Source organism: Pseudomonas arsenicoxydans (assembly GCF_006438915.1).
GTDB classification, from domain to species: domain Bacteria; phylum Pseudomonadota; class Gammaproteobacteria; order Pseudomonadales; family Pseudomonadaceae; genus Aquipseudomonas; species Aquipseudomonas arsenicoxydans_A.
In genome coordinates this window covers 1-190,470 of sequence record NZ_RCZE01000014.1, presented here as the reverse complement: position 1 = coordinate 190,470, position 190,470 = coordinate 1, and the positions used below count along the sequence as shown (strand labels likewise).

The 190,470-nt window shown below is 58.5% G+C and carries 194 protein-coding genes, 1 tRNA gene and 4 pseudogenes; 101 read left to right on the top strand and 98 right to left on the bottom strand.

Annotated elements, in window-relative coordinates:
• The 3 genes from EAH78_RS26520 to EAH78_RS26510 form a co-directional block, all read right to left on the bottom strand.
• A partial coding sequence (locus tag EAH78_RS26520) for a transporter (RefSeq protein WP_140670531.1) occupies positions 1 to 667 on the bottom strand: 667 nt, incomplete at its 3' end.
• Between the two features lie 124 nt (positions 668 to 791).
• Positions 792 to 2,414, bottom strand: coding sequence for a DUF1254 domain-containing protein (locus EAH78_RS26515; protein WP_140670529.1), 1,623 nt, complete (start codon positions 2,412 to 2,414; stop codon positions 792 to 794).
• A 959-nt stretch (positions 2,415 to 3,373) separates the two neighbouring features.
• On the bottom strand, positions 3,374 to 3,628 hold the full coding sequence (locus tag EAH78_RS26510; RefSeq protein WP_140670527.1) for a helix-turn-helix domain-containing protein: 255 nt from the start codon (positions 3,626 to 3,628) through the stop codon (positions 3,374 to 3,376).
• Between the two features lie 111 nt (positions 3,629 to 3,739).
• Between EAH78_RS26510 and EAH78_RS26505 the strand changes: the two genes are divergently transcribed.
• Complete coding sequence (locus tag EAH78_RS26505; protein WP_140670525.1) at positions 3,740 to 4,321, top strand: hypothetical protein; 582 nt, start codon at positions 3,740 to 3,742, stop codon at positions 4,319 to 4,321.
• On the top strand, positions 4,318 to 5,703 hold the full coding sequence (locus EAH78_RS26500; RefSeq protein ID WP_140670523.1) for a DEAD/DEAH box helicase: 1,386 nt from the start codon (positions 4,318 to 4,320) through the stop codon (positions 5,701 to 5,703). The genes EAH78_RS26505 and EAH78_RS26500 overlap by 4 nt, the downstream gene beginning before the upstream one ends.
• Positions 5,704 to 6,196: 493 nt before the next feature.
• On the opposite strand, the gene EAH78_RS26495 is transcribed toward EAH78_RS26500, so the two are convergent.
• The 4 genes from EAH78_RS26495 to EAH78_RS26480 are packed head-to-tail and all read right to left on the bottom strand — an operon-like array spanning position 6,197 to position 12,677.
• Positions 6,197 to 7,504 carry a phage integrase family protein gene (locus tag EAH78_RS26495; RefSeq protein WP_140670521.1) on the bottom strand — a complete coding sequence of 436 codons (1,308 nt, stop codon included), beginning with the start codon at positions 7,502 to 7,504 and terminating at the stop codon, positions 6,197 to 6,199.
• Positions 7,501 to 8,469 (bottom strand): hypothetical protein, encoded by a 969-nt coding sequence (locus EAH78_RS26490; protein WP_140670520.1) that lies wholly within the window; start codon positions 8,467 to 8,469, stop codon positions 7,501 to 7,503. The genes EAH78_RS26495 and EAH78_RS26490 overlap by 4 nt, the downstream gene beginning before the upstream one ends.
• Positions 8,459 to 10,477 (bottom strand): tyrosine-type recombinase/integrase, encoded by a 2,019-nt coding sequence (locus EAH78_RS26485; RefSeq protein ID WP_140670519.1) that lies wholly within the window; start codon positions 10,475 to 10,477, stop codon positions 8,459 to 8,461. Before EAH78_RS26485 ends, EAH78_RS26490 begins: the two co-directional genes overlap by 11 nt.
• Positions 10,470 to 12,677, bottom strand: coding sequence for a hypothetical protein (locus EAH78_RS26480; protein WP_140670517.1), 2,208 nt, complete (start codon positions 12,675 to 12,677; stop codon positions 10,470 to 10,472). Before EAH78_RS26480 ends, EAH78_RS26485 begins: the two co-directional genes overlap by 8 nt.
• Positions 12,678 to 13,190: 513 nt before the next feature.
• Here EAH78_RS26480 and relB point away from each other — a divergent pair.
• The gene (gene relB / locus EAH78_RS26475) at positions 13,191 to 13,379 is read left to right on the top strand and encodes a type II toxin-antitoxin system RelB family antitoxin (protein ID WP_140670515.1); all 189 of its coding nucleotides are present in this window, start codon (positions 13,191 to 13,193) and stop codon (positions 13,377 to 13,379) included.
• A 22-nt stretch (positions 13,380 to 13,401) separates the two neighbouring features.
• Here the strand turns inward: relB and EAH78_RS26470 are convergent, their stop codons facing one another.
• The gene (locus EAH78_RS26470; RefSeq protein ID WP_430539954.1) at positions 13,402 to 14,760 is read right to left on the bottom strand and encodes a M15 family metallopeptidase; all 1,359 of its coding nucleotides are present in this window, start codon (positions 14,758 to 14,760) and stop codon (positions 13,402 to 13,404) included.
• Positions 14,761 to 14,968: 208 nt separating this feature from the next.
• Between EAH78_RS26470 and EAH78_RS26465 the strand changes: the two genes are divergently transcribed.
• The 4 genes from EAH78_RS26465 to EAH78_RS26450 are packed head-to-tail and all read left to right on the top strand — an operon-like array spanning position 14,969 to position 18,550.
• Positions 14,969 to 15,946, top strand: coding sequence for an NAD-dependent epimerase (locus EAH78_RS26465; RefSeq protein ID WP_140670511.1), 978 nt, complete (start codon positions 14,969 to 14,971; stop codon positions 15,944 to 15,946).
• A gap of 43 nt (positions 15,947 to 15,989) precedes the next feature.
• Positions 15,990 to 16,730, top strand: a complete 741-nt coding sequence (locus EAH78_RS26460) for a glycosyltransferase family 2 protein (protein WP_140670509.1) — start codon at positions 15,990 to 15,992, stop codon at positions 16,728 to 16,730.
• A complete protein-coding gene (locus tag EAH78_RS26455) occupies positions 16,727 to 17,005 on the top strand; it encodes a lipid-A-disaccharide synthase N-terminal domain-containing protein (protein WP_140670507.1) in 279 nt (92 codons plus the stop codon). Before EAH78_RS26460 ends, EAH78_RS26455 begins: the two co-directional genes overlap by 4 nt.
• 3 nt (positions 17,006 to 17,008) lie before the next feature.
• A complete protein-coding gene (locus tag EAH78_RS26450) occupies positions 17,009 to 18,550 on the top strand; it encodes an ArnT family glycosyltransferase (protein WP_140670505.1) in 1,542 nt (513 codons plus the stop codon).
• Here EAH78_RS26450 and EAH78_RS26445 read toward each other — a convergent pair.
• The 3 genes from EAH78_RS26445 to EAH78_RS26435 all read right to left on the bottom strand — a co-directional run bounded on the left by EAH78_RS26445 (position 18,522) and on the right by EAH78_RS26435 (position 21,346).
• Positions 18,522 to 19,139, bottom strand: a complete 618-nt coding sequence (locus EAH78_RS26445) for a TIGR00730 family Rossman fold protein (protein WP_140670503.1) — start codon at positions 19,137 to 19,139, stop codon at positions 18,522 to 18,524. The two genes, EAH78_RS26450 and EAH78_RS26445, sit on opposite strands and share 29 nt — an antisense overlap.
• A gap of 98 nt (positions 19,140 to 19,237) precedes the next feature.
• Positions 19,238 to 20,662: a PLP-dependent aminotransferase family protein gene (locus EAH78_RS26440; protein WP_140670500.1), complete on the bottom strand. Its 1,425-nt coding sequence runs from the start codon at positions 20,660 to 20,662 to the stop codon at positions 19,238 to 19,240.
• Positions 20,663 to 20,737: 75 nt separating this feature from the next.
• Entirely contained in the window at positions 20,738 to 21,346 is a 609-nt protein-coding gene (locus EAH78_RS26435) for an FMN-dependent NADH-azoreductase (RefSeq protein ID WP_140670498.1), read from the bottom strand.
• 202 nt (positions 21,347 to 21,548) lie between these two features.
• On the opposite strand from EAH78_RS26435, the gene EAH78_RS26430 reads away from it, so the two are divergent.
• From EAH78_RS26430 to EAH78_RS26420, 3 genes are all read left to right on the top strand, one after another.
• Positions 21,549 to 22,001, top strand: a complete 453-nt coding sequence (locus EAH78_RS26430) for a carboxymuconolactone decarboxylase family protein (RefSeq protein WP_140670496.1) — start codon at positions 21,549 to 21,551, stop codon at positions 21,999 to 22,001.
• A 66-nt stretch (positions 22,002 to 22,067) separates the two neighbouring features.
• Positions 22,068 to 22,388 carry a DMT family transporter gene (locus tag EAH78_RS26425; RefSeq protein ID WP_140670494.1) on the top strand — a complete coding sequence of 107 codons (321 nt, stop codon included), beginning with the start codon at positions 22,068 to 22,070 and terminating at the stop codon, positions 22,386 to 22,388.
• Positions 22,389 to 22,492: 104 nt separating this feature from the next.
• On the top strand, positions 22,493 to 22,822 hold the full coding sequence (locus EAH78_RS26420; protein WP_140670557.1) for a hypothetical protein: 330 nt from the start codon (positions 22,493 to 22,495) through the stop codon (positions 22,820 to 22,822).
• A 146-nt stretch (positions 22,823 to 22,968) separates the two neighbouring features.
• Here EAH78_RS26420 and EAH78_RS26415 read toward each other — a convergent pair whose 3' ends face one another.
• The 5 genes from EAH78_RS26415 to EAH78_RS26395 form a co-directional block, all read right to left on the bottom strand.
• Positions 22,969 to 23,370 carry a heme-binding protein gene (locus EAH78_RS26415; RefSeq protein WP_140670492.1) on the bottom strand — a complete coding sequence of 134 codons (402 nt, stop codon included), beginning with the start codon at positions 23,368 to 23,370 and terminating at the stop codon, positions 22,969 to 22,971.
• Between the two features lie 21 nt (positions 23,371 to 23,391).
• Positions 23,392 to 24,609, bottom strand: a complete 1,218-nt coding sequence (gene glcF / locus EAH78_RS26410) for a glycolate oxidase subunit GlcF (RefSeq protein WP_140670490.1) — start codon at positions 24,607 to 24,609, stop codon at positions 23,392 to 23,394.
• 3 nt (positions 24,610 to 24,612) lie between these two features.
• On the bottom strand, positions 24,613 to 25,677 hold the full coding sequence (gene glcE / locus EAH78_RS26405) for a glycolate oxidase subunit GlcE (protein WP_140670488.1): 1,065 nt from the start codon (positions 25,675 to 25,677) through the stop codon (positions 24,613 to 24,615).
• Positions 25,677 to 27,176: a glycolate oxidase subunit GlcD gene (glcD, locus tag EAH78_RS26400; protein WP_140670486.1), complete on the bottom strand. Its 1,500-nt coding sequence runs from the start codon at positions 27,174 to 27,176 to the stop codon at positions 25,677 to 25,679. The genes glcE and glcD overlap by 1 nt, the downstream gene beginning before the upstream one ends.
• 171 nt (positions 27,177 to 27,347) lie before the next feature.
• A complete protein-coding gene (locus EAH78_RS26395) occupies positions 27,348 to 29,108 on the bottom strand; it encodes a caspase family protein (protein WP_161599708.1) in 1,761 nt (586 codons plus the stop codon).
• 571 nt (positions 29,109 to 29,679) lie between these two features.
• Between EAH78_RS26395 and EAH78_RS33075 the strand changes: the two genes are divergently transcribed.
• The 5 genes from EAH78_RS33075 to EAH78_RS32885 all read left to right on the top strand — a co-directional run bounded on the left by EAH78_RS33075 (position 29,680) and on the right by EAH78_RS32885 (position 35,097).
• Positions 29,680 to 31,695: an aminotransferase class I/II-fold pyridoxal phosphate-dependent enzyme gene (locus tag EAH78_RS33075; RefSeq protein ID WP_140670482.1), complete on the top strand. Its 2,016-nt coding sequence runs from the start codon at positions 29,680 to 29,682 to the stop codon at positions 31,693 to 31,695.
• 27 nt (positions 31,696 to 31,722) lie between these two features.
• A complete protein-coding gene (locus tag EAH78_RS26385; protein WP_140670480.1) occupies positions 31,723 to 32,505 on the top strand; it encodes a transporter substrate-binding domain-containing protein in 783 nt (260 codons plus the stop codon).
• Positions 32,506 to 32,672: 167 nt separating this feature from the next.
• Positions 32,673 to 33,386: an ABC transporter permease gene (locus EAH78_RS26375; RefSeq protein ID WP_140670478.1), complete on the top strand. Its 714-nt coding sequence runs from the start codon at positions 32,673 to 32,675 to the stop codon at positions 33,384 to 33,386.
• A 5-nt stretch (positions 33,387 to 33,391) separates the two neighbouring features.
• Entirely contained in the window at positions 33,392 to 34,090 is a 699-nt protein-coding gene (locus tag EAH78_RS26370) for an ABC transporter permease subunit (RefSeq protein ID WP_140670555.1), read from the top strand.
• A complete protein-coding gene (locus tag EAH78_RS32885) occupies positions 34,090 to 35,097 on the top strand; it encodes a DMT family transporter (RefSeq protein ID WP_140670476.1) in 1,008 nt (335 codons plus the stop codon). The genes EAH78_RS26370 and EAH78_RS32885 overlap by 1 nt, the downstream gene beginning before the upstream one ends.
• On the opposite strand, the pseudogene EAH78_RS26360 reads toward EAH78_RS32885, so the two are convergent.
• A pseudogene (locus EAH78_RS26360) lies at positions 35,053 to 35,538 on the bottom strand (TetR family transcriptional regulator C-terminal domain-containing protein); the annotation flags it as partial. The gene EAH78_RS32885 and the pseudogene EAH78_RS26360 overlap by 45 nt on opposite strands.
• 171 nt (positions 35,539 to 35,709) lie before the next feature.
• Here EAH78_RS26360 and EAH78_RS26355 point away from each other — a divergent pair.
• Entirely contained in the window at positions 35,710 to 36,726 is a 1,017-nt protein-coding gene (locus EAH78_RS26355; RefSeq protein WP_140670471.1) for a succinylglutamate desuccinylase/aspartoacylase domain-containing protein, read from the top strand.
• Here EAH78_RS26355 and EAH78_RS26350 read toward each other — a convergent pair.
• Positions 36,723 to 37,616, bottom strand: a complete 894-nt coding sequence (locus tag EAH78_RS26350; protein WP_205017977.1) for a LysR family transcriptional regulator — start codon at positions 37,614 to 37,616, stop codon at positions 36,723 to 36,725. The genes EAH78_RS26355 and EAH78_RS26350 overlap by 4 nt on opposite strands.
• Before the next feature lie 193 nt (positions 37,617 to 37,809).
• Here EAH78_RS26350 and EAH78_RS26345 point away from each other — a divergent pair, with 193 nt between their 5' ends.
• The 5 genes from EAH78_RS26345 to EAH78_RS26325 all read left to right on the top strand — a co-directional run bounded on the left by EAH78_RS26345 (position 37,810) and on the right by EAH78_RS26325 (position 41,496).
• Entirely contained in the window at positions 37,810 to 38,688 is an 879-nt protein-coding gene (locus EAH78_RS26345) for an NmrA family NAD(P)-binding protein (protein ID WP_140670468.1), read from the top strand.
• A gap of 79 nt (positions 38,689 to 38,767) precedes the next feature.
• Positions 38,768 to 39,511 carry an SDR family NAD(P)-dependent oxidoreductase gene (locus EAH78_RS26340; RefSeq protein ID WP_140670465.1) on the top strand — a complete coding sequence of 248 codons (744 nt, stop codon included), beginning with the start codon at positions 38,768 to 38,770 and terminating at the stop codon, positions 39,509 to 39,511.
• A gap of 28 nt (positions 39,512 to 39,539) precedes the next feature.
• Positions 39,540 to 40,079, top strand: a complete 540-nt coding sequence (locus EAH78_RS26335) for a carbonic anhydrase (protein ID WP_140670462.1) — start codon at positions 39,540 to 39,542, stop codon at positions 40,077 to 40,079.
• Between the two features lie 42 nt (positions 40,080 to 40,121).
• Entirely contained in the window at positions 40,122 to 40,985 is an 864-nt protein-coding gene (locus EAH78_RS26330; RefSeq protein ID WP_140670459.1) for an NmrA family NAD(P)-binding protein, read from the top strand.
• Between the two features lie 130 nt (positions 40,986 to 41,115).
• A complete protein-coding gene (locus EAH78_RS26325; protein WP_140670456.1) occupies positions 41,116 to 41,496 on the top strand; it encodes a RidA family protein in 381 nt (126 codons plus the stop codon).
• A gap of 48 nt (positions 41,497 to 41,544) precedes the next feature.
• Here the strand turns inward: EAH78_RS26325 and EAH78_RS26320 are convergent, their stop codons facing one another.
• A complete protein-coding gene (locus EAH78_RS26320; RefSeq protein ID WP_140670454.1) occupies positions 41,545 to 43,257 on the bottom strand; it encodes an amidase in 1,713 nt (570 codons plus the stop codon).
• 277 nt (positions 43,258 to 43,534) lie between these two features.
• On the opposite strand from EAH78_RS26320, the gene EAH78_RS26315 reads away from it, so the two are divergent.
• Both EAH78_RS26315 and EAH78_RS26310 read left to right on the top strand, forming a co-directional pair.
• The gene (locus EAH78_RS26315; RefSeq protein WP_140670551.1) at positions 43,535 to 43,963 is read left to right on the top strand and encodes a DUF1801 domain-containing protein; all 429 of its coding nucleotides are present in this window, start codon (positions 43,535 to 43,537) and stop codon (positions 43,961 to 43,963) included.
• Between the two features lie 121 nt (positions 43,964 to 44,084).
• Complete coding sequence (locus tag EAH78_RS26310) at positions 44,085 to 44,420, top strand: hypothetical protein (protein ID WP_140670451.1); 336 nt, start codon at positions 44,085 to 44,087, stop codon at positions 44,418 to 44,420.
• Between the two features lie 316 nt (positions 44,421 to 44,736).
• On the opposite strand, the gene EAH78_RS26300 is transcribed toward EAH78_RS26310, so the two are convergent.
• Complete coding sequence (locus EAH78_RS26300; RefSeq protein WP_140670446.1) at positions 44,737 to 45,033, bottom strand: DUF7693 family protein; 297 nt, start codon at positions 45,031 to 45,033, stop codon at positions 44,737 to 44,739.
• Between the two features lie 192 nt (positions 45,034 to 45,225).
• On the opposite strand from EAH78_RS26300, the gene EAH78_RS26295 reads away from it, so the two are divergent.
• Positions 45,226 to 45,615, top strand: a complete 390-nt coding sequence (locus EAH78_RS26295) for a c-type cytochrome (RefSeq protein ID WP_140670444.1) — start codon at positions 45,226 to 45,228, stop codon at positions 45,613 to 45,615.
• A 3-nt stretch (positions 45,616 to 45,618) separates the two neighbouring features.
• On the opposite strand, the gene EAH78_RS26290 is transcribed toward EAH78_RS26295, so the two are convergent.
• A complete protein-coding gene (locus tag EAH78_RS26290; RefSeq protein WP_140670442.1) occupies positions 45,619 to 46,302 on the bottom strand; it encodes a class I SAM-dependent methyltransferase in 684 nt (227 codons plus the stop codon).
• 112 nt (positions 46,303 to 46,414) lie between these two features.
• On the opposite strand from EAH78_RS26290, the gene EAH78_RS26285 reads away from it, so the two are divergent.
• On the top strand, positions 46,415 to 47,230 hold the full coding sequence (locus EAH78_RS26285) for a glucose 1-dehydrogenase (protein WP_140670440.1): 816 nt from the start codon (positions 46,415 to 46,417) through the stop codon (positions 47,228 to 47,230).
• A 194-nt stretch (positions 47,231 to 47,424) separates the two neighbouring features.
• Here EAH78_RS26285 and EAH78_RS26280 read toward each other — a convergent pair whose 3' ends face one another.
• On the bottom strand, positions 47,425 to 48,864 hold the full coding sequence (locus EAH78_RS26280) for a DUF1254 domain-containing protein (RefSeq protein WP_140670438.1): 1,440 nt from the start codon (positions 48,862 to 48,864) through the stop codon (positions 47,425 to 47,427).
• 539 nt (positions 48,865 to 49,403) lie between these two features.
• On the opposite strand from EAH78_RS26280, the gene EAH78_RS26270 reads away from it, so the two are divergent.
• Positions 49,404 to 49,748 carry a cupin domain-containing protein gene (locus EAH78_RS26270; RefSeq protein WP_140670433.1) on the top strand — a complete coding sequence of 115 codons (345 nt, stop codon included), beginning with the start codon at positions 49,404 to 49,406 and terminating at the stop codon, positions 49,746 to 49,748.
• Positions 49,749 to 49,804: 56 nt separating this feature from the next.
• On the opposite strand, the gene EAH78_RS26265 is transcribed toward EAH78_RS26270, so the two are convergent.
• The gene (locus EAH78_RS26265; RefSeq protein WP_140670431.1) at positions 49,805 to 50,107 is read right to left on the bottom strand and encodes a DUF4189 domain-containing protein; all 303 of its coding nucleotides are present in this window, start codon (positions 50,105 to 50,107) and stop codon (positions 49,805 to 49,807) included.
• Between the two features lie 351 nt (positions 50,108 to 50,458).
• Here EAH78_RS26265 and EAH78_RS26260 point away from each other — a divergent pair, with 351 nt between their 5' ends.
• The gene (locus EAH78_RS26260; RefSeq protein ID WP_140670429.1) at positions 50,459 to 51,331 is read left to right on the top strand and encodes a DNA/RNA non-specific endonuclease; all 873 of its coding nucleotides are present in this window, start codon (positions 50,459 to 50,461) and stop codon (positions 51,329 to 51,331) included.
• Positions 51,332 to 51,501: 170 nt separating this feature from the next.
• On the opposite strand, the gene EAH78_RS26255 is transcribed toward EAH78_RS26260, so the two are convergent.
• A complete protein-coding gene (locus EAH78_RS26255) occupies positions 51,502 to 51,738 on the bottom strand; it encodes a hypothetical protein (RefSeq protein WP_140670427.1) in 237 nt (78 codons plus the stop codon).
• A 203-nt stretch (positions 51,739 to 51,941) separates the two neighbouring features.
• Between EAH78_RS26255 and EAH78_RS26250 the strand changes: the two genes are divergently transcribed.
• On the top strand, positions 51,942 to 52,283 hold the full coding sequence (locus tag EAH78_RS26250) for a hypothetical protein (RefSeq protein ID WP_140670425.1): 342 nt from the start codon (positions 51,942 to 51,944) through the stop codon (positions 52,281 to 52,283).
• Positions 52,284 to 52,528: 245 nt separating this feature from the next.
• Positions 52,529 to 52,921: a GFA family protein gene (locus EAH78_RS26245; protein WP_140670423.1), complete on the top strand. Its 393-nt coding sequence runs from the start codon at positions 52,529 to 52,531 to the stop codon at positions 52,919 to 52,921.
• A 165-nt stretch (positions 52,922 to 53,086) separates the two neighbouring features.
• Here the strand turns inward: EAH78_RS26245 and EAH78_RS26240 are convergent.
• Positions 53,087 to 53,263, bottom strand: a pseudogene (locus tag EAH78_RS26240) (GyrI-like domain-containing protein); the annotation flags it as partial.
• A gap of 33 nt (positions 53,264 to 53,296) precedes the next feature.
• Positions 53,297 to 53,749: a hypothetical protein gene (locus EAH78_RS26235; protein ID WP_140670419.1), complete on the bottom strand. Its 453-nt coding sequence runs from the start codon at positions 53,747 to 53,749 to the stop codon at positions 53,297 to 53,299.
• Positions 53,750 to 53,903: 154 nt separating this feature from the next.
• Here EAH78_RS26235 and EAH78_RS26230 point away from each other — a divergent pair, with 154 nt between their 5' ends.
• From EAH78_RS26230 to EAH78_RS26215, 4 genes are all read left to right on the top strand, one after another.
• The gene (locus EAH78_RS26230) at positions 53,904 to 54,347 is read left to right on the top strand and encodes an anti-virulence regulator CigR family protein (protein ID WP_140670417.1); all 444 of its coding nucleotides are present in this window, start codon (positions 53,904 to 53,906) and stop codon (positions 54,345 to 54,347) included.
• Positions 54,348 to 54,462: 115 nt separating this feature from the next.
• A complete protein-coding gene (locus EAH78_RS33070) occupies positions 54,463 to 54,996 on the top strand; it encodes a hypothetical protein (RefSeq protein ID WP_275671747.1) in 534 nt (177 codons plus the stop codon).
• Between the two features lie 263 nt (positions 54,997 to 55,259).
• Complete coding sequence (locus tag EAH78_RS26220; RefSeq protein WP_140670415.1) at positions 55,260 to 57,845, top strand: bifunctional diguanylate cyclase/phosphodiesterase; 2,586 nt, start codon at positions 55,260 to 55,262, stop codon at positions 57,843 to 57,845.
• Positions 57,846 to 57,982: 137 nt separating this feature from the next.
• Positions 57,983 to 59,902 carry a tyrosine-protein phosphatase gene (locus EAH78_RS26215; RefSeq protein WP_140670413.1) on the top strand — a complete coding sequence of 640 codons (1,920 nt, stop codon included), beginning with the start codon at positions 57,983 to 57,985 and terminating at the stop codon, positions 59,900 to 59,902.
• Between the two features lie 48 nt (positions 59,903 to 59,950).
• Here the strand turns inward: EAH78_RS26215 and EAH78_RS26210 are convergent, their stop codons facing one another.
• Positions 59,951 to 60,889: a helix-turn-helix transcriptional regulator gene (locus EAH78_RS26210; RefSeq protein WP_430539953.1), complete on the bottom strand. Its 939-nt coding sequence runs from the start codon at positions 60,887 to 60,889 to the stop codon at positions 59,951 to 59,953.
• A 255-nt stretch (positions 60,890 to 61,144) separates the two neighbouring features.
• Here EAH78_RS26210 and EAH78_RS26205 point away from each other — a divergent pair, with 255 nt between their 5' ends.
• The 3 genes from EAH78_RS26205 to EAH78_RS26195 all read left to right on the top strand — a co-directional run bounded on the left by EAH78_RS26205 (position 61,145) and on the right by EAH78_RS26195 (position 63,603).
• Entirely contained in the window at positions 61,145 to 62,071 is a 927-nt protein-coding gene (locus EAH78_RS26205) for a Gfo/Idh/MocA family protein (RefSeq protein WP_140670409.1), read from the top strand.
• A gap of 111 nt (positions 62,072 to 62,182) precedes the next feature.
• On the top strand, positions 62,183 to 62,458 hold the full coding sequence (locus tag EAH78_RS26200) for a metal/formaldehyde-sensitive transcriptional repressor (protein WP_140670407.1): 276 nt from the start codon (positions 62,183 to 62,185) through the stop codon (positions 62,456 to 62,458).
• An 8-nt stretch (positions 62,459 to 62,466) separates the two neighbouring features.
• Complete coding sequence (locus EAH78_RS26195; protein WP_140670405.1) at positions 62,467 to 63,603, top strand: nickel/cobalt efflux transporter; 1,137 nt, start codon at positions 62,467 to 62,469, stop codon at positions 63,601 to 63,603.
• A gap of 80 nt (positions 63,604 to 63,683) precedes the next feature.
• Here EAH78_RS26195 and EAH78_RS26190 read toward each other — a convergent pair whose 3' ends face one another.
• From EAH78_RS26190 to EAH78_RS26135, 11 genes are all read right to left on the bottom strand, one after another.
• Positions 63,684 to 64,085, bottom strand: a complete 402-nt coding sequence (locus EAH78_RS26190; protein WP_140670403.1) for a hypothetical protein — start codon at positions 64,083 to 64,085, stop codon at positions 63,684 to 63,686.
• Positions 64,086 to 64,218: 133 nt separating this feature from the next.
• Positions 64,219 to 64,791 (bottom strand): chorismate mutase, encoded by a 573-nt coding sequence (locus tag EAH78_RS26185; RefSeq protein ID WP_140670401.1) that lies wholly within the window; start codon positions 64,789 to 64,791, stop codon positions 64,219 to 64,221.
• Between the two features lie 153 nt (positions 64,792 to 64,944).
• A complete protein-coding gene (locus EAH78_RS26180; RefSeq protein ID WP_140670399.1) occupies positions 64,945 to 65,307 on the bottom strand; it encodes a hypothetical protein in 363 nt (120 codons plus the stop codon).
• Positions 65,308 to 65,469: 162 nt separating this feature from the next.
• Positions 65,470 to 65,898, bottom strand: coding sequence for a nuclear transport factor 2 family protein (locus EAH78_RS26175; protein ID WP_140670397.1), 429 nt, complete (start codon positions 65,896 to 65,898; stop codon positions 65,470 to 65,472).
• A gap of 3 nt (positions 65,899 to 65,901) precedes the next feature.
• Entirely contained in the window at positions 65,902 to 66,660 is a 759-nt protein-coding gene (locus EAH78_RS26170; protein ID WP_140670395.1) for an SGNH/GDSL hydrolase family protein, read from the bottom strand.
• A gap of 140 nt (positions 66,661 to 66,800) precedes the next feature.
• Positions 66,801 to 67,124: a hypothetical protein gene (locus tag EAH78_RS26165; protein WP_140670393.1), complete on the bottom strand. Its 324-nt coding sequence runs from the start codon at positions 67,122 to 67,124 to the stop codon at positions 66,801 to 66,803.
• 135 nt (positions 67,125 to 67,259) lie between these two features.
• Positions 67,260 to 67,952: an RES family NAD+ phosphorylase gene (locus EAH78_RS26155; protein WP_140670391.1), complete on the bottom strand. Its 693-nt coding sequence runs from the start codon at positions 67,950 to 67,952 to the stop codon at positions 67,260 to 67,262.
• Positions 67,946 to 68,350 carry an antitoxin Xre-like helix-turn-helix domain-containing protein gene (locus tag EAH78_RS26150; RefSeq protein WP_140670389.1) on the bottom strand — a complete coding sequence of 135 codons (405 nt, stop codon included), beginning with the start codon at positions 68,348 to 68,350 and terminating at the stop codon, positions 67,946 to 67,948. The genes EAH78_RS26155 and EAH78_RS26150 overlap by 7 nt, the downstream gene beginning before the upstream one ends.
• Before the next feature lie 87 nt (positions 68,351 to 68,437).
• Positions 68,438 to 69,133: an arsenical resistance protein ArsH gene (gene arsH, locus EAH78_RS26145; protein ID WP_140670387.1), complete on the bottom strand. Its 696-nt coding sequence runs from the start codon at positions 69,131 to 69,133 to the stop codon at positions 68,438 to 68,440.
• An 11-nt stretch (positions 69,134 to 69,144) separates the two neighbouring features.
• Complete coding sequence (locus tag EAH78_RS26140; RefSeq protein ID WP_140670385.1) at positions 69,145 to 69,615, bottom strand: arsenate reductase ArsC; 471 nt, start codon at positions 69,613 to 69,615, stop codon at positions 69,145 to 69,147.
• Positions 69,616 to 69,640: 25 nt separating this feature from the next.
• The gene (locus EAH78_RS26135; protein WP_140670383.1) at positions 69,641 to 69,988 is read right to left on the bottom strand and encodes a metalloregulator ArsR/SmtB family transcription factor; all 348 of its coding nucleotides are present in this window, start codon (positions 69,986 to 69,988) and stop codon (positions 69,641 to 69,643) included.
• A gap of 285 nt (positions 69,989 to 70,273) precedes the next feature.
• Here EAH78_RS26135 and EAH78_RS26125 point away from each other — a divergent pair, with 285 nt between their 5' ends.
• Positions 70,274 to 70,933 (top strand): MarC family protein, encoded by a 660-nt coding sequence (locus EAH78_RS26125; RefSeq protein ID WP_140670379.1) that lies wholly within the window; start codon positions 70,274 to 70,276, stop codon positions 70,931 to 70,933.
• Between the two features lie 79 nt (positions 70,934 to 71,012).
• Here EAH78_RS26125 and EAH78_RS26120 read toward each other — a convergent pair whose 3' ends face one another.
• The gene (locus EAH78_RS26120; protein WP_140670377.1) at positions 71,013 to 71,426 is read right to left on the bottom strand and encodes a nuclear transport factor 2 family protein; all 414 of its coding nucleotides are present in this window, start codon (positions 71,424 to 71,426) and stop codon (positions 71,013 to 71,015) included.
• A gap of 144 nt (positions 71,427 to 71,570) precedes the next feature.
• Positions 71,571 to 72,485, bottom strand: a complete 915-nt coding sequence (locus EAH78_RS26115; protein WP_140670375.1) for a LysR family transcriptional regulator — start codon at positions 72,483 to 72,485, stop codon at positions 71,571 to 71,573.
• Positions 72,486 to 72,594: 109 nt separating this feature from the next.
• On the opposite strand from EAH78_RS26115, the gene EAH78_RS26110 reads away from it, so the two are divergent.
• Positions 72,595 to 73,347 carry an SDR family NAD(P)-dependent oxidoreductase gene (locus EAH78_RS26110; RefSeq protein ID WP_140670373.1) on the top strand — a complete coding sequence of 251 codons (753 nt, stop codon included), beginning with the start codon at positions 72,595 to 72,597 and terminating at the stop codon, positions 73,345 to 73,347.
• Between the two features lie 56 nt (positions 73,348 to 73,403).
• A complete protein-coding gene (locus tag EAH78_RS26105; protein WP_140670371.1) occupies positions 73,404 to 73,970 on the top strand; it encodes a VOC family protein in 567 nt (188 codons plus the stop codon).
• Positions 73,971 to 74,197: 227 nt separating this feature from the next.
• On the opposite strand, the pseudogene EAH78_RS26100 reads toward EAH78_RS26105, so the two are convergent.
• From EAH78_RS26100 to EAH78_RS26090, 3 genes and pseudogenes are all read right to left on the bottom strand, one after another.
• Positions 74,198 to 74,818 (bottom strand): annotated as a pseudogene (locus EAH78_RS26100) (tyrosine-type recombinase/integrase).
• Positions 74,819 to 74,972: 154 nt separating this feature from the next.
• Entirely contained in the window at positions 74,973 to 75,266 is a 294-nt protein-coding gene (locus EAH78_RS26095; protein WP_140670369.1) for a hypothetical protein, read from the bottom strand.
• A 704-nt stretch (positions 75,267 to 75,970) separates the two neighbouring features.
• Positions 75,971 to 76,408, bottom strand: coding sequence for a GNAT family N-acetyltransferase (locus EAH78_RS26090; protein ID WP_205017976.1), 438 nt, complete (start codon positions 76,406 to 76,408; stop codon positions 75,971 to 75,973).
• A 380-nt stretch (positions 76,409 to 76,788) separates the two neighbouring features.
• On the opposite strand from EAH78_RS26090, the gene EAH78_RS26085 reads away from it, so the two are divergent.
• From EAH78_RS26085 to EAH78_RS26060, 6 genes are all read left to right on the top strand, one after another.
• Positions 76,789 to 77,337 (top strand): PAAR domain-containing protein, encoded by a 549-nt coding sequence (locus EAH78_RS26085; RefSeq protein WP_240051945.1) that lies wholly within the window; start codon positions 76,789 to 76,791, stop codon positions 77,335 to 77,337.
• 10 nt (positions 77,338 to 77,347) lie between these two features.
• On the top strand, positions 77,348 to 78,130 hold the full coding sequence (locus tag EAH78_RS26080; RefSeq protein WP_140670365.1) for a hypothetical protein: 783 nt from the start codon (positions 77,348 to 77,350) through the stop codon (positions 78,128 to 78,130).
• Positions 78,115 to 78,471 (top strand): DUF7079 family protein, encoded by a 357-nt coding sequence (locus tag EAH78_RS26075; protein WP_140670363.1) that lies wholly within the window; start codon positions 78,115 to 78,117, stop codon positions 78,469 to 78,471. Before EAH78_RS26080 ends, EAH78_RS26075 begins: the two co-directional genes overlap by 16 nt.
• 199 nt (positions 78,472 to 78,670) lie before the next feature.
• Positions 78,671 to 79,015 carry a hypothetical protein gene (locus EAH78_RS26070; protein ID WP_240051943.1) on the top strand — a complete coding sequence of 115 codons (345 nt, stop codon included), beginning with the start codon at positions 78,671 to 78,673 and terminating at the stop codon, positions 79,013 to 79,015.
• A 183-nt stretch (positions 79,016 to 79,198) separates the two neighbouring features.
• Positions 79,199 to 80,557, top strand: coding sequence for an MATE family efflux transporter (locus EAH78_RS26065; RefSeq protein WP_140670361.1), 1,359 nt, complete (start codon positions 79,199 to 79,201; stop codon positions 80,555 to 80,557).
• A gap of 94 nt (positions 80,558 to 80,651) precedes the next feature.
• Positions 80,652 to 81,347, top strand: coding sequence for a phosphoribosyltransferase (locus tag EAH78_RS26060; RefSeq protein WP_140670359.1), 696 nt, complete (start codon positions 80,652 to 80,654; stop codon positions 81,345 to 81,347).
• Here the strand turns inward: EAH78_RS26060 and EAH78_RS26055 are convergent.
• The 3 genes from EAH78_RS26055 to EAH78_RS26045 are packed head-to-tail and all read right to left on the bottom strand — an operon-like array spanning position 81,320 to position 85,748.
• Positions 81,320 to 82,663 (bottom strand): TolC family outer membrane protein, encoded by a 1,344-nt coding sequence (locus EAH78_RS26055; protein WP_240051942.1) that lies wholly within the window; start codon positions 82,661 to 82,663, stop codon positions 81,320 to 81,322. The genes EAH78_RS26060 and EAH78_RS26055 overlap by 28 nt on opposite strands.
• 1 nt (position 82,664) lies before the next feature.
• A complete protein-coding gene (locus tag EAH78_RS26050) occupies positions 82,665 to 84,011 on the bottom strand; it encodes an HlyD family type I secretion periplasmic adaptor subunit (RefSeq protein WP_140670357.1) in 1,347 nt (448 codons plus the stop codon).
• Positions 84,012 to 85,748, bottom strand: coding sequence for a type I secretion system permease/ATPase (locus tag EAH78_RS26045; RefSeq protein WP_140670355.1), 1,737 nt, complete (start codon positions 85,746 to 85,748; stop codon positions 84,012 to 84,014).
• Positions 85,749 to 86,063: 315 nt separating this feature from the next.
• On the opposite strand from EAH78_RS26045, the gene EAH78_RS26040 reads away from it, so the two are divergent.
• Positions 86,064 to 86,753: a response regulator gene (locus EAH78_RS26040; protein ID WP_140670353.1), complete on the top strand. Its 690-nt coding sequence runs from the start codon at positions 86,064 to 86,066 to the stop codon at positions 86,751 to 86,753.
• On the opposite strand, the gene EAH78_RS26035 is transcribed toward EAH78_RS26040, so the two are convergent.
• Positions 86,754 to 88,244 (bottom strand): sensor histidine kinase, encoded by a 1,491-nt coding sequence (locus EAH78_RS26035; protein ID WP_140670351.1) that lies wholly within the window; start codon positions 88,242 to 88,244, stop codon positions 86,754 to 86,756.
• Between the two features lie 73 nt (positions 88,245 to 88,317).
• Between EAH78_RS26035 and EAH78_RS26030 the strand changes: the two genes are divergently transcribed.
• The gene (locus tag EAH78_RS26030) at positions 88,318 to 94,269 is read left to right on the top strand and encodes a peroxidase family protein (protein ID WP_140670349.1); all 5,952 of its coding nucleotides are present in this window, start codon (positions 88,318 to 88,320) and stop codon (positions 94,267 to 94,269) included.
• Positions 94,270 to 94,340: 71 nt separating this feature from the next.
• On the opposite strand, the gene EAH78_RS26025 is transcribed toward EAH78_RS26030, so the two are convergent.
• The 5 genes from EAH78_RS26025 to EAH78_RS26005 all read right to left on the bottom strand — a co-directional run bounded on the left by EAH78_RS26025 (position 94,341) and on the right by EAH78_RS26005 (position 99,126).
• Entirely contained in the window at positions 94,341 to 95,042 is a 702-nt protein-coding gene (locus EAH78_RS26025; protein ID WP_140670347.1) for a VIT1/CCC1 transporter family protein, read from the bottom strand.
• A gap of 31 nt (positions 95,043 to 95,073) precedes the next feature.
• Complete coding sequence (locus EAH78_RS26020) at positions 95,074 to 96,051, bottom strand: FAD:protein FMN transferase (RefSeq protein ID WP_240051941.1); 978 nt, start codon at positions 96,049 to 96,051, stop codon at positions 95,074 to 95,076.
• Complete coding sequence (locus EAH78_RS26015) at positions 96,035 to 98,215, bottom strand: PepSY domain-containing protein (RefSeq protein ID WP_140670345.1); 2,181 nt, start codon at positions 98,213 to 98,215, stop codon at positions 96,035 to 96,037. The genes EAH78_RS26020 and EAH78_RS26015 overlap by 17 nt, the downstream gene beginning before the upstream one ends.
• 25 nt (positions 98,216 to 98,240) lie before the next feature.
• Entirely contained in the window at positions 98,241 to 98,711 is a 471-nt protein-coding gene (locus EAH78_RS26010) for a DUF2271 domain-containing protein (protein WP_140670343.1), read from the bottom strand.
• A 91-nt stretch (positions 98,712 to 98,802) separates the two neighbouring features.
• Positions 98,803 to 99,126: a PepSY domain-containing protein gene (locus EAH78_RS26005; protein ID WP_140670341.1), complete on the bottom strand. Its 324-nt coding sequence runs from the start codon at positions 99,124 to 99,126 to the stop codon at positions 98,803 to 98,805.
• Positions 99,127 to 99,259: 133 nt separating this feature from the next.
• Here EAH78_RS26005 and EAH78_RS26000 point away from each other — a divergent pair, with 133 nt between their 5' ends.
• From EAH78_RS26000 to EAH78_RS25990, 3 genes are all read left to right on the top strand, one after another.
• Entirely contained in the window at positions 99,260 to 99,919 is a 660-nt protein-coding gene (locus EAH78_RS26000; protein ID WP_123431968.1) for a response regulator transcription factor, read from the top strand.
• On the top strand, positions 99,916 to 101,259 hold the full coding sequence (locus EAH78_RS25995; RefSeq protein WP_140670339.1) for a sensor histidine kinase: 1,344 nt from the start codon (positions 99,916 to 99,918) through the stop codon (positions 101,257 to 101,259). The genes EAH78_RS26000 and EAH78_RS25995 overlap by 4 nt, the downstream gene beginning before the upstream one ends.
• 559 nt (positions 101,260 to 101,818) lie before the next feature.
• Positions 101,819 to 102,466 carry a hypothetical protein gene (locus tag EAH78_RS25990; RefSeq protein WP_140670337.1) on the top strand — a complete coding sequence of 216 codons (648 nt, stop codon included), beginning with the start codon at positions 101,819 to 101,821 and terminating at the stop codon, positions 102,464 to 102,466.
• Positions 102,467 to 102,505: 39 nt separating this feature from the next.
• Here the strand turns inward: EAH78_RS25990 and EAH78_RS25985 are convergent, their stop codons facing one another.
• Complete coding sequence (locus tag EAH78_RS25985; RefSeq protein WP_140670335.1) at positions 102,506 to 103,252, bottom strand: SDR family oxidoreductase; 747 nt, start codon at positions 103,250 to 103,252, stop codon at positions 102,506 to 102,508.
• 206 nt (positions 103,253 to 103,458) lie between these two features.
• Between EAH78_RS25985 and EAH78_RS25980 the strand changes: the two genes are divergently transcribed.
• Complete coding sequence (locus EAH78_RS25980; protein ID WP_140670333.1) at positions 103,459 to 104,028, top strand: YceI family protein; 570 nt, start codon at positions 103,459 to 103,461, stop codon at positions 104,026 to 104,028.
• Positions 104,029 to 104,140: 112 nt separating this feature from the next.
• Here the strand turns inward: EAH78_RS25980 and EAH78_RS25975 are convergent, their stop codons facing one another.
• Positions 104,141 to 104,917: an alpha/beta fold hydrolase gene (locus EAH78_RS25975; protein ID WP_140670540.1), complete on the bottom strand. Its 777-nt coding sequence runs from the start codon at positions 104,915 to 104,917 to the stop codon at positions 104,141 to 104,143.
• Between the two features lie 274 nt (positions 104,918 to 105,191).
• Between EAH78_RS25975 and EAH78_RS25970 the strand changes: the two genes are divergently transcribed.
• Positions 105,192 to 106,319 (top strand): GGDEF domain-containing protein, encoded by a 1,128-nt coding sequence (locus tag EAH78_RS25970; protein WP_140670331.1) that lies wholly within the window; start codon positions 105,192 to 105,194, stop codon positions 106,317 to 106,319.
• A gap of 14 nt (positions 106,320 to 106,333) precedes the next feature.
• Here the strand turns inward: EAH78_RS25970 and EAH78_RS25965 are convergent, their stop codons facing one another.
• The gene (locus tag EAH78_RS25965; protein ID WP_140670329.1) at positions 106,334 to 106,819 is read right to left on the bottom strand and encodes a DUF3592 domain-containing protein; all 486 of its coding nucleotides are present in this window, start codon (positions 106,817 to 106,819) and stop codon (positions 106,334 to 106,336) included.
• Between the two features lie 67 nt (positions 106,820 to 106,886).
• Complete coding sequence (locus EAH78_RS25960; protein ID WP_140670327.1) at positions 106,887 to 107,981, bottom strand: Gfo/Idh/MocA family protein; 1,095 nt, start codon at positions 107,979 to 107,981, stop codon at positions 106,887 to 106,889.
• A 224-nt stretch (positions 107,982 to 108,205) separates the two neighbouring features.
• Here EAH78_RS25960 and EAH78_RS25955 point away from each other — a divergent pair, with 224 nt between their 5' ends.
• Positions 108,206 to 109,426 (top strand): MFS transporter, encoded by a 1,221-nt coding sequence (locus EAH78_RS25955; protein ID WP_140670325.1) that lies wholly within the window; start codon positions 108,206 to 108,208, stop codon positions 109,424 to 109,426.
• 2 nt (positions 109,427 to 109,428) lie between these two features.
• On the opposite strand, the gene EAH78_RS25950 is transcribed toward EAH78_RS25955, so the two are convergent.
• From EAH78_RS25950 to EAH78_RS25940, 3 genes are all read right to left on the bottom strand, one after another.
• Positions 109,429 to 110,316 (bottom strand): LysR family transcriptional regulator, encoded by an 888-nt coding sequence (locus EAH78_RS25950; RefSeq protein ID WP_140670537.1) that lies wholly within the window; start codon positions 110,314 to 110,316, stop codon positions 109,429 to 109,431.
• A 597-nt stretch (positions 110,317 to 110,913) separates the two neighbouring features.
• The gene (locus EAH78_RS25945; RefSeq protein ID WP_140670323.1) at positions 110,914 to 112,020 is read right to left on the bottom strand and encodes an alkene reductase; all 1,107 of its coding nucleotides are present in this window, start codon (positions 112,018 to 112,020) and stop codon (positions 110,914 to 110,916) included.
• A gap of 215 nt (positions 112,021 to 112,235) precedes the next feature.
• Entirely contained in the window at positions 112,236 to 112,676 is a 441-nt protein-coding gene (locus tag EAH78_RS25940) for a hotdog fold domain-containing protein (RefSeq protein WP_059182756.1), read from the bottom strand.
• Positions 112,677 to 112,839: 163 nt separating this feature from the next.
• Here EAH78_RS25940 and EAH78_RS25935 point away from each other — a divergent pair, with 163 nt between their 5' ends.
• From EAH78_RS25935 to EAH78_RS25920, 4 genes are all read left to right on the top strand, one after another.
• The gene (locus EAH78_RS25935; RefSeq protein WP_140670321.1) at positions 112,840 to 113,475 is read left to right on the top strand and encodes a TetR/AcrR family transcriptional regulator; all 636 of its coding nucleotides are present in this window, start codon (positions 112,840 to 112,842) and stop codon (positions 113,473 to 113,475) included.
• A gap of 25 nt (positions 113,476 to 113,500) precedes the next feature.
• Complete coding sequence (locus EAH78_RS25930; protein WP_140670319.1) at positions 113,501 to 114,211, top strand: GNAT family N-acetyltransferase; 711 nt, start codon at positions 113,501 to 113,503, stop codon at positions 114,209 to 114,211.
• A 317-nt stretch (positions 114,212 to 114,528) separates the two neighbouring features.
• Entirely contained in the window at positions 114,529 to 116,175 is a 1,647-nt protein-coding gene (mqo, locus tag EAH78_RS25925) for a malate dehydrogenase (quinone) (protein WP_140670317.1), read from the top strand.
• 315 nt (positions 116,176 to 116,490) lie between these two features.
• The gene (locus EAH78_RS25920) at positions 116,491 to 117,741 is read left to right on the top strand and encodes a hypothetical protein (protein WP_140670315.1); all 1,251 of its coding nucleotides are present in this window, start codon (positions 116,491 to 116,493) and stop codon (positions 117,739 to 117,741) included.
• Between the two features lie 337 nt (positions 117,742 to 118,078).
• Here EAH78_RS25920 and EAH78_RS25915 read toward each other — a convergent pair whose 3' ends face one another.
• The 3 genes from EAH78_RS25915 to EAH78_RS25905 all read right to left on the bottom strand — a co-directional run bounded on the left by EAH78_RS25915 (position 118,079) and on the right by EAH78_RS25905 (position 122,095).
• On the bottom strand, positions 118,079 to 118,816 hold the full coding sequence (locus tag EAH78_RS25915) for a hypothetical protein (RefSeq protein ID WP_140670313.1): 738 nt from the start codon (positions 118,814 to 118,816) through the stop codon (positions 118,079 to 118,081).
• A gap of 81 nt (positions 118,817 to 118,897) precedes the next feature.
• Positions 118,898 to 119,422, bottom strand: coding sequence for a gamma-glutamylcyclotransferase (locus EAH78_RS25910; RefSeq protein ID WP_140670311.1), 525 nt, complete (start codon positions 119,420 to 119,422; stop codon positions 118,898 to 118,900).
• A 27-nt stretch (positions 119,423 to 119,449) separates the two neighbouring features.
• A complete protein-coding gene (locus EAH78_RS25905; protein ID WP_140670309.1) occupies positions 119,450 to 122,095 on the bottom strand; it encodes an AAA family ATPase in 2,646 nt (881 codons plus the stop codon).
• 646 nt (positions 122,096 to 122,741) lie between these two features.
• Here EAH78_RS25905 and EAH78_RS25900 point away from each other — a divergent pair.
• On the top strand, positions 122,742 to 123,101 hold the full coding sequence (locus EAH78_RS25900; protein ID WP_140670307.1) for a DUF6124 family protein: 360 nt from the start codon (positions 122,742 to 122,744) through the stop codon (positions 123,099 to 123,101).
• A gap of 480 nt (positions 123,102 to 123,581) precedes the next feature.
• Here EAH78_RS25900 and EAH78_RS25895 read toward each other — a convergent pair whose 3' ends face one another.
• Positions 123,582 to 125,099 carry a DUF2235 domain-containing protein gene (locus tag EAH78_RS25895; RefSeq protein ID WP_140670305.1) on the bottom strand — a complete coding sequence of 506 codons (1,518 nt, stop codon included), beginning with the start codon at positions 125,097 to 125,099 and terminating at the stop codon, positions 123,582 to 123,584.
• A gap of 177 nt (positions 125,100 to 125,276) precedes the next feature.
• Positions 125,277 to 126,203 carry a universal stress protein gene (locus EAH78_RS25890; protein WP_140670303.1) on the bottom strand — a complete coding sequence of 309 codons (927 nt, stop codon included), beginning with the start codon at positions 126,201 to 126,203 and terminating at the stop codon, positions 125,277 to 125,279.
• Between the two features lie 251 nt (positions 126,204 to 126,454).
• Here EAH78_RS25890 and EAH78_RS25885 point away from each other — a divergent pair, with 251 nt between their 5' ends.
• Complete coding sequence (locus EAH78_RS25885; protein ID WP_140670301.1) at positions 126,455 to 126,670, top strand: hypothetical protein; 216 nt, start codon at positions 126,455 to 126,457, stop codon at positions 126,668 to 126,670.
• A gap of 57 nt (positions 126,671 to 126,727) precedes the next feature.
• Complete coding sequence (locus EAH78_RS25880) at positions 126,728 to 127,966, top strand: MgtC/SapB family protein (RefSeq protein WP_140670299.1); 1,239 nt, start codon at positions 126,728 to 126,730, stop codon at positions 127,964 to 127,966.
• Between the two features lie 4 nt (positions 127,967 to 127,970).
• Here the strand turns inward: EAH78_RS25880 and EAH78_RS32375 are convergent, their stop codons facing one another.
• The gene (locus EAH78_RS32375) at positions 127,971 to 128,120 is read right to left on the bottom strand and encodes a hypothetical protein (protein WP_170219169.1); all 150 of its coding nucleotides are present in this window, start codon (positions 128,118 to 128,120) and stop codon (positions 127,971 to 127,973) included.
• Positions 128,121 to 128,146: 26 nt separating this feature from the next.
• Positions 128,147 to 128,323 (bottom strand): annotated as a pseudogene (locus tag EAH78_RS25875) (PAS domain-containing protein); the annotation flags it as partial.
• Between the two features lie 157 nt (positions 128,324 to 128,480).
• Between EAH78_RS25875 and EAH78_RS25870 the strand changes: the two are divergent.
• Positions 128,481 to 129,404, top strand: a complete 924-nt coding sequence (locus tag EAH78_RS25870; protein ID WP_140670296.1) for a universal stress protein — start codon at positions 128,481 to 128,483, stop codon at positions 129,402 to 129,404.
• Positions 129,405 to 129,457: 53 nt separating this feature from the next.
• Here the strand turns inward: EAH78_RS25870 and EAH78_RS25865 are convergent, their stop codons facing one another.
• From EAH78_RS25865 to EAH78_RS25855, 3 genes are all read right to left on the bottom strand, one after another.
• Positions 129,458 to 130,021, bottom strand: coding sequence for a GNAT family N-acetyltransferase (locus EAH78_RS25865; protein WP_140670294.1), 564 nt, complete (start codon positions 130,019 to 130,021; stop codon positions 129,458 to 129,460).
• 253 nt (positions 130,022 to 130,274) lie between these two features.
• A complete protein-coding gene (fnr, locus tag EAH78_RS25860; RefSeq protein ID WP_430539952.1) occupies positions 130,275 to 131,018 on the bottom strand; it encodes a fumarate/nitrate reduction transcriptional regulator Fnr in 744 nt (247 codons plus the stop codon).
• Between the two features lie 148 nt (positions 131,019 to 131,166).
• Positions 131,167 to 131,592 carry a potassium channel family protein gene (locus EAH78_RS25855; protein WP_140670290.1) on the bottom strand — a complete coding sequence of 142 codons (426 nt, stop codon included), beginning with the start codon at positions 131,590 to 131,592 and terminating at the stop codon, positions 131,167 to 131,169.
• A 258-nt stretch (positions 131,593 to 131,850) separates the two neighbouring features.
• Here EAH78_RS25855 and EAH78_RS25850 point away from each other — a divergent pair, with 258 nt between their 5' ends.
• Both EAH78_RS25850 and EAH78_RS25845 read left to right on the top strand, forming a co-directional pair.
• Positions 131,851 to 132,756, top strand: coding sequence for a universal stress protein (locus EAH78_RS25850; RefSeq protein ID WP_140670288.1), 906 nt, complete (start codon positions 131,851 to 131,853; stop codon positions 132,754 to 132,756).
• Between the two features lie 625 nt (positions 132,757 to 133,381).
• Positions 133,382 to 134,785: an MFS transporter gene (locus EAH78_RS25845; RefSeq protein ID WP_140670286.1), complete on the top strand. Its 1,404-nt coding sequence runs from the start codon at positions 133,382 to 133,384 to the stop codon at positions 134,783 to 134,785.
• Between the two features lie 257 nt (positions 134,786 to 135,042).
• Here EAH78_RS25845 and EAH78_RS25840 read toward each other — a convergent pair whose 3' ends face one another.
• Positions 135,043 to 136,062, bottom strand: coding sequence for an AbrB family transcriptional regulator (locus tag EAH78_RS25840; protein ID WP_140670284.1), 1,020 nt, complete (start codon positions 136,060 to 136,062; stop codon positions 135,043 to 135,045).
• Positions 136,063 to 136,265: 203 nt separating this feature from the next.
• Between EAH78_RS25840 and EAH78_RS25835 the strand changes: the two genes are divergently transcribed.
• Positions 136,266 to 137,264, top strand: coding sequence for a bile acid:sodium symporter family protein (locus EAH78_RS25835; RefSeq protein ID WP_140670282.1), 999 nt, complete (start codon positions 136,266 to 136,268; stop codon positions 137,262 to 137,264).
• A 33-nt stretch (positions 137,265 to 137,297) separates the two neighbouring features.
• Positions 137,298 to 137,756 (top strand): metallophosphoesterase family protein, encoded by a 459-nt coding sequence (locus tag EAH78_RS25830; protein WP_140670280.1) that lies wholly within the window; start codon positions 137,298 to 137,300, stop codon positions 137,754 to 137,756.
• Between the two features lie 183 nt (positions 137,757 to 137,939).
• Here the strand turns inward: EAH78_RS25830 and EAH78_RS25825 are convergent, their stop codons facing one another.
• Together EAH78_RS25825 and EAH78_RS25820 are read right to left on the bottom strand one after the other, a co-directional pair.
• On the bottom strand, positions 137,940 to 138,242 hold the full coding sequence (locus EAH78_RS25825) for a phage infection protein (RefSeq protein WP_140670278.1): 303 nt from the start codon (positions 138,240 to 138,242) through the stop codon (positions 137,940 to 137,942).
• A gap of 158 nt (positions 138,243 to 138,400) precedes the next feature.
• Positions 138,401 to 139,144: a response regulator gene (locus EAH78_RS25820; RefSeq protein ID WP_140670276.1), complete on the bottom strand. Its 744-nt coding sequence runs from the start codon at positions 139,142 to 139,144 to the stop codon at positions 138,401 to 138,403.
• Positions 139,145 to 139,337: 193 nt separating this feature from the next.
• Between EAH78_RS25820 and EAH78_RS25815 the strand changes: the two genes are divergently transcribed.
• On the top strand, positions 139,338 to 139,598 hold the full coding sequence (locus tag EAH78_RS25815) for a DUF2790 domain-containing protein (RefSeq protein WP_140670274.1): 261 nt from the start codon (positions 139,338 to 139,340) through the stop codon (positions 139,596 to 139,598).
• A 54-nt stretch (positions 139,599 to 139,652) separates the two neighbouring features.
• Positions 139,653 to 140,714, top strand: a complete 1,062-nt coding sequence (locus EAH78_RS25810) for an alpha/beta fold hydrolase (RefSeq protein WP_140670272.1) — start codon at positions 139,653 to 139,655, stop codon at positions 140,712 to 140,714.
• 194 nt (positions 140,715 to 140,908) lie between these two features.
• Here the strand turns inward: EAH78_RS25810 and ppnN are convergent, their stop codons facing one another.
• Positions 140,909 to 142,282, bottom strand: a complete 1,374-nt coding sequence (gene ppnN, locus EAH78_RS25805; protein ID WP_140670270.1) for a nucleotide 5'-monophosphate nucleosidase PpnN — start codon at positions 142,280 to 142,282, stop codon at positions 140,909 to 140,911.
• Positions 142,283 to 142,498: 216 nt separating this feature from the next.
• On the opposite strand from ppnN, the gene EAH78_RS25800 reads away from it, so the two are divergent.
• Together EAH78_RS25800 and EAH78_RS25795 are read left to right on the top strand one after the other, a co-directional pair.
• A complete protein-coding gene (locus EAH78_RS25800) occupies positions 142,499 to 143,026 on the top strand; it encodes a DUF3087 domain-containing protein (protein ID WP_140670268.1) in 528 nt (175 codons plus the stop codon).
• A 114-nt stretch (positions 143,027 to 143,140) separates the two neighbouring features.
• Entirely contained in the window at positions 143,141 to 144,718 is a 1,578-nt protein-coding gene (locus EAH78_RS25795; RefSeq protein ID WP_140670266.1) for a sensor domain-containing diguanylate cyclase, read from the top strand.
• Positions 144,719 to 144,720: 2 nt separating this feature from the next.
• Here the strand turns inward: EAH78_RS25795 and EAH78_RS25790 are convergent, their stop codons facing one another.
• The 3 genes from EAH78_RS25790 to EAH78_RS25780 are packed head-to-tail and all read right to left on the bottom strand — an operon-like array spanning position 144,721 to position 147,027.
• A complete protein-coding gene (locus tag EAH78_RS25790; protein ID WP_140670264.1) occupies positions 144,721 to 145,638 on the bottom strand; it encodes a LysR family transcriptional regulator in 918 nt (305 codons plus the stop codon).
• Positions 145,639 to 145,661: 23 nt separating this feature from the next.
• Positions 145,662 to 146,036 (bottom strand): DUF2784 domain-containing protein, encoded by a 375-nt coding sequence (locus EAH78_RS25785; protein WP_140670262.1) that lies wholly within the window; start codon positions 146,034 to 146,036, stop codon positions 145,662 to 145,664.
• A gap of 58 nt (positions 146,037 to 146,094) precedes the next feature.
• Entirely contained in the window at positions 146,095 to 147,027 is a 933-nt protein-coding gene (locus tag EAH78_RS25780; RefSeq protein WP_140670259.1) for a sensor domain-containing diguanylate cyclase, read from the bottom strand.
• 186 nt (positions 147,028 to 147,213) lie between these two features.
• Between EAH78_RS25780 and EAH78_RS25775 the strand changes: the two genes are divergently transcribed.
• The 3 genes from EAH78_RS25775 to EAH78_RS32370 are packed head-to-tail and all read left to right on the top strand — an operon-like array spanning position 147,214 to position 148,438.
• Complete coding sequence (locus EAH78_RS25775; RefSeq protein ID WP_140670257.1) at positions 147,214 to 147,915, top strand: AzlC family ABC transporter permease; 702 nt, start codon at positions 147,214 to 147,216, stop codon at positions 147,913 to 147,915.
• On the top strand, positions 147,915 to 148,226 hold the full coding sequence (locus EAH78_RS25770; protein WP_170219175.1) for an AzlD domain-containing protein: 312 nt from the start codon (positions 147,915 to 147,917) through the stop codon (positions 148,224 to 148,226). Before EAH78_RS25775 ends, EAH78_RS25770 begins: the two co-directional genes overlap by 1 nt.
• Positions 148,227 to 148,285: 59 nt before the next feature.
• Positions 148,286 to 148,438 carry a hypothetical protein gene (locus tag EAH78_RS32370; RefSeq protein ID WP_170219172.1) on the top strand — a complete coding sequence of 51 codons (153 nt, stop codon included), beginning with the start codon at positions 148,286 to 148,288 and terminating at the stop codon, positions 148,436 to 148,438.
• Positions 148,439 to 148,632: 194 nt separating this feature from the next.
• Here the strand turns inward: EAH78_RS32370 and EAH78_RS25765 are convergent, their stop codons facing one another.
• From EAH78_RS25765 to EAH78_RS25755, 3 genes are all read right to left on the bottom strand, one after another.
• Positions 148,633 to 148,860 (bottom strand): DUF6555 family protein, encoded by a 228-nt coding sequence (locus tag EAH78_RS25765; protein WP_140670251.1) that lies wholly within the window; start codon positions 148,858 to 148,860, stop codon positions 148,633 to 148,635.
• 202 nt (positions 148,861 to 149,062) lie between these two features.
• Positions 149,063 to 149,335: a hypothetical protein gene (locus EAH78_RS25760; RefSeq protein ID WP_140670249.1), complete on the bottom strand. Its 273-nt coding sequence runs from the start codon at positions 149,333 to 149,335 to the stop codon at positions 149,063 to 149,065.
• A gap of 267 nt (positions 149,336 to 149,602) precedes the next feature.
• Complete coding sequence (locus EAH78_RS25755) at positions 149,603 to 150,289, bottom strand: SOS response-associated peptidase (protein WP_140670246.1); 687 nt, start codon at positions 150,287 to 150,289, stop codon at positions 149,603 to 149,605.
• A 231-nt stretch (positions 150,290 to 150,520) separates the two neighbouring features.
• On the opposite strand from EAH78_RS25755, the gene EAH78_RS25750 reads away from it, so the two are divergent.
• Both EAH78_RS25750 and EAH78_RS25745 read left to right on the top strand, forming a co-directional pair.
• On the top strand, positions 150,521 to 151,420 hold the full coding sequence (locus EAH78_RS25750; protein WP_140670244.1) for a polysaccharide deacetylase family protein: 900 nt from the start codon (positions 150,521 to 150,523) through the stop codon (positions 151,418 to 151,420).
• A gap of 119 nt (positions 151,421 to 151,539) precedes the next feature.
• Positions 151,540 to 151,782, top strand: coding sequence for a DUF1652 domain-containing protein (locus EAH78_RS25745; protein WP_140670241.1), 243 nt, complete (start codon positions 151,540 to 151,542; stop codon positions 151,780 to 151,782).
• Positions 151,783 to 151,956: 174 nt separating this feature from the next.
• Here EAH78_RS25745 and EAH78_RS25740 read toward each other — a convergent pair whose 3' ends face one another.
• Entirely contained in the window at positions 151,957 to 152,844 is an 888-nt protein-coding gene (locus EAH78_RS25740) for a LysR family transcriptional regulator (protein ID WP_140670238.1), read from the bottom strand.
• Positions 152,845 to 152,971: 127 nt separating this feature from the next.
• On the opposite strand from EAH78_RS25740, the gene EAH78_RS25735 reads away from it, so the two are divergent.
• The 8 genes from EAH78_RS25735 (at position 152,972) to EAH78_RS25690 (ending at position 160,676) form a co-directional block, all read left to right on the top strand.
• The gene (locus EAH78_RS25735; protein WP_170219171.1) at positions 152,972 to 154,120 is read left to right on the top strand and encodes a muconate cycloisomerase family protein; all 1,149 of its coding nucleotides are present in this window, start codon (positions 152,972 to 152,974) and stop codon (positions 154,118 to 154,120) included.
• Between the two features lie 9 nt (positions 154,121 to 154,129).
• Positions 154,130 to 154,420, top strand: coding sequence for a muconolactone Delta-isomerase (gene catC, locus EAH78_RS25730; RefSeq protein ID WP_140670235.1), 291 nt, complete (start codon positions 154,130 to 154,132; stop codon positions 154,418 to 154,420).
• A gap of 51 nt (positions 154,421 to 154,471) precedes the next feature.
• Positions 154,472 to 155,401 (top strand): catechol 1,2-dioxygenase, encoded by a 930-nt coding sequence (gene catA, locus EAH78_RS25725; protein WP_140670232.1) that lies wholly within the window; start codon positions 154,472 to 154,474, stop codon positions 155,399 to 155,401.
• A gap of 121 nt (positions 155,402 to 155,522) precedes the next feature.
• Positions 155,523 to 156,476 (top strand): AraC family transcriptional regulator, encoded by a 954-nt coding sequence (locus EAH78_RS25720; protein ID WP_140670230.1) that lies wholly within the window; start codon positions 155,523 to 155,525, stop codon positions 156,474 to 156,476.
• Positions 156,477 to 156,759: 283 nt separating this feature from the next.
• Positions 156,760 to 158,124, top strand: a complete 1,365-nt coding sequence (benA, locus tag EAH78_RS25710; RefSeq protein ID WP_140670224.1) for a benzoate 1,2-dioxygenase large subunit — start codon at positions 156,760 to 156,762, stop codon at positions 158,122 to 158,124.
• A complete protein-coding gene (gene benB / locus EAH78_RS25705; protein ID WP_027923626.1) occupies positions 158,121 to 158,609 on the top strand; it encodes a benzoate 1,2-dioxygenase small subunit in 489 nt (162 codons plus the stop codon). Before benA ends, benB begins: the two co-directional genes overlap by 4 nt.
• A gap of 10 nt (positions 158,610 to 158,619) precedes the next feature.
• Positions 158,620 to 159,633 (top strand): benzoate 1,2-dioxygenase electron transfer component BenC, encoded by a 1,014-nt coding sequence (gene benC / locus EAH78_RS25700; RefSeq protein WP_140670222.1) that lies wholly within the window; start codon positions 158,620 to 158,622, stop codon positions 159,631 to 159,633.
• 269 nt (positions 159,634 to 159,902) lie between these two features.
• Positions 159,903 to 160,676 (top strand): 1,6-dihydroxycyclohexa-2,4-diene-1-carboxylate dehydrogenase, encoded by a 774-nt coding sequence (locus EAH78_RS25690; protein WP_140670216.1) that lies wholly within the window; start codon positions 159,903 to 159,905, stop codon positions 160,674 to 160,676.
• 47 nt (positions 160,677 to 160,723) lie between these two features.
• Here EAH78_RS25690 and EAH78_RS25685 read toward each other — a convergent pair whose 3' ends face one another.
• Positions 160,724 to 161,086, bottom strand: coding sequence for an NUDIX hydrolase (locus tag EAH78_RS25685; protein WP_140670214.1), 363 nt, complete (start codon positions 161,084 to 161,086; stop codon positions 160,724 to 160,726).
• 210 nt (positions 161,087 to 161,296) lie between these two features.
• Here EAH78_RS25685 and EAH78_RS25680 point away from each other — a divergent pair, with 210 nt between their 5' ends.
• The gene (locus EAH78_RS25680) at positions 161,297 to 161,494 is read left to right on the top strand and encodes an SPOR domain-containing protein (RefSeq protein ID WP_140670212.1); all 198 of its coding nucleotides are present in this window, start codon (positions 161,297 to 161,299) and stop codon (positions 161,492 to 161,494) included.
• Between the two features lie 82 nt (positions 161,495 to 161,576).
• Here the strand turns inward: EAH78_RS25680 and osmE are convergent, their stop codons facing one another.
• Both osmE and EAH78_RS25670 read right to left on the bottom strand, forming a co-directional pair.
• Complete coding sequence (gene osmE / locus EAH78_RS25675) at positions 161,577 to 161,927, bottom strand: osmotically-inducible lipoprotein OsmE (RefSeq protein ID WP_140670210.1); 351 nt, start codon at positions 161,925 to 161,927, stop codon at positions 161,577 to 161,579.
• Positions 161,928 to 161,940: 13 nt separating this feature from the next.
• Positions 161,941 to 162,180: a hypothetical protein gene (locus EAH78_RS25670; RefSeq protein WP_140670208.1), complete on the bottom strand. Its 240-nt coding sequence runs from the start codon at positions 162,178 to 162,180 to the stop codon at positions 161,941 to 161,943.
• Between the two features lie 179 nt (positions 162,181 to 162,359).
• Here EAH78_RS25670 and EAH78_RS25665 point away from each other — a divergent pair, with 179 nt between their 5' ends.
• Positions 162,360 to 162,578, top strand: coding sequence for a hypothetical protein (locus EAH78_RS25665; RefSeq protein WP_140670206.1), 219 nt, complete (start codon positions 162,360 to 162,362; stop codon positions 162,576 to 162,578).
• A 72-nt stretch (positions 162,579 to 162,650) separates the two neighbouring features.
• On the top strand, positions 162,651 to 162,986 hold the full coding sequence (locus EAH78_RS25660; protein WP_123431916.1) for a hypothetical protein: 336 nt from the start codon (positions 162,651 to 162,653) through the stop codon (positions 162,984 to 162,986).
• Between the two features lie 18 nt (positions 162,987 to 163,004).
• Here the strand turns inward: EAH78_RS25660 and EAH78_RS33170 are convergent, their stop codons facing one another.
• The 10 genes from EAH78_RS33170 to EAH78_RS25610 all read right to left on the bottom strand — a co-directional run bounded on the left by EAH78_RS33170 (position 163,005) and on the right by EAH78_RS25610 (position 169,213).
• Positions 163,005 to 163,232 (bottom strand): DUF6555 family protein, encoded by a 228-nt coding sequence (locus tag EAH78_RS33170; protein WP_140670204.1) that lies wholly within the window; start codon positions 163,230 to 163,232, stop codon positions 163,005 to 163,007.
• A 118-nt stretch (positions 163,233 to 163,350) separates the two neighbouring features.
• The gene (locus tag EAH78_RS25650) at positions 163,351 to 163,551 is read right to left on the bottom strand and encodes a hypothetical protein (RefSeq protein WP_140670202.1); all 201 of its coding nucleotides are present in this window, start codon (positions 163,549 to 163,551) and stop codon (positions 163,351 to 163,353) included.
• A 241-nt stretch (positions 163,552 to 163,792) separates the two neighbouring features.
• Positions 163,793 to 165,148, bottom strand: coding sequence for an ATP-binding protein (locus EAH78_RS25645; protein WP_140670200.1), 1,356 nt, complete (start codon positions 165,146 to 165,148; stop codon positions 163,793 to 163,795).
• Positions 165,124 to 165,789: a response regulator gene (locus EAH78_RS25640; RefSeq protein WP_140670535.1), complete on the bottom strand. Its 666-nt coding sequence runs from the start codon at positions 165,787 to 165,789 to the stop codon at positions 165,124 to 165,126. The genes EAH78_RS25645 and EAH78_RS25640 overlap by 25 nt, the downstream gene beginning before the upstream one ends.
• An 85-nt stretch (positions 165,790 to 165,874) precedes the next feature.
• Positions 165,875 to 166,312: a hypothetical protein gene (locus tag EAH78_RS25635; protein ID WP_140670198.1), complete on the bottom strand. Its 438-nt coding sequence runs from the start codon at positions 166,310 to 166,312 to the stop codon at positions 165,875 to 165,877.
• A gap of 28 nt (positions 166,313 to 166,340) precedes the next feature.
• Complete coding sequence (locus EAH78_RS25630; RefSeq protein ID WP_140670196.1) at positions 166,341 to 167,105, bottom strand: COG4705 family protein; 765 nt, start codon at positions 167,103 to 167,105, stop codon at positions 166,341 to 166,343.
• A gap of 183 nt (positions 167,106 to 167,288) precedes the next feature.
• The gene (locus EAH78_RS25625) at positions 167,289 to 167,744 is read right to left on the bottom strand and encodes a YeeE/YedE family protein (RefSeq protein ID WP_140670194.1); all 456 of its coding nucleotides are present in this window, start codon (positions 167,742 to 167,744) and stop codon (positions 167,289 to 167,291) included.
• A gap of 2 nt (positions 167,745 to 167,746) precedes the next feature.
• On the bottom strand, positions 167,747 to 168,181 hold the full coding sequence (locus EAH78_RS25620; RefSeq protein ID WP_140670192.1) for a YeeE/YedE family protein: 435 nt from the start codon (positions 168,179 to 168,181) through the stop codon (positions 167,747 to 167,749).
• A 41-nt stretch (positions 168,182 to 168,222) separates the two neighbouring features.
• Positions 168,223 to 168,648 carry a hypothetical protein gene (locus tag EAH78_RS25615; RefSeq protein WP_140670190.1) on the bottom strand — a complete coding sequence of 142 codons (426 nt, stop codon included), beginning with the start codon at positions 168,646 to 168,648 and terminating at the stop codon, positions 168,223 to 168,225.
• 477 nt (positions 168,649 to 169,125) lie between these two features.
• Positions 169,126 to 169,213 (bottom strand) — tRNA-Ser (locus tag EAH78_RS25610).
• A gap of 123 nt (positions 169,214 to 169,336) precedes the next feature.
• Here EAH78_RS25610 and EAH78_RS25605 point away from each other — a divergent pair.
• Complete coding sequence (locus tag EAH78_RS25605; protein ID WP_140670188.1) at positions 169,337 to 170,008, top strand: Bax inhibitor-1/YccA family protein; 672 nt, start codon at positions 169,337 to 169,339, stop codon at positions 170,006 to 170,008.
• Positions 170,009 to 170,070: 62 nt separating this feature from the next.
• Here EAH78_RS25605 and EAH78_RS25600 read toward each other — a convergent pair whose 3' ends face one another.
• Positions 170,071 to 170,397, bottom strand: a complete 327-nt coding sequence (locus EAH78_RS25600) for a YceK/YidQ family lipoprotein (RefSeq protein WP_140670186.1) — start codon at positions 170,395 to 170,397, stop codon at positions 170,071 to 170,073.
• A gap of 59 nt (positions 170,398 to 170,456) precedes the next feature.
• Positions 170,457 to 170,894, bottom strand: coding sequence for an Lrp/AsnC family transcriptional regulator (locus EAH78_RS25595; protein WP_059182827.1), 438 nt, complete (start codon positions 170,892 to 170,894; stop codon positions 170,457 to 170,459).
• 135 nt (positions 170,895 to 171,029) lie between these two features.
• Between EAH78_RS25595 and EAH78_RS25590 the strand changes: the two genes are divergently transcribed.
• On the top strand, positions 171,030 to 171,923 hold the full coding sequence (locus EAH78_RS25590; RefSeq protein WP_140670184.1) for a DMT family transporter: 894 nt from the start codon (positions 171,030 to 171,032) through the stop codon (positions 171,921 to 171,923).
• Between the two features lie 3 nt (positions 171,924 to 171,926).
• On the opposite strand, the gene EAH78_RS25585 is transcribed toward EAH78_RS25590, so the two are convergent.
• Positions 171,927 to 172,970, bottom strand: coding sequence for an FUSC family protein (locus EAH78_RS25585; RefSeq protein WP_140670182.1), 1,044 nt, complete (start codon positions 172,968 to 172,970; stop codon positions 171,927 to 171,929).
• A gap of 38 nt (positions 172,971 to 173,008) precedes the next feature.
• Complete coding sequence (locus tag EAH78_RS25580; protein ID WP_140670180.1) at positions 173,009 to 174,634, bottom strand: NADP-dependent glyceraldehyde-3-phosphate dehydrogenase; 1,626 nt, start codon at positions 174,632 to 174,634, stop codon at positions 173,009 to 173,011.
• A gap of 267 nt (positions 174,635 to 174,901) precedes the next feature.
• On the opposite strand from EAH78_RS25580, the gene EAH78_RS25575 reads away from it, so the two are divergent.
• From EAH78_RS25575 to EAH78_RS25565, 3 genes are all read left to right on the top strand, one after another.
• Positions 174,902 to 175,285 carry a c-type cytochrome gene (locus tag EAH78_RS25575; RefSeq protein WP_140670178.1) on the top strand — a complete coding sequence of 128 codons (384 nt, stop codon included), beginning with the start codon at positions 174,902 to 174,904 and terminating at the stop codon, positions 175,283 to 175,285.
• Between the two features lie 19 nt (positions 175,286 to 175,304).
• A complete protein-coding gene (locus EAH78_RS25570; RefSeq protein ID WP_140670176.1) occupies positions 175,305 to 176,699 on the top strand; it encodes a D-arabinono-1,4-lactone oxidase in 1,395 nt (464 codons plus the stop codon).
• A gap of 74 nt (positions 176,700 to 176,773) precedes the next feature.
• On the top strand, positions 176,774 to 177,982 hold the full coding sequence (locus EAH78_RS25565; RefSeq protein WP_170219173.1) for a DSD1 family PLP-dependent enzyme: 1,209 nt from the start codon (positions 176,774 to 176,776) through the stop codon (positions 177,980 to 177,982).
• Between the two features lie 122 nt (positions 177,983 to 178,104).
• On the opposite strand, the gene EAH78_RS25560 is transcribed toward EAH78_RS25565, so the two are convergent.
• Complete coding sequence (locus EAH78_RS25560) at positions 178,105 to 179,049, bottom strand: SphA family protein (protein ID WP_140670171.1); 945 nt, start codon at positions 179,047 to 179,049, stop codon at positions 178,105 to 178,107.
• 208 nt (positions 179,050 to 179,257) lie between these two features.
• Between EAH78_RS25560 and EAH78_RS25555 the strand changes: the two genes are divergently transcribed.
• The 11 genes from EAH78_RS25555 (at position 179,258) to EAH78_RS25500 (ending at position 190,106) form a co-directional block, all read left to right on the top strand.
• On the top strand, positions 179,258 to 180,298 hold the full coding sequence (locus EAH78_RS25555) for an AraC family transcriptional regulator (RefSeq protein WP_140670169.1): 1,041 nt from the start codon (positions 179,258 to 179,260) through the stop codon (positions 180,296 to 180,298).
• A gap of 158 nt (positions 180,299 to 180,456) precedes the next feature.
• Entirely contained in the window at positions 180,457 to 181,344 is an 888-nt protein-coding gene (locus EAH78_RS25550) for a Dyp-type peroxidase (RefSeq protein WP_140670168.1), read from the top strand.
• Positions 181,345 to 181,360: 16 nt separating this feature from the next.
• Positions 181,361 to 182,329, top strand: coding sequence for a Gfo/Idh/MocA family protein (locus EAH78_RS25545; protein ID WP_140670167.1), 969 nt, complete (start codon positions 181,361 to 181,363; stop codon positions 182,327 to 182,329).
• A 289-nt stretch (positions 182,330 to 182,618) separates the two neighbouring features.
• On the top strand, positions 182,619 to 183,371 hold the full coding sequence (locus EAH78_RS25540) for a GntR family transcriptional regulator (protein WP_140670165.1): 753 nt from the start codon (positions 182,619 to 182,621) through the stop codon (positions 183,369 to 183,371).
• A complete protein-coding gene (locus EAH78_RS25535) occupies positions 183,368 to 185,098 on the top strand; it encodes a fumarate reductase/succinate dehydrogenase flavoprotein subunit (RefSeq protein WP_140670163.1) in 1,731 nt (576 codons plus the stop codon). Before EAH78_RS25540 ends, EAH78_RS25535 begins: the two co-directional genes overlap by 4 nt.
• A 25-nt stretch (positions 185,099 to 185,123) precedes the next feature.
• The gene (locus tag EAH78_RS25530) at positions 185,124 to 185,369 is read left to right on the top strand and encodes a 4Fe-4S dicluster domain-containing protein (RefSeq protein WP_007946457.1); all 246 of its coding nucleotides are present in this window, start codon (positions 185,124 to 185,126) and stop codon (positions 185,367 to 185,369) included.
• 300 nt (positions 185,370 to 185,669) lie between these two features.
• A complete protein-coding gene (locus EAH78_RS25525; RefSeq protein WP_170219170.1) occupies positions 185,670 to 187,088 on the top strand; it encodes an ABC transporter substrate-binding protein in 1,419 nt (472 codons plus the stop codon).
• Positions 187,089 to 187,226: 138 nt separating this feature from the next.
• Positions 187,227 to 188,009, top strand: coding sequence for an ABC transporter permease (locus EAH78_RS25515; RefSeq protein WP_140670161.1), 783 nt, complete (start codon positions 187,227 to 187,229; stop codon positions 188,007 to 188,009).
• Positions 188,009 to 188,857: an ABC transporter ATP-binding protein gene (locus EAH78_RS25510; RefSeq protein ID WP_140670159.1), complete on the top strand. Its 849-nt coding sequence runs from the start codon at positions 188,009 to 188,011 to the stop codon at positions 188,855 to 188,857. Before EAH78_RS25515 ends, EAH78_RS25510 begins: the two co-directional genes overlap by 1 nt.
• Positions 188,854 to 189,816, top strand: coding sequence for a HEAT repeat domain-containing protein (locus EAH78_RS25505; protein WP_140670157.1), 963 nt, complete (start codon positions 188,854 to 188,856; stop codon positions 189,814 to 189,816). Before EAH78_RS25510 ends, EAH78_RS25505 begins: the two co-directional genes overlap by 4 nt.
• Positions 189,813 to 190,106 (top strand): DUF971 domain-containing protein, encoded by a 294-nt coding sequence (locus EAH78_RS25500; protein ID WP_140670155.1) that lies wholly within the window; start codon positions 189,813 to 189,815, stop codon positions 190,104 to 190,106. The genes EAH78_RS25505 and EAH78_RS25500 overlap by 4 nt, the downstream gene beginning before the upstream one ends.
• The last annotated feature ends 364 nt before the right edge of the window (positions 190,107 to 190,470 follow it).

Sequence of the window (190,470 nt, the reverse complement as noted above, 5' to 3'; positions counted from 1 at the left end):
GAGGTTGACCGCCGATTTTCAACAGCTGGGTGACCGTCAGGTTGACCGGTACCGACCACTCCCGGGATTGCCAGTTATAGGTCGACTCGGTGTTCACCCCGTAAGTGGTGTAGGTCGCGGTGGTGTACGAGAGAAACGGTTGCAGGAAGGTCTGGTTGACCTTTTCTTTGTCATCCGGTGGGCTGTCCTCCAACCCCCAGATATGGTTAGCGAGAATGCCCCGAGTCCAGCCGTTTGACTGTTTGAGCGCGACGGCCGTGGGGCCCAGCCCCCATTGTTTGCTGCTCAGTAACTTATCGCTGCCGGTAGGTATCAGCAGGGCCGGGCCGACACCAAGGATCCAGCCGCTGTCGGTGGGTTTTACCGGAGAGAAGAAAAAGCTCTGGGTCACATCGCCGATGCCGGATGCATCCGCCGCGCCATCCGGTGCCAGGCCGTGTTGGTCGATAACGGGGAGTATGGTGCGTGAGATCAGGTTCCAGTCGTCGGACAAATGAAAGGGCAATACAGGCTGGATATTCGTGACGCTGTGCATGCCCTCACCCGTTGGCCCCATCTTCTGATCCCAGTTGTACTGCACCGGAAGGCTGTACATCGCGGCCACCGGGTTGAGTGCCTTTTTGGCCAGTTCCGCAGAATCCTCGGCCCATGCCAAGCCATTTTGCATAGCGATAACCGTGGTCGAAAGCAGCGTTAGCAGTCGTTGTACTCGCACAGGGTTCTCTCCTTTTTGGCGGAAGGCATCACACGGTCAGCACCACCCAAAGTGTTGTGCTGACCGTGACGTTGTCTCACCGAACCAGCTCAAGCTCGCTCGGCCGCCACGCTTTGGTGAAGAACGACTCCAGTGGACTGTAGAGGCGCAGGATCGTGAACCAGCCCTTGTCCGGCGTGGTCTGGATCCAGTTGCCTGCCTTAGCGTCGGCTGGCTTGGTCGGACCGAAGTAGATGGTCGTGGAGCCGTCCGCGTTCTCGACGGCTGCCGGCGAAGGGTAGGTCTGGCTGCCGGCGCGCGGGTAGCGCTGCGGCGTCTGGAGCATGGACCGCGTCTGGTTGTCGTAGACGGTGAACGACCAGAATTTGGCCGCTGGAATGTTCGGCGGCAGGGTTACCTTGTAGGTCTTGCCGCCATCAAAGGGATTCTTTTGCGCATCTGTGAAACCCATGAGGTACTGCGAGCCTACATTGGGCAGGCGCATGATCATGCCCGGTGAATCCATGGTGTAACCGTAATAGAAGGCCGTGCGCGAATCGAGTGTCCGCGCACCGGTAGGGGGGAATGGCTTGAACAAGCCTTCCTTGGTGATCATGGGCGGTGGTGTCTCAAAGTCGAAACCACCTTGCCATAGCATGCTGGCCCACATCGAGTTCGGGTAGTAGGCCCAGCCTGGATATTCAGCACCCCGAAAGTTCAGTGAGCGTCCCGCCGCATTGCCCACGGCCGCCGCTTCGGTGAGGATCTTCTTCATCCGCTCGTCCGGCGCAAAGGGCTTGCCCTTGACGATGCCAATGGCCGCCAGTTGGCCCAGCAGTTCCGGGTCGAACGAGGTGGCAGGTTCCAGCTGCACAAGCTTGTCGAGCATCTCGTAATAGGCAAAGTCATTAGGGGGAATGGTGTTGAAAGACTTGCCGCTGCCCTCCACGAATTTTGTCGGTGGTGTCGGCGGATTGGGCTCCAGCCTGACCTGGCCGGCGAGCGCCGTGGCAATGCTGGTACCGTAGCCGCCGGGCGTGTAGGGATAAATCTTCAGTGTGTCCTTGATCAGGTCGACAGCGGGTTTCGGATCATTGTTTTCCATGAACGCGCGGACGGCATACAGAACATGATTGGTTTTTGCTCGGCCTACGAAGAAGCCACTGTCTGGAAGCGGACCGTTGTAGTCCGGCGGAACGATCAGGTATTTGCCGCCTTCACCCCTATCAGGGCCAGGGGCGCCAAGATCGATAATCCAGCCGAACCACATGTCATTGAGCGTGCCGAGCGATTTGGGTGGCACCTCAACCACCAAGGGGCCTTTAGTCAGATCGAGGATCGAGAGCGTATAGATGGTGTCGGCGTTGGCGGTGAGAAACAGCGATTGGGCGTCCATCAACTCAGAGAAGATGATCACCGAATTATCTTCAGCCCCAATGCTGTGGAAACCCTCGCGAATCGCATAAGCCGATGCGCCCGAAAAACTGTTCATGAACGCGTCGATGCCGCGAGTGAACGCCAGGGTGTCGTAGACGTCCTGTGTGGTTTTTACGCTTGGCGCGCCGTCCTTGAACTCCAGTGTGCCGATACGGGTTTCGAGGCGATCGGGGGTAATGAGTCCCGGGGGGATTTCGGTGGCTGTCTGCGTCGCCGCCATTGCAGGCAAGGTCAGCGCGATAGAGGCCGCCAAAACGGCTATGGATTTGAGCGTTTGCGTCATAGAGTTCTCCTTGAAGGATGCCAAATGCATGGACTATCCAAACTGGGGAACTAAGGCGCAGGGACATTTCTCTGGGCGCTGTCACTCACTTAGCGCTCTGGTCATCCATGAGGGGTACTGGCATTGAATCGCTCGGATGACCTGTTACGAATGTTGCGCACCCTTGTTTGAGCAGTACAGTCACCTTGATCAGTTTTCCGGCAATCCAAGCATAGGTGCACATTTGCCATTGCTCCAGCCACCGGCTGCTTCTGGCCGTTTTCCGCCTCTCGCGATCTGCCGCTTCGGCCGAAAAAGTCCTGTGAGTTTGGGGGAAGTGCGGTCCAGTTTTTTGACCCGTCCCCCAAACGTTAACACACCGAAAAGCATGGCTAGGTGCGCCTCGAAGGACAATGGTTATGCAGGTGTCGCTATGTGCCAAGTCCTTGGGGTGGTGTGCATATTTTAAGTTCTAATGATTCCGTTTTAATTTCTAATGACCAACGAAGGTTAGGTAGGCGGTAATTGCAATAAGCTGTGTAAACCCAAAGTTTATAGTGACATCTATGGAAACATTCAGGTGTATCGAATGCTTTTTGCGCAGTGCCGGGGTCGGTAGCTTCGCCAAGACCGCTTGATGCTTGAGCCATACCAACAGCGAGGCCAAGAGTGTCGCCAAGCTGGAGGTGTGCTTCGGAGTGTGGCTGTTCAGTGCCGCACCGCAGAAATTCTTTTAGCAATGGCCCGACATCACATAAAACCTTTCGCAAACGGCGCCCATGCTGGCGTTTAAGGTTTTCGCGACATGGCTGGCTATGGTTGGCTGATTCCATTCGTAATGAAAAGAATTCTAATCGTAGTGAAAACTCATGCCGGTTTCGCGTGCCGGATAGGTATCATGCCGGCCCTTGCAAAGTGACGCTGCGCGTTTGAGTCAGTAATTTGTGAGCTCTGGTCAATTAGTGCCAGCTAATTTGGGTTCAGTCGCTTGCCGTCAGATCAGAAGCCAACTCGTGGAGAGAAAGAGTTTCAGGCAAGAGGTACTGAGGCTTGCATTCCAGAACGTTGGCTATGCGATAGAGCTTTTCTACGGTGATATTCACTTCGCCGCGCTCAATACGCCCCATATAGCTACGATCGACAGCGCAGGAGTGCGCCAAGGCATCTTGGGAAAACCCTTTGGCTTTCCGTTGTGTCCGTATTCTTTCGCCCAATGCCTTTGCAAGATTATGCATATCCGCCTCGGTCTACACTGAGGCGGCACTATCTTGCGTTTGCGGATGAATCGGCCACGGACTATAATCCGCAATTTGGCCGTTCCGCGAATTTCCCTTCCAGGTGCCTGCATGAAACCCGATTCATTCATCTTCGACAGGCGGCTCTACGACCTGTTTCAGCAGGGGCACCTACGCCAATTTACGACCAGCGACTTACGCAACGCTTACGCCACTCACTTGGCGGGGATTACGTTCAACAGCAGCGATCTGCGCAGATATGTCTATGAGCAGATAAGACGGATGCTGCGTACCGGATGGGTTGTTCAGGATGAAAAACGGCAAAAGCGGGGGCAGATCTATCACTGGCAGAGTATTCCAGCGAATCTACAGGTGGAGCTCATCGATAATGGGTACGAAAACAGTGTCAAGTCTGTAAATAAACCGCTGCAACAGCCCGCACAAAGCACCGACTCAGAGCAGCCTGGGCCTGATGTGGTCGAACACCTGGAATCCATACTCAAAGAGATTCGGCTCGACTTCCTTTCCTCCATGGGGGAGACGGAGCGCTATAAGCAACTGCTCGACGAAATGCCGCATCTGAAAGACCAAGTCGAAGGTGATTATCTCGAAGCTCGGGACCGAAGCTCTCGACTTCTAGGGCATCTCCGAGCGGTCGAAAAGACGCTCAAGACAGTCATGTCCGCACGATGAAAGCATCGCCGAGAAAATGGCAGAGCCAATGCATTGAAATAGCGCTGGAGCACTACACCACAACGCCGCACTTCTTCTGTCAAGCCACTCCAGGGGCCGGGAAGACACGAATGGCCGCAGAGTTGGCTCGACAACTGTTGGAGCAAGGCAAGATTGATCTCGTTCTGTGTTTCGCTCCGTCTTGCCAAGTCGTCGACGGCTTTCGCTCGACATTCTCCGCTGTGCTTGGGAAGCGTCTGGATGGGCTTATCGGTGCCGTAGGAACTGCGAGTACCTATCAAGCGATGGAGTACCAGGATGAAGCCTTCTGGAGACTTTTCGAGGACTACCGTGTGTTTGCAGTATTCGACGAGATCCATCACTGCTCAGGATACGATCCGCTGTTGAGCAATGCTTGGGGGCAGCAAATTCTTTTGAAAATGCAAGCCCGCGCTGCTTTTACCTTGGCTCTATCGGGTACGCCATGGCGCTCGGATGACAGAGGCATTGCTTTGGCTCGTTACTCCAACCCGGAGGGTCGATTGATTTGCGACTATCGCTATGGCCTCAAAGAAGCCATTTCCGACGGGGTTTGCCGGACGCCTCGCATCGTTCTCTTAGATAACCAGATGCTGAGACTCAAAGAAAATTTTCTAAACGACACTACTGTTAAACTATTTCCCAGCATCGCTAAGCTTTTGCGCGAATCTCCGGTTTCATATGAGGACCTAATTAGGCATGAGGACGCGCTCAACCAGTTGCTTGATCTGGGAAGCAAGAAGCTCGATGAAATGCGAAAACTCAAGCCAGACGCCGCCGGGCTAGTCGTTGCCACGAATATCGAGCATGCTCAGCAAGTCGCTTTGGCGCTCAAGAGTAGGGGAGAAAGTTTCCAAGTCGTCACCACCAGAATCCCAGACGCACAGCAGGTCATCAACGGGTTTAAAAATAGCGACTGCCGATGGATTGTTGCGGTGGGAATGATAAGTGAGGGAACTGATATTCCTCGGTTGCAAGTATGTTGCTACCTCAGTCGGATTCGTACAGAACTTCATTACCGCCAAGTCTTGGGAAGAGTTCTGCGACGTATGGGGGTGATTGATGATCAAGCTTGGTTGTTCGTACTGGCGGAGCCGACGCTGAAGCGGTTTTCCCAGCGTATTGCTGATGATTTACCAGATGATTTGGCTGTCGTGTGTGCTGTACATGCATCTTGGGGAGAGGTTTTCTCCACAGAAGGCGAGCTGGGTATTTCCATGCAAGATAGCGCGGAAGAAGCATGCGGATCAGTAGGCAACACCATCGCGCAGAAATTTTTATCGGCCGGTGAATCGGCCACTTTATCGTCTTATCAGTTAAGCTTTTCGAAAAACTATCGTCAGCAGTTGCTGGCAGTATTCTGACGTGTTTGTATTATCCCTCACTAGGCGTAGCAGTCTGGCTAAAATGACAGGATCCCTGTGTGTCGAAATCCTGAACCGCCGACGTCTAAGTGGAGTCGACTATCCGACACGCCCGATTTTCTTTTAGCATTTTTTTGAGGGATACATGAGAACTCAGCACACTCGGGTGGGGACATTTGCAGGACGGGGCCAATTAATGCGAAAAGTTTTGGGAGATAGGCTTTATCAACGCCCCAAATTAACTCCAAAGACAAAATCAATAAATTCATTCGATATATATTTTATAGTATTTCATAGGACTTCTTGGGGGGCACTACTGCTGACATCCCATCCACTTGGCCGATAATGTCGTCGATATTCTTCCTGGCGGGTTTGGCTTCCATTTCTCTCGCCGATTCTGCGCTGAAGCGGAGGCAGTAAGCGTACTGGTCAAATCGAATGCAATTGACTGGTCAAGTTGATGCAATTTCCTGGGTGCACGACGGTGGGCGGATCATGGTGTTTTCAGTCGCTGTTCGCGCAGATAATCGAGTAAGCGCAAGGTGCTTTGGCTGGAACACGCCAGCACCTCCTCGACGTTGTTGAGATTCAAATACAAAATCAGCCGTGCTAGGTCGACGTAATGCTTGAAGGTCGTGGAAAGTTGGCTGTGCCCCATCTGATTTTGCAGTATTTGGGCGGCGGCCAAGTTGAAGAGCCTTGAATCGCTGTTGATCAGCTTGTCTCCAAAAAAACGGATTAGAAATTGGGTCGGCCACCAATGCCTCGCAGCATAAAAGTTGAGCTGAGGTCGAAATTCAGGATCCGTCACCATGGCGCGTCGTTTCGCGCTGTAACTGCGCGCGGCAATCATTTTCGGCGTAATGGGGTGCCCGTTCTCGGTTAAAAACAATATGTCTGGGGGGCAGGCCACGCCGTGTCGAGCGCGATATTTGGCTGCCCGCTGAACGTAGTATTGATCAGTGTACTCGGTTTGCAGGCGTTTCAAGTCATCGATATGAATCACTATTTGTCGTGTCTTCCGTCCTTTACTGTGGCGGACCACATAGTCAACGGTCGTGCTCAGGTGGCGCTGATCCATCTCGGTGTACGGGACAATATGGCTATTGACGCCATTACCCACATAGGGGAAGCGACAGACGTCCATGGGGCGCATTGCGGTGCCTAGGGACAGCATGAACATGCAGGCATAGACGGGATCAGCAAAGCTGTGCATGAACACCGCGATTTCCTGATGGGTGATTAGCCCGTCCATTCGGCGTTGCCGGTTTTCCTGGTCCAAGACTCGAATGCTGTCCGTATTCACCCGCTCCTGGGCTTTCGCCGCAATGTAGTTGAGCATCCGTTCGCTTTTGTAATTGGGCAGCCATGTCGTGGAGGTGAGGTTGACCAAGTGCGGGATGGCTTTGCGGTCCAGCCACAGAAAAAAATTCAGCACGATTTTAGCATCTTCAAAAATCGTTGCCGACGACGGCCGGCAGGTGCCTTGGGCTTGTCGCCTGATCAGGCGCGTGACTTGCCAGCGGCGAATGTCCTGGTTGGTACAGATCACATGATAGTGGGACGCCGAAAGCGGTTTGAATCGAGATAGCTCACTGAGGTAGGCATAGAACATCACGATCGTGGCCGCATAGCGCTCGGACGTTTTGATTGACGAGCGCGACTTGTCGTACAGATATAGGTTTGGGTAACTCAGCAGGACGGTCTTGCCCTGCTCTTCGGCGGTCACGATGTAATGTCGAACCTTGAGGCCAATGTCGACGCTCTCATAGTCAATGAGACGCTTGCGAAAGATCGTCACTCGCCACTCCTGACTAAAAAGTAGGTGACCTGTTCGATGCCTTTTCTCAGATAAAAATGATCCGCGTGATCGGCTGCGTTCAACACTTCAGCGGGCACGTTACGCACAAAAAAGGCGCGTTGCGCCGCCGCTGCGGCGCTGGACTCGCATTGCGGGACATGGAGGGCAATGCGGCACGGTGAGGTGATGTAATCGAGAAACGTGGCCTGCAGTTCAGTCAGGTCGTAAACGGGCGCACGCACCACACAGAGCGGTGTACCGTGGTGTTCACGGAACTTATGCTTGAAGTTTGAAAACTGACTGATGTATTTGTCGATGTAGATAACCAGTTCAACATCTGACGGGTGAAGCGCGTTGATTTTATGCGCGATCTTGAGCATTTCACGATCTTTGTGCGCTTCGTACGCTTTGATGTCGTGGGAAGTTTGAAACTGCTGATAGGCCGTGTTGAGCTTGGGCTCGAAATACAGTACCTGCGCCAGGCTGTCCTCGACCGGAGTCTGCTTGCGCAGCTCGGTCTGCGCGAGTTGGGTTTTGAGAGCCTGGATCTGCGCGACATAGTCGGCGATGACCAATGATTGTTTTTCCGAGGCCGAACGAATGCTGTCGGCTTCGAAGATCGCCAGGTCATTGTTCATCAAGCTGGTAATGTGCTGATCCACTGTACGTCGTAATTGAATGGCGTGGAGGTGCTCTACGTTATTGAGTTGGTTCGTCAGCTCCGTAATGCGTAGCTGGGCTTTGCTCAAGAGATCTTTGCTGGTTAAGAAGTCCTGATCCAATAGTTCGGTCGCGGGCCGAGTGCCATTGGCATAGGGCTTGAGGTCGCTGTAATAGCGATGAAAGGCTTGTCGGGATATTCCGGCCGCCGTGGCCAGGTCGCTAATATTAATGGTGCGCGCCGCGCCGCTCAGCACTCTGTCGGTGATGATCGTCACTAACCGTTGCCGCGTTTCACTGCTCATGGTTCAACTCCACCACGGCGATCTTGTGGGGGGCACTCAGGTTGGACAGGTGCGCGCGATAGGCGCTGATCTTATCCAGGATATGGCGCTTGGCCGATGCCGGAAACGCGCAATTCTGATCGGCGAGGATCTTTTCATAAAAGTGAATGTTGTCTTCCAGGGCTTGCTTGGCTTTCAGGAACACGACGATCTTGCGGCACGAATAATCGCAGTTAGACGGGTTGGGGCGATGCTCGTGATGGCGCCCCGCGTTCCCGGCAATACAGGGGGGGGCATTGTCGTCAGAGAATTTTTCGGCTGTCACACAATAGGTGCCGAGGGCGGTGCGTTTAATGAGCAGCGGGCTGCCGGATCTCAAAATGTGAATGATGTAATTGTGTAGCGTGAGTTTGAGTTGAGAACCGGTGAATTCGTGAGGCCGTGCTTGTATGTGTTGCGCAATCCGATCCGCAACTTCGCCCGAGTAGGCGCCGTAACGAATTTGCGAAACGATTTCTTGAAAGTCAGCGGTAAAATTTTGCTCCAGCACTGCTGCGATACAGCGCACCATCGCCGGATTTCTAGCGATGTACTTGAGGGTCATGTCATAGCTTTTGTGGCCGAAAAGGGCGCGGATAATGTCGATGTTGCGTTCGTCGCGATTGATAAGGATTTCGGCAATGCTTTTTCTGAACCGGTGGGGATGGATGTGTTGGACGCCGGTATTCTCCGCAATTTGATTGACCACGAATCTCAGCAGTTGTGGGTCGCCTTTAATATTGGCTCTGCGTCCGGCGTTGGATTGAAAAAGAAAACGCGCCTGTTCAAAACCGGCGAGTTCTTTGAGTTTATACAGGCTGAGTATCGCTTCGGCAGCAAAGCGCGGAAGGGGTAATTCTTCGGTTTGTCCGTAGTAATTAGGGTCGCTGGAGGTCTTCCAGCGCGTGATTTGAAGCCAAAAATCGCCTGATTGGTCGGGACGTTCATTGCGCAGGTGCTGTCGTTGCAGGGGGGCTAGCTCCGAAGACCGCGCCCCTGTTAATAGCGCGACTAGGATGAAAATGGCATTGCGAACGTGGTCAAGCATCTCGGCGTAGCGCGTCTTCCATGTATACAAGTATGCGGGACTACCTTGGCGAGAGCTGTCTGTTCTGGCGATCTCCATGAGTACCTCGCCTTCCACTTCAATGTGGAATAACCGTTCCAGGGCTGCATCTCTTGAATATCGGTCAATCTTACCTTTTGGGTAGCGCCCGAGCAGATCACTGTCTAACAGTCGTTGTTTGAAGTCGAGCAGGGCAGGCAGGGCTTTTTCCAGCCAGAATAGCGCGTACTCGATAAGGCGCTGCAATTCCTGTTCAGAAAAGGGTACCCAAGACTGTATGGAGCCTTCATGAACGGCAATGACGTCCTGGCGGCGCTCCTCATAGTTGAAATGACTGAGGGGGACGTCGAGTCTCAACGGCTCGGGAATCAGTTTTTGAACGGAAAGCGCTGACCAAAAACGAAGGATGGTGAACAGCGTGAAATAGTTGGATTTCGCCTCGCTGTCGCGGGCCATATCCAAGGCTTGGTTAATCATCTTAGGGGTGATCAGCCGGATGTGCTCAGGCAAGCAGGTCAGGTGGTTCGCTATAAACAGGTATTTTTCCAGGGCGATAAAATCCCGCGAACGTGTCGCCGTGGTGCGGTAGCTCTTGATGTTGTAGTAAGAGAATTCCGGAATGCGATAGAAACTTAGCGCGCGCTTCAACGTATTGGCACCTGGTGTCAGGTGATTAAAGGGCACTTGGGGGGCTGTACCGATGGGCTTCGAGTCAAAGACCCATTGTTGACTTTGATAGCGGCACCGTTCATTGATAGGGAAATCACCGCCGCCGGCGCTGAGCATCGCCACCAAAACGCTCTCTTTGTTCGGCGACAAGTCGGCGCTTCGCAGGACATAATTTTCCAGCTCGGTCAAAGAGCCGTCGATGAGTTGACGTTCGAAGTCATCAATCAATTCGTCGTAGAACTGAGTGTCACTCATTCATCTCTCCAGTTTTGAAGATCACATTCAGGTCGGATAAATTTCTGGGGAGCAACGGCTTGTGCCGGTTTCGATAACGCACGGCATGTTTGATTGCGTCGTTGTCTTGCCAGTTGTCCAGGATGAAATGGAGGGTCGTGAGCTCATCCTCCAATCGACCCACCAGCGGCAGATCTTGGGCGTCACTGAGCTGCTCTTCGATGTGAGCGCGGCGCTCGATTAGATAGGGCAAGGAGTCTTGAAGAATGCGCACACGGCTGCAGAAACAGCATTGCTCCAGGTGGGCGCACAGCTCTCCGTCCCTGACCTGCGATCGATGGCCGTACCAGTCGGGTGTATAACGGTCCGTACACCCCCATAAGGCCAACTCATGCCCAGGAATGTGAAAGATGTGAAGATCCGCATTTGCATGGCTTTCTGCGTGAGCGCTGAGCAGGCCCTTGAATTTTCGAATGCGCAGCAGATGCAACACCTCCTCTAACTCTCCTCTAAGTCGCGTGAGCCGATCACGGTGAGCTTGGGGCGATGAGTCGTAATAGATATCGGTGGTCGCCTCGAATTCGTGGCCCAGCATTTGGGACACCAGCTCCAGGGAGAATTGCTGTTTGCGGTGGGCAGTCCAGGTGGGGCGAAGGCGACGGGTAACGTCTGCGGTGCGCACGAGGCGTTCGCCGTTATCCACCACGGGGTAGAGCTGGAGAAATTCGCCAACCGCTTGAGGTAATCGATCGCCCCGTCCATCAAGGGTGGATACCAGCTGATTTTTCCAGGTGTGGTACTTGTTCATATAGCTAAATAATGGGTTCCCATTATCAACTTGAGCATTAATGTCGGGCGGCTGTTGAATGTCATAAAGCGGCTTGATCAGGTCTTTCGCGAGCAGTATCAGGTTGTAGAGTGAATAGGGATCCTCGGCATTGCTCGGCGAATACATTCGCTTGGGTGTTTGTGGGGCCTTGTTTGGTGAATAGGGACCGGTGCGGGTGCTGCCGCGGACCTTCTCGGAGAAGATGATTTTAATGTTGGATTCAATCACGCCGGTCAAGGCGTGCTCAAAATCGTCGGGATTGATGGCCATTACCGTTTCTTTGTTCCAGCCTGATTGCAACATCATCATCAAAACAATGGCGCCGACGTCCACTTGGCTTGGGTAATACTGGTACAGCACTTGCGAGAGGCTCGGGCTGTCCCCATATTTTCTTTCGAAGTATTCGCAAGATTTGGTCAAGCGAAAAATGATGAGTTGTATCGCATTAGTACATTTACTCGTGCTGCGCAATGATTGATGAGAGTAGTAGGTTTGCCGTTGCGTGCGGGTCAAGTTAAACGGGAAATCGTGAACCATAAAGGTTTTCAGAAATCGACACCAATCAGGCTTCCAGTTGTAAATATTATCTTTGAGCCCCATCTCAGGATCAAAATCAGGTGGGATCAGTACCTCGCCCTGTTTAAGTTCATAATCCTTTAAGAGTTTCATCGCTACGGCCGGAGACGTCATCACGCCATGAAGCGCCACGCAGCGTTTGGTTCGAGTCGCTAGCCTGTACCGGCTCATTTTGTTGTCGCGGGCGGTGTGATATTTCACCCAGACCATGACCTGATGTTCGGTGAACGACTTCTCTATTAAGAGCGATAGTTCGTCGAAGGTGTACGGTGTCGAGCAATGAACTTCGTCGCGAAAGTGCAGTTTTTCGTAAATCAGGTCGATTTGACGGTTCAAGCTTTCCTGGATGGAGGCAGCCCCATCGGCGGCTAATGGATGGGTGGGGTTTGCTTGGGTGGGCGAAATCGGTGGTAGATCCAGTAAGGGGATTACCTCCGTTTCACGCGCCACGATGGAGAGGGCAGAGCGCAAGACAATCGCCGACTCGGATTTTTCACCCCGTCTTAATACGTAATTGGCAAAGCTTTTGAATACGGGGGCGGTAATGTCCGTCAGTGCTTTCAGGTGAAGGGGCTTAGGATTCAGAGCTGTATGCACCGCAAAAAATTCAAAAAAAAGATTGATACTTTTTCGCAGCAAATATGCCGCCGAATTGAGTCTCTGCGGGACGTAATGGATGAACGTCAAGTGCAGTGACTGGCACAGGTTGGAGTGTTCATCAAAAGCCGGGTGTTCAAGGTAGGTGCAGTCGATTGGGAGACCGCTAGAACTCCGTACCTGCCGGATTTTGATGGTAGACGTTTCGACTCGAGTCACCGGCGCCACCTCCGTCTAGATAACGCTGCGGGCAATCCCGCAACGTCTATCTTAAGGATTCGGCCAAACAACGCGTTATATGCGTGGCCAGCAAATCAAAGGGCTGACGCAGGTTTACATGTTGGCCTAGGAAACGCTAAGGCTAGTCGGTTTACTCGGCTGCGCAAGGGGAACTAAGGGGTATTACACGTATTGCCTGGATTTGAAGGGCAGGTCATAGAGGCATAAGGCGGTGGATTCAGGCGATGCCGCAGGGAAAGGCCTAAGTCCTTGTAGCTGACGGTAAGAGTGTTATTAAACAAGCGCCGTAAGACATGTGACGGTTTTCAGAAAATCGAAGAACCATCCCACAGGGTTTTAGGGTTGGCACTCGGAAGCGAGGGGGGTAGGGTGATGGCTGCAACCCTATAAAAGAGAGTCAACTGTCTGGTGACAGAGGTGCCCTTCATCTAGCCAGCGACGACAGTGAGCCACTTACCGATTAGACTGCTAAACATCGGACCGGAGGTCACAATGAGTGCCGAACTTTCCCCCATCGTTTCAGAGTTTGAAACTGAAGAAAAAGCTGTCAGTTATGACCGTTGGTTTCGTGCCAAAGTGCAAGCTTCGCTCGATGATCCTCGCCCGAATGTCCCACACGATCAGGTGATGGCTGATATGCGCGTTGATTTGGCTGCCCGCAAAAAGTGCTTCTCCAGTTGACCCCATCCAACTCGCACCCACATCACGGCAACGCCCACTCCTCACGAAACTGCTCGTACTGCGCCTCCGGCATCTGCACCAGCAACGGCGATTCGCGAGGGTCGAGCCACTTGAGCAACGCAGCAATATCCCCCTGATCCATGGCCGTACAGCCCGCTGTCGGTGAAGCGGGGCCGCGCCAGATGTGGAAGAAAATGCACGAGCCCGAACCCGCCGTCGCCGGGGTATTGTGCTCGATGAAAATGCCTTGGCGATAACCCTCTTCGTTGCGCATGTGTTCCGAGCTGCTCCAGTCTGTAGCCGTCGCTGCGCCGTCGACCAGTTTGTTGTAGTGACTGGATTGGCTGTCATCCACGCATTCGGTGGTCGGTGTCAGCGCGAGGTAAGGCAGGTGGGTGTCTACAGATGCGTCGAAACCAAACGCCGTGCCCAGTTTGAAGACTCCCGCGGGTGCTTTTCCATCGCCTTCGCGTTTGATCGGGCCTTCAACATCACCCAGGCTGCTCACGCCTTTGCCCCAGCCCATGCCGTTTTTTCCGACCACGACGGGAAAGGCATCGCCGTACTTTCGAAAGATTTTTCCGTCGCGTTCATAGCGCTGAGCGGTGCCCTGAAGGTCATCCCAGTTTTTGCTGGTCACCACAATCAACTGACCACTGCTGCCGATCGTGTCGCTGGCGCTCATCGGTGTGATCGGGAAGTCCATCACGTCCTTCGGCGCACCCTCGCCACTGAATGTGAAATGCCACCATTCCTTCGAATACCCGGCAAACCCTTCTTTCTCCATGGCGCTGCTCAGGCGTTGACGGTTGTCCTTGGCGGTGGCGTTGATCGTCGGGTTGACGGTGTGTGCGCGCTCGTCGAAGCAATCGAAACCGGTGCCCATGTCCAGGGCGCCGTCGTGCCAGCGCTGGTCGTAAGGCGCGGTGCAATCGATTTGCGTCGCCGTCGGTGTCCAGGTGTCGGCGGGCAGCGCATCGGGGCCGATCAGCGTCAGGTCCACGGTTGATCCCTTGGAGTGTCCCGACACCCGCGCCACATAGCCCAGGCGCCAGAAGTCCTGTTTGTCCACGCGCGGATAGAACTCGGCCTTGCGCGGGTCACCCGGTTCTGTGGCGAAGCGACCCATGTCGGCGACGGCGCGGCTGGGTCGATAGCAGTCGAACACCTTCAAACCGTAGCCTTGCGTGCGCAGGGCTGCTTGTACCCGGGCGAGGGCCTTGGCGGTGTCCACGGACAACAGGCATTCGGCAGCGTCGTAACCGTCTAGTCGGTGCCCGGTGAAATTGTGGGCACTGGCGTAGCGCATGTCCTGTTCGATGCTCGGGTCGATGGTGCGCAGATACACCATGTTGGCAGGCCTTGGTTCGGCATTGGCCATGGCGCAAATGACAAGGCTTATCAGTAGCGTCAAAACGCGACTCTGCACTCTTGTCGCCTTCATACAATTTAAATAAATATGTAACAAGATTTCACCATTGCACAGGCAGGGTAACGGGGCGGCGTGTCAACGATGTCACGGGCCTCAAGGACTTATCAATGATGCCGGGTATGAAGTTGAAGCGGGCTTCGAATAATAATGAGGTGCTATGACTGTTCTGGTTACCGGCGCTGCCGGTTTTATTGGTTATCACACGGTTAAACGGCTGTGCCAGCAAGGTCTTGAAGTCGTCGGTATTGATAACCTCAACGACTACTACAGCGTAGAACTCAAACAGGCACGGCTCAACGAATTGAAGTCGTTGCCGGGTTTTCGTTTTCAGCGACTGGATATTGTCGATAAAGCGGCCCTGATGGGGCTGTTCAAGGAACATCGATTCACTGAGGTCGTGCATCTGGCCGCTCAGGCCGGCGTTCGCTACTCGCTGGACAATCCCGATGTCTACGCGCAATCGAACCTGGTGGGGTTTGTGAATGTGCTTGAAGCCTGCCGGCACCATCGCCCCGAGCACTTGATCTACGCGTCGAGCAGCTCGGTGTATGGCACCAACAGCAAGATGCCGTTCAGTGTTGAAGACGCCGTCGAGCACCCGGTTTCGCTGTATGCCGCCAGCAAGCGCGCCAATGAACTGCTCGCGCACAGCTATTGCCATCTCTACGGAATTCGCGCCAGTGGCCTGCGGTTTTTCACGGTTTACGGACCCTGGGGCCGGCCGGACATGGCGCTGTTCAAGTTCACCCGGGCGATGCTCGACGACGAACCGATCGACATCTATAACCACGGCGAGATGGCGCGGGATTTCACCTACATCGATGACATCGTCGAAAGCATCGTGCGCCTGCGGCCCAAACCGCCGTTAGCGGACAGTGCCGGCGAAGGCGCCAACCGAATCTTCAACATCGGACGGGGCGAACCGATGCCGCTGCTGGCGTTCGTCGAGTGCCTGGAAAATGTGCTGGGCATCAAGGCGCGGCGCAACTATTTGCCGCTGCAAGCAGGCGATGTGATCAAGACCTGGGCCGAGGTGTCGGCGTTGGCGGATTGGGTCGACTTTCGCCCGCGTGTGGCGGTCGAGACCGGTGTGGCGGAGTTTGTGCAGTGGTATCGGCACTTTTATCAGCGATGAAGCGTTCACCCTTGAGACCAACCATTAGCGGGGGGAGAACCCTATGAGCCAAGACATCTTCGTATCGGTACTGATTCCGGCGAAAAACGAAACCAACAACCTCAAGCCCTTGATTGAGGAAATCCGTGCGGCGTTGGCGGATGAAGCGTACGAAATCATCGTCGTCGACGATGGCAGCACCGATGCCACCCTGCACGAACTGCAGCAGATCAAAAACAGCGGTTTGAGCGCGCTGCGCATTCTGTGCCATGAGCGTTCGCTGGGCCAGAGCACCTCGCTTTACCATGCCGCGCTCGCCGCACGCGGGCAGTGGCTGGCGACGCTCGATGGTGATGGCCAGAACGACCCGGCGGACATCCCTGGCATGTTGCAACTGGTGCGCGGTGGCCACGGTCCCGTCGACGTTCAACTGGTGGCCGGTCACCGCGTCAACCGCCGTGACACCGCCAGCAAACGCTGGGCCTCGCGCTTCGCCAACGGACTGCGCCGGCGCATGCTCAACGACGCCACGCCGGACACCGGTTGCGGGCTGAAGCTGATCGAGCGGGCGGCATTTCTGCGCTTGCCGTACTTCGACCACATGCACCGGTTTCTGCCAGCGCTGATCCAGCGTCACAACGGCCGAATGATCGTCCACCCGGTCAACCATCGTCCGCGTACCGCCGGGGTGTCCAAGTACGGCAACCTCGACCGGGCGCTGGTGGGCATTCTTGATCTGGTCGGGGTCTGGTGGCTGATCAAACGCACGCGCCTGAACACCAAGGCGCAGGAGATCGAAGGATGAACCTCTCCCGCGAAACCCTGTGGCTGGCGGTCGGCTTCATAGGCCAGATCGCCTTCACCGGTCGCTTTGTCCTGCAATGGTTGTACAGCGAATACCAGAAGCGCAGCGTGATCCCGACGAGTTTCTGGTACTTGAGCATCGTCGGCAGCACGCTGCTGCTCGCGTACGCCATTTACCGACAGGACCCGGTGTTCATCGCCGGTCAGGCATTTGGCTCGATTGTTTATCTGCGCAATTTGCAACTGATTGCCAAAAGCACCCCCGCTAAGGAATGAGTCATGCGTAGAACGCTATCGCCCGGTGTCGAGTGCCTGGGCCTGATGTTGCTGGCCCTGCTGCTGATCGGTGCAGGGTTGGGCCTGCGTCAGCCGCAGAACGTCGACGAGGAACGATTCCTCGGCGTGGCACTGGAAATGTTGCACAACAGCGCGTGGCTGATTCCGCACCGGGCGGCAGAGATCTACGGCGACAAGCCGCCGATTTTCATGTGGACCGTGGCGTTTTTCACTTGGCTGACCGGCAAGCCTGCGATTGCCCTTTATATTCCGGGCCTGTTGTCCGGCGTGACGGTCACCGCAGTGGTCTACGATTTGGGCCGACGTCTGTGGAACCAGCGCATTGGCCGGATCGCGGCCCTGTTGTACCTGGCCACCTATCAGACCTACAGCATTTTGCAGACCGGTCAGATCGACAGCTTTTTGGTGCTGTTCACCTCGGTCGGCCTCTATGGCCTCGCGCGTCATTTGCTGCTTGGCCCGGCCTGGCGCTGGTTTTATATCGGCTGCGCGGCCATGGGCGTGGGCGTCATCACCAAGGGGGTCGGGTTCGTTCCGGCGCTGATGTTGATTCCGTATGCCTATGCGGTGCGCAAAGACTGGCCCGGCGTGGTGGCGATGCCGGGCGAGGCGCGCAAGTGGTGGCTGGGACTGGCGGTGATGTTGGGTGCCACGGCGATCTGGTTGCTGCCCCTGGCGTTGTCCATCGTGCTCAATGGCGGCGCCGATGAAATCGCCTATGCCAAGGAAATATTGCTGCGTCAGACCGCAGGGCGGTATGCCTCGGCCTGGGACCATCGGGAACCGTTCTGGTATTTCTTCGTTTACGTGATCCCGCAATACTGGCTGCCGCTGGTGTTGGCGCTGCCGTGGCTGGTGCCCGCGTGGCGTCGGCAGTTGCAAAAGCACGACGGCCGGGTGTTGGTGCTGCTGGGGTGGGTCCTGCTGGTGGTGCTGTTTTTCTGCATCAGCAGCGGCAAGCGCAAGTTGTACATCTACCCCGCGCTGCCCGGGTTGGTGTTGGTGGCGGCACCGTTGATTCCCTGGTTGCTCAAACGCTGGTTCAGCCAGCGCCCGCGCGGTCGACAAGTGTTCCAGGCGGTGGCGGTGATCTGGTTTGCGCTGTGGTTTGCCCGTGGCTTCATCGAACCGATCAGGGACGGCGCCAACCCGCATAACGCGATCATGGCGCAGGCCGCGACCATGACCGGTGGCGCAGAACTGGTGCTGGTCGACTGGCGTGAGGGGCACTGGTTGTACGCCCGGCAGCCACTTGTGCATTTCGGCATGGCCGGCTCTTCGGTCGAGCAAGCGGCACAATGGCTGCGCGACCATCCCAAGGCTTACGCGCTGGTTCCCGATGAGGAACTGGGCAAGTGTTTCAATGCCCAGACCGCCCGTGAGTTGGGCGAAACCTCGCGTGCCCAGTGGTCGATTGTGGGGGCCGACGCGGATAACGGTCAGTGTCATCCCTTACCGCCCGCCAACGTCTATCACTTCACCTGGAACGAGCGGGTCATCGAGTTGAAAGCGGCGCTGCGCTAACGGCGCCGATCCATTTGGTCACCGTCGGCGCCTGCCACAGCTCAAGCGCATCGATCAACGCCGCCGGATCGGGGTTGAAGATCAGCATGTCGCGGTGTTCGGTTTTCATGAAACCTTCGTTCACCGCATGCTCGAGCAGGCTGCGCACCGGGTTGAAAAAGTCTCCAATATTCAGGCAGGCGACACCTTTGTGGTGTTCGCCCAACTGAGTCAGCGTCGCGACTTCAAACAATTCCTCAAACGTCCCCAAACCACCCGGCAAAGCGATAAATGCATCGGCGCATTCGCTCATACGCGCTTTTCGGCTGCGCATGTTTTCGGTGATTTCATGCCGGGTCAGGCCGGGATGAAGGTGCCCGAGGTCGGACAGCAGACGCGTGATGAAGCCAACCACTTCACCGCCCTCGGCGAGCACCGTGTCGGCCATCACGCCCATCAAGCCTTTGTCGGTGCCGCCGTACACCAGGCGAAGGCCGCGTCTGGCGATTTCCCGGCCCAATGCTTGGGCGCCTTCCACGTAGGCGGGATTGACGCCGGTGTTGGAACCGGAGAACACGGCAATGCTGCGAAGGGGAGGAGGTGTCGACATCGGATTTTCCTGGGGCCTGGGTCAGCGCACAGGGTGTCGCCCTAACGGCCGGGGTAAAAGAGCCAAGAATGACCTGTTGAACCGGGCCATGTTCGTCGTTACGCCTCCATCAATTCCAAAATACGTTCGCCCAGTTGTTCGGCTATGTCTTGCGAATCGATGTTGGCGAACCCGAGCAGCAGCGCTGATTCGGTCGGCTCGTGGAGACGAAAGTCGGACAAGGCTTCGGCGTAGATCCCCACCTGTTGCAGACGCTCGACCAGTGCGCGGTCGGACGTTGGCGCAGTCAGACGCAGAATCAGGTGCATGCCGCCTGGCAGCGCATCGATGCGAATGTGCTCGCCGAGGACTTTCTTCAGTCCGCGCGCCGTGGCTTCGCGGCGTTCACCGTAGAGTTTGCGCATACGCTGGATATGGCGAGCGAAATGGCCCTCAGTGACAAACGTGGCGACAATGGCCTGGGTCAGTTCCGGGCAACCACCGAGAAAGACCTGGCCAACCTGTTCGAAGCGTTCGACCTGCGCCTCCGGCACCACCAGATACGCAAGGCGGATGCCGGGAAACAACACTTTGCTGAAAGTGCCGCAATAGAGCACCCGACCGTCGCGATCCAGGCTCTTGAGCGCGGGCAGCGGACGGCTGATGTAGCGGTACTCACCGTCGTAGTCGTCCTCGACAATCCACGCTTGCTGGCGGGAGGCCCACTCCAGTAATTCGAGGCGACGTGGCAACGACAGCGAGACGCACAGCGGGCTTTGATGGGCCGGCGTGACGATAGCTGCGCGGGCGCCGGGCGTGCGCTGAATCCCCTGTGCGACCTGCATGCCGTCCGCATCCACTGGAACCGGGGCAACCTTGATTTGCAGGTATTCCAGCAATTGCCGGGTGGGCAGGTAGCCGGGGTCTTCGACGAGTACGCGGTCACCCGGTTTGAGCAGTGCATGAGTGATCAGCGACAGCGAGTTTCGGTAGCCAGAAGTGACAAACACCTGCGCGGGCGAGCAGGTGATGCCGCGCGCCACTTGCAGGTAAGTGGCAATTGCCGCGCGCAGCGAGTCCAGCCCATACACCGACGGATTGGCCATGTCCACCATCTGCGTGGCGCGAACGCAACGAGCGCCGATTTGCGCCCAGACTTTCCTCGGGAAGGCGTCCAGAGCGGGCAGGGCCATCTGGAACGGCAGGATGGGTGCCTTGTGCCGGATGGATTGGGAACTTGCCGGGCTGGCGGTGTGCGCCGTACGCGCAGACAGCGCCTCGACGTTGATGCCCGCCGCCACAACCGTGCCTGCCTGACCGCGAGACTGCAGGAACCCTTCGGCGGTAAGGAGTGAATACGCGGTATCGATGGTGCCGCGCGCCAGTCCCAGTTCCTTGGCCAATGCCCGTGCGGCGGGAATGCGTTCGCCCGGTAGGAGCAAACCGTTCGTTATGGCGCTGCGGAACCGCCAGTAAAGCTGGCGGTAGATCGGTTCGCTGGAGGTCGGGTCGAGAGGGGAGAAGCGCTTGATCTGCTGGTTCATGGCTTCATCCACCGCTCACGATCAATGTGCTGCCTGTCACAGTGCGCCCTTATTTTTGCCCGAGGAAGTTCAGGGTCATCGAAGCGCGGAAAAATGCGCTTCCACAGCTTCGTCTGTCTTGCTCCTGGCCTGCGCGACAGCCTGCGGACCCAAAGCGGTGCCTTCAACAGAGAAGAACGTTAGTGCATGCAGTCCGATCATGCCCAGAACCGCTTTCAGATACGTCGTCAAAAAGTCTGGCTGACGCGGGTTTTCCCCAGAGAATCGTCCGCCTGATGACACGCCGATATAGACGGGACGGTCGCGCAGCACACTGGTTTTGCCTTGGGCGCCGACATTGAACGTGCGGCGAACGCGTGCGATATGGTCGATCCAGACTTTCAGTGCAGCGGGGACGGTGAAGTTATGCATCGGGGTGCCAATGACCACGATGTCGGCGCTGTCCAGTTCATTGATCAGCACTTCCGATTGGGCCATGGAGCCTTCCTGGGACACATCGACGGACGATTGTTGGGACAGTGCGTAATGCTCGTCAACCTGCGGTATGGCGTCGCCGCTTACCACCCGGTTGATCACGGTTGCGGTGGGGTCGTTCTTCAGCAATTGGCCAATGATGTGGCTGGACAGGCGATAGCTCTCGGAAACCGCCCCGCGAGGGCTGCACGTTACGTGGAGGATGTTCATGGTGGGCCCCTTGATGAATGTACGTAGTCGAGGGGCCATTCTAGGAAGTGGATGACCCAGGCCAAAGGTCCAAGAAGTGAGTAATGGACCAGGCCATGAACGCGCCGTCATGGCCCATGACGCAAGGCCGATCATGGACCTTATCAATTAGACCAAGCCGCCGCACGATGGAGTCCCTTACAGCACACACGAAGGATTCACCATGAGCAATCGTCTCGACTACGCCAAGGCTGCACCCGAGGGCTACAAGGCTTTTGGCGGGGTGTACGTCTACCTGCAAAACAGCGGTCTTTCCCACGAACTGATCGATCTGGTCTATCTGCGGGTATCGCAAATCAATGGCTGCGCCTACTGCATCGACATGCATTCACGCGATTTGCTGAAGCTCGGCGTCGCGGTGGAAAAACTGATGCTGGTGCCGGTTTGGCGCGATGCCGGTGTCGTGTTCAGTACCCGTGAACGGATTGCGCTGAGTTGGGCGGAAACGGTCACTCGCGTCGCTGAAACGGGCGTTCCCGATACGGATTACAAAGCGGCAGCGGCCGAGTTTAGTGATAAGGAATTGGCGGATCTGACTTACGCGATCGGGTTGATGAACGCCTTTAACCGATTCGGCGTGACATTCCGTTCCACCCCCGCAGCGGCTCAGCAGTAGAGCGCTTCCGATGCTTCGCCAGGCGAGTACGCCTGGCGATTCAACTTCTCCCACAGGACATTCAACATGGCATGGGCACTGCTTGGCATCGCTGGCATTCTCGAAATTGCGTTCGCGTTCTACATGAAGGGCTCGGAAGGGTTCACCCGGTTGGTCCCTGGACTATTGGCGGCCGCCACGGGCCTGTCGAGTGTCTATCTGCTTTCACTCTCTTTAAAGACATTGCCGGTGGGGACGGCTTACGCGGTCTGGACCGGCATAGGCGCGGCGGGCACCGCGATTCTGGGCATGGCGCTGCTGGGGGATGCCACCACAGCGCTGCGGATCGCGTGCATTGTGCTGATTTTGGCCGGTGTTATCGGACTCAGGCTGGTTTCGGGAAGCTGAACCTGACGCGGATTCTTTTTCCCGAATAAGGCAATTTGCTGGCCCCGCTGACGCAAAACAGTCGCCAAAATCACTTTATTTTCAGGTGGTTAGGCGGAATGCAATTGCGCAATGTAGCGATCACGATGATCTTGTTTGCCCTGGCGAGCATGGCCGGCGCGGCCCAGGCCAGGGAGTTGGTGGCCAATGACCGATACATGTGCGACTGGGGTGCCGGGACGGCGGGCAGGGCCCAGGAGCTCAAGTTGTCCGGGGTGTCGCTGTATGCCGCTCGCAAGAAGATACAGACCTACAAATTCAACAAACCGTGGATGCACATGATGGCCATGGGCATTACCGAGCAGACGTACGACAGCCCGTCGAGGTTCAAACCGGCTGCGGTGCGGCAGAGTTTTTATGAAGAGTGCATTCGGTACAAGTTGGCGCGCAAGTAAGCATCTCCGATGAGACGACGATCGTGTGGCGAGGGAGCTTGCTCCCGCTGGACAGCGCAGCTGTCCCATCTTTTGGGGCCGCTTCGCAGCCCAGCGGGAGCAAGCTCCCTCGCCACAGGTTCGATAGGTGCCGAATTTTTATGGCATCACTTCAAACACTGCGCCCCGGCCTTGGCCACTTGTGCGTCCTGTTCGGCCTTGACCCCGGACACGCCGACCGCACCGATCACCTGGCCGTCGTAAACAATCGGCACGCCACCCTCAAGGGACGTCAGCAACGGCGCCGATAAAAAGGCGAAGCGTCCTCCGTTGACCATGTCTTCATACCCCTTCGACTCACGCCGACCCAAGGCCGAGGTGCGGGCTTTTTCAGTGGCGATGTAAGCGCTGCTGGCCGCGCACCCGTCGAGGCGTTCGAGCGCCAGCGGATGGCCACCGTCATCGACAATCACAATGGTTACCGCCCATTGATTGTTCTGAGCTTCGGTGCGGGCGGCGGCGAGGATCTGGCTGACCTCAGCCTGACTCAGTACGGCTTTACTCTTCATGGCAATGGCTCCTAAGGGTGATCAGGGCAGGGCGGCTTCCACCAGTTCAATCCAGTGCCGGACCGGGGTTCGACCCGCGCCGTCGAGGTGGGACTGACAGCCAATATTGGCGGTGACAATGACTTCGGGATGGCCGCTCTCCAGCGCATTGAGCTTGTTGTCGCGAAGTTGCCGGGACAGTTCCGGTTGAGTCAGCGAATAGGTGCCCGCCGAGCCGCAACACAAGTGGCCGTCGGGCACGGACGTGAGGTTGAAACCCAGACGTGTCAGCAGCGCCTCAACCGCGCCACCGAGTTTTTGCGCGTGCTGCAAGGTGCAGGGGCAATGGAACGCCAGGCGCTGGTCGCCGTGGATGCCGAGTGTTTCCAGCGGCTCATCGCGCAACACTTCGACCAGGTCCCTGGCCAGTGCACTGACCTTTCGCGCCTTGTCGGCATAGGCCGGATCGCTGCGGAGCAAGTGACCATAGTCCTTGATGAATGCACCGCAACCGCTGGCCGTTTGCACGATGGCTTCAGCGCCGTTTTCAATGGCCGGCCACCACGCATCGATGTTGTGCCGTGCACGATCAAGGCCGGCCGCCTGGGCGTCGAGGTGATAATCGACGGCGCCGCAGCACCCGGCCTCGCGGGACGGTAGGACGCTGATACCGAGTCGATCCAGTACGCGCGCAGTGGCGGCATTGGTGTTGGGCGACAACCCCGGTTGCACGCAACCTTCGAGTATCAGCACCTGCCTGGCGTGGCGCACCGTCGGACGTGGTTTGGCCGGGTACACACGGCGAGGCAACTTGGCCTGCAAGGTGTTCGGCAACAAGGCACGGAACACCTGACCACTGCTCACCAGCACTTTGAACAATCCCGGATTGGGCACGACGCGGCGCAACCCTTCGCGCAACAAACGCTGTTCGAGCGGGCGCGGCACGGCGGCGTCCACCACTGCACGACCGATGTCGAGCAAGTTGTGGTAATCGACGCCCGAGGGGCAGGTGGTTTCGCAGTTGCGGCACGACAGGCAACGGTCCAGATGCTGCTGGGTTTTTTGCGTGACTTCGTTGCCTTCCAGCACCTGCTTGATCAGGTAGATGCGACCTCTCGGGCCATCCAGTTCATCGCCCAGCAACTGATAGGTCGGACAGGTGGCATTGCAAAAACCGCAGTGCACACAGGTGCGTAGAATGCTTTCGGCTTCTTCGGCGCGGGGCAGTTGGCGGGCCTGTTCGCTGAGCGTGGTTTGCATGGTTCAACACTCCGCGTACAGGCGACCGGGGTTGAAGATGTCCCGTGGGTCAAGTTGCTGCTTCAGGTTCTGGTGGTAGCGCATCAGTGCCGCAGGCAGCGGTTGGAACGGGCTGTCGATCAAGCCATGGCTGTAACAGGTCACATGCCCACCAACCTCACCGACGATCTTGCGAATGAACGACGCCTGCGCCTCGGATTTGAGCCAGCGCTGTGCACCGCCCCAATCGATCAGTTGAACGCCGGGCAGGGCAAGCCGGGGTGTGTTGTGGGGCAGGGACAACCGCCAAAGGGGTTGGTCCTCATCAAAGAAACTCAGTCGATGTTCGTTGAGGTCCGCCCAATAGCTCGCGTCCAGCAACTCGCCGCCCAATCGATCATGGGCCGCCGCCACAGAACCTTCGCCACCCTCAAGCCGCAGGTGCAGGCGTTGCCCGTCGTGGCACGCCGCACTGATCGGCAGGGGCTGCTGACCCCATTCCGCGAGGCGCAGCAAGGCGCGGTCGCTGTCCATGTCCAGGCTGATGCTCAGGCACTGACGCGGTTTGGGCAGAACCTTGAGCGACACTTCAGTTACCACCCCCAGCGCCCCATAACTGCCGACCATCAAGCGCGACAGGTCGTAACCGGCGACGTTCTTCATGACTTCGCCTCCGAAGCGCAGATGCTTGCCATGCCCGGTGATCACCCGCGTACCGAGGACAAAGTCCCTGACCGAGCCCGACCACGGGCGCCGAGGGCCGGACAAGCCGCAGGCAATCATGCCGCCGACGGTGGCGCCTTCGCCGAAGGAGGGCGGTTCGCACGGCAGCATCTGCTGTGCGTCGTCCAATGCCTCGGCCAGTTCTGACAACGGTGTGCCGCAGCGGGCGGTGATCACCAGTTCGGTCGGGTCGTAGCTGACGATGCCGCGGTGGGTGCGCGTGTCGAGCACTTCCCCGGCGACGATGCGTCCAAGGAACGCCTTGCTGTTGGAGCCCTGGATGCGTAAAGGCGTGGCGTTTTGCAGCGCTTGGTTGACCTGCGCCAACAGCGCGACGCTGTCATCCATGTCGGATTCGCTACGCATCAGAAACGCTCCAGATCAGGGAAGGGCAGTTGACCCAAATGCACGTGCATCGCGCCAAATTCGGCGCAGCGGTGCAAGGTCGGAATATTCTTGCCGGGATTGAGCAGGCCGCCCGGATCGAAGGCGGCTTTGACCGCATGGAACACCGTCAGCTCATCGCTGTTGAACTGCGCGCACATCTGATTGATCTTCTCGCGACCCACGCCGTGTTCACCGGTAATGCTGCCGCCAACCTTCACGCACAACTCGAGGATCTTGCCGCCCAGGGTTTCGGCGCGGTCAAGTTCACCGGGCTGGTTGGCGTCGAACAAAATAAGCGGGTGCATGTTGCCGTCGCCGGCGTGGAACACGTTGGCCACCCGTAGGCCGTATTCATCCGAGAGTGCTGCGATAGCCCGCAACACACCGGGCAGTTCGCGGCGCGGGATCGTGCCGTCCATGCAGTAGTAATCCGGCGACAGGCGTCCCACGGCCGGGAAAGCATTCTTGCGCCCGGCCCAGAACCGCACGCGCTCGGCTTCATCGCGAGCCTGGCGGACTTCGGTGGCGCCGGCCTGTTCCAGCACCTGGCGCACGCGGTCGCAATCATCATGGACATCGGCTTCAACGCCATCGAGTTCACAGAGCAAAATGGCTTCGGCGTCGACTGGGTAACCGGCGTGGATAAAATCTTCGGCGGCGCGAAGCGCTAGGTTGTCCATCATCTCCAGGCCGCCGGGGATAATGCCGGCGGCAATGATGTCACCCACCGCGCGGCCGGCCTTTTCCACGGAGTCAAAGGCGGCCAGCAGCACTTTGGCGGTTTGCGGTTTGGGCAGCAGTTTGACCGTCACCTCGGTGATCACCCCCAGCATGCCTTCGGACCCGGTGAACAAGGCCAGCAAGTCGAAGCCGGGTGAGTCGAGGGCTTCGGAGCCCAACGTCAGGTATTCGCCCTCGACGGTCAGGATGTCGATCTTGAGCAGGTTGTGCACGGTCAGGCCGTACTTGAGGCAATGCACGCCACCGGCGTTTTCGGCGACGTTACCGCCAATGGAACAGGCAATCTGTGAGGACGGATCCGGCGCGTAATACAAGCCAAACGGCGCAACGGTCTGGGAAATCGCCAGGTTGCGCACCCCCGGCTGAACTCGCGCGGTGCGGGCGGCGGGGTCGATGTGCAGGATGTTGTTGAAGCGCGCCATCACCAGCAGCACGCCTTTCTCCAGCGGTAATGCACCGCCGGATAACCCGGTGCCGGCGCCACGGGCAACCACCGGGACGTGCCGCTCGTGGCAGACTCGAAGGATGCCCTGAACTTCGTCGAGGTGGCGGGGCAACACCACCAGCAGCGCAGTGGTGCGATACGCGGAGAGCCCGTCGCATTCATACGGTCTGAGCTCTTCTTGTTGATGCAGGATTTCCAGATCCGGCAAACGCGCGCGTAGCGCCTGGAGCAAGGCGGCCTTGTCGACGTCGGGCAAAACGCCGTCGACGCGTTCATCGTAAAGAATGTTCATAGCCTGATCGTGACCCTCGGTTGTTCTTATTAGAGGTCAGGTGTGGATGATAGGTCCCTCGCCAACGTTAGCTCAGATGCGCGGTTGAGCCGATTTGATTTTGAGCCACTGAATAAAAAAACGGGCGTCTTCAAGACGCCCGGTTTGATTTTCAGCGCAGTGGATGAAGGTTTATGGAACGATTTTGCCGAGTAAAACCTTGGGCCCGACAAGGGCCGGCTTCTGGTCATAACCCAGCTCCGCCAGGAGCTTGCCCGTGGCACGGACCAGGGCATTGAATGTCGGACGTTTTTTGGATGAGCGCAGCGTCTGGGCGAGCGCGTAGGTGAATGCGCCGTACGAAATCACGCCGTGACGGTACTCATACGACAGTTGGGATTCGCCGCAGGCGTACATGAGGATCGGTAGAAAAGGGCCATCGTGTTTGTAAGCGATGCGACGTCTGTTGTAGAGCTTGTCGTCGTTCCCGCGCACCGCGATGGCCTGGCCGACCCTGCGAATACCGTCGCGATTGCTCACGGTGTTGGCGGCTTCGGCCTTCTGCGCATTCTTGCGCGCCTGTTTCACCCAGTCGCGCTCGACCCACATCTGCAAACTGGCCTCCCAGCGCAGTGCGCGATGGCGAATGTCGTCTGGCGGCGTCAGCCCTCGTGCGCGTCGTGCGCCTTCACGTGTCATGCCGCCCGAATGGCAGCAATCGAAGATGGTAATGAACTGCGTGTTGTACGGCAGCTGGATGTACAGGTCGCGAAAGTCGTTGTCGACGATGGCGTGTTCCGGCGTCCAGTCGAAATCCCACGGGCACAGACATTCATCGATGCGATCGGCTTCGCCGGCGGCGTTGGTATTGGGGATCTGCGCACCGTGCCCCGAATAGAAGAGCACCCGGCGATCACCCGCCTGGGCGTCGTCGAGCAACCAACGCAGGCGATCGCGAATGCCAGCGGTGGTAGCGCGGTCATCGAGCACGACGCGGATGTCATCCGGCGAGAAGTTCGACTCTTGCAGCAATGAGCTCATCAGGAACACGTCATTGACGCAGCCTTCGAGCCGGTCTGAAGGATTGGGATAGTTGTTGATCCCGATCAGCAATGCCTTGTCCCGCGAGCGACGTGCGGTTTGTGCCTTTGGCACGGCCAGACCGAGTGATTTGTCGACGGCGAGCAACCGTTTGTCGAAACCCCTGGCGAGGCCTGCCTGGAACAAGGGTCCCCAGACATTGGAGCGGGTTTCGGGGTGACCGAGGTAGTACGTTGCATCGTGATTGAGCGCATCGCCCGGTTTGTCGAACGGCGTCATGACTTGGGTGAAGTTGGCATCGCGCAGGTACAGCGGTGCGGTAAACACGTGATCATGTTCGTTGTAGAGGTGGTACCACTTGTACGCCGTCTCGATGCCTTCTATGCGCCCGCCGAACGTCTCGCGGACTGCGGGATTGGCAATCTGCGAACCGAACGTGATCAGCACGCGCTTTTTCATCAGCGATGGATCTCGACGGAACGTGTCATAGGCGACCAGTGTTCCGAGACTGTGCGCACAGACGATATCCGGTTGTGAGTCGTTGATTTTGCTGGAGAGGTCGTTACGCAACGTGGTTCGCAGCGCCTCGTCTGCGGTCCACTGGGCCACCATGCCGGCCGTCCAGCGCAGGCGGTCGGGAAATTGCCCGATGCCGCGATCACGCCGGAACAGATCACCGACTGAATGGATGACGGCGCTGGTCAGAAGTCGCAGGGTCGCTTCGGCAATTTCCGGCGCACCCAGACCGCTGGACGCAAAGCGCGCGTCATACTCGAAATAGTCCAATTCGATCACGGCGTTCGGCGCCACGCTTAGCACCGCCGTGGTAATCGCCCGCTTCCACGATTGCTCGAAACTCTCATCCGCTTCTTCATGGCCAATGCCATGCACGCACAGAATCTTGATCTTCATGTCCATTTCCTTGAAGTGATGTCTGTCGGATTAATAGAGAACTAACGCCTGTTGGTACGTTGAATTAAGCCTATTCGATAAACAAAATCCGACCGGGCTTTTTTATGATTAATCGAAATGAGGAAGTTGTTTTTAATTTAGCGCTGAGTTTCGCCGGTGCGGGCGAAGGCCAAGGAGTTTTGGGCGGTCAGGCAGATGCGTAGCTGCAGAGTGCTGTTGTTTTCTGAGGCCATGCCGATGTTTAAGTATTAAGTTTTATAAGTGTCTTATTGATGTTACAGGTGCAGAGTGATTTATCTATTGTGCGGGGTTAAGCAAAATAAGACTGAACCGGAAGTTGCCCCGATTTATAAAACTTCCATGGCTGGAATCCATATCGGGTTTTCCCTTCCGCCCCATCGTGCCCCCCTGCTGAAAACGCCTCGACTGTCGTGAAAACGACCTGTTTACGCTGAACGCGAAGCATCGTTACTTTTCTGTTGAACGACTGTTCAGCTTCGACTATGTTGGTGACCACCTCCCCGGCGGGTAGCGCGGGCTTGCGTTTCTTCAATTCGAACGAGGCACTGGCATGCGGTTTTCACCTTTTGTTGAGCGGATTTCAGGCGACGGTGTGGCTGCCTGGGATATTCACAATGCAGCCTTTGAAGCCCAGCGCCGTGGCGAGGATGTGATCATTCTCAGCGTCGGTGATCCGGATTTCCCCACGCCCGATTTCATCACCGATGCCGCCATCGAAGCGCTGCGCGAGGGTGACACTCACTACACCGAAATCGCCGGGCGCCAGGCCTTGCGCGAAGCCATCGCCAACCGCTACAGCCCATTGTTCGGCCGTGAGGTGCAAGCGCCGAACGTGATCGTCGCGGCCGGGGCGCAGAACGCGCTGTTCATCACTTCAATGTGCCTGCTCAACACGGGCGATGAAGTGATTGCTCTGGACCCGATGTACGTGACGTACGAGGCGACACTCAAGGCCTCCGGCGCCACGCTGGTGCGGGTGCCGTGCTCGGCGGACTCCGGTTTCAGGCTCGACGCCGCCGTGTTGGCCAAGGCCATCACCCCGCGCACCCGGGCGATTTTCTTCTCCAACCCGAACAACCCCACCGGCGTGGTGCTCAACCGTGAGGAGCTGCAAGCCATCGCGGACCTCGCCATCGAACATGACCTGTGGGTGGTGGTCGACGAAGTCTACGAAAGCCTTGCCTTCGAACGCGAACACCTCAGCCTCGCAGCGTTGCCGGGTATGGCCGAGCGCTGTGTGGTGGTCGGCAGCCTGTCGAAGTCCCATGCCATGACCGGCTGGCGGATCGGCTGGATCGTCGCCAACGAGGCCTTGATTGCTCACGCGGAAACCTTGGTGCTGAGCATGCTCTATGGCTTGCCGGGGTTTGTCATGGAAGCCGCACTTAAAGCGGTGCAGGCCCACGAAGACGTGACCCACGGCATGCGCGACATCTATCGCCGTCGGCGGGATCTGGTGGTCACGAGTCTGTCGGGTTGCCCGGGCATTTCAGTGCTCAACCCTGATGCCGGCATGTTCGTGTTGATGGACGTGCGTGAAACCGGGCTGACTTCGCTGGAGTTCGCCTGGCGGCTGTTGCGCGAGGCGCGTGTGTCGGTCCTCGATGCGGCCGCGTTTGGCGAGCCGGCGCAAGGTTTTGTGCGGCTCTCGTTCACCCTCGGTGAAGAGCGTCTGGCCCAGGCCTGTCAGCGTATTCGCGATTTTGTCCTGGTGCTGAAAGGTGAAGCGCCTCGCCCCGTAATCAGCCCCGTGACCAGTCGCGTCACCTGCCAGGCCACCGTTGCTCCGGTTATGACCAAGACCATGATCGAAGTCGATGGCCTGCACAAACGCTTCGGCAATATCGAAGTGCTCAAGGGCGTCTCGCTGACGGCCCGCGAAGGCGATGTGATCTCCCTGATCGGTGCCAGTGGCTCAGGCAAAAGTACCTTGCTGCGCTGCATCAACATGCTCGAAGTACCGGACCAGGGACGCATTCTGGTGGACGGCGAAAGCATCAAGCTCAACCACGACCGTCCCGGCGCGCCGCTGGTGTCCGACGCCAAACAGCTGGTGCGGATCCGTTCGAGCCTGGGCATGGTGTTTCAGAACTTCAACCTCTGGCCCCATCGCACGGTGCTGGAAAACCTCATCGAAGCGCCGACCCAGGTCCTGCGTGAAAGCCGTGCCGAAGCCACTGAACGGGCTGAAGCCTTGCTGGAACGCGTGGGGCTGGCGGCCAAGCGCAACGAGTACCCGGCGTTTCTCTCCGGGGGACAGCAACAACGGGTGGCCATCGCCCGGGCATTGGCCATGCGGCCCAAGGTCATGCTGTTCGATGAACCCACCTCGGCACTCGACCCGGAACTGGTCGGCGAAGTGCTGCGGGTGATCCGCTCCCTCGCGGAAGAAGGCCGGACCATGATCCTGGTGACCCATGAGATGGCCTTTGCCCGCGATGTCTCGTCCAAAGTCGCCTACTTGCACCAAGGGCTGATCGAGGAAACCGGTTCGCCGGATGAAGTGTTCGTACACCCACGCAGTGAACGTTGCCGACAGTTCGTCAACGCACATCAGACTCGCTAAAACAACATAAAAAGACGGGGAAAAATCATGGGAAATCGACGTTTGGCAAACTGGTTTACCGGCGCGGCCTGCTTGTTGCTGGCCGGAATGAGCGCGGCGCAAGCCCAGCCGATCAGGTTCGCAGTCGCAGCCGAACCCTATCCGCCGTACACCGAGAAACAGGCCAACGGTGAGTGGAAAGGTTTTGAAGTCGACCTGATCCACAAGCTGTGCAGCGAAATGAAAGCCGAGTGCGAGATCAAGGAAGTGGCGTGGGACGGCATCATCCCCTCGTTGCTGGCGAAGAAGATCGACGTGATTTTTTCTTCGATGTCGGTCACCGAAGAGCGCGAAAAACAGATCGCCTTCAGCAAGGCCTACTACGACTCGGTGATCGCGATTGTCGGGCCGAAAGAGGCGTCTGTTAAGAAGTACCCGGACGACCTCAAGGGCAAAACCATCGGCGTGCAGAACTCCACGGTGAGCGCCAGCTACCTGAAGACCTACTACGAAAAAATTGCCGACGTGAAGTATTACGACACCCAGGACTCGGCCAACGCCGACCTGATTGCCGGTCGTATCGACTTGATGATGGCGGACGGCACGGCCATGGCGGCCTTCGTCCAGACCCCGGATGCCAAGGACCTGGCCTACCTCGGCGCAGTGCCTTACGACCCAATCTTCGGCAAAGGCGTGGGCGCCGGTCTGCGCAAGGATGACACCGAACTCAAAGCCAAACTCGACACGGCGATCAAGACCCTGCTGGCGAGCAAGGACTATGACGACCTGTCCCAACACTACTTCGGCACTAGCGTGAAACCGGCGTTCTGACCTCACCAAAAATCCTGTGGCATATACAAAACCTGTGGGAGCGGGCTTGCTCGCGAATGCGGTCCGACATTCAGCAATGATGTTGACTGATACACCGCCTTCGCGAGCAAGCCCGCCTCCCACAGGGGATTTGCGTCAGGCAGTGATTGCGCTAACTGGAGAGTGAAATGCCGGCAATGTTCGAGTTGATCAATTTCAGCGAACAGGGATGGGGCAGTGCGCTGTTGAAAGGGCTCTGGATGACCCTGCAGATTTCCGCCGGGGCGTTTGTGCTCGGGCTCCTGATCGGTCTGGTGGTGGCCTGCCTCAAGCTGAGCGCGCCAAAACCGATCGCAGCACTGATGCGTACCTACACCACATTATTCCGGGCAGTGCCGGAGTTGTTGCTGATCCTGCTGCTGTACTACGTCGGTTCGATGCTGCTCAATTCGCTGATGGCGCAAATGGGTTACGACAGCGTGAATGTCAGCGGTCCGCTGGCGGCGATTGTGGTGCTGGGGCTGGTGCAGGGCGCGTACGCCTCGGAGATTTTTCGGGCGGCGATTCAGGCCATTCCGTTCGGTCAGATCGAGGCGGGCAAGGCGTTTGGCTTGAGCGGCTTCGGCCTGTTCCGGCGGGTCACGCTGCCGATCATGGCGCCTTACGCCATGGCCGGGATGGCCAACCTGTGGATCAACCTGATCAAGGACAGCGCATTGATCAGCGTGGTCGGCACCAACGAGCTGCTGTACACCGCCAAGCAAGGCGCGGGCTCGACGCGTCACTACCTGTTGTTCTACCTCACCGCCGCGGCGATGTATTACGCGGTGACGTTGGTGTCCAACTACCTGTCGGGACGGCTTGAGCGACGCATTCGTCGCTGGATGCCTTTGGCTGAGTGAATGAAATGATTCCAGCGTGGATAGTTGAATACGCGGCGCTGTTGGGCCGGGGCCTGCAAACGACCATCACCATCCTGTTGATCTCCAGCGTGTTCGGTTATGCGCTCGCGGTGCTGGTGGCGCTGGCACGGATCTCGAAGAACCGGGTGATCGCCAAGGTCAGTCTGTTTTACACCAGCGTGACGCGCGGTACGCCGTTGCTGATCCAGATCTACATCTTCTACTACGGCCTGGGCAGCCTGTTTGCGCAGTTCCCGTTGATTCGCGGCAGCTTCCTCTGGCCGTACCTGCGCGACGGTTACTGGTACATCGTGTTTGCCTTGGTGGTGTCGGTGGGCGCCTATGTCGGCGAAGTGATTCGCGGAGGGCTGCTGGCGGTGCCCAAAGGTGAGATGGAAGCCGCGTCGGCGTTTGGCATGACCCCGCGTCAGTCGTTGCTGCGGGTGCGTTTGCCCAGGGCGTTGCGTCTACTGTTGCCGACGTTGGCCGGGGAGACCGTGATGCTGCTGAAGTCCACTGCGCTGGCCTCAACGATTGCGATTATCGACCTGCTGGGCGCCGCCAACGTGGTGCGGGCGCAGACGCTGCAAGTGTATGAGCCGTTGCTGTTGGTGGCCGGCGTGTATGTCTGCCTGACGTTCATGATCGAGGCGCTGTTTGCCCTTGCCGAACGGCGTGGCACGCCCGTGCGCAGGTCGGTGTAATGAATACGCCACGGATTGTCGACCGGTCGTTGCAAGGCATTGGCCTGTGCACCTTGGGTTATACGTTCCTGGCGATGCAAGACGCTGCCATCAAGTGGCTGGTGGCGGACTATTCGGTGGTCAGCATTCTGTTCTGGCGCGCCCTTGTGGTGGTGCTCGCCTGCCTGTTGGCAGGGCGCTCGCGGTTGATCCAGCGCGCGTGGCGCTCGCCAAGCCGACGCTTGCTGGTGGTCCGTGGACTGCTGTCGATTGTGGCCTGGGTACTGTATTACACGGCGGCCCGGGACCTGACGCTGGCGGAGATGACAACGCTGTATTTCTCCGCACCGATCATGGTCACGGTGCTCGCGGCGGTGATTCTCAAGGAGCGCGCAAGTGGCTGGCAGTGGTTCAGCCTGATCATCGGTTTTGTCGGCGTGATCATTGCCTGTCGCCCCAGTAACCTGGTGGATCCGTTGCCGGTGGTGCTGACGTTGTTGGCGGCAATGTGCTGGGCGTTCACTTACATCCAGCTGCGCCAGGTGGATGAGCAGACGTCAGTGCTGGAACAGATGCTGATCACCAACGTGGTGTTTGTGATTTGCATGGCGGTGGCGTTGCCTTGGACCTACACACCGGCGCCGACCCCGGCCTGGCTGGGGATGCTCGGCGCCGGGCTGGTCGGCGGTATCGGTCAGTTTCTGCTGTTCGCCAGTTTTCAGCGGGCCACCGCTACCTTGCTCGCGCCCTTTGAATACACCGGGCTGATTTGGGCGTTCCTGCTGTCGAGCCTGATCTGGGGCACGCTGATGGACGTGTCGCTGATGGTCGGTGCCGGGTTGATCGCGGTCAGTGGCACCCTGGCGATGATCTTCGGCCGTCATCCCTCACAAGACGTCGTCGGTGCTGAATGCTCCGTGTCGCAGCCCCTTTATCCAGCAGCGACAGATGTGGAGGCCGTCGGCGGGGCTGAAGGTTTCGGGGTTCAGGCACCACTCGATCCAGAGTCCGTCGAGCATCGCCGATAAGCCGATCGCGGCCAGTCGCGTGTCATGGATCACGAAGCCTTCGCTGGCCGCCATGTCATCCAGCAGTTGGCGAAGCAGGTCGAGGTAGGCGCGATAGCTTTTTTCGTGGGATTGGCTGACGTGTTCGGAGTGCCGGATCAGGCTCCAGAACACCACCCAGGCGCCGAGCAGTTGTGGGTCCATGACCCGGGGAGAAAAGGAGCCGGTGAGCAGCGCATCCATCTTTTCGGCAGGGGTGCCGGCCTGCTCGACTTCCTGGAGCAGGGCGGTAGTCAGCTCACTGGCGATCTTTTGGTAGGTGTCGGCAATCAACGCATCGATGCTGCCGAAATGGTGATTGAGCAACCCCACGGACACCCCGGCCTCGGTGGCAATCCGGCGAACGGAAATGCCGGCGTGACCATCGCGAACCAGGCAGCGCAGGGTGGCGGCCACCAGCATTTCGCGACGTTCGTCAGGCTCAACGCGGCGATTTTTTGCGGAGGGGATTGTCACAAGGAATCCTTGGGTGTGTTGCCTGGTTGGCGAGCTTAGTTGAACGTGCGTTCAATCTCCAGTTAGGTCTGGGCAATGTGTCGGTTTTTAACGTTCGTGACGCGGGAGGACAAGCAGATGGCGCAGGATGTTTCGTTCAGTGTTCGCAACAACAACGGCGACCCGGTGCAGGTCAGCGCATGGCGCTTCGAGGGCAATGGCTGCGGGCCGACTGTGCACCTGCAAGCCGGGGTACATGCCGATGAAATCGCCGGGATGCTGGTGCTGCATCTGTTGATGCACAAGCTTGAGGTCGCCCAGGCTCAGGGTCGGCTCAACGGCAGCGTGACGGTGGTGCCGCAAGCCAATCCGCTGGGCATCGGGCAGTTTCGCCAGGGGCGCATTCTTGGCCGCTTTCATGACGCCACCGGGCATAATTTCAATCGCGGGTTCGACCAATCGGCCGCCATGGCCCAACCGTCGACCAACGTCCAGGAATGGCAAAAAAAACTGGTGCAACTGGCGGCCCCGGCAGACGTGATGCTCGACCTGCACACCGATGACGAAGCATTACCCTATCTCTACGTTCACCGCCGTTTCTGGCCCCGTGGCCGCGAACTGGCAGCCGCGATGAAGATGGACGTGGCGATCATCTGGGATGACGGCGGCGATGGCTCTTTCGAAGAGACCATCATTGCGCCGTGGCTGCGCGACGGCGTCACCGACCAGCGCATGGCGGCCACACTGGAGTTGCGCGGGCAGGGTGATGTCAGCGACCGGTTTGCCGAGCAGGACGCTGAAGGACTGCATGCGTGGCTATGCGGCTGCGGGGTGATCGATGAGGCGCACACGCCCGCCGACTGGCCCGTCGAGGCCATGGAAATGGGTCACATGGAAACCATTCTCGCGCCGCAGCCCGGCGTGTTGATCTTTGAAAAACAGCTGGGGGATTTCGTCGAAGAAGGGCAGCGCTTTGCGCGGATTCTGCGGCGACCGGGTGATCCATCGTCCGAGGTGATTTTGGTGGCCGAGCAAGCGGGGCGCATGGTCACCCGCTATCGCGATCGGCTGGTGTCGCAGGGCATGGTGGTGGCGAAATTCACCGGCAGCCGGGTTTCGCGCAACTGGAGCGGCGGGTTGCTGGACCCGAACTAGGCATCGCTGCCGAGCGTGGTGGCGAGGAAGTCGGCGAACGCACGCGCCGCCATGCGCGTCGTGCGTCCCAGTGGAAAGTAGGCGTGTACGGGCAGGTCTGCCATTTTCCACTCCGGCAGCAATTGCACCAGATCACCGCTGGCCAGTTCCAGGGCGCAGGCCCAGGACGTTGTTGACACAATGCCGAGGCTGCCAGCGGCCGCTGCCAAGGCGCCTGCGGTGTCATTGGTTGAGAACTGTGGCGTGAGATCGACGGAAGAAACGTTACCGTCGCGGTCAAACTGCCAGGACGAGACCTGCGCGCCGGCCGGACCACCGACGATCCGGTGATGGGCAAGGTCGCTCGGCAGGGTGGGCGTACCGTGGCGCGCGAGGTAGGCCGGGGACGCGACAATCACCCGATGCATGGTGCCAATCTGCCGCGCCGTGCCGGCCAGGTCCGGCAAGTGACCCACACGAATGCCGATGTCGACGGCTTCCTTGACCATGTCCTGCCATTGGTCTTCGAGCATCAACTCCAGGTGCAACTGGGGATGACGCTCGGTAAAGGCCGCCAGCCTGGGAATGACCACGCGAATGCCCATCGTCGACGGCATCCCGATACGCAGCAACCCGCGTAACTCGCCGGTCTCGCGCACGCTGTTCTCGGCATCGTCGACGGCGGCGAGGATCGGCTCCATGCGAGCCAGAAACTCCAGTCCAGCTTCAGTCGGCACCACTGCCCGGGTGGTGCGCGACAGCAGCCGTGCCCCCAGGTTGGCCTCCAGTTCGGCAATCATCCGCGACACCTGCGACTGCGCCAGCCCGCTTTCACGCGCGGCCGCCGAAAAGCTTCCGAGCCGTGCGACGCGGGTGTACAGCCTCAGGGTGAGGATGTCTTTCAAGGGCATGGCAGCGTTCCTGTTGTGGGCGAGCAAAGGCATTAATGCTGATCCGGGATAAATCTTAGCCTGATTCGACGGCTACCGGAGGATCTGGCCGGGCGCGATAGTTGACCCATCGGAGCCGAGGCACTCAGCGCTTCCCCGAACTGACCGGTGGCGCGATGGCCTCCGGAAATTTCACTCTCAAAGGTCTTAACCCATGTCCAGGAAAGTATTAATCACCGGAGCCACTGGCGACACAGGTCGCGCCGCTGTTCGTGAATCCATTGCACTGGGCCTCGATGTCCGCGCCATGGTCCATTCGCTCGATGCCCGCTCCGATGCCTTGAAGGCGTTGGGTGCTGAAGTGGTGGTGGGTGACCTGCTGCACATCAACACCGTTCGCGATGCCATGCAGGGTGTGGACGCCGCTTACCTGGTGTGGCCGGTGCAACCGGGCCTGATTAACGCCACCGTAAACTTTGCCCAGGCGGCCAGGGAAACCGGGGTCAAGACGGTCATCAACCTGTCGCAGCGTTCGGCCAACCGTGAGTCCAGCAGCGATTCTTGCCGCGACACTTACCTCGCCGAAGAGATTCTCAACTGGTCCGGCTTGCCAGTGATTCATCTGCGTCCGACCTACTTCCTGGAATGGTTGCTGTACCCATGGCAACTGCCGTTCCTGCAACAGGGTGTCCTGCGTATGCCCGTCGGCAAGGGGCGTCACTCGCCGATTGCGGCCGCTGACCAGGGACGTGCCATTGCGGCGCTGCTGAACAACCCGCAAGGGCATATCGGGACCACTATCAACCTGTCGGGTCCGGTGGAAATGGACCATGAACAAATGGCCGCCGAACTCTCCGAAGCGCTGGGCCGCACCATCGTTTTCCAGGACTTGCCGATCGAGGAATACACCCGGTCGATCAGCGAAATGGGCGTGCCGCACTACGTTGTTCAGCACTTGGGCGGTGCCATGCAGGACTACCACAACGGCCGCATGGCCGGGGCCGACAACAACGTGGAGCAGCTCACGGGTCGTCGATCGATGACCGTCGGCGAATTCGCCCGCCTTCACGCCGACACGCTCAACGCTCAATGACATCGACTGACCGGCTCGCCCTTCGCGAGCCGGCATCCGGGGCGCCTTCGTCCCCAGAATGAATACCGAGGAACACCTGATGAACATTGCAAACTCCGTCGCCCTCGTCACTGGCGCCAATCGTGGTATCGGCCGCACCTTTGTTGAAGAACTGCTCAAGCGTGGCGTGGCAAAAATCTACGTGGCGGCCCGTGACACCGCGTCATTGGCCGAGTTGCTCAAGGACGGTGATCGCCGGCTGGTGCCGCTGCCACTGGACGTGACCGACCCCGACCAGGTGGCCGCAGCCGCCAGTGTCGCCGACGACGTCACGCTGCTGATCAACAACGCCGGGTATGCCGCCTTCGACGGCGCGATTTCAGCGCCTGACATGGTAGATGCCCGACTGGAAATGGAAGTGAACTACTTCGGTCCCCTGGCGCTGACCCGCGCATTCGCACCGGTACTGGCGAAGTCCGGCGGTGCGGTGCTGAACATGTTGTCCATGTTGTCGTTGATCAGTTTGCCGATGGCTGCCACTTACTCGGCTTCCAAGGCGGCCGGCTTGTCGCTGACACGCAGCCTGCGCGCCGAATTGGCCGGGCAGGGCACGCAAGTGATCGGTGTGCTGGCGGTGCAAACCGAAACGGCGATGGGCGCCAGGTTACCGGAACCGCGCCTCAGCCCGCTGGAAGTGGTGACTGACGCCCTGGATGCCCTCGAAGCCGGCGCCAACGAGGAAGTGATCGCCGGCGCGCAAACCCGTGGCATCCACCAGGCCTTCATCGCCGACCCGCAGAAAGTGCAGGCAATAATGTCCACCCGTTTGCCGCAGCGCGGCTGATTCCCACCCTTGATTGATGGAGATGACCATGGACTTTTTACAGACCCTGATCGAACGCAATGCGGCGTTTGCCCAGAACGATTTTGCTGCCGATCTGAAGATTATTCCGTCGCAGAAAACCTTGATCCTCGGCTGCGTCGACCCCCGTGTCGACCCGGTGGATGTGCTCAAGCTCGGGCCTGGTGAAGCGGCGGTGATCCGCAATGTCGGTGGCCGCGTGAACCCGGCGCTGTTCGAGACGATGGCCATTCTGGGCACCGTTTCAAAGCTTGGCGGCGCGGCGGTCGGCCAGGGCTGGAACCTGATCGTGCTGCATCACACCGATTGCGGCATTAGCGGGTGCTACCACCACGCCCCTGAATTGCTGGCCAAACACATGGGTGTTGCAACCGACGAACTGGCGGCGCTGGAAATCGACGACCCCTACAAAGCGGTGGCCATTGATGTCGCCGCACTGAAGGCCAATCCGAACTTGCCGGGTGCCTTCACAGTGACCGGCCTGGTGTATGACGTGACCACTGGGCTCATCGAGACCGTGGTGCCCGCCGGGCTGCTGCGCGCTGAGTAATTTGATCGATCTCATGCAACTTTTTGAATGTGGAGTTTGGTAATGAAAACGTTCTTGGTGACAGGCTCAACCGGCGCCACCGGTGCGCCGACCGTGAAATACCTGTTGGAACAGGGCCATCAAGTGAAGGCGCTTGTCCGTCGTGAAGACGAACGTTCGCAGCAGCTCAAGGACCTCGGTGCTCAGGTGTATGTGGGCAATATGCTTGACTTGAAGTCGCTACGCCTGGCCATGGAGGGAGTCGAAGGCGCCTACTTCTGCTATCCGCTGAGTGATGGCCTGGTGGAAGCGGCGGCGCTGTTTGCCCAGGCGGCCAAAGAGCACGGGGTCAAGCACATCGTCAACATGTCGCACAAACAGTCGCGACCTGATGCACGTAGCCAGGCGACCCTCAATCACTGGATGTCAGAGCAGGTATTCACCTGGGCGGGCATTCCGACCACGCACCTGCGCGTGACATTCTTTGCCCAATGGATGCTCTACATCGCACCGTTGATTCGTGAAGGTCGATACCTCACGCCGTTTGATGCCGATAGCCGGTTTGCGCCGATTGCGGCCAGCGATATTGCACTGATTGTTGCCAACATCCTGCTCAAGCCGCAAGGTCATGGTGACAAGGCGTACCCTTTGCACGGCCCGATCGAGTACAGCCACGAAGAACTGGCGGGTGTCTTGAGCAGCACCCTGGGCAAAGAGGTGCGTTATGAGCAAGTGTCGGTCGAGGCGTTTGTGAAATTACTCGGTCTGGACCATGACCCTGCGTTTGCCGTGCATTTCAACGCGGTAAAAATCGATCAGCGCGAGAAGCGTCTGGAAGGTCTGGACAGCACAGGCACCACGATCATCGGCCAGGCATTGCTGACCCCCGCACAGTTCATCGAACAGCATCGGGAGCAGTTGATGTAAGTAAGGAAAGGGGGCGCCAGACGCAGGCGCTCCATTTCTCTGGTCGTTCTTGAACAGCATTTCGCCGTTGGGCTGTAAACTGGCCGCCTGATCGCGACAGCCCTTTTACTTCCTCAAGCACGAGATCCCCATGGCTAACCAAGACATCACGTTCATCCCTGATTCAGACCTGGATTCCATCTCCTCCGACGTTGCCGGTTTTGGTGGGCTGCTGGTCTCCACTCAGATCCCTACCCGCGCCGACGGCAGTCTGGAACTGGGCGGCATCGTCGAGCAGAGCGAATGCACGCTGCAAGCGCTCAAGTCAGCACTGGAAGGTGCCGGCAGTTCGATGGATCGGGTGTTGCACCTGACCATCTACCTCACCGACATGGCCGACCGCGCCGCGTTCAACGAGGTCTACAAGCGTTTCTTCGCCAAACCATGGCCGGTTCGCGCCGCTGTGGGCGTGGCCGCCCTGGCGGTTGAAGGCATGCGTGTGGAAGTGACCGCGATGGCGGCCAAGGCCTGAATCGTTGAACGGGATTGGGGACTGCACAGCCCCAATCCCGTTCACTGTTTACGGCCGGGTTGGCAGTGGCGGGGTACGCGGCGGGATCAAGCGTTTTGACCCGGTGGCTTCGAACGCCGACGCCAGACGCAGCAGCGACGAATCGTCATAGGCGCGACCGGCGAAGGTCAGCCCGACCGGCATGCCAATGTCCGGCATTACGCCCATCGGCACGGTGACGGTGGGCACCCCGAGGTGGCGGATGGCGAGGTTGCCATTGGCGACCCAAATGCCATTGCTCCACGCAATGTCCGCGGACGCAGGATCGACATCAGCGTTCGCCGGGCCAACGTCAGCCACCGTCGGGAACAGCACAGCGTCCAGCCCCAAGCGATCCATCCATTCCTCAAGATCGATACGCCGCGTGTGTTCAAGCCCGCGCAAGCCATCAGGCACGGTGGTGATTTTGTTCCACGGCGTGATGCCGCGTTCGGCCATCCGCACGTACTCGTCCATGCCGGCCGCCAGATCGCCTTCGCGGTTGGGCAGTGTGCCGGGGTCGTGAGGGAAAATCAGCGGTCCGTCGACGTCGACCAGGCGGTTCAATGCCGGGTCGCCATTGGCCTGAAGGAAATCATCGAAAGCCCAGGCTGTCAGGTCCCACAACTCATGGTGCAGGAACTCCTTGGAGACGATGCCGCGATTGAACACGGTCGGCGCACCCGGACGGTCGCCTTCGCAGTTGGAGACCAGCGGGAAATCGACTTCGACCACATCGGCGCCAGCGGCTTCGAGGGCCTGGCGAGCGGATTCCCACAGGCCGATCACCGAGGCGCGGGTGTTAATTCGTTGCCCGGTCGGTCCGCCGATACCCGGTGATTCGCTGGTGCCCGCTTCGAGATCTTTGTTGATGTACATGCGCGGCACGCCGAGCCGTTTGCCGGTCAGTGCCTCGGGTTGTGCGGCCAGGTCATGATAGGAAGCCGGGCGCACGGAGGTGACACTCGGAATCGGCACCCAGGGTTGCATCCGCCACAAATCACCACGTGTGTCCGGGTCCTCGGCCACCACCACGTCCAGCACTTCAAGCAGGTCCGCCATGGTCCGGGCAAACGGCACGACCACGTCCATGGTCGGCGTCAGCGGCCAGTTGCCGCGCACCGAAATCACCCCGCGCGAAGGCGTATAGGCGCACAACCCATTGTTCGAGGCCGGACCGCGTCCACTCGACCAGGTTTCTTCCGCAAGGCCGAACGCCGCAAAACTGGCGGCAGTTGCCGTACCGGCACCGTTCGACGAACCCGAGGCGAACGGCGCGGTGAGGAAGTCCGCGTTGTACGGACTTTCAGCGCGACCATAGACCCCGCGCTGCATGCCGCCGTTGGCCATGGGCGGCATGTTGGTCTTGCCCAGGCAGATGGCGCCGGCGCCGCGCAGGCGTTCGATGGTGAACGCATCGCGATAGGCAATCAGATTGGCGAAGGCCGGACTTCCGGACGCGGCGGTCAACCCCTTCACCAAATAACTGTCCTTCGCTGTGTAGGGAATGCCATCGAGTGGGCCCAGCGTCTCGCCTTTGGCCCGACGGGCATCGGAGGCTTGCGCTTCGTTGATTGCGTCGGGGTTGCGCACCACGACCGCGTTGAGGGCAGTAGCGGTGTCGGCGCCGTCGTAGGCATCGATCCGGGCGAGATAAGCCTGCACCAACTCGACCGCCGTGGTCTGGCCGGATTCAAGCGCAGCACGCAGTTGCGCAATGGAAACCTCAGTGACTTCAATCATGCTGTGACCGCCGACTGCTGATGGGAAACGTGGAATTCAGGGGCATCACTTTTCTGAAAATGGCTGTTCATATCAATTCTCGTTGCACTGCATGACACGGCAGGGGCTGGACGGGTGACCTGAGCGTTGCATTTTGGCATTAAGCCGGGAGCAGAGGAAACGCTGTCCGCCGTTCGTGCCGGACGGGGGTGCCGTCAGTCAGGGACATTCGAGCGGTGGGCGAGCGGCAACTATCATGAGGCGGGTCAAAACCATCATGAAGAAGGTCATCACCATCATGAAGAGGGACGAGACCGTTGCAAAAACCGCAGAGACGCAAGACGCCTCGGCGCTGATAGACGAAAGAATCAAGGAACTGAGCGATTGGCGGGGCGAGATGCTCAGCCATCTCCGAATGCTTATCCGTCAGGCCGATCCCGATGTGGTGGAGGAATGGAAGTGGCGGGGCGTTCCGGTCTGGTCTCACGCCGGGATCCTCTGCACCGGGGAGACCTACAAAAGCGTCGTCAAAATGACCTTCGCACTGGGCGCCTCGCTGGAAGACCCTTCAGGACTTTTCAATGCCAGTCTCGAAGGGAATACCCGCCGTGCGATTGATGTGCATGAGGGCGAAAAGGTCGATGAAAAAGCGTTGAAGGTGCTAATCCTCGCCGCCGTGGAACTCAACCTGTCGCGGGCGGCGGCTCGGCGAAAACCGGCCAAGTGAACGGAAATCGGGCTAACCCCAGCTCAAGATTTCTGTAGGTGCTACCAATTGGCCATCACCTCCATTAGAGTGTGCGCCGCCCGAGAGACGGATCCCGGGCACAATCTCATGGAGTTTTTCAGTGAAGTACCTCAGTAAAGTTGTCGCGGTTGCTCTGTTCGGTCTGGTTTTGGCGGGTTGCACCGGTGCCCCGATGAACACCCAGCACTATGACGCCAGCCAATACACCGTCCTCGGCCACAGCGAAGCGACCGCCACCGGCCTGTTGCTGTTCGGTGTGATCCCGATCCGGCAGAACAGCCGTTTTGTTCGCGCGCAAGACGCGGCGATCAAAGCCAAGGGCGGCGACGCGATGATCAACACCCAAGTGCAGGAAAACTGGTTCTGGGCCTGGGTCCTGACCGGCTACACCACCAAGATCTCCGGTGATGTGGTCAAGCTGAAAAACGTTCAGTAAGCGTAGATTCCTGTCGGTTGGCGGGAATGCGTTGACGTGAAAAGCCCGGTTTATCCGTAATGCTGTTCACTTAAGACAATCTTCAGTCGAGTAAGAACCCTGTGGCGAGGGGGCTTGCCCCCGTTCGGCTGCGAAGCAGTCGCAAAACCGGACAACTCGGTTTGTCTGAACGGACGCTGAGGGCCGCTTCGCAGCCCAACGGGGCGATGCGGCGTTCCGACAAGCCCCCTCGCCACAAATGTGGGGTTCGCGCTTAAGTGAACAGCATTACGGTTTATCCGGGCTTTTTCGTGGATGGCGTTTGACAGGGGACGCCTCAGCCCTCGGTCAGTAGCCGCTCGATTTGCGCCAGTTCCCAAGCGCTGAGGAAGCTGACCGGGTCGGTGCCGAAACGCTGCCAGCCTTCGAGTTCGCCCTCGCGGCCGTCGGGGCTGAGGCAGCGTTGACAGTGGCGCACGTGGACGCCGTCGACGTCGAGGGTCAGGCGCCAGCCTTCGATGTCGACCTGAACCTGGCCAGGTCCGGAAGACTGATCGAGGCGCCGAAAAGAGCGGATGCCCAGGGCGGCATCGCGCAATGTCTGATAAACCTCGCGGGCGGTCAGGGGGGGCACAGGTGTCTCCAGTCAATGTTCGTCAAGCGTCTATGCGCCCGGCACAGGATAGAGACTGCGCTTGAAGCTGTCAGCGAGTAACCGTAAATGACGCCGTGGGTTACGAAGTCAGCCACTCTTTGCGTAGACTTTCGCACCTGCAAGCAGGCGCCCATCCTTTCGCGCCTGACGAAACACGATTGGGAAATGGACATGAAGAAAGCCGCTGCACTCACTTTTACCGTGCTGCTCACCGCTGGAGTGTTCAATTTCCAGGCGCACGCGGCCGGCGATGTTGAAGCGGGTGCCACTTTGTTCAAGCGGATCTGCGGGGGCTGCCATCAGATTGGGGAGTCGGCGCGAGGTTCATTTGGTCCGCAGCTCAACGGCATCTTTGGCCGCCAATCCGGTGGCACCACGGATTACCAGTATTCCGACGCGATGAAATCCGCCGGTATCGTCTGGACTCGCGAAACACTGACCGCCTACCTTGAAGCGCCGAAACAGGTGGTCCCCGGCACTCGCATGATTTTCTGGGGGCTCAGCGATCCGGAAAAGATCGAAAACCTGCTGGCTTACCTGCAAACCTTTCAGCCGCAGTAACATTCACAATTGCGATGACTCCCTCCGCTCGGCCACCAACACCAACGACTGCGGTACAGGACTTTGCGGGTGCTGCGGTTCCTGCAAGGTGACCAGCCGAAAACCGGCCATGTCCAGCGCATTGAGCCAACTGGACAAGGTGCGGAAATACCAGGGCATGGGTTGCCACTGGCCCTCGAACCCGGCGAAAGTCTCTTCCCGCCAACCATCCTGATAGTCACCAGCCGCTGCGGTCCACGGATGCAGTGTCTGAATCACCAGCGTGCCGCCAGGAACGAGCAGGGCGTTCATGGCCGCAAGCAGAGGGATGATGTCCTGGTGCAACAGTGCGAAGTTGGCGCAGATCAGGTCGTAGTCGTTGCCGACGTTGACCTTTGCTTCCACCAATTCCTCATAACTCGCCACATGTACCGTCGAAGAACCCGCACCCCGCGCCGCCTCGACCAGTGTCGGATCACCGTCCACCCCGACCGCCTCGATGGCCCGGTCAGCCAACGCGCGCATCAACCAGCCCTCGCCACAGCCCAGGTCGAGCACGCGCTCGGGCTGCCGACCCATCACCGCCAACAGAATGGCTTGGTCGGTGACCTGTTGGCGGCTTTCAATGGCGCCGGTGCGGATGGCTTCGATCCAGGATCGAGCGTTGTGGTGCCAGCTTTGGAGCAAGGTGGATTCGCGGGCGGGCATGTTGATGTCCGGTGTTGAGGGTTTGGATGAGAGGATAGAACATGTGCTTTACGTTAGGGGTGCTAGTGTCTGGACTTAGCATTCATCAAGCCAGGGAGTCTCAGGATCATTTATGGACAAAAAGCTCACCTCCAAGACTGCGATCGTTACAGGGGCAGCCCAAGGAATCGGCGCCGCGATTGCCCGACTCTTCGTGCAGGAGGGCTGCTTTGTTTACGTCACAGATATAAATGACGAACTCGGCAGAACGTTTGCAAACTCACTCGGTGACCGCGCCCGTTATCTGCGCCTTGATGTGCGGCGGGAAGACGATTGGCAACGAGTGACGGCGCACATTTTGAAGGAGCGCGGCAGGCTGGACGTCCTGGTGAACAACGCAGGGATTACCGGGTTTGAACAAGGCGCCGTGCGGCATGACCCGGAACATGCGCGTCTGGAAGACTGGCACGCTGTGCATCACACCAATCTCGACGGTGTCTTCCTCGGTTGCAAGTACGCCATACGCGCCATGCGGAATCCAGGATCGGGCTCGATTATCAACATCTCCTCCCGCTCAGGCCTGGTCGGCATTCCAGGAGCCGCGGCGTACGCATCGTCCAAGGGCGCGGTTCGCAATCATACAAAAACGGTGGCGCTCTACTGCGCCGAGCAAGGCCTCACAGTTCGGTGCAACTCCATTCATCCGGCAGCCATCCTCACGCCGATGTGGGAGCCCATGTTAGGCACCGACGCAGGTCGTGAAGAACGAATGGCCGCACTGGTCCGGGATACTCCGCTTAGACGGTTCGGCATGCCGGAAGAGGTGGCGGCCGTGGCGCTGTTACTTGCTTCGGATGAAGCGACGTACATCACCGGCAGTGAGTTCAACATTGACGGCGGCCTGTTGGCTGGCACGGCTGTGACGCCAACTAAAGTGGATGACAGCTGAGCCTGGCTCAGCGCATGGGTGTTTGTGTGAAGGGCAGCAAACGGCCAAAAGCTGCCTGTCGTGACATGTAGTATTTCGCCCAAAGCGCCCCGATTTAATCCGCTTGGTGTAGTTTCGTTATTCAGACTGGACACCTATCGAAACTGCAAAAAAAACCTCCAATGCAAAGCATTGGAGGTTGCGCTCCTGCTTGCTTACTCAACTTTGACGATCTTCGGCGGTATCCAAGTGTCGTTCAACACCGAAGGTGTCGCTGGGTCCGGCCAATACATGCGCAACATGGGCACGAAGTCTCCCTTGGGCGCCGGCAACCAATTAGCTTGCTTGGACTTACCTGGTGAATCGTGCTGGAAGTACAAGGTCAGTGAGCCGTCAGCGTTGTATTTGAGGTTGTCACGCGGGCTTACGGTGAACTTGTTCAGGGCATTCGGAGTAAACCACCAGCCCTTATCGACTTCGTACATGGTGATCGACCAGAAGCCTATCACCGGCGGGGTCTGACCTTTGGCAAAGGTCAAGGTGTACTTGTGTGCGCCGTTCAGCTTCTGCCCGTCGCTGTCGACCTCCGTGTTCGGATACACCGCGTCCTCTTGCAGGTTGGCGGGCCAGCCGAAAGCCGCTACTACCGCGCGTTTCATGTAGTCGGTACCGTAGACGCCAAGGCCTTTGGTGACGATCCAACCGTTAGCCATCCGACCCATTGTCTGTTTATTGTTGCCGATCAGGGTCAGTGCGTCTTGCGGTAGGTTTTTGATCGCGCTTTGTACGGCCGGGTCTAGCTTACTCAGTTCGAAGGGCTTGCACGGCTCCAGACCGATGGTCGCCATGCGCGCCAGGAGCGGCGCATCTATCGCGGCTGGTGGTGCATCCTTGCACATCAACGCGGCCAGCTTGTTGAAATAGCCCTCGGTGCCCATATCAAGAATGACCTTTTGTGGCGCGTCGGTCATGCTGAAACCCGGGTTGGGATTCACTGGCGGTGCCTGGTAAGTGTAGGGCTTACCCCATGCTGAGAGCGGAGTGACTTTGTATTGGTCTTGCAAGGCGTTGACCGCCTTGTAGTCCTTCTCGCTACCGTTTGCATAGGTCCGCCCCAAAATGACTACATAACGGGTATCGGCCTTTATTTGGCTCATGCCTGGGGGCACTGTTCCCCGCCACCCGGGTCCGGTGACCAGGTAGTTGGCGGCCTTTCCACCGGTAGTCCGGGCGCCCGGGGTATGGAAGTCGGTCATCCACAAGTCGGTGAAGGGGAACAGGTAGAGGCGTTTCCCCATGTCGGGGTGACTGAACACCTGTGGCTCGCTGAGATCGAGCCAGTTGATGGAGTACAGGGTGTCCGCGTTGGGCGCAGACACGGCCCGTTGCTCCGCTGGTGGATAGCGCTTGATATTGAGAAATTGCCCCATTGGCGCGTGCAAGCCTTCAGTCTTGGCGACATTGCTCATCTGCACCCGGGTGATTTCCGTGGTAAGCAGCGAATAGCCATAGACATAGGCGTCTTCAGCAATCTGTCGGGCTTCCTCGGTCTTTATTTGAGTACTTGCGGCTTGGTTGTGTTCGGGTGAATGACTGCCACAAGCAGCCAGACTCAAAGTTATGGCAGAAAGTAAAAATGAGTGTTTACCAGTCATAGTTCCGTTTCCTTTTGAAATCGTCGTAGTCACAAACAGCCGCAAGTAATCCTGAGTGCATACCGAACTTTAGACCGCCTCAGCTATCACGATACTTTTTTTTCGCGCACCCTATATGTCGCTATCCACGTTGCGTGTGGGTATGCAAACGTCAACCTCGGGTCGACCACTACCTATCCGGACAGACCGCTTCGGGTCGTTTTCAGCCGGTCGCAACAGGCAACTATTAGCTAAAGCAGCCAGTACAGATCTTGTTGTTCCCGAAAGCTGCAAAGTCACGTACGCATATGCGAACTCACTACAACTCCCTCTGTGACGAGAACTCAGTTTCCCGCCACAGAGGCTCGTATGTACTCCTTCAACTCAACCTTGCTCTGCCAAACCGTGCAGGTTCTCGGACATTTCCTCCAGATCCTGGCTGATCGCGGCGCCTTGCCTGGCCTGTCCGGCGCTGGTCGACCCTTCATCGACTCTCGACCGCTGACCTTTTTTTGGGTGTCTACTGCTAGTCAGATCCGATGTACTGAGAGGAGCATGTGATGAGCAACGAGCCGGCAGTACCCGAGACAAAAGGCGTTTCGGTGCAGTTACTGGCAACGATTGACCTCGGTCCTGAAATCGAGGGGATGGCGGGGCGCCAACTCAGAATGCGCAAGGTGACCATCGAGCCGGGAGGCGTTTTCGGGCCGATTCACAACCATATAGATCGACCAGGCACCGTCTACATCCTGCAAGGAACCATCACGGATCACCGCAACGGAGTCGCCACGGACTATGGGCCAGGAGTGGGCTGGCCCGAAGACAGGAACACCACGCACTGGCTTGAGAACAAGGGGGCGATAACGGCGGTAGAGATCTCGGTCGACATTGTCAGGCAGGGATAAGCTCAGGTCCGCCGCCAGCAATATAAGCTGACGTTGCAGATAGCGGGACTTGGTCGTTATTGATTTTTGCACTCCGCCAACACCACTTGGCAGGTCTTCGGCGTGCCACCTGAGCGGCCGGCATAGCGTATGCAATTATCCAGGGATTTCTTGCGCGCGATGTTCAAGGTATCGCCCCAGGCCAAGCCACCCTCGCCGGCAGTGGGTAGCGCTTTTGCATAGCAATTTGAGCCAAAGCTTGAGAGCGCATAGGGATCCCGGTGCGCTTTGCTTGAACATCCGGCGGTCAGCGCCAAGCTGAGGGCGAGCAGGGAGGGCAGGAACCATGACCGGCATTGGCGCGCTGTTTTTTCGGTCATCCTGTTTCCCCTGATCAAGAGGCTGGAGATGTGTTTAGGATTGTCCTCTACTCAGATTAGACGGTGCAGCACCAATGGAGAGATCGCTGTCAGTCAGCATCTGTTTTCTCGACCGTCGTCATGAAACTCGTCACTCAGGACCGGCCGCTTACGTTGTGATGAATGTAAACGCCGCTCAGCACTAACTGGATAAGTGGTGGTCAATAAACCCCGCACGACCACCAACGGTATTTTGATCAAGGACTGTGAACGCATGATCACCGCAACATAATCCGCCATCGCCTCCACCTGGTTCCGTGAAACGGGACTCGCCATCCGTTTATCCCTTAATCCAAATCGAAGATCTAAAGCATGTACCTACGCAAAATTGCAGTTGGGCTGTCGGCCCTTGTTTTGCTCTCGACCGGCGCGCAAGCCCGCAGCCTGCTGGATCTCCTAAAGCCGCCCGCGCAGCATCAGGAGTCAGCGTCCCACTCGGGCTCGATCAGCCAGAGCGCGGCGCTGGACCTCTATTCAAGCAAACAGAAACTGGCCTCGTTCGACGGCTGTGCGGATCTGTTCCCGGCAGCCAGGCCGATCAACATCGCCACTGTGCCGGCCACCATGAACCCTTTGGCGTTGTGTTCCGACAACTTTGCGGTGCTGTACTCGCAAACCAGCAGGACGCCGCTGGTGGTGGTAGAGCGATTGAATGCCGCCCAGCTGCAGGACGCCAAAGGGGAGGAGCGCACCAATCAGTTCTACCCGGACCCACGCATTCCCAAAAGTGGGCGGGCAGAGTTGAGCGACTACCGTAGCCAACACCCGGCCGTGGACCGCGGTCATCAATCCCCTGCCGCCGATGCACCGAACCCCAATGCCATGGCCCAATCCTTTGCGCTGTCGAACATGGTGCCGCAAGACCCGACCAACAACCGCAAGATCTGGAGCAAGGTCGAGTCGGATGTCAGGAAGTTTGCCAAGCGAGCTGATGGCAATGTGTTTGTGTTTACCGGCCCGATCTTTGACCCGGGCCACAGCACCATTGGCGACAACAAGGTCTGGGTGCCGACGCGCCTGTTCAAGCTGGTTTACGACGCCTCGTCGAAGCGGGCCTGGGCTTATGTTTTGCCAAACGCAGAAACCCGCATCGAAAGACCGATGGACTATGACGCTTTCGTGAAAACCACGGGGCTCAAGTTGCTGGGTAATTTACCGGTCACGGGTTCAGTGGGGCGCACCTGACCCCTAAGCAAATGCGCTTTGAATGACCAGGTGTTGTTGTTCAAGGTGCACCGTCAGATTGCCCGGCGCGTGCAAACACGGTCCTTTTAAAGGAAGTAGCGCGTCATGTTCACCGGCTCCCCGAATGCCCTGGCGCAGTTAGGGAGGTCGAGCCTGTCATTGGCCCGACGCTAAAGCCACGTATTCACCACCCGCCGATCCAGCTCCTCCCAATCCGCCATGCCCAGCACCCGCGTGGTGTTCAACCCGCGCAAATAACCGCGCAACTGATGGGCGGTGGCCCGCGTGAGTTCGGGGTCACTCGTAGTTTCGCTCATCAGCACGGTTTCGTACTGGACCAGGTACTCGGCCACCCGGTCACGGAAATCCGGCAAAACCGCGTCGCGGATCAGGTCAAAAGTTCTCAAGGCGTGATCCTCATCAATCTTTTCTGGTGGTGATTGAGTGTGCATCCATCTGCGTGGCGCGCAACTATTGCTAGACGTAATAGTGACCATTACCAAACGCAAGTTCTTCTTTGTCGACAATAGTCGGAAAATCGCCTCCATCGAACACGCGGCTAAAAAAATGTGCGTGATGAACCGAACCTTTTATTTTCAGGAAGAGACCGATGCGCCCTTTATTCGTATCAGCCACGGCAATTGCCTCGGTGTTGCTCGCCGGTTGTGCCTCCGCGCCGAATAACCCAACCCTGACCTTGCAGACACGCAAGACCCCGGCCCAATACGCCGACTGTGTCGTACCGAAATTGCAGGGCAGTGCGTTGAACCCGACCGTCTCGCAGACGTCGCGCAGCTACAGGATCGTGGTGCCGAGCAAAGTCTCGACGGACAATGTGCTGGAAGCCTACAAGGCCGGGAGCGGCGGCAAGGTGTTCATTTATGAGCGGCATTTGCTGGCTTCCAGCCTGTTGCCTTCGAATTTTCAACGTGCCGCACAGGATTGCATCTGACTCCGGATCAAAAGCGTTTTTTACAGAGCTCCTTTGGTTGGCCGCAACCAACCAATTTTTTACCCCGCACTGCATTCGGTGGCGGGGTTTTTTTTTGCTGCCAATAAACAAGGCCTGCTACACGGGCTGATTGTTCTCGTTTGTGGGGCCGTCTTTTGTGCCACCTGAGTGAAAGAGGGAGGGTCGCTCCGTGCTGCTATCTTCATAGCACGCTTGCAGCGGTGTGATTTCAGAGGAGGTGCAGCATGGATCGATTCACCGGCGGTTGCTTATGCGGCAACGTCAGGATTGTGGCCTCGGGCCGCCCCTACCGGGTCGGCCTTTGTCACTGTCTCGATTGCCGCAAGCACCATGGGGCGCTTTTCAACGCCTGCGCGATATTCCCTCAGGAGGCCGTGACGATCGAAGGCGAGACAGGCGATTACGCCGGGCGGTTTTTCTGTCCGCGCTGCGGCTCGTCGGTATTCGCCCGCTCGGGCGACGAAGTCGAAGTGAACCTGGGGTCGCTGGACGTCCCTGACCAACTGATGCCCACCTACGAAATCTGGACCGTGCGTCGCGAGTCCTGGTTGCCGGCGTTCCCGCTTACGAGACGCCATGAGCACAATCGGGAGGAAACGGGGCGCTTGGAGGAGTAGGCACTGGCAGGTTTACTGTCAGGCGTAAGGTTGAGGCGATAAACAACAAAAAGCCCGCTTCGGCGGGCTCTCTGTTTGGGGTCAAATCCATTTGTCAGTTCAATCTGCGCTCCGTTCTGTAAGCGTTTCGTGAAAAACATGTGGTCGAAATGAAAAAGCCTTGCGTCAGGCCTGAATAACGGCAGACGGCATGGGGCCGCGGGCCTCGAAAACCAGGTATTTGCCTGCCTGAATCTCGACGTTTTCGAATTCCGGGTTCGGCGTACTGACGGACACGCCCGCCGTCACCTCGTAAGCGCCGCTGGCGTCAGACTCGTAAGCCGAATACACGCCGACAATCGGCGCGTCAGGTGCCTGACGCTGGTCACGCCGCCGCTACTTCGCCTTGGCACCTTGCTTGATATCCCCACAGAAAATATCAACGTTGCCATCAGTCGATGCCGTTCGCACGACAATGGAATACCCACCCGCCAGCAACACCGACATGGCAACAGGCGCGGTCCTTGATAACGTCCAGCCGCGTATTGGCTGGCGTTCGGTGTTGACCTGATCATTCATGGCGTAGGCCACTGCTCCAGGTTTTTCGCAGCTGCCTTTATAAATGAACGTATAGAGGCGCAAGGGCAGGGTGACGCCGCCTGGCGCGCCGCTGATGAAGAAACTGAGTCCGGTTTTATTGTCATAGCTGGACAGCGTTACATCGCCGATCTGACCGGCGTTTTGCCGTGTGGCAATCAACGGTACAGTTACGCTTTTGTCTGATGATGTGGCGCAGCCGAAAAGCGTTGCGCTGACCAGTAGCGCTGCCAGTGACGGTCTGAACTTCATGGCCAAACTCCTGTGTCGAAGAACTGCGGGAGTGATTAGCCGGTATAGCTCATTAATGGTATTTCTGATGTTTTCCACACGAAAATGTGCACACTTGTTGGATTGGACAACTAAATTTCAGTACAGCGTCCTGCCATGAAGAAGGAACGACACAATGATCAGATCTCGCTTATTTATTTCAGCCATTACGTGCCTTGCGTTGATCGTAGGCTCAACAACGGCATTAGCCGACCCTGGTAATGGAAAAGGCCAGGGGAACGGCAAGGGAAATTCGCACAACAACCAGGCCCATGGAAACCAAGGCAAGGGCAGCGATTGGGACAACGGCCCAAGTATTGACCGCGGCAATGTCCTGGGAATTATTGGCGGGTATCCGGGCTACTGGAACGCTGGGCCTGCATTGCCACCGGGCATTCAAAAGAACCTTGCGCGAGGCAAACCGTTACCACCTGGTATTGCCAAAAAACTGGACGGTCGGTTAGTCGGCAGGCTGCCTCATTACGATGGATATGAATGGCAACAAGCTGGCACGGACTTGATATTGGTCGCACTCGCAACCGGGCTAATTTACGAAGTGCTCAACGGTGCTTTTGATTAGTGATTGAGTCTTGTTTTCAATAGCGCGGGAAATGCATTGCGTCTATCGCGGGACTTGAACCGACTGGGGTCTGACGCGTCTTAAAACACGTGATATCAACCCTATGGAAGCAATCATGCTTTTAAAAAACAAGAGTCTCGTTGCTGTAATGTCATGCGCCTTGATGCTTGCAGCCGCCCCTTTACTTCCTGCTGATCTGTCCATCATGAACTCCGCTTATGCGAAGGACGGTGGTGGTGGTGGTGGTGGTGGTGGTGGTGGTGGTGGTGGTGGTGGTGGTGGTGGTGGTGGTGGTAATGGAGGCGGTCACGGAGGTGGCGGTGGTGTTGGCGGTGGCCATGGCGGCGGCACAGCCGGCGGCCACAGCGGATCAGATCACGCCGGCGGCATTAGCAGTAACGGGCGCGGCGAAGGGCTTAGCAGTGACCATGCCGGCAAAGCTGTTCGCGATCATGGTGAGAGCGGAAACCACTTCGGCAGTGATCGCAATGGTGATCGCGGTCATGGCCCGGCGACTTCCGGCATTGCTCACTCCAAAGACACTCACGGCGTCGCCAAAGCCAGGGCTGTTGCGACTTCGACTCCTGGAGATCACAACACGAAAGGGTTGAGCAAAGTCGGGACGTCGGTATCGCCGAAGATGCATTGATCATTTGAACCTCGGACTGGGCGCCCGTTGAATCCGATCTTCAGGCGCCGCACTCGGCAACCGTTAAGACCCCGCAGCTTTATCGCATCCCCCCATATCCGGCATAAATTTCTGTCTTGTGCCGAGTAGTGGGCAGATTCCTCGTCTACCCTCTGCGAGAGCACTGTGAGCGGCTATGCGCAAAATCAGGTAATTCATTAGTTCGCCAATACAGCCGATAACGTGGTGTACAACCCTCTTGCATCAACGACCAGCGGGAAATTATGCCCAATAGCCTCGCCTCTATCGTCCACTCCCTCTCTCATCGTTCAAGCGTGTCGCTGGCACGGACATCACTGATCAAGTTTGTCGGTCTATTAGCCGGTGTGTTTTTACTGGCCAGCTATTCACTGGTTTATCTTGCAAACGATTTAGACCGGACAGAGGAAGTCGAAAGTGCGTTTTACACCAAGAAGGCTGTGCAATCGCTGGAAAAGTCGCAGCGCTCAGTCGTCAAGGACTACGCATTTTGGGGTGATGCCTACAAGCATCTGCATGCTCAAGTAGACCCGGATTGGGCCTATGTACGGCAAAACGCCGGGCCAACGCTTTACACCGATTTTGGATTTCAGGGACTGTTTGTCGTCAACGACGTCAATCGCACGGTTTACTCGGTGATCAAGGGTGAACTGAAATCCGTTGAAGCTTCAGAGTGGCTGGGGAACGCCATCGCGCCGATGCTCGAAAAGGCACGTGCCGGCGCGGAAGCAGAAAAACCGACAACCGCGTTTATCAATATTGGTGGCGAACCCGCTCTGGTCGCGGCCGCCGCCATCACGCCGGGCACCGATCCGACCGTGGTGTCTGATGACCGGCAGCCGTCGGTGTTGATTTTCGTCGACATTCTCGACAGCGCCAAGCTTCAGCTATTAGGTAATGATTTTGGGGTCGAGGCCCTGCATGTCGCCACGGCTGATGATCTTGACGCAACGTCGTTCTTGCCGTTGGGGGACAACGGTGCTGCCGGCAATCTGTATTGGACTCCGTCCCGCCCAGGTCTGAGGTTATTAGGCGTCGGATTGCCATTGATCGGCATTGCCGCGTTATTGGTATGCCTGATGACCTGGGCCATTTTGCGTCGCACCACCGCCAATGCGCTTGCGCTGGACGCCAGCTACACCTCGCTTCAGGACAGTCAGGATGCCCTCGGCATCAGCGAGGCGCGCTTTCGCGACGTCGTTGAAGCCATCTCGGACTGGGTATGGGAAATAGGGGATAGCGGGCGTTTCACTTATTTGTCCGATCGATTTGAAAATGTCACCGGACTCTCCCGGGACGCCTGGATCGGTGCGCCGATCAATGATCTGCTGGCCACCGAATTAGGTTTGCTGACCCAGTGGTTGAGCATTCCGAACCGTCGTCCGGACATCAGCATCCAGTGTCGCTATGTCGATGCCAAGGGGCGGGAACGCATCACGCGTATTTCGGCCCGGGATATGACGGGAGGAGGTTTCCGTGGCACCGCAACGGATGTGACGGACGAAGTCGAGGCCCGTCGGCGCATCGAGTTCCTTTCCCAGCATGATGCCCTCACCGGGTTACCCAACAGGACCCGTCTTCAAGAGTTTCTTGACGGTAAACTCAAGGCATTACCGACGGTGGAACAGCCTCTGGTCATGCTTTGCCTGGACCTTGATCGCTTTAAACCGGTCAATGACTTGCTCGGGCATGCCGCCGGTGACCGGGTGCTCAATGAAGTGTCGAGCCGCCTGGCTGACTGCGTGCGCCACGGCGACCTTGTCGCCCGGGTTGGGGGAGACGAGTTCGTACTGATCCTCAGTGACGTGAGTTCCCAGGAAGAAGTCGAAACCCTGTGTCATCGCCTGATCGAGTCCGTTGAGCGGCCCATAGAGATTGATCAGCAGGAAGTGTTTGTCAGCGCCAGCATTGGCATCGCGATGGCGCCTAATGACGCGTGCGAAGCGACCGAGTTGCTGCGCTATGCGGACATTGCGTTGTACGAGGCGAAGACGGGCGGGCGTAACACCTGGCGTTTTTACGCAGGCGATATGAACGCCAGAATCATTGAACGCCGGCGTCTGGAAAACGACCTGCGTTTCGCCATCAAACACGGCGAGTTGCGCCTGCATTTCCAGCCGCGCTATCGAATTTCTGACGGTCAGATGGTCGGTGCCGAAGCACTGGTCCGGTGGCAGCATCCCGAGCGCGGTTTAATCCCTCCCGATACGTTTATCCCCATCGCGGAGGAATCCGGGCTGATCCTTTTCCTGAGCAACTGGGTGATCCAGACCGCATGCCGATGTGCCGCAAAGTGGCCGGAGAATTTGTTCGTCTCCGTCAACCTGTCATCTACTGAATTCAAACGAGGCAATCTGGTCGAGCGCATTCAGAAAACACTGCACGACACCGGAATCGACCCTGCCCGGGTCGAGTTGGAAATTACCGAAAGCGTGATGCTCGAAGATGCCACGGGTGCACTTGAGATAATGCGTACGCTGAAACGCCTCGGCGTGCGGATCTCCATGGACGACTTTGGAACGGGCTATTCATCGTTGAGTTACCTGCGCGCGTTTCCTTTCGATGGCCTGAAAATAGACCGCAGCTTCTTGAACAGGCTGGATGAAAGCGAAGATGACCGGGCCATTATTCAGGCGATCGTGGGGCTGGGACGTGCGTTGGCGCTCACGGTGACGGCAGAGGGCATTGAAAGTGCCGAACAGCTGAGCTTGTTGAAAGCGGTGGCGTGCGATGAAGGCCAAGGCTATTTCCTGAGCCGGCCGCTTGATGTGAATGCGTTTAACGCGTTGGTAGGTGTCAGAGGCAGCGCAGTCAGCGCCAGCAACGTTTAAAGGTCGGGGAATACAGACCAAAAACGCACCTTCCGGACCCATCGCGCACCGATTTTCATCCGTGGCCAAACTGTCATATTCGGTATTCCTTCAATGCAGATAGTGGTCAGCCCAATGCGCATGAATGAGGCTGTACCGTGTTTCCACGTCTTCTGTGTTCACTGTCCGTTTTGAGCCTGTCTATCGCCCCTGTCCAGGCGGCCGAGACGAACCTCCTCGACCTTCTCAACACCCCGCATTTGCGCAGCATCGATAACTTGCGCGATGTCGCCGGCACCACCACCGCGTATTCCACCGCCAATGACGGCACGATGCGGGGTGGCGTTTTCTATCGCTCCAACGCGCTGACCCCGTCGGCGGCGGATCTGGCCACCTTGAACGGCCTCGGCATCAAGTCCGTGTACGACTTGCGCAACCCGAGTGAAATCGCCGGTACGCCCGACACCTTGCCCAACGGTGCGCGCTATTCCAACATCGACATTCTTGGCCCATCCGGTTCACTCCCCACGGGGTCGCTAAACAGTGCCGCCGATGCCATCGCTATGATGAAGGGCATCAATCGGTCATTCGTCAGTGATTCGGGTGTGCGCGGTCAATTCACTACGCTGTTTAATGAATTGGCCGGCGTTGACGGTGCCGCGTTGTTCCATTGCACGGCCGGCAAGGACCGGACGGGTTGGACCGCCGCCGTGTTGCTGAGCATTGCCGGGGTCGACAGCGCCACGATCATGAGCGACTACTTGGCCACCAACCAATACACCGCGGCGCGCGTGGCGGCGACGCTGGCGCACATGCCGCCGGAAATGGCAGCGATCTATGCGCCACTCCTTGGCGTGGAAGCCAGTTACCTGCAGGCCAGTCTGGATCAGGTCACTGCGCAATTCGGCAGCATGGACAACTACCTCAAGCAAGGCCTTGGCCTGTCCCAGGAAACCATTTACGTGCTGCGCGGCAAGATGGTTTTCTATAACAGCCTGCCGGGCCAGGCCGGTCTCGTCGGCAACGCCGCCGCGGGTGCCGGGTTGCTGCAACAGCTGCAGAACAGCAAGTTGTCGGGCACTTACAGCGCATACAACTATTACCTGCAATCGGCGATCGATGGCGGCAGCCTTGGCGGTGTCGAGTCCACCGTCGGTGGTCAGGTGCACGCCGATGCGGCCAGCTATTTGCTGCGCCAAGGGGCGATGGTCGAGCAGGCCGCCGCGCCCTTCGCCAGCGGCACGGACCTGAAGATCGGCCAATATCGCTTGTGGAGCACGGCGCTGGCGGGCTATCTGGGCACCGATGGTTCGTCCCAGGCCGCCAGCAGCAACGAACACAGCCAAGGCTTGATGATCGGCCTGACCCAGCGCTTCTCCGAACAACTCAGCGGCCACGCGGGTTTTGGGTACAGCCGAGGCAATGTTGGCGGGGCGGGCGGTGAGGTGGATACCGATTGGACCTTTTTCACCGGTGGCGCCCGCTATGCATTCGACGGTCTGGAACGCGGTCTGTTTGTCGAAGGCAAGGCCAATGCCGGCTGGCTCGATTACGACAGCAAACGCGACCTCGGTGGCGGACTGGGCACGGCCAAGGGCGATAGCCACGGCACGCTCTCCGGTGCAACGGTCGCGGTGGGCTATCGTGTGCCAGTGAGCAACATGATCCTCGAACCGAGCCTCGGCGTACGCGTCAGTCACTTGGACGTGTCCGGCTTCCAGGAGAAAGGCAGCGAGCTGGCCCTCGACGTCGACAGTACCCAGGAAACCCGCCGCAGCGCGGTGGCCAATCTCAATGTGGCATTTGCCCCGGTCGGCATGGGGGCTTGGCAACTGGTGCCGGGTGTCCAGGTGGGTTATGAGCATGTGCTGGGCGATAATGACATCTATAGCGAAGGACAGCTCCTGGGGCTGGACGTCGAGCAGCGCGCGGCCTTCGACAACCGGGATCAGTTCACCGGCGGGGTGAACGTCATGGCCAATCTTGGCCCGCTGAGCCTGGGTGCCGAAGTCGGTGCCAGTGGTGGTGGGGACAGCCACGGTTTCAGCGGCGGACTCAAGGCCAGTTATCTGTTCTGATTCAGAGGCACATGGAAACTTGTGGCGAGGGAGGTTGCTCCCTCGCCATTAACGCCGGGTTCGCGTGCGTCCCGATTTCACGTCGGCGGGACTGACGCCATAGGCATTCTGGAAATACTGGCAAAACCTGCCGACATTGCTGAAGCCGAAACGCAAGGCCACCTCGGTCACGGTTGTCGGGACATCTTGCGTGAGCACATCGTAGGCGCGTTCCAGACGCACTTGCCGTTGATAGTCAACGATAGAAATGCCCACGAATCGTCGAAAACCTTCCTGCAATGCGCGCTGGCTGACGTTGCTCAGCCGTGCCAGATCCGTGCCGCTGACCATGTGCTCGGGATGCTCCTGAATGTAGTCGACGGCCAGCTTCACATGCCTTGGTGCGATCAGCGGAGCAGGGCGTCGCAGGGCTTGGGTGAAGTTGTGCGGCCAGGCCTCCAGCACCGTGTCGATCAGCATTTCCCGAAGACGCGAAGGCATCAGTGTACCGGCGTTGATCAGTTGATCGAACTCAGTGCCGGTCGCCAGATCGATCAAAGCCTTGATGCCCTGAAACGCGGGAAGATTCAGATCGACCCTCGGCTCGAAGTGCAGTTTTTCCAGGATTGGCTTGTCCAGCAGTGTCGACAGTCGCTCGGTGAGGTGGGCGCGCCTGATCGACATCCCGTGCTGGGCATGGTTATCGAGAAAACGCATCGAGCGAATGTCGGCTTTATCGATTGCCAGACCCACGTGGGTAACGCCAACCGACTCGGTCGCGTGATTGAAGACGATCTTGCCGGCGGTGGGAATGACGAAGGTGATTTCGTCATAGGGGTCGGGAAACACGACCGTGAAGTCTCCGCGGTAGTGCATCCTGCGAAAACTCACGCCTTCATGCCTGCCGTAGACACCGCCAATGATGATGTCGGCCGGCGGGGGCGGCGTGTCGGAATAGCGATTGCCGAACATCGTCGAGAACAACACGCCAAAGTCATCGCAACGCATGCCATCGGACCTGAGGATGATTTGCTGGCGTGTCGGGGGTGAGTACACCTTGAGTGGCACCTTGGGTCGGGGGATCTTTGGTACAGGGACGATTGGGGGAGCGGGCAGCGCGAAGACGCTAGCAGGCGGGGGTGACAGGATTGTGACGGCGCGGGCGGACGGGGCATCAGCATGTCAGCGATGACTTCCACGCTATACAAACGTAATCTTGCCGGTTCGCGTTCCATGACAAGACAAAAAAAACAGGAGTCATTGATGCAACCGATTCGTCTCGGCCTGGTGGGCTACGGCAAGATTGCCCAGGATCAACACGTTCCCGCTATCAACGCCAACCCCGCGTTCCAGTTGGTGTCTGTCGCAACACAAGGGCAGCCTTGCGCCGGGGTAGAGAATTTTCAGTCCCTGAGCGAGCTGCTCGCCAAGGGCACGCACGTCGATGCGATTGCGTTTTGCACACCGCCGCAAGGTCGATTCGCACTGGTGCAACAAGCGCTCGCCGCTGGCAAACATGTGCTGGTAGAAAAACCGCCGTGCGCCACGTTGGGTGAAGCGATGACGTTGGTGAATCAGGTCGCAGCGCAAGGCGTCAGCGGCCTGTTCGCCTGGCATTCACGCTACGCGCCCGGCATCGAAGCCGCCCGCGACTGGCTGGCCACTCGCACCCTGCAGAGCGTTCAGATCGACTGGAAGGAAGATGTGCGCAAGTGGCACCCCGGCCAGGCCTGGATCTGGCAGCCCGGTGGCCTGGGCGTGTTCGATCCCGGCATCAATGCCTTGTCGATTGTCACCCACCTGCTGGCGCTGCCGCTGTTTGTCGAGTCTGCCGAACTGCGCGTCCCCGGCAACTGCCAATCGCCGATTGCCGCGTCGATCAAAATGTCTGATGCACGCCACCTTCATGTCCGCGCGGAATTCGATTTCGATCACGGTCACGACGAACTCTGGAGCATCGAGATTCGCTGCACCGAAGGCGTCCTGCGACTGGACAACGGCGGTGCCCTGTTGAGCATTGACGGCGTGCGCCAGGCCGTATCGGAGGAGGGCGAATACGCGGCGGTGTATCGACATTTCCAACAACTGATTGGCGACAACGCCAGCGACCTGGACCTTCAGCCGCTGCGATTGGTGGCCGATAGTTTCTTTGTCGGCAGTCGGGTGTCGGTTGAGCCGTTCTACGACTAGCGACCGCTGATCCCATTTCTTTCCACCTGACATGAATGCCTGCACTTGGGGATTGCATCTCTCCCAGTGGCAGGTGATCATGCTCGCCTGCATAGGTAGGGGGGGTATGGTATGTCGCACACTCATGAGCAAAAAGACGATTTATTAAAACGGGTAAGACGCATCGCCGGGCAGGTTCAGGCGATAGAACGCGCGCTGGAATCAGAGGCCGATTGCGCCAAGACCCTGCATCTCGCCGCGGCCACTCGCGGCGCAATGAACGGTTTGATGGATGAAATCATCGAGGCTCACGCCCACGCCCACGTTGCCAACCCGGAGCTCAGCGATGAGGAACGGGCCAAGGGTGTCGAAGAGCTGCTCGAAGCCATCCGCCGCTACTCCAAATAGGCCCTGTCATGCCAAATTTCGCAGAACTGCTGCAACAGGGCGGCGCTCACGCATGGCTCTATTTCCCTAGCGCGATACTGCTGGGGGCCTTGCACGGGCTTGAGCCCGGGCATTCGAAAACCATGATGGCGGCGTTCATCGTGGCCGTTCGTGGTTCGGTCAAACAGGCGGTGCTATTGGGCCTGGCTGCAACACTGTCGCATACGGCGGTGGTGTGGCTGGTCGCGATCGGTGGCATGTACCTGGGCAAGGGAATGGATGCGCAAACTACAGAGCCGTATTTTCAGCTCGCGTCCGCGGCGCTGATTATTTTGATCGCGCTCTGGATGCTGTGGCGCACCTGGCGTGGCGAACAGATGTTCAAGTTCGAGCAAGGTGAAGACCACCACCACAGCGAACATGACCACGCTCACCACGACGAAACCCATCGAATCGATACCGGCCATGGCCGCGTCGAACTGTCGATTTTCGAAACCGGCATGCCACCGCACTGGCGCCTGAAAGCGTTGAGCGGGCATGCGTGGGGCGCTGCGGATGTCCGCGTGTTGACCACGCGTGCGGACGGCAGCACCCAGGCGTTCTCGTTTATCGAGCAGGAAGGCTTTCTGCAATCGACGGCCGACATTCCCGAACCCCATGAATTCAGCGTTCGCTTGAGTCTTGGGCATGCCGGGCACTCGCATGACTATGACCTGGAATACTCGGAGCATGACCACGCGCATTCGCATGCGGAACTGCAAGGCCTGGAGTTGTCGATTGACGGTTATCAGGATGCGCATGAACGTGCCCATGCCAATGACATCCGCCAGCGTTTCACCAACCGTGAAGTGACGACCGGCCAGATCATTGTGTTCGGTTTGACGGGAGGGTTGATTCCTTGTCCGGCGGCGATCACCGTTTTGCTGCTCTGCCTTCAGGTCAAGGAAATCGCCTTGGGTGGCATGCTCGTCCTGTGTTTCAGTATTGGTTTGGCGATCACGCTGGTATCGGTCGGCGCGGCGGCAGCCATTGGCGCGCGGCAAGCCAGCAACCGCTGGCCGTGGTTGGGTACGGTGGCGCGTCGGGCACCTTATCTGTCGGGGGTGTTGATTATCGCTGTGGGCCTGTACGTCGCCATTCATGCCTGGATCGGGCTGAATGCTTAAGACGCTTTGAATGTCGTGCACAAAAAAGCCCGGCTGATAAGGCCGGGCTTTTCATTGAGTACCGCGGTAAAACCCCGCATTTATGCAGCGCGGCTTTCGATCAGACGGTCGGAACCACCTTCGGCTACGCGGTTCTGCATCAGACGGTCGGAGCCATCAGCGGCTACACGGTTTTCGATCAGATGGTCTGAACCATCAGCGGCCACGCGGTTTTCGATCAGATGGTCTGAACCATCAGCGGCCACGCGGTTTTCCATCAGATGGTCAGAACCATCGGCGGCAACGCGGTTTTCGATCAGATGGTCAGAACCATCAGCGGCTACACGATTCTCGATCAAACGATCCGAACCCCCTTCAGCCACACGGCTTTCAATCAGACGATCCGAGCCGCCTTCAGCGACCACAGGTTGAACAGAAGTAGCGGCAAAAGCGTTCACTGCAAAGACCGAGAAAGCGACAGCGAGGAGGGTTTGGCGTTTCATGATGGTGTGCTCCGGGGTGTTTATTGGTTGGTATGGAGCGGATGTTACGCCGTGGATTTTTTAAGAGAACTTCATTGGGTCAATGGTGACTATCGATGCCGGCAATGGTTGCATCAACTCGGACAATTCCGGGTCATTGCGCTGCGACACACAGCTCCCCAGTGGCGCGGATCAGGGCCTGACCGTGCAGTTGATCTTTGATCAGGCTGGCTCGCTCGGTCCCCAGCCAGTCCGGGCAATTGGGATCATTGCGATAGGGCGCGAAGTCGGCGTATTGCTGCAGTAGGCGGCTTTGCAGCTCATCCAGCCGTGGCCTGATTTGATTGACGAGGTCTGGCCGTGGCGTGTCCGGCGCTTTGTACGCTGCGCGCCATTGAGCGAGCAGACCGTATTGCACCAGCTTGTTGGCTTCGATTTGCGCGGCCGTCAAATCGGCAACCTCTTCCGGATCCAGTTTGCGGCTCGCGGCGATCTTCCTGGCGTTGTCGATGACCTGGGTTTCCCGGGCCGTATCCTGAATTGGTTTGCCACTGTCCCATTTGGTCAACGCCACCAGGTCAGCAATGTTCAAGCGCTCGTTGATCGTCACCAGCAACGGCAACAAGCTGGCGGGTGCCGGGGAAGGCGTACCGGCCTGGGCGCCGCACGCGAATAAACCGAACAGGGCGCAGGTCAGCAGTTGGGGCAGGCGTGGCGAATGGAGCATGGGCAAACCTCATTGAGCGCAGAATTCACAATCAGGTCTTATGTACCACAGGTGCGGTAGAGGCTTTAAGTGGGGGCTGATTTATTTTGTGCATGAAAAAGCCCGGCGGGTCAGGCCGGGCTTTTCATTGAGTACCGCGGTAAAACCCCGCATTTATGCAGCGCGGCTTTCGATCAGACGATCCGAACCACCTTCGGCAACGCGGTTCTGCATCAGACGGTCGGAGCCATCGGCGGCAACGCGGTTTTCAATCAAACGATCCGAGCCACCTTCAGCGACGCGTTTTTCGATCAGACGGTCAGAGCCACCTTCGGCAACGCGGTTCTCGATCAGACGGTCAGAACCATCAGCAGCCACACGATTCTCGATCAAACGATCCGAACCCCCTTCAGCCACACGGCTTTCGATCAGGCGATCCGAGCCGCCTTCAGCGACTACAGGTTGAGCAGAGGTTGCGGCAAAAGCGTTAACTGCAAAGACCGAGAAAGCGATAGCGAGGAGGGTTTGGCGTTTCATGATGGTGTGCTCCGGGGTGCTTATGGGTTGGTATGGAGCTGATGTTACGCCGGGGATTTTTTATGAGAACTTCATTGAGTTGATGGTGACTATCGATGTCGGCAATGGATCATTACGCGCGGTGATATCACCGCGCGCAACGTGAGTTTCAGGCGTTTAGAATCAGGCTTTACTGGCCGTCAGATATGCCCCAAGGCGCTGCCCCATTTGCTCGCCCAAGGCTTGCAAACCGCTCAACGGACGGACCATTACTTCAAACTCGACGATTTTCCCGGCTTCGTTGAAGCGGATCATGTCGATGCCCTTCAACTGTTTTCCGCCGACATTGGCGCTGAATTCCAGGACCACGTTCAAGCCGTCTGCGGTCGCCAGTTCGCGGTGGTAGGCGAAGTCCTCGAACACGTTGACCACGGTGTTGAGAATCATCGAAACCACGGCTGCGCCCGGATAAGGCGTGTGAGCCATCGGCGAGCGGAACACGGCTTGCGGGTCCAGCAAACCGGGCAGGGCGCTCAAGTTCGCCGTGCGGATCATCTCGTGCCATTGCTTCAAGGAGGCCGCGGCGTTGGGATGCAGGTTCAGTTCAGACATTTTCTACTCCTGTATTTTTATTGTGGGTTGTGCAATGTCGAGGGGCGTGTGTTTACGAAAGCGTTGGCCGATGACCGACGCCGCATCGTCCGCCCACTGACTGTATATCGCAGGACCCGGATGGAAGCCATCCCGCGCCATCGAGCCATTCACGGGGGCCAACCGGGTCGTCAGCAACGTGCAGTGATCGATACGTTCATCCAACTCGGCAAGGCGCGTGTTGAACGCGCTGGCCCTGAGCCCCAGGTACCAACGTAGCGGTTGCGGCAGCGCGGGAAACAGGTGCATGGGTGGAAGCGGGGAAAGCACGACCTGCTTTACAGCGTACTTCTCGCGCAGCAGGCCAATCAATCGATGGTGTCGAGCGACCCACTCGTCAGCCGCCAATGTGCTGGTGACATCGTTGACGCCGATAGATACCAGCGCCACATCGAAAGGTTGTGGCGCTTTGTCGTCGAGCAATGCCAGCAGCGCTTGCGAATCAAGCCCGGACCTGGCCCAGAGTGTCCAGGACACGCGGTAATCATTGGCCAACTGGCTGACCAGTTGGCCGCTGAGCGCTTCATCCTGAGTCGATGCCCCAACGCCAGCGGCGGCGCTGTCGCCCACAATCAACAACCGCAGGGCCACGCCGCTGCCGGCCATGCCCTGGCGTTCGCCCTCGGCTTCCGGCAGCCTGGGCGTTACCTTCCGGGTGTAAATGCCCTGCATGAGCAGCAAGGGGCCAAGCAGGATTTTGGCGAGCGTTTCAGTGTGGTTCATGCGGGCGTGCCGTATTGACCTAATGGTTATCAGCGATACATGTACAACGCCCGCGTGACGAGTGCACTAAAAACAGCTCACAAAAAAGCCCGGCTGATAAGGCCGGGCTTTTCATTGAGTACCGCGGTAAAACCCCGCATTTATGCAGCGCGGCTTTCGATCAGACGGTCGGAACCACCTTCGGCTACGCGGTTCTGCATCAGACGGTCGGAGCCATCAGCGGCTACACGGTTTTCGATCAGATGGTCTGAACCATCAGCGGCTACGCGGTTTTCCATCAGATGATCCGAGCCATCAGCAGCTACGCGATTCTCGATCAAACGGTCCGAACCACCTTCAGCCACACGGCTTTCAATCAGACGATCCGAGCCGCCTTCAGCGACCACAGGTTGAGCCGAGGTAGCGGCAAAAGCATTAACTGCGAAAACCGAGAAAGCGATAGCGAGGAGGGTTTGGCGTTTCATGATGGTGTGCTCCGGGGTGTTTATTGGTTGGTATGGAGCGGATGTTACGCCGAGGATTTTTTATGAGAACTTCATTGGGTCAATGGTGACTATCGATGCCAGCAATGATGCACCTGGCCCCCGTTTTAGACGCATTCACGCTTCACTGATCTTGCTGACACTGGTGATCTGCCCATTCCAGACCATCTCGTAATGAGCCGTTTGAACAATCGATGCGACCGGTCTCGGCGTCATCAGTGCCCAGCAGTCACTGCCTGGCTGACGCACCGAGTGGTAACGAATACCGGGGCATCGCGCTTTTTTGATCAAGCGGCCCAGTTGACGGGAATGCGTGTAGTCGTCGGGCGCGTAGATTGGGTCAGGCAGCGCAATGGACGTCGCATCTTTCATCGCCACGTCGACAAAAGCACAGGACAGCCCGCGAAAAACAAAGCGCTCATAGTTCAGGTTACGGACATTCGACCAATACAGACTCTGGTGATGCCGCACCTCGGCCAGCGCCGTTTCCATGGTGTCCGCCAGGTACAACACCCCAAAACTGCCATCGCTGAACCGCGAACCGGCCGGGTTAACATGGGTAAAAGGCGCGATCGCATAAGAGCAGCCAGGAATGCCGAACGGAATCTGATCCCGCGCAATCAACTCAAGACGACCGACTTCATTGTGCAGCCGGGGATTGGTCAGTGCCTGAATCTGATACAGCACTTCAAATTCGTCCGCGTCCGCCACGTCATCAAACAGCGCGATGGGCGGGTACTTCGAATTGACCAGTCGGTAGGCTTTCAACCGCTCACCGGCACACTCCCCCAATTCGCTCACCCTCACCATTGCGCGCCCCGCAGCACATCGATGCGCCGAAAGGTTTCATACAGCGAAATCATATCGCCTTGGGCCATGATTTCGAGCGGGGTACGCCCGTTGAAAAATTCGTTGTCGTTGGCCATCGACACAAAGCCGTAGACGTTTTCCGGGTTATCGAAGATCAGGCGCAACGTCGCGTGGATGTTGAGGACAAAACTGATGCGCTGCATCTGGTCAGCGTCCAGCGCCACCGCCCATTCGGGGTCTTGCTGCCGGGCGCGGGTGTAGGTGCTGCGAGAAATGCGCAGGATGCGACAGGCCTGCTCGCTGGATGCAGACCATTTTTCGAGTATGCCGACCGCTGCACGCAAGCCAGTGACGCATTGGCTCTTGGAGAATGCCTGTTCCTGAAGGGGGACTGCCATGTGCCAAACCTCAATTGATCCGGAGACTCAAACCTATATAAATTGAGTCTGTGGATCAATAGCGCGTCGACCAGTGGCACCCAGCGATCAAATCGACCGTTGATTCACCCGCTGACTCAACTCTTGCGCCGACTCCTTACGTTCCGAATAACGGTCAACCAGATCCGGGCGATCCCGTAGCAGCAACGTGAATTTCACCAGCTCTTCCATGACGTCGACGACCCGGTCGTACAGCGCGGAGGGTTTCATGCGGTTGCCTTCGTCAAATTCCAGAAAGGCTTTCGGCACGGAAGACTGGTTGGGAATCGTGAACATGCGCATCCAGCGTCCCAATACGCGCAGCTGATTGACCACGTTAAACGATTGGGAGCCACCGCAGACCTGCATCACCGCGAGCGTTTTGCCCTGGGTCGGGCGAACGGCGCCCAATGCCAGCGGCACCCAGTCGATCTGCGCCTTGAACACCGCCGACATGGAACCGTGGCGCTCGGGGGAACACCAGACCTGTCCTTCAGACCACTGCATCAGCTCAAGCAGCTCCTGGACTTTCGGGTGATCGTTCGGCGCATCGTCCGGCAGCGGCAGTCCCGAGGGATTGAAGATCCGCGTTTCTGCACCAAAGTGTTCGAGCAGGCGGGCGGCTTCTTCGACCAACAACCGACTGAACGACCGTGCGCGGGTCGACCCGTACAGCAACAAGATTCGTGGCTTGTGCTGGCCGTCGTGATCTTTGGCGATGGGTTCAATCAACGACGCATCGAGATTAGGCAGAGGGTGGCTCATGGGGGCTCCGGTTACAGGGTGCTGATGCGGTCGAGTTCGCGCTTCAATGCATCGCGATCAAGTTCGGCGAAGGGCAGGGCGAGGAAGGCCCGGCAGCGCGTTTCGATGCGCGCCAGGGTCGAGTGAAAGGCTGCGGAGACGGCTGCCTCATCGCCCTTCACCTCGGAGGGATCCTCCAGCCCCCAATGGGCTTTCAACGCCGGCCCGAAGTACACCGGGCACGCCTCTCCGGCAGCCTTGTCGCAGACAGTGATGACAATGTCCGGTGGGTTGGCCTCGAAGGCATCGTTGCCTTTGCTGCTTAACCCGTAGATCGCAATTCCGGCTTCTTGCAACGTGGTCAGGCTGCGCGGCAGCACTTGTCCTTTGGGGAAGCTGCCGGCGCTGACAGCCCCAAAACCTTGTGGCGCAAGATGATTGAACACCGCTTCGGACAGGATGCTGCGGCAACTATTGGCGGTACACATAAACAGGACGCGCATGGTGGCTCCAGGGTGATGAATAGAATCAGCAGCAGGCAGTGGTGTTGAGAGGGCGGTCGCCCATCGCGTCGAGTCGAACGCTGTTTTCCTCAAGCCAGGCAGTGTTGGCCGCCAGCGTGGTCTCAAGAATGGCGCGCACCCAACCCGGCAAATCAGGATTGAGCCGGTAGTAGACCCACTGACCCTGACGCCGATCGAGCAGCAGCCCACACGCACGGAGCTGCGCCAGATGGCGGGAGATTTTCGGTTGACTGTCGTCCAGGGCGCAGACCAGTTCGCACACGCACAACTCACCCTCACGGGTGATGAGCAACGTGGCCCGCACACGGGTTTCGTCGGAGAGGCATTTGAATACGGCGGCGGGGGTCAGCATGGACACGGCTCGATACATATGGTTTTTCGAATATACGGCTATCCATATGTTTTAAGCAAGCCGTTAGCACCACCGTGTCGCAGCCGAGCTCGGCGCTAAAGGCGCTGTTTTCCAGCACTTGGGTGACGGTGCGGATGCGGTAGTCGGCCATGGCTTGCAGGATCATCGACTGATCTTTCCTGGGCTAGCATCACCTGTGCCGCAGCACCAGTTTTAGCTCTAAACGAGCTCATCGCTCATCATCCGCTATGGTGATGTAACGCGGTCTCTTCTCGAAGGTGCGCCATGAATACCTATGTCACGCTGTTTGTCGGCATGTTTACCACGTTACTGGCCATCATCAATCCACTGGAGGCGATTCCGGTGTTCCTTGGGATGTTGCAAGGCAAGGACGTTGCCGAGCTGCGCCGGGTAGCCCGCAAAGCTTGCTTCTATGCGTTACTGCTGATGTTCTTTTTCCTGATTTTCGGCAACCTGCTGCTGCGTCTGTTCGACGTCCCCCTGAGCATGATCCGGGTGGTCGGTGGGGTGATTCTCATGCGGATCGGTTTTGAGCTGTTCGCCCCCACGCCCAACAGCAGCCTGATTCCCACTGGTCACGACGCCGATCAGGATGTGTCTTTCATTCCCCTGGCCATGCCCATCATGTTTGGCCCCGGTGCGATTGCCACCGTGATCGGATTGACCAGCACCATAAAGGACGCCAGTCATGCGGTGCTGTCTTTCGCCGTCGTGGCGCTGGCCATCTGCGCCACGATGTTCACCACCTATCTGTCACTGGCTTACGCCCAAGTCATCCTCAAGACGATTGGCCCGCAAGGCATCGATGCTGCTACGCGCATTGTCGGGTTCTTTGTTTCTGCCATGGGGGTCGGGTTGATCTTTCATGGCACGGTGGAGTTTCTGCAATCGTATGGAGTGTTGCTGCATGGCGGAGTGGGGTAGGGCTGGATCGTTGTCTTCGCATTGAACGTGTGCTTTCGGCCAGAAGCAGACGTTGTCCGCAATCGAAAAAGCTAGCTGTTTACTGGCCTTGCTCCGGCTCAACCGGCGCGAACGCTTTAGCAGCGGCTACCGTGTCCATGGACTCGCGCAGCAGATGAATTTTGCCGTCCTTGGCCACCAGGCGGCCGGCGTACATCTGTCGGTAGATACGGCCAGTGGCAGGCACCAGGGCTTCTACGCTGTATTCGGCAAACGCCTGGTCGGGGGTGTCGATTAGAAAGCGCACGTTGCGGAATTTGAAGTCCGGCACTTTGCTGAGCAATGAGCCAATAAACCCCTCGATAGCGACAGGGCCCTGCACGCTGTGGGGGATGCCCAGCGACTCTAGGTAGGGCAATTCCAGCACGCCATCCTCGGCGAACAGCGCCGCTGCCAAGGACGGCGTCTGAATGGCATCCAGGTACTGCTGAAGCAATTCCACGGCATTTTTCATGACGACTTTCTCCCGAAACGAATGATTAGATGGGCACTTTGTGCAGTGCCGACCAAACCACGGTAAGGGAAAGACGTTTTTTCAAAAATAGACGTTAAAGAAAGTCATCGTTTCACAAATGAAAGGCTACGCTGCGTCAAGCGCTTATGGCCACCGCCACACCGGCTCGCTTAAATGCTCGGCAAAGAAGTCAGACAGCGCTTTAATTTTTACCGGGCGCGTGCGAGCCGAGGGTGTGACGAAATACAGACCACCGCGGGTCATGCTCCAGTCCGGCAACACCACCACCAAGCGCCCATCGGCCAGGTATTCGCTGGCCATGAATTCCGGCAGTTCGGCAATGGCCAAGCCTTCCAGCAGCACCGGCAATAATGCATCCGAGTTGGTCACTCTTAATGGGCCGCTGGGCACCACGTCTTCCTCGGTGCCGTCTTTATGGATGAATCGCCACACTTGGCTGCGGGCCCGGTAGGCATAACTCAGGCACGTGCGGGCCGCTAGTTCGCGGGGATGGCCAGGGTGGCCATGGGTTGCTAGGTAGACAGGCGAAGCGACCAGGTATTGGGTGACGGCGCAAATATGCCGTGCGACCAGGGAAGAGTCCGGCAACACGGCAATCCGTAGCGCTGCATCAAAGCCTTCGGCGATGAGGTCTACCGACGCGTCCGAAAGGTGCAGGTCAATCGACAGCTCGGGATATTGGCGGATCAGTTGCGGCATCAGCGGTGCGACCCAGCGCAGGCCGAAGGACATGGGAATCGCCAGGCGTACTTGACCGCGAGGCTGTACCGATAATTCCTGAGCCTCGCTTTCCACCTCTTCAGCCTGCCGATAAATCTCCCCAGCCTTGGCCGCCATGCTCGCGCCAAATTCGGTGAGAGCCAGTTGCCGCGAGGTGCGGTTGAACAGGCGCCCGCCGAGGCGCTCCTCAAGCCGCGCCACAGCACGCGATACCGTGGGCACCGACACACTCATCACGCGCGCCGCGCCGGCGAACGAGCCTTCCTCGGCCACCTTGGCGAACATCGCCAATCCTTCGAAATCGGGGAGTCTGCTCATTTCATTTCTGCAACGATGGGTTTCAGACAATTCTATTTTGAAACTACGCCCTCGTCGATAAGCTTCTCCCACACCGCAACTCACTCAAACGAAATACGGGAGAAACACCATGACTAACAAACTCGAAGGCAAAATTGCACTGGTTACCGGCGGCACCACTGGCATCGGCCTGGCCACTGCCAAACGCTTTGCCCAGGAAGGTGCTCACGTTTACATAACTGGCCGCCGCCAAGCCGAACTGGACGCTGCCGTCGCCGTTGTCGGCAACGCCACTGGCGTGCAAGTGGACTCAACGAACCTCGACCAACTGGATGCGCTGTACCGCCAGATTGGCGCAGCCCACGGCCGAATCGATGTGCTGTTTGCCAATGCCGGTGGCGGCTCCATGCTGCCCCTGGGCGACATCACCGAACAGCAATACGACGACACCTTCAATCGCAACGTAAAAGGCGTGCTGTTTACCGTGCAAAAGGCGCTACCGCTGCTGGCCAAAAAAGCTTCGGTGATTCTCACCGGTTCCACGGCGGGCAGCTCGGGCACCGCCGCATTTAGCGTGTACGCCGCGTCCAAAGCCGCTGTGCGCTCATTTGCCCGCAACTGGATTCTGGATTTGAAAGACCGCCAGGTGCGCATCAACACCCTCAGCCCCGGCGCCACCCGCACCCCTGGTCTGGTCGAATTGGCCGGCCCCGATGCCGCTCAGCAGCAGGGTTTGCTCGACTACATGGCCTCGTTGATCCCGATGGGCCGCGTCGGTGAAGCCGATGAAATCGCAGCTGCCGCGTTGTTCCTGGCTTCCGATGACGCCAGCTTCGTCAACGGTATCGAGCTGTTTGTTGACGGCGGCCAGGCACAAATCTGAACACCCAGCGGGCGACTGCCACGGTCGCCCGCCAACCATCTCAAGAGGAACAGGTTATGAACCGATTGCACTGGGCACTGCTGGCCGCCAGCGTCACCCTCACTGCCGCCACGCAGGCTGCGACCACCACCCCGCAGAGCCAACCCGCTATGAACTCAGCTGCACCGCTGCAGGTTTCAGTCATCGATCACGTCGGCATCAATGTGCCGGATATCGACGCCGCCACACGCTTTTTCGCCGAGCTGATGGGCGCCCGGGTGATCTCGGATATCAGTCCCGGCAAGATCCCGGATCAGTGGAAAAGCCAATTCCGCTGGCATGGCTCCAGCGAGCTGCAACGCTTTGTGATGCTGCAAATGGACGGCGGCGCGAAGCTGGAGTTGTTTCAATACCGGGGTGCCGGGATCAATCAGGCCCAACCCCATGGCGACGACGCCGGCGCCAGCCATGTGGCCCTGCGTACCGCCGATATCAACGGCAGCCTGGCTACCCTCAAACGCCTGAATGTGACCATTCTCAACGAGCCCATCACCAACCCGGACGGCGTGCGCTGGTTCTATTTTCAGGCACCGTGGGGTACGCAGATTGAGTTGGTGTCGCTGCCAGAGAGCGTTGGCGGCTAACCCCCGCCGGGTAGCCGTTTCCGATTAACAGCCCGACTAGCACGATAAATGCCGGCCCCCGGCAATAGCCCTCGAGCCGAGGTCATATGCGCTGATGGCGAAGGACCGTTAATGCCAGAGGCTACAACCAGAAAGGCCACCTAAGCCGTAGACGTCTTTCGGGCGTTACGGAGTGACCGTTTCTGGCCGGTTAGCGACGGTCTGACTTCGACCGTTGCTATGCATGGTCAGACCTCAGTCTGTTCCGCCATCTCCAGGGCGTCATCGACCTCAATCCCCAGGTATCGAACAGTGCTCTCCAGCTTCGTATGGCCGAGCAGCAACTGAACCGCCCGCAGGTTCTTCGTCCTGCGATAGATCAGTGATGCCTTCGTACGTCTCATTGTGTGTGTGCCATACATGGCTGGATCAAGGCTCACGGCTTTCACCCAGCCTTTGACGATACGAGCGTATTGACGAGTAGATAGATGGTCTGAAGTATGCAGCCGGCTAGGAAAAAGGTAGTCCTCGCTGCGTAGCTGGGCCCGATGTATCCAGGCCCCGAGAGCAGATCGTGTTTGCTCAGTGATCTCAAACTGCACAGGCCGCTGCGTTTTCTGCTGCATCACCATGGCTCGTGATGATAAGTGCTCGCCATGAGCAACATCGCGCACGCGGAGCTTGGTTAAGTCGCAGGCTCAAAGCTTGCTGTCGATGGCCAGATCGAAGAGAGCCAGATCTCGGGTTCTTTCCGCAATTTGAAGCCTTACTCGGATGGCCCAAATATCTCTCAGTCGGAGTGGGGTTTTCTGCCCGACCAGTTTTCCTTTGTTCCAGGGCTGACGTCTGCAGGTAGCGATGATGTTCATGACAAGTCCTCCACGTGTGGAAGGACAAGGATGGCTAATCGGAGCGACGGTCGCTAACCGACCCAAAGCTGCCGATCAGCACAGGCAGTAAATAGCCACAATCAGACATCCGTGACGGGTAGCATTCAGCTCGAAGTAGCCTCCCGCACGGTAGTTACGTCAGCTTTTCAATCAAAATCGAGGTGGCTGTGATCGTTATATCTCCAAAATCACCTTCAAGGGATAGAACATTATCAACGATGTTTATCCCTTCAAGCTCTCCGAGTTCACTGGTGTTTTGAACGTTAAGAGCGCCAAGCCTGATAGTTAGCTCAGTGCCATCCGCGTTCCATGCCATCAGCTTATTTCTGGACCCGTCATCCAGTCTGACAACCATCTCGAAATAGCGATGGGCTTGGTCCACTGTGATCGATAAGACACTGCTTTCTTCAAGTGCGTGTACATCCATGATGAAGCTTCTTTTGTTCAAATCCGCATCCTACTACAGGCCGCTATAGGCGAATGCATGCGTCTGAAATGGAGGTCCGCTTTTGGCCGTTAGCTGTGCTCGACCTATAGCCTTTACAGACGTTTAGTCACCTGTCTTGCCTGAGCAAGCCACGGAACCTCTTGGAACACTCCGCTAGCGGTCAGCATTGCGCCGAGCTCATAAATTAGTTGCCTATTGCGAGTGGGATTATCGGAAAAATGGTCGGCTTCTCCGAAAGCGCTCCAAGAGTCGCTGTCAATTCGGACAGTACCAAACTTACTTTCTAGATGGGAGTGGGATGCCCATATGCCATGCTCAGTGGTGTTTACTGAGAATCCAAATGGTGTCAATACCAGGCGGAGCGCCTCCTGAAACCCAATGTCCGATGGCTGTGGATAGAACTCAATTAGCAGTTTGTTGCTGCCTAGCCTTCTCTAATCGCGAAAGGGTACATGACCGTCCTCTTCAAGTATTTCGAGCTCTTTGCATCGTCCGTGAAAATTTAACGAGGTACAAGACATCGCTGAGGTTACGAAGCCATCGACAACATGTCTAGAAACAGGAGTCGGCAGCGCCTCTGCCAATACACGTCCGCTACGACCCATAGCGGACTCTGACCAGCATTTGGTTAAGGGGGGCTTTAGCCCGTCCCATTGAGCGAAGTGAACGATTTGAACCAGTTGTTATGCATGTTTTACTAGCCGTTTCTTTAAATGATACAGGTTAGTCCCGATTGGGCGATCCTCAAGAACACCATAAATCTCATATCCATGCCGTTCATAGAACTTTTTAGCATCAACGGTTTTTAAGAATGCAACTACTGCCCCATTGTTGGCACCAATCGCTTCTGCTTTTTCCAAAAGCATAGATCCTACTTTTTTACCGCGATGAGATTCCTTAACCCAAAAGGTGTCAATTTCTAAGCCATCCCAGTAACAATTACAGCTTATTGCACCGATGTAGTCGCCTACTTCATCGTGTGCAACCACCATAAATATTTTATCTTCCGATTCTGGTGGTAGATTTGGATATTGAATTCGAAGATATTCTGAAAACCTATTATCCAGAACTCCTTTATCCTTTTCTGTCGGAGAACCCAATACATCAATCTTGATTTCCACTTTATTGCTCCTTACATTCAACTTTTAGATGCCGAACGGCTTTTGGCATAACATCCCATGTTCATGCGTAATCCCTTGAGCAATCAAAAAATCGACGTTGTAAACGCGACATCAAGAAGGGGGAAAGCGACATATTCCTTTGCACATTACTGACGTATTAGCTGCGTGTCCATGGTCTGCTTTTGGCCGATTGCTGCCCTTGACCTTTGCAATCAAATGAAGCTTTTTCTTCACGCCATAGTGAATTCTTGGTTCAAGCACTGATCAATTCATGCAGGCGCTGAGCGCTGATCATTACAGGCGCCCATCTCCACGAGATTTCTAATGGGCGATCTGTTCTGGTAGGTTACGACGCTCACAAGGATTTTTGACAGGAGGTCATAGTGGCTAAGCCAGCAGCGCGGAAAAGTGATCCATACAGCTGCCCTCTGCCGGGGCACGGTACCAACCCTATAGCATCAGGATCTCCTGACGTATTCTTCGACGGCCTTCCCGCAGCGCGTCAGGGCGACACCTGCACTTGCGGTAGTGCGCTCTCTTCAGGGCTGTCTGCGACCGTGTTCATTAACGGCAAGAATGCAGCGACCATCGATACCGGAGGCACCCACGGCGGTATCGTGATTGGTGGTTCGGGTACGGTAATAATTGGCGATACCCATACACCCTGCGAGTTTGTTCCTCCCACTCCGTTAACGGGTTTCGCGAGCTGGATCGGCTTCAGAATTCCTGCTGACGAAAGCTATGAGGGCTTATCGTGCACCGCGCATTTTGAGGATGGGTCATCACTGCCAAGTGTATTCAATAGAGACAACGCCGTTAAGTTTTCGAATCCGTCCGGTAAGACCTGCGTGATGCTCAAGTTTGAAGAGGAAGCATCCGCAGGGGCCTCCTCTCTCACTGAGAGCCTATTGAACACAATTTTAGGATAAGGACCATCCTATGACAGAGCCGTACATTGTCACCGGCAGCTATGTCGTTCAGCGTGAGCACGCCTTGCAAGACTCTCCCCTCGACAGGGCGTTAGAGCTGATGGAGGGTTCTGCGCTGAGATTTTCACTGGATGCGATCTCTGATGAAAAAATCAGATCGAGCTATACCAAGAATATCAAACGCATGTCTCAGCAAGTCCGAGATGACGTGAAAGCGGGAAAGATTACGGCACAAGAAGGGGTGACGTTCAGTCATGAGATGCGAAACAAAATCATGATGGAGCATCGCAAATTCACTTCAGCACAGGGGTTGGCGATCGTTCAGAGGAAGAAAAAAGAGGGAAAGGGACTCAAAACACTTTTGGATATTTATTCTGAAAACCTGTTTCAGAAGGGTTACGACAGCCTTTCAGAAGTAGAAAAGAACAAGGTTCACTACGCCATCCTGGAATCTTCGGGCCGTGATAATGCGAAATTCACGACCGGCACCAAAAAAATGCTGATCATGGGCAAGCTTGGTGTTCTCGTGACGGCGGCTCTAGCAACCTATCAAATATTGAATGCTGACAACAAACCCAAAGAAGCAGCTCGCCAAGGCATCATCGTCGGTGCTGGTGCGGTCGGCGGTATTCTTGCGGGGATGGGCGTTAGCGCATTGTGCGGCCCAGGCGCCCCCATTTGTGCATTAGCAGTTGTCTTGGCAGGGACAATCGCCGGTGGTGTCGCAGGCGAAGCGGTGGCGAGCTCACTGGACGAAGAGTTAGAGGAGCTCACACATTGGGACATCTTCTGACTGAACCACAACTGACAAAAGTCAGAGCCGCTCTTTCCGAGCCATTCAATGATTTCCCCGTCGATTTTGACTATGTGGCGAATAAGGTGAGAGGCGTCGACCCTGAAATACTTTACGCAATCCTCTATTCAGAGGTCGCGCCGGTGTGCTTCACCAATCTCGTGGCAGTTGTGCCTCCGGTATGGACGGGGTTCGACCCCGACATACTCAGAGAGTCGATAGAAGAAAGGCTGGCAGCTAGAGAGCGCAACTGGTTTCGTCGGCAGTTCGATAAAGTTCTGGTTCGCTGGCTGCAATACAACTACGCCTACATCTGGAAGGAAATCGCCAGTAGGCTTTGAACCGGAACGAAAAATGGACTAGGGATTCGATGAACATTAGGAAAAACCTCTGACCATTTCTGGCTGTTTTCTGCTCATATTGATTGGCAGTTTTTGGTTGTGGATCAACCGGTCGCTCAACTGCTTCATCTTCGCTTAAGGACTAGCCGAGTGATATACCGCGGTTAGGTCCAATGCATGATAAAAAACAGGCAGTCTCATGATGCGATTCTCAATTTATAGCGGATTGGTTTTGGTGGGCTACTCGGCGCTCGATTACGGAGATCCCCCGATGGGCGTTGCTTTCGGCCAATTCGAACCTGCCGCTGGGTACGCAGCTATCCAGAACCAGTGTTCCACGAACCATCAACACCAGACCGTTCTGGATCTTTCTGTTCGGACCGAAGCGGGTCTGGTCATTCCATGTGCAGGATTAGCCATCCTGGATTACTCCGAAGAGCTCCCGCCGCCGTGCATCGAAGTGAATGTTTTCGGCATTCCACATCCTCTCTATGGCGGGCTGTTTCCTCAGCAGGTCACCCTGTATGAGCGTCAATTCAGCTAATCGGAGTGTCTTGCCGATGTCCGCTCTGGGTTGTGGATTCCTAACCTTCGCAACGGGCAGCAATCGGCTGGATTGCCGCCAGTTATTACTCGAGTGCTCCATATTTTCCAAATAGAAGCGGTCTCCGAACAATGCCCAGGCGTAGAATCCTCAAACCGCGCCCACACCCGAGACGGACCCTCAATGCAAACCCCCACCCACCCCATACCCCTCTGGAAAACCTACCTGCTTTTCCTCGCCCCGATGGTCCTGTCGAACTTCCTCCAGTCCATGTCCGGCACGGTCAACAGCATCTACATCGGCCAAATGCTCGGCACCCAAGCCCTGGCCGCCGTGTCCGGCATGTTCCCCATCGTCTTTTTCTTCATCGCCCTGGTCATCGGCCTCGGCGCGGGGGCGGGTGTTCTCATCGGCCAGGCGTGGGGCGCGCGTGAGCCGCATCTGGTGAAAACCATCGCCGGCACCACCTTGCTGCTAGGCGCCATGATCGGCCTGACCGCCGCCGTCCTTGGCAGTGTGTTCGCACGGCCGGCCTTGCAGGGTTTGGGCACGCCGGCTGATGTACTGGACGACGCCGTGGCCTACGCCCACGTGATGATGTGGATCATGCCGTCGCTGCTGGTCTACGTGCTCTTCACCCAGCTCCTGCGCGGGGTCAGCGATACGGTGTCGCCGCTGATTGCGTTGGTGGTGTCGACGTGTATCGGGTTGGCGCTGACGCCGGCGTTGATCCGTGGCTGGTTTGGGTTGCCGATGATGGGGATTCAGAGCGCGGCGTATGCCGGGTTGGCGGGTAATTTGTCGGCGATGGGGTGGCTGGCGTGGCGGTTGATTCGCAAGGGCCATCCGCTGGCGCCGGATCGGGAGATGTTTGCGGCGATGAAGCTGGACCGGGAGATTCTCGGCAAGGTGTTGCGCATCGGCCTGCCGACCGGGTTGCAGATGGTGGTGTTGTCGGTGTCGGAACTGGTGATTCTGGCGCTGGTGAACCAGCACGGTTCGCAGGCGACGGCGGCGTATGGGGCGGTGACGCAGATCGTCAATTACGTGCAGTTTCCGGCGCTGTCGATTGCGATCACCGCGTCGATCCTCGGGGCTCAGGCGATTGGCGCCGGGCGCCTTGAGCGCATGGGGCCGATTTTGCGCACGGGGTTGCTGATCAACGTGTGCCTGACCGGTGGGTTGGTGGTGTTGGGTTACCTGTTGTCGCACTGGTTGTTGGGGCTGTTCCTCACCGATGACTCGACGCGCGCAATGGCCGAGCACTTGTTGCACATCATGCTCTGGAGTCTGTTGGTGTTTGGCTTCCAGGCGATCGTCGGCGGCATCATGCGTGCCAGCGGCACGGTGTTGGTGCCGATGGCGGTGTCGATTTTCTGCGTGGTGCTGGTGCAATTGCCGGTGGCGTATGTGCTGGACGGGCACTTTGGTTTGCAAGGCGTGTGGATGGCGTTTCCGGTGGCGTATCTGGGGATGCTGGCGTTGCAGACGGCGTATTACCGGTTTGTCTGGCGGCATCAGCGGATCGAGCGATTGGTGTAAGCCAAGAGGCTTGCTGTCGGCCACGCTCAGGCCGACAATTCCTCGGGACTGCGTGATGAAACCGGCAGGCGTGATCGCCTGAGGAGGTTTTCTAATGAGTCCCTCATCGCACATGATTTTGCAGGACCGACCGGCGGCGGGGCGGCGTCTGGTGGCGCCGTTGCAAGCGTACGCTCAACGCCCGGACGTGATCGTTCTCGCCTTGCCCCGAGGCGGCGTGCCGGTGGCGTATGAAGTGGCCACGGCGCTGGATGTTCGCCTCGACCTGATGCTGGTGCGCAAGCTCGGCGTGCCGTCGCACGAAGAGTTCGCCATGGGCGCGATTGCCAGCGGCGGTATCCAGATTCTCAATCAACAGGCGTTGCGGGCGCACCCGATTGATAAGGCGGCGTTCGACGCGGTGGTGGTGCGGGAGACGCGGGAGTTGCTGCGGCGCGAGCAGGTTTACCGGGGAACGCGTGCGCCGGTGCAGCTCAAGGATCAGGTGGTGATTCTGATCGACGATGGTCTGGCGACGGGCGCTTCAATGATGGCGGCCATTCACGCAGTGCGGGTGCACGGGCCGTCCAGGATCGTGGTCGCGGTGCCGGTGGGGCCACCCGAAACGGTCGAGGCGTTGCGCGGTGAAGTCGATGAACTGGTGTGCCCGATCATGCCTGAGTGGCTGATGTCGATCGGGCATTGGTACATGGATTTTTCCCAGACGTCGGATGCCGAGGTCATGCAGTTGTTGCAGCGGGCCTGGGCAAAAAAAACTTCCTCTCAAAACGACAACTTCGGCCCCAGGTAAGCATTGGCACTGGCGATGTCGTCATCCCCTAACGCACCCACATTTGCCGCCAATCGCAGCTTGGCCAACAGGTAACGCAGTTTGGCTTCGAACAGGTCGCGGCGGGCGGTGTAAACCTGTTCCTGGGCGTTGAGAATGTCGACGTTGGTGCTGCTGCCAGCGAGGAAGCCTTTTTTCGATGAGTCCACTGAGCGCTCGCTGGACTTCACCGCTTTTTCCAGTGCGTGGATACGCGCTTCGCCGCTTTGAACGCCCCGAAACTCGCGGGTGGTCCCCGAGATGATTTCTTCCCGGGTGGCATTGAGGTCATCTTCGGCCTGATCCCGGGTGGCAACGCTCTGCCGCGCCCGGGCGCTGACATAGCCGCCGCTGTACAACGGAATGTTCAACTCCAGGCCGGCAGAAGAGTAGCGGTTGCGCTGGTTCTGGGTGGACAGGGTTTCGCTGTCGGCAGCGGTATACCCCAGCACCAGATCAAGGGTCGGCCAGTGACCGGCCTTGGCCTTGGCGACTTCCTCGTCGGCGGTGTTGACGTTCAAGCGTCGTGCACGGATCGAAGGGCTGTCGGTACCCGCACGGATGATCCATTCCTGCAGGTTGTCCGGTTGCAGCGGCGGCGTCGGGAAGGTGTCTTGCAGCGTGGCGATTTCATCGGGTGTCTGGCCCAGGTATTCCTGCAACAGACGACGGGCCACGGTCACGCTGTCCTCGGCCTCGATCAACTCGGCCTGGGCCAGGTCGCGGCGGGACACTGCTTCGTCGACGTCAGTGATGGTGCCGTCGCCCAGCTCCCTGCGTCGCTGAGTCGAGGCCACTTGTTCATTGAAAGAATTGAGCTTGGCCGTCGCCAGCGCCACGGTTTCGTGGGCCAGCAACACATCAAAATAGCGCCCGGCCAGCTTCACGGCCGCATCCTGCGCCTTGCCGTCGAACACGGCCACACCGTAGTCGGCCTGATATTCGCCTTGGCGATATTCGGCCATTTTCTGTTTATTGAAGAGTGGTTGGCGCAGCTGCAGGGTCGCGCCCCGCGAGTTGTAGTTCAGGTCATTGGTTTGGCTGTTGCCGAAAAAATTCGGTTGCTTTTGCGTGCCGTTGATGTGGTTGTCGAAGCCAGTGATGCCGATTTTCGGCAGCACTCCGGATTGACCGATGGCGCGGTTCTCCAGCGCAGCATCGCGTTCGTGACCGGCGGAAAGGTAGGTCGGGCCCTGAAACTGCATCAAGTTCCAGGACTCGCGCAGGTCCAGCGCCGCCACCGACTGTGCCACGCACAGCGACGCGGCAAAACTCAGAAAACGTCGTCCGCGGTTCACGTCACTGCTCCTTGAACGCGCTGTTGACACGGTCCAGCAGTGGTTTCAACAGGTAACTCATCATGTTGCGTTCCCCCGTCTTGATGGTGACGGAGGCGGGCATGCCCGCGCGTATATGGTTGCTGCCCAGCATGGCCATGCCGGCGGGTGTCACTTCGATCTGCGCCAGGTAATAGGGCTGTTTGTTGTCGTCGCTGACCAGGCGGTCGGCGGAAATGGTCAACACCTGGCCCGGAATGTTCGGGGTCTGAACGTGATTGAACGCAGGGAACGAAATGGTCACCGGCAGACCCGGCGTCATCCGGTCGATGGCTTGCACCGGTACCATCGCGTCGATCTGCAACGGTTCGTGGGCCGGCACGATTTCCATGATCTTGAATCCGGGTGCAATCACGCCGCCGATGGTCGACACGTTCAGGCCCTGGACCACGCCGTCGATGGGCGAGCGGATCACCGTGTGCCGGACTTGATAATCCAGCGCCTGCAAACGATCGGTGAGGGCACTGTTTTCTTTCTGCACGTCGGCCAGCAGCGACTGCACTTCCTTGCGGTAGTCGTACTCGCGCTGAAGGATGCGCAGCTTGATGTCGGCGACCTGGCCCCGCGCCTTGGCAATGTTGTTCAGGTTGTCGGCCTGGGAGGCAATGAGATCAGAACCGCTGCGTTCCAGTTCGAGCATCCGGTTGCGGGGCACATAGCCTTCGGCAGCGAGTTGGCGGACCCCGACCAGCTCCTGATTGAGAAACCCTAGCTGCGCCGAACGGGCACCGTAGATGTGCTGCAAACCCTTGATCTGCGCTTCGGCGGAGTTGAGTGACTCGCGCAGGATGCCAATTTCGCCCTCAAGGCTGGTGCGACGCGTGGCGAACAGATGACGTTGCAGGTTGATGGCGTCGTTCAGATGATCGTTGCCGGCGTAACGCTGCAACATGGCGGGGTCGAACACCACGTCGGCTGCGCCATCGCGCTCGGCCTCAAGGCGGTTTTCCATGGTTTTGGTGGCGATGTACTGCGCGTTCACCACCCCTTGTTCCGAGAGTGCCTGGGTGGCGTCGAGCCGAACCAGTTCCTGGTCCTTGCTGACGCTGTCACCTTCGCGCACCAGAATCGCTTCGACACTGCCGCCCGTGATGTGCTGGATGGTTTTGCGGTTGTTGGTGACCTTGACCGTGGCGGTGGCGACGATGCCGGCGTCCAGCGGTGCCAGCCAGGACCAGAGCAGAAATCCACCAAAGCCGAGGATCACCAGCAAAACGCCCCAACGTGCCGGACGGTGGTCGTCGACATCGATACTGGCCGCCGCGCGCACCAAATCCTGGCCACGCGGATCGAGACTCAAGGCGCCCATTTATTCTCTCCCGCGAACGGCTGACAGGGTCGGAGCGCCCACCGTCGGCAGCACGCTGGTTTGACGCAATGCCGCAAACACTTCGTCCCGTGGACCGAACAATTGCGTGCTGCCTTCGCGCAGCATCAGGACTTTGTCGACGGTGCCGAGGATGCTCGGGCGGTGGCTGATCAGCACCGTGGTGCAGCCTCGGGATTTGAGGTCTTCCAGCACTTCGATCAGGGCTTTTTCCCCGGCGTCGTCAAGGTTGGCGTTCGGTTCATCGAGCACGATGATCGACGGCTCGCCGTACAGCGCGCGGGCCAGGCCGATGCGCTGGCGTTGCCCTCCCGACAGCGGGTTGCCGTCTACATCCAGGGTCGTGTCATAACCGTGGGTAAACCGCAGGATCATGTCGTGTACACCGGCCCGTTTGGCCGCGACGATCACCGCGTCACTGTCCACCTCACCGAAACGGGCGATGTTGTCGGCGATGCTGCCTTCGAACAATTCCACGTCCTGGGGCAGGTAGCCGACCCAGGGGCCGAGCTCTTCCTTGTTCCACAGGTAGACGTCCACGCCGTCGAGCCGTACTTTGCCGCTTTGCGCCGGCCAGATGCCCACCAGCAGCCGGGCCAACGTGGATTTGCCCGACGCGGACGGGCCGATGATGCCCAGCGATTCCCCCGGCGACAGGTTGAAGTGCGGCCCGCGAATGATCGATTGGCTCATGCCCGGCGCCCCGGCGTGCAAGTGCTCCACCGAGAGCATGCCCAGTGGCCGTTGCAGTTTCATCGCATCGGCCCGGGGCGGAAACTCTTGCAGCAGTTGCTTGAGCCGCGACCAGGCGCGACGGCTGGTGAGCAATTGCTTCCAGGCGCCGATCAGTTGTTCTACGGGCGCCAGCGCGCGCCCGCTGAGGATCGAGCAAGCGATCATCATGCCGGGGGTGATCGAGCCTTCGATGGCCAGCAGGGCGCCGGTACCGAGGATCAACGATTGCAGGGTGATACGCACGAACCGCCCCAACCCACTGATGTAAGCCGCACGGTCGGAGGCCAGGGTCTGCATTTCGAGAATCCGCAGGTGGCTGCCGAACCAGCGCTGGGTGATGGCCGGTAACATGCCCATGGCTTCGATGACTTCGGCGTTGCGTAGATTGTTGTTGGCGAAAGTGCCCGAGATTTGTGACGCCTGGTTCGCCTCGCCCAACGGCTTTTTGGTGGCGATCTCGGTGAGCCAGGTCAGGGACACCAGGATCAGCGATCCGCACAGGGTGACGATTCCGAGCAAGGGGTGGATCAGGTAGGCGACGAACAGATAAATAGGCGTCCATGGCGCATCGAAGAACGCGAACAATCCATTGCCGGTCAGAAACTGCCGGACCTGCGCCAGGTCTTGCAGAGCCTGGGCCGGGTTGCCGCCAGCCCGCTGCAAGTTGCGCTCGAACGCGGCGGTAAAGACACGACGGTTCAGGGCCATGTCCAGGCGGTTGCCGACCCGGATCAGCACGCGGGTACGCACCACTTCCAGCATGGCCAGCAAGGTGTATAAACCGATCATCAGCAGGGTCAGCATCAGCAGCGTGGTGAGGTTGCTGCTGACCAGCGCCCGGTCATACACCTGCAGCATATAGATGGCCGGCGCCAGCATTAGCACGTTGATGACGCCACTGAACCCGGCCAGCGAATAAAACGTATGGCGCAACTGAAAAAACACCTCGGCAAACTCGGATCGCTGCTGGCTTTTCTTGTCCATCGGAGGGTCCCCGTGCCGTGGATTTATGTACCTCAGCGTAGGGGAACGACTGTTGGTCGGATGGAGGGCTGATCCGGGTTTTCGGCCTAAAAGTTTTTTTGACGTTTTTGACAGCGTTCAAAAACAATGGGTTGGGAGCTGATTTTTCAGAGGCTTATGACGAAGATTGCTTATTGACGGTCAAATTTCGTGCGACCTAAGTCTAATTTTCGGCCTCAAAGTGCCCGGCACTTCCGACCGGTGCCCAGCGCCCGTTCGGGTTACCTGCTATTAATCAATGGGTATTCGAATACTTGGCCCTTTCAGGAGTTTTTCATGAACCCGTTCATCCGGATTGGCATCGTCGACGATCATCCGTTGTTGCGTGAAGGTGTTGCCAATACGTTGAGGAAGAGGGCGGATTTGCAAGTCGTGGAGCAGGGTGGCAGCGCGGATGAAGCCCGGGGCATCGCGATACGAATGAGGCCGGACGTGATGCTGATGGACGTCAATATGCCGGGCGACGTGTTCGGCTCGGTGCGGTTCATTTCCACGCAGTTGCCGGATGTGAAGGTGTTGATGCTGACAGTGTCCGAGTCAGAGGATGATGCTTATTCGGCGCTCGAGGCGGGAGCACGCGGTTATGTATTGAAAGGGATTAGCGGGCCTGACCTGGTGCTGGCGATCCGGTCCATCGCCCGGGGCGAAACGTACATCACCCCCGAATTTGCCAACAAGCTGCTGAGCAATTTCAAAAAACATGAGGCGGAAGTTCGCAAGATCGACCTCACCCATCGGGAGGAGCAGATTATTCGCGAAGTCTCAAAGGGCCTGACGAATAAGGAAGTGGCCTCCAAACTGTTGATCAGCGAAAAAACCGTCAAGTACTACATGACCTGCGTGATGCAAAAACTGCATGCCCGCAATCGTGTGGAAGCGGTCACCGCCTTGAGGCGCTATTGGGAACGCGAAAGCATTGGCCGACTTCATGTGACGTCGCCGCTGGACGCCCGAGGTGGCTCCTGACTACAACTTGAATTGTGCGGTGACTGACGTGCCATTGCCGGTTGTTGAATCAATGTGGAACACACCGCCCAGCGACTCCACCCGATAACGCAACCCCGCCAGCCCCAATCGCGTCCTGCCGTGAATGTCGGCCACCAGGGCATCGGCGCTCATGCCCGGGCCATTATCGTTGACCGTGATGAGCAACGTCCCGTTAACAAGGTTACCGCTCAGAACCTGACCTTTGCCTGCGGCATGGCGGTACGCGTTGTTCAGGGTTTCCTGCACAAAGCGATAGATGCACAGCTTGAGCGGCAACGACACCTCATCGGGCAATTGCCCCAGTTTCAATTTGACCTTGGTGCCGGTGCGCTGCTCATGTCGTTGCGCCACGAGCTGCAACTCCTCCAGCAGGGTCAGATCGTTGATTTCCGGAAGGGCCAGCCCCCGGGAAAGATCCCGTACCTCCCTCAATGCATCGGTCGCCGCCCCCCGGATGGTTTCCATCGACTCCTGATCGACCTCCGTGCAGTGTTCGGCAAGGTCGTCGAGGCGGATGAGAATCAGGGTCAACAGCTGCGCAGGGCCGTCGTGCAGGTCGGCCCCGATGCGCCGCAGGGTCAGTTCGTTTATTCGTGAAAACTCCTGAGTCGCGTTGGTCATCTTGCGTTGCAACGCGGCATTGCTGATGTGCAACCGGGTTTGCTCCAGCAGTCGCAAGCGCAACGCCACTTGTTGACGCTGGATGATCTTGTCACCGCGCCGGACAATAAAGAACAGCAGCGTCAGCATCGCCAGGGTCGCGGCACCGACCACCATCCATACTTGCTGGCGGACGCGATTGATTTCCTCCTCCAGACTGGCCGCCATTTCATAGAACTCGCCCACCGCGATGATTTTCCCGGTATTGAACTCCCGCAGCGGTGCATAAATTTCATAGAGCGGTACGTTCAGCTTTCGCTCGAACTCATTCTCTTCCTGGTCCAGGTCCTCAAGGTCGGTGACCACGTTGCCCTTGATTGCACCGGCGATTTCATCCATCGGGAATTTGCGATTGGTGATGGATTTGTCGGTGCTGTAAACCACCGTGCCGTCTGCTCGCCAGATCTTGATCGAGACAATGTGCCGTTTCAGCGAACGGCTCTCCATGAGGCGGTCGAGGGATTCAATGCTCAACGCCGACAGTCCGTTATCGCGGCTCATCTCCTGAACGTAGGGTTCCAGGAACGCTTCCATATAGTGAGCGCCGGCCTCCGCTGCGCTTTGCACGGCGGCGCGTTCTATGCGCGCACTGACCAGTTTGCCGACGAAAAACATTGTCAGTCCCAGGATCAGCGCAGCGGCGATCACAAATTGTGTAGAGCGACTCAGGTTGCGTGCGCGGGTCTTGAACCTGACGCGCCAGTTTGCCTTGTGGCCACGCTCGCTGGCCGAGAGAGGCTCGACCAAAGTCTCAGTCTGGTCACTGACAAAAGTCTCGTTTTTTGATTCGACTTTTGCATCTTTTGCCATCGGTCCGGTTCCCTGATCATCGTGATAAGTCGGTTGGAAAACCCTGCAACTCAACGGATATCTGGAGATTGCCATGTATGAGCTAAAGCGCTTCACCCTCAATCAAAACGATATTTCGTTTCTTGAGCAGCAGGTTTCGTTTCCAACCATCCATGTCGTGGGTTATAACGCCGCCGGTGAACCGCTTTACGGTTACAGCGGCTCTGACGGCAATGTCCATGTGCTCGGGATTCTCGGCAGTTTCAACCCGCTGGATGTTCCGGTCGGTGAAACCAGCTGGTACAACGGCGCACGGGACCCTATCGGTTTACGCGACGTCTCTGGCCACTTCAATAACCTGACCCAGGACGGACAGAGTTGGGGCAGTTTCGGGCAGAACTTCATCCGCCTGACCCACTCGGACTACACGCACTACGTTCACCAGAACATGAGCAACGCCGCGTTGACGGGCGCCGGTGTTCCCGTCGGTGCCACGCCCATGACTGACAGTAGTTCACTGTATAGCGATCCGACAGCCTCGCTGGTGGACTACACACCACGGATGATCAGCCAGACCATCGTCAGTGGCGGGGTGACCTTTGCCACCGATGCCAATGGGCATATTCAGCACACCGCCACGGGCGTGGCGATCGTCACGAATCCGGGCATTCTCGGCACCATCGGCGAAGTCGACACCACTTCGCCTGACTCCGGCCAGTACTACATTCGCAACCAGAACACCGTCAGCGGAGACCCGTCGACCACCGGCTGGTTCACCTTGTTCGGGCAGTTCTTCGACCACGGCCTGGACTTCATCAACAAGCCCAATCAAAACGCGACGATCACCATTCCTTTAGCCCCGGATGATCCGCTGTATGGCTCGATTGGCCCGGACGGACAACCGGTTTACTCGATCAAGGTGCACCGCGCCTCGGTCAGCGAAGTGGATGGTCAAGGTCAGGCGCAATACGTCAACCTCGACTCGCCGTACATCGATCAGAACCAGACTTATGGCTCCAACGATGCCGTGACTCAATTGCTGCGTGAGTGGGTGGCGGACCCTAATCACCCTGGCCAATTCATTGCCGGGGCGGCGTTGTTTGACGGCACGACCCTGAGTGACGAAGCCGCCTGGACCCTCAACGGTGTGCTGACTCACCAGACCCTGCCGACCTTGAGTGAGCTGCGTGCCCACGTGCTGGCCACCGGTCGTGACGACCTGACGTGGGACGACGTCGCCAACTTCCGCGTCCGCGATGCCCATGGTCATGTGCTGGACGCCGACCCGACCACGGCGGGCGTGCAAGCGGTGTACACCCGCGAAGCGATCCTGCTGGACATGAACCCGCACTTCGACGATGTGCATATCGATCAAGCGAAACTGATGTCGCTGGATGCGCACATCACCAGCATTACTTTCGACGCGAACAACCCGTTCGGGATGGTCATCAACTATGACAACTCGGGGCCGAAGAACCTGTTCAGCTTCGTCAACTTTTCCGACTTCTCCATCAGCGCGGCGCCCGGCAGTGCCGACTTTGCGGTGGCCAACGAATTGCTCCTGCAATCGGTGGGCGACCACTACATTGCCGGTGATGGTCGGGTGAACGAAAACTTCGGCCTGACCGCCATTCACCACGTCTTCCACGAAGACCACAACGTGCAGCTGATCAACCTGCAGAACGAGGTGCTGGCGCAGACCGACGCCACTGTGCGCCACAACTGGCAGGTACAGATCAGCAACGGCAGCGGCGGTTTTTACAGCGATGCCAATGGCAACTTCACCTTGGCTGATGGCGTCACCGTGTCCTGGGATCAGGACAAGCTGTTCTACGCCGCGAAGCTGACCGTGGAAATGGAATATCAGCACGTCGCGATCGACCAATACGCGCGGCTGATTACCCCGGACTTGCCAGAGTTCGTGACTTACGACTCGGGCATCAATACCAACATCTCGCTGGAATATGGCCAGGCGGCGTTCCGTTTCGGTCACTCGCAATTGCGTGAAACCATCGATGCTCTGGAAAAAAATGCCAGTGGCGGCTACGACCTGACCGGCGCGATCACCCACTATGCGCTTGAGCAGGCTTTCCTCAACCCTGGCGGTTTCGCCGAAGTGGGACCGACCGCCATCGCGTTGGGCATGACCCGGCAGATCAGCAACGAAATCGACGAATTTGTCACCCCGGCGTTGCAACAAGGCTTGCTCGGACAGCCACTGGACCTAGCGACCATCAACCTGGCCCGTGGTCGCGACCTCGGTCTGCCCACCTTGAACCAGGCGCGTCAGCAGATCCATGATGCGCTGATTGCCGAGCGTGCCTCGCCGGCTGGCGCGCAGCACCACACCAACCTGATCGTCGATGGCCTGACGCCTTATACGAGCTGGAGTGACTTCGCCAACAACATGATTCACCCCGAATCCCTGGTGAACTTCATCGCCGCGTATTCCTTCGACGGTGATAAAGCCCATGCTCAGGCGATCATCGATGCCGATGTCTCGGGCCTCACCGTCAACTATGCCGGCGGCAGTGTCACGGCCGAACAGGCGGCGTTGTTCCTCTCAGGTGCAGCCGACGCCAACGGCAATCACGTGGCAGGTTATGACGGCTACAACGCGATTGACCTGTGGATCGGTGGCCTGGCGGAAAAACACGTCTACACCGGGCAACTGGGTACCACGTTCAACGCCATCTTCGAGGACCAGATGGAACGGTTGATGGACGGTGACCGTTTCTATTACCTGTTCCGCCTCGACCTCGGCTTGCCGGCGATGACCAACCTCAATGAGCAGGTGGTCACCGAACAGTTCAAGGACATCATTGAACGCACCACCGACGCCCGGCACCTGGCCGGTGATGTCTTTGGCTATGCCGACAGCTACGTCGAATTGAGCTACACCGATTCCGGCGCCAGTGCCACGGCGTACAAGAGCGAGCACAAGTACGGCACGCTGATCGCGGCCAACCATGTCGGTGTCTACTCAACCGGTGGTGCGGGCGGGATTGGCGGCAATGGCTTGCTGGTCAGCCTGACCAATCCGGAAACGCATACCGCGCAAACCTATATCCGGGACTACCGTCCGGACCAGGGCGAGAACCCCGATGGCACCGCGGCCGTGGGTTACAACTCCCACGAAGTGTTGGTCGGCACCGACTACAACGACTGGCTCGATGCCGGGGATGGTGACGATACGATCTACGGTGAAGGCGGCGACGACATCCTGGATGGCAAGGCCGGTGCCGACCACATCTACGGTGGCGACGGCAACGACGTGATCTATGGCGGTGATATCGAAGACTTCCTCGATGGTGGGGAAGGGGATGACACCATCTATGCCGGGACCAGCGCCGGTGCCCTCGATGTGGTGATTGGCGGTAACGGCAATGACCATCTCTATGGCGAAGCCGGGATCGACGAGCTGTACGGTGGTGCCGGCAATGACTACATCGATGCCGGTGGCGACACCGACCTGGTGCATGGCGGTGACGGTAATGATGAGATCTACGGCGGCGACGGCCCGGACATCCTGTTCGGTGAGGACGGCGACGACATCATTTCCGGCGGCTCCACCGGCGACCAGGAGTTTGGCGGTGCCGGCGACGACATTCTGTTGCCGGGCCTGGGTGGCGCGCCGGGTCAGGGTGACGGTGACGAAGCCATTGGCGATGTGGGCTTCGACATCGCGGCCTTCAGCGATGTGAACATTGCGCTGGACGCGGCAGCAGACCTCAACAATCAGAACATCGTGGCGGCACCGGGCACTTCAGTGTTGTTTCAGCCGTTCAACGCCTTGCTGACGGACATCGAAGGGTTGATCGGTTCACGCTTCAGCGACGCCCGTGCCAACACCGTCACACCGGCCAATCCGCTGGCGGGCCTGATCGGGAATGCCACGGAGAACTGGCTGATTGGCGGCAGTGGTGACGATGTCTCCCAAGGCAATGGCGGCAATGACGTGATCGTTGGTGATTCGATCAAACTCGCTGATCTGAATCACCTGCTGGCCAGTCAAGGGTTTGCCGAGCACTTCACCGGCTTGCAATCGACCCGACCCGACTTCGTCCTGGGCGATAACCACCAGGCCGCCGGCACCGCCGACGGCGCGGCGGACACGGCCATCTACTCGGGCAACTATGCCAATTACAGCATCACCAAGTTCACCGATACCCGGCCGGGCGGCGAGCTGATCACGGCGTTCAAAGTGGTGGACCTGCGGGTGGGCGCGGCTAACGTCGATGGCACCGATATTGTCATCGGCGTTGAAAAACTGCGCTTCGCCGACCGCACGATCAACCTGAGCATCACCAATCACCTGCCGACTGGCAATGTGGTGCTGTCGGGTTATGCCACCGCACCGACCACGCCAAGTCGTCCGGTGCCGGCCCAATACCGGCTGACTGCCAACACCTCGGCCATCCAGGATGCGGACGGCTTGCCTGGGCCAAGCGGGTTCTCCTATCAGTGGCAGGCACTAGTGGGGGCGACCTGGTTGAGTATCGCCGGGGCGAATGCGTCGACCTTTGCGCCCACTAATGCGCAGTACGGCCAGCAGCTGCGGGTCATCACCACGTACACCGACAACAACGGCACGGTGGAACAACTGACGTCCGACCCTTCGGAAGCGGTAGGGCGCTTCATCGAAGGCACTAACTCATTCTTCTTTGGTGATACGCTCAATGGCACCAACTATCAGGACATCCTGTTGGGCTACTCGGGCAATGATGTCCTCAACGGCGGGCTGGGTTCCGACTTGCTGGACGGCGGCGCCGGCAACGACACGATGCGCGGCAATGCCGGCAACGACATCTACATGGTCGATGCCAATGGCGATGTGGTTCAGGAGAATCTGAACGAAGGCACCGACACCGTCATGTCCTCGGTCAACTACACCCTGGGTGCCAACGTCGAGAACCTGACCCTGCTGGGCTCGAACAACATCAACGGCACCGGTAACGCGCTGGACAACGTGATCCATGGCAACAGCGGTAACAACCAACTCAGCGGGCTGGCCGGCAACGACACGGTCTTTGGTGAGGCCGGCAACGACACGATGTTGGCTTCGCTGAACGACGGCAACGACCACTATGACGGTGGCACGGGCACCGACACCTACGATTTGTCGGCCACCTCGGCGCCCGCCACGGTCGATTTGATCGCCGGCACGTCAACCAGCACCCAGACCGGCAACGACTCCCTGACCGGCATCGAGAACGTCACCGGCAGTTCTGGCGACGATCACATTCAGGGCGACGGCGTCAGCAACCTGTTGCAAGGCCAAGGCGGCAATGACTGGATGGACGGCGGCAGCGGTGACGATACGCTGGTCGGCGGGCAAGGCCTGGACAGCTTGTTCGGTGGGCTCGGCAATGACACCTTCCGGGCGTCGGTCAACGATGGCAATGACAGCTACGACGGCGGTGGCGACACCGATACCTATGACTTGTCAGGGACCTCGGCCAACGCCACGGTCAACCTCTCCACCGGCCTGGCCAGCAGTTCACAAACCGGTAGCGACACCTTGACCGGTGTCGAGAATGTCATCGGCAGCACGGGTGCCAACACCCTGACCGGCGACAACGCCAATAACGCCCTGACCGGGCAGGGCGGTATCGACACCTTGAGTGGTGGCGGTGGCGCCGACACGCTGACCGGTTATGGCAACCGCGATACGTTGACCGGCGGTGCGGGGGCGGACATGTTTGTGTTCTCCTCGACCAACGACTCGGGTACCTCGACCGCAAGCCGAGACGTGATTACCGACTTTACCCAAGGCAGTGACCATATCGACTTGTCGCTGATCGATGCCCGGACCTCTGGCGCAGGTTCTGCGGGGAATCAGGACTTCACCTTCCTCGGCGAGTGGAACGGCGCCGGCACCGAGTTCAACAACCAGGCGCAATTGAAGTACCACTTCGTCAATGTCGGCGGGGTCGATCACACCTATGTGGAGGGCAATGTGAACAGCGGCAGTGGCGCCGATTTCCAAATTGATCTGGTCGGGCATGTGGCCCTGACTGCGAGTGATTTTGTCGGCGTGGTATAGGTAGGCAGCGTGCAAAGGGCGCCCGTTTTCATTAACGGGCGCCCTTTGTTTTTTGCAGGAAGGAACGTGAACTAGACCACGGCGCCAAACAAGTGCCCCACCAGTGCCGTAATGCCCATGGCCAGCGCCCCCCAGAATGTCACCCGCCAGGCTCCGGTCATGACATTGGCCCCGCCGGCCCGGGCGGCAATGGCGCCCAGCGTTCCGAGAAACACCAATGACATGCCCGATATCCAGGGCACCACGCTGTGCTCCGATGCGACAAACGTCACCGCCAGGGGCAGCGCGGCACCCACCACAAAGCTGGCAGCGGAGGCCAGGGCGGCTTGCAAGGGTTTGGCGGTCAGGGTGGCACTGATGCCCAATTCGTCCCGGGCGTGGGAGCCCAGTGCGTCATGGGCCATCAATTGATCGGCGACCTGATGCGCCAACTCGGGGGAGACGCCACGATGCATGTAAATGTTGGCGAGTTCGATGTGTTCGGCTTTCGGATCACTGGCTAACTCGGCCTGTTCGCGGGACAAGTCTGCTCGCTCGGTATCGGCCTGGGAGTGGACGGAGATGTATTCGCCTGCGGCCATGGACATGGCACCGGCCATCAGGCCTGCCATGCCAGTGACCAGCAACGTGGCGTGGCTGGCGTTGGCGGCCGCAACGCCGATCAGCAGGCTGGCGGTCGAGACAATCCCGTCGTTGGCCCCAAGGACGGCGGCGCGCAGCCAGCCGATACGATCACTGCGGTGGGACTCGGTGTGCCTGTGCATGAACTTCATGGTTGAGAGCGACTCACTGTCATTAAACGGTTCACATCGGACGGGTTTCAATCTGCGCCTGCAATTGACCGCCGACAATGGATATTTCCTTGAACTGTTGGCCGTCGCGCAGCACGAACAATGCGTCCATCCCGCGTTCCTGTGCCAGACGTGGCCCTTCGGTTTCGCCCAGCACCATCAGCGCCGTGGCCCAGGCATCGGCGAGCATGCACGAAGCCGCCACCACGGTGACGGCGGCGAGCGTGTTGCACAACGGCGCGCCGGTGGCCGGGTTCATGGTATGGGCATAGGACTGACCGGCGACGTCGACCCAGTGTCGATAGTCCCCGGAGGTCGCGATAGCGGCATCACCCAGTTCCATCACGCCCATGACTTCACGCACGCCCCGGTTGGGCTTTTCCAGGGCCACGGCCCAGCACTGGCCATCCGGCTTGACACCGCGGGCGCGCATCTCGCCATCGATGCCGACCAGGTAGCGGGTGATGCCCAATCCGTCCAGGCAACGGGCCAGTTCATCAACGCCAAACCCTTTGGCGATCCCATTCAAATCAAGCTGCAGTGGTGCGCGTTTGCGCACCTGATTGCGTTGCCCATCAACCACCAGCGCGGCGCTGGCTGACAATCGCGCGTGGGACGACGTCGTGGCGAGCGCCTGCTCTGTCACCGTCTGTTCTGCGGGGCCGAACCCCCAGGCGTCAACCAGATCACCGACCGCGATGTCGAAGGCACCGCCCGATTGCTGACTGACGCGCAGTGCTGCAGACAGCACCGTCGCCAGTTCCTCAGGCACCGAGACCCATTGTTGTTCCGGGGCGGCGTTGAGGCGATTGAGGTCCGAGTCGGGCTTCCAGGTGGACATTTGCTGATCCACCCGGGCCACGGCGCTGGCCAGGCTGTGGCTCACTGCGACGGTATCAATCCCGGCATCGGCATAGAACAGGGCGGTGTAGCGAGTGCCCATGGTCTCGCCGTTCAGGCTGTAGCGTTGCAACTCAGTAGACGTCTTCACGGTAGCGTCCTTGTGCCTTGAGGGTCAGCACGCTCAGGTTGAGCGGCGCCAACACTTCATCGAGGGCTTGCATCACGCCTTTGGCCATTTCGCGGCTGCCACACACCAGCACCTGGGCGCCTTTTTCAATCAGCCGGCGCAAGGCCAGGGCATCGCTGACCAGCCGGTCTTGCACGTAGCTGCGGTCCTGCACCTGAGAGAAGGCGGCACGCAATGCCGTGAGGCGGCGGTCCGACAAGTATTGATTGAGCTGCGGTTCATAAAGGAAATCCGAGGCCGGGTTGCGCCCGCCCCAATACAAGTGCATCGGGTGTCGGGCCGTGTTGTTGCGGATAAAACCGGCCAGGGGACCGATGCCGGTACCGGCACCGATCAGGATCACCGGGTGCGTGCCCGACGCCGGGCGAAATTGCGGGTTGGGCTGGATAAACGCTTCAATTGGCCCGCCGATGTCCAGGTCATGGAGAAATTCCGAGCACACGCCACCGTCGTGTTTGCGTACACAGATTTCCAACACACCGTCCTGCGAGCCGCTGGCCAGCGAGTAGAAACGCGGGATCGGACTGCCCGGGGGCAAAATCCCGACCAGGTCGCCGGCCAGAAAGTCCGGCAGCTTGCCAGGTGCATTGAAGCGCAAGACGTGGGTCGGCGCGTTCACCTGTTCGCCGTAGACAATTCGCTCTGTCAGCTCCAATGGATGGGTCTGTGGTCGCTGCGGGGTATGGACCAGTGTCAGGTCATGCTGGAGCACTTCACCCAACGCGTGGCCCCAGCGCGCAAACGCCTGAGAGGACTGACGGTTGACGGTTTCCAGCCCCAGCAGCGGCGAGCCACCGGCCTGCAACATCGCGTCCTGCACCTGATGGGCGTACTGACAGAACTGCGCAAACTGCCGATCTCCAAAGCCCAGCACGGCAAAGGGCAGGCCGGGCTTGAGGCCGGTTTTCGCCAGCTGCGCCAGGAACTGCGAAGCCGAGGCCGGCGCATCGCCGTCACCGTGGGTCGCGGTGAGGATAAACACCCGTTGGGCGTTGCTGTAGTGGTTGGCGTATTGATTCAGTGTCGCGCTATGCACCCGGTGTCCAGCCAGGTGCAAAGCGTCATGCAAGGTTTTTGCAAAGCCCCAGGTGCTGTTGTTTTCACTGCCCACCAGAATCACGCTGTCGGCAGAGTGGGCGGGGCTGTTGTGGCGCAGGGTCGGGCTCGCCTTGCGGCGGCGCCACCACAATACAATACCGGTCACGCTCATCAACGGTACGCAGAGGGCGCAGAGCCCTAGCGGCAAGCCCAGCCACCAGAGGCCTTCGCCGGTGTGCAGTTGATAGATCAATTCGTAGAGGGTGTGCATTGAGTCGTGGGCCTGATAGGACAGCAAAGCGCCGCTGGCCTGGTCCACGTAGCCGTCGCCCTGGGCCGTGCGCAGAGAAAATACATCCTGCGCATTATCGGGGCTGGGGTAGACCAGTTCGCGCAGGTCATTGAGGTCGGTGGCCTGCAAGGCTTGCAGATTCGTCACGGGCAACGCCGGACCGGTACTGACGTGGGCGGGGAAGGCGGGTTCACTCTGACTGCCGTCGGCGACAAAACCCAAGGTGGTGGCGGACATGTAGAGCCCGCTCAATGCCGACAGCAGCAGCCCCAGCAACGCCAGTCGCCCGACTTCAGCATGCCAGCGCTGGCTGAAGGTGCCCCGCAGTGGCCGCAGCAGGTTGCGCCAGCCACCCAGGCGCCGGGCCAGCAATAGCGCGCCGGACACCGACAGCATCAGCATGAACAGCGCGCCGACTCCCGACACGCCGTGGCCCGGCGTGCCAAGAAACATCGAGCGATGCAGCTCTTTCACCCAGCGTGAGAAGGCGGATGGCTCGTAGGGCGCAAGGCCTTGGCCGGTCAACGGGTCGACCTTTTCTGCGCCAGCCTGACCGTTATGGTTGTAGTAGACGATGACCGTGCCGGAGGCTGTGCGCTGGATCTGCTCCACGCCCGGAAAGTGGTTGGCAACGCGCCCGGCCAGCTGGCCGACGTTGAGTTGTCCGGCATGAGTGGACGTGCTGTGCAGGCGTTCCAACGCCGGGTCGACCGACAGGATCGCGCCGCTGATGGCCAACAACATGACCAACAGGGCAGCGATCAGGCCGGGCAGGGAATGGAACTGACGAAGCATGTTCAGCCTCCAGAAATGGTGGGTGCTACAGATCGTAAGTAAAGGCGTCGACGTAGGCACTGCCGGTCGCCGGCTTGCCTGAGCCTTTGGACGTCAGGGGCACGCTGACATCGGCGCGGGCGTCACGTTTGTCCTCGACGGCGCTGTCGATGCGAATCTGGTACCCGGCATCAATCAGGGTGTCTGCCAGTTCGACGCTGACTTTGAGCGTGCGCCCACTGCCGACACTGGCGCCGCTGACCCCGTCAAACTCGCTGGGGTTCATCCCGCTGCCACGGGCCCAGTCGCCCAGATGCTTGTAGTACTTGGCCTTCTTGCCGGCCACCCAGAGGGTTTTCTGATATTGGCCATTAGCGTCTGTCACGTAGATCGCCAGGTACGCATCATTGCCGCTGTAGTCCTTGAGCTGCGTGGTCAAGGTCACTTCACGGGCCTGGGCCAGACCCGGCAAGGCAATGGCGCTGGCGAGGCAAGTAGCTGCGATGATCTTTTTCATGAGGGTGTCCTTTTGATCGTTAGGTCGAGAGACTGGACCTGCTGGCTGACAGCAACCTGAAACGCAGGAAAACTAATCGACAGATAGGGCGTCATTCGGCAAGCGGGCTGCCGAGGTAATCCCTGGCATCGCCGTCGTCGCGGAAATGAATCTCAAGTGTGTGCAGGCGCAGCGAGGCGGGTGAGTAACTGGCTTCGATGGCATTGCCTTTGCGGTCCAAGCCCTTGAGCTTGTAACAACCGTCGTCGACCTTGATGCGCTGCACGCTCCAGCCGTATTGCCGCTCGACCTGCTGACGCAAAGTCTCGCGCGGTTGCCAGTCGCTCACCGGGTCGCTGCAATCGTCATCGGCCAGGGCGTAACCGCTGAGCAGCAGGCTCAACAGCGCGGCATTGGCAATAAAACCTGTTTTCATGATCTGTCTCCTGCCGAGGTCGGCGTCTGTGGCATACCCTAAGGTGCATTCCTGACAACTAGCTGAATCTTCAGATTGACGTCAGGTAAGGCGATTAAGGTGCTGCACGACAACCATCACGGGGGGGTACCAGATGCGGGTTTTATTGGTCGAGGACGCACCAGGGCTGGGGGAGGCGGTGCGCGAGCAGATCGCCGATGACGGCCACGCCGTCGATTGGGTGCAGCGCCTGGACCATGCGCGCAACAGTGTGCGCACCACGCCTTACGACTTGATCCTGCTTGACCTGATGCTGCCGGACGGGCGCGGGCTGGATTTTTTGCGTCAGCAGCGCTCGGCAGGGGACGTGACCCCGGTGATCATTCTGACCGCCCAGGATCAGATCTCCGACCGTATCGCCGGCCTCAATGCCGGGGCTGATGATTACCTGGTCAAACCGTTCGACCTGTTTGAACTCTCGGCCCGTGTGGCCGCGGTGGCCCGACGCTATAGCGGCAACCCCAACCCGCAGATCAGACTCGGTGATTTGCAGGTCGACATGAGCGCACGCACCGTGCAGCGTGCCGGCACCACCGTGGACCTGACGGCTCGTGAGTGGGCGCTGTTCGAAGCGTTTGTGCAGCGCCCCAGCGCGCTGTTGTCCAAGTCGCAGCTGGAAGAACGGCTGTATGCCTTCGGTGCCGAAATCGAGAGCAATACCATCGAGGTTTATATCAGTCGGCTGCGTAAAAAACTGGGGCGCGATCTGATCGAAACCGTGCGCGGCATGGGCTACCGGTTGATGGCCGTATGAAGCCTTCTGTGAGCCTGCAAAAACGTCTCGGCCTGGGTTTGACCTTGGGCATGACCTTGCTCTGGCTGGGCGCAACCGTCGGTGCCTGGCTGGTGGTGCAACATGAATTGGACGAGGCATTCGACAGCGCGCTGGAAGAGACCGCGCAACGCATCTTGCCGTTGGCCGTGCTGGAAATCAGTAACCGGGAAGAACCCCGTGAAGCTCAGCACGTTGCGACGTTGAAAATGCACAAGGAATACCTGACGTACCTGGTGCGCGATGCCAGCGGCAAGATCCTGATGCAGTCCCACGACGCCAACCCGAAGATCTTCAACCAACAACCGACCGAGGGTTTTTCAACCACTGAAAAGTACCGCTTGTATGGCGCCAGTGCATTGCGTGAAACGCTGTTCATTGAGATCGCCGAGCCGCTGGATCATCGCCGTGAAGCCGCGCGGGAAGCCTTGTTTGCCTTGTTGTTGCCGCTGTTTGCGCTGATTCCCGTCAGCCTGTTGGGCACCTGGCTGTTCGTGCGGATCAGCCTGCGCAGTGTGTTGGCGTATCGTCGTGCGGTTGAGGCGCGTGGTGTCGGTGATCTGTCACCGATCAAGGTGGCCCGCCTGCCGGCAGAGATCGATCCGTTGGCCGAGGCGGTCAACCACTTGCTGGAACGCTTGCGCAAAGCCCTCGAAGCCGAGCGCAGCTTTACCGCCAACAGCGCCCATGAACTGCGTACGCCACTGGCCGCGACCCTGGCGCAGATCCAGCGGTTGCACCACGAGGCGCCTGAAGGCCCGTTGCGGGTGCGGGCGGCGAAGATTGAAAACGCCTTGCGTGAGCTGGCGCGGCTGTCGGAAAAGCTCATGCAGCTGGCCAAGGCCGAGGGCGGTGGGTTGTTGTCCGAAACGCCTCAGGACCTGATTCCGTTGTTGGCCCATGGCGTCGATGAATGGAACCAGCGCAGCGGCCAGCGCATTGAGCTGCAACTGCCACACCAGGCCAGCGTGTACTCGAACATTGACCCGGACGCCTTTGGCATCTTGTTGCGCAACCTGATTGAGAACGCTCTGAAATACGGCGCAACGGATGAACCGATCGAAGTCAACCTCACGGAACAGGCGCAATTGCGGATAGTCAATGGCGGCCCGGTGGTACCGGAATCGGTGTTGCGACATCTGACCGAGCGCTTTGTACGAGGTCACAGTGAGATCAGCGGTTCAGGATTGGGCCTGGCGATTGCCAAAACGATTGTTCAGGGGGTTAACGCGAGAATGGAATTGAGCTCCCCTGCAACAGGTCGGCAAGAGGGTTTCGAAGTGTGTGTCTGGCTCCCGTTCGCGTCGGCTATCGACGGTTGAGGGGGGCTGGAGGGAGCCTGAGTTCTAGAGGTGAAAAAGTATGACTGTTTAGTCGTACATAGGGGTAATTGCGAGCAGGTCTCTATTACATTTTTCGTAAGTAACGCAACGACTAATGGATCCAATGAAAGAGGCTGGGACTTATATAATTTAAAGCGCGCCAGTTAGCGCGCGGCTTACGGAGAAGTTATCGATTCGTTGTCAGTTTCAATTGTTTCCGCTGAAGTAACCGTTTGTCGGTAGTCTGCTTAAAAAATGAACATTCGAGGCGTAACACCCTCTGATACTTCAGCACGTCACCATGACCTGCTTAGCAGTCGTAGAAAAGAAGTGGAAAACGAACCTCATATGCAGTGACTGCAAATGGGGATTTTTTTATCTGAAATTCAGGAGGCGGTAAACAAGTCGATCATTGGTTTGCCAAGTGAATCAATGGGCTGCGCAGTGTCAGGTCTGCGATTTGGCATCTCTTATAAAAGTAAGATCGCACAAGGGTTTAAAGAGTTAAATGCCCTGTTAGTTGTCGGTCTGTACTATCGAACAAGGTGGAGAAAGTACCGTGGCGATAAATACAATTATGAGCCTGCTCGAAAATAAAGAGTGTATGGAATTTTTGCGGTTGGGCGTTATTTACGTTCATTTAGTGTCTTGTTGTGTGGCCATTGGTTTGGTGTTGACCAGTGATATTGCAATGGTTAAAGATTTGTTAAAACGAAAAACATTCACTGAGCACGACCATGCTCATATGGAAAGTCTGCAGAAGTCTGTGATCGTTGCATTGATAGCCTTGTGGGTGACGGGCGCCGCGGTGATCGGTATTGATTACCTGGACAAAGGTATGAACTACTTCATGAACCCAAAACTTCAAGCCAAAGTGATCATTGTCATGCTGCTGACCTACAACGGCATCTTGCTACATCGCTTGGTATTGCCTGCGTTGCAGAAGGCAGGCTCCTTGCTCGATCTCGGGTTCAGCGCACGGATGCTCGCGCTGTTCTGCGGCTCGCTGTCGGCCGTGTCCTGGATGTATGCAGCCATGCTGGGCGTCGGTCGGCCGTTGGCCTGGAAATACTCCCTGTCCGAACTGTTGATGGCGTATCCGCTGCTGATCGCACTGGGTTTCCTGAGCATGCTGGTGTTGACTCAGCGAGTGAAACAACAGGACGACGCCGCTATTTCTTCACGGGCGGTGGCGAGCCAATGTTAGGTCCGTTCAGCGTTTAAGTTTTCCTGCTCAAACAGTGGCCTAGTGGGTCTTGAGCCAGTCCTGGAACCGCGTCGCGCCAATGATGGGATTGGCGCCTGGTGTCAGTGACTGGTCATTGATCGGCGCACCAAAGTAAGGAACCGTGTCGTCCGCGACGGTTTGGCGCGGGTCCTGGGTGTGCTTCAGGTAATCGCTGGCGAACTCGACGAGCGGGCGGTTATCAGGCCCGGCCACTTCGACGGTCTGATTGACCGGCGCTTTGAGCGCGATATCGGTCAGCGCCACCGCGACGTCGTCCGAAGCCACCGGTTGCAGCGCAGCGGACGTCAGGTGAATGGTGTCGCCTTCCTCACGCCCGGAGTGAGCGATGGCGTGGATAAACTCGAAGAACTGCGTGGCCCGCAGGATGGTGTAGGGAATGCCCGATTTTTTGATCAGTGTTTCCTGGGCCATTTTTGCCCGGAAGTAACCGCTGTCGAGCATCCGCTCGGTGCCAACGACGGACAGGGCCACGTGGTGTTTGACCCCGTCGAACTTCTCCGCCGCGAACAGGTTGTGCCCGGCGGTTTCAAAGAAATGCAACGCCGCGTGGTCTTCGAAAGAGGGTGAGTTCGCCACGTCGACCACCACGTCGGCGCCTTTGAGTGCCTCTTTGAGGCCTTCGCCGCTGATGACATTGACCCCGGTGCTCGGTGACGCCGCAAAGGCTTCATGGCCCAGTTCCTGCAAGTTTTTGCAGACCTTGCTGCCGATCAGGCCGGTACCTCCGATGACGACGATTTTCATGACCAGTCTCCCGAAGCGGTGAGTGCAGCAGGTATTAAACACCCGTCAAGGTGGCCATACAGGGCGCTGTCTCGGGAAGGCCGACAGGTGGTCGGAAGTACGTGTTGCAAGTGGAAGAAACGCGAGTTGTTTGCTTTAGTCCTCCTATCGCTGGCCCACGTGTGCGGGCAGTTCGCTTCATAACGGGAGCCCTCACGGAGAATCCCATGAATGTTCGATTCCCGCGGCTCGTTGTTCTGGCCGTCGTGCTCACTGTTGGCTACTTGCCCTGCGTGCACGCGGTCCAGTACACGCACGTCAATCAAGCCGCGAGCAAGATCTCCTTCACGTATAACCAGTTCAGCTCGCGGGTGTACGGCACCTTTGGCGAGTTCGAAGCCAAGCTGGATTTCGACACGACCAAGCCTGCAGCGGCCCATGCATCGCTGACCATCCAGCTCGACAGCATCGATGCCGGCAGCAGTGACGCCAACACGGAACTGCAAAAAACCGCCTGGTTCGATACGGCGGTTTATCCCGTGGCGACCTTTGAATCGACCCATGTGAAGGCACTGGGTGACAACAAGTACTCAATCATCGGCAAACTGACGCTCAGGGGCGTTACCCGCGAGGTGGCCGTCCCGGTCCTCCTGAAGGCGGAGAACACCATCGGCATCTTTGATGGCGAGTTAACCCTCAAGCGAAGTGATTTCAAGATCGGTGAAGGGGAGTTTGCCGATACCGTGGTCTCTGACGACATCAATATCCGGTTCAAGATGGTTGCGCCGCAGCAGTAATCCCGGAGATTGCCTATCGGGTGTCCAATTCGGATGGGTACCAGGCAAGTGCTGAACTCGAGCGATGAGGCTGAGCGTCAGCCTCATGCCGAGTATTGCGTTCACGCGTAGGTCAGAGAGCCTTTGCCGCCGTTTCGATCAAGTCGGCAACGGCTTTCGGGTGAGAGACCATCACCACGTGAGAGGCGCCTTTGACCACCACCGTCTGTTTGGCGTTAGCCCGCTCAGCCATGAATTTCATCGCTTGTGGAGGGATATTTTTGTCTTTGTCGCCATACACCCACCACGATGGGATCGTCTTCCAGGCCGGTTCAGAGGCTTCTTCCTTGAGCGCTGCTTCAGTCACCGGTCGTTGTGTCGCGGCCATCAGGCGCGCGTCTGCATTGGGCACGTCAGCAGCGAATTGGTCGTGGAATTTGTCTTGCTGGATGTAAAAGTCCTTCCCTCCGTCTGCCAAATCCACTGGTTTTGCCAGGGTAGGGCCTAGCGAACTGCCCGGGAATTTGCCAGTCAGCGCAAAGGCGCTTTCTCCCTTTTCCGGGGCGAAGGCCGCTACGTACACCAAGGCTTTGACGTTGGTTTGACCATAAGCGGCTTCACTGATGACCGGGCCACCATAGGAGTGCCCAACCAGTACAACCGGGCTACCGACACCTTTGAGCACGTCGGTCACTGATTGCGCATCGCCTTTAAGGCTGCGCAGCGGGTTCGCCGCCGCTATCACGGTATAACCATCCTTTTCGAGAATCTTGATCACACCGTTCCAACTGGTTGAATCGGCAAAAGCGCCGTGAACCAGCACGATGGTGGGTTTGACGGTTTCAGCCATAGCGGAAATCGAGGAGGTCAGTGCTGCGGCGAGGGCCAGCCCGGCGACCAGAGTATTCATTTTCATACAGGGTTCCTTCCAACTGAGTGCACAGAAGATGTTTACGGAAAACACCGAGCATGAAGGTGAAGATCGGACAGTGATGGACCCGTAAAGCTCTTCGACACGCCAAGCGCCAGTCAGATTGGGCACGCCACCCGCAAAACGATTGTATTCATGTGCTATTACTTCGATATGGATTATTGCGAACGCCCATCAGTGATTCGTTTGTTCGCCTGGGTAGCCGGGTGGCACAATCGCTTTTTTGTCGCAGCATCATGATCAGGCGGATCACATGGATGGCCCAGGATTTCGGTACGACGAGGAGACTTTCATCGCGGCGCAAGTGCGCGGTGACCGATTGCGACAGCTGTTCAACCAATCCGTGTCCGCGGTGTTCGGCAGTTACCTGGCCGCGCTTATGCTGTGCGGGCTGTGCTGGGAGCGCATGGATCACCGCGTGATGATCGGCTGGATCAGCCTGCTGAGCGCCTCGTCGTTACTGCGCATTCTGATGTTTGTGGTCTATTTTCGCAGCCCGGACAGTGAGCGCACGCCGCAACGCTGGGAGCGGATTTATTGGGTGACGCTGGTGTTGTCTGCCGGTATCTGGGGCGCTGGTGCGTTGGCCGTCATGCCGGCAGATGACCCGCTGGCCCAGGCGCTGGTCATGCTGTTTGCCGTTGGCATGTCGGTCAGCGCGGTGTCGTGTTACTCGTCCTATCGGTCCATGACGCTGGTCTCGATTGGCCTGGTGTTGTTGCCGTGTACCACGTGGCTGCTGTTTCAGCACTCGACCTTGCAAGTCGGTATGGCCCTGGCCGTCGTGGTGTTCGCTTCATTTGTGGCCAGAGCCACCCGCAAACTGTCCGAAGCCTTGGAAACTGCATTTCGCCTGACCCGTGAAATGGAACTGGCACACCGCATCGCCACACATGCTGCGCAAACCGACGAACTCACTGGGCTGAAAAACCGCCGGGCTTTTTTTGAACACGCGCAGCAGTTGTTCAACAACTGCCAACATCATCGGTTGCCGCTGTGCGCGGTGATGCTGGATATGGATCACTTCAAGCACATCAATGACACCTACGGCCATCAGGTCGGTGATCAAGTGCTGCGTCAGATGGGAGTGGTCATCAGTACAAGTTTTCGTGAAACGGACGTCTATGGCCGGCTGGGCGGCGAGGAATTCGCCATCCTGCTGCCGGACACGTCCATTGAGGTCGCCCTGGAAATTGCCGAGCACCTGATCCAGTCCATCGGTGGGTTGATGACCGGCCCGGTTTATCGCATTTCGGCCAGCCTTGGCGTCGCCGCCATGGAGATGCACGACCATGATCTGCAAAGTTTGATGAACAATGCGGACAAAGCGCTTTACCGGGCCAAGGCGCGTGGGCGCAACCAGGTGGCGGTTTCGGAGTAAAGGCGGGGGAAGAGCTAGTAGAACCGGTCTTCCTCTTTCATCGCATAAATCCGGCCCAGTGTCCTGGCCGATATCCCCAGGAACAACAACGTCAGCAATACCCCACCCATCATGATGAAAAACCCCGGGCGATTACCGTTCAGCTCGCGGGCGATGCTGCTTTGCGCCGGTAGCCAGCGGGAATAGATCAGGGGAATGCTGCCGCCGGTTTCATAGGCGGTTTTTGTGGCATAACGTTCGTCGACGTATTGGCTATAGTGCACCTGGCCGTCGAGATCGGTATAGCGGTAATGGATCACTTTGCCATCGCGGTTCATCAGGATGTCGTCGAGTTGCGTCACGGTGCCCGTCGTTTCGACAGGGCCCAGCTGAATGGCGGCATAGCGAATGCCCTCGTGCCGGGCCATGCCGGCCAGGATCAGCACCACACAGCAAGCCACGGTGAGCAGGATCACCCGGTTGAACAGGTGATCTTTTTCAGCTTCGCGGGGGTAAAACATCTCACGGTCCTTCGTTGGTAAGTTCACAGAAGGAGTCGGCGGTCAGCGACACAACTTTAGGCGCGGATTATTTCAGGGGTGTCCGATGCCCGTCCCGGGCCGCGTCCAGCAACCGATGCAAGCGCACCGCATCTTCAAACGTCGCCGCGCCATGGCTGCCATCGACCACGTCCTGCGCATACACGTAATACAGCTCTGCCAGTTCCAGCACTGCGGAGGGCAATGTCGATTCGGGCAGACGCTCATAACTGGCAGGCAGCGGCAGTGCTTGGAGTGGCAGATTGTCGCCGTGGGCACCCTCGATCACGTAGTCATCGCCCACGTCGCCGAAAGCCGAGCGGTTGCTGATTTTCAGGTCGCCCTGATCGCCGGTGATGTCGATCTGAACCCCTGAGCCGTTGCGTTTGCCGCCTTCGATGTGGATCGAAATGACCCCGCCGTCTTCGAGCATGCCGCTGAGTACGAGCTGGTCGGGGGCGGTGCTGTCGAGTACTTCGCCGGTTTCCTTAATGGTCACTTTCGGGAACTGGTTGACCATCAGCCCTGAGACTTTCACTGGCCAGCCGGTGGCGGTGAAGAGCATGTCGAGGAAGTGTCCGGCGTAGATGGCGATGACGCTGGAAAAGTTTTCCTCGGGAGCGGTCCAGCGCAGGGCGTTGGGACGCAGGGCCTGGAAGTAATTCATGCTGACGTGCATCCGCACTGAGCGCACCTTGCCGACGTAGCCTTGTTGCAGCAGGTCCTGCAGGTAGCGGTTGTGCGGTGCGTGACGGCGTTGCAGGCCGACGATGTGGCGCACGCCGGCGTCCTTGGCCAGGTGCAGCAAGTGTTCGGAGTCTGCGGTGGTGGTGGTCAGAGGCCATTCGCAGTAGACGTCTTTGCCGGCGGCGATGGCGGCGCGCACGGTTTTTTCGTGTTGCGGCGCGGTGTTGAGCACCACGACCAAGTCGACTTCAGGGTTGTTGACCAACGCGTCGACCGAGTCGGCGACCTGGCTGATGGCGTATTCGCTGGCCGCGGCTTCGGCGCGTTCGCGGCGTTCGCTGTACACCGCTTGCAGGTGATATTGCGGCAGCAGAGTGAGCACGCGCAGATGGCCGTGGCGCGCCCAGTTGCCAACGCCGATGATGCCGACGCGAATAGGGGAGTGTGCAGTTGTCATGGGAATGTCCTCGTAGGGTTTGGCTGACGAGGTGAAGTCTAGGGAGCGCAGCCCTGCGGAAAAACCGGCCAAAGGGCGGAACACTGCGGACAGGAAAGGCGCTAATGGCCTGCACGCCTGTTCGATTGCGGAATGATTGATCCGCAGTGATCGGAGCCGCGCACTGTTTTTCCGCAGGGCTCGGATACCTAGCATGGCTCCACTCATTCTTGTGGAGCTTTGCCATGAACGATTTATCTGCATCTCCGGCCACTGCTGCGCTCGCGCCAGCGGAGCCTTCTTCCTGGCGCGACTGGCTGTCGGTGTACTCGGTGGCCCTGGGTGCTTTTGCCTTTGTCACCACCGAGTACCTGCCCGTCGGCGTCCTGCCGCAAATTGCCAATAGCCTGAGCATCACCGATGGCGTGGCGGGGTTGATGGTCACCGTGCCGGGCATGGTGGCGGCGGTGTCTGCGCCGGCGATCATGCTCGGTGCCGGGCGTATGGATCGGCGACATCTGTTGCTGCTGTTGACCCTGTTGCTGGTGGCGTCCAACGTCGTCTCGGCGTTGGCGCCGTCGTTGCCGGTCATGTTGTTGGGGCGCGGTCTGTTGGGTGTGGCGCTGGGTGGTTTCTGGGCGGTGGCGATTGCTGCTGCCGGGCGGTTGGTCAGCGAGTCAAAAGCAGCGAAAGCGACGGCGCTGATTTTTGCCGGGATTACCTTGGCAACGGTGTTCGGCGTGCCGTTTGGAACGTTTGTCAGCACGCTGTTTTCGTGGCGAATATCGTTTGCCGTGACCGCGGGCTTGGCGTTGCTGGCGCTGACCGCGCAATGGCTGACGCTGCCCTCGTTGCCGTCCCGCGGGGGCTTGCAGGTGCGCGCGCTGTTGGCGTTTTTGTCACGCAGCAACGCCCGCCGCAGCATGCTGTTGCTCGGTACGGTGGTGGCGGCGCATTTCACGGCATACACCTACATTGCGCCGTTCCTTGGGCATGACGCTGGTTTCTCGCCGGGTGCGATCACCGCGATTCTGTTGGGCTTTGGTCTGGTCGGCATGCTGGCGAACTTCGCCATGGCCGGGAGCATCACCACGCACCTGCGTGCATCGCTGGGCGCCGTGGTGTTGCTGATGGTGATCGCGCAACTGGTTTTGCCCGGGTTGCAGGGGTGGGGCGTGACGTTGGCGGTGCTGGTGTGGGGCGTTGCGTACGGCGCGATTCCGCTGGGCGTGAGCAGCTGGATGCAACTGACATCGCCGCACTTGCCGGAAGCCAGTTCCGCCATGTTGGTGACCACGTTTCAGGTGGCGATCGCTTCAGGTTCGCTGTTCGGCGGCTTGATGGTTGATCATGCCGGCGTGTCTTCAGCGTTGTGGCTGGGTGCTGGCATCGGTGTGCTCGGGTTGGCGGTGATGCTCAGTTTCGGTCTCGGCAAAGCGCCGATTGCCGAGGCCCTGCAACGCTGAGTTCAGGCTTTGAGAATGTTGTCCTTGAAGTAGTCGATCAACACTCGCAACCTCGGTGCCGTCTGCTTCGATGCAGGCCAGAGCATCCACAGGTTGCCGGTGTGGTCGGTGTAGTCCTCCAGCACCACCTTGAGCCTGCCATCGGCCAATGGCTGACGGATTGAAAAGTCCGGCAGGCAGGCAATCCCCACCCCATCGATCGCCAGGTACGTCAGCGGATCCATCGTGGTGCAGGTCAGCGCTCGCGTCAGGTTCGGCTCGATGTGTGTGTCGTCGACGCGCAACGGCCAGCGCTCGATCATCCCGGTGGCCGGAAACTTGTGCAGCAGGCACACGTGGCGGATTAAATCGTCCGGGTGCGCCGGGTCGCCATGACGCTCCAGATACCCTGGCGACGCCACCAATTGCAACTGATAACCCCCCAACTTGCGCGCCATCAGCCGCGAATCCTGCGGCGCACCCGTGCGAATCACCGCGTCGAAACCTTCCTCGATCACGTCGACCATGCGGTCGGATATGTCCACGTCCAGCTCGATATCCGGGTAGGCGCGCATGAACCCGGCCAGTACCGGCATGATCAACACGTTCTGGATCGGCACGCTGATGCGCACCTTGCCGCGCGGGGTGGCGGACAACTCCAGCAGTTCCATCTCCGCAGCTTCCACTTCACTGAGGATGCGTTTGCAGCGTTCCAGGAACAGTTCGCCTTCGGTGGTCAGGGTGACGCTGCGGGTGCTGCGGTGGAACAGTCGCACACCCAGGCGTTCCTCCATGCGCGCCACGCTCTTGCCGACGGCGGAGGAGGAGATCTCCAACAGGCGACCGGCTTCGGTAAAGCTGCGGGTTTCGGCCACATGAATGAAGGCCGTGATGCCGCTGAGGCTGTCCATCATTTGAGGTGTGCTCGGTACTGGGAGAGGGTCAAGGCAGAGTAGAGGCGGGCGGGGGAATTGGGAAGGGAAGTATCCGGAACCGAGGTGCCGCCATTCGCGAGCAAGCCCGCTCCCACATTTGACTCCGGTCGGACACAAAACTCGTGTTCGCTGAAGATCAAATGTGGGAGCGGGCTTGCTCGCGAAGGCTGCTTAACATTCACCGCAAATGTCAGGCGCTTTGCTGGTGAACGGAGAAGTCAGAAAACCTGCTTCAGTACAGCCATAAAAAAGTGTYACGGCCATTCGCGAGCAAGCCCGCTCCCACATTTAACTGTCGGCGTACACAAAACTCGTGTTCGCTGAAGATCAAATGTGGGAGCGGGCTTGCTCGCGAAGGCTGCTTAACATTCACCGCAAATGTCAGGCGCTTTGCTGGTGAACGGAGAAGTCAGTTAAACCTGCTTCAGTACAGCCATAAAAAAGTGTYACGGCCATTCGCGAGCAAGCCCGCTCCCACATTTAACTGTCGGCGTACACAAAACTCGTGTTCACTGAATATCAAATGTGGGAGCGGGCTTGCTCGCGAAGGCGGTCTTACATTCAGCGCAGATGTCAGGCGCTTTGCTGGTAGAACGGATAGTCAGTAAACCCAACTTCAGTACCACCGTAGAACGTGTCGCGGTCATAGGCGTTCAACGGACGACCATGGCGAATACGCTCCGGCAAGTCCGGGTTGGCGATGAAGTCGCGACCGAATGCCACCAGGTCGGCATCGCCCGCTTGCAGAATCTGCTCGGCCGATGCGGCGGTAAAGCCACCGGCGGCGATGATCAGGCCGTCGTAGTGCTTGCGAATCAACTGCGCCGCCACCGGGTTCTGGTCCTTGCTCTCATCGATCGAGTTACCCAACACCCGGGGTTCGATCAGGTGCAGGTAAGCCAGTTTCAGCGCGGCCAATTGCTCGGCGACGTAGGTGAACAGGGCTTCTGGATCGCTGTCTTTCATGTCGCCGAAATTGCCGCTTGGCCCCAGGCGGACCGCAACGCGCTCGCTGCCCCACACCGAAATCACGGCGCGGGTGATGTCCATCAGAAAACGCGACCGCTTGGCGATGGTGCCGCCGTAGGCGTCGGTGCGACGGTTGCTACCGTCCTGCAAGAACTGGTCAATCAGGTAACCGTTGGCGCCATGGATTTCCACGCCATCAAAACCGGCTTCCAGCCCGCGTTGTGCAGCGCTGCGAAAATCTTCGACCAGCGCCACAACCTCCGCTTCACTCAGTGCGCGGTGCGGTGTGCTGGCGACCCAGCCGCTGGCGGTGTAGGCGACGCCATCGTATTTGACGGCCGACGGGGCGACCGGTTGCGCGCCGTCAGGCTGCATGTCGCTGTGGGACTGGCGACCGGCATGGAACAGTTGCAGGAAGATCTTGCCACCCTTGGCGTGGACCGCTTCGGTGATGGCTTTCCAGCCAGGGATCTGTGCGTCGTTATACAGGCCGGGCGAGCCGAGGTAGCCGTTGCCGGTGGTCGAGACCACGGTGGCTTCGGAGATGATCAAACCACCGTCGGTAGCCCGTTGCGAGTAGTACTCGGCCATCAACGCGCCGGGCTGGTCGCCGGGTTCGGAACGCATGCGGGTCAATGGCGCCATGACGACGCGGTGGGTGAGGGTGTGTGGACCGATTTTGATCGGGGAAAGCAGGGTTGGGTGATTCATGGTGACCTCCAGTAGTTGTCTGGAGGCCACCTTAGGGCAGTGGTGAAAGTAGAAAAACAGGCCAACGATCCGCACTCTCTGGACGCCTGGGTCCGCAATCGACAAGCGCCCGGTCTGTCATGAACAGACCGGGCGCTTGTCGATTGCGCTTTAGTGCGCGGCTATCGGCGCCGTGACCGACTTGCCGAACGCTGAGGTGACCGTGATGGTCGGGTTCAGGCCAGTTTCACATTCATAGTGATCCGCGCCGTAAACACCTTCTTGCCTTCGGCGTCATGAATATCAACCGGGACAATCTTGTCGCCTTCGGTCTGCCAGTCCACCGCTTCACCGTCGGCTACGGCCGTGACATCGCTCTTGGCCTTGGCCAGATACTCCACAGTCATGCCTTTTGGAATCCAGCGCGCACCCGCCGGGATGGACACGTCAGTCATCGTCCCGGCCGCCAGTTCGGCAGCGTTGCACATCGCAATCGCATGCACGCTGCCCAGGTGGTTGGTGATCTCCCGCTTGAACGGCACCTGGACCGCGGCATACCCCGGACGCAACTCCGAGATCAGCGGGTTGATGGTGCTGAAGTAGGGCGCCACCTGGCAGGCCATTTTGCTGAAGGCTTCCGGGCCTGCGCTGTTAAACATGCTGAGAAACTGACTCATGTTGAAGCCTCACTGACGGTTGATTTTGCAGAACGATGTTCCGTAACAGAGTAATGTTCTGTGACGGAACAGTATTCTGTCGCAGTGAAATCTGTCAACCTAGCGCGGCTTACTCATCGGCAGTTCTCTGCCTTGTCATGGATTTACTTGGCCAGTGTCCCGTATGGAAACCTCAGATTTACTCGAACGCTGCTACCCCGGCCGAAGAGCCGAACTCAAGCGCGATATCTTCAGAAAGGCCCTGGCCTTGTTCAACGAGCTGGGGGTCGAAGCCACGACCATAGAAATGATCCGCGCCGAGTGCGACACCAGCGTCGGCGCGATCTACCACCACTTCGGCAACAAGGAAGGCTTGGTGGCGGCGCTGTTTTTCACCGCGCTGGACGATCAGGCCCAGCTTCGCGACCGCTATCTGGGCGAAGCGCAGACGACCGAGGAAGGCGTGCACGCGCTGGTGCACAGCTATGTCGACTGGGTCGACAGCCAACCCGAATGGGCGCGGTTCCAGTACCACGCACGGTTCGCCATCACCAAAGGCCCGTTCAAGGACGAGCTCGCGACCCGCAACAAAACCCGTAACCACACACTCGGAGCATGGCTGGCAGAGCCCGGCCGGCGCGATGAGTTGCGCGCGGTGCCTGGCGAACTGTTGCTGTCACTGATCATCGGCCAGGCCGACAGTTACTGCCGCGCCTGGTTGTCGGGGAGGGTGAAGGGCAGCCCCAAGGCCTACCGCGAACTGTTGGCCCAAGCCGCGTGGCGCTCAATCTGTGACAATAGCCTGGCCGATGCCCAGTAAGTCTTTTCCCGGAGTCAGAATTTCAATGCCCCAACTCACCCACTTCGCAGCCCCGTGCCCGGAGCACATCAACAGCCAGATCCTGCAACTGGTCGTCGATAACCTGACCGACATCAGCATGGTCGGCATCGGCCCGAGCAACCCGCTGTACAACGTCTACCAATACACGGTCGGCTTCGAAGTGCACCTCTACCTGGAAGCGCTCGACGGGTCCAAGGGGATTGCGGTCGAATTGATCGTCGCCACCGACGACGAAGACCCGACGAAGGTCATCGGTTTCCTCCTGTACCTGCCAATCAAGGACGATCCGCAAGCCTGCGGCGTCGCCTACATGGCGGTCGACGCCGGCCATCGTCGCCAAGGTGTCGCCCGCGCCATGTTGCAAGACATGATCAACCGTTACCCGCACGCCGAATTGACCTGCGCCGTGGCCAAGGTGCCTTGGTTCGAATCGATGGGCTTTCAGGTGCTGGGCGTGCGCGCTACGCAAGTGCTGATGAACACCCGCGACCACAGCAGCGAAGGCTTGATGGGGCTGCTGGATGTGGCGTCGATCTACAGTTCTTTGGAGGTTCGGCAGATCCATCACTACTTGCTGCAGAAGCACGGTAAGCGCGCAATGATCAATGCCGAGAAGCAGCGCGACCGGCATCTGGACCAGATGACCCGCAACGCCAAGGTGTTTGTGCTGAATCGTTTGGGCCAGAACGCGGCGAACGAGCCGCGTCTGGACTAGACTCACAAGTCCTTTCGGGAGCGCACGGTCGCCCGACCGTGATATTCTGCGCGCCAACTTGGTTTGACCTAATCAGTTTGCCCGTCCCAGAGACGCGCAAACAGGATCAATGTCGCTCAAGTAGCTGAAGCCAATAATGATAAAAAGTCAGTTCAGTAGGGACATATAACTGAGGTCGATGCAGACAATCGGCCTTGTGTGCCCACCCTCCAATCCTCATGCATGAACACCCACGACATCCTGCCTGAATGCCGTGAACCAGGGGTTTTTGACATGAAGATGGAAGGGCGGATGGCGTTTTATCATAGGTGCTACAGATGTTTAAAAAAATGAACACGGCCCTGCTGGGGCTGGCTTTGTCGATGGGGATCACCTCCGTTCAAGCGGAAGAGGCAAAGAAAGTCGATGTGCTGCTGATTGGCGGCGGCATCATGAGCGCAACCCTGGGTGTGTGGCTCAATGAGCTGGAACCCGGCACCTCGATGGAAATGATCGAGCGTCTCGACGGCGTCGCCCTGGAAAGCTCCAACGGCTGGAACAACGCCGGTACCGGTCACTCCGCCCTGGCCGAGTTGAACTACACCCCGGAAGACGACAAAGGCAACGTACAGATCCCGAAAGCCGTTGAAATCAACGAAGCCTTTCAGATCTCCCGTCAGTTCTGGTCCTGGCAAGTTCAGCAAGGCGTGTTGAAAAACCCGCGTTCGTTCATCAACTCCACACCGCACATGAGCTTTGTGTGGGGCGATGACAACATCAAGTTCCTGAAGAAGCGCTACGAAGCCTTGCAAGCGAGCCCGCTGTTCGCCGGCATGCAGTACTCCGAAGACCCGGCTGTGATCAAGAAGTGGGTTCCGCTGATGATGGAAGGGCGCGACCCGAACCAGAAAGTCGCGGCCACCTGGACCCCGATCGGCACCGACGTGAACTTCGGCGAGATCACCCGCCAGTTCGTCGCGCACCTGCAAACCACGCCAAAATTCGACTTGAAGTTGTCTAGCGAAGTGCAAGACATCACCAAGAACGCAGACGGCACCTGGCGCGTCAGCTACAAAAACCTGAAAGACGGCACTAAGTCCGAAACCAACGCCAAGTTCGTGTTCATCGGCGCCGGCGGCGGTGCACTGCACCTGCTGCAGAAGTCCGGCATTCCTGAAGCCCAGGAATACGCAGGCTTCCCGGTCGGCGGCTCGTTCCTTGTGACCGAAAACGCGACTATCGCCGAACAACACCTGGCCAAGGCCTACGGCAAAGCCTCCGTCGGCGCACCGCCGATGTCGGTTCCGCACCTGGACACCCGCGTCCTGGACGGCAAGCGCGTCATCCTGTTTGGCCCATTCGCGACCTTCAGCACCAAGTTCCTCAAAGAAGGCTCCTACCTGGACCTGCTGACCACCACGACCACGCACAACGTGTGGCCAATGACCAAGGTCGGTATCAAGGAATACCCACTGGTTGAGTACCTCGCAGGCCAACTGATGCTGTCTGACGAAGACCGCATGAACGCCCTGAAAGAATACTTCCCGAACGCCAAAGCCGAAGACTGGCGCCTGTGGCAAGCCGGCCAACGCGTGCAGATCATCAAGCGTGATGAAGCGGCGGGTGGCGTGCTGAAGTTGGGTACCGAGATTGTCTCCTCGGCTGATGGCTCGATTGCTGGTCTGCTGGGCGCATCGCCGGGTGCCTCGACGGCTGCGCCGATCATGCTGACCGTGCTGCAGAAAGTGTTCAAAGATAAGGTGGCTTCGCCGGCGTGGCAGGAGAAGCTGCACCAGATCGTGCCGAGCTACGGCACTCAGTTGAACGGCAGCCCTGAGAAGGTTGCGCAGGAGTGGGCTTATACCGCGAAGGTGTTGGAGTTGACTCCGCCGCCGGCGATTCCGCAGTTGGCGGCTCCGGTTGTTGCTCCGGCTGATGCTGGGAAGGCGCCGAAGGCTAATGCTGCTAGTGATATGGCTTTGTAAGTAGAAGGCTTTGTTAAAAGCCCACTGAACCGGTTACGGTCAGTGGGCTTTTTTGTGGGGGGTGAAAGAGATAGATTGAGATTGTTTGACGGACCTGCTTTCGACCGGTTGAATCCATAGGGGTGGCTTCCATGATCTATCGTCATTTGTTTGCTGACCCCAATAAACAGGGATGTGGAGAGAACGCGACCTCCAAGGCCGATTTGAGCCTCTAGGCTGCCGTGATTCAAGCTAGTCTTCAACTATATCGCTTTAGTAAACGGCCACTCATAGGTGGCTACGAGACCAAGGACAAACCAATAAAGGGAGACAATCTTGGGGCCAATCACTTTGTTCGATAAGTCTTTTCTGCAGGCGTTGAGTACCGACGAGGCGGTCTGGTTCGACAATTTTTTTTATCCCGTTATTGCGCCCCTGTTTTTTATCGAAACCTTGGCGGATCTGTGGAAAACGCCAAGAGTTGGAAAGTCTGCTGAGGATGAAGTAGGGATCATTGCCGCTAAAACGCCTGAAATGAGCGGCGGCCCCTGCTACTTCCATCACGACCTCTGCATTCAGGACTTACTTGGCAATCATGTCCCAATGAACGGACAAATCCCTATGGCGAATATGCGTCGAGTTGTTCGCGATAACAAGGAGGGAGCCATTGCAGAGGTCACGTCTGAAGCTAAGGCATTTCAAAGATGGCAGGCTGGAAAGTTCTACGACGTTGAACGCCTTTATGCCCGAGAGTGGCGTCGACAGGTTGAAAATATAGACCTAACGGGTATAGAACGCGCCATGAAGCAGCTTGGTATCAGCTCAAAAACTTGCAAGACACTGGACTCGGCATTCAACCTTGCTGAACAATTCCTCGGTGAGGTAACGAAAACCCCCTCCCGCTTCGACGCGGTACTAGAAGTTTTCGATGTCCCTTCTGGCATGCGACGTCATATCAAAGAGCGTTGGAAGCGCAAACGTAAACCATCGTTACGATCATTCGCGCCATATGCAGCTCATGTGCTGAGGGTTGAGTTGTTTTTCAGTATTGCTGTGGGCGCCAACTTGGTAGCAAGCACTCGGGCAAGTCACAAGGTAGATATTGCCTATCTCTACTACCTTCCGTTCTGCACTCTTTTTGTTTCTAGTGACAAGCTGCATAGGCAGTGCGCCCCGTTGTTTATGCGCGCAAACCAAGAGTTCGTTTGGGGAGGCGATTTGAAAGAAGATCTCAGAAACCTCAACGTTTATTTCAGCGGCTTACCGGAAGAAGTTAAACAGCGCGGAATTTACAAATTTGCAAATCGCCTGCCAGCAGAATCACAAGGGCTCATCCGTAAACTATTCGAAAAGCACACGCCGAACTTGCTAAAAACTCCAGAAACTGTAGACCCGAAAAAGATCGACAAGGATGCCCACAAAAGGCTACTTGACGACATGAAACTCTGGGAGTCTGCACCAGCGATGGCTACAGGTGACCAAGCATCCGCCGGTGAGCTAGAAACCATGATAATTAAAAGAGCGATCAGCCGGAATCGAGGTTCATGGGTTCAAATAGGACCCGAAGTTGTGGGTGACGACATATAGCACTCGTGTCATGTGAACCAGCGAGCCTAGCTAATGAATTAGCCCTTTAGCCATTGACCGCCAATAACCATAACGCGGCGCTCGCAATACCCACTTTACCTTCACAGATGCATAATTTGTTGCACCTACTGCTTGAATCCACAGTCGAAATCGCCCACTCAGGTCTACGCGAAATCAAATGATCCAGGAAGCCCAACGATTCGATAGGTCGCCTTTGGCCATGAGCGGTCAAAGAATGTCATCAGGTATATGGTTATATGAAGATATTTAATTGGATTTCGGTCTCTAGGCAGTCGGGTCAACCTGAAATTTAGAATTTTTGCCGAGACCGCTCACCCTAACCAGTCTCCGTCAGCCGGTTCCGTAGCCGCTTGATGTGATCGCCAACTTTTTGGATTGTGACATTCCGCACGAGCCCGTTCCTGTTGACCATGAACGGCAGCACAACAACCAGAGTTCCATCTGCGTTTACAGCCCAGCTAATCTCACGGCCATCAAACGTTTCGGTAATAAACTCGTCGTCAGGACACGCAAATGCTGCTGTGAAGTCGTCTATGTACGTCTTCCCTAGGCAAATGATGATTTCGGGTTTGTTTTTCTGTGCCCACTGCCTAATCTGTGGCAGCCGAAACTCTTTGCACCACGTCAAGTACTCGCTCTTGGATGTAAATCCGGTGATCTGTGAGAACTCATTTTTCCAATTCGAAGAGTCTGTGTTCCTAAATGCAATTGGATAGAGATTCATCTTGAAGTAACCAAAATTACCCTCGATGAATGGTTTTGCGGTTTCGGCGAATTTTTTGTAGTTCGATACATTTTCACCAGCCAGCGCTGTAAGCAGCTTCATGACCTGCCAGTTGAAAATGTAGCTAATATTTTCTTTCCAGCACGAGTAGCCAGCAGGGACGGCTGCCATATCCTCATGCATATGCCTCAGTAGCCCCTCTAGATCGTGACCCCCACCCCACTCGATGCCACACACCCAAACCGATCGGCTCGTGGGGGTACCCAAGTCACCACCATCGCATCCGGAAAAGCCTAATCCCCATTGCTCAAATATTTTCGTTGCATTCAACCGCATTCTCCCGATGACTCACATTTGCGATCAGAAAAGGGGACCCTTGTTTCAGTTACGTCTGTTCCATTCACTTCGTCCTTAATCCGGACGGGGCTCAAATAACAGGTCCCGCATCTCAGTCACCGCAGGATCGTTGATGCCGAGTCTCTTCAGTTGCTCATAAACATCAAGTACGTAGTCGGTGCACTTACCGCTTGAGCCCTTAGCACGGCTGGCCAACTCGATAGCTGCTTGCATATCGAGGGTTCGGATTATGTTTTTACCCGCGTACAACGGGACCAATGCCTGGACCGCTCCTGCACCTTCGGCAATAACCTCCAGATAGGAAAGCTCGAAACTCCTACCTTCACGTCGGGCGAGGTAAGTCTCTACATCACCTCTCCGTGCTTCGGAAAATTCGAATGCAATCCCCAGACAGTGTGTATTTGCTTCAGACACTAGGTTGAGGGTGGTACAAGGACAATCGCGTGTACCCCAATTGGTGACAGATGCTTTGTTGAATGCGCGCCGATATCCCTTTAGCTCTGCTGTAACTCGCTGAGTGCAGTCAAGGTTTTTATCCCAACCGTCGGTCATCAGCGATCCGTACCCGAATACCCACATAACCGTTACCTTTTTGGTTTTTGTCGTTTAACAGAACACAGCCTTAGGCTTGGCCTTTTCCCAGTCTTTGCGAGCCTTGTTGTAGTCCGACTTAATGCCGTCAAACAGAGTAAATTCACTGGCCAAAATTTCAACCGTGAGCGGCACCTCATGGAAATCTTCAGAATGTGAATGCGCGTCAATGTAACGGGACAATACGACCATCCGCTCGTGCACCCGGAGTGCGATTGCCTCATCAAAGAAAACTTGGTTCAACGTGAACGTAATATTCTCTCGCCACCGACGTACGACGTTGTTAAACAGTTTTTTCTGGATGAAATCCTCGTAGCCGGTTCTCAGGCTTCCACAGGCTTTTTCCAAAGCATCGCGCTGCGTGTTGCCATTCAACGTGCGCGCGGCATCGTAGTGTTTTTTCGCCCGGTCATACGCGGCGCCTTCGTAATGTTCATGTGGGAAAGCTAATCGATCTATAGCACCAGGGGCATCGTTGTCATCACGCCACACTGTGCGCCCAGAAAATGACACGCCTTTATCCTCCGAAGCAGTTGCGAGATAGTTCGTAAACAGAATGTCATGAGTAAACACAATGACCTGACGGCGTGTGGCCTCATCCACTAGGCGCTGGGCGATGAGTTCCTTACGTATATGGTCCATGGACGTAACCGGGTCATCAAAGATGACGCCAGCACACGTACCATTGAGTTCGATTTCCGTCAGAAAATCTGCTAATGCGGCGGCTGTCTGCTCCCCTTCACTCAGCACGCGGGAGGGGTCAACCCCCGCCGTACCTGCATTGCTGATCTCGATTTTTCGATCTGTTGTGCCTGCATCCCCAGCGAAGCGAAACTGTACTGGCAACTTCAGATTTAACGCATCGCAGTTCTCCGCAAATCGAGCAATAAAACCTTGCGCAACCAACGTCGTAGCAAGCGCTTTTTGCTTACTTGTCACATCTCGCTGAATGTTTGAGAAGCCCCGAATGCATGGGGTTGCTTTACTCACCCATTGGAGACTCTCAACCGCTATAACAATCTCATCATATAGGCCAGTAAGGCTATGGCGGTCATTCAGAAGTTGTTGTTCTAACAGAAGAGCATCTATCAAAGCCTTAGGATCACTTTCGCGCAGTTGTTCGTTGTCCCGCTTCAAGCGTTGTACTAAAGCGCTAATGCGCTCTGAAACAGCGTCATACTCCAGCAGCGAACACATCGGGTCGCAGGCGTTTGTCACAGCAAGGTCCAAAGACTCAATGAGCTGACGGTAGCCTTGCACATGAGCTGCGATATCGGTTTCCAGCACCGTGTCGAGCTCAAGCAGGGCTCGTCGCGCAGCATTGTCCGGGGCGAAGAACGTAGTACTAATCGCGCTTAACTCCAAGCTATGAGCTTTCATTTCTTCTCGGGCGGTGGTCAGCTGCAATTCTACGTCGCTTGTTACCATCTTATAGAATCGCTCCATACGATCTACGCTCTCCGCATCGAGTACCTGCTGACACAGCACGCAGCGCAACTCCTCAGCTTGGGAAGGGAACGCATCGAACGCATGGCTTGAATAGGCTTCGGCGCTGAATGCGATCGCAGCGGATAAAAGATCTCGCCACGCCATAGTCCCTATGGGCTGAACAGGCTCTTCACCGAACTGAGCTGCGGACAATGCAGCGCCTTTTTCGATGAGCCCATCAATCTGCTTAGCAATTTCGCCGATTTTGGTCACAGTGGTCGGTTTTACACCTACAGCCAACGCAGCAATACTCGCTTCGATAGCGTCTAGGTCAACAATTCGTTGCTCGTTTTTTTTGACTATTTCCTTCGGATCCGTTGTCCTAAGTTCAGTCAATTGCGACTCGATGGCCAGCAGTCTAGCGGTTTCAACATCGCCGAACACCGCAAACGTTCTCAGCTCGATCAAGTCCGTGTGCGCAGTAAGCGTTGCCAAGACATTAGCTATATCAGACGTGCTTCCCTGAATCGCGAATTTATCCAACACCGGCGTCCGATTGGTGATTTCGTCACGAAGCTTTGTTTGTAACTTGCCAAACGCTGACACCATTCGAGGAAAAACGTCGAACAGGTACGGCATTACTTGAAAGACATTGCGGTCATCAAGGTGTACGCGAACGCAAGTCGAATCGAAGACGGAAAAACCATCACGCAATCGCGGGCATGCGTCTTGATGCACGAAGGTGACATTTGAACCGTCGTCAAAATGGAGTGTTGCCGTAGGCTTCGGATGTGTGCCCTTCGCAAGCCTGACGTCACCTAAGATGCCAGTGTCTTTTGATCGAGTGAAACATGCAGACTTCAGGACACGTGCATATCCAGACTTACCGGCGCCATTTGGGCCATAGATCACCGTAAGCTTTGGACCAAACCTCAGTGTTTCGCCAGCAGCTAGCGCGTTGACACCTTCAACCGACTCCATAGAGGTTAGGGTGCTGACTGCTCCCGACGAGTCGATCTCGAACTGCGGCAGAGTCATGTCCCAAGTGGCACGAACTGCCGCTGGCACACTAAGCCCTTGGTCGATCAGGTATTCGGTAAAGACCTCATCCAGGGATTCATCGCTGAGCTCCGCCGATGCCACCAACTGGCTTAACAAAAAGCCCTGCCAAGGAGAAAGTGTTTTCCCCCAATCAGACAGCGCGTCGAAGATATTGAATGCGGGCTGCGTCATAGGGCGTCTCTCGATGGCGAAACTAGAGGAAAAATGCAGTGAGGACCCAGTCTCATGGATACTCACGCGCGGCTACCTAACGCTCACAGCATAGTTGAGCGAAATGTTGCGAGGTCCCAGAAATTGCGTAATTGATACGCCCTAGCTCGACTCTCAGCCAGTAAAGCGGGAGCTTAGTGAATCCCCCTAGCTATAGACGCTGAATGGCTGCTTCTGGCCGATTGCCGACCTATTCAATAGACTTCATTGCCACCGCCTTCACCCTCCGTAGGACGTCCGTGTCAGCCTATTCAACAACCCCTGAGGGCGCGTGTTTAATCACCCTCAAGGTTACGTCCTGAAAGCTACAAAACCTTGTGCCTTTGCCTACGGGTACGCCAGAATCCGCCGGCTTGTGCGCTTTTGGGTCGCTCGGTAACTTGGTTCGTGTCACTGGCCCTTCAGTGATCGGGTTTAGCAGCCCGTGGTTTACGAAGCGCATCAGCATCCAGATAGTCAGGTCATTTCATGCCTGCACTTCTTGGTAGCTGTGCGCAGGGCGCCCTTGGGCGCGCCGGATTCGTACTCCCCGGTCTGCTAACCTGCGTACAGCTGCCACCCATCGTTTAGCAGCGACACGGTGATGGCTCCAATTGGAGTACTGAACATGTTCAAGGTAACCCCCAATCCACCAGACACCGATCCAGTGTCCCCGTACGAACCCGAGTCAAAAAAGCTCAACGAGGCCGCCGAGCGCGCCCTCGACTTCCACTTCCCGTCGAATGCCGACATCAAAGCCACCCCGCGAACACGCAGCACCCTGTTTTCCGTAGACCCGAAAGCCACAGCCGAAACCCTGGCGGTTTTTTTGGTCGAGACACTGGCCTCGCTTGACGTGATGGTTCATCACTTGGTGGATCATCTGGAGGGGGAGGCGCGCTACGCGCTGCTGGGTATTTCAAACAGCATCATGGTGGCGGAGATCACGGCGAACGGGGTGTTGGATAAAATAGAACCACCTAGGTAACCGCAGTCTGTGGCGAGGGGGCTTGTCGGAACGCCTCATCGCCCCGTTGGGCTGCGCAGCGGCCCCAAAAAAACGACGGCTGCTGCGCAACCGAACGGGGGCAAGCCCCCTCGCCACAGGTTATTTGTTGTTTCTACAGGGTGTGAAGTAAAAAGCCCCGTCCCCTTTGAGGGTGCGGGGCTTTATGCATTTCGGTGGTTCACTCGCCAATTCCAATCTCATTGCCGCTGAAAAGTAACCTTCACCCCGAGCGCAACAAACAACGTTCTGATTATTTTCCCTTCCCGCCGACGTAGGTCACGATAGAGGCCAGATCAAACATCGTGATTCATCTCAAGGCAGGACAGGGCTCCCAGTTATCCTTGATTGAAATGCGATAGCAATATGGGTGAACGGGAGCTCTTCGTGGAGACGCGTGCTGGCACTGAAACTGCTTGGGCCAAAGCACTTCCTCGCCATTAGCCGGCGACCAGCAATGAATTACTTAATCGTCAGCGCCACATGCCCCTTGTTATTCCCATAGCAATTCCACGCGTCGTTGGCATAGGCATAGAAATACCCCGAGCGCTTCGGCGTGTACGTGCGGCTGCGGCCGATGAGGAAGGTTTCCGGTTTCAGCAGGACGCCTTTGGCGTCGACGCCATCGCTGTTGGCGATTGCACCGACGAGGCTGAACCAGGGGTAATTCTCGTGGCGGCGGGTGAAGTAAAAATTTGCGTCGCTGTTGTTGAACAGCTTGCCGTACCAGGTTTCCAGTTTGCCCAGCGCAGCGCCGGCCACGTAGGCCAGTTCGCTGGGTTGAAAATGGTTGCTCACTGGCCCAGCTGGGTCGCAAACGATCGAGGCGTCCAGCCACTCACCGCTGGCGCTGAAGGTGTATGGGGTGCCAGCGTTGAGCCACAGGCCGGTTTCGTTCCACGGCTGGCGCGCGGAGATGTCCAGTACCAGCGGGGTAGGCGGTGCCAGCAAACGCTCTTTGCGGTAGGGCGATTGTGTGATGGGGGGGATTTTCTGCCGGTCCAGTGCTGATGGGTGGAACAGCGCAGGTTGTGTGGTCATGTCGGCCACACTGCGTGGCTGAGTCGGTAGCGCGGAGAACACGCCATCACAGGAGTCGTGCAGGGTGTCGTAGAGGTCTGGCTTGATCTGCCTGACAATGTTCGGGTCAACACTCAGACCGGCCGCGCTCGCCTCATCAATCATCCACTTCAGCGCGCCATTGGCCAGGCCGCAGTTCTGGTAGCCACCGCCGACGTCTGAATGCACGCCGGGGAACCAGATTTGCTTGAGGTCGGTGCCCGCCGGCGGCTGGCTCCACAGCGTCGGCTGGAACGAGGCACGGCGTTCGTCCATCGCCAATGCGTGGCGGGCGTACTTGACCGAGGGGTGCAGCGTGGTGTCGTGGAAGGTGTAGCGGTCGCGATTATCGAGCAGATTGAGCAGTGCCATGTCATCGGGAATGCCCAGCGCTCCGACGGTGTCCCATACCCCAATGAAATGAATCGGGATCGATGCGTTCGGCGTGTTGTGGAAATGCCAGCCTTGAGCGTCCCAGTCTTGGCGCTCCTCGGTTTTACGCCGGTAGCCGTAGGTGAGCAGGGTCTGGATGCGTTTCCAGACCTCGGCGGGTGGTAACCCGACGATCTGCAACAGCCCGCAGCGGCCGATGAAACCGGCAAGGCTACGCACCGTGTAGGCGCCACGGCTGAAGCCGAACAGAAAGATGTCATCGCCAGGCTGGTAGCAATAACAGAGCTTCTGGTAGGCGCTCATGATGTTTTCATCAAGGCCGGCACCGGTGCCGCCGCCGACGGCTTTATCCCACCAACTGCCATTGGTGCCGACACCGGGGTGGTAGTAGGTGGTTTGCGCTACGCCCTTGGCGTTGTCAGCGACGGCGTTGTACAGCCGCACCACGTTGGTGGGGGCGGGGACGCCCTGATCGAGTTGGTCGGGGGTGTTCCAGGTGCCGTCGCAGCAAATCACCAGATTAGTCATGGCAAATCCTTTTTCCCGGCACGCAGGTGTCGGTTGATGAGGCCCGACGGCGGGGTTGGCTGCGGACTGCAAGCAGTATCATGCGTGTCGGGAGGAAAGGGCAGCCAACAAGATTCAAGATCAGCACCGCTTGGGCGTCAAGCGGTGCCAGCCTAAAACGCCGCAACAACGCCTGCCTCAGTCCTCCAGCGCCTCTGGCGAAACCACCCATACGCTACACGGCATTTTGTACAGCAGGTGTTCCACCGTACTGCCGACCAATCGCTCAATGCCACGATGACCGACCCGGCCCATCACGATGACGTCGACGCTATAAGCATCGGCATAACTGGAGAGGACTTTGGCCGGGTTGCCCATGATCATGTGCTGGCGTTCTGGCGGGATGCCATTGCGCTCGGCCAGATCGCGGAAGGTCTCGCCCTGTGCATCGAACAGCGATTTGGCATGGCCGGAAGAGAAAAACGCCGACGCATTATCAAAGCCGAATTCGTCGGCGCTGATCGAGGAAAGGTCATGGGCGTAGATCACGTCGAGTTCCGCATTACAGATACTCGCCAGTTTCGAGGCTTCGCGCAGGATCCTGTCGTTGAAACCTGTGTATTGACCGTCACGGTGGAACGGGTCGACCGCGACGAGGATTCTTCGCGGCAGCGCGTGCTGCACATTGCTGACAAAGTGCAGCGGCACCGGGCATTCGCGTAGCAGATGGATATCCAGTGGCGTGAACATCAGGCGTGACAGCAGCGATTCATGCTCCAGTGCCTTGATCAGTGCTGCCATCGGTTGTTCTTTAAGGTGAATGAGGATTTCCTTCAGGGGGTTGTCTACCCAGACCACCTCAGTGGTGACGTGCACGCCGATGTTGCGCAAGGGCCGGGCCTGGTCTTCGAGCCATTGGCGATGACGCTCGACATAACCCAGGCGCATCTGCTCCAACGCTTGTTCGTTGACCAGGCCGGCGGTCGCCAGTCCCTCCAGGTAGTCGAACGCCACGATATGCAGGGCGGCCCCCGCTGCCTTGGCCAACGCTGCGGCCCGGTCGAAAGCGGGGCTGTTTTCCATCAGCGGCGAGACGACCAGCATGAAACGTGATTGCTCAGACATGACAACTCTCCCGTAGGTCATCGCAGAAACCCTTGCGCTCAATGTCGACCGTGCGTTTGGGCCATGAGGCTTGGTTCTTATCCTGCCGCTGGCGATGGGGGTTGGGCTTGATCTTTGTCAAGGAGACGGTTGACCGGCACCAACGCCGGACGGGCGGTTAATCGCAGGCGACCATTCACAAAATATTGACCCTTATCAATCTCTGTCCGGCCACCTCGGCGCAGTCTTGGGTCAGTCGACGGGAGGTGTTTATGATCATTGCGATTACAGAAAAACGGACGTCCCATCGTTGGGTCGTGCAGTTGGATAACCTGGAAGTGAACTTCAACGGCCAGGAGGAGGCGAAGGCATTCGTCGGTCAACTCAACGCACGGATCAACGCGCCGCATCCCTGGCCCATTACCGCTGGCCGACCGGTATTTGAACGACAGGCACGGGGTCGCTATTTGGCTGCGACCATTGAGTAACCCTTGTGCTGCAGTCTACGGGGCAGAGCTGAACCGCTCACCCGGTCGGGGTAAACCATGAATGAAACCCTTGGCATGGCGGGTGCCGCAGCTGCGCTGGGGATTGGCATGCTGATCGGCCTTGAGCGCGAGCGGCACAAAGGGCAAGGGGACAGCCGTGCCTGTGCCGGGTTGCGCACCTTCGCGGTGACCGCGCTGTTGGGCTATGTGGCGATGCAGGTCGGGGGCGGTCTGCTGGTGGGGATCGTGGCGCTCGGTCTGGCGTTGCTGGTCACCGTGGCCTATTGGCGAAGTCTGAGTGACGACCCCGGCGTGACCAGCGAAGTGGCGTTATTCGCGGTGTTGGTGCTGGGGGCGTTGTGCAACACCGCTCCCCAGTTGGCCATTGCCATTGGCGTTGTGATCGCAGGGCTGCTGACGTACCGTCAGAAACTCCATCACTTCGCCAACTCCCAGTTGACCGAAGCCGAAATGAGCGATGGGCTGGTATTGCTGGTGACAGCACTGGTGGTGTTGCCCCTGACACCTGATCGCTTTATCGGCCCCTATGCCGCGATCAATTTACGCACCATTTGCACCTTGACGGTGTTGTTGATGGCGGTGGGTGCAGTGGGGCATATCGCGGTGCGAGCCTTGGGCACCCGTTATGGCTATGCGATCAGCGCCATCGCCTCCGGGTTTGCGTCCAGCACGGTGACCATTGCAGCCATGGGGCATATCGCCGTCAAGGAGCCGGCGAACATCAAAGTCCTCAGCGCCGCTGCGGTTTTGTCCAATCTGGCGACGATCATTCAGGTGGGTTTGATCCTGGGGACGGTTGATCCCGGTTTGTTGCGAAACATGTGGCTGCCCTTGTTACTCGGCCTGGGCGTCACGGCGTTGTATGGCGTTTGCCTGATGTTTCCGGCCTCCGCAGCAGGCGCCAACGAACCGATCAAGGTCGGCGGTGCTTTCAATCTCAAGCTCGCCTTGGTGGTGACGTTGACCATGACCGGGATAACGCTGGTGTCATCGGCAATGCTCAGCCACTTTGGTCAGGTCGGGGTGATGCTGACCGCGACCTTGACCGGTTTTGCCGATGCTCATTCCTCGACCGCGTCCATTGCCTCCCTGGCCAAGGCCGGACTGTTGCCTTTTGATGCCATTGCCGGCCCCGCGTTGATCGCCGTCAGCAGTAATTCGCTGAGCAAATGCCTCGTGGCCTGGGTCAGCGGCGGCAGACGGTTCGCCGCGTATGTCATACCGGGGCAGGTCGCGCTGACGCTGGCGATGTGGGCAGGCACCTTGGTGTCTTGAACCCTCAATCAGAGGACGGGTCCAGGCCACTGAAGCGGCAGGCATTGCCGCCGGTTTTTTTGGCTTGGTACATCGCGTTGTCGGCTCGCTCGAGCAAGGCTTCGGCGCTGACATCTCTCCCTGCCAGGTCAGCCCCGCCAGGATCGTCAGCCACAGGTCCCGGTAAAAGGTTGTACTTTGCCGCCCCGAAGAAAGCAGGTGCGGGGTTTGCCCGACCAGTTCGGGCTTTGAATAGCCACTCAAGAGGCAGAACGCCTTATTGATCCAAACGATGCAGCCCGTGCGCTCGGTGATCAATACCGGATTTGTCGCAGCGTCCAATGCTCTTACCAACAACTGTTGGTCATATTCGATCATTGTCCCCTCCGATACCGCCATTGATGCTTTATGCCTCAATTCAGGTTAGGCCGAAGGGAGAGGGGTGCGGTTGATCAAGATCAAGTCGCCTGCGGCTGGAACGCTCAATCTGGAGGCCTGTTATCTCTATCCTGATCGCCGTGTGCCGAGGTGCCTCATGTCGCAGACTCAGCGTTTAATGTTAATTGCCCCCCCAGCCATGACTCGCACGCCGGCTTTTGACCGCGCCGCCGCGCTGGCACTGGCGATGCAGTTGCCATTGCACATCGTGGCATTCGATTATTTGCAAGCTTTGGCGGTGGCCGGGCTGTTCGCCCCCGAGCAAATCAGCCTCGCCAGGGATGGTTATCTGCACACTCATCGGCAATGGCTAGTGGAACAAGCCGAGTTGATGAGCAAGCAGGGTGTGGAAGTCAGCAGTGAGGTGGTGTGGGTGCAGCACCCTTATGAAGAGGTTTTGCACTACGTCAACGAGATGCCACTGGCGCTGATTATCAAGGATGCCCAGGAAGAGTCGGCGTTGAAGCGCGTGTTTTTCACGCCGCTGGATTGGCAGCTTCTGCGCGATTGTCCGGTGCCGGTGCACCTGGTGACCAATGCCCTCCATCCACGCCCCCGCAACGTGCTGGCCATCGTCGATGTCTTGCGCAGTGAAGAACAGGATCATGTGTTCAACGACCAGATCATTGACGCCGCTGCTAAGCTTGCGGCCCTGTGTGATGCCCGGCTTAAACTGGTGCATGTGTTTGACTGGACGGCGATTTATGCCCAGGACATTGGCTTTGGCGCGTTACCGATGGCCACGGGGATCTATGAAGCCTTGGGGGCGGCGCAGCACGAAACGTTTGCGGCCATCGCCGAGCGACATGGCGTGCCACCGCAGGATCGGCATTTCATCGAGGGGGCACCGCTGACGAGTATTTGTGATTTTGCCGCCGAGCATCACACGGACATCATTGTCATGGGCACGGTGCAGCATTATGGGTTGAACAAATTGTTGGGGACCACCGCCGAACAACTCTTGCACCGGGCACCTTGCAGTGTGCTGGCGATAAAACCGGGCCGGGCGTTGCAATCCTGAATGCCAAAGTGCCCCGCGATGTGCCGTTGGCCTGCACATCGAGGGGTGCTTGTTTACAAGTAGAGGCGGTGAATGACCTGGCGGGTGTCATCGGGGTCATTGTGTGTATCGAAGCCCAGGGCCTTGGCCAGGTCTCGCATCGGTGCATTGCTGGCGGCGTCCACCGAATACATCTGGCGAAAGTCGTTTTTGCGAGCAGTCTTGATCAGATGCTCCATCAGTAACGCCCCCAGCCCCAGGTGCTTCCAGTCATCGGCGACCGTCACGGCGCATTCACATTCATGCTCACCGGTGGCCGAGTAACGGCTGATGCCGATCTCGATCAATTGGCCGTTTTCGTGAACCAGTGCGATGTAGGCCACGCGGTTTTTGTTATCGGTGTCCATCAACTGATTGAGCATCGCAGTGCCGGGCTCGCTGATCTGCGCGAGAAAGCGCATGTGCCGGGATTCGGGCGACAGTCGCTTGATAAACGCGTATTCACGCTCGCGGTCTTTTTCCTCCAGCGGCCGGATCAATACATGCCGGCCGTCCTTGAGCGCTTCGATCCAGCATTGCCCGAGGACCGCGGCATAAGCCGCTGCAGCCCGTTCGTTGTGGTCTTTGACGGTAAGCATGGGGAGATCCTCCATCCGGTTTGTACAGTGGGCGCACGGTGACGAACCGCACGGCTCATTCCTTTCTACGCCGTTGGCAGCGGTCAAACCTGATCTGGATCAGATGCCCGTAAAGTGGGGCACTGATTGACGTGTGGTTGATGTAAATCAACAGGGGGGGAGGTGGCGCCGAGCGCAGTCTTGGAGCTTGCGGCGCTTAACGGCCGGAGTCGAGCGCAGGTGTGTGATGGGGCAATCTCATCGTTTGCTGCTGTCAGTGCTGGGGACGCTGACAACCGGCGACTAATTGCTTGAGCCCTTCCATGTCCAGGATCTTTACCTCTCGGCCCGCGATTTCTACCAGGCCCTGATCCCGCAGGTGAGCAATGCCCCGGCAGATGGTTTCCAGCCGCAACCCCAGGTAGGAGCCGATTTCTTCGCGACGCATTTTCAGAACGAAGTCCCTGGGTGAATAGCCACGGATACTGAGGCGCTGCGACAGGTTCAGCAAAAAGGCCGCCAGCCGCTCATCCGAGTTCATGTTGCCCATCAGCATCAGCATGCTGTGATCACGCACGATTTCACGGCTCAGCAGCCTGTTGAGGTTGTGCTGCAGCGACGGCAGGCTTTGGGCGAGTTTCTCTAGCTGCGCGAAGTGGATGGGGCACACTTCGCTGTCCTCGAGGGCAAACGCATTGCAGGCGTGTTCGTCGCCACTGATGGCATCCAGCCCGAGCATCTCGCCGGGAATGTGAAAGCCAGTGACCTGTTCACGCCCATCGACTGACAGCATGCTGGTCTTGAATGAGCCGATACGGACCGCGTAAAGCGAGAGCAGGGGATCTCCCGTGCGGTACAAGGCTGTACCCTTTTTTACCTTAAAACGCTGCACGATCAGCGTATCCAGGCGCTCGACCTCCGGGCCGCTCAAGCCGATTGGCAGGCACAGCTCCAGCACGCTGCAGTTGGAGCACGCAGCCTTGAGGTGATGAATGTGAAGGGGACGTGTTTCAGGCACGAGAGATGACGCCATAGGAGAATGCGTTAAGCATAGGTGGTGGTGCCCCGCACGCGTAGTTCATTGCACCGTTTGGCCCGGTAATCGATGAACGGGGAAAGCCCTTGGCATTGAGCTCGGGAGTGACGGTCAATCGATACAAGGCGTGCTATTTGTTCTTCCAGTATTTCTGCATTTCGAGAAACAGAAATGAGGCCGTCCAGGTGATGAGTACCAGGCCAGTCAACGCCTGCAAGCCGGTCAGATACTTGAGGTTGCCCACAGGTGAAATATCTCCGAAACCGATCGTCGTGTAGGTCGTGAAGGAAAAATAGACGCAGTCGAGCAGCGAACCATCGAAATTGCCAATCAGGCCGCCCCATTCCCCGGAGCGCACCATCAGGTAGTAGACCAGCGCGAAGCACCAGACTTCCAGCGCGTGGGCGAGCAGGGCGCCGAACACGCCAATGACAATCCTGAAACGACTCCAGAGCTTGAGCCGCGGTAGCCAGTCGTTCAGGCGTAACAGGCATTCGTAGTGGATCACCACGACGACGATGACCACCAGCGTATTGATCAGCGTAATGGCCAGCATGGCGAACCTCCGACAGTAGCGGATGCGTGGCGGTCCGCACAAAGGTGTCCGCTCAATGATTTTCTACACCCAGGTAAGGGAAGCGCATTGAGCTATATCAACAAGACTTGCGTCTACCCGACGCGCTGACGCAAAGCCGTGATTGCTTGACAAAAATCAGAGCCCTTAGCGGATATCGCCAGATACTCGAACGACCGATGAGGCAAACCGGCGGGCTGGCCGTCAGTCGGGTAAAGCGTTCGCGGGACGAGGTCTCTGATGCTCAAACTTAAACGTATCCTGTTGATTGCCCCTTGCGAAATGATCCGCACCCCGGCGTTTGATCGCGCGCAGGCGCTGGCCTGTGCCACGAGTGCCTTATTGCACATCGTCGCATTTGATTATGTGCAGGTGCTGGCAGTGGCTGGGTTGTTTGATCACGATGCCATGGCTCAGGCGCGGGAGGGCTACCTGCAGGTGCACCGACACTGGCTGGAGCAGCAAGCGCGGTTTCATCAATGCATCGGTATGCAGGTCACCACCGAAGTCGTCTGGTCCAGGTCCACCCCCGCGCACATACTGGATTACGTCAATGACTTCCATGCGGACCTGGTCATCAAGGACACCACGCATGTGCCGATGCTCGACCGCGCGTTCCACCGGCCCCTTGACTGGCTGTTGCTACGCGACTGTCCGGCGCCCTTGCATCTGGTCAGCGATGCAAAAAATCCCAGGCCGATGAGCATTCTCGCGGCCGTCGATTTGTCCCATCTCGAAGAGCTGAGCCACGGGCTTAATGACCGGATTCTCGACCTGGCCTCGACGGTGGCTGCCGCCTGTGGCGCTGACTTGCACGTGCTCAACGTCAGCAACTGGTCGGTGGTGGGGAATACTGAGAGGAGTGTGCCGACACTGAGCCTGGCTAACAGTTTTAGCGATGCGGTCAATGATGCTCAGCAAGAGGCCTTTGATGCGCTTGCCGAACGCTATTGCATCGACAAAAAACGCCGACATCTGCTGACAGGCATCCCTCACAAGGTGATCGTAAAGTTTGCTCGACAACAGGCTTTTGACCTGGTGGTGCTGGGTACGGCCTATCACCATGGGATCGACCGGTTCATTGGCGGTACGGCCGAGAGTGTGCTGAACAAGGCGCCGTGCAGCTTGATGATCGTCAAACCATAGCCTTCATAGCCATAACGATCAGCCATCAGGCCTGTCCCTCTGACATAAAGCGCCTTGCCGATGTCTTGGCAAGGCGCTTTTCCCGCATACGTGTGTCGTCGTACAACATCAGGAGTCTGTCCAAGTATCCGCGCGTAACAGACACCGCCCGTCAATCCGAAAAGCCATAGAGCCTATAACTAGAGCGTTTAGCGATGATGTTGCATTTAAACGGAGGGGGTTCTCTAGACCAACGGTGATTTTTTCAGATTGACAGGGTTGTACCGATCTCGCTATAAAAGACACGGTTGTACGACGACAGACGAGACATCCTCTGTTGAAGCCTAAAAATAAAAAGAGTGTCGGCCCCATCATGAACCCATCTTGCGTACTCATTCCCCCCAGCGTCGCTCCCTCTGGGCCGATGTTGTCTGCTCGCGTGCCCGCGCAGTCAGCCGCGTCGCAGTCCTTTGTCCCGTCAAAGCGCTACTAGCTCTCGTCCAACAGCATTTTGTTGTACGCAAGACACGGCTGAACCCGACCAGCCTTGGCGCGGATTCCTCGCGTTTTGGCGATGCTCTACGACACAATTGATCTCGCTTGAAACCGAGAGATCATCACCATAATCCAATAATAAAGTGATGCCATGAATCTGAACGAGCCCATCAATGCGCAACGCGTCGGCCAGTCGGTCGGCAAATACCGCTGGACGATCTGTGCACTGTTGTTTTTTGCCACCACCGTCAATTACCTAGACCGTCAGGTACTGAGTCTATTGGCGCCGCAGCTGTCGACGCAGTTTGGCTGGAGTAACACCGACTACGCCAACATCGCCTCGGTTTTCCAGTTTGTGTATGCGATTTCCATGTTGTTCGCCGGCCGCTTCGTCGACAAGATCGGCACCAAGAAAGCGTACATGTTTGCGATTGGCATCTGGTCCACCGGTGCGGTGATGCACGCCTTTGCAGTGCCGATGGGTGAAGGCATCGGCGCGCTGAGCAGTGCGCTCGGCCTTGCCGTGATCCCGGTCTCGATTGCCGGTTTCATGTTGTCGCGTGCCGTTCTGGCAATTGGTGAAGCGGGTAACTTCCCGATCGCGATCAAGGCCACTGCGGAATACTTCCCGAAGAAGGAACGCTCGTTCGCCACGGGCATCTTCAACTCCGGCGCCAACGTCGGTGCGATCCTGGCGCCGATCTGCGTGCCGCTGATTGCCGGCATTTGGGGCTGGGAAGCAGCGTTCATCGTGATCGGTCTGTTGGGCTTCGTCTGGGTCGCCGTCTGGATTGCACTCTACGAGAAGCCAGACCAGCAAAAACGTCTGTCGGCTGAGGAACTGGCCTACATCCGTGCCGATGAACCGGTGCAAGTGGCCACCCCGCAAGTGTCGGGCGTCGCTGCGAAAAAAGTATCGTGGTTCAAACTACTGACCTACCGCCAGACCTGGGCGTTTGCCTTCGGCAAGTTCATGACGGACGGCGTGTGGTGGTTCTTCCTGTTCTGGCTGCCAACCTATCTGTCGGCGCAATACGAGATGAAGGGCGCGGCCATCGTTGCACCGCTGGCCGTGTTGTACAGCATGACCATGATCGGCAGCATCGGCGGCGGCTGGTTCCCGAGCTACTTCATGGCGCGCGGCGACAAGCCGTATGACGGTCGCATGAAAGCCATGCTGGTGATCGCGCTGTTCCCGTTGGTGGTGCTGCTGGCGCAGCCATTGGGTTACATCAGTTTCTGGGTGCCGGTGTTGCTGATTGGGGTGGGCGCGTCGGCGCACCAGGCGTGGTCGTGCAACATCTTCACGACCGTGTCTGACATGTTCCCGCAAAAAACCATTGCTTCGGTGGTCGGTATTGGCGGCATGGCGGGTGGTTTGGGCGGTGTGGTGATGACCAAGATCGGTGGTTACGTGTTCGACTACTACAAATCGATCAACGATATTCACACCGGTTACATGATCATGTTCGCCATCTGTTCGCTGGCCTATCTGGTGGCGTGGAGCGTGATGAAAATGCTGGTGCCACGTCACAAGGAAATCACTGACCTGTAACACAGCGGTCCGTGCAGCAGAAAGCCCCGTCCCATTTAAATGGAGCGGGGCTTTTTCGTTTCAGGCATCTGATCCGTATTTTTCTGGGTTATCTGACTCTGTAATGCACTCAGTTGCAGGCTCACACTGACGGCCTACCGCAAACTTAAAATGTAGGAGGCTCCAATGGGCAAGATGGCGATTTTCCTCGGTGGATTTCTGGTGCTGACCATTTTGATTGGCGCACTGGCCACCATCTCTCCGACTTAATCCTTTCCTCAAACATCCTCCCGCCAACGCCGCGCCTGCACGACCAGTGCCGGCGCAAAGTGCAGCACCACCATGCGCACCAGGTGATGGGTCAGAATGAACACCACGTTCAGCCCGCCGCTGAAGGCGACGAGGGCAATGGTCTCGATGGCGCCCGGCATGTAGGCCAGCCATAGCGACAAGGGATTGCTGGGCAAAAACTGCCCGGCGATACCGGCGAATGCGGCGGCGATCAGTAGCATCAGGCCGACCGACATGACGGCGGTACGACCGTGAAGCATGAGTTCGCCGAAAGAGATGTCCTTGAATTTGGAGCCAATCAGCGCGCCGAGCAGAACGGTCGCGAAGTCGACACTCCATGACGGCATGTGGAAGCCCTGCAAGTTGCCGGACTTAAGGTAAACGCCAGTGAGCACGATGGCCGTGAGCATGAACGGCGCCGGCACGCCGACGTTCAGCAGCAAGCGACCGAGCAACAGGCACAAGGCGATCAACGACAGCAGGGGCAGCGCCATGCTCATGTCCAACGGGTTGCTGTCGGCCATCGCCACGCCGGTCTGTCCGGGAATGCAGAAGCTGACGAGGAGGGTGATGGCGAGCAGTCGTACCAGATGCACGACGATCACTTTGCTGGAAGCGCGTTCGGATTCAAGCAAATCGAAAATCGCCGCGAGTGCGCCGGGGTAGACCGCCAGCAGCGAATCCTTGCGGTTCCATCCGGCGATTTTCAGCAGCGCCAGGCCGGCCACCGAGCTTTGCAGCATCAGGCAAAACAGCATCAAACCGAGGCTGGGGAGCATGGCCGCGACGGTGTGGCTGTCCCACGCAGTAAACATCAGGCCGGTGGCGATCCCCAACACGATTTGCACGTAGCCGAGGCCGAAACGCAGGGTAGGGGAGAAGTGCAGATTGCTGGCGATCAATGCCGTCGCGAGGATCGACCCCAGCAACAGGCCATGGGGGATGCCGGCGTATTGCAATGCAGCGCCGACGCCGGTGGCGATCAGTAAACACAACAGGGTTTTCATGAGTCTTCCTTGATTCGTGAATGGCCGATGCTTCCATCCGGGCCGCGCTGTTTTGCCACTGAATGGCATCAAGCGTCAAGAACGCCGGTTGACTCGTCGATCATGTCCGTTAGGCGACATCTACTGGCTTACTAGCGTTAGTCGGTAACCCGCAGAAGCGTTAGAGTCGACTTCACGTTCCTGGCAAACCCGGATGACTCCTGATGACTCGCCCCCGTTTCTTACCCGACAACTTCACCCTGACCCTGCTCGGCGTCGTGCTGCTCGCCAGCTTTTTGCCCGCCAGCGGTCAGGTCGCGGTGGGCTTTGGCTGGCTGACCAACATCGCCATCGCGCTGCTGTTTTTCCTGCACGGCGCCAAACTGTCACGCGAGTCGATCATCGCCGGCGCCGGGCATTGGCGCCTGCATTTGCTGGTGTTCAGCCTGACCTTTGTGTTGTTCCCACTGCTCGGTCTGGCGCTCAAACCGGTGCTGTCGCCGCTGATCGGTGACGATCTGTACATGGGCATGCTTTACCTCTGCGCGCTGCCCGCCACGGTGCAGTCGGCCATTGCGTTTACTTCCCTGGCGCGCGGGAACATTCCAGCGGCGATTTGCAGTGCGGCGGCGTCCAGCCTGTTCGGGATCTTCATTACCCCATTGCTGGTGACGCTGCTGCTCAATGTGCATGGCGACGGTGGTTCGACGCTCGATGCGATTGTGAAGATCAGCGTGCAATTGCTGCTGCCGTTCATTGCCGGGCAGATCGCGCGGCGCTGGATCGGTGCCTGGGTCGGGCGCAACAAGAGTTGGCTGAAGTTCGTCGATCAGGGCTCGATTCTATTGGTGGTGTTCGGCGCGTTCAGCGAAGCGGTGAACGAGGGCATCTGGCAGCAGATCCCGCTGTGGGAACTGGCCGGGCTGGTGGTGGCGTGCTGCGTGTTGCTGGGGCTGGTGTTGGTGGCCTCGACGGTGCTGGGCAAAGCCTTTGGTTTCAATGTCGAAGACCGCATCACCATCCTCTTCTGCGGTTCGAAGAAAAGCCTCGCCACCGGTGTGCCGATGGCCCAGGTGCTGTTCGCCGGCAGCACCATCGGCGTGTTGATCCTGCCGTTGATGCTGTTCCATCAGATTCAGTTGATGGTCTGTGCGGTACTGGCCCAGCGCTACGCCAAACGCCAGGAATCGGTAGCCGAACTGATGGCGCAAGTAGATCCTTGATCGCCTGAGTCCCAAGTCTGTCTGGAGTACTGCATGAAGGTTGGTGTGATTTCCGACACCCATGGCTTGCTCCGCCCCGAAGCGGTTGCAGCGCTGCAGGGCTGTGAGTGGATCATTCACGCGGGTGACATCGGCAGCCGCGACATTCTCGATCAACTGGCGTCCATTGCGCCGCTGCAGGTGGTGCGCGGGAACAATGACCTGGCCGAGCCGTGGGCGGAAGATCTCGAGGATCTGCTGCGTTTCGAACTGAACGGATGGGGCACGTTGCTGGTGCATGACATCGCCGATGTTCCGGCGTTGCTCGATGCTGACACCAAACTGGTGATCACCGGCCATTCACACAAGCCGTGCATCGAATGGCGCGGCGATAAGCTATTCCTCAACCCCGGCAGCGCGGGGCGGCGGCGCTTCAAGCTGCCGGTGACGCTGGCGTTGATTGAGGTGCTGGAGACCTCGATGGAGCCGCACCTGATCTCGTTACTGGAATGATCTTTTCTTCATTGCGTACGGCTGATGAGCGTGTGGGTTAGTGACTGACACCACCCGATCAAAATGTGGGAGCGGGCTTGCTCGCGAAGGCTGCTTAACATTCAAAAGAAATGTTGAATGTAACGCCGCCTTCGCGAGCAAGCCCGCTCCCACATTTGATCTGTGTTGTGGTATCGATCGCGATCAATACCGCTGATATTTCGAACCGAACTCAGCACGGTTTTCCGCCACCACCACACCACCGCGCACGGCGTTGCTCGGGCTGATCAGCGCCACACGTTCACGCAGTTCCTGCAGACGATCGGCACCACCTTCAGCGACACGATTTTCGATCAATCGATCCGAACCGCCTTCCGCCAGCAGCTGCTGATGCTGGCTGTGGGACACGGCGTTGGCGGTGTTCGCCGATGCGAGGTTAGACAGACCAAGACCACCGACCAGTGCCAGACCGAGTGCCAGGGACGAGACTTTCGAGAAGTTGAACATGGTTGATTCTCCGTGCGTTTAGTTTGAGTGGGTCGGTAGCGGCTGCTATCCGGTGATCACAGTTAAACGCTCGGGTGTATCGGTGATGTGTGCGCCAACCCATCGAAATCGCGGTTTGCGTATCTGTCGTGGGTTCTTATACAGAGGGATACAAAACCCTATGAAGATTCGGCGCCGAGCAACTCCACCGGGTAGGAGAACACGTAGCCTTCGCTGCGCACGGTCTTTATATAGGTCGGCTCGCGTGAGTCATCCAGCAAGCGTTGGCGCAAGCGGCTCACCAGCAAATCGATGGAGCGGTCGAACAGGTCGGCATCGCGGCCCTGGGTCAGGTTGAGCAACTGGTCGCGGCTGAGCACCCGTTGCGGGTGATCGAGGAACACGCGCAGCAAACGGTACTCCGCGCCACTGAGGGCGACCATGGTGCCTTCGTCATCCAATAGGTGGCGAGCGGTGGTGTCGAGGCGCCAGCGGCCGAAACCGATCAGGCGCCCCGATTCGGTGATCAACAGGTTCGGCGGCAGCATTCGCGTGCGGCGCAACACCGCATTGATTCGCGCGAGCAACTCACGGGCGGCGAATGGTTTGGTCAGGTAATCGTCGGCGCCCATTTCCAGGCCGAGGATGCGATCGGTTTCGTCGTTGCGCGCGGTGAGCATCAGGATCGGCGTGGCTTTGTGTTTACCGGCGCGTAATTCCCGGCACAACACCAGGCCGTCATCGCCGGGCATCATCAGGTCCAGCACGATCAGGTCGACTTGGTTGGTTTCCAGAAAATGGCGCATCTGCCGGCCATCCGCGACCACCGTGGTACGCAGGCCATTCTTCGTCAGGTAATTGCCCACCAGCTCACGGATCTCGCGATCGTCATCGACGATCAGGATGTGGTTCACATGCTCCATTGTTCAACCCTCTTGTTATTCGTTTGCGGGGAATTGTATCGCACTGTATCGCAGGCCCTGTTTGACACCTTACGCCTTAATAACGCGGTTTTGACGACACATGGCAGATACCTCCGGGCGATTAAATGGCTTCCATCGAGACAAGACAACTTGCCTCACCATCACCGCCCATCGCCACCCTGAGGAACTGATCATGAACTGGAACACACTCATTGCCGCCAGCTTCTTCGCCGTCCTGAACGTTGCCGCGTTCTCGGCCCATGCCGCTGATCAAACCACGCAGCAGACCCCTGCTCACGGCACTCATCTGGATATCAAGAAAGTGATTTCCATCGAAGACACCAGCGGCGGTTGCGGTCTCGTCAATGCCCGCCTGAGCTACCTTGATTCCAGCGGTTCGCACAAAGCGCTCGATTACAGCAAGTTGGCGGAATGCGGCAATCAGGGCGGTTGATCCATCCACTATGTCGTTCAAAACAACAGACAAATGACTGGTAGGGAAATCACTATGAAGATGAAAGTGTTGAGCCGTAAAACCGAATCACGCCGCCGTTTCATGGCGCCAACGATGCTCGCTGTTGCGCTGATGCAGTTCGGTGCCCTCGGCGCTGCCAATGCGCAGGCCGCAACCCCGACCGCGGAGCCGGCGGTGGCGAAAGTGGAGTCGCACGACTCGTTCGGTCCGCTGAAGCACGTCAAGGCTGGCTTGCTGAATGTGGCTTACGCCGAGGTCGGGCCTGCCGACGGTCCGGTGGTGATTTTGCTGCACGGTTGGCCCTACGACATTCACAGCTACAGCGAAGTGGCGCCATTGCTGGCGGCCAAGGGTTACCGGGTGCTGATTCCTTACGCTCGGGGTTATGGCGACACGCAGTTCCTGTCTGAGAAGACCCTGCGCAATGGCCAACCTGCAGCGCTGGCCAGTGACGTGATCGACTTCATGGATGCATTGAAGATCAAACAGGCGGTGCTCGGTGGCTATGACTGGGGCGCGCGTTCGGCGGACATCGTCTCGGCGCTGTGGCCGGAGCGGGTTAAGGCGCTGGTGTCGGTGAGCGGTTACCTGATCGGCAACCAGGCTGCGGGCAAGAATCCGTTGCCGCCCAAGGCTGAACTGCAGTGGTGGTATCAGTTCTATTTCGCGACCGATCGCGGCCAGGCCGGCTACGAAAAAAATCGCCACGACTTCGCCAAGTTGATCTGGCAGACGGCGTCGCCGAAATGGTCTTTTGACGATGCGACCTATGATCGCAGCGCTGCCGCATTGAACAACCCGGACCATGTCGCTATCACCGTTTTCAACTACCGCTGGCGGTTGGGCATGGTGCAGGGCGAACCGCAATACGAAGCGCTGGAACAGAAACTGGCCACGGCGCCTTCGATTAAGGTACCGACCATTACGATGGAAGGTGACGCCAACGGTGCACCGCATCCGGCGGCCGAGGATTACGCCAAGCGTTTTACCGGCAAGTATGAGTACCGGTTGATCAATGGCGGCATCGGCCACAACCTGCCGCAGGAAGATCCGCAGGCGTTTGCCAAAGCCGTGATCGACGCTGATCACCTGTAGAAGTTAGCACTTTTTGGTGAGTGGGCTTATGTGGCTAGGGGGCTTATGTGGCGAGGGGGCTTGCCCCCGTTGGGCTGCGAAGCGGCCCCAAAGATTTCGGCAACATCGCAGATTTTACGACTGCTACGCAGCCGAACGGGGGCAAGCCCCTCACCACAGGGAGCCCGCCCACCACGGTGTTGCGGTGTGGTTTGTTACGCCACGACCTGATAACACGGCACATACGCCGCGCCACCCGGCAGTTTCATCCGGTGCTGGGCGACGAACGCTTTGAGCAGTTGATCCAGCGGACGCATGATCTCGGCATCGCCACGGATCTGGTACGGCCCGTGCTGTTCGATCAAGCGGATGCCCTTGTCCTTGACGTTGCCGGCGACAATGCCGGAGAACGCACGGCGCAGGTTGGCCGCCAGTTCGTGGGCCGGCAGTGTCCGGCTCAGCTTCAGGTTGGCCATGTTTTCGTGGGTCGGGTCGAACGGACGCTGGAAGCCTTCGTCGATCTTCAGCAGCCAGTTGAAGTGGAACGCGTCATTGCGCTCGCGACGGAACTGTTTGACCGCTTTGAGCCCCTGCGTCATCTGCCGTGCGACTTCAGCCGGATCGTCGATGATGATCTCGTAATGTTTCTTCGCCGCGTCGCCCAGCGTGGCGCCGACGAATGCGTCCAGTTGCTCCAGATACGGTGCGGCATGCTTGGGCCCGGTGAGGACGACCGGGAAGGGTAGGCCTTCGTTGTCCGGGTGCATCAGGATGCCGAGCAGGTACAGGAACTCTTCGGCCGTGCCCGCGCCACCCGGGAAAATGATGATGCCGTGGCCGACGCGCACGAACGCTTCCAGACGTTTTTCGATGTCCGGCAGGATCACCAGCTCGTTGACGATCGGGTTCGGTGCTTCGGCGGCGATGATCCCCGGCTCGGTCAAGCCGAGGTAGCGACCGCCGTGGATACGCTGCTTGGCGTGTGCAATGGTCGCGCCTTTCATCGGGCCTTTCATCACGCCGGGGCCGCAACCGGTGCAGATGTCGAGGCTGCGCAGGCCCAGTTCGTGGCCGACTTTCTTGGTGTATTTGTATTCTTCGGTGTTGATCGAGTGACCGCCCCAGCAGACCACAATCTTCGGCTCGACGCCGGGGCGCAGGGTGCGGGCGTTGCGCAGCAGGTGGAACACGTAGTCGCTGATGCCCTGGGAGGTGCTCAGGTCGATGCGCTGGCTGTCGAGTTCGTTTTCGGTGTAGACGATGTCACGCAGGGCGCTGAACAGCATTTCACGGGTGCTGGCGATCATTTCGCCGTCGACGAAGGCGTCGGCCGGGGCGTTCAGCAGTTCCAGGCGTACGCCGCGATCTTGCTGGTGGATGCGGATTTCAAAATCTTTATAGGCTTCAAGGATGGTTTTGGCGTTATCAACATGGGCGCCGGTGTTCAGGATGGCCAGGGCGCACTGGCGGAAGATGTTGTAGGTGCTGCCGGAACCGGCTTCGCTCAGTTGTTGGACTTCGCGTTGAGAAAGGGTTTCCAGGCTGCCTTTAGGGCTGACCGAGGCGTTGATTACTTGTCGTTGGGTCATTCAGTGATCCTTAAAACGATGTCCCTCGCTAAACCGCGCGAAGGGCATCCGAATAGTGTGTATCCATGGATGAAGATGGCACGAACTGCGCTATACCGCCATGTCCCCCGTTTAACGATGAAAAGATGAAAAGGAGCCCCAGCATAGCTAAATCCCGCGCAGAGGCGATAATGCCGGGCTTTCTTTTTGTCTCTGCTCCCAAGGAAACCTGTCGCGATGTTCGAAATCCAGCCGCAGAACGCTCAAACCTATCGACAACAGACGCGCCGCAGTACGGTGATTATTGCCCTGATGTTCCTGGCGCTGGCGATGGTGCTGTCCACGGCGGCGGTGGCGTTGTTCGGTGAGCCCGGCGGCGATAACCTGCGGTATAACGTCGGCGGCGTGTTTATAGCGGTTTTGCTAATGGTGGCGCTGATGCGCGGCAAGTTCTGGAGCCAGCCCTGGATGGCCGCGGCGGTCTATGGCTGGCAGCTCAAACGCAGTCTGATGAGCGTCACCAACATCATGCATCAGGTCACCGCAGCGGTGGCGACCGGTGATCCAGTGGCCATGAAACTGCTGCGGTTCTACCATTTGGGCCTGCACCAGATGCACGAACTGGACGGCAATTCCAGCGACCACAGTCAGCTGGTTCGCGAGATGGATCAGCACAAGGCGCGGATGGACGAACTGGGCATCGACACCGACCAGACCCGTCTGGATCCAGCCTGGCTTGAGGCGGTGAAACAAACCTCTAAGTAAGGTTTCCCGACACAAACCCGTCACGGGACCGGCAAATCACCTATTGTGTTTCTGATGCGACATCTAAAGGGCGAACAGGAAAAGTCGCCCTGTCATAACGAATCAGGGACTGTCATGGGGAATCCGTCCATCAAAGATCCGATTGCAAACCCGCGTCCCGCCACGCCTTGGGTGCCCGGCCAGATCGAGTCAAGGCTCAAGGTTCGCTACGCTGTGGTGCTGCTTGTGGCGGTGTGCCTGTCGATGATCGCTATCGTGTTCTGGGAAGCCTGGAATTCGCGCCAGTATCATCTGCAGGATAAAGAAGTGGCGATGTCCAACCTGGCGCAAACCCTGGCCTCGCAGGCGCAGGCGTCGATCAAACAGGCCGATACGCTGCTGTTTGCCCTGGTGGACCGCCTCGAAAACGAGGGCGTCGGCCCACAGCAACTGCCCCGGTTGCAGCGATTGCTCCGTGCTGAACGTGATGAGCTCAAGCAACTGCATGGCTTGTTTGTCTACGACGAACAAGGGCGCTGGATCGCCAATTCCAATGGCGCAGAGGTGCCCAACGCCAACAATTCCGACCGTGAATATTTCATCTACCATCGTGACCATACCGACCGTGGCCCGCATATCGGTCGGTCGATAAAAAGCCGCTCGAGTGGTGAATGGGTCATGACCGTGTCACGCCGGATCAATTATCCAGATGGCCGATTTGCCGGGGTGGCGCTGGCCACGATCTATCTCAGTCATTTTCTTGAACTGTACGACAGCATCGACATGGGCCAAAACGGCGTCATCAACCTGATTGCCGATGACGCCAGCATTGTTGTGCGTCGGCCGTTCAAAGAGGCTGAGCTTGGCAGCAGCGTGGCCAAAGGGCCGCTGTTTACCCAACTGTTGCCCAAAGGCGATTCCGGAACGGCCACCGTCAGGTCATTTGTGGACGGTGTGGAGCGGGTCGTCGGGTTTCGGCGGGTCAGCGGTTATCCGCTGATCATCTTTGCCGCGCTGGACAAGGAGGAGGTCCTGGCCAGTTGGCGTAAGGAGACGGCGCTGAGCGCGGGGATCGTGTTGTCGCTGCTGCTGTTTCTCGGCGCGCTCGGTTACCGCCTCATTTACTTCATGAAGCAGCAACATCACTTCCAGCGCGTGTTGCTCGATGGACAGGAAAAGCTGATCGAGGTCAATCGCAGCCTGGAATTGCTGGCCCTGGAGGACGCGTTGACCGGGCTGTCCAACCGGCGTCAGTTCGACCTGTTTATCCTCGCGGAAATGGGCCGCGCCCGGCGCACTCAGACCCACCTCGCGATGCTGATGATCGATGTCGATCACTTCAAGAGCTTCAATGACCGTTACGGTCATGTCGCCGGCGATGAGTGTTTGCGCCGGATCAGCGCAATCATCAAGGACAATATCAAGCGCCCCGGTGATCTCGCCGCCCGTTATGGCGGCGAAGAGTTCACGGTTGTGTTGCCCGGCACGGACTATGTAGGCGCCTTTCTGGTGGCCGAAAAAATCCGTCACGCCGTCCTGCTGGAGGACATCGAGCACCTCGACAGCCCAGAGGGAAGGGTGACCGTCAGTATCGGCGTTTGCGCTTACAACACCGCCTCGCAGGACCAGCCCGACGATGTGGTCACCGCCGCTGACAAGGCCTTGTATGTGGCCAAGTCCAGCGGGCGCAACATGAGTGTGATTGCCAACTGAGTTCAGACAAACCGGTCGCTGCCCTGAACCAGTTTGGTGGACAGGTACGACTGCTTGAGTTTTTCCAGCCACCAGCCCAATGCGCGGCCGTCATGATCGCCGCGCCAGCCGGCGTACAGAATGTTCGGTTCCCGTGGGTCGGCCATTTGTTTTTCGACCAGCGTGCCGTTTTTCAGTAGCGAGCCCACGCGGTGCCGGGGCAGCCAGCCGACGCCCAGCCCATCGCATTGCGCGAGGACTTTGGCACGCATGGTCGGCACCGCAAGCACCGGTTGGCCACCCGAAACACCGTAGGTGCTGCCTTCGGTGGCCCGCGAAGAGTCGGCCACCACGATCGCCCGGTGTTGCGCGACCATGGCCCGGGAAATCGGTTCTTTGGCCTTGGCCAGCGGGTGTTTCGGCGACACCGCGAACACCCACTCCATTTCCCCCAACTGCATCCAGCGCAGGGTCGGGATGGCTGGCGGCTCATTGGTGGCGCCGATGATCAAATCTGCACGACCTTCACGCAAGGCTTCCCAAACGCCTTTGAGCACTTCTTGGGTGATACGCAGCGGCACGCCGGATTCCAGCGCGTCGAACTCGTGGATCACCGGAATCAAGGCTTCGAATTCGAGCAGCTCGTCAGTGACAATCCATAACCGGCTTTCCCAGCCGTTGGCCACTTGCTGCACTCGCTGGGTCAGGCGGGACACGTCCTGCATTAGCCGCGCCGCCTCGTTCACCAGCAACTCGCCGGCCGGGGTGAGCTGCAAGCGGTAGCGACGGCGGTCGAAGAGCAGGGCGTCGAAGCGCTCTTCCAGTTGCCGCGCGGCATAGGACACGGTCGACGGCGCTTTGCCCAGGTGCGCTGCGGCCCGAGACAGACTGCCGGTCTCGCGGATGGCCTGGAGCAATGACAGGTCTTCAATCGTCAGCATGGATTCAATCCTCGGCGTTTGTTTCAGGCGGCCCGGCGTAATTTCCACAGCCTGAACAGCCGAAGATAGACCAGCACGTTAATCGCCAGCACCACGCTGCCCAGCGCCCATTGAATCGTGGGCGTCAGGCCGGCCGGATAAATCACCGGCCAGACGTAGTGTTCGATAAAACCGCCGCCGTAGCCGGTTTGCCCGGCGGCCTGGCGCATGAGGTTTTCCCACTGAGTCAGCGGGCAGGTCAGGTGCAGGACCTCGACCGTCACGCCCCACGCAACAGCAGGCAGGTGCGCCCAGATCAGCGGCCGCCATTTGAGCACCAGCAGCCCGCCGAACAGCACGAACAGAATGAACAGCAGATGAAACAGCACCAGCCCGTCGGCGGCGATCCGGTAAAGCATGTCGACTCCATGACCTGTCAGGCGAATCGCTTCATGGTACTCGGGCGTCTCCAGGTGTTCAGCGCAAATCTGCGAACTCGGCGCGCATCCGCCCGTTGTGTTTGGCGCGATAGAGCAACTTGTCGACCTGCTCGATGAAGTCGACTGCCGTCGCTTGCAGCGGCGCGACGGTGGTGCCGACGCCCAGGCTCAGGCTCAACAGCGGCGATACCGGGGAAAACTCATGGGCAATCTGCTGCTGGCGGATCAGGTGCAGGCATTTGCGCGCCACCAGCCGGGCGGACTCTGTATCGGTTTCCGGGAGCAGCCAGACGAACTCTTCGCCACCGATCCGGGCGATGAAATCACGCGGTCGATTGGCCGCCAGCGACAACGTCTGGGCCACTTGGCGCAGGCATTCGTCACCTTTGATGTGGCCGTAGTGGTCGTTGAATTGCTTGAAGTAATCGATGTCGAGGATCAGCAACGACAACGGCAAACCGGTGCGCTGGGCGTGGGCCCATTCGCGTTCCATGACGGTGTCGAACATACGCCGGTTGGCGATACCGGTGAGGCCGTCCTGGAACGAATATTCTTCGAGTTGCTTCTGCAGCCGGCTCAGGTGTTCTTCGGTCTTCTTGCGTTCGCTGATGTCGAACATGAAACCCACCAGCGCTTCCACTTCACCGTCCTTGCGCACTACGTGCACCACGTCGCGAATCCACACGTAGTCGCCCTGTTGGGTCAGTGCCCGATAATCCGCCTCATGATCGACCCCGGCGCGCGATTGCGAGACGCAGAATTCCACCACGTAATCCCGATCGTCCGGGTGCATGCGCTCGACCCAGTCATTGACCGTCGCCCAACTGTCCTGCCTCCAGCCCAGCAACGCCTCGATCTGTGGGCCGATGTAGCTGAATGTCATGGTTTTCCAGTCGATCCGCCAGGGGATCGCGTTGGTCGACTCCAGCAGGGTTTTATAGACATCGCTATCGGGTTCGATTGAGCTCATGCAGGGCCTGGCCTCAGGAAAATATGCAGCGCCATCATGTTGCTACTATCGAGGCGAATCAAGCGCCCGGCCGATGAACGGAGCCCCTTCACTGCACACACTCACGGCGCAAGTGCGCAAAATTGTTCAAGCTATCCGCCGCGACGACTGGCACAGTCTCGGGTCTTTCACGGGTTGTAGGGCGTTATGACGAATTCAATCATGCCGCGCAGTGCCTTTCTGCGCGGCGCCGCGGCGATCATGCCGCTGTCCCTGGCCACCGCGCCTTGGGGCTTGCTGGCTGGGTCCATGGCCATCGAGGCCAACCTCACGCCGCTGCAAGGGCAGGGCTTGTCGAGCATTGTGTTTGCCGGGGCTGCACAGTTGGTCGCCATCGGCATGCTCAAGGGCGGTGCCGGGGTCTTTTCGATTCTGCTGACCACTTTGCTGCTGACCTCGCAGCATCTGTTGTATGGCATGAGCATGCGTTCGGTGATTTCGCCATTGCCGGGTCGCTGGCGCGTGGGGCTGGGTTTTTTGCTCACCGACGAGTTGTTTGCCTTGACCAGTCAGCACGACAAACAGCAATTCAATCGCTGGTACGCGCTGGGCGTCGGGCTGACGTTTTATGTCGCCTGGAACCTGTTCACGCTGGCGGGCATTGTGCTGGGCAGCAGTATTCCGGGGCTCGAGCATTTGGGCCTGGACTTCTCCATCGCCGCCACCTTCATCGCCTTGATTACGCCGGTGGTGCGTAACGTGCCCACGGTGGTGTGCGTCGCGGTCTCGCTGTTCTGTTCGGTGTTGTTCAGTTACTGGCAATGGGGCTCGGCGCTGGTGCTGTCCGGGTTGGCGGGCATGACCGCCGGTTTTATCTGCAACAAACTCTACCTGGGGCGACCAGCATGATGGTGTGGGCGGTGATTATCGGCATGGGCCTGTTGGTGTTTCTCAACCGCTACGTGTTTCTCGAACCCCGATTGCCAGTGCGCTTGAGCAGCAACGCCCGGCAGTTCCTCGGTTTTGCCGTGCCGGGCATGTTGACCGCGATCTGCGGGCCGATCGTGTTCATGCCCGACAAGCAGTTGAACCTGCACTGGGACAACCCGTACCTGATCAGTTCGCTGGTCGCGGTGGGGCTGGTGCTCTACACCCGCAACACCTTGCTCAGCATGCTCCTGAGCATGGGGTTTTTCTTTTTGCTGCGTTGGTGGCTCTGAGTCGAACGCTCGAATGTGTTCTACGCTTAATGGGTCCCTTCACTGGAAGAGAGGTGCGCATGGCCAACGATCAAAAACATCCGGATTTTGACGATGAGGATGAACCCACGGAGGAAGAGATCAAGCGGCAGGAACGTTCGCGGCAGGACTGGAAACATGACGACAGTCGGGAACTGTCAGACCGCGACGTAGAGCGTCCGCTGAAGCCCTGACCGAACACTGCTCACTTAAGCGCAACGCTGTATCTGTGGCGAGGGAGCTTGCTCCCGCTGGGTCGCGAAGCGGCCATTCTCTACCCAAAAAAACAAGAGGACTGCTGCGCAGTCCAGCGGGAGCAAGCTCCCTCGCCACAAGTTTTCGTTTGTCTCGAGATTTTCTTACGTGAATCTTTGGGCGCTTGAGTGACTCAGATCGCCTCGTTCCAGCGAATCTGGGTGATGCCCAGTTGCGTGGCGGTCAACCGCGCGGCGTCGAGGGTGGCGTGTGCGGCGATCTTTCGTCCCGATTTTGGATAAGCATGGGCCGACGCCGAATGAATCGCGTCGACATCCGAAAACTGTTCGGCCAGTTTGAAAAAGTGCTGGCGGACGCCTTCGAACAAATAGTGCACGGCGTAGGGGACGAGTTCGCTCATGTCTTGCTCCTGAGGTCAGCCTTGGGCTTGGGCTCAGCAGTTGAATGGGAGTTCAGAGAGATCTGCGGAACAGGCGGTTTGCAGAAATAAGTGTGCAGAAATGAGAAGGCTGACAAGAACGAGGCCCGCAGGCCTCTGCTATTGAGAGTGCAACGAGGTCCGGTTCGTTCAGTTCTTGTGCTGAACGGTACCAGGCATCATTTCAAAGGTCTTCCAACGACGGAAAATCCGGGTGGGAAGCCCGATAGCCCAATTTCCCGTCGATCCATGCATTCAGCTCGTTGACCATGACCGGCGGGGTGCCGGCGTAGATGGAGAGGGTCGAACGCAGGATGTCGTGGATATTGGGGATAGAGCGCAGGTTTCGGGTCTTTATGTATTGCCCGATAAAGCAGTCAAGTTGATAGCGTTCTGTCATGGACAGGTACACACACTCCAGGCTGCTGACTTGATTAATTACAAGATCGTCGCGCAACTTAGTTCTCTGCAAGGCTTGTTGATTTATAAGGATTTCCTTCTTTGTTGACTCTTTGGTCAACTGGGCGATGCCACGGGAAATGCGGCGCGCATCCTAACTTTAGTGTTTCTAAATGTATGTACGACGAAGGCATTGTCGGACAAGCGGTTGAGGAGGGGTCTCAAATACAAACAACGAGTGTTACCAGGATGAAACAGTCTGTGTAACGTTTATGTATTGAAGTAATGACGATAACTTCCTGTATATACAGGACTGTTCAACTGGTCAGTCCTGAATAAGCCTATCAATCAACATGCAAAACTGGTTTCTGACATTGCCAACCGCTTTGTCGACCCTGTACCACTCGAAATTTTCACTGGTTTCCCCTTGCAGCAGCACCATCTGTTCGGCGCGTTCTTTAGGCGTGGCCGGATCGAGCCATTCACGCGCCAGTTCCGGCGACAACACCACCGGCCGCCGGTCATGAATGTCGAGCATTCCACCGGCGCTGTCCGCTGTGATGATGACAAAACCGTCGTCGCTGCGCGGTTCATTGCCAGCGCTCGGGAACTGGCCAATGGCGGCGCAGTAACTGGGTGCGCCGTCCTGTCGGCGAATCAGCCATGGCACTCGCGTCGAATCACCTGCATCGACCCATTCGAACCAGTTGTCGATCGGTACAATCGCCCGGTGCGGCCAGATCGCCCGGAAGAACGGGCCGTGCGCGACTTTTTCAACCCTCGCGTTGATCGGCGCCGCGCGATCCTTCGCCCAGTGCGGGCGCCAACCCCAGCGCACCGAATCGGCGTGCAGCCCGTCAGGCTCAAGATGCAACAGCGCGAGTTGGGTGGTGGGCGCCGCGTTATAGCGGGCCAAGGGCTCATCCCCGACGTGATTGATCATCGCATCAGGGATGCTCAGTACGGCGACGAAATCGTGAATGCCACGGTATTGCGACAGTCGTCCACACATCGGCTGACCCTGCGGTTGAAAAGCGCTGACGGGAATGTTCAGCTTAGCTTTCGGATCACCAGTGCGTGTCTTGGCGCAGTCAGCGAGGAGGGTGGGCGAGTCGCGGAACCAAACGTTGTGTACCCTGATCCAAGCTCGGCCTGCGTGACTGGCGGGTCGGCTAAGGAAGTGCTGGCGAAGGATTTTTGCCATTCATAGTGTTGACCGTCATGGTCTGGCCCAAGGCAAAACATGAAACAGTTGTTCCAAAGGATCTGCGTACTCGCTATTGCCATCGGGCTGGCAGGCTGCATTTCGGCCCCCATCGAACTGACCGCGCAGACGGAACAACGTCTACAGGCCCAAGCACCGATTCGTTTTCTGCTGACCTTCGACGATGGCCCCAGCGCGTCGAGTTTCTGGAATCCCACCGCGACGGTGCTCGACAGCCTGAAAGACAACCCTCTGCAGCCCAACATCAAAGCGGTGTTTTTCGTGCAAACCGGCGCGCCACGGGCCGGCGACAGTGACATCGGGCGCGAGCTCATGCGCCGCGAACATGCAGAAGGGCAGGTGTTGGGATTTCACACCGCCACCCACTGGCACACCAATCACCGCTCGCTGAGCCCGGAAGAACTGGAGCAATCGCTGAGTAAAGGCAGTGCTGACATCGCGGCCATCACCGGTGCGCCACCGACCCTGGTGCGTCCGCCATTCTGGAATTACGACAAACGCGTTTTCGCCGCCTATCAGCAACATGGCATGCATGTGCTGCTGACCGATTTGAGCGCCAACGACGGCAAAATCTGGGGTTTCAACGCCAGCCCCCGGCGCCGCTCTCACATGCTGCGTTCAATGTCTGAAGTGCGTGAACGTATCGCGCAGGGGGAGTTTCAGACCGTGGACGGGGTGATTCCGGTGGTGGTGACCTTCCACGACCTCAACCGCTACACCGCCCGGCACGCCCGGGAATACCTGCAAATCCTGATCGACAGCGCCAAGGCTACCGGCGTGCCATTGGCGCAAAAACCGTTTTACGACGATCACGACGCCGTGCTGCGCGCCGCCATGGCGCGCACCGTCAAGGACGGTTCCCAGCCCGTGGAACTGCCGGGGTTCTGGAACTGGTACTGGGACCGTAATTCCCACTAAAACCTCGTTAATCTGAGAGCCAGGTATCACTTTTAATGAGCATTGGCGGGCGCAGAATGCAAAAAGGCCATCTATCCTGAACAGGATGAATTCGACCAACCGCCACGGAGGCGCCAGCGATGGTTCCCATTTCAGTCCTTTGCAACATTGTGGAGTCTGGCTTCGAGCCACTTTCTTGCGATTGCACGGTGAGTGCTGACGGGTTACTGCGGATCAAAGTATTCGACCGCGCCACTGGGCGCATTGATTTGTTGCTCAACGGCGTATCGCCCGCCGAGTTGACCACGATCCGCGCGATTTCCGATCTGGTGGGCGAATTGCGCGTCGAGCTGAGCGCCGGCCGCCGGGCCTTTGCCGGCTGATTCACCCAATTATCAGCGACGCACACTAACCTGTGGCGAGGGAGCTTGCTCCCGTTGGGCTGCGCAGCGGCCCTGAAAGTCAGACCGGTTTTATCTGAACGAGCGCAGTGCCTGTTTGGGGCTGCTGCGCAACCCTGCGGGAGCAAGCTCCCTCGCCACAGGGGTGTGCGCTCTTCAAGTATTCTGCGGTTGCAGTTCTTCGATCATCTTCAAACAATGATTCAACCCCGGTGAAACATCACCCACCCGCCGACTGAGAATGATCGGCGAGGTGGCGTTGTCTTCCAGCAACGGGGTAAAGCCGATGTCGTCGCGGTGCAGCAATTGCACCGAGGCCGGGACCAGCGTGACGCCGATCCCGGCCCCCACCAGACCGATGGCCGTTTGCAATTCGTTGGTCCATTGCGCCACGTGAATGCTCACGCCATAGGACTCGAACAGTGCAATCACATGGTCGGCATAGCTCGGGCGCGGATTGCCGGGGTACAGAACAAACGGTTCCTTCGCCAATTCGCGCAGGCTGATCGGCCCGGCCAGCAAGGGATGGCCGGCGGGCAGGGCGGCGACCAGCCGGTCTTCGGTGAGCACCGTTTGGATGATCGCGGGATCGTCAATGCGAATACGCCCGAAGCCAATATCGATCCGCCCGGCCTTGAGCGCCTGCACTTGTTGCAGCGTGGTCATTTCCGACAGCCCCAATTCAAGCTCCAGGGGCTCGCCGCTGCGCAGACGGCGGATCAGTTCCGGCAGCACGCCGTACAGGGTCGAAGGCGCGAAGCCGATGCCCAGCCAGGTCTTTTCCCCGAGGCCGATCCGTCGGGTGTTGTCGCAGATCTTGTTCAGTTGTTCGAGCAGGGCGGTGGAGTGTTCATGGAAAAACCGCCCGGCCTCCGTCAGCTTCAGCGGCCGGCCACGCTCCAGCAGCAATACGCCCAGTTCGTTTTCCAGTTGCTGGATCTGCCGGCTCAGGGGCGGCTGGGCGATGTGCAGCAGCTCGGCGGCGCGGGTGAAATTGAGGGTTTGAGCCAACACCTGAAAATACCGCAGGTGACGCAGTTCCATGAGGCCTCCGAATGTCAGTCGTTTGCATACCTTAAAGGTATCAAGTCAGACCAATTCTATATTGGCATCGTGAAAAAAGCCGTACGAGAATCGGTTCAAGAACTTTAAGAACCTGACGGGTATCGACATGCGTGCTACAGCCATTGAATCGATCGAGACGATCATCGTCGATCTGCCGACCATCCGCCCGCACAAGCTGGCGATGCACACCATGCAGAATCAGACCCTGGTGATCATCCGTGTGCGCTGCGCCGATGGCATCGAAGGGATCGGTGAATCCACCACCATCGGTGGCCTGGCCTATGGCAACGAAAGCCCGGACAGCATCAAGACCAACATCGACACCCACTTCGCGCCGCTGCTGATTGGCCAGGACAGCGGCAATGTGAATGCCGCGATGTTGCGTCTGGAGCGCAGCATTCGCGGCAACACCTTTGCCAAATCCGGGATCGAAACCGCGTTGCTCGACGCCCAAGGCAAGCGCCTCGGCCTGCCGGTCAGCGAGTTGCTCGGCGGGCGTGTGCGTGATGCCTTGCCAGTGGCCTGGACCCTGGCCAGCGGCGACACCGACAAAGACATCGCCGAAGCAGAAAAAATGCTCGACCTGCGCCGTCATCGCATCTTCAAGCTGAAAATCGGTGCCGGTGAGGTCAACCGCGACCTGGCCCACGTCATCGCGATCAAAAAAGCCCTGGGTGACCGCGCCAGCGTGCGGGTCGACGTCAATCAGGCCTGGGACGAAGCCGTCGCTTTACGCGCTTGCCGGATCCTCGGCACCAACGGCATCGACCTGATCGAACAGCCGATCTCGCGCAACAACCGCGCTGGCATGGCGCGCCTGAATGCGATGAGCCCGGCGCCGATCATGGCCGACGAATCCATCGAATGCGTGGAAGACGCTTTCAATCTGGCGCGCGAAGGCGCTGCGTCGGTGTTTGCCTTGAAGATCGCCAAGAACGGCGGCCCACGCGCCGTGCTGCGTACTGCCGCGATTGCCGAAGCAGCCGGCATCGCCTTGTACGGCGGCACCATGCTCGAAGGTGGGCTCGGCACGATGGCCTCGGCCCATGCCTTTATCACCTTGAACAAACTGGCCTGGGACACTGAACTGTTTGGCCCGTTGCTGCTGACCGAAGACATTCTCAGCGAGCCGCTGGTGTATCGCGATTTCGAACTGCATGTCCCGCAAACACCGGGCCTGGGCCTGAACCTCGATGAAGAACGCCTGGCGTTTTTCCGTCGCGACAAAACATCCACTTCTGTTCATCAAGCCTGAGGAGAGAGCATGCTATTCCACGTAAAAATGACCGTGAATCTACCGGTCGACATGAACCCCGAAGCCGCCGCCAAGCTGAAGGCTGACGAGAAATCCCTGGCCCAGCGCCTGCAAGAGCAGGGCAAGTGGCGCCACCTGTGGCGCATCGCCGGGCACTATGCCAACTACAGCGTTTTCGATGTCGACAGCGTCCAGGAATTGCACGACCTGCTGATGCAACTGCCGCTGTTTCCCTACATGGCGATCGAGATCGACGCGATGTGCCGGCATCCGTCTTCCATCCGCGAGGATGACCGCTGAACCCAGCCTGTTCAGTTCGCTACGCTAATAATTACAAGATGAGGATCCACCATGAACGTCAAGATTTCCCACACTGCCAGCGCACAGAAGTTTCTCGAAGACGCCAGCGGTCTGCTCAATGATGCGGGCAACCCGCGCGTCAAAACCCTGATCTACCGCATTCTGCGTGATTCGGTGAACATCATTGAAGACCTGGCCGTGACCCCGGAAGAATTCTGGAAAGCCGTCAACTACCTCAACGTGCTGGGCGCGCGTCAGGAAGCCGGATTGCTGGTGGCCGGATTGGGTCTGGAGCATTACCTCGACCTGCTGATGGACGCTGAAGACGAGCAGGCCGGCAAGGCCGGCGGCACGCCACGGACCATCGAAGGCCCGCTGTACGTAGCCGGCGCGCCGCTGTCCGAAGGCGAAGCGCGACTCGATGATGGCCTCGATCCGGGTGTGACGCTGTTCATGCAAGGGCGCGTGTTCAACACCGCCGGCGAACCGCTGGCCGGTGCCGTGGTCGACGTCTGGCACGCCAACACCGGCGGCACTTACTCGTACTTCGATACCACGCAATCGGAGTTCAATCTGCGCCGTCGGATCGTCACCGATGCCGAAGGTCGCTACCGTTTCCGCAGCATCGTGCCGTCGGGTTACGGTTGCCCGCCGGACGGTCCGACCCAGCAACTGCTCGATCAACTGGGCCGTCACGGCCAGCGTCCGGCGCACGTGCATTTCTTCATCTCGGCACCGGATCATCGTCACCTGACCACCCAGATCAACCTCGATGGCGATCAGTACCTGCACGACGATTTCGCCTACGCCACCCGCGACGAGTTGATCGCCCACATCAGCTTCAGCGACGATCAACAACGCGCAGCGGCGCACGGTGTGAGCGGGCGGTTTGCTGAAATCGAGTTCGATTTCACCTTGCAGTCGACCGCCCAGCCGGAAGAGCAACAACGCCATGAGCGGGTTCGCGCACTCGAGGATTGATGCCGCGCCGCGCAGGACCGGGCCACGAGATAACTGACCGTTTATCTCGTGGCTTTCTGCGTTTGGGCCATGGCGGTTCTAGAATGGCCCGACTGCCAATAACAACAACGAGAGTAACCCGATGATGCACGCGCAACTGTTGAGTCAGCGCAGCAGAGTATTCGACCATGCCGACCCTTATGCGGTATCGGGTTACGTCAATCAGCATGTCGGCAACCATTGCATCCTGATGCCCAATGTCGGCCGGCCGCTGGCCAGTCTTGATCACCGCAAATTCGCCAGCCTGGACTTGTGCCGCATCAGCTACGGCGCCCCTGTGCGGGTGACCTCCGGCGCGCTCGACAGCATCTATCACCTGCAAGTGCTGCTGCGAGGCAACTGTCTGTCACGCGGACGGGGCCAGGAACATTACTTCGCGCCCGGTGAGTTGCTGCTGATCAACCCTGATGAACCGGTCGACCTGACCTATTCCGACGATTGCGAAAAATTCATTCTCAAGATTCCCACCCGGTTGTTTGAGTCGGTGTGCGATGAACAGCGCTGGCGGTATCCGGGGCAGGGCGTGCGGTTTCTGGATAACCGTTATCAGCTCGATGAACTGGAGGGTTTTGTCGGCCTGCTGGCGATGATTTGCCAGGAAGCCGAGGCCACCGAGCAGATCCCGCGTGTGCAGGAACACTACGCGCAGATCATCGTCAGCAAAATGCTCAGCCTGATGAAAACCAACGTGATCCGCGGCAGCCTGGGGTCACCCGCTTTCGAGGTGATTGCCGATTACATCGCACGCAATCTCAAGCACGACATCGACAGTGAAGAACTGGCACGCCAGGCGCGGATGAGCCTGCGTTCGCTGTACGGGTTGTTCGAGCGCCACGCGGGAACGTCGCCACAAAACTACATCCGGCAGAAGAAACTCGAGCGCATCAACCAGTGCCTGAGAGACCCGACGTGCAACGTGCGCAACGTCACGGAAGTGGCCATGGATTACGGCTTCCTGCACCTGGGACGGTTCTCCGACAACTACCGCAAACAGTTCGGCGAACTGCCCTCCGACACCCTCAAACGCCGGTACTGACTGCATACAGGCGCGTTGCCGACGCCTACCTGTGGCGAGGGAGCTTGCTCCCGCTCGGCTGCGCAGCAGTCGCAAACCTGTGCCCACGGTTTCGCAGAATGATCGAAATCGCATGTTTTGGGGCCGCTTCGCAGCCCAGCGGGAGCAAGCTCCCTCGCCACAAGGTCTGCGTTGCATTACCTGTTGCAGTAAACGGATACACCTCTGCACCCAGCGGATAGTCCGCCTCATCCCTCCGTCCTAGCATGGCCCTGCCTGAACAAAAACAATGGAGGCGGCGGCCATGTCCCTGCGACCCGAATACCTTCACTCCCTGCTTGAAGATGACAAAGAAACCGGCATCTACCGCTGCAAGCGCGAGATGTTCACCGACCCGCGGCTGTTCGATCTGGAGATGCAACACATCTTCGAAGGCAACTGGCTGTACCTGGCCCACGAAAGCCAGATCCCAAACGTCAACGATTTCTACACCACCACCATGGGGCGCCAGTCGATCTTCATCGCGCGCAACAAGGAGGGTGTGCTCAACGCCTTCATCAACGCCTGCAGCCATCGCGGCGCGACGCTTTGCCGGCACAAGACCGGCAACAAAAGCTCCTACACGTGCCCCTTCCACGGCTGGACCTTCAACAACTCCGGCAAGCTGCTCAAGGTCAAGGATCCCGCAGCGGCCGGTTACCCGGCGAGCTTCAACTGCGAAGGTTCCCATGACCTGACCAAAGTCGCACGGTTCGAGTCCTATCGCGGCTTCCTGTTCGGCAGCCTCAAAGCCGATGTGGTGCCTTTGGTTGAACACCTCGGCGAGTCGGCAAAGATCATCGACATGATCGTCGACCAATCCGCTGATGGCCTGGAAGTGCTGCGCGGGTCTTCGAGCTACATCTACGAAGGCAACTGGAAACTCACCGCCGAAAACGGCGCTGATGGCTATCACGTCAGCTCCGTCCACTGGAACTACGCCGCCACCCAGAACCAGCGCAAGCAACGCGATGCCGGCGACAGCAACCCAACCATGAGCGCGGGCACCTGGGCCAAGCAGGGCGGTGGTTTTTACTCCTTCGACAAGGGCCACATGCTGCTCTGGACGCGCTGGTCCAACCCCGAAGATCGTCCGTTGTATGAGCGTCGCGACGAGTTGGCCCGCGATTTCGGCCAGGCCCGCGCTGACTGGATGATCGAAAACTCGCGCAACCTGTGCCTGTACCCCAACGTGTACCTGATGGACCAGTTCAGCTCGCAAATCCGCATCGCCCGGCCGATCTCGGTCAATCGCACGGAAATCACCATTTACTGCATCGCCCCTAAAGGCGAGAGCGACCACGCGCGGTCCAGCCGGATTCGCCAGTACGAGGATTTTTTCAACGTCAGCGGCATGGCCACCCCGGACGATCTGGAAGAGTTTCGCTCGTGCCAGACCAGCTATCAGGGCAGCGTCACCACCTGGAATGACATGTCCCGGGGCGCCGAGCACTGGATCGAAGGCGCTGACGAGGCGGCCAAGGAAATCGACCTGCACCCGCTGCTCAGCGGCGTGCGCACTGAAGATGAAGGCCTGTTCGTGCTGCAACACAAGTATTGGCAACAGACGATGCTCAAGGCGCTGGCCGCCGAGCAGCCCGAATTGATTGCAGTGGAGGCCGTGCAATGACCATCACCTACGATGCCGTACGCGATTTTCTGTACCGCGAAGCACGCTACCTCGACGACAAGCAGTGGGACGACTGGCTGGAGCTGTATGCCGCGGATGCGTCCTTCTGGATGCCGTCCTGGGATGACAACGACGAGTTGACGGAGGACCCGCAGCGGGAAATTTCGCTGATCTGGTACGGCAACCGCACAGGCCTGGAAGACCGCATCTTCCGCATCAAGACCGAGCGTTCCAGCGCGAGCATTCCGGACACTCGCACCTCGCACAACCTCAGCAACATCGAGCTGCTCGAACAGGCGGACGGTCTGTGCAAGGTGCGCTTCAACTGGCACACCCTGAGCTTTCGCTACAAGACCGTCGACAGCTATTTCGGCAGCAGTTTCTACACCCTGGATGTGCGCGGTGAAAACCCGCTGATCAAGGCCAAGAAAGTGATCCTGAAGAACGATTACGTTCGTCAGGTCATCGACGTTTACCACTTGTGAGGCGGCCGTCATGACGCATTCCATTGCATTCAATTTTGAAGACGGCGTCACCCGGTTCATCGACGCCAATGTCGGTGAAACCGTGGCCGATGCCGCGTACCGTCAGGGCATCAACATCCCGCTGGATTGCCGCGACGGCGCGTGCGGCACCTGCAAATGCTTCGCCGAGGCCGGTCGTTATGACTTGGGCGAGGAGTACATCGAAGACGCGCTGAGCGCGGAAGAAGCCGAGCAGGGTTTTGTCCTGACGTGCCAGATGCGCGCCCAGAGTGATTGCGTGGTGCGGGTGCCGGCGTCCTCGCAAGTTTGCCGCACGCAGCAGACCAGTTACGACGCCACGATCAGTGCGGTGCGGCAGTTGTCCGACAGCACCATTGCGCTGTCGATCAAGGGGGAAGCGTTGAGCTCGCTGGCGTTTCTGCCGGGGCAATACGTCAACCTCGGGGTTCCGGGGAGCGAGCAGACCCGCGCGTATTCGTTCAGCTCGTTGCAGCGCGATGGCGAGGTGAGTTTCCTGATCCGCAACGTGCCCGGTGGCCTGATGAGCAGCTTTTTGACCGGCATGGCCAAGGCCGGCGACAGCATGAGCCTGGCCGGGCCATTGGGCAGCTTCTATCTGCGCGATATCCGCCGTCCGTTGTTGCTGCTGGCCGGCGGCACGGGGCTGGCGCCGTTCACCGCGATGCTGGAAAAAATCGCCGAGCAGGGCAGCGAACATCCGCTGCATTTGGTCTACGGCGTGACCAATGATTTCGACTTGGTGGAACTCGACCGGCTCGAAACCTTCGCCGCGCGCATCCCGAATTTCAGCTTCAGCGCCTGCGTGGCCAACCCCGACAGCCAACATCCGCTCAAGGGTTACGTGACCCAGCACATCGAGCCGCGGCATTTGAACGAGGGCGACGTCGACGTCTATCTGTGCGGCCCGCCGCCGATGGTCGAAGCGGTCAGCCAGTTCATTCGCGAGCAAGGCGTCCAGCCTGCGAATTTCTACTACGAAAAATTCGCCGCCAGCGCGGCCTGAGTACACGCGATCCCTGTAGGAGCCGAACTTGCTCGCGATAGCGGCGGACCAGCCAACATTGATGTCGACTGACACGCCGCTATCGCGAGCACGCTCAGCTCCTACAGTTTTGATCGGGGGCGTACGCAAATGTTGTGCTCGGCAACGATCCAGTGTGGGAGCGGGCTTGCTCGCGAAGGGGGCGGGACATTCAACAGAGATGTCGCCTGTGAAACCGCTATCGCGAGCAGGCTCACTCCTACAGGGCAGTGTTTTTTCACGAGGTGGGTATGAACAGATTTCACGAAAAAGTGGCGCTGATTACCGGGGCTGCGCAAGGCATTGGGCGGCGGGTGGCTGAGCGCATGGCCGCTGAGGGTGCACGGTTGATTCTGGTCGACCGTTCCGAGCATGTGTTCGAGGTGCAGCAGCAGTTGGGCCAAAGCAACCAGGTGCTGGCCCTGACCGCCGATCTTGAGCAGTACAGCGAATGCAGCCGGGTGATGCGAACGGCCATTGAACGTTTCGGGCGCCTCGACGTATTGGTCAACAACGTCGGCGGAACGATCTGGACCAAGCCGTTCGAGCACTATGCCGAGCAAGAGATCGAAGCCGAAGTCCGCCGCTCGCTGTTCCCGACGTTGTGGTGCTGTCACGCGGCGCTGCCGTTCATGCTGGAGCAGGGCAGTGGCGCCATCGTCAACGTCTCGTCCATCGCCACGCGCAGTATCAATCGCGTGCCGTATGGCGCGGCGAAGGGCGGGGTGAACGCACTGACCGCCTGCCTGGCCTTCGAAACTGCCGGTCGCGGAGTGCGGGTCAATGCAACCGCGCCCGGTGGCACCGAAGCACCGCCCCGGGTCATTGCGCGCAACAGTGCCGAGCAAAGTCCCGAGGAAAAAGTCTGGTATCAGCAGATCGTCGACCAGACGCTCGACAGCAGTTTGATGAAACGCTACGGCACGCTGGATGAGCAGGCTGGCGCTATCCTGTTTCTGGCCAGCGACGAAGCGTCTTACATCACCGGCATGATCATGCCGGTCGGCGGGGGCGACCAGGGCTGACGCTCACTGAAAACAACCCACCTATTCAAGGCCTGGCCTGAACACACTTACAGGCGCCGCCGAAACGCCTTGACGATCTGGCGCGTGGCGTCACTGGTGCTCAGGTTGTCGACCGTCTCCAGCGGATGCCAGATGCAGTCGATGATTTCGTTTTGCGGCCGGGCATGCTCAAGGTTCGGCACCGACGCTTCGTAGACATGGTGGCGGGTGCCGCCCGATTCCAGCTCCATGAGGTACAGCAGGCTGTCGGCGCCCAGACCGGTTTCTTCTTGAAGCTCACGCAATGCGGCGCCCGCCGTGGTTTCCCCGGGCTCGACTTTTCCGCCTGGCAAGCTCCAGCGACACCTGGGTTTGCGCACCAGGAGAACATGTCGGTCCAGTTCACAAATGACCGTTGCACGTACTTTCATTGGTTACCTAACAATCGCTTGTCATAAAAACGAAATAAAAATGCAACATTCGGGCCGTGACCTCTATTTGAGGTGTTAGAGCGATGCCCTCAACGCAAAGTGCAATTTAACGCTGGATTACTGACGCGACGTCTGGTCGGCACTTGGGCAAAGGTCGGGTGTAAGGTATCGAAGTCAATCGTCGGTTCCACTACCGAACAGGAGGTGACCATGAGTGTTCCGATGCTGAATAAAATGCACATGAACGGTTATGACGTACTGAGCGTAAACAACGGCCCCTGGCGGGTCTGCACCCAAGGTGACCGGTTGGGGTCTTTCAGCAGCAGGGAAGAAGCACTGGCCTATGCCGCATCGCTCCCCGCCTACAGAGCGAGAACGGTTCGCCCGTCAGCGCAAAAATCAGAATGACAGCACGCTTGAAGCCCCGGAATGTCGGGGCTTTATTTGGATTGCCAGCTTAGGGCCGGCGGTTTCAGCGCGCCCACGTCGGTCAGTAGCCACCACCACCGCTTGTACGTGCGGGCTCTCTGGCTTTCTCTTGCACATGACTCCACTCGGCGCAGGTCATGAAGCTTTTATGGTCGACCTTGCCGTTGCCATCGAAACTGACGTTGTACGACTGATGCTGGTCCGCCTGCGTCAATTTGTAGTCAAAACAACTGCCAGGTTGCACCGTACGATCGGTGACGGAGACAGGCTGGCCACCAATCTGTTGCACTTGATCCTTGCTCATCCCTGTCTGGACTTTGGCAACCAGAGGCTGGGTACCGTAAATGTGTTCCTCGGTGCTGCAGCCACCGACCGCCAGCAGGACAACCAGCGTGAACAGCGACTTGTTCATGACAGTGCTCCTGTTAGTGAGCTTTTATCCGACTGATCACCTTGGCTTTCACTTCCTCGGAATAACCGGCCAGTCGCGCTTCATCGCCTTGGAACAACTCGCACAATCTGCGTACGGCTTGTGCATCCGCCTCATTACCCGCCTGGCGTAGCTGTTGCTCAATGCGCAGCAACTCGACCGCCGACCATCTCAAATCTGACGCAACGCTTTGCAGGTCACGGCGAAGTTCGTTTTCATCTTCGTTAAGCCACATGACGACCTCCAGCAATGTCTCGGTAGGAAAGAGTAGTTCCATTTAGAACGGTGCAACGTTTGTTTGTCAGATTCCTGTGGGATAGAAGGTGCTTCCATTCGTCGGGAAGTTGAGGTCGAGTGACCTTCGAGGCTGTCGTACGAAGGTCAATGAATTTCGTCAGGGCGAGGCCACCCCACATGAGCAATACCGATGACTTCAGATTCCATGCCCATGAGTTGATCGTTGACCTGGACGCCGCCACCACCGAGATGATGAAGCTGATTTCAGCGCATCAACTGAGCGGCCCGGAGTGGGAGCGTGTCATGCAATGGCAGCATGAAGCCTATGAACGGTGGGTGGCTTATCTCAACGAAAGAACCTATCCAGAGCCTCCTGGAAACAATGCTGCGCATTGAGTTGTGTTGTATAGATGGAAGTCCGGACGGCGAAGCGCTACATTTCGCGTTTTTACGGGATAAGGATGCGTCATGCGGATGTGGATTGGGGGAGTAACGCTGGCGATGCTGGCAGGTTGTTCGTTGCCGGCGTCTGTGGTTCCGGGTGAACCCAACGTCAGCAAATACAGCAACAAGCCACCGAAAGAACTGGCTGCATGCATTTTGCCGGCGTGGCAGAAAGAAATTCCGAAAACGACTCAGGTCGGCATTTCCAACGGCTACCGCCTGAATGCGCCGAGCATCATTACGGCAGATGAAATTCTCGATATCGTCAAATACAAGGACGGCAGCCGGGTTTCGCTGTACCAAGGGCCACCTTGGGCCAAGTCCGGCGCAATGCGCAAGGCCGTGAAGGATTGTCTGTAACGAAGCGCACCGGCCTTTTCAACTGGGTAATTCTTCCCAACTGACGTCGATCAGGCCACCTGCTTGCGCGTGGCTTTGAAGTTCCGCGTCGTTTTGTTGATCGTGCCTATATGAAAGGCCAAGCCCTGAATGCAGGCAAGCGTAATACCAAGCGTCAGCGTGACTCATGTGCGTGTCTGGCTGTACAAAAACGTGTCGCTGATTGTTAAAGCGATAGGTGATTTGAAAATAGCGAGTGCGAGTCATCCGATTCTCCAGGTGCTACCGCTACGACATTAATGGCGTAGTGCCAGTTCCTTTGGATTTCGGACTTCTGTCTGCATGCGCAAAAGGCAGATGTTCACCCCGGTCATCGGCACGCGGGTTACCGATGTTTGTCCTGCCCGACGTTGCGCCGCTCACTGCCTGAAGGATTGCCGAGGTTGATCAAGCGTCTTTCTACCAGGATGTTTTCGAGTGCCTGGCGCGCGATGGGGTCCAGTTGGTGTTCTCGCTCCTTGAGCTCCAGCAGGATCGGGCTCGACCAGGCGCGATAGGTTTTTTCGACAGCGCGAACGGACGTCATTTATCTCTCCTTGATCAGGCGCCCCCCACCCATGGACGGGGGCATTTGATTGCGTAGAGACCCTAGTTGAGGAAACCGTTTTTCGCCAACAGATTGCACTGCAATGGTGCGCCAGTTTCAGCGCATTACATTTTGTGCATGCCGTTTTGCAGCCTCGACCTATCAGTCAGCAGCCTTTTCGAGGTGTTTTGATTGTTGGGCAGTTGATCGCTGAGGTCCCAGATCTGAAGCCGTGTTGATTTCAATCCTTCGCGGTGTTCAACCACACCGACACACACAAACCACAGTTGTTCTGCTCATCTGTAAAGCCGAGCCGAATCTGTGCGCCCGCTCGGTCCGCTATCGCTTTGACGATCGACAACCCCAGCCCCGAGCCTGCCTCTTCGGTTCCCAGGCTGCGGTAAAAAGGATCGAATACGCGCGTTTGTTCCTCCAGAGAAATACCCGGCCCCGAATCCTTGACCTGCAATTTCACCCAGTCCTGCGTCCGCTCAACGGAAAGGTCGATGCGTCCGCCGTCGGGGGTATACCGGATGGCGTTATCCAGCAAGTTTTTCACCAGGACGACCAGATCCATTTCGTTGATGATGACCTGTACGTCCTCGACGCTCTCAACGCCGATATCGAGGTGCTTGCGCTCCGCCAGCGGCAACAGATCCTCCAGCACCCGCCGATACACTTCATGCACTGAAACAGCAGCCTGCGGTCGATTCGAACCCGATTGCGCGGTGGCCAGTGCCAGCAGTTGATCGATGAGTTTGCGGCTGCGTTCTATGCCCTGCTTCAAGGGCAGCAAACGCTCACGGGCAGGCGCCGGCATTTCTGTGGCCGCCAGCCGCTCGGCTTGCAAGGACAGGGCGGTCATGGGCGAACGTAGCTCGTGGGCGGCGTCGGCGACGAAGCGGCGTTGGGCGTCCATGGACTGCGCGACGCGCTCAAGCAAGCGATTGATGGCGACCACGAACGGACGGACTTCGGTCGGCAAGTGGTGTTCGTCGATGGGGTGCAGAGCCTGTTCGTCGCGCCCGTCGATGTCAGCCGAAAGGGTGGCAATCGGGCGGAACAGTTTGCGTACCAGGTCGCCGACCACCAGCAACAGCACCGGAAACAGGATCAGAAATGGCAGCAGGCTGCGCCACGCGCTCTCGCGAGCCTCCTTGTTGCGAATCCCGGTTTCCTGGGCGACGACAATGCGTTCGCCACGGCTGGTGGTCTTGACCAGCACCCGAAAATTTTCGCCCGTGACGTTTAACGTCGACAAGCCATCGGCCAGGGTGGTGGGGAAGGGCAGCGGCATCGCGGCGTCGTCGTTACCGAGCGCCTTGCTGCCATCGGCCAGGTATTGCACGATCACCCTGGACTCTTCGTTGTCGTCGGCGACTTCATTACCCACGGGATAGTGCAGGCTCATGTGCTGGCGATCAAACAACACCGCCACTTGGCGCAAGGTGTCGTCCTGCATTTCGTGGGCCTCCTCGAATGCCGAGGCGAATGCAAAAATCCCCGCCACCACGGCAACGATCAGGATGGCCAGCGACAGCGTAACGGACAGTCGCAGTTGTACCGAGTCACTCAAGCGCTTTTTGAAACCATCCATCCCATTCCCCTGACGTTCTTGATGACTTGGCTGCCGAGCTTGCGCCGCAACCCGTGAATCAGAAATTCCACCGCGTTGCTTTCCACTTCATTGCCCCAGCCATAGAGGCGGTCTTCGAGTTCGCTGCGCGAGAGAATCGCGCCGGGACGAATCAATAGCGCTTGCAGCAGCGCGAACTCGCGACTGGATAGCAGCACGTCGCGGCTATCCGCCGTGCTGGCCAGTTTGGAAACAAGGTCCAGCGACACCACGCCGTTGTCCAGCACCGACAAGGCGCTGCCGCCTTTACGGCGCAACACCGCGCGCATGCGGGCGAGCAATTCGACCAGTTCGAAGGGTTTGACCAGGTAATCGTCAGCGCCGCCGTCGAGGCCACGCAGGCGATCATCGAGGTTGTCGCGTGCGGTGATGATCAGCAATGGCACCGGGTTGTTGCGTGCGCGGATGCTGTCGAGGACATCGAGCCCGTCCTTGCCCGGCAAACCGAGGTCCAGCAGCACCAGGTCATAGTGTTGAGTGTCCAGCGCCGAGAGGGCGGTGAGACCGTTTTTCACCCAGTCGACGGCATAGCTCGCATCGTTCAGGGCACCCTCAATGGCATCACCAATCATCGGGTCGTCTTCGACCAGCAATATCCGCATGTCGCGCTCCGCAAAAAAAGGCGCGGCGGTCATGACCGTCGCGCCTGTATTGAAGCACCTGTGCCGGGGTTTGTCCGCCGTCGGATCAGGACTTGCCTTTCATCGAGTCGAAGGCTTTGAGCAAGTCATCCATCGCGACTTTGCATTCACCCTGTTTCGGGCTGCCGGCGCGCAAGGCATCGAGTGCACGGTCAATGGCTTTATCCACGACATGCCAGTCACTGGCGGCCCGAGGCTTGATGCCGGCTTCGGCGGAGTCCCATGAGGTCTCCAGATCCTTGATCCGGGTTTTGGCGCCCGGCAGATCATTTTTGTCGACAAGGGCAGCGACGTCGACGGCGATGTTGCGGAACTCGGACAGGTCACCCAGTTTGCTGCCCGACTGACTTGGGGCGCTCACCGAACTCGACGTAGCGCCTGTGGCGGGTTTGTCGGCAGGCTTGGAGCAACCGCCGACCATGCTCAGCAGGCAAATGGACGAGACAATGGCCGCATGACGAATAAGGGTTTGAAAGTGGCGCATGTTGATTCCTTGATGGGCGTTTTAAAGGTTACTGAGTCACGGATTTACGGGTGCCGACGCTGACCTGGGCGACGACCACCAGCAGCAGAATGACGCAGAGGAAGATCGCGCTCGTCCACGCGGCGCCCATGCCGAGGCCGCCGTAGGTTTTGGCCTGAGTCAACAAGTCGCCCAGGGACGCGCCGAAAGGCCGGGTCAGGATGTAGGCGATCCAGAAGGTCAGCACCACATTGCCGCCCATGCGCCAGGCCGCCAGCGTGGCAATGATCAAGGCACCGAAGATCACAATGCCAAGGGTGAAACCCAGCCCCAGTGCTTCTGTGGCCAGGTCGCCGGCCGCCGTTCCCAGGGCAAACGTGCAGAGCACCGTTGCCCAATAGAACAACTCCCGTCGCGGCGTGACAATTTCACGAATCGACAGGCTGTGCTCGATCCGGTACCAGACCAGGAAGTTAATCGCCAGCAGTACGGAAAACACCGCCGTGCTGGTGTAGAGGCTGACATCCAGGACGTCGGTCAGAATATCGGTGATCTGCGTGCCGACGATGCTCACCAGTACGACTGTGAGCCAGTAGATCCATGGTGTGTAGGTTTTGGTGCGCATCTGGCAGAACAGTGCAATCGCCAGCAAGATCGCCATGCCGATGCTGGTCCAGCCGGCGCCGAAACCGGCATCCACAGCCAGGAAATCCGCACCGGTCTCACCGACGGTGGTGGACAGGATCTTGATCACCCAGAACGACAGCGTCACCTCGGGCACTTTGTTGAGCCAACTGGCTGTGGGGGAATTCATGTGTGGGGTCTCTCCTGAGCGGCGCTGAAAGTGCGCAGGGGAGAAGGTAGGGGAGGAAACTTAGCGGGGACTGAGGAGGGGAAACTGACGAGTAAAATGTGTTGATTGATGGCCAGGCAATGAAGCGGTGAATTCGTAGCCGGTGATGCCAGTTCGGCGAACAGGGTCGGCTGCCAGATAACATCAACTGGCTTTCTTCTCGGAAATTGGACCCGGTGAGTCTGGGCGTTTTTGTCGCTCAAGCCTTTCGAACAGCCCCATGCCAGCCAGCATGGCCATGACAAACACGGCGCCCTTGAGAATGCCTGAGCCCATCAGTACCAATGCGGGGCCAGGACAAATCCCCGCCAATCCCCAACCGGTCCCAAACAGCATGCTCCCGATGACCAGACGCTGATCGATGTGTCGAGCGGTGGGCAGATTAATCGGCAGGCCCAGCAGTGATCGCGTTCGCGTTCTTGATACCTGAAAGCTCACGGCTGCCACGGCAATGGCGCCCACCATGACGAAGGCTAGAGAGGGATCCCAAGCCCCGGCCACATCCAGGAATCCGAGCACTTTTGCGGGGTTGGTCATGCCCGAAACCAGCAAGCCAAGACCGAATATGAGCCCCGCCATCCAGGCGAAGAAAAGAGCCATGGTCAGTTCACTCCCAGGAGGTGGCGAATAACAAAAACGGTGATAAACCCGACACTCATGAACACCCCTGTTGCTACCGCCGAGCGAGGTGACAAACGCGACAGACCGCAGACGCCATGTCCGCTGGTGCAGCCAGACCCATAGCGTGTGCCGACGCCGACTAATATCCCGGCGCCAATCAACAGCGGATAACCCGCATCGATCTGCAGTTCGGGCAGTGGCGCGATCAGTCGGTAAAGCAGCGGAGCCATGATCAGCCCCAACACAAATGCCATTCGCCAGCTGACATCACCGGCCAACGGGCGCAGCAACCCCCCGACGATGCCGCTGATACCGGCGATGCGCCCGTTGAACAGTATCAACAGCGCCGCGCCAGTGCCGATCAAGAGACCGCCCAGCAATGCGCTCAGTGGTGTGAAGTGACTCATATTGATCATGACGATCTCCTCGTAGCCTTTGGTACGGGACCTGGCAATCGTCACTCCTTCATGGGCATGTCCATCATTGACGACTGCTGATCCATCATTTTCATCATCATGCCCATCATTCCTTTACCCATGCCATCCTTGGAGTCAGACATCCCCATTTTGGAGCCCATATTCATACACCCCGCAGCATCATGCTGCTGACTCATCATGGCCATGCTTTCCTTCATCGTCTTCATGCTCTCCTGCATGGCTGCGTGTCGCTCGTCCGGGGTTTTCGCGGCAGCGGCTTTGTCGTGGGCAGCCTGCATTTTTTGCATTTGCTCGCTCATCGCTTTGGACATTGAGGACTCGGACGGTGTGCTGGCAGCCATTGCGCCCGCAGGTGCATCGGCAGGGTGATGCTCATCTTCTGCATTTGCCGTGAAGATGCTGCTGACTAAAATAGCGGCGAGAACCCATTTCGATTGTGTTTGCATGATGAACTCCAGGTACTCAGAAATGAGTAGGAAGTAGTAAACCGCGCCAAATCGACGCAATGAAACAGAACGGCCACGGTGTGACCGCCCTGAGGGACGCCTCAGTAGGAGGGAGGGTGATTGTCTGGGCGGGGTCAGGCAGTAACCCGAGAATGAGTTGCAGCAGATCGCGGTAGTGATGACGGAACCCGTACATGACTTGCTCCACGGGCGTGTAAGTCCCCAGTCGTTCAAGCGTAAACATCTGGTCAAGCGCAGTGTTGACTTTAATCAAGCAAGTTGGCTTTAGGTGCGCTTGTGCGGGCTCAGACCCTCTCCCTGAGCGGTAGCCCAGAATTGAGGCCAGGGCGCTCTACGATGAAAACACCTATTTGAATGCCTTGAGGAAGCGCTATTGGCTGAAGTATGGGTTGCAGGATTTTATCAAAAGCCAGAAACGACAAAGCCCTGAATAATCAGGGCTTTGTCGTATAAAGATGGCGGAGGCGATGGGATTCGAACTCATGGACCTGTTACAGTCGACGGTTTTCAAGACCGTTGCCTTAAACCACTCGGCCACACCTCCGTTTGCGTTGCGGGCGCCATAATACCTGAATGAAACACACTGTCAAACTCTCTGCGTAGCTTGTTACAGAGCGTCTGTTATGATCTTTGCGACTGAACGTTTCAAACCAACAGGAGTGTCGCCATGCGCGAACAGGATTACGCAGTTAATAACAGCGTGCAGGCTGAGCAGCTAGAGGTTAGCCGCGTCCTGCGCAACACTTATGGCTTACTCGCTCTCACCCTCGCATTCAGCGGCGTGATGGCGTTTGTCGCTCAGCAGATACGCGTCGGATACCCGAACGTGTTCGTGGTGCTGATCGGCTTTTATGGCCTTTTCTTCCTTACCAATAAACTCCGTGATTCGGCCTGGGGCCTGGTGTCTGCTTTTGCCCTGACCGGTTTCATGGGTTTCCTGCTCGGCCCGATCCTCAACCGTTACCTGGGGATGCAGGGCGGTGCTGAAGTGGTCAGTTCGGCGTTCGCGATGACGGCGCTGGTGTTTGGTGGTCTGTCGGCTTATGTGCTGATTACCCGCAAGGACATGAGCTTCCTGGGTGGCTTCATCACCGCAGGCTTCTTCGTGCTGCTAGGTGCGACGCTGGCGAGCTTCTTCTTCCAGATCAGCGGCCTGCAACTGGCGATCAGCGCAGGTTTCGTGCTGTTTTCCTCGGTCTGCATTCTGTTCCAGACCAGCGCCATCATTCATGGCGGCGAGCGCAACTACATCATGGCAACCATCAGCCTGTATGTATCGATCTACAACCTGTTCATCAGCTTGTTGCAGCTGTTTGGCATCATGAGCCGCGATGATTGATCGAAGGCCTTAAGTAAAAAACCCGCTTCGGCGGGTTTTTTATTGACTGAAATTCAAGTCATTCAGTTGATGGCAATGCTGCCGTCGGCGTGTTGGCGGTAAATGGTGTAGGGGAGCAACAAGGTGTCGAGCGCGCCGGACATGACCGCATCGATCAGCACCCAACCAGGCTCGGCAGTGTAGGTTTGCGCATCCAGGCCGTTCTTCAGGGGGGCGTTCAGGCTGCAGAAATCGTAGGTCACGCCGCTGTAAATTCGCGGAACTGCACCGCAATAGCTTTTCTGCTCGTTGAGGCTTTTGGCCGTCACTTTGTCGCCGCGCACCACCGTTTGAATCGTGCCACAGCCCGCCAGCAACAGCACCGCCAGCAGCATTGCCTGAGTTTTCATAGACCGCCAATCCTTCGCCGGAAAACCCTCAATCTACGCCAGTGTCGTACAAACATCACTCATGCCATCGGCGGCAACCGGCGTTTGACCGGAGTCTTCTTGACGATTGCTGTGTTCGTTTCGGCGTGGGTATTGAGGCGGTCGAGCAGGGTGTCCAGTTGTTCCATCGAGCGCACATGCAGGCGCGCAATGAAGCAGTCGTCGCCCGTGACTTTGTCGCACTCGGTGAATTCGGGAATGGCCTGGATCTGCCGCTCAACTTCCTGCAACTGACCCGGCAACGGACGAATTCGCACGATGGCCTGGAGTTGATAGCCAAAGCACTTCGGGTCGATCTCCACGGTGTAGCCCTTGAGCACGCCGCGTTCTTCGAGGCGGCGCAAACGCTCGGCGACACTTGGCGAGGACAAGCCGCTCAGGTGTGCCAGCGCCTTGAGCGAGCGCCGTGAGTCTTCCATCAAGGCGCTGATCAGCACTTGGTCGATGTCGTCGGTCATGGCGAAACCCCTGTAAGGCAATAAATAGAAAACGCCTTGATAAAAAAGGCAGAAACCGAGTTTAGCCTGCTTATTGCGCTGGAGAAGCTCCCGGTTGGATTGGCATACTTTGCGCTCAAACACAGGAGTCTGAAGATGGACACATCAATACGTCGCGGCTCATTCGAGATGAGCGCCGCCATGCTGATCTCCGGAACCATCGGCTGGTTCGTGCTGGTGTCGGGGCAACCGGTGCTGGACGTGGTGTTCTGGCGCTGCCTGTTCGGGGCCGGCACCTTGTTGCTGATTTGCGCGGCGTTCGGCTTCCTCCGTCCCGGCATTCTGACCCGTACCACCTTCCTGCTGGCGGTGCTCAGCGGCGTGGCGATTGTCGGCAACTGGGTGCTGTTGTTCGCGTCCTATTCACGCGCCTCGATTGCCATTGGCACGGCGGTCTACAACGTGCAGCCGTTCATGCTGGTGGGGCTGGCCGCCTTATTCCTCAACGAAAAGATCACCCTGCAGAAACTGTTCTGGCTGGGCATTTCCTTTCTCGGGATGCTGGCGATTGTCAGCGCGCATGGCGGGCAGGGCGAGAGCGGTAATGATTACCTGATGGGGATCGGGCTGGCGCTGGGTGCAGCCTTCCTTTACGCAATTGCCGCGCTGATCATCAAGCGCCTGACCGGTACGCCGCCGCATCTGATCGCGTTGGTCCAAGTCTGCACCGGGGTGCTGTTGCTCGCACCGTTCGCGCACTTTTCGGCGCTGCCGCAGGCACCGAGTGCCTGGGTCAGCCTGATCACGCTGGGCATCGTCCACACCGGTGTGATGTATGTGTTGTTGTATGGCGCGATTCAGAAACTGCCGACGGCACTGACCGGGGCGTTGTCGTTCATCTACCCGATTGCGGCGATTTTTGTTGACTGGTTTGCCTTCGGCCATCGCCTGGAACCGCTGCAATGGCTCGGCGTCGCGGCAATTCTGCTGGCCGCCGCGGGTATGCAACAGGGTTGGGGCTTCAAATCGCGCAAGCTGGCGGCACAGTAAGTGTCAGATGTTCCAGCGCGGCGCGGTCCTGGCCAGTCGCTGGCGCATCTCGCTGATGTTGGCGGCGAACTGTCGGGTCAGCAGCCGATAACCGTCGAGCGGGCTGTAGACCGGCGCTTCGAGACTTGAAGCGGGCGGCAGGTCGACGGGCCGGCTCAGCCGTTGCGACGCACCGGTTTTCAGCGCCCGCGCCATCCCGATCAGTTGCACGCGGATTAGCCGATGTTCCGCCGTCATCGCCGATTGCAGCTGAGCCATGGCATTCCTATCGCTGGCGTCCGGGCGAGTGTTAGCGAGGATTTCCAGGGTGCTGACGCACATGCGCAAATTGCGCTGAATGGCATCCAGTTCGGTCATGGAGATTTTCACTTCCTTTGACACCGACGGCATCAGCGAGCGCAATTGCACCATCACCGAATTCAGGCGCCCCATGAGTTTGAGGTGATCGTCATCGCTGACCGGCTGGCCATTGATGATGCGCCCATAGATCGTCGCGCAATCGCGTAGCGCATCGGCCAGGTTGTAGCGCCAGGAAAACACCGCGTACAGCGGCAACGCGAAGGAAAACGCCAGCGCCAGCGCAATGCCGATCAAAATATCCACCCCGCGCCACAGGCCATCCGTGACCGGGTTGTCGCCATGCCCCGCGACGATAAACACGGTGATGGCCGCCAGCAGCGCGGTGTAACCACCCTTGCCAATGGCGTGATACGAGAAAAACCCGCACACCACCGACATGGCGAAATAGGTCAGCCACGGCATGCCGAGCCAGGCCTGTTGCGCGACCAGCAGCAGACCGACGCCAGCCCCGATCAACGTACCAATGGCCCGCTCGGTGGCTTTTTTGCCGATGTTGCCGTGGTGTTGCAAGCCACCAATCACCACCAACATGGTCACCGACGCCCATTCCCCGTGCGGTAAATGGATGCCGGTGGTCAGCAGGATCGTCGCCAGCAACCCAAGCGAAACCCGCACCGCGTGGATCAGTCTGGCGTGGCGATAGCGCCGGTACGGGTCCAGTAACGGACGCAGCAGTCGGCGCAGCAGTGGCAGTCGATGGCTGAAGGTACTCAGGCTCGGTGTCCTCAGAAAATGTAATCGGTGGTCAGGAAGCTCGAACTGCGTCCACTGATGATCTCGCTGATAAGGTCCTTGTTGGATTCCTGGAATTTGGTGGCGACCAACGTACGGATCGAAAACACCCGCAACGCATCATGCACCGACAACGTGCCCTCGGCCGAGTTCTTGCGGCCGTTGAACGGGAAGGTGTCCGGACCGCGCTGGCATTGGGCGTTGAGGTTGATGCGCCCGACCTGATTGGCGAATGTGTCCACCAGCCGGCCGACCGCCACCGGGTTGGTGCCGAAAATACTCAACTGCTGGCCGAAGTCCGATTCCAGAACGTAGTCGATCACCGTGTCCAGATGGCGATACGGCACGATCGGGATGACCGGTCCGAACTGTTCTTCCTGATAAACGCGCATCTGCGTGGTCACTGGATACAGTACCGCCGGGTAGAAGAACGAGGCTCGGGCCACGCCGCCGTTGGGGTTGACCACCTTGGCGCCTTTGCTTTCGGCATCGGCCACCAGCGAATGCAGGTAATCGACCTTGCCCGACTCCGGCAGCGGGGTCAGTGCCACGCCGCTGTCCCACGGCATGCCGGGTTTGAGGCTGGCGAGTTTGGCATTGAATTTCTCGATGAACGCTTCGACCACGTCTTCATGCACGAAGAGAATTTTCAATGCGGTGCAGCGCTGGCCGTTGAACGACAGCGAGCCGGTCACCGCTTCGCTCACCGCGTTGTCCAAGTCCACCTCGGGCAAGACGATGCCGGGGTTTTTCGCATCAAGGCCCAGCGCCGCACGCAAACGGTGAGGTTTTGGGTGCAGTTTTTTCAGGTCGCTGGCGGCTTTGTTGGTGCCGATAAACGCGAAGATGTCGATCTTGCCGCTGGCCATCAGCGCGCTGACGGTCTCGCGGCCGCTGCCGTAGATCACGTTGATCACCCCGGCCGGGAAGCTGTCGCGGAACGCTTCCAGCAGCGGACGAATCAACAGCACGCCGAGTTTGGCCGGCTTGAACACCACGGTGTTGCCCATGATCAGCGCCGGAATCAGCGTGGTGAAGGTTTCGTTCAACGGGTAGTTGTAGGGGCCCATGCACAGGGCAACGCCGAGCGGAACGCGACGAATCTGGCCGAGAGTGTCCTGTTCCAGCTCGAAGCGGCTGGAGCGACGGTCGAGTTCCTTCAAGGCATTGATGGTGTCGACGATGTAATCGCAGGTGCGGTCGAACTCTTTCTCCGAGTCCTTGAGGTTTTTGCCGATCTCCCACATCAGTAACTTGACCACCGCCTCACGCTGTTGACGCATGCGACCGAGAAAGGCTTCGACGTGCTGGATGCGCTCGGCCACGCGCATGGTCGGCCACAAGCCCTGACCACGGTCATAAGCACGGACGGCGGCGTCCAGCGCGGTCAGTGCAGTGTCAGCGTCCAGCAGCGGCGTGCTGCCGAGGATCACTTGCTCGTCGCCATTTGCGCCGGTCAGGTACACCGGGCTGCGGACTTGGGCGAGCGGCCCGTCCCAGGTTTTCAATTCGCCATCGACCAGGTACTCGCGCTGCTCGGTCTGGCCGTCGAGGCGGTACTTTTCCGGGATGTCGGCGAGGCTCGGAAACAGGTTGTCGAGAATGTTGGCTGTGGTCATGTCGCGTCCCCCTCTGGATTGGGTCATGCACTGATGAATCGTTTTAGCAGACCTCGGCCTCGCTTGTCATGACTCATCTCAGGGTTTTGTACCGGTGGGTGATGGCGCGGGGATTTCACGGTGCATCGGTCATGGCCTCAGAAGCCCCCCTTGTTGGCCCCCAATGCCCTCAACCCGCCCGCGCCGGGTGCCTTAGTGTTGGGTTCTCCTTGATCACAACAATAAACGGTGCACCCGGCTGACCGGGCACCCCAAGAGAGGAACGCCATGCGGGCACGCCGATTCAGTGAAAAGCCTAGCCTCTGTTTTGCCCTGGTGGGATTCACGGTGTTGCTTGCGGGGTGTGGCGAGGAGCCGAAAACCCCAGCGACGCGCACTGACGCGGCCACTGCCAGGCCCGCCGATACCGAGCTGGCGCAGGTCTACGACAACAGTTGCAAGCTCTGCCACGCCAACCCGGCCGCCGGGGCGCCACTGACTGGTGACACCAAAGCCTGGGAACCCCGGGTCATGCAAGGCGCCGACACGCTGCTCGATCACGCGATCAACGGCTACAACGGCATGCCGCCGATGGGCCAGTGCGTGCAGTGTTCAGAGGAACAGTTCCTGGCGCTGATCAGCTTCATGTCCGGCCAGCACATCCCACAATAAGAACGACAGGGTGCGATTCATGACGATGGACTTAACACGGCGTCAGTTGTTGCAACGGGTGAGTGTCATTGGCGCCTTTACTGCGCTCGGCTCCACACCGGCGCTGGCCGAACTGCTGCGCGCGCCACGGCTGATCCCCTGGCGTAACTGGTCGGGAGGCCAGAGTTGCCTGCCAGCAGATCGGTTGGCGCCGAAGAATCTGGATGAACTGACGCAAGTAGTGCGCCAGGCCCCAGGCAAGATTCGCCCGGTGGGTTCGGCGCATTCCTTCAGCGCGCTGGTGCCCACTGACGGCACGTTGCTGTCGCTGAGCTATTTCACCGGGTTGCTCGATCACGACGCGAAAACCCTGCAAGCCGAGTTCGCCGCCGGCACGCCGATGTCGCGCATGGGCACACCGCTCAAGGACATCGGCCAGGCCCTGCAAAACATGGCCGATATCGATTACCAGACCCTCGCCGGCGCGATCTCCACGTCGACCCACGGCACCGGCAAGAACTTCCAGTCCTATTCCGCCCACGTCTGCGGCCTGCAATTGGTCACCGCCACGGGCGAGGTGCTGGACTGCGACAGCACACGACATCCTGAGGTGTTCAGCGCGGCGCGGGTGTCCCTCGGCGCGCTTGGGGTGGCGACGAAAATCCGCCTGCAAAACCGCCCGGCGTATCGCTTGAGAGAACGCCAGTGGATCGCCAAGACCGAAGAGTTGCTGGAAGACCTCGACAAGAACACCCGGGAAAACCAGCACTGGGAAATGCTCGTGGTGACCCATTCCGACTACGCCTTGTCGATCGCCCTCAACGAAACCACCGACCCGGCGACACCGCCGATTCCGGCAGACGAGGAGGGCGGTAATGAATTCGTCACCTTGATCGAGAAAATCGACAAGTACGGCAGCGACTTCCCGGACCTGCGCCGCACCTTGCTCAACAACCTGCGCCACCTCGCCAGTTTTGATGACCGGGTGGGTGACTCGTTCGACATCTACGCCAACGTGCGCACGGTGCGCTTCAACGAAATGGAATATTCGGTGCCGGCTGAACATGGCCCGGCGTGCCTGCGCGAAATCCTCAAGCTGATTCAGGACAAGGACCTGCGCACCTGGTTTCCGATTGAGTACCGCTACGTCAAGGCCGACGACATTCCCCTTAGCATGTTTGAAGGCCGGGACAGTTGCTCGATCTCGGTCCACCAGCATTATCAGATGGACCATCACAATTTCTTCGCCGCCGTCGAGCCGATTTTCTGGAAGTACAACGGCCGGCCGCATTGGGGCAAGTTGCACACGCTCAACGCGAAAAACCTGCAACCGCTTTACCCGCGCTGGCAGGAATTTATCCAGATCCGGCAGGCGCTCGACCCCAGTGGCAAGTTTCTCAATGCACACTTGTCGTCGATTCTGGGGGTGAACTGATGGCGGTCAATCGACGCAATTTTCTGATGGGAACCGCCGGTGTCGGCGTGTTGTTGGCGGGTGTTGGCGCCTGGTTGCGGCCCGGTGATCGAGGCGCGCCGTACAGCGATTATTTCCATACGCTGAACAGCGAACTCAAGGAACACGGGCCGATGCGGCCGGTGATGTTGATCGATCTTGACCGGCTGGATCACAACATCGATGTGGTGATGTTGTCGGTCAAACGCGGCGGCAAGCACCTGCGCCTGGTAGAGAAATCACTGCCGGCGCCGGGGCTGCTGACCTACATCGCCAAGCGCGCGGGTACACAGCGCTTGATGTCGTTTCATCAGCCGTTTCTGAATCATGATGCGCTGCTGTTTCCCGAGTCAGACATTCTGTTGGGCAAGCCGCTGCCGGTGCGTTCGGCCGAGTTGTTTTATCAGTCGCATAAAGGGCCGTTCGATCCGTCGAAGCAATTGCAATGGCTGCTCGATACGCCTGAACGAGTTCAGCAATACCTGGCGCTGGCACAGGGATTGGGTACGCGATTGCGCGTGAATATCGAGCTGGATGTCGGGCTGCATCGCGGTGGTGTCAGCGATGCGGCTGTGCTTGGGCCGATGCTGGCGCTGATCAGCAAAAATCCTCAACACCTGGAGTTCTCCGGGTTCATGGGCTACGACCCGTTCGTGGGTATGGGCGTGCCGGGGATACTGGGCTCGCCCGAAGACCTGTTCGCCAAGGTGATGGTGATTTACAACCGCTGCGTCGACTTCACGCGTCAGCAATATCCCGGACTGTGGCATGAAGGGCTGACCCTCAACACCGCTGGCAGCCCGAGTTATCGCATGCATGAGCATGAACAGCTCAGCAGTGAAGTCTCGGTGGGGACGGCGATGCTCAAGCCGACGCACTATGATTTGCCGTCGCTGGTGGAACATGTGCCGGCGGCTTACATCGCTACCCCGGTGTTGAAGAGCACGGGTGCGGTGAACATTCCGGCGCTGGATGACAAGTCCCGGCTGTTTTCGTGGTGGGACACCAATCAACGCGAGACGTTTTTCATCTATGGCGGTAACTGGATGGCGGAGTTCGAATCGCCGCCGGGGTTGCAGAGTAACGGGGTGTATGGCCGCAGCTCGAATCAGGAAATGGTCAATGGCTCGGCGGCGGTGGGGCTGGGAGTAGAAGACCAGGTGTTTTTGCGGCCTACGCAGACGGAGTCGGTGTTGTTGCAGTTTGGGGATTTGCTGGCGGTTCGAGGGGGGAGGATTGTTGATACCTGGCCGGTGTATTCCTGAAGGATTTTTGGTGCTCGTTCTGGCGCCTTCGCGAGCAAGCCCGCTCCCACATTTAACCGCATTCCCCTGAAAGGACTCGGTCAAATGTGGGAGCGGGCTTGCTCGCGAAGGCGTCAGTTCAGTCAAAACGCATACGGAATACTGACCTTGGCCCACAGCATTTCCCCCTCAGGCCGGTTCTCCACATCAAACTCCTTGGCCCAGCGAATCTCCGCACTGGCGTATTTAAGAAAGGTCCAGTGCAACGCCGGACCAATAGCAAACACCTGACCGCGCACCCCGTCGTTCACGTCCTGGCCATTGAATTGCACGGTGTGGCCGTACTGTTTGTCGTCGGTGGTTTGCTTGAGGTAGTAGCCGTTCAACCCGAACATCAGGTTGTCGGTGATTTTGTAGCTGGCCGAATAGTCGAAGTGGAAAATCTGCCCCGACTCGTAATCGGTGTCTTTGTTTTTGCCGTTGAAGCTGTAGGTCGTCTTCACCGACATCTCGGTGTTTTCCGTCGGTAGCCAGGTGAAGGAGAACAGCGGTTTGTAGGTGTAGAAGTTGTTGCTGGTGTTGGCCAGGCGATCGACGCTGTATTCGCCGGTGGGCACGGTGATTTCCAGCGCGGCGCCCAGCGTAAGGGTCGGGCCCATGTCCCACAGAATGATCGGCGCGACGGTGGTATCGCCCATGCCTTCGCGGGTGTCGTGCAAGCCGAATACCGAGACTTCCTGCTTGAGCCAGGGCTGCGCGATGTAGCCCGCCAACCGCCCACCAAACACCCGCACCGGGCTGAGGTAATCCAGGCGTGGAATCACGGCCGTGGATTCGATATCGACATCCGGCACCTTGCCGCCGAGCGAACTGATGTTCAGCTCGGTGGAGGTGTAGTGGTTGTAGTAGAGGTTGAACGCCAGCATGTTGTCCGGAAGGCTGTCGGGCGACAGCGGCAACATGAAAAAACCGTCGGTGCCGGGGCCGATGTTGTCCACGCCAGCCTCGGTGGCCAGTGCCGGTTGAAGGGCGCAGGCGCCGGCCAGACTGATGACCAATAGGGGAAATCTCGTGCGGGTCGGGATCATGGATGTACTCATTATTATTGTTAGCGGGCTTTCCAGCGTCCATACGAGGGCCGCCACATAGAAATAAGCTGTCTGCGCCGTGCAAGGCAGGGTATTGGCGGCCATTTAGGGGGACTTCTGCGGACAGCCTTTGAACCCTGTGCTAACTTCCGTCGACATAACCGGTAACAAAAATAAGAATGCAGTTCGCCCCGGAATGTATAGCCACATGCAAATGAAAGTGATTGATCCCACCTTTGAACTGGCGCTGGTGTCGCCATTCCTCCTGCAAACACTGGCCGAAGTCGCAGAGCAAAAAGGCATCGACCCTGACAGCCTGTGCCGAGGGCTGGGCTTTACCTTTGAAGACCTTCAGGACCCGGCGCAACGGATTTCCTATCGCCAAGCCGTGGCGATGATTCAGCGCGCGCTCAAAGCCTTGCCCAATCAGGGGCTGGGCTTGTGGGTCGGGGCGCAGAATGTGCTCGGCACGCTGGGGTTGCTGGGGCATGTGTTGTCGCTGTGCAAGACCCTGCGCGATGCCTTTGAACTGGGCATTCGGCATCAGCACACCTCCGGCGGGATTGTGGTTTCGAGCGCGGAGGAGGCGGGTGATCGGGTGTTTGTCGACGCCGAATGCCGCTTGCCGTTCGCCGATGTGCAGCTGTTTGCGATCGAAGAGTTTTTCGCCAGTCTGCTGGTGTATGGCCGGGCACTGGTCGGGGCGGATTTCAAGCCGATGGCGGTGGAGTTCATGCACGCTGCGCCGGACTATCTCAGCGAGTATTCGCGCGTGCTGGGGCCGGACGTGCGCTTCGGATGCTTGCAAAACCGCATGGTGATCGCGGCGCATTGGCTGGATGTTCACTTGCCCAATCACCACTCTCTGGCCTTGCGTCAGGCGGTGAAATTGCTGGAGCTGGAAGCCGCACAAGTGCATCAGAAAATGGACTTGATCCAGGCCGTGGAACGGGCGATTGCCCGGGACCTGACCGAGGGCAGCCACATCGAGAAAATCGCCGGCGACCTGAACATGAGCAGCCGCACCTTGCGCCGCCGCCTCACCGAACACGCGCTGACATTCGAAACCCTGCTGGAACAAGTGCGCCAGGCCCGTACCATGAGCCTGCTGGCCAACCCGGACATGTCCATCGAACGCATCACCGAAGAAGTCGGCTACAGCGATGTGCGCAGCTTCCGCCGCGCCTTCAAACGCTGGACCGGCATGAGCCCCAGCGCGTTCCGCCACGAAACCCCGAGCGAGGTTTAATTTATTTTGGGCGAGTGGGCTTCTGTGGCGAGGGGGCAAGCCCCCTCGCCACAGAGTTCTCTAACCGCAAAGCCCTGTCACCACAGGTTCATAGCCTCTGAAGCCACACAAACCCTCATCCTCCGGTTAAACTCCGTGCTCTATTTCAAGGAGTTCATATGAGCTATTACCAGCCGGGCATTCTCGCCACCCCTGTTCCGCCTCAAGCCCGTCATATGTTCTTCGCCCTCGAATCCGCCGAAGCCTTGCCGGTCGCGCTCGATAACTTGATGCAACTGGTGGACGGGAAATCGGCTGTCGTCGGTTTTGGCGAGTCGCTGGTCAAGGCGTTGCACGCACAGGTCAATGGCCTGCGTGCCTTTCCGGCATTGACCGGGGTTGGCGTCGATAACCCGTCGACGCAACACGCACTGTGGTGCTGGTTGCACGGCGTTGATCGCGGTGAGTTGCTCAACCGCAGCCAGGCCATCGAAGCCGCGCTGGCGCCGGCCCTGCGCATGGTGCAGATGAACGAAACCTTCCGCCACATGACCGGCCACGACCTGACCGGCTACGAAGACGGCACCGAAAACCCCCACGACGACGCCGCTGTCGCCGCCGCATTGTTGAGCGAAGGCGCGGACGGCCTGGTCGGTGGCAGCTTTGCCGCGATCCAGCAGTGGCAGCATGACCTCAAGGGCTTCCACGCGATGCCGTCCCATGAGAAGGACAACATCATGGGCCGTCGTTTGAGCGACAACGAAGAACTCGACGACGCGCCAGTCTCGGCCCACGTCAAACGCACCGCCCAGGAAAGCTTCGCCCCCGAGGCATTCGTAGTCCGTCGCTCGATGCCATGGATCGAAGGTGATCGCGCCGGTCTGATGTTCCTCGCGTTCGGTTTTTCCCTCGACGCTTTCGAAGCGCAACTGCGGCGTATGAGTGGCCTGGAAGACGGCATCACTGACGGTTTGTACCGCATCAGTCGCCCGATCACCGGCGGCTACTATTGGTGCCCGCCGCTCAAGGACGGTCGCCTGGACCTGCGCGCCTTGCGCATCGGCTAACCAGCAGGAGTTGGACATGGACGTGGTGCGGTGGGGCATGATCGGTTGTGGCAGCGTTACCGAGCGCAAGAGCGGGCCAGCCTTTTACAAGGTACCCGGTTCGGCGTTGGTGGCGGTGATGGGGCGGCGTCTGGAGGCGGTGACGGATTACGCCACGCGCCATGGCATCGCCCGGGTCTACACCGACGCGCAAGCACTGATCAACGATCCCGAGGTGGACGCGGTGTACATCGCCACGCCGCCCGACAGTCACCACGCCTACAGCTTGATGGTGGCCGCCGCCGGCAAACATTGCTGCGTTGAAAAACCGATGTCGCTGAATGCCGGGCAAAGCCGCGAGATGCAACAGGTCTTTGCCGACGCCGGATTGCACCTGTTCGTTTCCTACTACCGACGCTCGCTGCCGCGCTTCCAGCAAGTGCGCCAGTGGCTGGAAGCGGGGCGGATCGGCGAGGTCCGGCACCTGACCTGGACCCTCACCAAAGCCCCATCGCCCGTCGATCTGGGCGGCGCGCATAACTGGCGCACGGACCCGGGCATTGCCGGCGGCGGCTACTTCGCTGACCTTGCCAGCCACGGGTTGGACCTGTTCCAGTACCTGCTCGGCGACATCACCGAAGTCGCAGGTTTCACCGCGCGACAGGCCGGGCTGTATGCTGCCGAAGATGCGGTCAGTGCCACTTGGCGCTTTGCTTCGGGGGCGACGGGCATGGGCTGCTGGAACTTCGTGGCGGATCGCCGCGAGGATCGGGTCGAGGTGATTGGCAGCCAGGGGCGGATCAGCTTTTCGGTGTTCGACGAGCACCCGGTGCAGCTTCAAGCGGATGAACAGCTCAGCCTGCACATCGACCATCACGAGCACATCCAGTGGCATCACGTGCTGGGCATGAACGCGCACATTCGGGGCCAAGCGCAGCACCCGGCAGTGGCAGCGCAAGCCTTGAAAACCGACTGGGTGATGGACCAGATCCTCAAGCGCCACTGAGTTTCTCAGCTCATCGAGTCTACTTTTGTGGCGAGGGAGCTTGCTCCCGCTGGGTCGCGAAGCGGCCCCAAAATCTGCAACCCCATTCCACCAGACTCACTGCTTGCACGGGTTTTGCGACTGCTGCGCAGCCGAGCGGGAGCAAGCTCCCTCGCCACAAAGCTGTCGCAGCCTTTCGGAAATGTGCGCATCCTCACTCAGCTCTAACCTTATGCTCAAACAGTATTTCTCAACTCCCGTACCCTCTCTCTAAGATCACGTCATAACTCGTTATAACAAGTGATCCTCCATGACTGATAACGTTCTATCCCTCAGTAGCGTCCCGCTACACACCCAACTGCGGGACGTATTGCGCGCCCGCATCCTCGACGGTGAATACCCGCAAGACAGCCAGATGCCTTCCGAAAGCGAACTCGGCGCGCTGTTCAAAGTCAGCCGCATCACCGTGCGCCAGGCGCTGGGCGATCTGCAAAAAGAAGGGCTAATCTTCAAGATTCACGGCAAAGGCACCTTCGTCGCCAAACCGAAAACCTTCCAGAACGTCAGCACCCTGCAAGGCCTGGCCGAGTCCATGACCGGTCGCGGCTACGAGGTGATCAACCGCCTTCGCAGCTTCAAATTCATCGCCGCCGACAAACTTGTCGCCGAACGCTTGCAGGTCGTCGAAGGTGAAACCGTGGCCCAGATCAAACGGGTGCGGCTGATCAATCGCGAGCCGATCTCGCTGGAAATCACCTACCTGCCCAAAGCCATCGGCGAACGGCTGGAGAAGGCTGATCTGGTGACCCGCGACATCTTCCTGATCCTCGAAAACGACTGCGGCATCGCCCTCGGCCACGCCGACCTGGCCATCGACGCGGTACTGGCCGACAGCGACCTGACCCAGGCACTTAACGTCGAACCGGGCTCGCCGATCATGCGCATCGAGCGCCTGACCCACGACGCCAGCGGTCAGCCGGTGGACTTCGAACACCTTTACTACCGTGGCGATGCCTTCCAGTACCGCCTGCGGATTGACCGGCAAAAAGGGGCGCAGGCATGAGCCGAAACACTATTGAGCAGGAATACGACATCGTCGTGATCGGCGGTGGCACGGCAGGGCCGATGGCGGCGATCAAAGCCAAGGAACGCAACCGCGATCTGCGTGTGTTGCTGATCGACAAGGCCAACGTCAAGCGCAGCGGCGCGATCAGCATGGGCATGGACGGCCTGAACAACGCGATCATCCCCGGCCACTCGACGCCGGAGCAGTACACCAAGGAAATCACCATCGCCAATGACGGCATCGTCAATCAGGCCGCGGTATACGCCTACGCCACCCACAGCTTCGAAACCCTCTCACAACTGGACCGCTGGGGCGTGAAGTTCGAGAAGGACGAAACAGGCGACTACGCGGTGAAAAAGGTCCATCACATGGGCGCGTATGTGTTGCCGATGCCGGAAGGCCACGACATCAAAAAGGTTTTGTATCGCCAGTTGAAACGGGCGCGGGTCAGCATCACCAATCGACTGGTGTGCACCCGTTTGCTGACCGATGAAGAGGGCGCGGTCAACGGCGTGATGGGCTTCGATTGCCGCACCGCCGACTTCCATGTGATCAAGGCCAAAGCAGTAATCCTCTGCTGCGGCGCCGCCGGGCGCCTGGGTTTACCGTCTTCGGGCTACCTGATGGGCACCTACGAAAACCCGACCAATGCCGGCGACGGTTACGCCATGGCGTATCACGCCGGGGCCGAACTGGCGAACCTGGAATGCTTCCAGATCAACCCGCTGATCAAGGATTACAACGGCCCGGCCTGCGCCTACGTCACCGGACCCTTGGGCGGCTACACCGCCAACAACAAGGGCGAACGCTTCATCGAGTGCGACTACTGGAGCGGCCAGATGATGTGGGAGTTCCACCAGGAACTCGAAAGCGGCAACGGCCCGGTGTTCCTAAAACTCGATCACCTGGCCGAGGAAACCATCCAGAACATCGAAGAGATTCTGCACAGCAACGAGCGCCCGAGTCGCGGCCAGTTCCACGCCAATCGCGGCACCGACTACCGCACGCAGATGGTCGAGATGCACATTTCCGAGATCGGCTTTTGCAGCGGGCATTCGGCGTCGGGAGTGTGGGTCAACGAGCGGGCGGAAACCTCGGTCAAGGGCTTGTATTCGGCCGGTGACATGGCGGCGGTGCCGCACAACTACATGCTCGGCGCGTTTACTTATGGCTGGTTTGCCGGCACCAACGCGGCGGATTTCGTGGCCGGGCGCGAGTTCTCGGCGGTCGATGCCGAACAGATTGAAACGGAAAAACAGAGGGTCTACGCGCCACTGGATCGCGAACATGGCCTACCGCCCGCGCAAGTCGAGTACAAGCTGCGGCGTTTTGTGAACGACTACCTGCAACCGCCGAAAGTGACCAAGAAGATGCAGATCGGCCTGCAACGTTTCAGCGATATCCAGCGCGACCTCGATCAGATCAAGGCCCATAACGCCCACGAACTGATGCGCGCCATGGAAGTCAGCATGATCCGCGACTGCGCCGAAATGGCCGCCCGTGCCTCGCTGTTCCGCGCCGAAAGTCGCTGGGGCCTTTACCACTATCGGGTCGATCACCCGCAACGCAATGACAGCGACTGGTTCTGCCATTGCCACCTGAAGAAGGGCGACGACGGCCAGATGACCAGTTTCAAGAAAGCCGTCGAGCCTTACATCATCCCGCTCGATGCCGAAGAAATGCAGGCCTACGACCGGCTTCGGGTCGGTGCCTTTGCCGCCTGAGCTTCACTAAAAGAGAGACCGCCCGATGGCCTATCAACCCCAGGAAATCTTCTTCCGCTCCAACGCGCCGGTCACGGTCGACGAGGATCTTTGCATTGCCCACAAAGGCTGCACCGTGTGCGTCGACGTCTGCCCGATGGACCTGCTGGCCATCAACCCGGCCACGCAAAAAGCCTACATGGCGTTCGACGAATGTTGGTACTGCATGCCCTGTGAAAAGGACTGCCCGACCGGGGCGGTGAAAGTTGAAATCCCTTATTTGCTCCGTTGAAATGCAATCAAGTGTGGGAGCGGGCTTGCTCGCGAAGAGGCCGGCACAGCTTGCATCTCCATTGACAGAGAGGACGCCTTCGCGAGCAAGCCCGCTCCCACAATGGATCGAAGCCAACCGCAAATTTTGTGTACACCAGGCAACCTGTGGGAGCCGGGCTTGCCCGCGATGAGGCCGCCACAGACAACATCAAGCCATCCGGCAACACCGGACGCCCGCTTCAAACCACCCCTCGTTTCCCACCACGCCCTGATCGTGGCGGAGACGAACATCCAACAAATGATTCGAGGGGATACACCCATGTCTTTGCCAACATTGCTGCGTGCAGCATTCGCCGGTCTGGTACTGGCCTCATTCACCCTGTCGGCCAGCGCCGAAACCATCCGCATTGCCATCGGCACCCAGGACACCACCATCAATTGCGCTGCCGGCGGATTGCTGATTCGTGAGCTCGGCCTGCTCGACAAATACCTGCCCCACGACGGCCAATACAAAGACGCGAAATATGAAGTGGAGTGGAAAAACTTCACCAGCGGCGCACCGCTGACCAATGAAATGGTCGCCGGCAAACTCGACTTCGGCGCCATGGCCGATTTCCCCGGTGCGTTCAACGGCGTGGCGTTCGAAACCGCCGGCAAGCACAGCCTGTTCATCAGCGTGCTCTCGGGCAGCACCAAGGGCAGCGGCAACGGCATCGTTGTGCCGAGCGCTTCGGGCGTGCAGTCGTTGGCAGAGTTGAAGGGCAAGACCATTTCCGTACCGTTCGCTTCGACCGCCCATGGCATGTTGCTGCGCGCCGTGGCCGCTCAGGGTTGGGACCCGCTCAAAGATGTGAGCATCATCGCCCAGCCGCCAGAAGTCGCAGGCTCGGCGTTGCAGGCCGGGAAGATCGACGCCCACGCCGACTTCGTGCCGTTCGCCGAACTGTTCCCTAGCCGCGGTTTCGCCCGCAAGATTTACGACGGTGCCCAGGCCGGCGCGCCGACCTTCCACGGGGTGTTGGTGGATCAGGCGTACGCGAAGAAGTACCCGGAAATCGTCGTCGCCTATCTGCGGGCGAGCATCGAGGCCAATCAATTGCTCGCGTCTGAACCAGAGAAATACAGCGAGTTGATCGCCAACGTCACCGGGGTCGACGCTGAGGTCAATTACCTGTTCCACGGCCCGCTGGGTGTGCAAACCCGCGACCTGAGCTGGAAACCTGAATACCGCCAGGCCGTCGGCACCGCGATCGATACGCTCAAGTTGTTAAAGAAGGCTGATCGTGGTCTCGATCTGAATACCTTTATCGACGATCAATACATCCGTGCCGCGTTCAAGGCATCGAATCTGGATTACACCGCACAACTGGCCAACTACGGGCAAACGCCGTTGAAGGCGGTGGATGCGTCGAGTGGCCAGGCGATCACCGATTTCAGCCATGTCGCGGAAATCTGGGTGCGTGGCGAACCGAAAGTCCGGCAGTACGCCTCGGCGCAAGCGGCCTTCACCGCGTTGGCCGGTTTGAAGTCGGAAGGCAAAAACATCCGCGCGGTGTACGCGCAGGCCAGCGACAGCGGGATCAAGTTGCTGGCGGATCAGGCGTGGTTTGCCAGTGATGCAAAAGGACAGCTCAGCGCATTCCTGCTCAAAGGCCAGGCTCAACAATTCGCCACGGCCCAGGGCGGCAAAGTCTTCGACTTTAGCGAAGCCACCACCCAGGCCATCGCCGCCCGCTAACCCCAAGCACACCGCGATCAAATGTGGGAGCGGGCTTGCTCGCGAAGGCGGAGTGTCAGTCGACATCAATATCGCCTGACCCACCGCATTCGCGAGCAAGCCCGCTCCCACAAGGGTTCAGGGTTGAGAGGAAGAATTGTGTACGGATCATATTTACGCTGGATCCCCCGAGCCGCTTCGCTGCTGCTCTGCCTGCTGTTCTGGCAACTCGCCGCCAGTGGTCACTGGAACCTCGGCCTGGTCACCTTCGCCAACGTCCCGACCCCGTTGGCCGTCATCCAGGCCGCATTGGGCCTCGGCGATTCCGGCAAACTCGCCCAGCACCTGAGCAGCAGCCTCAGCCGGGTCTTCGCCGGTTACCTCGCGGCACTGATCATTGGCATCGCCCTGGGCCTGGCCGTCGGCCGCTCGAAATGGGCTGAAGACGTGCTGCTGCCACCACTGGAAGTCCTGCGCCCAATCCCCGCCGTTGCCTGGATTCCGCTGGCGATCCTGATGTTCCCGTCTTCGGAACTGTCGATGGTCTTCATCACCTTCACCGGCGCGCTGTTCCCGATTCTGCTCAACACCGTGCACGGCGTTGAAGGCGTCGACCCTCGCCTGATCGCCTCGGCCAAAAGCCTCGGGGCAGGGCGCCGGGCGATTCTGCTGGAAGTGATCCTGCCTGGGGCCGCGCCCAGCATCATCACCGGCCTCGCCATCGGCATGGGCACCTCGTGGTTCTGCCTGGTGACGGCTGAAATGATCTCCGGCCAGTACGGCATCGGCTATTACACCTGGGAGTCGTACACCATTCAGAACTACGCCGACATCGTAGTCGGCATGTTGCTGATCGGTGTGCTCGGGATGGGCAGCAGCTTGCTGATCAAATGCCTTGGCGGACTGTTCACGCCATGGCACCGACCACGGGGAAAAGCCTGATGAGTGTCATGCAAATCCCGGAAGGGCGGATCGATATTCGCCAGTTGTCCATTGTCCTAGGTGAAGGGCCACACGCCTTCGAAGCCGTGCAAGGTCTGGATTGCCAGATTGAGGCGGGGCAGTTCGTGTGCATTCTCGGGCCGTCCGGTTGCGGCAAATCGACCTTGCTCGGTGCGCTGGCGGGGCACCTGCAACCGCGTTCTGGCCACCTTAAAGTCGATGGTGCGCAGGTCTCGGGCCCGTCACCGCAGCGTGGCATGGTGTTCCAGCACCACACGCTGTTTCCGTGGCGAACCGTGCGCGACAACATTGCTTTCGGCTTGAAGATGCGCGGCATCGGCAAGGCTGAACGCCACACAGCCGCCGATGAAATCCTTGCCCTGGTGGGCCTCGAAGGTTTTGCCGAGCGTTGGCCGGATCAGCTCTCCGGTGGCATGCAGCAACGGGTGGAAATCGCCCGGGTGCTGATAAACCGCCCGCGCCTGTTGCTGATGGACGAACCCTTCGGTGCTCTCGACGCACTGACCCGGTTGAACATGCAGGAACTGTTGCTGGACATCTGGACGCGGATTCGCACCACCGTGGTGTTTGTCACCCATGACATCGACGAAGCGTTGTTCCTCGCCGATCGCCTGCTGGTGATGAGCTCGCGCCCCGGCCGGATCATCGAAGATTTGCGCCTCGACTTCCCCAGGCCACGCACCACCGAGCTGGTGACGAGCCATGAGTTTTCCCGTTTGAAGCGCCATTGCCTCGAATTACTGCGTCACGAAGACGGTCGGCAGCTTCCGCGCCTGAACCCTCTCGGACTGCCCCCTGAAAACAAACTGCCGCGATTTGCCCTATGACCTTTCTATTCGATGTAACCGATAACGACGACATCCTCGCCCTGCAACCGCGCCTGACCGATGACGATCCCGGCGTGCGCCGTATCGCGTTGATCGAACTGGCCGACCTTGAAGAACCGGACGGCTTGCTGTGGCTGGTCAATCGACTGGCTGAAGATCCGACCGAAGAAATCCGCGCCGAAGCCGCACGTTTGCTCGAAGCCTGGGAGGAGGAAGCCGTGGTGGAAGCGCTGTGCCAGGCGCTGACCGATCCATCGTTGGCCGTACAAGCGGCGGCCGCGCAAAGCCTCAGTTTGCTCAAAAGCGAAGCCGCGGGCCGGGTGATTCTGCCGTGGACCGGGCATGCCGAGGCCAGTGTGCGCATTGCCGCGTTCAGGGCGTTGCGTGAGTTGCGCTTTCCGGATGCTGCCTCGGCCGCTTCAGCCGCGTTGAACGATGCAGACGCCAGCGTTCGTCGCGAGGCGGTGGGCGTACTCGGCTGGCTCAAACAGCTCGACGCGTTGACGGCGTTGGCGAGATTGGCCAGCACCGACCCGGACACGGAAGTCCGCCGTGCCGCCACTGGCGCCCTGGGTCTGGCCTCCGATGCTCAAGTGCTACCGGCGTTGCGCCAGGCTTTGCGAGACGGCGCCTGGCAAGTGCGCGAAGAAGCCGCGACCACATTGGGCAAAGTCGGCCACATGGATGCCGGCCCCGCACTGGTTGAAGCCTTGAGCGACGATTACTGGCAAGTCCGCCTGCGCGCCACCCGCAGCCTTGGGCGTTTACGCTTCGCCCCGGCACTTGAAGCGCTGATTGAAACCCTCGGCCACCGCATCAGCAACCTGCGCAAGGAAGCCGCGCTGGCCCTCGGCGAATTGAACGATAAAGGCGCGATTGCCCCCTTGCAGGCCGCGCAAGACGACGGCGACCCGGAAGTGCGCAAAGCCGTGCGCATTGCCTTGAGTCAGCTGCAATGAACCCGGTGGCGGTGGGTAATTCTCAGGGTAAGCAGCAACTGCGATTGAACTGGTCGGATGGGCGTGAGCAATTTCTCGATCACGCAGAACTGCGGCGTCAGTGCCCGTGTTCACAATGTCGGGCATTTCGGCTGCAAGGGCTGACGGTAAAGGTTGATCCGCGCATCCGTGTGGTCGAATTGAATGCCCAGGGCTACGGCGTGCAACTGATCTTCAGCGACGGCCACGAACGCGGCATCTACCCGTGGGCGTATCTGGCACAACTCACTCCCGTTAACACTGAAACCTAAATGTGGGAGCGGCTTGCTCGCGAATGCGGCGGGTCAGTCAACATTGATGTTGAATGTTAAACCGCATTCGCGAGCAAGCCCGCTTGTGTCTTGCGCAGGAATTAGACTGGTGATGAGAGCGGTGAGTGGCAAGCTGAATGCCCGGAGTGCTTAAAAGCACGTGTGGGAGCTCACGCTGCCATTCACCCCTCCACTCTGGTTATTGAGCCCGAACAGTTGAACGAGCCTACCTCGAACAGTTACAAGCGTGGTGCCCAGCCAGAGCGCTCTCACCTTTGAGTGTAAGAGGGTTTGGCTATGTTTTCCTGCGCAGGCATCGACGTTTCTAAAGACAACCTTGAAATCCGGATCAATCCGCAAGACG

Excerpts from the sequence above, each read along its gene's own strand:
- EAH78_RS26515 (WP_140670529.1), bottom strand. The coding sequence starts at position 2,414 with ATGACGCAAACGCTCAAATCCATAGCCGTTTTGGCGGCCTCTATCGCG.
- EAH78_RS26510 (WP_140670527.1), bottom strand. The coding sequence starts at position 3,628 with ATGCATAATCTTGCAAAGGCATTGGGCGAAAGAATACGGACACAACGG.
- EAH78_RS26505 (WP_140670525.1), top strand. The coding sequence starts at position 3,740 with ATGAAACCCGATTCATTCATCTTCGACAGGCGGCTCTACGACCTGTTT.
- EAH78_RS26500 (WP_140670523.1), top strand. The coding sequence starts at position 4,318 with ATGAAAGCATCGCCGAGAAAATGGCAGAGCCAATGCATTGAAATAGCG.
- EAH78_RS26490 (WP_140670520.1), bottom strand. The coding sequence starts at position 8,469 with ATGAGCAGTGAAACGCGGCAACGGTTAGTGACGATCATCACCGACAGA.
- EAH78_RS26485 (WP_140670519.1), bottom strand. The coding sequence starts at position 10,477 with ATGAGTGACACTCAGTTCTACGACGAATTGATTGATGACTTCGAACGT.
- relB (WP_140670515.1), top strand. The coding sequence starts at position 13,191 with ATGAGTGCCGAACTTTCCCCCATCGTTTCAGAGTTTGAAACTGAAGAA.
- EAH78_RS26470 (WP_430539954.1), bottom strand. The coding sequence starts at position 14,760 with ATGGCCAATGCCGAACCAAGGCCTGCCAACATGGTGTATCTGCGCACC.
- EAH78_RS26465 (WP_140670511.1), top strand. The coding sequence starts at position 14,969 with ATGACTGTTCTGGTTACCGGCGCTGCCGGTTTTATTGGTTATCACACG.
- EAH78_RS26460 (WP_140670509.1), top strand. The coding sequence starts at position 15,990 with ATGAGCCAAGACATCTTCGTATCGGTACTGATTCCGGCGAAAAACGAA.
- EAH78_RS26455 (WP_140670507.1), top strand. The coding sequence starts at position 16,727 with ATGAACCTCTCCCGCGAAACCCTGTGGCTGGCGGTCGGCTTCATAGGC.
- EAH78_RS26450 (WP_140670505.1), top strand. The coding sequence starts at position 17,009 with ATGCGTAGAACGCTATCGCCCGGTGTCGAGTGCCTGGGCCTGATGTTG.
- EAH78_RS26445 (WP_140670503.1), bottom strand. The coding sequence starts at position 19,139 with ATGTCGACACCTCCTCCCCTTCGCAGCATTGCCGTGTTCTCCGGTTCC.
- EAH78_RS26440 (WP_140670500.1), bottom strand. The coding sequence starts at position 20,662 with ATGAACCAGCAGATCAAGCGCTTCTCCCCTCTCGACCCGACCTCCAGC.
- EAH78_RS26435 (WP_140670498.1), bottom strand. The coding sequence starts at position 21,346 with ATGAACATCCTCCACGTAACGTGCAGCCCTCGCGGGGCGGTTTCCGAG.
- EAH78_RS26430 (WP_140670496.1), top strand. The coding sequence starts at position 21,549 with ATGAGCAATCGTCTCGACTACGCCAAGGCTGCACCCGAGGGCTACAAG.
- EAH78_RS26425 (WP_140670494.1), top strand. The coding sequence starts at position 22,068 with ATGGCATGGGCACTGCTTGGCATCGCTGGCATTCTCGAAATTGCGTTC.
- EAH78_RS26415 (WP_140670492.1), bottom strand. The coding sequence starts at position 23,370 with ATGAAGAGTAAAGCCGTACTGAGTCAGGCTGAGGTCAGCCAGATCCTC.
- glcF (WP_140670490.1), bottom strand. The coding sequence starts at position 24,609 with ATGCAAACCACGCTCAGCGAACAGGCCCGCCAACTGCCCCGCGCCGAA.
- glcE (WP_140670488.1), bottom strand. The coding sequence starts at position 25,677 with ATGCGTAGCGAATCCGACATGGATGACAGCGTCGCGCTGTTGGCGCAG.
- glcD (WP_140670486.1), bottom strand. The coding sequence starts at position 27,176 with ATGAACATTCTTTACGATGAACGCGTCGACGGCGTTTTGCCCGACGTC.
- EAH78_RS26395 (WP_161599708.1), bottom strand. The coding sequence starts at position 29,108 with ATGAAGATCAAGATTCTGTGCGTGCATGGCATTGGCCATGAAGAAGCG.
- EAH78_RS33075 (WP_140670482.1), top strand. The coding sequence starts at position 29,680 with ATGCGGTTTTCACCTTTTGTTGAGCGGATTTCAGGCGACGGTGTGGCT.
- EAH78_RS26385 (WP_140670480.1), top strand. The coding sequence starts at position 31,723 with ATGGGAAATCGACGTTTGGCAAACTGGTTTACCGGCGCGGCCTGCTTG.
- EAH78_RS26375 (WP_140670478.1), top strand. The coding sequence starts at position 32,673 with ATGCCGGCAATGTTCGAGTTGATCAATTTCAGCGAACAGGGATGGGGC.
- EAH78_RS26370 (WP_140670555.1), top strand. The coding sequence starts at position 33,392 with ATGATTCCAGCGTGGATAGTTGAATACGCGGCGCTGTTGGGCCGGGGC.
- EAH78_RS32885 (WP_140670476.1), top strand. The coding sequence starts at position 34,090 with ATGAATACGCCACGGATTGTCGACCGGTCGTTGCAAGGCATTGGCCTG.
- EAH78_RS26355 (WP_140670471.1), top strand. The coding sequence starts at position 35,710 with ATGGCGCAGGATGTTTCGTTCAGTGTTCGCAACAACAACGGCGACCCG.
- EAH78_RS26350 (WP_205017977.1), bottom strand. The coding sequence starts at position 37,616 with ATGCCCTTGAAAGACATCCTCACCCTGAGGCTGTACACCCGCGTCGCA.
- EAH78_RS26345 (WP_140670468.1), top strand. The coding sequence starts at position 37,810 with ATGTCCAGGAAAGTATTAATCACCGGAGCCACTGGCGACACAGGTCGC.
- EAH78_RS26340 (WP_140670465.1), top strand. The coding sequence starts at position 38,768 with ATGAACATTGCAAACTCCGTCGCCCTCGTCACTGGCGCCAATCGTGGT.
- EAH78_RS26335 (WP_140670462.1), top strand. The coding sequence starts at position 39,540 with ATGGACTTTTTACAGACCCTGATCGAACGCAATGCGGCGTTTGCCCAG.
- EAH78_RS26330 (WP_140670459.1), top strand. The coding sequence starts at position 40,122 with ATGAAAACGTTCTTGGTGACAGGCTCAACCGGCGCCACCGGTGCGCCG.
- EAH78_RS26325 (WP_140670456.1), top strand. The coding sequence starts at position 41,116 with ATGGCTAACCAAGACATCACGTTCATCCCTGATTCAGACCTGGATTCC.
- EAH78_RS26320 (WP_140670454.1), bottom strand. The coding sequence starts at position 43,257 with ATGATTGAAGTCACTGAGGTTTCCATTGCGCAACTGCGTGCTGCGCTT.
- EAH78_RS26315 (WP_140670551.1), top strand. The coding sequence starts at position 43,535 with ATGAAGAGGGACGAGACCGTTGCAAAAACCGCAGAGACGCAAGACGCC.
- EAH78_RS26295 (WP_140670444.1), top strand. The coding sequence starts at position 45,226 with ATGAAGAAAGCCGCTGCACTCACTTTTACCGTGCTGCTCACCGCTGGA.
- EAH78_RS26290 (WP_140670442.1), bottom strand. The coding sequence starts at position 46,302 with ATGCCCGCCCGCGAATCCACCTTGCTCCAAAGCTGGCACCACAACGCT.
- EAH78_RS26285 (WP_140670440.1), top strand. The coding sequence starts at position 46,415 with ATGGACAAAAAGCTCACCTCCAAGACTGCGATCGTTACAGGGGCAGCC.
- EAH78_RS26280 (WP_140670438.1), bottom strand. The coding sequence starts at position 48,864 with ATGACTGGTAAACACTCATTTTTACTTTCTGCCATAACTTTGAGTCTG.
- EAH78_RS26270 (WP_140670433.1), top strand. The coding sequence starts at position 49,404 with ATGAGCAACGAGCCGGCAGTACCCGAGACAAAAGGCGTTTCGGTGCAG.
- EAH78_RS26265 (WP_140670431.1), bottom strand. The coding sequence starts at position 50,107 with ATGACCGAAAAAACAGCGCGCCAATGCCGGTCATGGTTCCTGCCCTCC.
- EAH78_RS26260 (WP_140670429.1), top strand. The coding sequence starts at position 50,459 with ATGTACCTACGCAAAATTGCAGTTGGGCTGTCGGCCCTTGTTTTGCTC.
- EAH78_RS26250 (WP_140670425.1), top strand. The coding sequence starts at position 51,942 with ATGCGCCCTTTATTCGTATCAGCCACGGCAATTGCCTCGGTGTTGCTC.
- EAH78_RS26245 (WP_140670423.1), top strand. The coding sequence starts at position 52,529 with ATGGATCGATTCACCGGCGGTTGCTTATGCGGCAACGTCAGGATTGTG.
- EAH78_RS26235 (WP_140670419.1), bottom strand. The coding sequence starts at position 53,749 with ATGAAGTTCAGACCGTCACTGGCAGCGCTACTGGTCAGCGCAACGCTT.
- EAH78_RS26230 (WP_140670417.1), top strand. The coding sequence starts at position 53,904 with ATGATCAGATCTCGCTTATTTATTTCAGCCATTACGTGCCTTGCGTTG.
- EAH78_RS33070 (WP_275671747.1), top strand. The coding sequence starts at position 54,463 with ATGCTTTTAAAAAACAAGAGTCTCGTTGCTGTAATGTCATGCGCCTTG.
- EAH78_RS26220 (WP_140670415.1), top strand. The coding sequence starts at position 55,260 with ATGCCCAATAGCCTCGCCTCTATCGTCCACTCCCTCTCTCATCGTTCA.
- EAH78_RS26210 (WP_430539953.1), bottom strand. The coding sequence starts at position 60,889 with ATGCGTTGCGATGACTTTGGCGTGTTGTTCTCGACGATGTTCGGCAAT.
- EAH78_RS26205 (WP_140670409.1), top strand. The coding sequence starts at position 61,145 with ATGCAACCGATTCGTCTCGGCCTGGTGGGCTACGGCAAGATTGCCCAG.
- EAH78_RS26200 (WP_140670407.1), top strand. The coding sequence starts at position 62,183 with ATGTCGCACACTCATGAGCAAAAAGACGATTTATTAAAACGGGTAAGA.
- EAH78_RS26195 (WP_140670405.1), top strand. The coding sequence starts at position 62,467 with ATGCCAAATTTCGCAGAACTGCTGCAACAGGGCGGCGCTCACGCATGG.
- EAH78_RS26190 (WP_140670403.1), bottom strand. The coding sequence starts at position 64,085 with ATGAAACGCCAAACCCTCCTCGCTGTCGCTTTCTCGGTCTTTGCAGTG.
- EAH78_RS26185 (WP_140670401.1), bottom strand. The coding sequence starts at position 64,791 with ATGCTCCATTCGCCACGCCTGCCCCAACTGCTGACCTGCGCCCTGTTC.
- EAH78_RS26180 (WP_140670399.1), bottom strand. The coding sequence starts at position 65,307 with ATGAAACGCCAAACCCTCCTCGCTATCGCTTTCTCGGTCTTTGCAGTT.
- EAH78_RS26175 (WP_140670397.1), bottom strand. The coding sequence starts at position 65,898 with ATGTCTGAACTGAACCTGCATCCCAACGCCGCGGCCTCCTTGAAGCAA.
- EAH78_RS26170 (WP_140670395.1), bottom strand. The coding sequence starts at position 66,660 with ATGAACCACACTGAAACGCTCGCCAAAATCCTGCTTGGCCCCTTGCTG.
- EAH78_RS26165 (WP_140670393.1), bottom strand. The coding sequence starts at position 67,124 with ATGAAACGCCAAACCCTCCTCGCTATCGCTTTCTCGGTTTTCGCAGTT.
- EAH78_RS26155 (WP_140670391.1), bottom strand. The coding sequence starts at position 67,952 with ATGGTGAGGGTGAGCGAATTGGGGGAGTGTGCCGGTGAGCGGTTGAAA.
- EAH78_RS26150 (WP_140670389.1), bottom strand. The coding sequence starts at position 68,350 with ATGGCAGTCCCCCTTCAGGAACAGGCATTCTCCAAGAGCCAATGCGTC.
- arsH (WP_140670387.1), bottom strand. The coding sequence starts at position 69,133 with ATGAGCCACCCTCTGCCTAATCTCGATGCGTCGTTGATTGAACCCATC.
- EAH78_RS26140 (WP_140670385.1), bottom strand. The coding sequence starts at position 69,615 with ATGCGCGTCCTGTTTATGTGTACCGCCAATAGTTGCCGCAGCATCCTG.
- EAH78_RS26135 (WP_140670383.1), bottom strand. The coding sequence starts at position 69,988 with ATGCTGACCCCCGCCGCCGTATTCAAATGCCTCTCCGACGAAACCCGT.
- EAH78_RS26125 (WP_140670379.1), top strand. The coding sequence starts at position 70,274 with ATGAATACCTATGTCACGCTGTTTGTCGGCATGTTTACCACGTTACTG.
- EAH78_RS26120 (WP_140670377.1), bottom strand. The coding sequence starts at position 71,426 with ATGAAAAATGCCGTGGAATTGCTTCAGCAGTACCTGGATGCCATTCAG.
- EAH78_RS26115 (WP_140670375.1), bottom strand. The coding sequence starts at position 72,485 with ATGAGCAGACTCCCCGATTTCGAAGGATTGGCGATGTTCGCCAAGGTG.
- EAH78_RS26110 (WP_140670373.1), top strand. The coding sequence starts at position 72,595 with ATGACTAACAAACTCGAAGGCAAAATTGCACTGGTTACCGGCGGCACC.
- EAH78_RS26105 (WP_140670371.1), top strand. The coding sequence starts at position 73,404 with ATGAACCGATTGCACTGGGCACTGCTGGCCGCCAGCGTCACCCTCACT.
- EAH78_RS26095 (WP_140670369.1), bottom strand. The coding sequence starts at position 75,266 with ATGGATGTACACGCACTTGAAGAAAGCAGTGTCTTATCGATCACAGTG.
- EAH78_RS26080 (WP_140670365.1), top strand. The coding sequence starts at position 77,348 with ATGACAGAGCCGTACATTGTCACCGGCAGCTATGTCGTTCAGCGTGAG.
- EAH78_RS26070 (WP_240051943.1), top strand. The coding sequence starts at position 78,671 with ATGATGCGATTCTCAATTTATAGCGGATTGGTTTTGGTGGGCTACTCG.
- EAH78_RS26065 (WP_140670361.1), top strand. The coding sequence starts at position 79,199 with ATGCAAACCCCCACCCACCCCATACCCCTCTGGAAAACCTACCTGCTT.
- EAH78_RS26060 (WP_140670359.1), top strand. The coding sequence starts at position 80,652 with ATGAGTCCCTCATCGCACATGATTTTGCAGGACCGACCGGCGGCGGGG.
- EAH78_RS26050 (WP_140670357.1), bottom strand. The coding sequence starts at position 84,011 with ATGGGCGCCTTGAGTCTCGATCCGCGTGGCCAGGATTTGGTGCGCGCG.
- EAH78_RS26045 (WP_140670355.1), bottom strand. The coding sequence starts at position 85,748 with ATGGACAAGAAAAGCCAGCAGCGATCCGAGTTTGCCGAGGTGTTTTTT.
- EAH78_RS26040 (WP_140670353.1), top strand. The coding sequence starts at position 86,064 with ATGAACCCGTTCATCCGGATTGGCATCGTCGACGATCATCCGTTGTTG.
- EAH78_RS26035 (WP_140670351.1), bottom strand. The coding sequence starts at position 88,244 with ATGGCAAAAGATGCAAAAGTCGAATCAAAAAACGAGACTTTTGTCAGT.
- EAH78_RS26030 (WP_140670349.1), top strand. The coding sequence starts at position 88,318 with ATGTATGAGCTAAAGCGCTTCACCCTCAATCAAAACGATATTTCGTTT.
- EAH78_RS26025 (WP_140670347.1), bottom strand. The coding sequence starts at position 95,042 with ATGAAGTTCATGCACAGGCACACCGAGTCCCACCGCAGTGATCGTATC.
- EAH78_RS26015 (WP_140670345.1), bottom strand. The coding sequence starts at position 98,215 with ATGCTTCGTCAGTTCCATTCCCTGCCCGGCCTGATCGCTGCCCTGTTG.
- EAH78_RS26010 (WP_140670343.1), bottom strand. The coding sequence starts at position 98,711 with ATGAAAAAGATCATCGCAGCTACTTGCCTCGCCAGCGCCATTGCCTTG.
- EAH78_RS26005 (WP_140670341.1), bottom strand. The coding sequence starts at position 99,126 with ATGAAAACAGGTTTTATTGCCAATGCCGCGCTGTTGAGCCTGCTGCTC.
- EAH78_RS26000 (WP_123431968.1), top strand. The coding sequence starts at position 99,260 with ATGCGGGTTTTATTGGTCGAGGACGCACCAGGGCTGGGGGAGGCGGTG.
- EAH78_RS25995 (WP_140670339.1), top strand. The coding sequence starts at position 99,916 with ATGAAGCCTTCTGTGAGCCTGCAAAAACGTCTCGGCCTGGGTTTGACC.
- EAH78_RS25985 (WP_140670335.1), bottom strand. The coding sequence starts at position 103,252 with ATGAAAATCGTCGTCATCGGAGGTACCGGCCTGATCGGCAGCAAGGTC.
- EAH78_RS25980 (WP_140670333.1), top strand. The coding sequence starts at position 103,459 with ATGAATGTTCGATTCCCGCGGCTCGTTGTTCTGGCCGTCGTGCTCACT.
- EAH78_RS25975 (WP_140670540.1), bottom strand. The coding sequence starts at position 104,917 with ATGAATACTCTGGTCGCCGGGCTGGCCCTCGCCGCAGCACTGACCTCC.
- EAH78_RS25970 (WP_140670331.1), top strand. The coding sequence starts at position 105,192 with ATGGATGGCCCAGGATTTCGGTACGACGAGGAGACTTTCATCGCGGCG.
- EAH78_RS25965 (WP_140670329.1), bottom strand. The coding sequence starts at position 106,819 with ATGTTTTACCCCCGCGAAGCTGAAAAAGATCACCTGTTCAACCGGGTG.
- EAH78_RS25960 (WP_140670327.1), bottom strand. The coding sequence starts at position 107,981 with ATGACAACTGCACACTCCCCTATTCGCGTCGGCATCATCGGCGTTGGC.
- EAH78_RS25955 (WP_140670325.1), top strand. The coding sequence starts at position 108,206 with ATGAACGATTTATCTGCATCTCCGGCCACTGCTGCGCTCGCGCCAGCG.
- EAH78_RS25950 (WP_140670537.1), bottom strand. The coding sequence starts at position 110,316 with ATGGACAGCCTCAGCGGCATCACGGCCTTCATTCATGTGGCCGAAACC.
- EAH78_RS25945 (WP_140670323.1), bottom strand. The coding sequence starts at position 112,020 with ATGAATCACCCAACCCTGCTTTCCCCGATCAAAATCGGTCCACACACC.
- EAH78_RS25940 (WP_059182756.1), bottom strand. The coding sequence starts at position 112,676 with ATGAGTCAGTTTCTCAGCATGTTTAACAGCGCAGGCCCGGAAGCCTTC.
- EAH78_RS25935 (WP_140670321.1), top strand. The coding sequence starts at position 112,840 with ATGGAAACCTCAGATTTACTCGAACGCTGCTACCCCGGCCGAAGAGCC.
- EAH78_RS25930 (WP_140670319.1), top strand. The coding sequence starts at position 113,501 with ATGCCCCAACTCACCCACTTCGCAGCCCCGTGCCCGGAGCACATCAAC.
- mqo (WP_140670317.1), top strand. The coding sequence starts at position 114,529 with ATGTTTAAAAAAATGAACACGGCCCTGCTGGGGCTGGCTTTGTCGATG.
- EAH78_RS25910 (WP_140670311.1), bottom strand. The coding sequence starts at position 119,422 with ATGTGGGTATTCGGGTACGGATCGCTGATGACCGACGGTTGGGATAAA.
- EAH78_RS25905 (WP_140670309.1), bottom strand. The coding sequence starts at position 122,095 with ATGACGCAGCCCGCATTCAATATCTTCGACGCGCTGTCTGATTGGGGG.
- EAH78_RS25900 (WP_140670307.1), top strand. The coding sequence starts at position 122,742 with ATGTTCAAGGTAACCCCCAATCCACCAGACACCGATCCAGTGTCCCCG.
- EAH78_RS25895 (WP_140670305.1), bottom strand. The coding sequence starts at position 125,099 with ATGACTAATCTGGTGATTTGCTGCGACGGCACCTGGAACACCCCCGAC.
- EAH78_RS25890 (WP_140670303.1), bottom strand. The coding sequence starts at position 126,203 with ATGTCTGAGCAATCACGTTTCATGCTGGTCGTCTCGCCGCTGATGGAA.
- EAH78_RS25885 (WP_140670301.1), top strand. The coding sequence starts at position 126,455 with ATGATCATTGCGATTACAGAAAAACGGACGTCCCATCGTTGGGTCGTG.
- EAH78_RS25880 (WP_140670299.1), top strand. The coding sequence starts at position 126,728 with ATGAATGAAACCCTTGGCATGGCGGGTGCCGCAGCTGCGCTGGGGATT.
- EAH78_RS25870 (WP_140670296.1), top strand. The coding sequence starts at position 128,481 with ATGTCGCAGACTCAGCGTTTAATGTTAATTGCCCCCCCAGCCATGACT.
- EAH78_RS25865 (WP_140670294.1), bottom strand. The coding sequence starts at position 130,021 with ATGCTTACCGTCAAAGACCACAACGAACGGGCTGCAGCGGCTTATGCC.
- EAH78_RS25855 (WP_140670290.1), bottom strand. The coding sequence starts at position 131,592 with ATGCTGGCCATTACGCTGATCAATACGCTGGTGGTCATCGTCGTCGTG.
- EAH78_RS25850 (WP_140670288.1), top strand. The coding sequence starts at position 131,851 with ATGCTCAAACTTAAACGTATCCTGTTGATTGCCCCTTGCGAAATGATC.
- EAH78_RS25845 (WP_140670286.1), top strand. The coding sequence starts at position 133,382 with ATGAATCTGAACGAGCCCATCAATGCGCAACGCGTCGGCCAGTCGGTC.
- EAH78_RS25840 (WP_140670284.1), bottom strand. The coding sequence starts at position 136,062 with ATGAAAACCCTGTTGTGTTTACTGATCGCCACCGGCGTCGGCGCTGCA.
- EAH78_RS25835 (WP_140670282.1), top strand. The coding sequence starts at position 136,266 with ATGACTCGCCCCCGTTTCTTACCCGACAACTTCACCCTGACCCTGCTC.
- EAH78_RS25830 (WP_140670280.1), top strand. The coding sequence starts at position 137,298 with ATGAAGGTTGGTGTGATTTCCGACACCCATGGCTTGCTCCGCCCCGAA.
- EAH78_RS25825 (WP_140670278.1), bottom strand. The coding sequence starts at position 138,242 with ATGTTCAACTTCTCGAAAGTCTCGTCCCTGGCACTCGGTCTGGCACTG.
- EAH78_RS25820 (WP_140670276.1), bottom strand. The coding sequence starts at position 139,144 with ATGGAGCATGTGAACCACATCCTGATCGTCGATGACGATCGCGAGATC.
- EAH78_RS25815 (WP_140670274.1), top strand. The coding sequence starts at position 139,338 with ATGAACTGGAACACACTCATTGCCGCCAGCTTCTTCGCCGTCCTGAAC.
- EAH78_RS25810 (WP_140670272.1), top strand. The coding sequence starts at position 139,653 with ATGAAGATGAAAGTGTTGAGCCGTAAAACCGAATCACGCCGCCGTTTC.
- ppnN (WP_140670270.1), bottom strand. The coding sequence starts at position 142,282 with ATGACCCAACGACAAGTAATCAACGCCTCGGTCAGCCCTAAAGGCAGC.
- EAH78_RS25800 (WP_140670268.1), top strand. The coding sequence starts at position 142,499 with ATGTTCGAAATCCAGCCGCAGAACGCTCAAACCTATCGACAACAGACG.
- EAH78_RS25795 (WP_140670266.1), top strand. The coding sequence starts at position 143,141 with ATGGGGAATCCGTCCATCAAAGATCCGATTGCAAACCCGCGTCCCGCC.
- EAH78_RS25790 (WP_140670264.1), bottom strand. The coding sequence starts at position 145,638 with ATGCTGACGATTGAAGACCTGTCATTGCTCCAGGCCATCCGCGAGACC.
- EAH78_RS25785 (WP_140670262.1), bottom strand. The coding sequence starts at position 146,036 with ATGCTTTACCGGATCGCCGCCGACGGGCTGGTGCTGTTTCATCTGCTG.
- EAH78_RS25780 (WP_140670259.1), bottom strand. The coding sequence starts at position 147,027 with ATGAGCTCAATCGAACCCGATAGCGATGTCTATAAAACCCTGCTGGAG.
- EAH78_RS25775 (WP_140670257.1), top strand. The coding sequence starts at position 147,214 with ATGACGAATTCAATCATGCCGCGCAGTGCCTTTCTGCGCGGCGCCGCG.
- EAH78_RS25770 (WP_170219175.1), top strand. The coding sequence starts at position 147,915 with ATGGTGTGGGCGGTGATTATCGGCATGGGCCTGTTGGTGTTTCTCAAC.
- EAH78_RS32370 (WP_170219172.1), top strand. The coding sequence starts at position 148,286 with ATGGCCAACGATCAAAAACATCCGGATTTTGACGATGAGGATGAACCC.
- EAH78_RS25765 (WP_140670251.1), bottom strand. The coding sequence starts at position 148,860 with ATGAGCGAACTCGTCCCCTACGCCGTGCACTATTTGTTCGAAGGCGTC.
- EAH78_RS25755 (WP_140670246.1), bottom strand. The coding sequence starts at position 150,289 with ATGTGTGGACGACTGTCGCAATACCGTGGCATTCACGATTTCGTCGCC.
- EAH78_RS25750 (WP_140670244.1), top strand. The coding sequence starts at position 150,521 with ATGAAACAGTTGTTCCAAAGGATCTGCGTACTCGCTATTGCCATCGGG.
- EAH78_RS25745 (WP_140670241.1), top strand. The coding sequence starts at position 151,540 with ATGGTTCCCATTTCAGTCCTTTGCAACATTGTGGAGTCTGGCTTCGAG.
- EAH78_RS25740 (WP_140670238.1), bottom strand. The coding sequence starts at position 152,844 with ATGGAACTGCGTCACCTGCGGTATTTTCAGGTGTTGGCTCAAACCCTC.
- EAH78_RS25735 (WP_170219171.1), top strand. The coding sequence starts at position 152,972 with ATGCGTGCTACAGCCATTGAATCGATCGAGACGATCATCGTCGATCTG.
- catC (WP_140670235.1), top strand. The coding sequence starts at position 154,130 with ATGCTATTCCACGTAAAAATGACCGTGAATCTACCGGTCGACATGAAC.
- catA (WP_140670232.1), top strand. The coding sequence starts at position 154,472 with ATGAACGTCAAGATTTCCCACACTGCCAGCGCACAGAAGTTTCTCGAA.
- EAH78_RS25720 (WP_140670230.1), top strand. The coding sequence starts at position 155,523 with ATGATGCACGCGCAACTGTTGAGTCAGCGCAGCAGAGTATTCGACCAT.
- benA (WP_140670224.1), top strand. The coding sequence starts at position 156,760 with ATGTCCCTGCGACCCGAATACCTTCACTCCCTGCTTGAAGATGACAAA.
- benB (WP_027923626.1), top strand. The coding sequence starts at position 158,121 with ATGACCATCACCTACGATGCCGTACGCGATTTTCTGTACCGCGAAGCA.
- benC (WP_140670222.1), top strand. The coding sequence starts at position 158,620 with ATGACGCATTCCATTGCATTCAATTTTGAAGACGGCGTCACCCGGTTC.
- EAH78_RS25690 (WP_140670216.1), top strand. The coding sequence starts at position 159,903 with ATGAACAGATTTCACGAAAAAGTGGCGCTGATTACCGGGGCTGCGCAA.
- EAH78_RS25685 (WP_140670214.1), bottom strand. The coding sequence starts at position 161,086 with ATGAAAGTACGTGCAACGGTCATTTGTGAACTGGACCGACATGTTCTC.
- EAH78_RS25680 (WP_140670212.1), top strand. The coding sequence starts at position 161,297 with ATGAGTGTTCCGATGCTGAATAAAATGCACATGAACGGTTATGACGTA.
- osmE (WP_140670210.1), bottom strand. The coding sequence starts at position 161,927 with ATGAACAAGTCGCTGTTCACGCTGGTTGTCCTGCTGGCGGTCGGTGGC.
- EAH78_RS25670 (WP_140670208.1), bottom strand. The coding sequence starts at position 162,180 with ATGTGGCTTAACGAAGATGAAAACGAACTTCGCCGTGACCTGCAAAGC.
- EAH78_RS25665 (WP_140670206.1), top strand. The coding sequence starts at position 162,360 with ATGAGCAATACCGATGACTTCAGATTCCATGCCCATGAGTTGATCGTT.
- EAH78_RS25660 (WP_123431916.1), top strand. The coding sequence starts at position 162,651 with ATGCGGATGTGGATTGGGGGAGTAACGCTGGCGATGCTGGCAGGTTGT.
- EAH78_RS33170 (WP_140670204.1), bottom strand. The coding sequence starts at position 163,232 with ATGACTCGCACTCGCTATTTTCAAATCACCTATCGCTTTAACAATCAG.
- EAH78_RS25650 (WP_140670202.1), bottom strand. The coding sequence starts at position 163,551 with ATGACGTCCGTTCGCGCTGTCGAAAAAACCTATCGCGCCTGGTCGAGC.
- EAH78_RS25645 (WP_140670200.1), bottom strand. The coding sequence starts at position 165,148 with ATGGATGGTTTCAAAAAGCGCTTGAGTGACTCGGTACAACTGCGACTG.
- EAH78_RS25640 (WP_140670535.1), bottom strand. The coding sequence starts at position 165,789 with ATGCGGATATTGCTGGTCGAAGACGACCCGATGATTGGTGATGCCATT.
- EAH78_RS25635 (WP_140670198.1), bottom strand. The coding sequence starts at position 166,312 with ATGCGCCACTTTCAAACCCTTATTCGTCATGCGGCCATTGTCTCGTCC.
- EAH78_RS25630 (WP_140670196.1), bottom strand. The coding sequence starts at position 167,105 with ATGAATTCCCCCACAGCCAGTTGGCTCAACAAAGTGCCCGAGGTGACG.
- EAH78_RS25625 (WP_140670194.1), bottom strand. The coding sequence starts at position 167,744 with ATGGCTCTTTTCTTCGCCTGGATGGCGGGGCTCATATTCGGTCTTGGC.
- EAH78_RS25620 (WP_140670192.1), bottom strand. The coding sequence starts at position 168,181 with ATGATCAATATGAGTCACTTCACACCACTGAGCGCATTGCTGGGCGGT.
- EAH78_RS25615 (WP_140670190.1), bottom strand. The coding sequence starts at position 168,648 with ATGCAAACACAATCGAAATGGGTTCTCGCCGCTATTTTAGTCAGCAGC.
- EAH78_RS25605 (WP_140670188.1), top strand. The coding sequence starts at position 169,337 with ATGCGCGAACAGGATTACGCAGTTAATAACAGCGTGCAGGCTGAGCAG.
- EAH78_RS25600 (WP_140670186.1), bottom strand. The coding sequence starts at position 170,397 with ATGAAAACTCAGGCAATGCTGCTGGCGGTGCTGTTGCTGGCGGGCTGT.
- EAH78_RS25595 (WP_059182827.1), bottom strand. The coding sequence starts at position 170,894 with ATGACCGACGACATCGACCAAGTGCTGATCAGCGCCTTGATGGAAGAC.
- EAH78_RS25590 (WP_140670184.1), top strand. The coding sequence starts at position 171,030 with ATGGACACATCAATACGTCGCGGCTCATTCGAGATGAGCGCCGCCATG.
- EAH78_RS25580 (WP_140670180.1), bottom strand. The coding sequence starts at position 174,634 with ATGACCACAGCCAACATTCTCGACAACCTGTTTCCGAGCCTCGCCGAC.
- EAH78_RS25575 (WP_140670178.1), top strand. The coding sequence starts at position 174,902 with ATGCGGGCACGCCGATTCAGTGAAAAGCCTAGCCTCTGTTTTGCCCTG.
- EAH78_RS25570 (WP_140670176.1), top strand. The coding sequence starts at position 175,305 with ATGACGATGGACTTAACACGGCGTCAGTTGTTGCAACGGGTGAGTGTC.
- EAH78_RS25560 (WP_140670171.1), bottom strand. The coding sequence starts at position 179,049 with ATGATCCCGACCCGCACGAGATTTCCCCTATTGGTCATCAGTCTGGCC.
- EAH78_RS25555 (WP_140670169.1), top strand. The coding sequence starts at position 179,258 with ATGCAAATGAAAGTGATTGATCCCACCTTTGAACTGGCGCTGGTGTCG.
- EAH78_RS25550 (WP_140670168.1), top strand. The coding sequence starts at position 180,457 with ATGAGCTATTACCAGCCGGGCATTCTCGCCACCCCTGTTCCGCCTCAA.
- EAH78_RS25545 (WP_140670167.1), top strand. The coding sequence starts at position 181,361 with ATGGACGTGGTGCGGTGGGGCATGATCGGTTGTGGCAGCGTTACCGAG.
- EAH78_RS25540 (WP_140670165.1), top strand. The coding sequence starts at position 182,619 with ATGACTGATAACGTTCTATCCCTCAGTAGCGTCCCGCTACACACCCAA.
- EAH78_RS25535 (WP_140670163.1), top strand. The coding sequence starts at position 183,368 with ATGAGCCGAAACACTATTGAGCAGGAATACGACATCGTCGTGATCGGC.
- EAH78_RS25530 (WP_007946457.1), top strand. The coding sequence starts at position 185,124 with ATGGCCTATCAACCCCAGGAAATCTTCTTCCGCTCCAACGCGCCGGTC.
- EAH78_RS25525 (WP_170219170.1), top strand. The coding sequence starts at position 185,670 with ATGTCTTTGCCAACATTGCTGCGTGCAGCATTCGCCGGTCTGGTACTG.
- EAH78_RS25510 (WP_140670159.1), top strand. The coding sequence starts at position 188,009 with ATGAGTGTCATGCAAATCCCGGAAGGGCGGATCGATATTCGCCAGTTG.
- EAH78_RS25505 (WP_140670157.1), top strand. The coding sequence starts at position 188,854 with ATGACCTTTCTATTCGATGTAACCGATAACGACGACATCCTCGCCCTG.
- EAH78_RS25500 (WP_140670155.1), top strand. The coding sequence starts at position 189,813 with ATGAACCCGGTGGCGGTGGGTAATTCTCAGGGTAAGCAGCAACTGCGA.